Here is a 230,686-nt window from a genome sequence, read left to right on the forward strand (position 1 = left end):
CCTCGTGGCCGGGGGCGTTGCGCAGCAGCCGTACGGTCGCGGTGGCCGGGTCGGAGGCGCACCACCAGTTCTCTTCGCCGGCTCCGGAGGGCCAGGAGGTGGATCCGGAGGCGTCGGCGACCGCTTCGGCGGTGATCGGGGACGGCCAGGTGCCGTAGGGCAGGTGGGGCTCGGTGGACATGGGTGACTCCGAGTACGGGAGGAGGTGGAGTTGGGCGGCGACGCGGGCGGCGGGCCGCCGTGGGAGTGGGCGGGGTCAGGGGTGCGGGTCACCGGCCCACTGGGGAAAGGTCCCAGGGGGCCGGGGGCTCGGGGGCCTGGGGCCGGCCCGCAGCTCGGCGGCGTACGAGTGGACGGGGAGTTGGGCGGCGGACCGCCGTAGGCGGGGACTGTGGGTGCGGCTCACCGGCCCCAGGGGGAGGTGTCCTGGGGGGGGGAAGGTCCCGGGGGCGGCGTGGCGGCTCGCCGGTCCCCGGGAGACGACCCCTGGTCCGGCGTGACGCTCGGCGGCGCCCGTGGAAGCCGCGTACGCCTGCCGCGTGAGCGTCAGGTGTGCCTGGCTCCGCCGAAGGGTGGCCGGGGTCAAGCGAACACGAGCCCCGCCGGGGTCACCTGGCGGTCAACCGCACCGGCTCGCCATGGGCGTCGCGGCGGCGCCCGCTGTGAGCCGCGCAGGCACGCCACGTGAGCCACAGGTGCGCACGTATCCGACCGGAAGACGGCGGGGGCCGGGCGGACGCGAGCCCCGCCGGGGTCACCCGGCGGTCAACCGCACCGGCTCGCCATGGGCGTCGCGGCGGCGCAGGTCCTCCGGGGTCTCCCGGCGGACCATGAGGCGGGCGCGGCCGTCGCGTACCGCGACGACGGCGGGCCGGGGCTGGGCGTTGTAGTTGCTGGCCATGGCGTGGTGGTAGGCGCCGGTGGCGGGGACCGCGAGGAGGTCTCCTGCGGCGATGTCCTCCGGCAGGGCGATGTCGGGTACGACCACGTCCCCGCTCTCGCAGTGGCGGCCGACGACCACGGCGTGCACCGGCTCGCCCTGGGCGGGGCGGTTGGCGGTCCACGCGGTGTACCGGGCGAGGTAGAGAGAGGGGCGCAGGGCGTCGCTCATACCGCCGTCGACGGACACGAACCGGCGGCGCAGCCCGTCCTTGACGGCGCCGACGCGGTACAGCGTCACCCCGGCGGTGCCGATCATCGACCGGCCGGGCTCGACGGCGAGCCGTATCGGTGAGCCGGGCATGACCCGTTCCAGTCCGGCGCGCAGGGCGGCCGTGAACGCGGCCGGGTCCAGGCGGGGTTGGCCCGGCAGGTAGGGGATGCCGGCGCCGCCGCCGAGGTCGATCTCCGCGACCGTGATGCCGTGCCGCTCGGCGAGCAGGGCGACGAAGGCGGCGACCCGTTCGGCGGCGAGCGTCAGTCCCTCGGTGGCGGTGATCTGCGAGCCGATGTGGGAGTGCACCCCCGCGAGCCGCAGCGAGGGGCGCGCCGCGACGGCGAGCACGGCACGCTCGGCGTGGCCGCCGCGCACCGGGAAGCCGAACTTGACGTCGTCGCCGCCGGTGGCCATGTAGTCGTGGGTCTCGGCGGCGACGCCGGGGGCGATCCGGACGTAGACGTCCTGGACCCGGTCGGCCGCCGCGGCGGCGCGCGCGAGCCGGTCGATCTCCTCCAGGCAGTCGACGACGACCACGCCGACGCCGTGGGCGACGGCGGCCTCCAGCTCGGGTACGGACTTGTTGTTGCCGTGGAAGACGATCCGGGCGGCGTCGAAGCCGGTGTCCACGGCGAGCCGGAGTTCGCCGCCGCTGCACACGTCCAGGTGCAGCCCCTCGGAGTCGACCCAGCGGACCATCTCCGCGCACAGGAACGCCTTGGAGGCGTAGTGCACCCGGTCCGCGCCGGACTCGCGCCACAGCCGGGCCCGGTGGCGGAAATCGGCCTCGTCCATGACGTACAGCGCGGTGCCGCAGGCGTCGGCCAGGTCGTCCAGGGCGACCCCGCCCACGTGCAGCCGGCCTTCGACGGTGCGGGCGGTCAGCGGCCACACCTCGGGTGCCGTCTCGGGTGAGGCGGCCGCGGCCAGTCCGTCGGGCAGCGGGGTCCCCGCGCGTGATGCGGGCAGGGAGGGAGCGGTGGACACGGGGCTACTCCTCGGTGAGGACGACCAGCATCAGCAGGTCGTCGCTGGGGTCGGTGAAGTGGTGTTCGTCGGTGGCGGCGAAGTGGCAGCTGTCGGCGGGGCGCAGCAGCCGTACGACGCCGCCCACCGACACCCGGCAGGAGCCGGCGAGGACGAGCGCGAACTCCTCGCCGGGGTGGGCTGTCGGGTGGTCGTGGTCGCCGAGGTCGGCGTGGAGCAGCCGGGCTCCGATGCGGCTCGCGCCGGGGGCCGTGAGGTCCCAGATGCCGTGGTGCCCGTCGGTCCGGGCGAGCAGCGGTGCCGGGGCGAAGCGTGGCGGGAAGGCCGGGGCGGCCGCGGCGGTGACCGGGCCGGTTCCGCCGAGGAGTTCGGCGGGGGTGGCGCCGAGGGCGTCGGCGATCTGGCCGAGGGTACGGACCGTGGGGTTGGCGGCGCCGGACTCCATCTGCGAGACGTAGGCCGGTGAGACGCCGGCCCGGGTCGCCACCGCGCTCAGTGTGAGCCCGGCGGCGCGGCGGACACGGGCGACGGAGGCGGCGAGGACGTCGCCGGTGTCCGCCCGGTCCGGCGGCGCGCTCCGCCCCGTGTCCGCGCTGTCGGGCGGCGCGCCTCGACCCGTGTCCGTGGGGGCGGTCCCTCCCGCGCCGCTGCCCGATTCGTCATCGGGCTGTACGGAACCGTCCGTGGCGCGGCGTGAGTTCTGCTGCGAGGCGGGGGGATCGGCCGAAGAGTTTTCCGCGCCGGTGGCTCTTGACGAGGTCATGCGGCGACAGTAAGACTCACGCATCACTTAGATCAAGCAATCCGACACCACCGTTTAACTGTCAGCAGAGACGCAGTTCAGCACCCGGATTCCCGGGTGTGGGCTGCCCTGAGTGGGAGGGGTGAGCAGTGACCGGTCCTCTGGCGCCTACGCCGACACTCGAACTGCTGCGTGCCGCGGCCGAACTGTGCGGCCCCACCGCCCAGCGCCTGTTCGAGGTGCTGGCGGAGGACTACCCCGCCTCGCTGGAGCGGCGCCCCGGTCAACTGCTGCGGGCGGCCGACGCGAGCGCCGCCGATCTGGACGGACTGCTGGCGGCGGCCGGGGTCGCCTCCACCGACGACCTGCGTCTGCTGGCGGCCCGGGAGAGCGGTCTGCGGCTGGCCGAGCCGGATCTGCGGTTCACCAGCCGCGATCCGGAGTCCGAGCCGCGGGAGCGCTCGGCGCTGCGCCGGATGATCACCGCGGAGGAGGGCAACCTCCGGCGCACGCTGGCCGATCTCCAGGCCAACGGCGCCCTGGAGTTGGCGGCCGCGGCCCTGTTGCGGGCGCGTCGGCGGTGGGTGCTGGGCGACCTGAAGTCGGCCGGGTACGCGTCACTGCTGACCAGCGACCTCACCAGCAGCATGCGGGACGTGTTCCTCGTGCCGCCGGCGACAGGCGCGGCGGTCAACGCGATCAGCGACGCGCACGCGGACGACGTCCTGGTCGTGTTCAGCTTCCGCAACTACAGCGGCCTGACGGTGGACGTGGCCCGGGAGTTCCGCGCGCTGGGCGCCTCGGTGATCGCGTTGACCGACAGCTACACCAGTCCGGTGTGCTCCTTCGCCACGCACGTCCTGGCGGTGGACACCCGCAGCGAGTCGCCGCACCACTCGCCGACGGCGGTGGCGGCGGCGGCCCATGTGCTGGCGGCGCTGGCCGCCGCGGGCGCCAAGGGGGCGGCCCGGCGCAACCGGCGCCGGGCGGAGCTCTTCCGCTCCCTGGGCAGCTACGGCCTGGGCCGGACGCCGTCCGTCGCGGCCGCGGGCGAGGCGGGGGGCTCGCCGGATCTCCCGGGACCCGCTGCCGGCCTGCCCGGCGCCGGCGCCATGGACCCGTCCGGCTTACCCGCCGAATCGGAGGACGTGCCCCCGCCCGCGCGGTGAGCACCCCCTCCCTTCCCCGTCCCGCCTGTTCCCCGTTTCCGCGAGCCCGTCTCGCTGAGCCATCGACGGCAGAGGCCCCGTCCTCGCGCCCTGCCGCCGGGAAAGCAAGTGGTTCCCCTCCATGAACGACCCCTCTCTCCACCAGGACGGCGGCGCTCTCTCCCCCGCCGAGGACTCCGCACTGATCTCCGAAGTCACCGAGTTCTGCGCCCGGTTGATCCGTTTCGACACCAGCAACTACGGCGGTGGTGACTCCCGCGGTGAGCGGGAGGCGGCCGAGTGGACCGCCGGACTGCTCGCCGAGTCCGGCTACGAGCCTCTCGTGCTGGAGTCGGCGCCGGGCCGGGCCAGCACCGTGGTCCGCATCCCCGGCGAGGACCGCGACGCCCCGGCCCTGCTGGTCCACGGCCACCTCGACGTGGTTCCGGCCGAGCCCGCCGACTGGAGCTTCGACCCGTTCTGCGGGGAGATACGCGACGGCGCGATCCTCGGTCGCGGGGCGCTGGACATGAAGGACATGGACGCGATGATGCTCGCGTCCGCCCGGTCCTGGGCGCGCCGCGGGGTGAGGCCGGCGCGCGACATCGTGATGGCGTTCGTCGCGGACGAGGAGGACACCGGCGAGCTGGGGGCGGGCTTCCTCGTCGACCGGCACACGGACCTCTTCGAGGGCGTCACGACCGCGATCGGCGAGTCCGGCGGCTACTCGGTCCATCTGCCGGACGCCTCCCGGCTCTACCCGATCGCCGTCGGCGAGCGCGGCAGCGCCTGGATGGACCTGACGGCGCGCGGCGCGGCGGGCCACGGCTCCCGGCCCGGCACGGACAACGCCGTCGCCACCCTCGCGGCCACCCTCGCCGCGCTGGCCGGGCACCGCTGGCCGGTGCGGATCGTGCCGGCGGTCGCCGCGCTGCTGGAGGGGCTCTCCACCCGTCTGGGCGTCACGGTCGACCCGGCGGACCCGGCGTCGCTCGCGCAGTTGGGCGAGGCGGCCAAGCTGGTCGAGGCCACCGTCGCCAACACCCTCAACCCGACCATGATGAAGGCGGGTTACAAGCACAACGTCATTCCGAGCGAGGCGACGGCCGGCGTGGACGGCCGCATCCTGCCGGGCGCCGAAGAGGACTTCTTCGCCACCGTGGACGCCCTGCTCGGCGAGAAGGTCTCGCGGTCCTTCCACAGTTTCGCCGCGCCGGTCTTCGCGGACCACACCTCGGCCGAGTTCGCGGAGATGGCGGCGGCGCTGCGCCGCGCCGATCCCCAGGCGCTGGTGCTGCCGTTCATCATGTCGGGCGGCACCGACGCCAAGGCGTTCGCCCGACTGGGCATCCAGTGCTACGGGTTCGGCCCCGGCCTGACCCCTCCCGGCTTCGACGTGTGGCGGTATGTGCACGGCGTCGACGAGCAGGTCCTCGTCAGCAGCCTGGAGTTCGGCGTGCGGGTGCTGGAGGACTTCCTGCGCACCGGCACCGGCACCGGCACCGGGGTCCGGAACGCGGAGCGATGACCGCGCCGTACCTCCGCTGAACCCCGCGCGAGCCGGCCACGGCCCCGCGGACCGGCCCCTCCCCCGCCCAAGAGCCCCACAGCACCACCGTACGCACGTTCACATTCATGTATGCACCAATGCATGAGCCAATGCACACACCAATAGGTGCACTATGCAGCAACTGGCGCCCCGTACGGCCCTTCCCGGGTCCGCGGCCCAGCGGCCCCGTCCCACCGCCCGTCCCTTCGCGGCCCCGTGCCGCCGGCACCTCCAGGAGAAGTTCACGATGACCACGTCCGCCCCTGTGCACAGAATCGGCCGCAAGGCCGCCGCGCTCGCCACGTCACTGCTCCTCGGTACCGGCGCGGGCCTCGCCCTGGCGCCGGCCGCCGTGGCCGACGACGGCGGCAGCACGCTCCGGATGCCGATCACCGGCATCGGCATCGACTCCCTGAACCCGTTCCTGGCCTACTTCGCGGGCAGCCTGGACGTGTTCGCCGGCATCTACCCGGCCCTGGACACCGTGGAGCAGGACGGCACCGTCAAGCCGTATCTGGCGGACTCCTGGACGACCTCCAGCGACAAGCTCACCTGGACCTTCAAGATCCACAAGGGTCTGAAGTGGAGCGACGGCAAGCCGATCACGGCCGAGGACGCCGCCTGGACGTTCAACCTGATCATGAGCAACTCCACGGCGGCCACCGCCAACGGCTCCCTGGTGAGCAACTTCGCGTCGGTGACCGCGCCGGACGACACCACCCTGGTCGTCAAGACCAAGAAGCCGCAGGCCACCATGCTGTCGGTCAGCATCCCGGTGTCGGGCATCCCGATCGTGCCGAAGCACATATGGGAATCCCATGTGAAGGACCTGAAGAGCTACAAGAACGACAGCTTCCCGATCGTCGGTTACGGCCCGTGGACGCTGACGGACTACAAGTCCGAGCAGTACGCCAAGTTCGACGCGAACAAGGACTTCCTGCTCGGCGCGCCCAAGTACGACCACATGATCGAGCAGTCGTTCAAGAACACGGACGCCGCCGTGGCGGCCCTGCGCTCGGGGCAGTTGGACTACGTCAGCGGTCTCAACCCCACCCAGTACCAGGCGCTCAAGGGCCGGTCCGGCATCAAGGCGTACGAGCAGGTCGGCAACCGCTGGAGCGGCATCGAGGTCAACGGCGGCGCCCGTACCCGCGACGGCAAGAAGATCGGCACCGGTCACCCGGCGCTCGGCGACGTCAAGGTGCGTGAGGCGCTGGCACGCGCCATCGACCGGGCGACCATCGTGAAGAAGGTCCGCAACGGCCTGGCGGAGGTCGGTGGCAGCTACCTGCCGCAGTCACTGCCGCAGTACGCGTGGCAGCCCTCCGACTCCGAGAAGTTCGGCTACGACCCGGCCAAGGCCAACTCCGTGCTGGACGAGGCGGGTTACAAGAAGGGCTCGGACGGGATCCGGGTCGACCCGAAGTCGAAGCGCAAGCTGGAGTTCCGCCTCGGCATCCACTCCGACGACGACGGCGACGCCAAGGTGTCCACGTACCTCACGGGCTGGTTCAAGGAGATCGGCGTCAAGGTCGACATCCAGTCGATGAGCTCCGCCAAGCTCAACGCCGACCTGGCCAAGGGCGACTGGGACATCCTGATGGACTCCTGGTCGACCGGTCCCGACCCGACGTACCTGCTGGGCATCCAGACCTGCTCGGCGCTGCCCGACAGCAAGGGCGAGGGCGGCAGCACGGACTCGTTCTTCTGCGACAAGAACTACGACAACCTGTTCCTGCGTCAGCAGAGCGCCTTCGACGACAAGGAGCGGGCGGATCTGCTGCGGCAGATGCAGGCCATCCTGTACAAGGCCAACGAGAACATCATGATCTACAACGCCAGTGGTCTCGCCGCGTACCGCACCGACCGCGTGAGCGGCATCGTGGACGGAAAGGCGAACTCCGCCGGCGCCTACCCCGCGCAGGACTCCTTCCACCAGTACGTGAACGCGACCCCCGCCAAGGCCTCGTCCTCCTCCTCGGGCGGCAACTCCGGCACGCTGATCGGCGCTTCGGCGGCCGTGGTGGTCGTCCTGGCCGCGGGCGGAGTGTTCATGGCACGCCGCCGCTCCTCCTCCGACGACCGCGAGTAGACCGTGGCCGACACCATCGACGCCACCGGCGCCGTCACGGCCGAGCCCGCCGCCCCGCGCGGCGGGCGCCGGCCCGGCTCCGGATTCGCCCGCTACCTGGCCACGAAGCTGGTGGCCGCGGCCGTCAGCTTCCTGGCCACCCTCGTCATCGGCTTCGTCCTGTTCAGCCTGATGCCGGCCGACCCGGTGCAGTCCATCACCCGCGGCCGCCCCACCAGCGACGCGCAGATGGCACAACTGCGCAAGCAGCTCGGCCTGGACCAGTCGGTGCCCGAACGCTTCTTCCACTTCGTCACCGACACCCTGACCGGCCACCTGGGAAACTCCTGGGAGTTCCAGCAGCCGGTCAGCTCCCTCATCAGCGACCGGCTGTGGCCGACCCTGCTGCTGATGGGCACGGCCATGCTCATCTCGGTGGCGCTTGGCCTCTGGCTTGGTGTCAGATCCGGCTGGCGGCAAGGGAGTTGGCTGGACCGCATCGCCACCGGCGCCTCGCTGACGCTGTGGTCGGTGCCGACCTTCTGGCTGGGCATGATCCTGCTGATCACCTTCAGCGTCGGCATCGGCCCGATCCCCGGCTTCCTGCCCGCGGGCGGGATGAGCGACCCGGCGATCACCGGCGGCCCGGACCACGTCCTCGACGTGGCCAAGCACCTGGTCCTGCCCTGTCTGACCATGGTCCTGGTGGTCTTCGCCCAGTACGTCGCCGTCATGCGCTCGTCGATCATCGACGAGCTGGGCAGCCCGTATCTGCTCACCGCGCGGGCCAAGGGCCTGCGTGACGACGACGTACGGCGCAGGCACGCGGTGCCCAACGCCCTGCTGCCCTCGGTCACCATGATCTTCATGCACCTGGGCACGGTGCTCGGCGGTGCCATCACCGTGGAGACCGTCTACTCCTGGCCGGGCCTGGGCCAGCTCAGCTACCAGGCCCTGAAGGTGCCCGATCTGCCGCTGCTCCAGGGCACGTTCATCGTCTTCAGCGCCTCGGTGATCCTCATGAACCTGCTCGCCGACGTGATCTACCGCTTCCTCGACCCCCGGGTGCGTGCCCAGTGACCGACCACGAACCCCTCACCCTGACCGTCGCCCCGCCGCGGGCGGGGGCCGACCCCGCGCCGCCGGTCCCACCGGCCGCACCGACGCCGCGCCGCGACGGATTCGCCGGCTTCGTCCGCTCCTTCGTCCGCATCCGCTCCGGCGTGGCCGGCCTCATCATCCTGGTCGTGTTCGGCCTGCTGGCCGTCTGCGCACCGCTGTTCATCTCGGACAACGACCTCGACGTCATCAAGGTCGACGGGCCCTCCCTGCACTCCCCGCTCGGCGGTTACCCGCTCGGCACGGACCAGGAGGGACGCTCCATCCTCCTGCTGGTCATCTGGGGAGCCCGTTCCTCGCTGTCCATCGGTCTGATGGCGACCGTGCTGACGGTGGTGCTCGGCAGCACCGTCGGCCTGGTCGCCGGTCACTACGGCGGCTGGACCGGCAAGGCGCTGATGCACCTCACCGACTGGTTCATCGCGCTGCCGAGCCTGCCGCTGGCCATCTCGCTGTCGGCGGTGATCGGGCAGGGCACCGCGTCCATCACCATCGCCATCGCGGTGACCAGTTGGTCGTCCACGGCCCGGCTGGTGCGGGCGCAGACCCTCGCGGTGGAGGCCAAGCCGTTCATCGAGCGGGCCAGGGCGCTGGGCGCGGGTGGGCCGCAGGTGATGCTGCGGCACGTGCTGCCGAACGTCACCCCGCTGATCCTGGTCTCCTCCACGCTGACGGTGGCCTCGGCGATCCTGTCGGAGGCGACCCTGACCTTCCTCGGTCTGGGCGACCCGACCGGCATCTCCTGGGGCGCGATGCTCAACTCGGCGCTGAGCGGCGGCGCCGTCACCGCCGGCGCCTGGTGGTACCTGTACCCGCCCGGCATCGCCATCCTGATCGTCGTCCTCGGCTTCACCCTGACCGGCCGCGCCGTGGAGACCATTCTCAACCCGAGGTCGGTGAAGACACGTTGAACGCGATGTTGGAGGTCAGGGACCTCAAGGTCACGTACCGCAGTGGCGGGCGCACGGTGCCCGCCGTACGCGGGGTGGACCTCACGCTGGACGCCGGGCAGACGCTCGGCCTGGCCGGTGAGTCCGGCTCGGGCAAGTCCACCCTGGCGATGAGCCTGCTGCGGCTGCTGCCGGCCGCCGCCGAGGTCACCGGCCAGGTGCTCTACCAGGGCGAGGACCTGCTCACCGCGAACTGGAGCCGGATGCGGGCGGTGCGCTGGGCGGAGGCCTCCGTGGTCTTCCAGGGCGCGATGACCGCGCTCAACCCGGTGCACACCATCGGCGACCAGCTCGTCGAGCCGATCGTGCTGCACGGCCGCAGGGCCGGCGAGGAGGGCGGCCGGATCACCGAGAAGCAGGCCCGCGCCCGCGCGGCCGAGCTGCTGGAGTCGGTGGGCGTCCCGGCGCGGCGGATGCGCAGCTATCCGCACGAGTTCTCCGGCGGGCAGCGCCAGCGCGTCATGATCGCGATGGCGCTGGCCTGCCGCCCGAACCTGATCATCGCGGACGAGCCGACGACGGCCCTGGACGTGATGGTGCAGGCCCAGATCCTGGACCTGCTCTCGGACCTCGTACGCGACGAGGGCATCGGCGTCATCATGATCAGCCACGATCTCTCCGTCCTCGGCCAGATGTGCGACCGGCTGGCGGTGATGTACGCCGGTGAGCTTGTCGAGTCCGGCCCCTCACGGCAGCTCCTGGACGACCCTCGGCACCCCTACACCCGGGCGCTCTCCCGCGCCTTCCCCACCATCGGCGACCCCGCCTCCCGCAGGGCGCCGGCCGGCCTGCCCGGCGACCCGCCCGACCCTGCCGCCCTCGGCCCCGGCTGCGCGTTCGCGGCCCGTTGCCCCGACGTGCACGAGGTCTGCGACGGCACCCCCGTCGAGCTGTGGCCAGCCGGTCCCGGACGGCAGTCGGCGTGCCTGCGGGTGCTGCCCGGTTTCCCCGACCTCTCCGCGGACGCGCCCGAAGCCTCCCCGAAGGTGCCGGACCCCACCTCCGACGTATCCGAACCCTCGGCAGACCTGCCCGAACCGTCCGCGGAAGGAGCCCGCTCATGACCGTCACCACCACGGGCACGGTCACCGGACCCGACGCGGCCACGGCGCCCGCGCTGGAGGTCCGCGACCTGCACATCACGTATCCGCCCCGGGCGGGCCGCGGCCCCGCCCGCGCGGTGGACGGTGTCGACCTCCAACTGGGCCGCGGCGAGATCCTCGCCCTGATCGGCGAGTCCGGCTGCGGCAAGTCCACCCTGGCGCGCGCCCTGACCGGGCTGGTCAAGCCCACATCGGGCGAGGTGCTGTCCGACGGCGTGCCGCTGCGCTACACGAGCGCCGCGCTCAAGGCGCACCGCCGCAAGGTCCAGTTCGTCCTCCAGGACCCCGGCGGCGCCCTGAACCCGCGGCAGAACGTGTTCGACGCGGTCGCCGAGGGTCCCCGGCTGCACCGGATGAAGGACGGCCTCGAACAGCGCGTGCACACCGCCCTGTCCAAGGCCGGGCTGCGCCCTCCGGAGCAGTTCCTGTCGCGCTTCCCGCACGAGATGTCCGGCGGGCAGCAGCAGCGCGTGGTGATCGCGGGCGCGCTCGCACTGGAGCCCTCGGTGATCGTGGCCGACGAACCGGTGGCCTCGCTGGACGCCTCCGTACGCGGCGAGATCCTCAAGCTCGTCCTCGACCTGCGCCGCGACCTCGGCCTGTCCTCCCTGGTGGTCAGTCATGACCTTGGCCTGGCCTGGAACATCGCCGACCGGGTGGCGGTGATGTACCTGGGCCGGATCGTCGAGGTCGGCACCGTCGAGGAGGTCCTGCTCGCGCCTAAGCACCCGTACACCAAGGCTCTGCTGTCCGTGGTGTCCGCGGAGGGCGGGCGCGGTGAGCGGCGGCCCCAACTGCTCCAGGGCGAGCCGCCGGACCCGACGGACGTGCCCGAGGGCTGCCGGTTCCATCCGCGCTGCCCGGCGTGGGCCGGCCTCGACCCGGCGGGCCGCACGGAGGCGGGCTGCGACCGACGGACGCTGCCGGTCCTGCCGGCGCAGGCGCCGGCCGGCGGTCGGGCCGCGTGTCACCTCGCGAGCGCCTCGTGAACACGACGGCGACACCGAGGTGCGCGGCCGGTACCCTGCCGGCTCCGCCGCTGGTCGTACGTGATGTGGACGGCCCGCTGGAAATGGCCGACTGCGTCGCGCTGTACGAGCGGGTCATGGGCCTGCGCCCCGCCGACGGCAGCCTCAACCCGCGCCTGCTGACCGCCCTTCAGGACAACAGCGGCCTGGTCGTCGGCGCCTATCTCGGCGAGGCACTGGTGGGATTCACCTACAGTTTCCTCGCCCGCGAAAGGTGCGCCGACAGGCAGGGCCCGCGCCTGTACCAGTACTCGCAACTGGCGGTGGTGGCGCACGAACGCCAGGGCCTCGGCATCGGACGGCTGCTCAAGCTCGGCCAGCGCGACCGCTGCCTGGCGGAGGGGACCACGCTGATCCGCTGGGCGTACGACCCGATGCAGACCCGCAACGCCCACTTCAACCTCGACGTGCTCGGCGCGGCGGTGGACGCGTTCAAGCCCGCGATGTACGGCGCCTCGGGATTCGGCACCGCCACCGGCGAGTCCACCGACCGCTTCATCGTCTCCTGGCACCTGGACGCCCCGGCACGGCACGCCGCGCCCGCTCCCGGTCCGCCGCCCGGCGGCTGGAGCGTCGGCCACGTGTACGACGACGGCGACGACCGGATCGTGGTCCTGCCCGACGACTGGCACCGGCTGCGCGCCGAGCACGGCCCGGAGCGCGCTGCTCTGCTGCGCGGCCGACTCACCCACACCTTCGCCCGGCTGCTCGCCGACCGCACCGCCGTCTCCTGCGTACGGCTGCCGGGCGGACTCGCCGCGTACCGCTTCACCCCCCGTGCCGCAGCACCCGGCACGACCCCCCGCCCCTGACCGGGGCCCCGCACGGTAGGACGACCCCACATGACCGTCACCCTTGCCGAGATCGAGCTGGCGCTGGTCCGGCTCGATCTCGTCCACTCCTTCGAGACCAGTTCGCACCGCAAGTCGTACCTGGAGCACATCGTCGTCCGCGCGACCGCCGAGGACGGCACCGTCGGCTGGGGCGAGTGCGCCTCGCCGACCGACCCGTACTACTGCGACGAGTCCACCTGGAGCTGCTGGCAGGTGCTGGGCGACCACCTCGCCCCGATGCTCCTCGGCCGGCCCTGGGACCACCCCGACGACGCGGCCCGCCTCACCGCCAAGGTGAGCGGCAACCACTTCGCCCGCGCCGGCCTCGACATGGCCTGCTGGGACCTCTACGGACAGCGGCGCGGCGAGCCCCTGGCCGACCTGCTCGGCGCCGACGCCGACGCGGTGCCCGCCGGGGTCAGCCTCGGCATCGAGCCGACGATCGACGCGCTGCTCGCGCAGGTCTCCCGGCACGTCGCCGACGGCTACCGCCGCGTCAAGCTGAAGATCCGCCCCGGCTGGGACCTCGAACCGGTCCGCGCCGTCCAGGACGCCTTCCCCGGCGTCGCCCTCCAGGTCGACGCCAACACCGCCTATCTTCCCGAACAGGAGCCCGTCCTGGTGGAGTTGGACGGACGCGGCCTGCTGATGATCGAGCAGCCGTACGCCGCCTCCGACCTGCTCTCGCACGCCCGGCTCGCCGCCCGTCTGGACACCCCGGTGTGCCTGGACGAGTCGGTCACCACCCCGGACGTACTGCGCACCGCCCTGCACCTGGGCGCGGCCGACATCGTCAACATCAAGGTCTCCCGGCTCGGAGGGCTCGGCCCGTCCAAGACGGTGCACGACCTGTGCCTGGACGCCGGGGTGCCCGTGTGGTGCGGCGGGATGCACGAATTCGGCATCGGCCGGGCCGCCAACCTGGCCCTCGCCGGACTGCCCGGCTTCACCCTGCCCTCGGACGTCTCCGGCTCCGACAAGTACTACCGGCGGGACATCGTCACACCGCCGATCCGCGCCGTGGACGGCATGGTCGCCGTGCCCCGCTCCCGGCCCGGCATCGGCCTCGCCGTGGACCTCGGCCAACTGGGCCGGCACACCGTGCGCACCTGGACCATCCGTCCCCGCGCCCATCTCACCACCCCTGACGGGAAGGCAGCATGAAGGTCCTGATCTCCGCCGACATGGAGGGCGTCACCGGCGTCACCTTCCCCGACGACTGCGAGCCCGGCCACGCCCGCTGGGAGTACAACCGGCGGTTCCTCACCGCCGACGTCAACGCCGCCATCGCCGGTTTCGCCGCGGCCGGCGCCACCGAGATCCTCGTCAACGAGGCCCACGCCGACCAGCGCAACCTGCTCCTCGACCGGCTCGACAAACGGGCCACCCTGCTGATCGGCACGCACAAGCCGCTCGGCATGATGGAGGGCATCGACCGCTCCCCCGACGCGGTCGCCCTCGTCGGCTACCACACCGGCGCCGGTCAGCCGGGCGTGCTCGCCCACACCTATCTGCCCAACACCATCACCGCGGTGCGGATCAACGGCGAGCCGGCCTCCGAGGGCCGGATGAACGCGCTGCTCGCCGACGAATACGGCGTCCCGGTGGTCCTGGTCACCGGCGACGACCTGTGCTGCGAGGACGCCCGCGGCTGGGCGCCGCACGCCGCCCACGCCGTGGTCAAGACCTGCGTGGACCGCTACTCCGCGATCTGCCTGCCGCCCGAGGTGAGCGCCGCCCGGATCACCGAGGCCGCCCGCGAAGGCCTCACCGCCCTGCCCGCCCCCACCGGCCCGCTCACCCCGCCCGCCGGGGGCTACACCTACGAGGTGTCCTTCGACGCCGCCCACCTGGCGCCCGCCGCCGCCTACATCCCCGGCGTCGTCCAGACCGACCCGCTGACCGTGCGGTTCACGCTGCCGACGATGTACGAGGCGATCCGCTGCTTCCGCGCGCTGACCCGGGTGGTCACCTCGGCCGTGGAGAACTGCTATGGCTGAGCCCGCCGAACTCCTCGCCCTGGCCCGCACGTTCGGCGACACGGTGCTGGAACGCTGGGAACGCCTGGTCTCGTTGGAGACCCCGTCGAGCGACGCGGACCGCGCGGCCGTGTTCGGCAAGGAACTCGCCTCGGGCCTCTCCGCCACGGCGGACCGGATCGAGCACCCGCCGGGACCGGGCGGCGACCACCTGGTGGCGTACTGGAACGGGCGCGGGACCTCGAACGACGGCTCCCGCGCCGGACATACGCTGCTCGTGGCCCACAGCGACACCGTCTTCCCGGCCGGGACCATCACCCGGCGCCCCTTCACGCTCGCCGAGGACGGCGACACGGTCAACGGCCCCGGAGTCTTCGACATGAAGGGCTCCCTGGTGGCCGTCGAAATGGCCATGGACCTGCTGTCCCGTAGGGGCGCCACGCCGAGGCGTCCGGTACGCCTCGTGGTGGTCAACGACGAGGAGATCGGCAGCCCCGACGGCAGCCGCCTCGTGGCCCGGCACGCCGAGGGCGCCCACGCGGTGCTCGGCCTCGAACCACCGCTGCCCGGCGGCGCGTTGAAGATCGGCCGACGCGGGGTGGCCCGGGTGCGGCTGAGGGTGCGCGGGGTCAGCGCCCACGCCGGCCTCGACGCCGCGCTCGGCGTCTCCGCGATCGACGAACTCGTGGACCAGTTGGCGGAGTTGCGGGCAACGGCCGCCGCCCTCCCCGACGCCGCGCTGAACGTCGGCACGATCACCGGTGGTACCCGCGCCAACGTGGTCGCCGATCACGCCGAGGCGGAGATCGGCCTGCGCTACGCCACCGCCGAGACCGAACGGGCCCTGCTGTCCGCCCTGTTGGAACCGACCCCGGTACGGCAGCGGGCCACCCTGTCCGCCGAGACGCTGTCCCACCGCCCGGCCTGGGCGATGGACCCGGCCAACCCCCTGGCGGCCGAACTGACCACGCTCGCCACCACTTTGGGCCTGGACCTGCCGCTCGGTTCCTCCGGCGGCGCGGGCGACACCAACCTCACCGGCGCGCTCGGCATCCCGACGGTCGACGGCCTGGGCCCTGCGGGCGCCGGCGCCCACGGCGAGGACGAACACGCCTCGCTCTCCTCCCTGTTGGAGCGAGCGGCGCTGATCGCCACGTTCCTGGAAACCCACTGACCCCTGCATCGGCCCAAAGCCCAGAGCCCACCCTCACTCCCCAAGGACCAACATGCCCACCCTGCCCTCCGAGGGGCTCATCCGCCCCGCCGCACCCAAGCCCGGTGACCGTGTCGCCGTCATCGCCGCCAGCGGACCGACCGACCAGGAGAACCTGGAGACCGGCCTGGAGTCGCTGCGCGGGCTCGGCCTCCGGCCCGAGGTGTTCGCCTCCGCGCGGGCGACCGGCGAATACCTCGCCGGAGACGACGCGCTGCGCGCCCGCGACCTGACCACCGCGCTCACCGACCCGGCGTTCACGGCCGTCTTCTGCGCGAACGGCGGCTACGGCGCCCAGCGCACCCTGGAGCTCGTCGACTGGGACGCCATCGGCACGCCCACCCCGCGCCCCGTCATCGGATTCTCCGACGTCACGGCGCTGCTGGAGGCGGTGGCGGTGAAGCTGGGCTGGACGGGCCTGTTCGGACCGATGCCCGCCATCCGCGGCTTCCACCCCGGTCGCGCCGACTTCGACGGACTCGCCGCACTGCTCACCGACCCGGCGTCCGTCAAGGAACTGCGCTTCCCCGGCTCCCGCCCCCTGGTCGGCGGCACCGCGGAAGGCGTCACACTGGGCGGCACGGTCACCCTGCTCGCCTGTTCCCTGGGCACCGACACCTCGCTGCCCGCGCACGGCGGCATCGTCCTGCTGGAGGACGTGGACGAGGAGACCTTCCGGCTCGACCGGTTCCTCACCCAGTTGCGCCGCGCCGGATACTTCGACGGCGCGGCCGGCATCGTCTGCGGCACCTTCACCGACTGCGGCACACGCGAGCGCGTCGAGGAACTCCTTCACGACCGCCTCGGCGACCTCGGTATCCCGGTCCTCGTCGGCGCGGACATCGGCCACGGTGTGCCGCAGCAGACGTTCCCCATCGGCACCCGGGCCAGGCTCGACGCCGACGCGGGCGTACTCACGTTCCTGGATCCCGTACTCGGCTGAGCCGGCAGGAAGGACGACCCCGGCGGGACGCCGCGCGCCTGAGCGCGGACCTCACCGACCGCGTCCAGGCCTCCCGCATCACCGTTTCGACGGCCCCGCAACGGGGCGCCCGTCTTCCGGAGCCGGCATGACCCCATCCCCGCCGAAGGCACGGCCCGGGGGTGGTGTCATCGGCTCCGGAGGCATCGACAGACCGCCGATCAGAGGGCTGACCACCGGCCTCTCCGCGGGCTGGGTCCTCCACCGAGCGCGAACCGGACGCAGTGACGCTCATCAGCACCGCCCCCGTCCTCGCCGAACGTGCCCGTCCACCGTGCTGCACCGGCGCAGGACCGGCGTGCCCTGGGGTCCCGATCCCCACCCGCGACAGCACCGCGGCGCGGTCCGTCGGTCCCGTCCCCGCACACGGAAGCGGACTCACGCGCTCCTCGCAGCCCCACACGACACCTGACGATCCCTCAAATCCCCTTTGATGCAGGCTCATTGACGCTCCCCACCCACGGTGATTCACTTCGTGGCTGAGAGCGCTCTCAGAGATCGGGGGCCACTTGACGGTCCCGTCCATTCACCCTATGCAGGGAGAGCCGTGTCCAAGATTCCCTCTCGTCGTAGTGTGCTGCGCGGGGCGGCCGCTACATCGGTGCCGCTGATCAGCGGCGTCGGCTCAGGACCGGCGTTCGCGTCGACAGCCGCCGACTCGCACCGGCCCGGCGGCGCCCGCACCACGCTCGGCCCGAACGTCCTGGTCTTCGATCGGTCCATGAGCGACGCGTCGATTCAGGCCAAGGTCGACGCCGTGTTCGCCATCCAGGAGTCCAACCAGTTCGGCGACGAGCGCTTCGCCCTGGCCTTCCTGCCGGGGACCTACACCGTCGACATCAACGTCGGTTTCTACACCCACGTCCTGGGTCTGGGCGCGAGCCCCTCCGACGTGGTGATCAACGGTCATGTCACCGTCGACGCGCAGTGGTTGGACGGCAACGGCACCCAGAACTTCTGGCGGGCCGCGGAGAACCTGACGATCGTGCCGCCGGACGGACTGGAGCGCTGGGCGGTCGCCCAGGCCGCTCCGATGCGCCGTGTCCACATCAAGGGCAACATGACCCTGTGGCCGAGTCCGCCCGGCAACCGGTGGTCCAGCGGCGGCTTCCTCGCCGACAGCGTGGTGGACGGACAGGTCGAGTCCGGCTCCCAGCAGCAGTGGCTCTCGCGCAACGACACCTTCGGCAGTTGGAACGGCTCCAACTGGAACATGGTGTTCGTCGGCACCGAGGGCGCCCCCGCGCAGTCCTTCCCGACCCCGCCGCACACCACCGTCGACCGCACACCCGTGATCCGGGAGAAGCCCTTCCTCACCGTGGACCGCCACGGCTCCTACCAGGTGTTCGTGCCCGCGCTGCGCACCAACAGCACCGGCACGACCTGGGCGAACGGGCCGTCCAAGGGACGCAACATCCCGCTGTCGCGGTTCCATGTGGCCGAGCCGGGCGACTCGGCCGCGAAGATCAACCGGGCCCTGTCGGCCGGCAAGCACCTCCTGTTCACTCCGGGCATCTACGACATCTCCGCGCCCCTGCGGGTGAACCGGCCCGGCACCGTGGTCCTCGGCCTGGGCCTGACCACCCTGCGCTCCACGCACGGCAACACCGTGATCGAGGTCGCCGACGTCCCCGGCGTCACCCTCGCCGGTCTCCTCTTCGAGGCGGCCTCCCGCCACACCCCGGTCCTCCTGAGGGTCGGCGACGGCTGCGGTCGGCGCCGGCACAGCACCGACCCGACCGTACTGTTCGACATCGTCGCCCGGATCGGCGGCGCACTGGCCGGCGGCGCCGGCGTCAGCGTCCAGATCGACAGCAACGACGTGGTCCTCGACCACCTCTGGCTCTGGCGCGCCGACCACGGCCTCGACGGCACCGTGGGCTGGACGATCAACCCCGCCGACAGCGGCATCGTGGTGAACGGCGACCATGTCACCGCGTACGGACTGTTCGTCGAGCACTACCAGAAGTACGAGGTGCTCTGGCAGGGCGAGCACGGCCGCACCTACTTCTTCCAGAACGAGCACCCCTACGACGTGCCCACCCAGACGGCATGGCGGCACGGCTCCACCCTCGGCTACGCCGCCTACAAAGTCGGCGACCACGTGCGCGACCACCACGCCTGGGGCCTGGGCAGCTACTGCTTCTTCAACCTCAACGCGGACATCTACACCGACTCCGCGTACGAGGTCCCCGACACCCCCGGCGTCGTCTTCACCGACCTGATGACGGTCTGCCTCAACGGAACCGGTGGCGGCGGCATCCTGCACGCCATCGACAAGGCCGGCGATCCGGTCCAGAACGGCTTCGCCACGTACTTCATGAAGTCGTACTCGAACGGCGTCGACATCGCCTGACGTCCGCGCACGCGACGGCGGCGGGCCCCTGCCGGACGCCCGGTCGGCCGTGAGCGGGTGGGCGATGGGAGTGGGCGTGGGTGGCGCGGCGGCCGGGAGACCGCCACGCCACCCACGAGCCCTTCAGCCCCGGGAACTACCCGGAATTCCAGGGAAGTTGACAGCCCACCCCTATCCAGACGGACCATGGCCCCGACTCCCGACTCCCGACTCCGGAGCAGGCCGACCGATGGACCTGGCTGGTCATCGCCGCCTCCACCCATCAACTCCCGGCAGGAGTTTCACGACAGGCACGGTCTACGTCGACGGCCTGGTGGCCGACGTCAGATCGGCTTGCGCCAGACCGAGATGTGCTTCGCGGAGTCCTGAATGAACGGCGCCCCGTCCCAGTTCGACACGCGACGTTCCAGCTCAAGCCCGGCGATCCGTGCCATCAGGTCGAGCTCTGCCGGCCAGGCGTAACGGTGCCGGGAGTTGCCGCGGCGGTAGTGGCTGTCGTCGCCGTCGCGGGTGAAGTGGTGCGAGACGAGAACCTGCTCGACGAGGTCGAAGGTGTCGAAGCCGAGGTGCCGCTCGGAGACGTCGAAAGGCACCGCGACCTGGCCGGGCGGCAGGAACCGCAGCGGCGGCACACCCAGCTCGATGACGAATCGGCCGCCGGGCTCCAGATGACGTGCGGCGTTGCGGAAGCACTCGACCTGCTCGTCCTGCGTGAGCAGGTTCGTGATCGTGTTGTAGACGAGATAGACCAGGGTGAACTCGCCGGGAACGACGGTGGTGGCCATGTCCCCGATGACGACCGGGAGCGTGTCCTCGTCGATCTTGCGCCGCAGCACCGCTGCCATGTGCTCGGACAGCTCGATGCCCACTACCGGCACGCCGCGTTCTCGCAGCGGGACGCCCACGCGTCCGGTTCCGATGGCGAACTCCAGTGCCCGGCCGTCTCCGGCCAGCTCTGCGAGGAAGGCCAGAGTCGGTCCGAGAACGGCGGACGAGGACATCTCGTTCTCCCCGGCGTCGTAGCGGTCGGCGGTCGCACGGTTCCACAGCTCACTGCTCGTCACGGGCGGCCACTTTGCCGGGTATCGAGGGGCACTGTCGACGCATTTACCTTCCACCGGCTCCGATCACACGGTTGAGGGCGGACCGGTGCAGACTTTTCAGAACACCGCCCGGCTCGGGGCGCACGGTCACGGCAGCGGTGCGGTCGTATGCGGTCGTTCTCCCCGATGCAGCCTTCACCGCCCACAGTTCGTCGTCGACTTCCGATGCCTTCGGCTGAGCGACCCAGCACCCCCGGATCGCCAGCCTCGGAGTGATCCAACCACCTTGAAGATCATTTCGTTAGGAACTCCAAGAGAAGCAGAGAGGCAAGCCGTGACTCCTGACAAGGCCTCTGTCTGGTCGTTGAAAATCGGCGAGCAGGTCATCGGGTTGTTTTCCGATCCACAAGGTGACCAGCCTTGGATACTTTGCCGCTTCACGCCTGCTGCAGGCTGGGAGTCCGTGCGTCATCTATTCGAAGTGCAAGAAGAGGCGAGACGCGCGGGATTCCCTCAAGACAAGGTGTGGGCCATCAAGGAGGTCCGAGAACTCGGATTGGAGCTACACCCCACCAACGGCGGAGAGATGATCAGGCCCATTTTCATCTACATTCAGGATGAGACAGCTCGGTTCCGCTTCTGACCTCGATCGTTCATGAGTCCTCGTCGGTGTGCTGACGGGGACTCCATGTTCGCGAGGCACGGTCCTTTCACCCCCGCGGACGACGTCGAAGGCGACCTTGCCGTCGCGGACTGCCCCCAACTGGACCGACCCGCTCGCTCAGTGAGCCTTTTTCAGAGTGGCGACTGATCGGGTGACGCCGGCGGCGTGCGCAGCGTACGAGGCTCCCGTGCCGTTGGGGGAGGTGTTTGACGCCTCAACGCACCGGCACAGGCCTGGCCCCGACGCGTGACCAGCTTGGGAACCTGCCCGCCCGAACGCGCGTTCAGTAGCATCGCGTCGCCTGGATGACGTTCCCGCCTGACGAATCGAGTGAGCTCATGAGTGACGACGTCCTCTCCGTCATTCCGACCGACCCGCACTGGCAGCCCGAGCAGGCCGCGGCTGACCGTACTACGTCGATCGTGGAGGACCTGGCCCCCGGGCTCCCGGACGGCATCGACGTCGAGATCGAGGTCACCTGGCACGACACACTCACCGTTGTCGACTGCGGCCAGAATCTGCAGAAAATCGGTTGTCCCCACTGCGGCGCGTCGATCGACGCCGAGTGGTGGGGCGACCTACTCGAAGCCCACTGCCACGACGGCTTCGCAACCCTCGCCGTGGTGGTCCCCTGCTGCGGCACCGCGAGCTCGCTGGACGCACTGGACTACGACTGGCCCTGTGGCTTCGCTCGATTCGAGATTGCCATCTGGAACCCCGCGCGCGCCTGGTTCAGCAACGAGGAACTGACCGCCATCGGGGACGCACTCGGACATCCAGTGCGGCAGATCAGGGCCCATATCTGACAGGTCTCAGCCCGCAAGGCCCGACATCGCCAGTTCAAGTTCAGTGGTGCCGTGACCACGAACGTTCACGGTGAGTGTCGATCCGGGGTACCGGGCCCTGGGGGGACTTGCTCCTCCGAACACCTCTCTGTCGCTGACGCACACCGCCCCCACGGCCGCACCGCTCGCTGCCCCAGGCAGGTGCGACTGACGGTACGTCGTCAATCACCTAATATCGCCGCACAGGACAACGGTGCGGGGGCGGCGTGCTCTGGTGGGTTCTGGACGAGATACGGGTGCGAGTGACGGGGCGCAACGCCCGGTTCTCGCAGGTGGTGTTGGAGCTGGCCTGGAATCCGAGCCCGGGGGCGGACGCGTCGCTCGCGGCGCAGATGCTGGCGGTCGGTGTGGCCAAGAGGTCGCAGTTGTGGGCGCCGATCGGGTCGGTGGTTCTCGTGGCGCCGGGAGCCGGTGCGCACCCGGGGGTGGAGCCGGCCGTGGACACGGTCCGGGAGCTGTGGCCGGGGGCGGAAGTCAGGGTGGTGGACGAGTCGGTGGCGGCCTTGGCCGGTGCGGGCCCCGATCCGGAGCCGGCCGCGTGTGTCGTGGTGCACCAGGACGCGGTACGCACCTCGGTCGCTGTCGTCGCCGGGCGTGAGGTCGTCGTCGGCGGTCTGGTGACCGGCGGCACACGAGGTATGGCTGAGGCGGTGGTCGGGCATCTGCGGAGTGAGGGCCGGCTCGACGTCGGTCTGGAGATGGCGTGGTCCGCCGTCGTTCATGGCGGTGCGTTCGCGCCGTCGCCGACGGTGTCCGGCCCCGTGCCCGTCCACGGGACGCCGGTCGCCGAGGACGGCCCCCTCCCCCGGCAGTCCGCCCAGGTCACTTTGTCGCCGACGGAGCTGCGCGCCGTAGTGACCCCTGCCTATCAGCCGGTGGCGACTCTCGTGGCGCAGGTCCTGCGTGACGCGCCGCCGGAGACCGCCCGGCAGGCGACCGACGGCGGGCTGCTGCTGACCGGCCCGCACCCGCCCGGAGCGGAGGACCACCTGACGGATCTCACCGGGCTGCCCAGCCGCCGGGTTGCCGAGGAGAAGGCCGGATTCGACCATCCCCAGGTACTCCTCTACGGGGTGGCCCGTCTGCTCGCCGAGAAGCCGTCGCCCCCTGTCGTCACCCAGGACCGCACCGAACGGTTCGGCCAACTCGACGGAGATCAGCCCCGATTCTCCTCGGTCACGGGCCACGACACCGACCCACCCGGACAGTTCCTGCTCCTGGAGATGCTCAGCCAGTGGCCGCCGCGTAATCCGCGTGCCGGCGATCAGTAGACCCTGCGCGGGGAGGCCGGGGCCGACGCCTGCGGGACCTCCGCGGCCCGACCACCACACCCGATGGTGGTCCTCACACCGGAGCAGACCTGGGGAGGGACCTGTGAGCACTACCGGGCGAAAATGGGCTGTGCGGCTGTCGTGGGCGGCACTCGCGGTGCCGGCGAGCACGGCGCTGACAGCGATTGCGTTCGGCCTTGTCCACGGTGCGTCGCTGACGCCCGTCGGATGGCGGAACACGATGGTCCTAGGCTTCGGCGGGCTCGTCCTGGTCGGGGGGCTGGGCGGGCTGGCGTTCGTCCTCTACGACTTGCGGGAGGAGAGCAGCGGGGTACGGGAGACCGCGGTGGCCGTCTGCGTCGCTGTGAGCATGTTCGTGGGCTGGATCGCCCTGGAGAACCAGGTGTTGCACGAGCGTGGCCGACCCGTCCGGGCGGTCGTGACGGCCCTGAAGCCCAGCCCCGGCGTGTACGACGCCGGAACGGAGGCGCTCCTGGCGGACACCTCCCACCACCGGCCGCTCGGCGCCATCGGCGCGGGGAACCTCGCTGTCGGCGACCATCTCACCGTAACCGTCGATCCCCGGGGCAGGTACGGCGTCAGCGCCGGCCCGCCGCCCGCCGCTGCCGAATGGCTCTGGCAGCTGACCGCCCTGATCGCTGCGATTCAGGCCCTGCTCATGGTCTCCATCGGTTTCAGCGCGGCCCGGGAACGAGAGTCCGGGCTGCACCGGGGCAGGCGAGCCGAGTCGGCTGACGGCCCGCAACCACACGGCCCGGTCGGCGACGTAGGGACGTAGCACTGGCCGTGTCCCGTCTCGGAGGACCCGGCCGGCTGCCGGGTTGCCGCGCCAGTGGTCGGCGGGTTCGGGGCAGGACAGGCAGCGCGAGGCCCAGTTGCGGACCTGGCCGAGAGTGGCTCCTCATCGCCCAACGGCCCGCCGCAGCGCAAGGACCTGGGCGGTCTCGGACGGTCTCGCGGGAGCGGCCGCATTCCAGCAGGGTGGAGTCCACGACCCATACGTCGTCGCTTCACACCGAGGTGGTCGTGGCCAGGATCCGGTTGACGCTTCGCGCCAGACCGGCGGCCTTGCGCAACCGCTTGTTGTAGCCGGGCTGCAGGGGCAGGGGCAGGTAGGGGACGAGGTGGCGCAGTGGGCACGGGCACGGCGGAGCGATTCGGCCTCGGAGGTGTAGCCGCGTATGGCCTGCATCGTGGCGAGGGTGACCAGTTCGGCGTCGCTCGGGCGGGGCGCAATGCCGACCGGCGGGCGCCCACAGCGCCAGGTCAGGATGCTCCTCCAGTACCTCGTCGGTCGTTCCATAGAGTGCGGTCGCGAGGGTGTCCACGTCGTTCGTCACAAAACGATCTTGGACACCCTCGTTCTCGTCTCCGCAGGCATCCTTGGACCACACCACCAGGAGGAACCAGTGTCATACCCGCACCTGCTCACCCCCGAGGCGAAGCTCGCCGACGCGAAGAAGCTGTTGAGCCTCCCGCGAATCGTCGCGATCTGCGGCTCCACCCGCTTCATGACCGAGATGACCGAGGCCGATCTACGGGAGACCAAAGCCGGAAGGATTGTCGTCAAACCGGGCTGTGACATGAAGTCGCCCCACGAACTCTGGTCCGATCCTGTCGAGGCCGCGGCGCTGAAGGTTCGACTCGACGATCTGCACCGGGCGAAGATCCGGCTCGCTGACGAAGTGCTCGTAGTCGGCGACTACATCGGAGACAGCACCCGAGCCGAAATCGCCTACGCCCGGTCGCTGGGCAAGCCCGTGCGGTTCACGCACCCCGAAGTCGACCCTGCCGCCTGACCGTCTCGCGGGGGAAGGACCCTGTCCACGCCACTGCCGGTTCATCTGTCGATGTCGACAGCAGGTGTCGTCGACCGAGTCGACGCCCCGGAGCCAACGGGCAACGGCGTGTCGCGCGGGTCTGCCGGAAATGCCGGACGGATTCGACCCTCCATCAGACGGGCTCCGGAAGATGGCCGAGGTGCTTGATGATGCGCTCACGCAGAAGGAGGTACTCCTCCCAGCGGCGTGGCAGAGGGCCCGGCGGGCGCTCGACGACCCGGGTGGCGGCGACGGTCTGCCCGAGCTGGAACTGCTCGCGCGTCAGGTCGAGTTCAACACCGCTGGACAGCCGGTTCCACCAGTGGAAGCCGTGCTGAAACCCGTCAAGGTGCACCTCACCGACTATGAGATCACCGCCGAAGACGTCGTTGACGACCAAGGCCGTGATGTCACAGTGGCCCCAGGCCGGATTGCCGGGCTGCCAGTCGGCCTGGTCATCGGGCGAACAGGTGTCGGCGGCCCAACTGGCGCGCAGGGCTCGGTCGAGATCGAGCAGGTTCCAAGGGCTCATGCCGCCAGCATCGCAGCCACCACTGACATCGCAGATGGCACAGGAGCCGCAGGACCGACAGAGGTCCGAACTCGCACGAGCCGCCGAACAGGCGACAAATAGCCATACCGGACAGGGGGATTGACTGTCCGTCAGCAACGACTTGAGTTGTCCGCTCACCCGGATGCCCACCGTCCGTGGACAAGTGAAGTACGAAGGTGCCGCCTGCGGTTGTCGCCAGGTCGGGCCCCAGGGCAGCGGCCGGTGTCCAGGCGCCGGGGCTGCCGACACCGCGGGCCAGCAGTTCGGTGACGGCGGCGGTGACGTCGGCCGTGAAGTCCATGCCGTCGCCGGCGCGGAGCCATCCCTCGTGCCGGGTGCCGTCCGCCCACTCCACCACGGCGTGCCCCCATGAGTGCCTGCGCGGACGGGGTGCAGCCTTGGTCGCGACCGCGATGCACCGCACCCTTCCGACGAACAGGAAACCGCTCAAGGCTCACGGCCTTGTCATCCCGCAGGCGACGAACGTGAAGCGCCCCTGACGGGTTCGCGGAGGCCATGGCCGGGGGCCGCCTGGCCGGCTTCGCGGAGCGCCTACAACTTGCCCCGGCCAGGCAACTGCCGCCGCCTGGCGTTCCGTTCGTCCCCCATCGCCAGGATCACCCCGCCGTGCGGGCCTGAGCAGAGGCAGCGGCTTCCGCCGCCTCCTGGAAGTCGAGGATGGCCCCGCCGTAGTCCCTCGCCCAGTTGGTCAGGACCTCGATGGGCTCGACGAGGGTCCGGCCGAGTTCGGTGAGGCTGTACTCGACTCGCCGTGGCGCTTCGGCATGGCGTTCGACCAGACCGTACTGCTGGAGCCGGCGCAGCGTCTGGGTGAGGACCTTGCGCGAGATGCCGCCGATGAGGTCGACGAGCTCACCGTGCCTGCGAGGCTGACGGCTGAGCCCGAAGAGCACGAGCACGGCCCATTTGTCGGCGATGATCTCGACCGCCAGGCGCGTGGGGCAGTCGGCGAGGAAGGCTGGTCCAGCCACGTTCTGCATGAAAATCGAAGGTACCAGGAGGTAACCCGCGGCTCCGTAACGTCTTTCGCGAGCAACGAAACCAGCACCGGAAGCGGAGGAGTCACCATGCCACGAGTCGTCGTGTTCGATGAGTTCGGCGGGCCGGATGTCATGCACGTCGTCGAGGAGCCGGTCGTCGAGCCCAACGCCGGCGAGGTACGGGTCAGGATCGAAGCGTTCGCCGTCAACCCGCTCGATCAGATGATGCGTTCGGGTACCTCGCCCGCAACCGTCCCGCTGCCACACGCTCGCCTCGGCGTCGAAGGTACCGGCGTCGTCGACGCGCTGGGCCCCGAGATCACCGGGCTGAGGATCGGCGATCCGGTCATTCTCACGGCCGTTCCGGACGCGAGCGCCAGGGGCAGCTACGCCGAATACACCACGGTCCCCGCGAGCCAGGTCGTCGCCCGGCCGGCCGGGCTCGGAATCACGGAGGCGGCGGCGGTCTGGGTCGCGTACTCCACCGCCTACGGGGCGCTCGTGGAGAAGGCGAGGATACGGCCCGGCGACCACGTCCTCATCACCGCCGCGTCCGGCGGCGTCGGCCGGGCGGCAACACAGATCGCCAATCAGATCGGCGCCGTGCCCATCGCCATCACTCGGCACACGGCGAGGAAGGACGACCTGCTCGCCGCCGGCGCCGCCGCGGTCATCGCCACCGACCACATGGACGTCGTCGAAGCCGTCCGCCACCACACCGGCGGGACCGGCGCCGACATCATCCTCGACGTCGTCATGGGCCCCGGCCAACAGGATCTCCTGAAGGCGGCCCGCCCAGGCGGAACACTGGTCGCCGCGGGCTTCTTGGACCCTCGGCCCACGCCCTTCCCGAGTGGCCCGCCCCTCACGATATTCAGCTACCGAAGCTTCGAGCACACCCTCGACGGCGTCGTGGTGAAACGCATGGCGGCCTTCCTCAACGCCGGTGTACGTCTCGGTGCACTTCGGCCCGCCATCGACAAGGTGTTCGCCCTCGACGACGTCGTCGAGGCACACCACCACCTCGCGAAGGGGCTACACGCCGGGAAGAAGATCGTCGTCACGGTCTAGGAACGGGCGAAGGAGCCGCCATTCGCCACTAAGGAAGTCGGGGAGCCCGCCGGTCAAACCAAGTAGTAACAGGCGGATGTGCTGTTAAGTGGGCTTGTCCGGGTGGTTGTTCATCTGCTGCACCACGGCGGACACCGACAGGTGGGTTGGTGCGTGCCCGGCGGTGGCTCTGCCGTCCGCTGCCCAGCGGAGCAGGACCGGGAACACTCCTGCTTCGGCCTGCCGGTGGGGCTGAGCGGACGACACGCTCACCAAGCCCGGTCCGCCGCAGGTCGCGAAGAACACCGTAGAGACTCTGCCCCAGCGAATCCGGCGCTTACCGCGACAGACCGTGGGGTGGTACGGATGCCAGTCGTGCCGCTGGTGGCAGTGGCGCGTGCTGAGGACAGGCTTCGAACGCTTGGATCACCAGCCCTGAAAAGCGTCGGGAGGCCATGACCTGGCCGGCGGTCGATGTGGCGTGGATCCCCTTGTTGGCCATGAGTACGAGAATCAGGTCGTCCAGGACGAAGTCGGACCGCAGGTGCCCCGCTTCCTTGGCTCGCTGGGCCAGTTCGGCGACAGCTTTCACCGTGTACTCGCGGCCGGCGGCGACATCCTTCACCTCCGGGTAGGCCGACAGGAAGGCTTCGGTGAAGCCCCGATCGCGTGCGTGCAGCTCACAGATCCTCTCGATCACCAGGCACAGGCCACGCCACGGATCAGGATCGGCGCACCCCTCGTCGACAATGGCGCGACACGCGTTCAGCTGGTCGGCGAAGGCCTCGGCGACCAGCGTCTGCTTGGTCGGGAAGTGACGGTACAAGGTGGCAGGTCCCACCCCGGCACGCCGCGCGACCTCCCGCATCGGCACGTCCAGGCCGTCGGTGGAGAACAGTGCTCGGGCCGCGTCGAGGATGCGTTCGCGATTGTCCAGCGCGTCGGAGCGCAACGTATGAGGCAAACGGTCGGTCACCACTCTCACTTTACCTAAACGGACGGGGGCGTCCGTTAGCGTCCGAAACGTAGAAGCTCTGGCGCTTGAGCTGTCCCGGAACCTGGAGACCACGTTGAAGGCAATCTCGATCCAGACGTTCGGAAGTCCTGACGGTCTGGCTGTTGTCGACCTGCCGGTACCCGCGCCTGCTGCCGGGCAGGTGCTGGTAGCCACCGAGGCGGTGGGCGTCGGTGGTGTCGACACCCTGATCCGAAGCGGGGCTCTGGCCGCCTACGGCTTCGAGGAGGGCCACATCCCGGGTAGCGAGGTGGCGGGCACCGTGACCGCGGTCGGTGACGGCGTCGACGCGTCGTGGATCGGCCTGCGGGTGTGGGCCTTCACCGGCACCGGCGGAGGCTACGTCGAACAGGCCGTCGTGCCCGTCGAGCAGGTTCTTCCCCTGCCCGGCAGCCTGTCCGCCGCTGCCGCGGTAACGCTCGGCAGTTCCGGTGCGGTGGCCCACTTCGGGCTTCGCCACGCCCATTTCGCTCCCGGGGAGACGGTCTTGGTGCGTGGCGCGGCCGGCAGCATCGGGATCATGGCAGTGCAGCTCGCGGCTCGCGGCGGTGCCGCCGCGGTGGCGGTCACGACATCGTCGTCCGAGCGCGGCGAGCGGCTGCGCCGTCTCGGCGCGACCCACGTGCTGGACCGTTCCGGTGACGGAGGGGAAGCGGCTCCCGCGGGCTATGACGTCATCATCGATGTTGTGGCGGGTGAGGACATGCCGTCGTTCTTCGACAGGCTCAACCCGAACGGCCGCATGGTGGCCGTGGGCGCTGTCGCAGGTCAGCCGCCCACGGACTTCGGGACGAAGATCATGACGGCGTTCCAGAAGTCGATGTCCTTCGCCGCTTTCAGCGCAGCCACCGTACCCCCGGCCGACCTGAGTGCCGTACGCGGCAAGCAGTTCGACGCAGCCGCCCGTGGCGAGATCGAACCAGTGGTGCATGCACTGCTGCCGCTGGACGAAGCGGTGCTGGCGCATCAGAAGATGGACGCCGGTGAGGTCTTCGGCAGGATCGTGCTGACACCGTAGTCCGCACTCTCTTCTCTGCTCCGGCCGCCCCTCCTTGCTTTCAGTACCGCTGCCAGGTGCCGTCCTTCTCCGTCAGAACCACGACGGACGCGGGACCCGTCCAGGGGCTGCCTGTGCCCGATCAACGTCACGTCTGCCACCAGGTTCTAGCGGATCGAGGTCCGGATCACGTGAACCACATCGCGCTGTCGGCCTTCGTGCCAGGTCGCTCCATCCGCCGCAACCGCCCAGGGCCACCGCCTTGGGAACCACTTCACTCGGCGGCGTGATCCTCGTACGCGACGTCGACCGCCCAACCATTGGACAGATCGCGGCGCAGGACCCCTTCATCCTCAACTACGTCGCGGAATTCACCATCACGACGATCGCTCCCGGGCGAGAGGACCCCGACTTGAATCCCGTGCCGAGAACGGACCGCCGACGTTCGCCAGCCCCATCTCCTGTCCCCCGCACCGTTCTCATGGAGGCTGAACGCTGAACTCAACGTCCGGGCCGGCTGAGTGAAGACAGGCCCCACAACTCGACGATGCGGCCGTCCCGTACCCGGAAGATCTCCATCATCGAAGGGAGTGCCTGTTCCTCAACGCCTGCCGGGATGCCGTGCAGACTTGTGCGGACTGCGGCCTTGTCCGCATCCACGAGCATGTCCTCCACGATGACCTGGATATCCGGGAACATGACGTGGAGCCCGCTCCACGCCTTCACAACGCTGTCGACGCCGACGGTACCCAACGGATGGCTCACGAAGTCGGCCGCGAAGATGGTCTTTGCCGCGGCAAGGTCCCGCGCGTTGAATGCTCCATACATGCGCTTGGCGAGTGCTCGTACGTCGTCTGTCATCTCACGCTTCCTGTCCAGGACACGGGCGTGGATCAGCTTATGAGGTGAGCGGAGCGGACCTGCTCCGGATGCCGGCCCCGGCGAAGACAGCAAAGGACTTCGGCTCGCCCCACCCGAACTCGAACGGGCCGCCCTCACCACGCACACCGAGATCGTCCCGCCCGCGCGAGCAGACCCCAGGTCCCCTGACCCGCGCTCCCCAGCCGCCCACCGAGTCAGGACGGGGGGGAATTACGTGACGTTCGGGGGGAAATTGGCGGCTCTGACCGCGGTTCCGTGAATGATCCTGCAGCAGTAGCCTCGCGGAGTGACACGCACCGAGACGCCGTGGGGCTTCTGGGAGCCGGCGGCCCTGGCCGATGTAGCGACGTTGTTCTCGTCGGTCGAGGTCCCCTGGTGGGTTGCCGGGGGTTACGCCATCGAGCTCGCGGTCGGCTACTCGTTCCGCGATCACAGCGATGTCGATGTCCTGTTGCTCCGGCGAGACCAACAGGTCGTGCAGCAGCTCCTGCCCGCCTGGGAGTGGTGGGCGGCGGACCCGCCTGGGACGCTCAGGCCGTGGCAACCCGGAGAAACCTTGTCCTCCGCCGTCCACGACATCTGGTGCCGTCCCGGCCCGTCGGAGCCCTGGCGGATCCAGATCATGCTCGATGAGGCGGAGGGCCAGGACTGGATTTCCAGGCGATGCGCCCAGGTCCGGCGCCCCATCGACCTGTTGGGCAGGAACTCGCCCGAAGGCGTGCCCTACTTGGCGCCCGAGGTGCAGCTCTTCTACAAGGCCCACCAGCCCCGGCCGAAGGACCAAGAAGACTTCCGGGCTGCACTTCCAGCCCTCGATGCCAGCCAGCGACAATGGCTGGCAACCGCCATCATCCAGGCGTACGGAGATCGTCCCTGGTGCGCGAAACTTCAGTGAGTGGCGAGGCGGGATCCACTGGAGTTCGCTTCACGGAATCGCGGGCAGAGCCCAATTGACTGCCGTCGACAGCGCGCCCGCCGCGGCTCGTCAAGCGCATCTAAAACAGCCACGCTCGGACCAACGACCGCTCAAGCCGAAAGTCACGTGATCAACAGCTTCTGCTAGGACCTCTATGTCGAAGGCGCCCTTCACGGCCACCTCACTCGGCGAGACCTTCGACAACGAGATTCACGGGCGGCAGCCACCGTTGCCTCAGAATCACCCGGTCAAGCCCAAGCCCCTGCACCCGGGCGGCAATCGGCCGAAGTTCCCAACTCACGCTCCGCGGCGCTGCCGAGGCTCCAAACGGGTCCGTCGCCGCCCGGTCAGCCAACGTGACAGCGCCCACCAGGACGCTTCCGCTGCTACGGAACTCAGGCCCATGCACGTCGAGGAAACCTGGACACCGCTCTCCAGGCCCGACCTCGACGCACACAATCCATCCACAGATGCTTAAGCTTCGGCAGTCTGGCCAACCGCTCGTCGAATCCCACTCACCACAAGCTAGGAAACCGGTGTCTCACCGCACGTACGCCCGCACCCTTGGAACACTCCTGTTCGCCGCCGCTCTTACCGCCTGCAGCAGCTCCGCGCCTTCCCCCGAAGGCGCGTCTCCGGCCGTGCAGAGCCCTTCTGGCTCCAGTGTTGCCAGCGCTTCTGCCGCCGCCTCCCCCAGCCCCGAGGCGCAGTTCCTGGGAAAGAAGGAACTGGCCTCGGCGCTGCTGTCCCTGTCCGAGATGCCTGCCGGCTGGTCCGTCGACACCAGCGGTGGCTCCAGCACGAACAAGACCTTCTGCGACTACAAGCAGCCCCACCAGGCGAAGGTCACGGTGTCCGGCAACTTCCAGAAGGGTGCAGGCGTCGACGGCTCCGTCGCAGCCGTGGGCTTGCGCCAGTACGCGAGCGTCGACGACGCCGCCGACGCGTTCGATGCGATGGAGCAGGCTCTGAAAACCTGCCACAAGGAGACGTACAAGGGTTCCGTCCTCAACTACTCGGCCATGAGTGTCGAAAAGCTCGGTGACCGTTCCCTCGGCGTACGCATCGAAAGCAGCGGCTACACCGTCCTGCAGCAGTTCACACTCGACGGTCCCACCCTCATCAACGCCGGCACCGGCGGAATGGCCGGCGTCGACGCCGACACGACCGCGCTCCTGCTCCGCAAGCAGGTCGAACGATACGAGGCCGCAGCCGCACGCTGACCCCCCGAGGACCATCCCTACGGCTCCCTGGATCGTCTGCGCAACTGGGGTGCCCCGTCGTCGCCTCCCGGGGCACCCCAGTACTCGCCCCGCTCATACCTCGCGGGTGCGCTCGGACTCGCGCTTGAGATCCGCCTGGTCCCCAGCCGGGTTCCGGCGAGCGTGCGATCAGGCGTAAATCTCACCGCGTTCGGCGCGCTCCACCAGCGACGTGGGCGGCAGGAACCGGTCGCCGTAGAGTGCGGCGAGTTCCCGTGTCCTGGTGACGAAACCGGGCAGCCCCCCGTCGTACTGGTTGGCGTACTGAAGGACGCCGCCGGTCCAGGCGGGGAAGCCGATGCCCTGGATCGAGCCCACATTGGCGTCGGCCACGCTCGCGAGCACGCCCTGGTCGAGGCAGTCGACGGCGTCGAGGGTCTCGGCGAACAGCATCCTTTCCTGCAGGTCCTTGATCGGCAGGACGCGCCGTCCGGAGCCGTACCGGTCGCGGACTCCCGGCCAGATGGCGAGCCGCCTGCCCGACTCGTCGTAGTCGTACCACCCGGCGCGCTCGCGTCGCCCGATGCGCCCCTGCTCCACCATCCAGTCGACGACCGCCTCCGAGGGGTGCGCCGTCCAGGGCCTGCCCTCGGCCTCCTCGGCGGCTCGGGTCTCGATGCGGATCCGCTGGGTCAGTGACAGCGTCAGCTCGTCCAGCAGTTGCAGGGCGCCCGCGGGATAGCCGGCCTGGAGCGCGGCCTGCTCGACGCTGGCGGGCTCGACGCCCTCCCCGACGGCGGCGACGGCCTCGGCGATGAACCGCCCGATCACCCGCGAGGTGAAGAAGCCGCGCGAGTCGCTGACGACGATGGGGGTCTTGCCGATCTGGAGGACGTAGTCGAAGACCTTGGCCAGCGTCTCGTCGCTGGTCCGCTCGCCGCGGACGATCTCGACCAGGGGCATCTTGTCGACGGGGCTGAAGAAGTGGATGCCGATGAAGTCGTGCTCACGCTCGATGCCCTTGGCCAGCAGGGTGATCGGCAGGGTGGAGGTGTTGGACCCGAGCACCGCGTCGGGTCGCACGACCTGCTGGATCTCCTGGAAGACCCGCTGCTTGAGCGGCGCCGACTCGAAGACCGCCTCGATGACGAAGTCCACGGCGGCGAAGTCGGTGGCGTCGGCCGTCGTGCGGATCCGCCCCAGCAGGGCGTCGGACTTCTCCTGGGTCGTCCGGCCGGCCGCCAGCGCCTTCGCCTCCAGGCGGCGGGCGTAGTCCTTGCCGGCCTCGGCGGCCTGCGGGGTGACGTCCTTGAGGACGACGTCGGCACCGGCCCCGGCGCTCACGTGGGCGATGCCCGCGCCCATCATGCCCGCGCCGATGACCCCGACCTTGCGTGCGGTGAAGCGCTCGAAGCCTTCCGGCCTGCTCGCGCCCGCGTTGATGCGCTGGAGGTCGAAGAAGAAGGCCTTGATCATGTTCTTGGTGACCTGGCCGCTGAGCAGGCTGACCAGGTAGCGGGTCTCGATCAGCGAGGCTGTGTCGAAGTCGACGTGGGCGCCCTCGACGGCGGCCGCCAGAGCCGCTCGCGGCGCGGGCGTCGGCGCTCCCCGGGTCTGCTTGCGCAGCAGGCCCGACAGGGCGGGCAGGGTCGCGGCGACACCTGGGCTGTGCACGTCACCTCCCGGCAGGCGAAAACCCTTGGCGTCCCAGGGCTGTTCCGCGTCGGGGTGCTCGGCGATCCAGGCCCGCGCCCGGGCCTCCGCCTCCTGGCTGTCCGCGACGAGTTCGTCGACGAGGCCGAGGTCCAGGGCCGCCCGCGCGGTGAACTTCCTCGCCGGCAGGATCACCTCCGACAGCGCCTTGTGCAGGCCGAGCAGGCGCACGGTGCGGGTGATGCCGCCGCCTCCCGGAAGCAGCCCCAGGCCGACCTCGGGCAGGCCGAAGCGGCTCGCGGGCAGGTCGGCGGCGATCCTGTGGTGGGCGCAGAGGGCGACTTCGAGTCCGCCGCCCAGCGCCGTACCGCCGAGGACCGCGACGACGGGCCGGCCGAGCCGCTCCAGTCGGCGCATCCATGCCTTCATCCGGTTGATGTAGTCCGTCTCCTCGGCCGCCTTGTCGGCGCTGCCGGCCCGCAGCCGGTTCAGGTCGCCGCCCGCGAAGAAGGTCTTCTTGGCGGAGACGAGCAGCACACCGGCGACGGCCTCGCGCTCGGCCTCCAGCCGTGGGACGCATTCCTCCAGGCCGGTCATGAAGGCGTCGTTCATGGTGTTGACCGACGAGTGGGGGTCGTCGAGGGTGAGCGTGACGATTCCGTCTGCGTCGCGTGCGTAGCTCATGGCGGATGCGGTCATCACGAGGGCTCCTCTTCGGTACGGGGGGTGGGTGCGGGTCTCGGGTCTCAGAGGCGTTCGATCACGGTGGCGATGCCCATGCCCGCGCCGACGCACAGCGTCACCAGACCCCGGCGGCCTCCGGTGCGCTCCAACTCGTCGAGCACGGTGCCGAGGATCATGGCCCCGGTGGCGCCCAGAGGGTGGCCCATCGCGATGGCGCCGCCGTTGACGTTCACCTTCTCGTCGGGCACCTTCAGGTCGCGCTGCCACTTCATGACGACCGCGGCGAAGGCCTCGTTCAGCTCGAACAGGTCGATGTCGTCGATCTCCAGGCCCGCGTTCGCGAGGACCTTCCTGGTCGCGGGCGTCGGCCCGGTGAGCATGATGGTCGGCTCCGCGCCGGTGACGGCGGTCGCGACGATGCGGGCACGCGGCACGAGACCCAGCCGCTCGCCGGTCTCCCGCCTGCCGATCAAGGTGAGCGCTGCGCCGTCGACGATGCCGGAACTGTTGCCGGCGTGATGGACGTGGTCGATCCGCTCCACATGGTGGTACTTCTGCAGGGCGACCGCGTCGAAGCCGGCCTGCGCGCCGACGTCGGCGAAGGAGGCGGGCAGAGCGGCGAGGCTCTCCCCCGTGGTGCCGGGCCGGCGGTGCTCGTCGTGGTCGAGCACCAGGACGCCGTTCATGTCACGGACGGGCACGATCGACCTGCCGAAGCGGCCCTCGCGCCAGGCGGCCTCCGCCCGTTGCTGCGAGCGGGCGGCGAAGGCGTCGACGTCCTCGCGGGTGAAGCCCTCCATGGTCGCGATCAGGTCGGCGCCGATGCCCTGGGGCACGAAGTAGCCGTCGTACGCGGTGGTGGGGTCCTGCGCGTAGGCACCGCCGTCCGAGCCGATCGGGACCCGCGACATCGATTCGACGCCGCCCGCGAGCACGAGGCTCTCGTAGCCGGAGGCGACCTTCTGCGCGGCGAGGTTCACCGCTTCCAGGCCCGACGCGCAGAAGCGGTTGACCTGGACGCCGGCCACCGTATGGGGCAACTGTGCGACCAGGGCGGCGGTGCGGGCGACGTCACCGCCCTGCTCCCCCACCGGCGACACGACACCCAGCACGATGTCGTCGATGCGGTCCGGGTCGAGGGTGGGGTTGCGTTCCTGGATCGCGTGGATCAGACCCACGACGAGGTCGACGGGTTTGGTGCCGTGGAGTGCGCCACCGCGGTTCTTGCCCCGCGGCGTTCGTACGGCGTCGTAGATGTAGGCGTCGGACACGACGCCCCCCTTTCCTGGGACGGGACATGGTGCGGAAGGCTCGGGCACTCGGGTGACCGGCAGGCTGAACCCGCCGGAGCACCCGGGCCGCCGGGTGCTCGGCCGCCGGCGTACTCGGCCGCCTGCGTGCTCGACGATGTGGTGCTGCGCGACGCCCGAACGAGCGCCCGAGCACGGGCCCGAACAGGGGCTCTACAGACCCAGATCGCGGCCGACGATCTCTTTCATGATCTCGGTGGTGCCGCCGTAGATGGTGGTGATGCGTGAGTCGAGATAGTCCTGGGCGATGCGGTATTCGCGCATGTAGCCGTAGGCGCCGTGCAGTTGCAGGCAGCGTCCGACGATGGCGACGTAGTTCTCGGTGGCCCAGAACTTCGCGGACGCGGCGTCCACCGCGCTCAGTTCGCGACGGGAGTGCCGGGCGAGCAGGTCGTCCAGGTAGGCGCGGCCCACCCGGGCGGTGGTGACCATCTCGGCCAGTTCGAAGCGGGTGTTCTGGAAGGTGCCGATCGGCCGTCCGAACGCCGTGCGCTCCTTGACGTACTCCAGGGTGCGTTCGAGCACTCCCTCGACGGAGGCCACGGCGTTGGCGGCGATCGAGATCCGCTCCTGGGGCAGGTTGCGCATGAGGGCCTTGAAGCCCGCCCCTTCCTCGCCGAGCAGGTTACGGGCGGGCACGCGGACGTCCTGGAAGAACAGTTCGCTGGTGTCCTGGGCGTGCAGGCCGATCTTCTCCAGGTTGCGCCCGCGCGAGAAGCCTTGCCGGTCCGCCTCCACGACCAGGAGGCTGATCCCGTCGTGACGGTCCTCGCCGGTGCGGACCGCGGTGACGACGAGGTCGGCGTTCTGGCCGTTGGAGATGAAGACCTTGCTGCCGCTGACCACGTAGTCGTCGCCGTCCCGGACGGCGGTGGTGGTGATGCCGGCCAGGTCGCTGCCGGTTCCGGGTTCGGTCATCGCCACGGCGACGACCAGGTCCCCGGCCGCGATGCCGGGCAGCCAGCGGGCCTTCTGCTCGTCGTCCGTGAGGTCGGTGAAGTAGGGCACGACGATGTCGTTGGAGAGGGTCACCCCGGCGAGTGCGTCCGCGGCGGGGTGGCGTGAGAACTCCTCACCGATCACGGCGTTGAAGCGGTAGTCGTCGACCCCGCCGCCGCCGTACTCCTCGGGGATGTTGAAGCCGAGGATGCCGGCCCGGGCGGCCTCCGTGAACAGCGCCCGGTCGGCCCTGCCCGCGGCCCGCCACCGCTCGGCGTGCGGGGCGGCGTGTTTGTCGGCGAAGGCACGGGCCGTCTTGCGCAGGAGTTCGTGCTCGTCCTCGTAGAGCGACCGTTCGGTGGAGATCACATGGGCCATCGGGCGTCCTGTTCCGGATCGGGGGCGGCGGGCAGAGGGGCGGAGCGTGCGGTCAGCACCGAGGCGACCGGGGTGGCCGAGGCGACCGCGGCAGGAGGACCGGCTTCAGCGTCAGACCGGCCTGCTGGTCGGCCACCGCCCGGTCGAAGTCGCCCAGGGCGTAGGTGGTCACCAGGCGGTCGAGGGGCAACAGACCGTCCCGGTAACGTCGGACCAGTTCGGGTATGAGAGCCGACGGTTCGGCATCGCCCTCGACACAGCCGCGCACCTGGAGCCCGCGCAGCATCAAGGACCGTACGTCGAGGGCCACTTCGGCGGGCCCGAGCCCGGCCAGTGCCAGCACACCGCCGGGCTGGAGCAGGGCGAGCGCGCGGGCGATCGACTCGGGCCGCCCCGTGGTGTCCAGGGCGTGCGTGACCGCGGGGACGGGTTCGTCCAACGAGGCGACGGCCGTGGCACCGCAGGAGGCGCAGAGGGCGCGCCGCGCCGCGACGGGCTCCGCCACGACGACTTCGACGCCTTCGGACAGGGCGGTCAGCGCCGCGGCGGCGCCCACGCCGCCGGCACCGACCACCAGCAGCCGGTCGCCCGGCCGGGGGCGCAGCACGTTGAGCACCGCGCCCGCCCCGGTCAGGAACCCGCACCCCAGTGGTGCGACGACCTCCGGTGGCGCGTCGCCGACCGGTACGCAGGATCCGGCCGGCGTCAACGCGGCCGTGGCGAAAGACGACTGGCCGAAGAACGCCCCGAAGACCGGCTCGCTGCCGACACGTATCGTCGGTGACCGGTCCAGCCTCCGTCCCGAACCGTTGAGCGCCTGCGACCAGGCGCAGTACGCCGGATGCCCGCCACGGCACTGACCGCATCCTCCGCACGACGCGAAGGAGATCACCACCCGGTCCCCGACCGCGAGATCGTCGACGGCCGAACCGAGGTGCTCGACGGTGCCGCAGCCCTCATGGCCGAGGACCGCCGGCCGCCGGCCGAGCCGGTCCCGGGTGACGAGGTCCGTGTGGCACACGCCGACCGCCTCGATCCGGACGATCACCTCGTCGGCCCGCGGGTCGTCCAGTTCGGCCTCGACGAGTTCGCTGGGCGCGGACCCGTGCGAGAGCAGCGCGGAGATCCTCATTCCCGCTCCAGGCCGAAGTAGAACCGGTGGCCGCCGGCGAGCACCCCGCCGGCCTTGCCGTTCATCACGCCCAAGAGGTGAGCGCCGTCCACCCGCTTGAAGTGGTCGAACACCGGCATGCCGTCGTACACCATCGTGGCGGTCACCTCGCCGCGGAACTCGATGTTCCACAGGCTGGCCCCGCCGCGGCCCGATGTGGTGTCGGAGTAGAGGCTGCCGTCCTCGGCCCGGCAGATCAGCGGTTTGGCGTCGTCCAGGGCGTCGAAGCGTTTGCCGTGCCACCGGCTCGCGGTCAGCATCCGTTCGACGGGATGGCCGGTCGGGAAGGCGAAACCCCGCCAGGAGCCGAGCAGTGACGCTGCGTCGACGGTGTCGAGGTCCGCCCACAGGGCGTCGAGTTCACGCGGGTCGATCGGCCCGGCCGCCGCGCGCAGGGCCCGCCACCGCTCGGCTGTGGGGGATGCGAGGTCGTTCACCGCACACGCATCCGGCGCAGCAGGGCCAGTTGGCCGTTGGTGCGGCGTACGAAGCCCTCCACCGACCCGTTCGGCGGCGGGCCGAGCGGGATGAGTCGCTGCGCGGCGACGGTCTGGCTCTCGGTGTACTTGAGGATGCCCTCGGCGCCGTGGCGGCGGCCGAGGCCGCTGTCGCGCATGCCGCCCATGCCGGCCTCGATGCTGCCGGCGGCGGCCGCGGCACCGTCGTTGATGTTGACCGATCCGCAGCGGATGAGCCCGGCCATCCGGTTCGCCGTGCGGGTGTCCCTCGACCAGATCGACGCCGACAGGCCGTAACTCCCCTGGTTGGCCAGGCTCACGGCCTCGTCGTCCGTGACGTAGCGGTAGAGGGAGACGACGGGGCCGAAGGTCTCGGCCTCGCAGACGTCCATCTCGTGGGTGACGCCTTCGAGGAGGGTGGGCTCGTGGAACAGCGGGCCGATGTCGGGCCTGGGCCGGCCGCCCGCGAGCACCTTCGCCCCCTTGGCCACGGCGTCGGCCACATGGGCCTCGACCGCCGCGAGCTGCGCCGGGGAGACCAGGGAGCCGAGGTCGGCCGCGTAGTCGTAGGACCGTCCGAGCCGCAACGCCTGTGTCGCCCGCACGAGTTCGTCACGGAAGGCGTCGTAGACCGCCTCGTGGACGTAGACGCGTTCGATGTGGATACACATCTGCCCTGTGTTCGCGAAGGCGGCGACGGCGGTGCCGGCCGCCGCCGCGGTGATGTCGGCGTCCGCGCGCACGATGAGCGGGTTCTTCCCGCCGAGTTCGAGGGAGCAGCCGACCAGCCGCCGGGCGGCGCGTTCGGCGACGGTGCGTCCGGTGGCCGTCGAGCCGGTGAAGCAGACGAAGTCGGCGGCGTCGATGACGGCGCCGCCCACCACTCCGCCGTCCCCGGTCACGATCCGCCACAGGTCGGCGGGCAGACCCGCCCGCGCCATCAGCTCCCGCGTCCACAGCAGGGTCAGCGCGGCCTGGGAGTCCGCCTTGGAGACGACGGCGTTGCCGGCCAGCAGCGCGGGAAGTACGTCCCCGACACCGAGGTAGAGGGGATAGTTCCACGGGGAGACGACACCGACCAGTCCCTTGGGCACCCGCACCTCCCTGACCTTCGTCAGGCCGGGCACCATGCCCCGAACCTGACGCGTGGCCAGGTACTTGGCGGCTCGGCGGGCGTAGTGCCGGGCGATCGCGGCGACCTGCGCCACCTCCTGCCAGGCGTGGAACCGCGCCTTGCCGGTCTCCCACTGGATCAGGTCGAGGACCTCGTCCTGCCGTCGCAGCAGCAGGTCGTGGAAGGCGAGCACGATCTCGCCCCGGCGCCCGATCGGCGTCCGTGCCCATGCGGGCTGGGCGTCCCGGGCCGTCGCGGCCGCGGCGACGACGTCCTGCGGGTCGCATACGGGCACGGGTGCGATCGGTGACAGGTCGTACGGCGCGAGGGCCGCGACGGTCGCGGCGGCACGCCGTTCCGAGCGGGTCTCGTCGTGGTGCACCCACGCACACCACCGCTCGATCAGCTCGTCGGTCACCCACGCGGGTCGCGGACTCGCCGTTCGGGGCGGAGGCGCTTCGATCTGGTCCTGCTCCGTACTCATGGCGCTCCTAGGGATGCCGGACGGGTGGAGGCGCGCCGGCTCCTGGCCGGTCCGCGGGGGCGAAACCGGGGGACCGGGAGCCGTACGACACGGTGCGAGAGCAGTGTTCTCTGAGGCGTGCAGAGGTCTTGCCGCCGCCGGATCGCGTCGTTATGTTAATCAGAAATCACATCGGTGGACAACCTTGTAGCCGCCCCAGCCTGGCCATTCCGGCCGCGACCGACCGCGACACAAGGGAACGTCCGACCTACCTCGAAAGTAGGTAAGTGAATGGGAAATCTCAGCAGAAGGCGTGCCATGACGCTCGGCGCCGCGCTCGGCCTCGTGGGCGTGACGAACGTGTCCCAGGCGTGGTCGTGGTCCTCCAGCGGCTCCCTCGCCGCCACCGACACGGTCACCGACCCCTTCTCGGTCTGGGACCCCGTGGCGGACGACGTGGCGAGCCGCCTCCTCGGCGACGGCTCGATACCGGCGGTCAACACGGCCTGGGAATCGTGGACGAACAACGCCGACTCCCTGCCGTCCGGCATGCCGGGCTACCTCACCAGCTACCTCACTCAGGTCAACAAGCTGCCGTCATGGGCCGATGCCGCCCTGCTCGCCGCGTCCGAGACGCTCTACACGCGTCTGAGCAGCTACCTGTTCGTGTCCGAGAGCCTCGGCAGCGGGGTCCTCAGCACCGTGATCCCGCGGGAAGCCAGAGCGGTCTACTGGTCCGCCGGCGGCGCCGACATGAAGGCCCGCGCGGCCAAGACCTTCACCTTCGGCTACGACCTGCACAACGGGAACGCCTGGAAGCCCGCGGGACACTTCCTGGTCACCGCCAACAAGACGCGTCTGGTGCACGCCGCCGTCCGCCTCCTGCTGCCGACCTCGACGCACTTCGCCGCGACCGCGGACCAGCCGAAGCCGATCAGCAACGGCGACATCCTGCGCACGTTCCACTCCGTGGCCACGGTCGCCCACAACAACATGAGGAAGTGGGGCATCCCGCTGTCGGCGACCGAGCAGGCCGCCGACCTGCACGCCTGGCAGGTGGCTCTTCATCTCCTCGGTGTGCAGGACCAGTTCATCCCCGCCAGCTGGTCCGACGCGCAGGCGCAGGCGACCCAGATGCTGTGGCCGGTCGTCGCCCCCACGGCCGAGGGCATCGACCTGGCCAGGACCCTGCTCGGGTATGTCGAGGAGCCCGTGGCCGGCCTGGACACCGGATTCGTCAGCGAGTTCACCCGCTATCTGATCGGCGACCAGTACGCCGACTGGCTCAGCCTGCCGCACGACCTGGTGTCCCGGGCCCTGATCCAGTCGGCCTGGCCCCTGTACGTCGCCTTCCGCGAAGGGCTGTCGCCGATCGTGCCCAACGGCTTCTCCCTGTTCGACCAGGCCCTGCGGGGCATCGCGATGCTCTTCCTGAACAACGGCACCTCACCCACGCAGACCCCGATCACCCTCCCCACCGCGAACCGGCCCGGCGCCTGAAGCGACGCTCCGGCTCGCCTGGCGCCCCGCGACCGTGCCGACCGGTCTCGGGGCGCTCCGGCTCCACACCACCGACGGCACCGTCGCCCGCCACCACCACCGCCCCGCCCCGCGACGGGCGTGACACGCCCTACGCGCCCAGGGCGGCCACGACCAGAGCCGTCACGGTCTCCCGGTGCTCGGGCGTGTCCTGCCAGCCCAGCCTGCGGCCGGCCTCGACCACGACGCCGAATCCGGCGTGCACCAGGACCCGGGCCTGGCGCGGATCCAACTCCGGCCGGGCCAGACGCAGTTGCTGCTCCCAGAGGTCGATGTGCTCACGTTGCGCGAGGATCAGGGGCTGGCGCACGTCGGACGGCAGCCCGGCGATCTCGGCTTCCGCGACACTGGTGAGCTCGGTGTGCTCGAAGCTGTAGGCCACGTACGTCGCCGCGAGCGAGAGCACGGCCTCGTGCGGGTCCGTGACCTCGTTGAGGCCTTGCTCGACAGCCTGTGACAGCAGCCCCGCCGCCTGCATGCACGCCGCCACCAGGATGTTCACCTTGGTGGGATAGTGGCGGTAGATCGCCGACGGGGCCAGCCCCACCGCCTCCGCGATCTGCCCGTTCGTGACCTTGACGAACCCGTCCCGGGCGAACAACGGGATGGCGGCCGCGAGAATCTCGGCGCGTCGCGTGCGCGGAACGGGCTGCACGGGCAGCTCCACACGGCTCGGGCCGCCGACCGGCCTCGCGGGATCGGTCGAGCACACCCGCAGGGCGGAGGCCAACAGCACCTCCTCGACCCGGCGTTGGGCGATGGAGACGTGATGCATCGTGATGGACCCGATCGCGCCGAGGGCGGCCACGGCGTGCAGGTCCGGGTCTGGCAGGGCGTATTCGCGCCGCACCGCCTCGGTCACCCGGCCGACGACGCGCGCGACCTTCACCCCGAGGAGCCGACGGTCCCCGCGCTCGAGATAGCGCGCCTCCCATCGGTACAGGCCACCCGACGCGCGATGGGCGACGGCGGCCCGGGTGGCGGCACCGAGCACCTCCGTAAGGCCCGCCGTGGGCGGCAACTCGTCGACCGCCGCCGCGAGTTGGTCCGCGATGACATGCGCGCACTCGGCGAACAGCGCGTACTTGTTGGGGAAGTGCCGGTACAGGGCCGCCGCGCTGATACCCACGTCGGCGGCGATCTCCTCCATGGAAGCAGCGTGATAGCCCCGCTTGCTGAAGACGCGGCCGGCGGCCTCGACGATGAGCTGTCTGCGGTTGCGCGGTCTGGTGGCCGCGATCGGATCCGTGTTCACCGGCAGGCGCACGTGCGCAGAGACAGGACCATGCACCGTAGTGAATCACAGGCCGATCCCGGCCCAGAACCCACCGCGGGACAGGCGGCGCCACGTACGCTCGGGCGACCGCGTGCCACCTCCGGATCCCCGGGGTCGATCACGGCTCCAGCCACAAGCCGGTCAGGAGACACTGCACCGGGGACCGGCGTTCGCCCCCTCATGGGCCGTTGAGCTCTTGCGGACAACCCATTCCATGAGCTTCGGGAGGCCCCGGGGGTCCACATCAACCTGCCTTCCGAGTGAGCACCATCATGGTCAGCCCTCCTCCGGTGAATTCAGCTCGCACCTGCGCCTCAGCCCGAGGGACGGACTACCGATGGCGCCGAACCTCTACCGGAGCGATGTCCCATGAACTGTGCGCGATCTCCCCTGGGTTGCAGAACGACGCCCAGCTCAAGACCGTATCGCCGGCGCGCTGCGCGCCCCGATCGAACGCGAAGTCGGACCAGCACAGGTCGCCTGTAGGGCCGTACCACCAACTCAAGTCCCGCTCCACGGCGCAGGCCTCCAGCTCCGCGTCCAGCTCTGACGGCACGCGGCCGATCAAGCGGATCCCCTCACACGTGACCTGGGGACCACGCAGCCCATCGACGAGCACGCAGGTCAAGCACACGCCTTCGACGAAGTAGCACTTCACCGCAGGTCGATGCTCGTCCGACTCGGCCCTGCGGAACTCGACTCGCCACTGCGCACGCTGCGGGTTCCAGCGCTCGATCTCGCACTCCTCGGCAGCAAAGCCATGCCCTGCCCTGATCGTGACCGCTTCATGTCGATCGGCCCCGAAGCTCAGCGGCCCAACCGTCTGACGGGGAACGTATCCCCATTGCTCCCGCTCCGAGTCCCCGAGCGCCACCCACCAATCCGTCTCCACCGTCTCATGATCATTCGCACAACGCAGCCGACACAATGGCAGCGGGCGATGTAGGAGGTGATCTCCTCGGACCTGCTGACACCGCGGCGGGCGAGAACCCGGTGGCGGCGGTCCTCACGACGCCAGGGCCTCGCTTCTTCAACGCGGGCCCAGTCCAAGAACCGCCGACCGTGGACTCCTCCGCCACCGGAACAGGGTTCGGGGCACGAACAAGACCCCGGCCAAGGCAGCCGGGCTTTCGCGGTACTGCCCGGATGCCGGTGCATCCTGGCAGCCGCGTGCCCTCCGTCTGGCCGCACACCCGGACTAACGGTTGACGGATCGCATCCCTGCCTCGTCGTACCGCTCACCCGCCGCCTCGGGCAGCTCCGCGTCGATGCGGGCCAGGTCTTCCTTGGTCAGCGTGATGTCGACCGCGGCGGCGTTCTGCTCTAGGTACGTACGGCGCTTGGTGCCGGGGATCGGTGCCAGGTGCTCGCCCTGGGCCAGTACCCAGGCGATGGCCAGCTGGGCCGGGAGTACGTCCTTCTCGGCGGCGATCTCCTTCACCTTCGCCGCCAGCCGCTGGTTCGCCTCCAGGTTGGCGTCCTGGAAGCGCGGGTTCTGGCGGCGCCAGTCGTTCGCGTCCAGATCGTCCGGCGAGGCGAACCGGCCGGCGAGGAATCCTCGGCCGAGCGGCGAGTACGGCACGAAGCCGATGCCCAGCTCACGGCAGGCGGGCAGCACCTCGGCCTCCACGTCCCGTGACCACAGCGAGTACTCGCTCTGCACCGCGGTGACCGGGTGGACGGCGTTGGCACGCCGGATGGTCTCGGCGCTCGCCTCGCTCAGGCCGATGGTGCGCACCTTGCCCTCGGCGACCAGTTCGCCGAGCGCGCCGACGGTCTCCTCGATGGGTACGTTCGGGTCGACCCGGTGCTGGTAATACAGGTCGATGTAGTCGGTCCCCAGACGCTGAAGGGAGCCTTCGACCGAGCTTCGGGCGTGCTCGGCCGAGCCGTCCTGCGGGCCGACCGTGCTGATGTCGCCGGGTACGGCGTCGTCCATCCGGTAGTTGAACTTCGTCGCGATCACGTATTCCTCGCGATGCCCCCGGATCGCCTCGCCGACGAGCGATTCGTTGGTGAGCGGCCCGTACATCTGCGCGGTGTCGAGAAAGTTCACCCCGAGGTCGAGGGCCTGCCGGATGGTCGCGATGCTCTCCTGCTGATCAGTGGATCCATAGAAGGCGGACATACCCATACAGCCAAGGCCGATGGACGATACTCGGAGGTCCCGCAGACTGCGATTCTGCATGGCGTGTCTCAGCCCTTTCCTGTCGCTCGAGCGCACGAAGCCCCTCATCCATCCAAACGGCGAATGGCCAAGGCGGCATCCCGTGAGAGACGGACAACGACACGGGCCTCGTGCGCCGTGGTCGTATCCGCGACGCTACGAGTTCGAGCACACTCCAACGCAAGTCGATCGATCAGCAGAGCATGAAAACCTCAGCGAACACCGCCGAGGACAGGCAGAGGCAGGCAGAGGCCAGGCAGAGCGTCGACATCGACGTCGACAAGAGGACCGAAGGTCGCAAGCGTCACACAGCCACGGACACGCGCCCTCCTGCGGATGTAACGCCCAAAAAAAAGAGGCCTGCTCCAACCTGCTCCTCGCCCGGGCCGGCGGCACCACGCTCGCCGTCCCGCCGCACGGAGTGTACGAACACGCCGCCCGGCGGTTGGCGGCTCCCGAGCCCTGGCGCTGGTCCCGCTGCGGAAGGCAGCCATGACGACGCCGCCGCGCGCTGACGACCAGCGCGCAGGCCGGACACCTGGGGTACACCGGCCCGGCCCCGGACTTCACGCTCGGCTCCGCTCGGACAGCCGGCGCATCGGCAGCGCGCGGGTGCCGCTCAGGTGTCCGGGTCAGGGGGCGGGCGCGTCGGCTCTTCAGACGGCCGCGCGGGCGAAAGTGAGCGTCGCGGTGACCGTCGTCAGGCCGCGGATCATCCCCAGCTGGTTCCAGACCATCCCGAACTGCTCCCGGTCCACGGTGAACTCCGTGGCCAGGCTGATCGCGTCGTCACTCGACGCGGTGACGTGGGCGGTGACGGTCTGCGGGCTGCTGGCACCCCGGACGGTCAGCTGGCCGACGATCTCGGCGGTCTCGTCCTGAGGCACCACTGCGCCGTTGACGGCGAAAGCGAAGGTCGGGTGGTTCTCGGCGTCGAAGAAGTCACTGCCGCGCAGGTGCTCGTCCCGCTTCGCGTTCTTCGTGTCCAACGACGTCGCGTCCACGGTCACAACACCGTGGGCGGTCCCGTCGGGCTTTATCTCACCCTCGCCCGTGACGCCACCGAAGGCGCCCTTCACCGTCACCAGGCCCCACATGGTCCGATGCGCGATGGCCACGGTGGAGCGGGCGGGATCCAGCTGCCACGGGCCGGTTTCGATGACGACGGTCATGGGAGTTCTCCAGAACAGTTGAGGAGGAAGGGAAACGGGGAGCCGTGTCCGCGATCCGAGAGCCGGGCACCCGGCCCAGTAGTCCAAATTTGGATGACTCCCGCACGCTAGCGGGTTATCCAAAAATGGACAACCGTTAGACTGTGACACCATGGCCGACTCACCCGCTCCCGCCGATCAGCCCGAACGCGAGCCGTCGGACGACGCCGGGCTCCTGCCCGCCGAACTCCGCTCCTGGATGCGGCTGTTGGCCGCAGCCGGCACGATCGAACAGCAGCTCCGCTCACGGGTGAAGGACGCGACCGGGATCTCCCACGACGAGTTCCTGCTGCTGTGCCTGCTCGCCGACCAGCCCGGCTCCAGCCTGCGGATGACACGGATCGCGGAACTGCTGGGCCGCCCCAAGACGCGGCTGACCTACCAGGTGGCCTGCCTGCAACATGCGGGACTGATCACCAAGAACTCCGCATGCGGCGACCGGCGCGGCGTCGAGGTGGCCCTCACCGACAAGGCCCGCACTCTGCTGAGCGAATCGTCCCGCCCCCTCGCCGACGCGGTCTCCGAAGCCATCGCACAAACAGCCTGCGCCCAGCGGTACACGCAGTTGCAGCATCTGCTGCCCACGAGCCAGGGCGCCGAGGAACGCACCACCGAGCAGGACAAGTAGCTGCGGGGAACCCAGCCCGGAGCCCGCCGGCACCGGGAACGGGACCGACTCCCACCAGTACGACGCCCTGCCGGAGGCAGGAACCGAAGCTCCGGCGGCGGTTGTGCGGGCGGGATCCCGCCCGACCGGTTCGGTTCGAAGAAGACGGCCGAGCGCGGAACCGTAGAAGCCATGCCGACCTGCGACGGCACCCCAGCCGCCGCAGGTCGGCACCCGACTCAAGTCGGCCCGCGGTCTAACAGGTCTTGCGCACGTAGCCGCTGCTGCCCGCAGGTTTGACGTCCACGTCACGCTGGACGATGCTCAGCGAGCCGCCCCACCCGCTGCAGGCCTTCGACCTGCCCGAGTTGGTGTACTCGATCACTATCACGTTGTTCCCGAAGGCACTGGTGTAGTCGCCGCACTCGTCGTACTGACCGCACTCCTCGGCCACGGCGAAGTCCAGACCGTTGGCGGTGTGGTTGCCGGCCAGCTCGGGAGTGTTCTTCTGGGCGATGGCCAGGCCGTCCGCGTGGGAACGGGCGGAGAGCAGCTTGATGAGCCCCTGCGCGTTGGCGGCCGTCAGGCGGTTCCCGGAACGGGTGTAGCTGTCGTAGTTGTCGGGCTCGATCGCCTGGAAGCCCTTGGCCTTGCAGCTGTCGATGAGACTTCCGATCTTGCCGGCGATCCGCTGCCGCTTGCCGTCGGTGCTGATGTCGAGGAAGGCCTCACCCCAGTCCTCGTCATAGACGACCTTGCCGGACGAGTCGCGCAGCAGCAGATCGGAGTCCCATTCGTTCTCGGCACCCGGCTGCGCCTGGAAGGCGTTGACGTAGCAGATGTTGTACAGGCCTGCCGCCGGGGAGGCGGCGTTGTCCCGGGTGACGACCTTCACCCCGGCCGGCGGGGTGTAGGCACCGCCGATCTGATAGTCGAAGCCGACGTGTGTGGGCGGCAGTGGCACGGCTGCGGCCTGCGCGGAGGTCGCCGGGGCGACCAGAGCGCCGACCAGCGCCGCCGCGCCGACGACGGTACCGATGAGTTTGCGGGAAGGAGGACTTAAACGGCTCATATGGATGAGCTCCCAGAAGGAAGAGGGCACGTCCCCGCCTCGGACGCGTACGAACGTCCTGGCGACTCGGGCCGGGCTCGCGGCACGAGGCCTGCATACCGGCTGGGCGTGTCTCTGAACACGGAGCACAGCTCCGGTGCTGTCCCGGAGTAAAGCGACCGCCCGCAAAGATGTCAACGCCGGAACTCCACACCGGCGAAATCCCGCCTTCCGCCGCTCACGGCAGCCCAACCACCACCTCGCCGATCACCGCCCGCCAAGCCCACCGTGTCACTGCACTCGGTGGCAAGCCGGCCGAGGCTGCCCCGCTCGAGATCAAGTTGGAGAGCATACGTCGCGTTACCGCCGCGAGCCTGAGGTGGTGACGGACGGTCCTGTGGCTGGGTTGCCAACTTTGGCGTGTAATGGGAAGTACGCGACGCGCGCCGATCTGGAACGGCCGCAAGACACTCCGAGGCAATCGCAGCCGGAGGATTCTCGTGAAGCACCACACCCGAGCATTCATCGCAGCCACTGGAACTGCGCTCTTCGTGTCCGCGGCCACCGTGGCGTACGCCGATGGCAGCAGCCACGATTCGGCTGCCGCCGTACAGACATCGCGATCGGCGGTGAGCGCCTCGTCCCCCGCGACGGTGTCCACCAAGTCCGGTCCGCTCGGCAAGATCCTCGTCAACAGCAAGGGGCACACCCTCTACCTCTTCAAGTCCGACAAGACCAACAAGTCCACCTGCTACGGGGACTGCGCCAAGGCTTGGCCACCACTGAAGGCGCACGGAAAGCCGACCGCCGGGGGTGGCGTCAACAGCAAGCTGCTGTCGACCATCACGCGCAGCGACGGCTCGAAGCAGGTCACGTACAAGGGGCACCCGCTCTACACGTTCATCGACGACACCAAGGCCGGGCAGACCAACGGACAGGGGCTCGACGCCTTCGGCGCCAAATGGTACGTGCTGGGCACCGACGGCAAGGCGATCACCAAGACCTCGTCATCGTCACAGACGGGCGGCTACTGACCAGCCGCCTGGTGCTGTCCGAACCATTCTCCCAAGGGGTCGCGCGAGACGGTACCGGATAGGTACCATGCCGGTATGCCATCACTGAATGTAACCTTCACCGACGCAGAGATGGAAGCCGTGCGCGCGTCCGCCGCGGCCGAGGGCAAGAGCCTTAAGCAGTACATGCACGACCTCGGCGTCCGCGAGATGCAGCGCAAGCAGTTCGTGACCGGCGCCGCCTCGTGGGCGGACAGGCTCCGCGAGGAGTTCGACGAGGCGTTCCCGGACGAGATTCCCCCGTCACAGCGCGGTGAGGGAGCCACTGCCGCCTGATGACCCTTTACATCGATGTGCCCTGGCTCCTGGACGTCCAGGACGTCGCCCTCGGCAATGACGACGTGACGGTCACCGACTATTCGGCCCTTGTCGCCGCCGTCGCACGCCACAAGACGCGCATGCCTACGCTCGCCACGTCCAACCCCGACACGGCATGGCGCGCGGCCGCGCTCCTGCACACCATCGTGCGCCTCGAACCGCTCCCCCACCGCAACAGTCTCTTCGCCGCCTTCATCACCGGCCAGTACATGGACCAGTCCGGAGAAGGAATCGACCCTCCCTACGGGGCTCTGCCCGACCTGATCAGAAAAGTCCGCGAGACCCGGTTGAGTATCTACGACATCGCCGGCGTCCTCCGCACGTGGCAGATCTGACAGGCCGGCCCACAAGGAAAGTCGTTGGCCCTTAACTGGTTCGCGAAAACACATCCTGAACGCAGAAAACCCCCGTGACCGGTTTCCCGGTACGGGGGTTTTCTTCAAAATTTGTTCGGCGGCGTCCTACTCTCCCACAGGGTCCCCCCTGCAGTACCATCGGCGCTGTGAGGCTTAGCTTCCGGGTTCGGAATGTAACCGGGCGTTTCCCTCACGCTATGACCACCGAAACACTATGAAACTGTCAACCGGAGCCGTGGCATAGCTACGACGGTTGTTCGTGGTTTCAGAACCAACACAGTGGACGCGAGCAACTGAGGACAAGCCCTCGGCCTATTAGTACCAGTCACCTCCAGCGGTTGCCCGCCTTCCAGATCTGGCCTATCAACCCAGTCGTCTACTGGGAGCCTTAACCCCTCAAAGGGGGTGGGAATACTCATCTCGAAGCAGGCTTCCCGCTTAGATGCTTTCAGCGGTTATCCCTCCCGAACGTAGCCAACCAGCCATGCCCTTGGCAGGACAACTGGCACACCAGAGGTTCGTCCGTCCCGGTCCTCTCGTACTAGGGACAGCCCTTCTCAATATTCCTACGCGCACAGCGGATAGGGACCGAACTGTCTCACGACGTTCTAAACCCAGCTCGCGTACCGCTTTAATGGGCGAACAGCCCAACCCTTGGGACCGACTCCAGCCCCAGGATGCGACGAGCCGACATCGAGGTGCCAAACCATCCCGTCGATATGGACTCTTGGGGAAGATCAGCCTGTTATCCCCGGGGTACCTTTTATCCGTTGAGCGACGGCGCTTCCACAAGCCACCGCCGGATCACTAGTCCCGACTTTCGTCCCTGCTCGACCCGTCGGTCTCACAGTCAAGCTCCCTTGTGCACTTACACTCAACACCTGATTGCCAACCAGGCTGAGGGAACCTTTGGGCGCCTCCGTTACTCTTTAGGAGGCAACCGCCCCAGTTAAACTACCCATCAGACACTGTCCCTGATCCGGATCACGGACCCAGGTTAGACATCCAGCACGACCAGAGTGGTATTTCAACGGCGACTCCACACGGGCTGGCGCCCGCACTTCACAGTCTCCCACCTATCCTACACAAGCCGAACCGAACACCAATATCAAACTGTAGTAAAGGTCCCGGGGTCTTTCCGTCCTGCTGCGCGAAACGAGCATCTTTACTCGTAGTGCAATTTCACCGGGCCTATGGTTGAGACAGTCGAGAAGTCGTTACGCCATTCGTGCAGGTCGGAACTTACCCGACAAGGAATTTCGCTACCTTAGGATGGTTATAGTTACCACCGCCGTTTACTGGCGCTTAAGTTCTCAGCTTCGCCACCCCGAAGAGTGACTAACCGGTCCCCTTAACGTTCCAGCACCGGGCAGGCGTCAGTCCGTATACATCGCCTTACGGCTTCGCACGGACCTGTGTTTTTAGTAAACAGTCGCTTCTCGCTGGTCTCTGCGGCCACCCCCAGCTCACCGAGTAAATCGGATCACCAGTGATGGCCCCCCTTCTCCCGAAGTTACGGGGGCATTTTGCCGAGTTCCTTAACCATAGTTCACCCGAACGCCTCGGTATTCTCTACCTGACCACCTGAGTCGGTTTAGGGTACGGGCCGCCATGAAACTCGCTAGAGGCTTTTCTCGACAGCATAGGATCATCCACTTCACCACAATCGGCTCGGCATCAGGTCTCAGCCTTAATGTGTGACGGATTTGCCTATCACACGGCCTACACCCTTACCCCGGGACAACCACCGCCCGGGATGGACTACCTTCCTGCGTCACCCCATCACTCACCTACTACAGGTCTGGACCGTCGGCTCCACCACTCCCCCTTGCCCGAAGGCTCCGGGGCGGCTTCACGGACTTAGCATCGCCTGGTTCAATGTTTGACGCTTCACAGCGGGTACCGGAATATCAACCGGTTATCCATCGACTACGCCTGTCGGCCTCGCCTTAGGTCCCGACTTACCCTGGGCAGATCAGCTTGACCCAGGAACCCTTAGTCAATCGGCGCACACGTTTCTCACGTGTGTATCGCTACTCATGCCTGCATTCTCACTCGTGAACCGTCCACCACTGCCTTCCGGCGCGGCTTCACCCGGCACACGACGCTCCCCTACCCATCACAACACCCGTTGGGGCTATACGCTGCAATGACACGACTTCGGCGGTACGCTTGAGCCCCGCTACATTGTCGGCGCGGAATCACTAGACCAGTGAGCTATTACGCACTCTTTCAAGGGTGGCTGCTTCTAAGCCAACCTCCTGGTTGTCTGTGCGACTCCACATCCTTTCCCACTTAGCGTACGCTTAGGGGCCTTAGTCGATGCTCTGGGCTGTTTCCCTCTCGACCATGGAGCTTATCCCCCACAGTCTCACTGCCGCGCTCTCACTTACCGGCATTCGGAGTTTGGCTAAGGTCAGTAACCCGGTAGGGCCCATCGCCTATCCAGTGCTCTACCTCCGGCAAGAAACACACGACGCTGCACCTAAATGCATTTCGGGGAGAACCAGCTATCACGGAGTTTGATTGGCCTTTCACCCCTAACCACAGGTCATCCCCCAGGTTTTCAACCCTGGTGGGTTCGGTCCTCCACGACCTCTTACAGCCGCTTCAACCTGCCCATGGCTAGATCACTCCGCTTCGGGTCTTGAGCGCGCTACTGAATCGCCCTATTCGGACTCGCTTTCGCTACGGCTTCCCCACACGGGTTAACCTCGCAACGCACCGCAAACTCGCAGGCTCATTCTTCAAAAGGCACGCAGTCACGACGCACTGAGTAAACTCAATGCGCGACGCTCCCACGGCTTGTAGGCACACGGTTTCAGGTACTATTTCACTCCGCTCCCGCGGTACTTTTCACCATTCCCTCACGGTACTATCCGCTATCGGTCACCAGGGAATATTTAGGCTTAGCGGGTGGTCCCGCCAGATTCACACGGGATTTCTCGGGCCCCGTGCTACTTGGGTGTCTCTCAAACGAGCCGTTGATGTTTCGACTACGGGGGTCTTACCCTCTACGCCGGACCTTTCGCATGTCCTTCGCCTACATCAACGGTTTCTGACTCGTCTCACAGCCGGCAGACTGTGAAAGAGAGATCCCACAACCCCTTGCATGCAACCCCTGCCGGGTCTCACACATACAAGGTTTGGCCTCATCCGGTTTCGCTCGCCACTACTCCCGGAATCACGGTTGTTTTCTCTTCCTGCGGGTACTGAGATGTTTCACTTCCCCGCGTTCCCTCCACATACCCTATGTGTTCAGGTATGGGTGACAGCCCATGACGACTGCCGGGTTTCCCCATTCGGAAACCCCCGGATCAAAGCCTGGTTGACGGCTCCCCGGGGACTATCGTGGCCTCCCACGTCCTTCATCGGTTCCTGGTGCCAAGGCATCCACCGTGCGCCCTTAAAAACTTGGCCACAGATGCTCGCGTCCACTGTGCAGTTCTCAAACAACGACCAACCACCCATCACCCTGCCCGGAGGCAAGTTCACTGGGGCCGGCACTGAAGGCAGCCTTTCGGCCGTACCTTCAGACACCCAACAGCGTGCCCGACCCTCTTCCCGCTTCCCTCATTCTTTCCACGCCCCGAAGGACAGTACTGGAAGGAGAAGACAGTCAAGAGTGCCGAATAATCAACGTTCCACCCATGAGCAACCACCGTCGAACGTGTGCCGACGTAATGGCCCTGGACCACCAAGCAAGCTTGGCGGCCTAGATGCTCCTTAGAAAGGAGGTGATCCAGCCGCACCTTCCGGTACGGCTACCTTGTTACGACTTCGTCCCAATCGCCAGTCCCACCTTCGACAGCTCCCTCCCACAAGGGGTTGGGCCACCGGCTTCGGGTGTTACCGACTTTCGTGACGTGACGGGCGGTGTGTACAAGGCCCGGGAACGTATTCACCGCAGCAATGCTGATCTGCGATTACTAGCAACTCCGACTTCATGGGGTCGAGTTGCAGACCCCAATCCGAACTGAGACAGGCTTTTTGAGATTCGCTCCGCCTCGCGGCTTCGCAGCTCTTTGTACCTGCCATTGTAGCACGTGTGCAGCCCAAGACATAAGGGGCATGATGACTTGACGTCGTCCCCACCTTCCTCCGAGTTGACCCCGGCAGTCTCCTGTGAGTCCCCATCACCCCGAAGGGCATGCTGGCAACACAGAACAAGGGTTGCGCTCGTTGCGGGACTTAACCCAACATCTCACGACACGAGCTGACGACAGCCATGCACCACCTGTACACCGACCACAAGGGGGGCACTATCTCTAATGCTTTCCGGTGTATGTCAAGCCTTGGTAAGGTTCTTCGCGTTGCGTCGAATTAAGCCACATGCTCCGCTGCTTGTGCGGGCCCCCGTCAATTCCTTTGAGTTTTAGCCTTGCGGCCGTACTCCCCAGGCGGGGAACTTAATGCGTTAGCTGCGGCACCGACGACGTGGAATGTCGCCAACACCTAGTTCCCACCGTTTACGGCGTGGACTACCAGGGTATCTAATCCTGTTCGCTCCCCACGCTTTCGCTCCTCAGCGTCAGTAATGGCCCAGAGATCCGCCTTCGCCACCGGTGTTCCTCCTGATATCTGCGCATTTCACCGCTACACCAGGAATTCCGATCTCCCCTACCACACTCTAGCTAGCCCGTATCGAATGCAGACCCGGGGTTAAGCCCCGGGCTTTCACACCCGACGTGACAAGCCGCCTACGAGCTCTTTACGCCCAATAATTCCGGACAACGCTTGCGCCCTACGTATTACCGCGGCTGCTGGCACGTAGTTAGCCGGCGCTTCTTCTGCAGGTACCGTCACTTTCGCTTCTTCCCTGCTGAAAGAGGTTTACAACCCGAAGGCCGTCATCCCTCACGCGGCGTCGCTGCATCAGGCTTTCGCCCATTGTGCAATATTCCCCACTGCTGCCTCCCGTAGGAGTCTGGGCCGTGTCTCAGTCCCAGTGTGGCCGGTCGCCCTCTCAGGCCGGCTACCCGTCGTCGCCTTGGTGAGCCACTACCTCACCAACAAGCTGATAGGCCGCGGGCTCATCCTTCACCGCCGGAGCTTTTAACCCCCGCCCATGCAGGCAGGAGTGTTATCCGGTATTAGACCCCGTTTCCAGGGCTTGTCCCAGAGTGAAGGGCAGATTGCCCACGTGTTACTCACCCGTTCGCCACTAATCCCCACCGAAGTGGTTCATCGTTCGACTTGCATGTGTTAAGCACGCCGCCAGCGTTCGTCCTGAGCCAGGATCAAACTCTCCGTGAATGTTTACCGGTAATCCGGTGAAACATCATGAGAGCGGAACCGGAGGGAGGAATAATCCCTTCGGTTCACAGCGTCCTCGCTGATGCGCCTACCGGAACAATGCCCGGCAGGACTTTTTCAAAGGAACCTCGTCCCGACCGATCGGCCGGAGACGGGGTATCAACAAATCTGGCGTTGATTTTTGGCACGCTGTTGAGTTCTCAAGGAACGGACGCTTCCTTTGTACTCACCCTCTCGGGCTTTCCTCCGGGCGCTTCCCTTCGGTCTTGCGTTTCCGACTCTATCAGACCGTTTCCGTATCCGATTTCCTCGGCGCTTTCCAGATTCCCGCTTCCGCGTTTCCCTTTCCAGCGAGTCCGACTCTATCAGATCCTTTCGGGCCTGATTTCCTCGGCGCTTTCCAGGTAATCCGCTTTCGCGTTTCTCTTTCCAGCGGCTCCGACTTTATCAGAATCTGTGGGCCGGATTGACCGGCAACCATTTCTGAATCATCAGGAGGGGCTTCTTCTGAATCGACGTGTCGATTGCTTTGAGAAGCGAGCAGACTCTAACCGCTGCCACCGGACGTGTCCAGTTCTAGGCAACTGTTCAACCCTGCCTCCCCGTCCGACCTGTGTCAACAGGTTTTTTGGGGCGAGGAGGACGCTAGCAGGTCAGCGGGTGCGCACGCACATCGGGTGGCCGTCGAGAGTGAACCTCCCCCTTGATCGTGGGCGCCCGGAGACCTAGGCGTGGGGTTCCAGAGGAGGTAGTGCCAGGTGGGAAGCAGGAGCAGCCTCAGCCGGCAGGACTCGGAGAGTCCAGACGGGACGCCGTCACGCTCGCGCGCTCCTCCGGGAAGACCGCCACCGAGGTGGCCCGGTAGAAGGGGACCGCACCGAAGGAACGGCGAACTGGGTCGAGCAGGGCACAGTCGACCGTGAACAGACGGCTCCGGGAGAGCTGACGACAACCGGGTGCGAAGAGCCCTGTCGACTGCGGACGCCGGCCGCCGAGCAGGCGGAGCCGATCGAGGAGGTGCCGGATCCGCGAGGTCTTCCGCTTCGAGTACGCGCACCAGCCGCCGCTGGTCGAGGACGCCACCCGTGCTCCTGGCAAGAAGTCGAGCTTCACCCGCTGCCGGGTGAAGAAAGACCGGCTCACCCACGCTGGCTGCCTGGGGGCCTTCGCTGCCCTGACCGTCTCGACGGGCGCCATGGATCACTACCGGCGACGGCACGACAAGCCCGGCAAACCGAACTACGGATCACTGGCACGCCGACGCCTTGCGCAACCTCTTCGACCGCCTGGGTCGGACAGCGACACCACTGCATTCAAGTCCACGAACCGTTCGACGTAGCGGTGGCCTTCCCAGTTTCGGTGAAGCCATGACTGCCACCGCCCCATGGACCACCCACCGCGCGGGAACAGCACGAGGACGACGAGCTTCAGCACGGCCATCGCGGTTCGAGTGCCGTCCGGACGTTCGTGAGCAGGTCAGGCGGCAGCCAGTGAGGCGTGGATCCGGCTGACGGCACGCAGGATCTCGTCTCGGTTCTTCGCTCGCTTGATCCATACCGGAAGGCGGGCCACCAAGGTCATCTTTTGTCCGGTGTCGTACCAAGGTGCTCGTTCTCGCAGCGACGCTTGTACGAAACGGCGGATCAGGTCGAGATGTTCGAGGTTGTACGCCCACAGCCACCCATGGCGGGTCTCCACCTGGAACCACAGCGGCATACCGAAGTACGGATCCGTTGCAGGTTGAGCTGTGCCACGAGAGAGCGTGACACGACGCCCGCTCCACACCAGTGACAGTCCGCAGCCACGGCAGACCAGACGTCGAGGCCGGAACAGCCCTTCGGGATCGGAGTCTTCGGGCGCTGGACCGACACGAGCGGCCTTCGCACAACCCGGGCATCGGACAATGATCGAGCCGATGAAGTCGTACTCGGTACTGCGCGGATCCCGAAACCGATCGGAGGGCAAGTCCATGCGCTGAGTATGCGGCTGCCCCTCAGATCGACGCACTCCCATTCGATCACTCACGCTCAGGCCCCGCCGCCTATCTCTGGCCGCGTTCGGGGTACCGACGCAACCAAGTCCCTGCACCGACAGAACCGGGTACGGCCGGTGGGCAGACATGAGCGAAGGCGGCCGGACCGGGCTCGCCCCGCTCGGCGCCGTGCTGCCGCTCCTGGCCCTCCTTGCTACTGGAGACCTGGCCCTCCTTTTACTACTGGAGAGGGGAGCGCGGGAGCGGAAAGCGCCGACCGGATCACGTCGTAGGGCCTGGCGGCCGTTAGCGTTCCAGGTCCGTTCCGACCATCAGCCTTGTGGCCCGATGAAGAGTCTGAGCATGTCCAGGGCCATCTTGTCCGTCACGTTGTTTCGACCGGACAGACGGTGAACAAGGATCCAGCCCTGCGGTGAGGCTCCTGCGAAGACGGACGCGCCGCGTGTCGCGCCGTTGTGCCACAGCAGGCTTCCCGCCTTCTGCCAGGCCGGTGCCGGCTCGCCCAGCCTGCGGTCGACAAGCAGGTCGATGAGGAGGCGGGCGGCGGCCCGTGGAGTGGCCCACAGCCCGCCGGCGGGAAGAATCGCGCCGTCCATGGACCAGGGCCGCCGAGGCCGGCCGAACAGCCCTCGGCGGCACAGACGTCTGCCGGACGGCGGATCGGCGGCGACGTCTGCGACACCGAGCGGATCGAGAAGGTGGCGGTGCAGCAACTCCTCGTACGGGGTGCGGGTGGCCGCGACCAGAGCGGCGCCCAGGAGCGCGTATCCGAGGTTGGAATACTCCTCGGCCGTCCCCGCGCGAGCTGTGATCAGGGTGTCGAGGTGCCGTACGACCGAATCCAGGGCGTCGGCGTCGAAAGCCACGTAGGGATCGCGCCCGCTGATGCCGGGAGGTAACCGAGGAAGGCCCGAGGTGTGCTCGGCAAGCCGGCGCAGGGTGATTCCCGTGCCGCTGGGCACCGGCAGGAACAGTTCCAGCGGGTCGTCGAGGCTCAGGACTCCGTCATCGGCCAAGGCGGTCAGGACAGTTGCGGTGAGCGGCTTGGTCAACGAACCGATCTGCACGAACTGGTCGGGGTCGTGGCCGTGAGAGATCTGGGGTGCCTGAAAGCTGCTGAGTACGCAGGTGGGAACTCGGATCATGATGCTCTACTTATCGTGTGTGCGGGGCAGCGCGCGTGTCGCCGTGCCGCCGTGCCGATGTCATGTTCGCCATACTCCGCGACGGAACCTTCTACGAAACCAGCCCGCCAAGGCGGCCTGACCTGCGGAAATTTCACTGCGCGGTAGGAGGCGCCGCCCCGAGATGCACCGCGACGTCTGAACCGATGCGCCAGTCGGCGTGACGCCGTGGGCTCACACCATGAACGTTGGCCCTGTCCGGATCAGCACCTGCCTTGACCAACAGCGACAGGACGGTGCCATCGCCTCGATCCGTGAACACGGCCAACCACAAAGGCGTATTGCCCTGCCCATCGGGTGCGTCCACCTCCGCACACGCCGTCAGGAGAGAGCCGACAGCTGCGGCATCCTGGCCATCCGCGGCGAAGTGCAACTGCGTCCAGTCCTGGCGACTCTCACGATCCAAGCCCTGATCCTCATCCGTCATGCCTGACATCATCACGATCGCCTGACAAACGGGATAGGGGCACCCCGGCCGCCTGACCCTCTGAAACTCCTCAAGTCGCTTGGCACTCAATGATCATGACGGTCACGCTGATCTCCATGACAGGAATCGCGGGACTGAACAAGAAGAACAACTTCGTGCTGGTCATCCGGGACGCCGATGTGGTCGCGGCGGCACTCGGTCAGGCACTGGCCGGGGCTTCGGCGGAGGATCGGCCGGGTCTGGAACGCGCGGCCGCTCTCGTCGCGTCCACCGCCGCGGCCACCGAGACCCAGTTGCGCGCCAGTTGGGTTCGCTCCCGATGGGCCGCGGTCGGCTTCACCGGGGACGTCACCTCGGTCGCGGCGGTGAAGGCGCTGCGCCAGGCGGAACCGAAGCTGAGTCTGCTCGCGGCGGTGCAACTACAGAAGGAGGCAGTGGCCCATCCGGCGTGATCCGGCGTGATCCGGCGTGATCCGGCGTGATCCGGCAGCCCCGAACACCTGGGGCTGCCAGAGGTGTCGGGCTGCTCAGGGGGTGAGGTAGCAGGCCTTCTTCACACCGGCGAGCGGATCCGGGCCGAACGCCGACGTCGTACAGCCGGTGCCGCCGGTGAACACCTTGTACACGAAGCTGCCGCGCGCGCCGTACGCGACGGTCCGCTGCCCGCTGAAGGCGCACGTCCCGCCTTCGTCCGCGCAGGCCGTGCCGTAGCCGGGCGGGCCGCCGGTCGCGGTGTAGCAGGTCTTCGACTCACCGGGGATCGGGTCGCCGAACGTGGCGTCGGTGCACGGCGTGTCGCCGGTCGCCGTGATCGTGGCGAACGCGCCGAAGGCTCCGTAGATCACCGGCTGTCCCGCGGCTGCCGGACAAGTGCTCGCCTGGGAGGCGCACTTGGTCCAGCCGCCGGCCGGAGCGCCGTCGGGTGGCAGGTAACAGGACTTGGCGACACCGTCGATGGGATCGCCGAAGTGGGCGTTGGTGCAGGCGACGGAGCCCTTGACGACCTGATGGGCGAAGTCGCCGTTGGCTCCGTAGGCGACGTCACGGTTGTAGCCGGGCACGGCGCAGGTGCCGCCCTCGGCTGCGCAGACGGTGTATCCGGGCGGACCGCCGGCGTCGGCGACGTAACAGGATTTGACGAGGTTCGACGCCGGGTCGCCGTCGAAGGAGGCGTTGGTGCAGGCGGTGCTGCCGGTCGCCGTCTTGTAGGTGTACGTCCCCGCGCCGTAGGCCACGGAGCGGGTGCCACTGAAGGAGCACGTGCCGCCCTCGCCCGCGCACCGGGTGAAGCCCGCTCGCAGCGCGCCGGTTCCGGGATCGCCGGGGGTGGGCGGATTGCCCAGTCCGGTGGCGCTCACGGTGTAGCTGCCCGGGGCGACGCCGGTGAGGTAGACGTAGGTGTCGTCCTGGCTCGCGCCGGTGATGCCCGACGTGGGCGTGAAGGTTCCGCCGCGCCAGACGACGGAGCCGTTCACGGACACCGAGACGTCGCCGCCGCCCAGTTTCGGTACGCCGATGCGCCCGGTGGTGCCGGCCGGGCTGGTGAGATACGCCGCGTAGGTTCCGGCGGCGGGGTCGCGGGACCAGGACGCGTTGACGGCGCCCTGGGGCAGGGTGATGCGGCCCTCGGCGCTGGTCAGGTCGCCGGGGTGCGGCACGAAACGGTACGCGCCGGTCGCCGACTCCGGCGCGGTGCCGAGCACGTCGAAGGTGAGCGTGGAGGTGGGCGCGGTGGACCAGCCGTGGGCCAGGCTCATGAACGAACCCCCGTAGGCGAGGCCGCCGTCGGACTTGACGCCTTCCCAGAAGGTGCTCTTCGTGCCGATGTCGCTGGTGAGCATGTGGCCCCAGGTGCGGCGGATCTGCGCGAGGGCGGTGTAGTCGTCGTTGGCGGTGAAGCGGGCGTTCAGCTCCATGCCGCCGGCGAAGGGCGAGACGTTGCCGCCCCATTCAGGGGTGGTGGGGCCGTAGGCGCCCCAGTTCCTCCCGAGTCCGGCGACGACGCTCTTCGACTTGGCCGTGGAGTCGGTCAACCCGTACCAGACAGCGAGGGAGTTGCCGTCCTGCGGATAGAGGCCGCTGGTCGGGTTGTCCTTGTACATGCCCTTCGAGGCGTCCCACAGCAGCGAGTTGGCCGAGGTCTTGATGGCGGCCGCCTTGCCGCTCCAGCTCGCCGCGAGCGCGCTGTCGCCCTCGGCCGTGGCCAGCGTGACGCCGCCCTTGAGCGCCGCGTAGAGCAATGCGTTGGCGGAGACGTTCTCGCCGCCCTGACCGACCCGGGCCCAGTCCTGGGTACGGGTCACGTCGAGCAGGTCGTTGCCGTCGATCTTGTTGGTGATGAAGGCCATCCCGCGCTTGTAGTTGGCCCATTCGGAGTCCAGCCACGCCCGGTCGGCCGAGTAGGTGTAGTACGTGGACGAACCCAGCAGCGTCCAGGTGTGGTAGGTGTCCGAGCCGGTGAGGTTGAACGGCGGTCCCGACCAGGGGATCTCACCCTGCGCCGACTGGGCGTTGTACATCGTGGTGAGCGCGTTGCGGGTCGACGCCAGGTCGCCGGAGTACGCGTACTGCGTGGGTACGGCGATGCCCATGTCGCCGGGCCACACCGTACGGTCGCGTTTGGCCCCGTCGACCAGGACGGAGTCACCGGCACCGACGGTGGCGCCGTTGTTCCACGCCGAGGCCGGCGGGGGCCAGGCGCGGCCCTGGTCGGAGGCGATCGTGTTGAGCTGCACGGTGTACGCCCCGGCGTACCAGATGCGGTTGAGCAGATCGTCGCTGGAGGAGAAGTAGTTGGCGTAGTCGGCCGGGTCGGCTTTCCCCGGAGCCGCGGTGAAACTGAGGCTCACGCCGTTGAGGTCCACCCAGCCCGAGGTGTCGAGGAAGACGGTGAGGTAGCGGAAGCCGCCGCGCAGTTGCGCCGTGGGCATCGTGTAGGTGCCGTTGGCGGAGGCTGTGGTGTAGAGGGCCCCGTCCTCGCCGTCGCGGCCGCTGCTGCGGTCGCTGTTGTTGCCGACGTACAGGGACGACTCGCTGAAGGCGAGGCCGACCCGTTGGCCGTTGTCGCTGGCGCTGCCGAAGGACAACGTTGCCAGGCCGCCGACCTCCTTGCCGAAGTCGAGGGTGACGGCCGACTGCGAACCGGAGATCCGGGTCGGCTGCCCGCCGAGGACGTTCTGCGGGTTCGCGACGCTGCCCGACGTCCGGTAGACGGCGGTCGGCTTGAGGGTCCGGGAGGTCGGCGAGTAGTTCAGGGGGTCGGCGGCCGCCTCGCGGACCCCCGAAGGGGTCATCGGGGTCGCCGCGGACACGGACTGAGCGGGAGCCGCCACCAGCGCGGCGGCCACCGCCAAGACGAGGCCGAGTACGCGCCCTGGAGGGGGCGTTCGGTTCAACAGGGGACGGCGTCGGCGCATCAGCACAAACCTCCCGGATCACGTTCGGACACAGCATGCTTGAATCGATTCAAAATGAACGCCCACGAATGCCTGGGACCGGTGGAACAGCGGGGCGCAGCAGGCGTACGAGACGCCTCGGAGAAGTCGCACCGATGATGAGCGCGCGAAATGGGAGTGTCAACCCGTCACGGCATTCGTGAACTCCCTTCAAAAATGCGTGACTTGATGCATTGACAGGACCCCGCCAAGCCGCTTCACTGCCTCCGAGAAAGGTACGGACCAGTGCGCGATTCCCGCCCCGGCTCGACACGAGCCGCCGGCCCCCATCGTGAAATCGAGGCGAGTTCCGATGTTTTCACGAAGCCCGGACATCGTTGTCAGGTCACGACTCCTCAGCCTCCTGCTGACGGCCGTGCTCGCGTTCGCGGCGTTGGTCCCGGCCGCGACGCCCGCGGCCGCCGCCACGCAGGTGTGCGCACTGGCCTGCGACACGCTGGACCCGTCGCAGGCCCGGCAGGAGAGCTTTCCCGTGCCGAACAAGAACCTCAACGGCCGTCGCCTCGAACTGCACGTCTCCGACGCGGACGACATGGCCTGGGCCAGCATCGACAACGGCGTGACCGGGGACTCGGTGTGGCTGGACCGCTCCTGGGACGGCGGCGCCACCTGGGAGGGACTTCTCGGCAAGGCGAGCATCCCCGTGACCTGGACCGGCACCAGGACGTTGATGTACAACATCACCGATCCCCGCAACCACCGACGCGGGCTCGTACGGGCCTGCGGGGACGCCGCCGGCGTCGGCTGTACGAACTGGACCTACCCCACCGTCTGCGACGCGCTCTGCGACGGAACCGACGCCGGCCAGGCGGCCGGTGACGACCAGCCGGTGCCGTCCGCCACCCTCTACGGCCGCACGATCCGCCTGCACGTCGACCAGAGGAACTCCACGGCCTGGGCCGGCATCGACACCGGCGGCGCAGGCGACGAGATCTGGCTCGACCGTTCCTGGGACGGTGGCGCGACCTGGCCGGACGGCTCCTCCCTCGGCCGTACCAGCACCCCGTCCGGGGCAGCCGGCACCCGTACCGCCATGTATGCCACCCGCGACCCCCGCGGCCTCCTGCACGGCGGCGCGGTCCGCGCCTGCGGCCGGGAGGCCACCCACCAGGAGGGCAGTTGCACGGCGTGGGCCAGGCCCGCACCGACCAGGGCGCGCGCCGCGGCGGACGCGCTGATGACCTCGTACGATCCCTACAACGGCTGGTGGCCCAGCAGTTGGTGGAACTCCGCCGCCACCCTCACCACCCTCATCGACTTCGCCAAGACCACCGGCCGGCACGACTACGACTGGGTCGTCGCGCGCACTTTCGACCAGAACAAGGGCGTCTTCGCCGCCGGTGCCCGCAGCTCGGACGCGATCGATGGCCACTTCATCAGCCGTTCCATCGACGACTCGGGCTGGTGGGCCATCGCCTGGATCGACGCGTACGACTACACGGGCGACTCCCGCTACCTCGCCGAGGCCGTCACCATCGCCAACTACATCCAGCAGTACTGGGACACCGGCACCTGCGGCGGCGGTGTGTGGTGGAACCGCGAGCGCACCTACAAGAACGCCGTCACGAACGGCCAGTACCTCTGGCTGACCGCGGCGCTGCACCAGCGGATCACGGGCGACACGCTATGGCTCCAGCGCGCCAGGACCGCCGCGGCCTGGTACCGGTCCAGTGGGATGATCAACTCCTCGGGTCTGGTGAACGACGGGCTCACCTCCGCCTGCGCCAACAACGGCGGCACCGTGTGGAGTTACAACCAAGGGCTGGCCATCGGCGGCTTCACCGAACTGTGGAAGGCGACCGGGGACGGCACGCTGCTGGCCACCGCGCGGACCCTTGCCGACGCCGCGATCAGCAGCCCCGCGCTGACCCGGGACGGTGTCCTCACCGAGTCCTGCGACGTCGGCTCGGCTCCCTGCGACGACAACCAGAAACAGTTCAAGGGCATCTTCATACGGAACTTCGCCGGCCTCGCGAAGGCCACAGGTTCCAGTACCTACCAGAGTTACGTCCAGAAGCAGGCGGACACACTGTGGGCGCAGGACCGCAACTCCCTCAACTCCCTCGGCGAACGCTGGGCCGGCATCGGCCCCCAGCAGTCCGACTGGCGCACCCAGGCGAGCGCCCTCGGAGCACTCACCGCCGCCGCGGGCTGACTCCTATGACGCTTCCCGCAGCGCAGCAACCGCCGAGCCGTCGGCTCTCTCTGCGCCGGCCGGTCCCAGACCGGTGTGTCGGCCTCACGCGGACGGGCTCGCGGGTGTCGGTCCAGGTCTGACGTTCGCGCTTGACACCGATGACGTACCCCGGAGTGTGACCAAGGAACTGGGGCAAAGAACTGTCCCGCAAACTGCCTGCTCAGGGACCGATGGCATGATCGAAGCGTGATCAGTGAATCCGGTCGATCCGGTGCGATGAGGTATGTCCTGTTTGATGTTGATGGGACGTTGATCGACGCCGTGGAGAATCAGCGCCTGGTTTGGCGAACGTGGGCAGAGCGATATGGGCTGGACCCCGATGAGGTCTACCGGGTGGCGCTGCGGACGAGGCCGCTGGAGACCTTCGCGCAGGTTGCTCCGGACCAGGATCCCGGGGAGTGTCTTGCCGCACTGCATGCGTTGGAGGATGAGGACGTCCGTTCCGGTTCCTATGCGGCCTTCGGTGGCGCCGCGGAGCTGCTGAGTGCTCTGCGGCCCGGGTGCTGGGCGTTGGTGACTTCGAACTATGAGCACCGGGTGCGTGGACGTTTCGCACGGACGGGCCTGCCGGTGCCGGAGGTCCTCGTGGATGCGGCCGCCGTGGAGGAAGGCAAGCCGTCGCCTGTGCCGTATCTGCAGGCAGCCGCGCGACTCGGTGCAGAACCGGAGGACTGTCTGGTCATCGAGGACGCTCCTTCCGGGGTGGAGTCCGGGCTGCGTGCCGGGATGACGGTGTGGGGTGTCAACGCCCCTGCGGCGGTGGACGGCGTGCATCGTCACTTCGGCAGCCTGCGCGAAGCGGTCCGCGACATCCTTGCCTTCGTGTCCGGACCCCGCCCTCACGGGCCGGATGGACCAGCCACGGTGGAATGATCTTGACATGGCTGGTGTGATCACGGCGTCGGAGCCGTCTTGGGACAGTCCCGCTCTCCGGGCTGAGCCCGCGCCAGTTCATGAAACCGGTGACGGCGCTGCGTCGCGAGGCCGCCCTCGACGGCCGAGGCGGCTGAGACGGCTGCCACCCGACCTGCGGCTACGCATCTTGCTCAGAGCGCCCACAGCAGTCGATCATTCTTGGATGAGACCCGAAGTTCAGGCCTTTGTCGCCGACGGCCCCCTCCCCGACTGGGACACCGACGAGGAGGAGATCGTCGACCGGCGATTCAGACAACTCAAAGCCATCTCCGCGCCCGTCACACCCGACGAGGCACATGCGCTGGCTGCCTGCTTCGGCCCCGACGACTGCTACGGCGTCGCCTGGTCCCTGCTGCACCTGATCGAGACCAGCCCAGGCCCTCTGCCGCCGGTGACACGCCCGGGCCCCGACGCCGACGCCTGGCATCACACGCTCTGGAACCGCTGGGGCAACCACGGACCCGGACTCACCGACGAGGACTTGACCCCTCAGGTACCTGAGGGGTCTGACTGAGGGCTGTCCCGTTCACCGGGCTGAGCTCCCGCCTCTTCGAAAAGCTGGTGACGGTTCTGGGGCGCGACGGTGCGGCATGTGTCACGGCAGCGCCCGTCGTCTTCCGGGATCACGGAGCTGGAGCTGAGGCCTGTTCCCCCAAGTCGCCCCTCCCTCCGCTCGGTTGGACCTTGAGGTGAGTGAGGACCATGGGCAGGGAGGCGTGCGTTTCCGAGTTGGTCCCGGGGCTGTCAGTGGTGTCGCCTAGGATCACCGGCGATCGAGGGTGGGATCCGGTGAGTGGGGGTGTCATGAGTTTTGATCTTGCGGCGTGGTTCGAGCACTCGCGTCCGTCGCGCGCGGAGGCCGTGCAGAAGTATCGGCTGATGTGCGAGGGCGTATCTGGAGTGGCTGTCGGGAGCCCTGCTGTGGCGAGGTTCCGTGCGGCCCTGGTCGCCGAGTTCCCCGAGGCGCCGGCTCCAGATGCACTCTGGTCGGCCGGCTTGGACCGCTCCGAGGAGTGCGTGCTGATGCCGATGGGGTGGAGCCGTGCGGCAGAAGTGGCTCCGCGCATTGTCGACCTGGCCGGTGAGTACGGGTTGGTCTGCTTCGATCCCCAGGACGGGGTGGTCCATGTCCCGCCCGGCCTGCGGAGACCCGACCCGCTGCTGCTGCAGTCGTGCGTCGGTCTGCGGGTGCAGGATCCGGATGCCGAGACCGTTGAGCGGGCGGTGCGTCGCCTGTCTGCGGACAACTGGTTCGTGATCCTGGAGGCGAGCGAGGGCCGGTATGTCCAGGTCGGGACCGGGTCGCGTGCGGGTGTGGCAGCGGGCGGCTTCGGAGTCGAGCACCGTGATGGTTCGCCTGATCGTCACTACCGCTGTGTGCTGCCCGACCTCGACCAAGTCGTCGCTGTGTTCGCGGACTTCACGCGCGGTGCTCAGGCCTGGAGCGTGGAAGCGAAGTGGGAGAACTTGTCGATGTAACCGATAGGCCCTCACGGTAGCCGACCGGAGGCCGACGAGCCCGTGCGGTTGCCGTTCACCGACGGACGGTCGGTACGGCCGCGGGATGGGATGGGACGGGACAACCATGTCCTGGCCACCTTGCGTGAACTCGGCGATGCGAGTTGCGGGACGGGGATGACCAGCGAGGGTCGACAAGTGTGGGCCGTGCTCGACCTGGCCGTCTGACCGTCCCCACCTCGCCCGCAGTCGTTCCGCGGCAAGAGTGGGAGGCCGAGGAAATGGGGCGTGCCCGGAGGGTGACGGCTGGTGGGCGCGTGAGAGGGCTGCGGGTTCGACCGGCGCGGTTGGTACGTCGCCTGGATCGGCAGTGGCAGCGGCAAGGCGTCTGGTCGTCAACCGACGTGGCCTGCCTTGCCGGTGGTGTCGGTACCGGCCGGAGCGCATCCGTGCGGGTCGGCCATGTGCGGGGTGGGCGGGCGTGCACGGGGCACGCCCGCCGCGGGGTCAGCAGGTCGCGCTGCTGGAGATCCGCACTCCGTTGATGGTGAGGCCGGGGCTCATCACGGTGGTCGTGTTCGGCTCGACGCAGAGCGTGCCCGCGTTGCTGCGCAGGTAGGCCACATCGTCGTTGCGGGTGTTGAGGACGACGTAGCCGTCGCGGGACGTGACGTCCTGGAACCCGCTGGTGACGACCTGGAACTTGGCGGCGGGGTGGCCGGCCGTGACGGCGGCCTGGTTCACGTAGAAGCAGACGTACGGGTACGCGCAGCCGTGCTGGACCGGCTCCGCGCTCGCGGCCGGAGCGCCGGCCATGGACGCGACCGCGACCGCACCGGCGACAACGGCGAGGTTCGCCGCCTTACGGATGATGGAGTTCATTGGTCCCCCCGGGGATTCGATTCGGTTCAGGTTGATCGGTAAGCGGTGTCCGACCGCGGGGAGAGCGCACGCCGTACGAGCACAGGTCAGGGTGTCGGAGGTGTTCGCCGTCTTCCGCGGCGACAAGTCCGCGCGGGAAAGGATCTCACAGGTCGCACATGTGATCGACCGTCATGATGCTTGCGACTACGGCGACTTCGTGTGGGTGTGGGGCAGACGAGCTTTCCCGCAGACTTCGGCGTCACCCTGCCGGCCACGGGCTTCGGGCTGCCTGGTGACGGGCTTGCGCGTCACGCGATCCGTGCGCATCCGCCCGAGGACCTCTCTGCCGGCAGTCCCTCCAACAGATGGGCCGTGCGCGGAGCTTCGTAGCCGACGGAACACATGATCAGAGGAAGGTCGCTCCAGTGTGCGGTGAACTCCCGGGTGAGCGCCCTGGTTCGAGGAGCATTTCGACTCGTCGATAGCCTGCGTCATCATGACACGCACTTGGATGTTGCCGATGCTGCTCGTGCTCTTCGGCTCGGCCGCTGCGACCGGGCTGGTCCTCAGCGGGAGCCCCGGCGAAGCCGCAGTACTCCTGGCGGTGTTTGTGATGCTCGCGGGCGTGAACTCGCCTCTGGTCTTCCCGAGATCGATCGGTGCGTCGGAGGCACAACGCCGCACCGCGGTCGACGGCCGGCCGGTCGTCTACTGGCGTCCAGGCTGCACGTACTGCCTGCGGTTGCGCTTCCGGTTGGGCCGCGGTGCCCGCCAGTTGCATTGGGTCAACATCTGGCGTGACCCGGCTGGAGCGGCAGCGGTGAGGGCAGCCAACGATGGCAACGAGACCGTGCCGACCGTCGTCGTGGCGGGCCGACCGCACACCAATCCCGATCCTGAATGGGTGCGCGAACAGCTCTCCCCTTCCACGTGATCGGAAGCGGCGCCACTTCGGGGAGGCGCTATCGGGCACCCTCAGGCACCGGTAGGCACCGGTAGGCACCGGTAGGCACCCCGAAAGATCGTCGGACCGAGTTCAAAAGACAAGGTGAGCGCCTGTTTCTCAACGTGTGCCCGGGCGATGCCTTCGATCGGGTGGTGGCTACACTCGCCGACGCCGTGATCGCACGGACCCACGGAGTGGAGGACCCCGAGGATGCAGAATCCGTTCAGGGACGGCGGTCCGCTCGACATCACCGTGGGACTGCTCAGTCTGCTGCTCTCGACCGCCCTGCTGTGCAAGGGCATCCAGATGGCCCACGACGGGGCTTCGTGGTGGTGGCCGCTGACGGCAGGGGTGTTGGTCGTCCTCGGGTTGCACGGCTTGCGTGGCCGGTACCGGCGCCGCCGGCCGAAGGGCCGGAGCAGTCTGCTGTAGACGTCTCAGTCGGCCGTGACCCCAGGATCCCCCTGAACGTCATCAACAGCGTCCAAAGCCTGAGCCGGAACCTCGGTGTGGGAGTCGTTGGGATCGTCTCCCAGCGCAGTCGGCTCGCTCCACCCGACGGAGCGGGGAGACGCAAAAGCTCCCGGGCGCAACAGACATGAGCAGAAACCGCTCGCTCTCCCTCTCTTCATCTCAAGTGATTACGAAACGAACGCCCGCCGACTACGCCGAAGCCCTGGTCCTCACCCTGGAGGAACAACGCTGAAGACGCTCATTATTTCGAGTTAACCGTCACTACCTTCGACGCGTCATCCGTGGTGACCGCAGGTCTCAACCTATGGTTCCGGCATATTGACCTCGACCCCTACGAGGCGGTTGGTACGGGAGACTTGCATGAGTTCAGTTGAAGCCGTCCGTGCGGTACGGTCGGCCGCACAAAATCGACAGGCCCTTGACCGACATCCCTGTGGATTGAGCAACTCGGACCTGTTGCCGGCACCGCCGTCGGATTTCGAGAAGTATTCCTATGTCGGCCGCCGCCTACGGGTGTTGACAGTTGCGTCACTGGTGAGCGTCAGCTGCCTCACCTTGAGCCAGTTGCGACTCTTCTCCTCGGCGCCACTTCTGCGGTTCTTCTATCCGTTTCTGGCATTCACCGTCCTCTACTACTTGATCTCGCTTTGGGTGAACCTGTTCAGCCGTGATTTCGACCTCTCACGCCACCAAAAGCTCGTGGGTGCCTGGCGCCCCGATGTCTACCCGTCGGTCGATGTCTTCCTGCCGGTGTGCGGCGAGTCGGTCGAGATCCTGCACAACACCTGGACCCATGTCCGTGCGCTGGCGGCCCACTACCCGGGGGTCTGCGAGCCGTTCGTCCTGGATGACTCGGCCAGTCCTGAACTGCGCTCCATGGCTGATGAGTTCGGATTCCGCTATGGCACCCGCAGCAACCTGGGTTGGTTCAAGAAGGCCGGCAATCTGCACTTCGGGTTCGAGCAGACCCACGGCACGTACGTCCTTATTCTCGACGCCGATTTCGCCCCGCGCGCGGATCTGCTCCACGAACTTCTTCCGTATCTGGCGGAAGACGAGCGTCTCGCCATCGTCCAGTCCCCTCAGTACTTCCGTGTGCTGGACGCTCAGAACTGGATCGAACGTGGTGCCGGCGCCGTCCAGGAGCTTTTCTACCGGGCTGTCCAAGTCTCCCGGCAGAGCAACGACGGGGCTATCTGCGTCGGAAGCTGCGCCGTCTATCGACGGACGGCACTGCGTGAAAACGGCGGCACTACGCTCGTCGAGCACTCGGAGGATGTCCACACAGGGTTCGACCTGCGGAGTCTCGGATGGGATCTGCGCTACGTCCCGATCGCACTGTCGGCAGGCGTGTGCCCCGATAACGCGGATTCCTTCTTCCGTCAGCAATACCGCTGGTGCGCCGGCTCGATGAGCATGCTGTGCAGCTCCAAGTTCTGGCGGGCAAAAATGCGGATCTCAAGCAGGCTTTGCTACCTGTCGGGCTTCCTCTACTACATCCACACGGCCCTGTTCACATTCGTCGCTCCCCTCATTCCGATTCTGCTCCTGCTGGCGTTCCCGGACAAACCCTCCGCGGAGACCCTGTGGCTGGTCTTGCCCAGCGTCTTCTACACGACCACTGTCTTCCCTCTGTGGCACAAGGTTCCCTACCGCCTCGAGGCCTGGGCCGCGCGGATGATGTACGGCTGGGCGCACACCTTCGCGGTCTGGGACATCCTGCGTGGGCGGCAGCGGCATGTGGGCTGGCAGGCAACCGGTTCTTGCAGCGCGAAGCTCAGCGGCACCAAGCGGCATCGGATCGGCATGTGGTCGTGGGGCGGCGGAACCGCCCTGCTGTGGGTCGGATCCGCCGCATGGCGCACACTCACCCTCGACCCCGTCAACTTCGTCATGCTCCTCTCGTCCGGACTCTTCTACGCTGCGGTCGTCGCGAGAGCCCTGCTCCAGCCTCGTGCGATGGGAACTCCATGACACGCGCCCTTGCCGTCGTCGCGCTGATGTTTCTCACGGCCTTCGTACCCGCAGCGTCCGCCTGCGCCCCAACCGCAGCAGGCCACCATGGCGGTGCCGTGGCGGCTGCCGATGCCTCGCCCTACGACGTAGGCCCGCTGTTGTACCCGCCGAAGAAGTACTTCGGAGTTTCCCGGCCCAAAGCCCCACATTCCATGGAGCCGGTGCTCGACTGGGCTCGGAAGGTCGGCAAACAACCTAACTTGATCGTCTATTACGTGGGCTGGGGCGACAGTTTCGATGCCTCGGGCACGCGCAACGCCTGGAACTCGGGGGCGATGACACTCGCCTCCTGGGAGCCGCACGGCACGACACTCGCCCGCATTGCCGACGGTGCGTCCGACAGCTATCTCCGGGAATACGCGAAGGCGGTCCGGAGACTGAACATCCCGATCGCCATCAGCTTCGCGGACGAGATGAACGGCGACTGGGAGGAGTGGGGAACCACCGAGACCACGCCACAGGAGTACGTCAGAGCCTGGCGTCACGTCCACGATGTCTTCGAGGCTGCCGGGGCCACCAACGTGATCTGGACCTGGTCACCGAACATCGTCCAGCCAGGCACACACAAGGATTTGAGCCCCCTCTACCCCGGCGACGCGTACGTCGACTGGGTCGGTCTGATCGGCTACTTCACCGACTGGGACCCTCACACCTTCGACGGCCTGTTCGGAACGACCCTGACGGAGATCGCACGCTTCAGCCGAAAGCCGCAGCTCCTCCTGGAGACCGCCGCCATGCCCGGCCGACACCGCGTTCAAGACGTGCGTGCCCTGTTCCACGGAGTCACCGCCTCCCCCGGCCTCGTCGGGTTCGCCTGGTTCGACCACAAGGCGCGCGCCGACTGGCGGCTGGACGCGAGCCCGCAGAGCGCCGCGGAGTTCCGGCGTCTGAGCGCCGATGACCTCTACGGCTTCGACGTGCGGAGAGTCCGATGACACCCACGCAGCACGGTTCCCAAACCCTCTCCCCCACCCCCGCGCAGGTCGACGACCACCACGCGCCGGCTCACCGCCTGCCGAAGGCGCCCACGGTCGCCTGGAACTCGGCCGGATGCCGACGGCGCACCTGGATCAGCCGGACCGTCCTGCTGACGATCCTGGCGTTCCAAGCGGCACTCTCACTGAGACTGTCGAACACGGCGTTCCAGGACGAGGCTCTCTACCTCACAGCCGGTCGTGCCGAAGTGAGCCACCTGCTCCACGGGACAGCGGTGCAGACCAACTACGCCGCGTACTTCTCCGGCTCGCCACGTCTGTACCCGGTACTCGCGGCCGTCGTGGACAGCCGATTCGGACTGTCCGGCGCGCGCGTGCTCAGCCTGTTCTTCATGCTGGGCACCACTGCGCTGCTGTACTCGTTCACGCGGCGGCTCTTCAACGAGCGGGCGGGGCTGGCCGCCGCAGGCCTGTTCTCCGTGCTGCAGTCGACCATCGTCATGGGGTACCTCGCGACCTACGACGCACCCGCCGTGTTCCTCCTGGCATCGGCCACCTGGATCGTCGTGCGCACCGCTGGGATGTCCGCTCCGACTGTGCTCCTCGCCGTGCCCGTCGCCGTCCTGGCCGTCGGTGTGAAGTATGCGGCCGGCCTCTACCTGCCCACCATCGTCGCACTGGCCCTGCTCACCGCACTGCCGCATCGGCGCCGCAGCGCGTTCCTTCGGGCTTTGCTGCTTGTGCTCGGTGTGAGTGCTCTGCTTGTGCTCGGCATGTACAGCACCGATCTGTCGGCAGGAGTGCGCCAGACCACGACCAACCGTGAACATGGTTCCGACGGGGTCGTGTTCCTGCTTGAGCAGTCGATCGCGTGGGGCGGACCGCTGTTCCTCGCAGCAGTCGCGGGCGGGATCTCGTACGCCCGGCGCCATCGCTTGCACGAGTCACCGCTCGCTCCTGGGTCGAGCGGCCCGGGACGCGTACAGCGGTCGTTGCTCGGGGCGCTGATGTGCGCCACAGCGCTGCTCGCGCCCGCGTATCAAATGCACCTGGGGACGGTCGTGTCGCTGTTCAAGCATGTCGGCTTCGGTCTCCTCTTCGCCGCCCCGATGGCGGGCGTGGGCCTGACGCGACTGGTGGGCGCGCACTTTCGCCACACCCACCTCGGCATCGCCCTGTGGTCGGCGACGCTGTGCATCGGTATCTCGCAGGCAGACTGGCGCTTCGCAAGCTGGCCCGACTCCTCGACGATGATCCGAACGATCTCCTCCCACGTGAACCGCGAGGGCCACTACCTCAGCTCAACGCCCGAGGTACCCGTCTACTACCTGCGTGACAGGACGACTCACCGCCAGTGGCAGAGCGTTTTCGGTATGGAGTACACGGACGGGCACGGCGTCCGCCACACCGGCACCGATGCCTACTGGAAGGCGCTGCGCAACGGCGAATTCGACCTGGTCGTCCTCGACGGGTTCACCAACCCGCGGGTGAACGGCGTCATCACGGACGCGCTGAAGGGAAATCCGCACTACCGCCTTCTCGCCGCCCTGCCTTTCCACAACGCCAGTAACGACGTCCGGCCCCACCTGCTGCGAACCGTGCCTTTCGTCGAGCACAACGGCCACTACCGGATCTGGTTGAAGCGATGAGTCACTTGACCTGGCAGCGGCCACGGGCGAGGGCCTTCGAGACCCTGCCGAAACGGTGGGTGATCGAGGGGACCTGCGGCCGGCTGACGCAGCACCGCCGACTCGCACGGGACTACGAAGCCCTCCCACAGAGATCCCGCACGGTGATCGACTGGGCAATGGCTGACGAAATGTCCTGCGAACTGACGGGAGAATCCACGCCAACCTGGCGAATTGAAACGGATATCCAGTACTCATCGGCCTGAACACGGATCAGATGCCCTCTTTGACGTGGCGGTTGGAGTCGGCATCTGATGGGCGGTCGAGTGGTGGCGCCAGTGGTGTCATGGGCAGTACGGCGGTGGGGGTGTCGGCGGTTCGCATGAGCAGTAAAAAAACACCCCGCGCCCCGCAACGGGCGCGGGGCGCGGGGCGCGGGACGTGTTGTTACTGCACGTCGACGTAGTCGCCCGCAGCGTTGACCGCCGGGGTGGTCGAGGTGCCCGCGAAGCTGTAGCGGTAGTAGCCGTCGACCGAGGCCGTGACGGTGGTCTTCAGCGAGCCCGTCGAGCTGCTCTTGACCGTCTTGAGTGTGGTGTAGGTGGTGCTGGACTTCTTGCGGAACTGCAGCTTCACCGATTGGTTGGTGTAGCCGTGGTACTCCAGGTCGTCCCAGTTGGCACGGGAGAGCAGGCCGGTCACCGTGACGGTCTTGCCCTTCTTCACCGGCTCGGGGGAGGCGTTGACCGTCAGCTTGGAGTAGCGCTGGAGCTGGGCGGTGCCGAGGTTGTCCTGGCCGACGAAGCCGACCTGGCTCAGGTCGATGTCGTCCGACTCCGGGTCCTGGCCGTTGAAGTCGATCGCGTAGCCGTCCGCCTTCCACGTCGTGGCGTCCGTGTTCATCAGGTCGAAGTACGGGTCGATGTCGATCGTGCCCGTGCAGGTCGCCTTCGTCGCGGAGGTGGCGGTGCAGGTCGGCCAGTCGGCGCCGACCAGGTAGTTGTCCGGGTCGTAGTAGTCGCCGCGGTAGAGCTCGACGTCCACGTAGACATCGGGGTTGTCGAGGTCGAGGTCGGCGGAATGCGTGACGGTGTAACTGACCGGGGCCGAGACCAGATTGGAGATGCCGACCGCGATCGGCTTGCCGTTGTTGATCTTCACATTGGAGAAGGACAGATCGAGCGGGTACGGCTCGCCGTCCTCGCCCGTGGACCCGGTGAAGGGCGTCTTGCCTTCGGCGGCTTCGCGCGCGGCCTGGGCGGACTTCACGACGTCGTCGTGGCTGAACCGGTGGTCGCCCGTCGCGTGCGCGGCCGGGACGGCCAGAGCGGAGAGGGCCAGGGCGCCGGAGACGGCGGCCACGGTGGCGCGTATGTGCATGTGTTCCTCTGGTGCGGTCTTGATGATCAGGGAGCCCGGGGGCTCGGTGATCATATGCATGAGTGTGGCCAAAGCCTGTACAGAGGGTGTGGAAAGTGTGGAGCCCCTCCCGGGGCGCTCAGCGCACCCGGGCTCCAGGACCCGGCGACACGGCCCCTGCGGTGTGGTGATACGTGGCGATTCCTATGGCTTTGGTCATGGAAACCGGCGTGCGTTCGAGCCCGAGGTGGGGTCAGCATTGCCTGGTGCCGGAGCTGCTGTGGGATGACGTGAGGGACTTCTTCGACCTTGAGCGGGAGGGGTGCCTTCCGGATGTGTGGGTGACGGGGACGGGGGTTGAGGACTGGCAGGCTGTCCTCGATCTCATCGTTGCGAGTGGCTGGCGGAGCGAGTACTCCGAGGGCGGTGTTGTCATGCCGCTGCCGCGTGCCGGGGCGGTGCTGTCGCGGCCTGCTGATGCCGAGTGTGCGGATCTGCGGGTCTGGCCGACGCCGGATGTGTCGACGATCTTTCGGTTGGAGTCGGCTGAGGAGATCGGCTTTGACGTGGACTTGCGGGAGCTGCAGGGGCAGGAACGGCTGGACGTGTTGTGCGGATTTCTTCGTGCGATCGGGGGCCGACTGGGCAAGCCGGTGGTGATGACGCCCGAGGGCGACTGGGAGCAGAAGCATCCCGTGCTCGGGTTCGACGTCGAGTCCGACCGGGTGGTGCTGCTGGCGGAACCGCCGATCGGCTGACCGTTGCCGCTTGACGTGTTCGCGGGGATACGAACCGGCCGGGCTCGGGACGATCGGTGTGCCGCCTCGGTGCCGGGAACGGTGACGTCCTGCTCGTCAGGCCGGCGACCGGGTGCCGACCTCCTCGCTCGGGCAGGCCTCCGCGAACAGGCACAACGCTGTCCGACTCGCCTTCGGTAACGCGCCCGGCCGTCGTTTCCTCGTCCCGCGCGGTTCCGTCCGTTCACGAATAGGTGTGAGGGGCCTGGTCTGGCAGGATCCGCGGGTGTCCGCTTCCCTGTACGAATCGCATGTGACGGTCCGCTGCGCCGACCCCGACGAGTGGCCGCGGCTGCAGCGGTGGGCGGCCTCGGGTGGTCTGAAGCTGACGCATATCGTGCTGGCGCGCGGCCGGATGCGCGATCAGCCCATGCTCACGCTGTCCGGTTCCTCGTCGTACGTCGAACAGGCCGAGCGAGTGCGGCACGTCGTGGCGAGGCTTCAAGGGGACGGTTTCGAGCCGGTGCGGGTGAAGACCGAGTGCACGCCGTGGGCCGCGGAGGTACCGGTTCGGCTCGGCGGGGACGACGAACGATACTTCGAGCATCACGTGAAGCTGCTGCTCGACCCAGACACGGACCTGGCCGCGCTCGCGGCCCGGACGGTGCCGCACGGCGCCCATCTGTCGTGGAACGCCCTGCGGGTCCGGGCCGACGCACGGCACGAGCGGTTCGTGACACAGCGGTGCCGCGGAGTGGGCGCCGACGGAGCGGGGCGGGCGCTGGAACGATTGCTGACAGAGCTGGGCGGGTTCGTGGTGCTGGGCGTGGAGCGGGAGTTCGTGCTCCATGACAGTGACCTGTCCGTGGACGACGGTTGGATCGCGGATCCTGTGGGGGTACGGACATGAGTGGGACGGCGTGGGACGGGTTCGGCTGGCGGAGCACCGAGCTGCCCCGGGAACCGCTGGACGAGGCCACCCGCAGGGCGCGGGACCTGCCGAAGACGCTGCAGTCGGTGCCAGGGGACGACGTGGTGCAGCGCCCCGTCTTCGACCCGTCGCTGAAGCACCACCAGAACGCCTACCGCGCGACGGATCCGCGTTTCGGGGATCCGGCGCGGGGCGAGACGTGGCGGGCGGCCCGGCGCCGGGCCCTGCACCTGGTGCTGGACGCGATCGCCGCGTCGCAGTGGGAGAACGCCCTGGTGCTCAGGGGCAGCGTTCTGATGTCGGCGTGGTTCCCGGACGCCGCCCGGGAGCCCGGTGACCTGGACTTCGTCGTCGTCCCCCACACGTGGCAGATCGACGACGACAGGACGGACCACATGCTGCGCGGCATCGCCTCGGCGGCACAGACACTGGCCGACGAGCGCGGAGGCGAGGTCGGGATCTCGGCGCGGGGCGCGGTGGCCGAGGACATCTGGACCTACGACCGGGTACCGGGCCGCCGCATGGTGCTGCCGTGGGACTCCCCCGGTCTGCCGGGCGGCCATGTCCAGCTCGACTTCGTATTCAACGAGCGACTGCCCGAGTCACCGCAGCCGGCGGAGCTGCCGGGCGGCACGGTCGTGCAGGGGGCCACGCCTGAACTGTCCCTGGCCTGGAAATTGATGTGGCTGGTCAACGACATGCACGCCCAGGGCAAGGATCTGTACGACGCCGTGCTGCTGGCCGAGCGGCATCCGCTCCGCTACGGACTACTGCACGAGGTGTTCCGGCTGTCGGGCGAGTGGCCGAATTCGCACCGCGAGAGCATCCTGCTCGACGATGTGACGCAGGCGGTCGGGTACGTGGAGTGGGACCACTTCGTCACCGAGTACCCGCAGTTCAAGGATGCCGAGCGGGAGTACGCGGACCGGCTCGTACGGGCCGTGACCAGGACGTTCGAGGCGGCCGCCGACTGATCCGGGCTCGGTGAAAGCCCTGAGACCCGGGGAGCAGCACTCACGGACCGGTCCGTAGGGCTTCCGAGCGGCCGGTGGAAAATCGCCTGCTCTGCCGGACACGCTCTGCGACCTGTCGGTCCGGTGCGGGAGGGAACCTGCGGCAGGCGGTATCCCTACACATGGTGATGCCGCCGCCGGAGGCCTGCAGGCCGTCAACGGAAATGCCGCCGGAGGCCTGCAGGCCGTCGCAGGGACCGCCTGGTGCTGCCGAGCCCCCGCCTGAGGCCGCTGTGGGACTCAGCCACCGCTCTTTCGACGGAACGACCGCTGGCTCGCCGCCGGACCATGCGCACCATGGACCTTCGACCTGTTCGTGCTCGCAGCGAGGTCTGCGGCGTCCGCCTGCACACCACGCTTGCGCGCCAAAGCCTCCCGGAACTTACGCTTCAGATCGTCGTGACCATCAGCGTCGGGCGAGGGAGCATCGCTCTCACCCTCAACCGGCTCCTCCGGCAATGAAGACTCTGCAGCCATAATGACCTCCAGGAACTCAGCAATGGGAACCACAGCTTGTCACGACAGGCACCCCACCCCGAACCACGCACCGTGACGTGACCTGCGGGGACCCCCCGACGGCGGGTTTCACAGGCTCACGCCCATGAAACACGGTCCACCGGACGTCTGCCCCGCTACCGGGGCCTCTGCACGGAGAACTCGTTGCCGTCGGGGTCCAGCATCAGCACCCGGCCGCCGTCGTCCATGTCGGTGTCAGTATCGGTGCGCGTCGCGCCGAGCGAGATCAGACGGTCGGCCTCGGCCCCCCAGTCCGCGTCGGCGGGCAGCGCCAGCTCGAAGTGCAGCCTGTTCGTGCCCGTCTTCGGCGCCACCGGAGGCCCGCCCCACGTGATCTTCGTACCGCCGTTCGGCGATTGGATCGCGGTCTCCTGGTCCTGGTCCCAGACCAGCGGCCACCGCAGCGCCTCGCTCCAGAAGTACCCGACCTCCCGCGTACCGTCGCAGGCCAACGCTCCGATGAAACCGGTGTCGGCGAGGAACTTGTTGCCCGCCTCGATGACGCAGAACTCGTTGCCGTCCGGATCGGCGAGCACCACATGTCCCTCTTCGGGGAGCTGGCCCACGTCGATGTGTGTCCCGCCGGATTCCAGCGCCCTGGCCACCGTCTGCTGCTGGTCCTCGGGGGAGGTGCTCGTCAGGTCGAAGTGCGCCCTGTTCTGCCCGATCTTCGGCTCCTGGCTCGGCAGGAAACGGATGCGGAACCCGGCGGCGTCAGGGGGCAGGATCGCCGCGTCGTCGTCCGGACCGTCGACCAGCTCCCAGCCCAGGACCCCGGACCAGAACCGCGCCAGACCCGACGGTCGAGTCGCGTTGAAGCAGATCGCGAACAGTTGACTGGTCATGCCCGTGCATCTCCGATCGGCTGACGGTCGATACGGCGCCTCGCCCTCCCCCGAGCGCAGCCTAGGACGGCCGTGCGGCACGGTCATCCGAGTTTCCGTCGCCGGGGATCCGGGTCCCGTAGAAGCCGGCGACCGCGCAGGTCCTTCCTTCCGGACCTGGCGGTCACGGCCCGGGAGCCCGGACCGACGGGTCGGGACCCTCTCGGCGCTTCGGGGGCGCGGAGACGGCACGGACCTCCTCCGGGGTCAGGTAGCCATCGGTTCCCTCCATCGCCTGGATCGTCGTCGGGCGACGGGCGAGAAATCCGGTACGGACGAAGTCGTCGCCCGCGACCGCGTGCAGAGCCCAGTTGGCCGCGACCCGGGTCCTGGCCACGAACGTGGGCAGCGCCAGGAGGTGGTAGCCGCGTGCCACCACCTGCGCGGCCGGCCCGCTGAGCGGGATGCCGAGCGGCCGGGACACCGACCCGAAGCCGCCCAGGTCCACGACCAGGCCCAGGTCGCGGTGCCGGTAGGGACGCAGCCGCTGACCGCGAACCCGCGCGGCGACGTTGGTACCCGCCGTCCTGCCCTGCCGCAGCGCGTGCTGTGCGGTGGGCGGGCAGATCGCGTCTCCGCCGGTGGCCAGGTCGGGCACGGCGGCGGCGTCGCCGACGGCGAACACACCGTCAAGTCCCGCTACCTCCAGCTCGGTTGTGACAGCGAGCCGTCCCCGTACGGTCCTTGCCTCCATCGAGGCGATCAGCGGGCTCGCCGCGATCCCCGCGGTCCACAACAGTGTGTGCGTGGCCATCCGACGACCGTCGGTGAGGACCACTTCGCCGGGGCCGGCCGAGGCGACACTCACGCCCAGGGTGACCTCGATCCCGCGGCGTCTCAGCAACTCCACTGCCTTGTCGCCCAGTTGGTCGCCCAGCTCCGGCATCAGCCGCGGAGCGACATCGACGAGATGCCACTTGACCATCTCCGGACGCAGCGCCGGGTAGCGGTGTGCCGCGGCGCTGGTGAGCCGTTGCAGATAGGCGGCGGTCTCGGTACCGGCGTAGCCACCTCCCACGACGACGAAGCGCAGCCGGGCCTCCCGCTCGCGCGCGTCCTCGGTGGCGTCGGCCAGGTCGAGTTGGGAGATGACGTGGTCGCGCACGGCGACCGCCTCCGCGAGGTTCTTCATGCCGTGGGCGTGCTCGGGCACACCCGGAATGTCGAAGGACCGGGTCACGCTGCCGCTGGCCAGCACCACGAAGTCGTAGCGTTCCCGCACCACTTCGTCGGTGATCAGCCGCACCACGCACAACTTGGCTCCGGGGTCGACACCGAGCGCGACGCCGGGCACGATCCGGGTGCGGCGGAGCACCCTGCGCAGCGAGACGGCGATCGACTGGGGGGTCAGCACGCCGGCCGCCACCTGCGGCAGCAGAGGCAGATAGAGCTCGTAGCCGAGGGGTGCCACCAGGGCGAGCTCTGCTTCCTCGGGTGCGAGAAGCCGTTCGAGGCGGCGCGCGCAGGCGATACCTGCGAAGCCACCGCCGACGATCAGGATGCGCGGGCGAGTCACGATGTCGTCCTCCCAGGCCGATAGGAGCTGATCCGATGCGTCGCCATCCTGATCCGCCGACGGTGGCCCTGACTTCAGTCGGACGACTGACGGGGCCCGCCGAAGTCAGACCGTCCGCGCCACACCTACGTTGCCGACCGGGAGCAGCCGGTTCAGTCCGCGGCCGCGTAGCGGCGTCCTTGCGCGGTCGTCAGGTCCTGGGACAGATAGCCGGTCTGCTGCAGCAGGGAGAACTGGTCCTGGATGGTCCAGTTGTCGACCACCTTGCCCTCCGCGAACCGCCAGATCGACATCACGCGCACCTCGACGCGCTTGCCGCCGGCCGGTACTCCGCTGTAGTCGCCGGTCTGGGTCCCCGTCCACCGGACCCTGACCACCACCTTGTCGGCCGCCGAGATCAGGTCCTCGATCTCGGTCTCCAGGTCAGGGAAGGCGGCCAGCCGCCGGCGAACGGTCTCCAACGGGCCGCGCACGCCCACGAGAAGGCCGTCGGTCCGGAACTGCGGGCTGAAGACGTCATCGGCCATGTCCGGGTCGGTCGTCCATCCGCCGGTGAACCACCGCCGGGTGATCTCCGCGTTGGCCTGCTCCACAGCGTGGTCGCCCGTCATGACTTCTGCCTTTCCTGAGCCGGAAGCTGTTGGTACGAGCGTCGACATCGGCTCAGGCGGAAGGCTTGGGTCAGGTGACTGCCGGATGGAGCCGCCACCGGCCTTCAGAAATGACGTCCACCTTGCCGTCCCTGACGCGAACGGCCGTCTCGTCGTCGATGAAGTAGATCGGGAAGTCCGCCCGCGCAGCGATGCGATCGGCCCAGGCGTCGTCCCGCTCGGGGAAGTCCGGCGAGTACAGGTGGGGCTTGAGATACCAGTCGAAGAGGCCGAACGGCGGCTCCACGGTCGTCGCGCCGAGCACGTGGAGGTCCGTGCTGTCCCCGATGACGTCGGCGGAGTGTCCGGTGAGATGACGACTGAAGATCATTGATCCGGCGCTGACCCCTACGTAGACCCGGTTCTCCAGCGCCGCCAGGAAGCCGTCGGCCAGGTCGTTGCCGGTGATGCTGCGCGCGAGGTGGTAGTGGCTGCCGCCCTCGACATAGATGACGTCGGCGTGGAGCAGCCGGTCGAGCACCATCTGCCGGGGCAGGCCGTTCAGCTCCAGGACGTCGAACTCCCGCCAGCCGAGGCCGTACAGCCGGTTCATGTCCTCGACGAACCACCCGTGGTCCCCGGGCTCGGCGACCGATGCCGTGGGAACGTACACGATGTTCGCCGATCCGAACGGCTTTCCCAGCATGTCCCGCAGCGCATCGCGCAGCGTCTCGTTGCGCAGGCCACTCGCCGTCAACAGAAGGTTCATCCGGCGAGCCAAGCACGGCTGACGGGCGCGCGCAACGAACCCGGGATCCACCCACACCTGGGCCGTGCTCCGCTGCCCAGGTGTGGGTGGACGAGCCATGCCGGACGCGCGTCGGCAAACGGGCGTCGGCCCGTCGGTCGCACGGACGGGCCGACGGGGCTCGGCTCTGCGCCGACGGGGTTCGGCTCTCCGTCGTTCAGCGCCAGTAGTTGTTGGCGGCCGCGATGGTGGCGAATTCCAGAGCCACCACCTGGCCGGCGGCGATCAGCTTCGCCGCGTCCGCCGAGTACTGGGGGCGGCCGGCCTGGAGCACCTCCAGCTCGGGCTGGATGTTGTGGATGGTCTGGCGGGCCAGCGTCAGTGCGAGCGCTCGGCCCTCCTCAGGGGTGTCCGTGATGAGGGTGCCGCCCGGAACGAGGACGAGGGCTTCATCGGGAACGCGTGTCACTTTGCTGACCTTCCGTTCGACAACGGTGGTACGGCGGGAGCAGGCGGCCTGCTCCCGGTGCGGTGGGGGTGCTTGCGGCGCCGCGTTCGGCGTCTCGCGCCTTGGACGGACGCTAGGGAGGCCGCAGCGGTCCTGGCTTGAGTCGCCCGACTGCGGCTTCGGCACCACGCACCGGCTCGCTCCGCAGGCTACGGTGGAGGACCGTCGATCGCCGCCCCGGCTGCTCCAGACGGGACCGCCGGTTGCCGCCGGCCCCGCCGGACGCTGCCGGCTCCGCGAGACGCGTAACCGCGGACGTGCCCATGGGCCACGGTGACGCCAGCCGGTTCGCGTCTCCCACAATGTGCGGAACTTGAGCTTCCGTTCGAATCCGCGTCCTATTATCGGGCCGACCCGCCCGCGCAGAAGGACAAGGACGCCATCCTGTGGCTCTGGCCGATCCGCCCGCTCGATTCCTCGGCCGTCAGCACGAGCTCGCCGTCGTCCGGCGCGTGTGGGACGCACTGCCTCAGGCGGGAGCGGTCATCCGCCTGACCGGGCAGCCGGGAATCGGTAAGACGGCGCTGTTGCGGGTCTGCGCCGAGGAGGGCGCCGAACGCGGCCTGCGGGTGCTGCGGGCCACGGGCAGCCGCGCCGAGCAGGAGCTGCCCTTCGCCATGCTGCACCAGTTGCTGCGACCCCTGCTCGCCGGCGTCGAGCAGTTACCGCGCCCGCAACGGGCCGTACTTCTCGGTGCCTTCGGTCTTGCCGAGCCGGTGGACACGCCCTCGCCGACGCGGATCGGCCTGGCCGCGCTGGAACTTCTCTCCGACAGCGCGGTCCAGCGGCCACTGCTGGCCCTGGTGGACGATCTGCAGTGGGCCGACCCCGCCAGCGCCGAGGCCATCGCCTTCATCTCCCGGCGCCTGGCCGCGGAGCCCCTGGTTCTCCTGGTCACCACCCGTGAACCGCCCGGTCCCGAAAGCCCTCCCCCGAGCCGGCACCAGGTGTACCTGCCCCTCGCACCGCTGAACGCCGCGGAGGCCCACCAACTGCTCACCAGCCACGCGCCCACACTGACCGGTTACGCGCGGGATCGCGTGCTGGAGCTGGCGGAAGGCAATCCGCTCGCCCTGCTGGAACTCCCGGCCGCCGACGCCGCCGAACCGGGCCCACTGCCGCTGGCGGAGCGACTGCGCCAGGCCTTCGCCGGCCGGCTGGACGAGTGCGGCCCGGCGGCGCGGACCCTGCTGCTGGTGGCCGCGGTCCAGGACGGTGACGCGCCGGCGGAGTGCGAGGCCGCCGTGGCAACGGTGCTCGGCCGCCCGCTCCGGCCCGAAGAGCGCGAGGAGGCACTGAGCGCGGGGCTGTTGGAGATCGACGGCGAGCGGGTCAGGTTCCGCCACCCGCTGATGCGCTCCGCCGTACTGCGCGGTTCCAGCCCTGAGCCGACCGCTGACGCGCACCGGGCCCTGGCACGGGTCCTGGCAGCCGACCCGGACCGCGCCACCTGGCACCGCGCCGCGGTCGTACGGGAGCCGGACGCCGAGGTCGCGGACGATCTGGAGTCCTCCGCGGACCGGGCGCTGGCTCGGGGCGCGGTGGCGCTCGCCCAGACCTTCCTGGAACGGTCCTCCAAGCTCACCCCCGACGAGAGGACGAGCGGACACCGGCTGCTGCGTGCCGCGGAGGTCGCCTTCGAACTCGGCCGTCCGGACACGGTCCGCGACCTGATCGAGCAGGTCCGCACCCGGCCCCTGCACGCGCAGGACTCCGGAAAGCTGGTCGCCCTGGAGACGGCCTTCGACGACGGGGTGCCCGGCGGCGAGGGCCTGGTCCGGCGCATGTACGTGTCCGCCACGGGCGCGCTGCGGGCGGGCGACAGCGATCTCGCCGCCAACCTGCTCGTACGCGCCTCCCGGGCCTGCTACTGGGGCGCCAGCCGGGACCTCCGCCTCATCGACCGACTCCGTTCTGTCGCGGACGAGTTGAAGCTGCCGCCACTGGACCCCCGGCCGGTGCTGCTGGACTCCTTCCTCTCGCCCTTCGCGCGCGGAACGGCCGTAGTGGACCGGCTGAAGGAGTGGCCCACGGCCGAGGGGACCGACCCGGCGCTGACCGGGCTGTTCGCGATGGCGAGCTTTGTGAGCGGTTCCTTCGAGCACACGGTGTCGCTGACGGAGGCCTCCGCGGCGGGCCTGCGCGCGCAGGGACGTATCGCGCCGCTCGCGCAGGTGCTCGTCCTGCGTGCCTTCGCCACGCTGTACATGGGGCAGTGGGACCACAGCGCGACCGCCGCCGACGAGGCCCTGCGGTTCGCGGAGGAGACCGGTCAGACCACCTGGGCGGCGTGCGCCCGCCTGGGCATCGCCAATGTGGCGGCCGTCCGCGGCCGTCAGCGTCAGGCGATGCGTCTGCTCGCCGAGGTGCGGGAGGCCGCTGTGGTGAGCGGCAACACCTCCATAGCGAACGGCATCCAGCTCACCCGCGGGCTGGCGGCACTGGGGCAGGAGGAACCGGGCCTGGCCTACGAGGAGTTCGGGCGGATGCTCGACCCCGTCTCGCCCGCCTATCAGTCACCGCAGTGCGCCTGGGCCCTGGACTACTTCGCCGAGGCCGCGCACGCTGTCGGCCGACGGGGGCCGGCGCTCATCCGGGTCCGTCAGGTGGAAGGGCTCATCGGTTCCACAACCGCCGGGGGCGTCCGTCGTTCCCTCGCCCTCGCCCACGCCCTGCTCGCCGACGAGAAGGACGCGCCTCGGTACTTCGCCGAGGCCCGCCGGTACTGCGTCGGCGGTTCACCCTGGTATCGCGCCCGGCTCGACCTCGGTGAGGGCGCCTGGCTGCGCCGCAGACAACGGATCGCCGAAGGCCGCCGACTGCTGCACTCCGCCCGGCAGACCTTCGACATGCTGGACACTCCGGCCTGGGCCGCCCGTGCCCAGCGCGAACTGGCCGCCACCGGAGAGACGGTGGAGCGCCGCCGCCCCGGCCGCTGGGCCGCGCTCTCCCCGCAGGAACTGGAGATCGCCCGCCTCGCCGGGCAGGGCCTGTCCAACCGCGAGATCGGCGAACGCCTGTACCTCTCCCACCGCACCGTCGGCTCGCACCTCTACCGGGTGTTCCCCAAGCTGGGTATCCAGGCCCGCAGTCAACTCGCCGCCGCGTTGACCGAGGCCGAGGGTCAGGAGGGAGGCCGATAGCGGCGTTCCCCGCACACCAGCCTCCACCGCCCGGTGAACGCACGCGGTCGGAGCGCTAGAGCCCTTGCTTGGCCAGCCAGCCGAGCGCGGCGTCGGCGACCTCGCGCCAGCCGCTGTCGATGGTGAGCGAGTGACCGCGGTCGGCGAACTCGACGAGCTCCGTGACGGCGCTGGAGTGGCGGTACTGCTTGAGCGTGGACTTGGTGATCGCCTCGGGCACGGTGTGGTCCTTGCCACCCATGACGAGCAGCAGCGGTCCGCGGCTCTCGTTGCCGGTGTCGACCTTCGCCGGAGAGGTCGGGCTGAAGTTCGCCCCGGCGGCCTCGAACAGCGGCTTGCCCGGCGCCGGAATCGACCAGCGCTCGTAGAGGTCGGCGGACTCGGCCTCGCTCACCGCGTTGCCGAACGCGAACCGGAACTGGTCTGCCGTCAGGGAGACCGCCCGGTGCTTGTTGGCGGGGTTGCTGAAGACGGGGAAGGTCGCGCGCAGGGAGGAGAGCGGCAGCGGCAGGACGCCCTTGATCTGGGCCGCGTCGATGGCCACGGCGGCCGCGGCACGGTTCTGGCCGAGCAGCTTCTCGGCGATCATGCCCCCGAAGGAGTGCCCGACCAGGATCGGTGGCGCGGGCAGTTCCTCGATGACCCGCGCGTAGTGCGCCACGACGTCGTCGATGCCGTGGTCGGCGATGCTGTCCGGGTTCGCGCGGGCGAGCTCCACGGTGGCGGGAACGCCGGGCCAGCCCGGGGCGACGGGCTGGTAGTCGTGCTGGGTGAAGAGCTCTGTCCAGGGAGCCCAGGAGGTGCTGTGCAGCCAGAGGCCGTGGATGAAGACGACGGGACGTGCGGCTGAGGCCATGACGAGTCTTCCTTACGCTCGCGAAGTGCCGAGGAGAGATGGCTCCATGCTGGGACGTCCGCAGGGCCGCCCGCTTCAGTCATCCGACTGCGGCCGGGCCCCCACCGGCCGACCGCCGCCGCCCCGCACAGCGGGGCCCGGTCCGCGGCGAACCGGCCCGCTCCACGATACGCCCGCGCGCCGGACCGAGCCTCACGACGGACAGCGGGAAGTCTGGGCGCGCGGCCGGCCGGATTTCGTCACGCGGCTCCGCACGGTGTTCAGGTCCGGTGAGCCTCCCGGTCGTTGCGACCGCGCCCTGGACGAGGACACTCGCGGCTCCAACAGACGCTGCTCCAAGGCGACTTGAACGGGACGACTGAGATCGCCATGCCGGTCCGGCGCTCTCACGCACCCCGCGCGAAGGCCGTCACACGCCCCGCAGCGCCGCGGCGAGCTGGCCGCGCGCCGTGACGCCCAGCTTGGGAAAGATCCGGTACAGGTGGGAGCCGACGGTCCGCGGCGAGAGGTAGAGCTGCTCGCCGATATGACGGTTCGACAGGCCCTCGGCGGCGAGTCTGGCGATCTGCAGTTCCTGTGGGGTCAGGTCGGCCACCGCACCCTTGGACCTGGCGGATACCGCCCGTTCCCCCGAGGCCCTGAGCGCCTCCCGCGTCTGCTCGGCCCACCACACGGCGCCGATGGCCTCGAAGGTGGCCAGCGCGGAGCGCAGTGGAACCCGGGACTCCGCGACGCGCCGCCTGCGGCGCAGCCAGCTTCCGTGGGCCAGCTCCAGACGCGCCCTCGGCCAGGGCCAGCGGGTCAGGTCCTGAGCCAGGGCCCGGTCGAACAGCGCCCCGGCGTCCTCGTCCTCCGCCAGGACGGCGTCGGCGTAGTGGAGTTGGACGCGCAGCAGCCCCGCGGGGGTGTCGCCGTAGCCCTGCGTCAGCTCGGCGAACAGCGCACGGGCCTCGGCGCGCCGGCCGCCGAGAGAGGCCGCCTCCGCGAGCAGGCCCAGACCGCCGTAGCTCTCGCGCTGGTGGTAGCAGGGCTGGGCCGGATCGAACATCGTGGCGAGCGCGTCGTACGCCTCGGTGAAGCGCCCTTCGGTGATGAGGGCACTTCCGCGGGTCATCCCGACCACTGTCAGGAAGCAGCTGATGCCCTTGGGCAGACAGGCGGCCTCCGCTTCCGCCGCCTGCTTGCGGGCCGACCTGACGTCCCCCTGCAGGGCGGCGAGGCGGGAGCTGCCGGCGAGGGTTCCCGCGGTCCAGATGGGCTGGCCCGTGTCCGTGGCCAGTCGTACGCCCTCCTCCGCGGCCTGCACCGCACGCCGCCAGTCGCCGAGATCGATGCGGGCCACCACCTGAAGGCTCAACACCTGTGGCAGCAGGCCGAGTCGACCCTGTGCGCGGAGTCTTGCCTCGGCACGGTCCAGGAAGTCGACCGCGAGACTCTGCTCCCCCATCGCGTGCGCCGCCATGCCGAGCAGGCGCAGGTGGTCGGCGTCCACGTCGTGGTCGGCCGACTCCCAGGCGGCGTACAGCATGCGGTGCACTGCCGCGCCCTCCCGGACCGGGTCGGCGACCGCGAGGGCTGCGACGTACCGGGGGTCGGACTCGGCGCCGCGCAGGCTCCGGGTGATCGTGACAACGCGGGAACGCGCCGTCGCGCCGGACTCGGCCCACCAGCAGCGGAGCGCGGCGCCGACCAGCAGATTGAGGGCGAGGGAGAGGTCGCCGGCTTCTGCGGCGCGCGCCGCTCCGGCGCAGAGCGAGAGCACATGGGCCGCGTTGCCCGGCTCGCCGTCCTCGAAGATCTCCTCCAGCCAGGTCATCCGGACGCGGTCCAGCTCGGAGATGTCCGTGCGCGCCACCGTTGCCAGCAGTCGGCGCACCAGGTCGGCGCGGCCGAGGCCGAAGCCGAGTTCGGCGGCCAGCAGCAGCCTGCGCCCGGCCAGGTCCGGGGTCACCGACAACTGCGCGGCCCGCTCCAGCATCTGGATCGCCGTCACGACGGATCCGCGCTGCAGTGCCATGACATGGTGGGATTCCAACCGCATCGCGATCTGTTCGTCGGGGGCGTCGACGGACAGTGCCTGGTGCCAGCTCCTGCGATAGGGATCCGCCGTGAGCAGCTCGGCGACCGCGGCGTGCGCGGCCCGCAGTCTGGCGGCGCCGGTCCCTTGCAGTACGCCGGAGCGGACCAACGGATGGCGAAAACTCACCCGCAGCCCGTCGAAACGGAGCAGGCCGGTGACCACGGCCGCCTCCAGGTCGTCGGCGGTGACCGGCGCCCCGTGCAACAGCGCGGTGGCCGCCAGTACCTCCGCGAGGTCGTCGGTCGACTCGGCGGCGGCGACCAGCACGGCGTCCTGGACCCCTGCGGGCAGGTCCCGCAGACGGCCGACGAAGGCATCCTCCAGACGCTCGGTGAGGGGGAGTCCGGTGGCGGGGCCGGGTGGCCCCGTCCGCCAGTGGGCGGACAGCTCCACCAGGGCCAGCGGGTTGCCCTGGGAGACCGTCACGATCTCGTCGCGTACGGAGGCGTCGAGGTCCCCGCGTACAGCTTCCACCACGCGGCGTGCGTCCTGTTCCGCCAGCGCCCCGAGGTCCAGGCGCGGCAGGTCCGCCGGGACCGGTCGCTCGCCCGCCTGTGTCCGGGACGTGGCCAGCAGCACCACCGGGTCGTAGCCGAGGCGGCGGGCCACGAACCCCACGACGTCGGCGCTGGGCCGGTCCAGCCACTGCAAGTCGTCGACGCATACGAGGACCGGGGTCCGTGTCGCCGTTTCGGCGAGCAGGTTCAAGGCGGCCAGGGCGACCAGGAACGGTTGGGCGGCAGGGCCGTCGAGTACACCGAGTGCTGTCAGCAGCGCCCGCCGTTGCGTGTCCGGCAGGAGATCGGCCCCGTCCAGCACGTCGGCGAGCAGCCGGCGCAGACCGACGTACGGGAGTTCCGCCTCCACCTGGGAACCCACCGAGGACAGCACACGGAATCCGGCCTGCCCGGCCTGCTCCCGGGCCGCGAGGAGCAGGTCCGACTTGCCGATCCCGGGCTCCCCCGCGAGAACCAGCGCTCCGCCGCCGTCACGGGCCCGTGCCAACAGCCGGGCGATCTCCCGTAGTTCGGCGTCGCGCCCTACCAATCCGGTGCCGGAGGCCGGAACCGGCGCCGTCAGGTGCGTCCACTGCCCGCCGTCCATGCCGCGATCATATGGTCGCCGCCCGAGCCCGGACGGCGACCGAGCAGCTCCTGCGGCCTGTGCGGCGCGCACCTCGTCCGGACCGGGCGCCGGCCTCGGCGCGGGCTCGTGGACGAGCTGATCCGGCCCGCCGCGCCGGTGACCGCGTACCGCGTGCATCGTGGTGCGTCTCCCGTTCCTCCTCACCAGGTCGGCACGAAGCCGCCGTCGATGCGGATGTCGCTGCCGAGCATGTTCGCCGCGCGGTCGCCCGCCAGGAAGACCACCAGGTCCGCGATCTCCGAGGGCCGGGAGAAGCGGCCGCTGACGGTCGCTCCAGCCGCCTGCGCGATCACATCCTCGGGACGCAGCCCGGCTGCCGCCGACATGGTGTGCGCGACTCCGCCGCCTCCGATCCACAGGTCCGTCTCCACCGGTCCGGGGCTGACGCTGTTGACCCGCACTCCGCGCGGACCGAACTCCTTCGACAGCGCTTTGGAGAAGTTGGCCAGAGCCGCCTTGGCCGCGCTGTAGTCCACCACGGTCGGATCCGGCAGTTCGGCGTTCACCGAGCCGATGTTCACGATGGATCCGCCACCGGCCTCCAGCATGCCGGGGAGCAGCGCACGGGTGACGGCGACGGCGGCGAAGAGGTTGAGTTCGACGGTCTGCCGCCACTGCGCATCGGTGACGCTCAGGAAGCCGCCGGGACGGGCGGGCGCCGAACCGACGTTGTTGACGAGGATGTCCACCCCTGGTCCGGCCTCCGCCGCAAGGCGGTCCGCGCTTCCGGGTTCCGTCAGGTCGGCCCGCACCCAGCGGGTGCTCCCGGCCTTCACGAGGGTGTCCAGCTCGTCCGACGTACTCCGCGCCGCCGCGACCACCCGCGCGCCCGCGGCGGTGAGCGCCTCGGCCACGGCCAGTCCGATGCCCCTGCTCGCCCCGGTCACCACGGCCGTCCTGCCCCGCAACTCCTGCACCATTGCCGTACTCCTCGCCGTAGATCCGTCCGCTCCACCAGACTGCGCAGCCTCCGCAACACCCGGCTTCAGTCGACCGACTGCATCAGCTCACGAAGCCCGGCGGGGCCGGAGCGGCCGGGCTCCCCACAGGTGACGGATCCGGCCAATCGGAAGAGCATGCTCCGTCCACGGAGTGCTGACGGACGGGAACGCACGGACGCTCGCCGAGGTCGCGATCCAAGCCAGGGAGGCAGCTGTGGACATGATGTGCGGCGGCCACGGCCCTCGATCTGCCGCGGATCCGAGGCGACACCTCCGCCGGGTGACCGGCGGGGCGAGCGGGAGTCGGTCGTGATGGTGCACTGAGGCCGGGTCCCCCCGCCCAGCGCGTCGGTCGCCGGCTATCGGGACCGACACCCACCTCGCCAGGCCCTCCACCTGCTCGCCGACCTGCGGCCCGGGCGCGCGCACTCCCTGTGGGCACCCAGGCCAAATCGGCCTGTCCGTACGGGTGTTCACCACCACGGGAGACGCTGTCGGGCGCCAGGGCGGGCTTGCTCGGGCCGTGCAACGGCTGGGCCCGGTACGGCCATCGGCTCTGTGACCACAGCCCCTCCGAGAGTCGACATCCTGAAAGGTGTCCTGAAGTCATGTCCTCGATTCTTCACTCCCAGCACACCGTTGATCACGTATCCCCCACATCACATACTGCGCTGACCGGCGAGCGACGTTCCGCCGACGGCCGGAAACGACCACTCGCCTTCATCCCGAACTCCTGGGGGAGACTTGCGCCCAACAGTGAAGAGAGCACGCGCCTTCACCATCGCAGCCGCCACGTCCGTGGCCCTCGTGGCAGGCATGACCGGCCCCACGACAGCGATCGCCGCGAACACGACGACCCCACCGAACACACCGCGCCTCGACGGCAATCAGCGGATCCAGCTCATCACGGGCGACCGTGTGGTGGTCGGCGCCAAGGGCCAAGTGATGGGCTTCGAGCCCGCCGAGGGCCGTGAGCGCATACCCGTGCAGGTGCAGCGCATCAAGGGCCACACGCTGGTGGTGCCCAGCGACGCGCAGCGCCTGATCGCCACGGGGAAGCTGGACCAGCGGCTCTTCGACGTCGGTGAACTCACCGATCCGCAGCTGCGCAAGAGCCAGCGCGACGGGCTGAAGCTGATCGTGCAGTACGACGGGGGCGCCAACGCCGCACGGGCCGAGGTGCGTTCGGCCGGTGACACCCAACTGCGGCGCACGTTCCCCACCATCGACGCCGACGCCATCCGTACGTCGCGGAACGACGTGGCCAAGGTGTGGGAGGCGCTGACCGACGAGCACAAGAACGGGGTGCGCGCCACCGCCTCCGGCATCAAGAAGGTCTGGCTGGACGGGGTGCGCAGGGCAAGTGTGGACCGCAGCGTCGAGCAGATCGGCGCCGACAAGGCGTGGGAGGCCGGGTACGACGGCACCGGCGTCAAGATCGCCGTCCTCGACACCGGCGTCGACAAGACCCACGACGACCTGAAGACCCAGGTCATCGACGAGAAGAACTTCTCCGGCTCACCCGACACCGTGGACCGCGTCGGGCACGGCACACACGTCGCCTCGATCGCCGCCGGAACCGGCGCCAAGTCGGGTGGTACGTACAAAGGCGTCGCACCGGGTGCCAAGGTGATCAGCGGCAAGGTGCTGAACGACGAGGGATTCGGGGACGACTCCGCCATCATCGCGGGCATGGAGTGGGCCGCCGACGAGGGCGCGGACATCATCAACCTCAGCCTCGGCGGCTCGGACTCCCCGGGTGTCGACCCCATGGAGGAGGAGGTCAACAGGCTGTCCGCCGAGAAGGGAGTCCTGTTCGCCATCGCGGCGGGCAACGACGGCGAGTACGGCCAGTCGACGGTGGGCTCGCCGGGCAGCGCGGACGCCGCGCTGACCGTCGGCGCCGTCGACAAGGACGACAAGCTGGCGGCCTTCTCCAGCATCGGGCCGCGCGTCGGTGACGGCGCCGTGAAGCCGGACGTGACCGCCCCCGGCGTCGCCATCACCGCGGCCGCCGCCTCCGGCAGCGCGTTCGACACCGACCCCGGCATCCCGCACCCGGCCCCCGGCTACCTGCAGCTCGACGGCACCTCCATGGCCACCCCGCACGTAGCGGGCGCTGCGGCGATCCTCAAACAGCAGCACCCGACCTGGAAGGCGACCGAGCTCAAGGCCGCGCTGATCGCGTCCGCCAAGGGCGGCGACTACACCGTGTTCCAGCAGGGCTCGGGCCGCATCCAGGTCGACAAGGCACTGTCCCAGAGCGTGATCGCCGATCCGGTCTCGCTGACGTTCGGCGTCGCACAGTGGCCGCACACCGACGACCAGCCCCTCACCAGGAAGATCGGCTACCGCAACCTCGGGAGCAGCGACGTCACCCTCGACCTGTCGGTGTCCGTGCTGGACCCGACGGGAAAGCCGGCCCCGGCCGGGTTCTTCGCGCTCGGCACCACCCGGGTGACCGTGCCCGCCGACGGCAGGACCGACGTCGACCTGACCGCCGACACCAGGATCGGTGACGCCGACGGCACCTACTCGGGCTACGTCACCGCCACCGGCGTGGGCCAGTCCGTCCGCACGGCCGTGGCGGCCGTCCGCGAGGTGGAATCGTACGACGTCACGCTCAGGACCCTCGGCCGCGACGGCGCCGACGCGCAGAACTTCTCCAACAGCCTGACCGGCGTCGCCGGCCCCGCCAAGGGCTTCCAGACCCGCATCGACAACGAGCCGGGCACGCACACGATCCGCGTGCCCAAGGGCTCGTACATGCTCGACACGGCCGTCTACCAGGACCCGTCGGACCTCACCAAGGGCACCGACTGGATCTCCCAGCCGAAGCTGGACGTCTCCGGCGACACCACGGTCACCGCCGACGCGCGCACCACCGAACCGGTGGACATCACCGTGCCCGGCCTCGACAGTGCAGACCGCGGGGGGACCTACTACGAGCGCGCGACCGAGATCGGCCGCGTCGGCAACGGCTGGGTCCTCCGCGGCTTCACCGGGTTCCGCACCGCGCACATGGGTCCGGCCGTCACGGACGGCTCGCTCCTGCAGACCTGGGACGCGCACTTCCTCAAGGGCGCCACCACTCAGTACTCGGTGGCCTACGGCGGCGGAACGGAGAAGGTCGCGACCGGCTACACCAAACACGTGAAGGCGGACGAGCTGGCGACGCTCAAGGTCGGCATCGGTGCCTCCGCCGCCGGGAAGACCGCTCTCGTCTCCCCGTACGCCCATCTGCCGGGTGCGCCGGAGGGCAACGGGTTCTCGGCGCCACAGGCGGCACCCGGCACGCGCACCTTCCACGTCTCCACCGCCGACGGCGTCAAGTGGCTGACCAGGATGGATCAGTTGGGCGACCCCGACCAGTGGGGCTACCCGGCCCTCGACGTGGCCTACGAGATGGCCGCGCCGAAACGCTACGAGGCCGGCAGGACGTACCGCGAGAAGTTCAACACCGGCGTGTTCGGCCCGCGTCTGGGCGGAAACATGGGTGTCTTCCGCACCGCACCCGACCCGGCCACGGGCGAGCAGCAACTCATCGGCTCCCTGCCGCTGTTCGCCGACGGCAAGGGCCACGTGGGCTACTCGTCGTACACCTCGGCCACGTCGGCGCTGTACCGCGACGGCGTCAAGGTCGGCGAGAACGACGACCCGCTGAGCGGCGCGAAGCCCTTCACGGTCGACTCCGCCGACGCCGAATACCGGCTGACGACCTCCGTCGAGCGTTCGGCGAAGGTCGCCTCGGCCTCCACCCGCGTCGACACCGGCTTCACGTTCCGCTCCAAGGAGGTCTCGGCCACCACGGCTCTGCCCGTGTCCACGGTCCGCTTCGCGGCCCCCGTCGGCCTCGCCTCGCGCGCCCCGGCGGGCAAGCCGGTCCGGTTCCCGGTGACCGTGCAGGGCTCGGCGGCCGGGAAGAACCTCAAGTCGCTCCTCGTGTCCGTGAGTTACGACGACGGAACGACCTGGCAGCTCGTGAAGGTCGAGAGCGGCAAGATCTCCGTGCGGAACCCCGCGAAGGACCAGGGCATCTCGTTCCTCGCCCATGTCACGGACAAGCAGGGCAACGAGTCGACGCTGACGATCCGCAACGCGTACTACGGCAAGTGACGCCGCCCCGGTGACGGATTTCGCGTGACGACGTGCTGGAAAGCGTTCAAGGACGCTTTCCAGCACGGTCGTTCACCAAGTCCCTTCGTGTGAGCACCGATCAGGTGGCGGCTCCGGCGGCCCCGGCCCCGAGCACGCTGCGGGGGCACGAGCCCGGATGCCTGGCAGCGATCACGTCGCGCCGGCCCGCCTCCGCTTCTCCCGCTCGGCCCGAGTTCTCCAGGGTTGTGCGTACGGACCCTCGGCGGTGGACGTCCGGGCGCCCGCCGGTGGCGAGGTCGCAAGACATCCGCCTCGCGCAGCGGGCCGGGCACAACAGCGTGCGTCCGATCAGAACATCAGGATGCGGCGAGGGGTGCGTCCTCGGCGGGCTCCGGCTCGTCCTGGGCCGGTTCACGCAAGAAGGCGGAGAACACCATCGCGAGAACCGGCACGGTGGCGAGTACAGCGAGCGCGCCTCGGGGACCGTAGTGGGTCGCGACGACGCCCAGCAGCGGCATGAACAGTCCGCCGGCGCTCATCGCGAGGCCGAGAGTCACGCCCGCGGCGGTCCCCGGCCGGCTGGGCAGGTAATCCTGGCCGAGCTTGATGAGGACGGCGAACGGGATGTTCGAGACCAGGCCGACCAGCAACGCGAGTGGCAGCGCGACGTACTTGTCGTCGCAGTTCAGCATGAGCCACAGGGCGGGCAGCATGGCCGCGTTGCCGACCTGCACCGTGCGCACCATGCCGATGCGGTCAGCCAGCCGCCCGCCCAGCAGCGTGCCGGCCACACCGCCGCCGAGTTCAAGCGTCAGCGCGAGACCACCGAGACCGCTGCTCGCCTCCAGATGGCGAATCCAGTACAGCGAGATGAAGGTGTTCAGTCCGGTCGAGATGGTGGACCGCACGATCTCGACAGCGGTCAGCGCCGCGAACCGGCCTGGCCGGTCCGTGCCCTGGCGCCGCACCTTCTTGACCGCCGTATCGGACGTGCGGCTGTGGTGGCGCAGCAGGACGAAGCCCATGAGGACGGCAGGCGGGATGAACAGCGCGGTCGCGCCCATCCCGAAGTTGTCCAGGGCTGGTGTGACCAGCGCCGGGGCGACGAAGAACCCCACGCTGCCGCCCGCGGCGAAGTAGCTCATCGCGGTGGCACTGCCCCCGGCCGCACTGCGCGCATCGCGCCCCGCGGGCGGATGGAACATCGCGATACCGACACCCGCCATCAGCAGGAGGGCGAACACCAGCGGGTAGGAGGGCACCAGTCCGGACATGCCCGCCCCGACACCCGCCAGGCTGACCCCCAGCGGCGACATCCACCGCAGCCGGAACCGGTCGGCGAGCAGTCCGATCGGCACCTGCGGCAAGGCGCTGCCGAGCGTCGCGGCGAGTGCCAGCCCCGAAGCCTGCACGTAACTGAAGTCGCGCTGCAGCACGAAGTAGGGGACCGCGGCGGGTACGAGGCCCTGGTAGAAGTCGTCGACGGCATGGGCGCCGGCCCAGAGCCGCATCCGACGCCAGTGGCCGGGCGGATCACCCGCCTCACGGGGAGTACTTGTTTCCTGGATCGTTGTCACACACTCACCATCGCCAGAGACACCCCCGGCGCGCTTCCCGTATTCTGCCTATCCATGTCGCAGATCCGCCACCAGCCCATCGCGCCGACCAGTACTCGGTTCCTCGGCGGCGGCGAGACCATCGACCGGCACCGCCACGACGACCACCAGCTCATCTACGTCAGCTCGGGCGTACTCGCGATCACCACGGAACACGGCTCCTGGATCGCCTCCAACGACCGCGCCCTGTGGGTCCCGGCGAACACCTGGCACGAACACCGCTTCCACGGCCGGAGTCGCTTCCACACCGTCGGCTTCCCGGCGCAGGACCGGACTCCCCTGCTCGACGCCGAGCGCCCCACGGTCATCGCCGTCGACACTCTGGTGCGCGAACTGCTCATCGCGCTCACCGGTACTCCCCTCACACAGACTGAGGCCCGGCACATCGAAGCAGTGCTGCGCGACCGGCTGCGCCGCGTGACAGCCGAGCCCGTTTCCCTGCCCGCCGCCCGTGACCGACGACTGGCCGACGCCTGCCGTCTCGTCGAAGAAGAGCTGCACCAGCCGTGCACCCTCGCCCAGCTCGCCTCCCGTGTGCACACAAGCGAGCGCACCCTCTCCCGCCTCTACCGCGACGAGTTCGGCCTGACGTTCCCTCAATGGCGTACCCGCGCGCGGATCTTCACCGCGATGGTCATGCTCGCCGAGGGCGCCACCGTCACCGACACCGCCCACGCCTGCGGATGGGCGACAACGAGCGCCTTCGTCCAGACCTTCGCCCAGACGGTGGGCATCACCCCCGGTCTCTACCGCGCGGGCATGGGCAAATCGCAGGAGGATTGACGGCCAGGCCGACGTGGCCGGTCGCGGAACAACGCCCGCACGGCACGGTCCCCAGGACAAGCACGCCAGCGGATTCGACGCTCACTGACTCCAACTCGCCGCTCAGGCAAGGCTGTCAGCGGGCGATGCATCTGATGGTGTTGGCCGTTGCCATACGCCACTGCGACTTCGTGATCCGGCTAGACGTCGAGGTAGTGGTAATCCCCGTCCGGGCGACCGATCACCAGGACGCCGTTGTTGACCCTCCACTCGCTCATGCCGTCGACTTCGTGGCTGACCAGAAACAGCCCCCGGGGCCTCTCGTCGTACTCGCTGTCCTCGTAGGAGGCCGGGATCCGGGCGATCTGACGCAACCTCTCCTCGAACCAGTCGAGGGACACCGCGCGGATGTTGCCCCCGTAGAAGGCCCACCCGCCGGAGTTGTACTGCCGAGCGGGGAAGGCCCATCCCCCGCTGTAGGTGCGCTGCGGATCGTCCGACTCCACGATCTCCTTGATCTGGGCCAGCTGTCCGTCGTCACACTCCAGCCAGCCCCTGACCGAGACCATGACTCCCACGGCGGTTGCTCCTCATTCGTGTGGCGCGCTGCCTTGGCGCACGGTTCCTGTTCGCTTGCACGCTAGGGGCGACCTGCTCCGTCACGCAAAGGGATTGACGAGTGGATCAGTCGCCTCGAGCGAGAGCGCACCATCCCCATCCGGTCGGACCTCGCCAGCATGGACGCAGCTCGTCGGCAGGCGGCCTTCGACCACGCCAGGGCCCGCATCGCGACCCGGATGCGCCGAGTGGAGCCGCGGGCGACGAGACGGGCTTTCATGCTCACTCTGCTGTCAGGCGCCGAACGCAAGAAGGCGGCTTGGAGGGTGGCGGCCGGCAGCGGAGGCTGGAGACCATGAAGTGGGTGGTCAGCCGGCCTCCGCCCCCGCGACCAGCTCATCGAGCGCCGTACGCAGTCGGGCCAGTTCGGCCGGGGTGGGATCGGCCGGTTCGTGCGCCACCAGCGCAGCGGGGTTGACCACCGGTGCGGTGCCCTCCGGACCAGACACAGCCATGGCGCGGGCAAGGAGCGGGCCGTTGTCGGGGGGCGGGGTGCCAAGGCCGTCGCTGAGCCGGCGCAGTGCCGCTGTCAGCGGGAGATGCGGGAAGGGGAAGTCCGCGGGGAGCGTCCTGGCCTGCTCGGTGTGGTCGACGCCGCGGAAGTCCAGGGTCCAGTTCTCCCAGCGCGGCAAAGGCCAGTTGTGAATGCCGGCCACGGTCTGCACGGCCCAGAGCGAGACGGTGCGAGCCTGCGGGTCGAGATGGACGCCGCCGTAGGGCATGTCGGTGAGCACGGGGGTGGCCGGGGACGCGGCGAGCAGGTCGATCAGGCCGGGGCCGGCGGCGAGGTGCTCGATGGGCTCCCAGTCGCTGCCCCACGCGCGCACGCTTCCGTCGGGCAGGCGCAGGGACACGACCGAGCAGGGCTCGGTGTACTCGGTGTCCGCGAATCCGGAAGGCTCGAAGGGCTCGAACCAGCCCGGCCGGCGGGTCAAGTCCCGGTCGAGTCCCAGGTGGTGGGTCAGGTCGCCCATGCCGTCGTGCGCGAAGCGGACGTCCCAGCCGGGCCATGTCCGGGCCAGTACGGCGCGGGCGGCCCTGTGGTCGGCCCAGTCGTCCGGGGAGGCGAACCAGAGCAGGATCCGGCGGTCATGGTCGACGAGTGCGGCGCCCTCGCACCAGACGTCGTCGAGCCATTCGTCGATCTCCCGGTTGGCACGGAAGCAGCGTGTCGCCGCGGCCGGACCGGGCAGCAGGTCGTCGACCACCCGGTTGGCGGCCCAGTGCGAGTAGTACCGCTGCCATGCGCCGCTCTCGACCACCACGTACTGCGCTCGTGCTCCCATGACCGGCGAGGCTAGCGCCGTTGGGCAACGGGCGACGAACGCTTTTCAGGCGACCGGGCTCGGCTGGTCACCGACGAATCGGTGAGCGCCTTGCCGGTGGCTTTCCGGTGGCCTTCTGGTCGGTGGGGCGGCCTGCTGCACGCGCGCAGCACGCGTCCGTCGAAGATGGCTGCCGCGTCCCTGGCGGCTGACCTGCCTGACGACGCGAGGTGTCCTGCTCGGTAGCCTCCCCCGCATGACAACGATTGACGACCTGATCGCCCTCGTACCCCCACCGGCGAACCCCGTCGACGCGAGCGGTGACTGGACTCAGGTCGAGGCGGGCCTCGGCCTGGAACTCCCCGCCGACTTCAAGGCTCTCATCAGCTCCTACGGCTTGGGACAGTTCGTCGACTTCATCAACCCCCTCACGCCGTTCGGCAGCCGCAACCTCCTGCTGCGGTCCGCACAGCGGCTACTGGACAGCGAACGCCCCTTCCGCGAGGCGAACCCGGACGACTGCCCCTACCCGTACTATCCGGAGGCCGGTGGCCTGCTGGAATGGGCTGGGACCGACAACGGCGACCGGCTCTGCTGGGTGACCGACGGACACCCGGACACCTGGACCGTCGTCGCATGGAATCCGCGTGGGTGGTACTACGACGCCCACGACACCGGCGCGGTCGGCTTCCTCCACGGCTGGCTGAGCGGACGGCTCAACACGACCGTCTTCGCTGCCAACACGCACCTCACGGCACCATGGTTCGAGCCCTTCCGCGAGCTCACCCACGTCAACATCAAGCTGACCGATGGCCGGCGAACCTACCCCGAGCGCCTTCGGATCCTGCAGCAGGCACTCTCCCCGACTGCTGACCGAGGCAGTCACACGAGGGGAGAGCACCACCAGGATCACTTCACCGCCACCGAACTCGGCTGGAATCTCACCTACGAGACGGCCTACACCCACCAGATCCGTATCGCCTTCCCACCCGACGACGAAGACAGAGCGCGCTCAACCCTCCTCGCCACCGTCCGCAGGATGGGCTGTGATGTGCTGTCCACGACGACGCACCGAGGCCGGCCCGTTTGGGACTGACCGACGTCCAGCCGCCCAGACTCGTGAGATGGGGTGCGTGGTGACATTTTTGCCGTCAGGGTCGATTAGCTGGCTCCCGCCGGGGCACGGAGTTGTTCGGCCAGCCGCTCGAGTTCGGCCTCCGTGGCAGGCGAGAGGTCGTTGAGTCCGCTGTGCACGGCCGTCGGGCTCTTCAGGAAGCGCCGGAGCACGGCCACAAGGAGCCCTTGCGGCAGAGCCCGCAACGCGGAGAACGCGCGAGGTACCGGCGGCGTCCCCATCGCGGCGAGGTTCTGTCGCATGAGGTGGAGCATGCCGCGTACCGCGTCCGGGGCGTCGGCCAGCGCTACCGGGCCGCCCGCCGCGTATACCGCCAGGCCGAGCGGGACCTCGAACGCGGCGTGCGTCCTGAGCCAGGCATCCATCTGCGGCTCGGCCTTGGCGTTGATCCCGGCAGTACGGAACGTCTCCACGATCCGTGCCACTCGCGGGGTGGTACGGCCGTCGGGCTCGCCGATCGGCATCGCGACCCGGCGGGTGATGAAATTGGTCTTGCGGTAGCGGACCACGTCGCCGTCCATCGTGCCGCCAGTCGTGGGGAAGCCGAGCAGCACCCGCTCGTGGCCGATCACCGCACCCAGCGTCTTCGGGCCGGCTGCCCAGTTGAGCAGGAACAGCACGTCACCTCGGACACCCGCGAGTGATTCCAGCACTGCATCCACCTGGTGGGTGCGAACGATGACGGTGATCAGGTCGTACCCGTCGTCCGGGTGCTCTATCACGGGTACCGGCACCCGCCTGACAGGGCCGTCTTCCTCGGCAAGCTGCACTCCTTGCCGGCGCAGGGCGGTCAGGCGTTCGCCCCGGGCGAGGAGCGAGACGTCGTGGCCGGCCTCGTACATGCGGGCGGCGAACAGGCTGCCGCAAACCCCGGCGCCGTACACGAGCAGCTTCATGACAGTCCTCTTTCATACATCCGTTTGATTCATACGTTCGTTTCATTCAAACATATGTAGAGTCCCTCGTGTGGCGACCCCAGACACCCGCACCCAGATCCTCGACGCGGCCGAGCACCTCTTCGCCGAGCACGGATACCGCGGCACCTCGATCCGCGCGATCACCAAACTCGCCGGAGCGAACCTGGCCGCCGTCGGTTACCACTTCGGCTCGAAGGCGGAGCTGATGGCGGCAGTCGTCCGCCGCGTGGTCGAGCCCATCACCGCTGCCCAGTGCGCCGGGCTCGACACATTGCTCGCCCGGACCCCCGACCCACTGGTCAGTGAGCTGGTGGAGGCATTCGCGGGGCCGCTGTTCGACGAGATGCCGGCCGGCGACGAGGGCGGCGCCCGGACGTCCCGGCTGATCGTGACGATCCTCAGCGACCCGGCCGAGGAGGCACGCAGTTGGACCGGCCCGGCCGAGGACTCGGTCCGTGAGCGCTACTTCGCAGCCTTCACGCGCGTACTGCCCGGACTTTCCCCGGAGGAGCTGTGGTTCCGGATGCGGGGGATCTTTGCCGTGACGGCCGTCGACCGCCTCCAGGTCCACCAGCAGCCCTCCCCTGGCTGCGCGTCCCCGGTAGCGGGCGAGGCGGCCCGGCGATGGGCGATCACGTTCCTGACGGGGGCGATGAGCGCGCCACCGATCCGGCCCTGACGACCCAAGACAGACGCCGGCGGCGCGGGTCAGACGGGTGCACATAGCGCGGCACCAAGCCATGTATCGGAAGTGGAAGACCTGGTCGAGAGAGGCGGCGAGCCGAAGCACTTCGGACGGGGAGCGCCCGAGGGTGGCGGCGACCGCCAGGACGCGCGGTCGGCCGACGGTCAGGGTGCCGGTCTTGTCGATCACCAGGGTGCGTGCCCGGTCCAGCCGCTCCAGCGCGCGACCGTCACGCCGTCCCGGACGATGACGCCGCGACGCGCCGCCCTCGACAGTCCCGAGACGACGGCCACCGGGGCTGCGAGCAGCAGCGGGCGGGAGTCGCCACGACGAGGACGGCGACCGCGCGTTCGGCGGATCCGCTCACCAGCCGGGCGAGGCCGGCCATCCCCAGGGACAGCGGCGGGAACCACGCCGCGTAGCGCTCGGCCAGCCGCACGGTCGGTGCCCGCTCCGCGCCCGCGTGCTGAGCCATCCGGACGATCTCCGCGTATGTGCTGTCCTGCGCGGTGGCGGTCGCCCGGAGTTCGAAGACACCGCCCGCGTTGACGACGCCACTGCGTACGGCCTCGTGGGTGCCGCGCTCGACCTGGGCGGACTCGCCGGTCAGCACGGACTCGTCGAGTTCCGCCCTACCGGCCGGGACATGGCCGTCGACGGGGACCATGTCTCCGGGGCCGAGCACGTCGCCGACGACGACATCGGCGAGCGGGACCACGCAGACCTCGCGGCCGGTGCGGCGGCGGGCCGAGCGGGGGCGTGCTCCAGCAGAGCCCGCAGATCGCGGGAGGCGCGGCGCTCGGCCGCGGCGTCCAGCGTCCGGCCGGTGGCCGGCATCGACGGGATCAGCGCCCCCGCCAGATACTCGCCCACAACGAGGGTGCCGACCAGCGCCATTACGGCGATCAGGTCGACGCCGGCCCGTCCCTCGCTCAACGCGGCCACGACCCAGGCCAGGGCGGGAACGACGGCCAGCACCGTGCCGGCCGCCCAGCAGGCGTCGGCGGCATCCTGGTTCCCGGCCGCCCAGGCGATTCCACCGCTCACCACGGCGAGTGCCGTCGCGGCCGGCAACGCCGGTTCGAGCAGCCGACGGATCTTGCGGGCCTGCGATGTCTGCCCGTCTCCGGTGTCCCTCGTGTGCGACACGCTCCGGTGTCCCCCGTGTGCGACACGGCTGCCCTCCGGCGTCTCCGGACATGTCACGTCTGCGGGCGCGACGGCGTCTCCGGCTCTCCATGCAACCGCGCGGACCGCGCCGGAAGGCAGGGCCGAACGGGCCACAGAGAGGGGCCAACCGGCCAATCCGGGCACGGACGACGGACCGTACGATATCGGTGTGCGTGTTCTGGTGGTCGAGGACGACCCGGGGATCGCCGCCTCCCTCGTACGGGGCCTGGAGCGGGCCGGGTACGAGGCACGCGGCGTCGGCACCGGGCGGGAGGCGCTCGCGGCCGTCCCGGAACCCGATGTGGTGCTGCTGGACCTGGGGCTGCCCGACCTGGACGGTCTGGAGGTCTGCCGCCGGATACGGAGCCGTTCCGACGCGGCGATCATCGTGGTGACGGCGCGCGGCGAGGAAGCCGACCGGGTCGCGGCCCTGGACGAGGGCGCCGATGACTACCTGGTCAAACCGTTCGGCCTGGCGGAACTGCTGGCACGGATCCGGGCCGTGCTGCGCCGCGTCCAGCCGTCCGGCTCCGCGTTGTTGCGGCACGGCCCCCTCGCGGTGGACCCGCGGACCCGCAAAGTGACCGTCGACGGCCACGACGTCGCGCTCACACCCAAGGAGTTCGACATCCTGGAGTGCCTGGCCGTCGACCCGGGGCGGGTGGTCACCCGGCAGGAGGTCCTGGAGCGCGCCTGGGACGCCCACTGGTACGGCCCCACCAAGGTGCTGGACGTGCACATCGCGGCGCTGCGCCGCAAGCTCGGCGTCCCCGGACTGGTGGAGACCGTGTACGGCCGCGGATTCCGCCTCGGCACACCCGAGCCGGGCCAGGAGCCGGACGCCGGTGCGCGATGACCCGGCGTATCGCGCTGACCTTCATGGCCCTGATCGTCCTGCTGCTGGTGCTGGCGGTGGTGCCGCTGGGGCTGTCCATGACGCAGCGGGAGCACACCTCTTTCCGGGACACGACCGAGGCGGCGAACCGGACGATCGCCGCCGCGGCGGAGGAGTACCTGTCGGACCATCGCTCTCCCGCCGACATGCGTCGGCTCCTGGAACAGGCCGAGCGGGCGGGCGACTGCGCCGCGGTCTTCGACACGGCGGGACAGCCCGTGGCGGCGACCGGGTGCCCCGGACGAACCGAGGGCGATGAGGACGATCAGGCCGCAGGCAACTGGGGCGACCTGGCGCACCAGGTGCTCGTCCACCCGGGAACAGCGGCACGTGAGCGGGACGACCGGCTGGTCGTCGCGGAGCCGATCGGCGACACCACGCGTCCGGTCGGGGTGTCCGTGCTGTCCCGCTCGGCGGAGAGCATGCACGACCGGATCGCCTCGATGTGGTGGCGACTGGCGCTGATCGGCGCCGGCGCCCTGGTGGCGGGCGTGCTGCTGTCGGTGGCGCTGGCCCGCTGGGTCGGGCGCCCGCTGCGGGCCGTGGACGCCGCCGCGCTGCGGCTCGGCGAGGGTGCGCTGGACGTCAGGGCGCCGGGCGGGCGGGGGCCGCAGGAGGTGCGCAGACTCGCCTCGACGTTCAACACCATGGCGGCCCGCATGGAGACCCTGATCCACGGGCACCGGGCGGTCGTCGCCGACGTCTCGCACCAGCTACGTACGCCGTTGACGGCGTTGCGGCTGCGGCTCGACCTGCTGGCGGCGGGCGCCGACGATGTCACGGCGGCGGAGTTCGCCGGCGCGCAGGAGGAGATCGCCCGGCTGTCCCGGCTGGTGGACGGGCTGCTGGCGGTGTCCCGGGCGGAGAACGCGGTGCCCAGGCCGGTTCCGGTCCGGGTGGACCAAGTGGTGGACGACCGGGTCGTCTCGTGGGAGCCGGTGGCCCGGGAGCGGCGGGTGTCGCTCACCGGGCGCTGCGGCGCCCGGCTGACGGCCTACCTGGGGGCGGGGGATCTGGAGCAGGTGATCGACAACCTGGTGGCCAACGCCCTGGATGCCGTGGGGGAAGGAGCGTCGGTCCGCATCGAGGGAGAGGCGACGCGTGAGCGGGTGCTGCTGCGCGTGGTGGACAACGGGCCCGGGATGAGCGAGGCGGCACGCGAGGCGGCTTTCCGGAGGTTCGGTAATCCGGAGGCGTCCGGCAGCGGCCTGGGTCTGGCCATCGTGCATCGGCTGGTCACCGCCAACGGCGGCTCCGTACGGCTGGAGGACACGGCCGGCGGCGGGCTGAGCGTGATGCTGGAACTTCCCGCGCCGGCGCCGCACGGGCCGTCGCGTGGTCCGCGGACGGGATCTTAACCGCTTGTGAAGAACTCCTGAACCGGTTCCCGACGGGCCGCGAGGCAGCCTGGTGAGTGGGACAACCGGCCTACTGGCGAGGAGTTCATCCATGCCGCTTCCTGAGCAGCCCGCAGACTCGGACCGATCCGTGAAGGACGCCGTCCGGCGCCGTGAACGAGGGCGGCGACGCGTGAGCGTCACGACCCGGTGGGCGGCGGCCGCGGCCGTCGCGGGTACCGCGGTACTGGGCGCCGGTTACGCACAGGTGATCCCTGGGATCGCCCAGACCGCCGCACCCGCCGGTCACGGCAGCGGCACGTCCACCGGCACGAGCGGTGGCCTGAAGCCCTCGGGCCAGGCGCCCACGCCGACCCCGCAAGCGCCGCAGACCCAGTCGGGTGCGTCGTGAACGCCGCACCGGCGGGCGCCCTCGGTCGCCCCGGAACCGGCACGCGCACCACACCCCCGGCCGGAACCGCTCGCCCCGCCACCAACCGTCCGGCCCACGCGGAGCCAGCCACAGCGGTCTTCTCCGCTCTCGGTACCACGGCCGTGCTGCTCACCGCGAACCCGGCCCGCGCCGACGACGCACTGCTGATCCTGCGGGCGGAGCTGGCCGCCATCGACGCGGCGTGCAGCCGGTTTCGTCCCGACTCAGAGCTCTCCCGCGCCAACGTCACGGCCTGCGCCGGGCCGGTGCCGGTGAGCGCCCTGCTCGCCGAGGCACTGGAGACGGCCCTGCGCGCCGCCGAACTCACCGACGGCGCCGTCGACCCCACGGTGGGCCCGGCGGTCGCGGCTCTCGGCTACGACCGCACGTTCACCCAGGTGGCCGCACGGCAGCCCGAGGACACCGGACCGACGACCGCGCCACTCCCCGCCGCAGGCTGGCGAACCGTCCGCTGGGACCCCGCGCTGCGCCTTCTGCGCCTTCCCGCCGGAACCACACTCGACCTCGGCGCCACGGCCAAGGCCTTGGCCGCCGACCGGGCGGCCCGGCGGGCCGCCGCGGCGGTGGGCTGCGGCGTCCTGGTCAACCTCGGCGGCGACCTGTCGGCGGCCGGCGATCCGCCGGACGGCGGCTGGCGGGTCGCGATCGCCGACGACCACGCGGCCCCGGACGTGGGCGCCGGACACCCGGTCGTCTCGATCCGTGACGGCGGCCTCGCCACGTCCGGCACCACCGTACGGACCTGGCGCCGCGGTGGCCGGACGCTGCACCACATCGTCGACCCGGCCACCGGCGACATCCCGCCGCCCGTCTGGCGCACCGTCAGTGTCGCCGCGGCCAGTTGCGTGGACGCCAACACCGCCACCACCGCCGCCCTGGTCCTCGGCGAACGCGCCCCCGACTGGCTGCGCGGCACCGGGCTTCCGGCCCGTCTCGTCCGCACCGACGGAAGGCTGCTGTACCTGGGGGCCTGGCCTGCCGACGGAGACGGCCGATGAACGGTGCCCTCCTGACAGCTTCGGGTCCGAGCCCGCTCTGGTACGCCACCCGGGCCAGCGGCACGGTCTCCCTGGTCCTGTTGACCGCGGCGGTCGCGCTCGGCATCGCGGCGGCGGGCAAGTACGCGCCGTTGCGGCTGGGCCGGTTCGAGGTGTCCGCGCTGCACCGCAATCTGTCGCTGCTCAGCCTGGCCTTCCTGGGACTGCACATCGTCACCGCCATCACCGACGGCTACGCCCACCTGACCTGGCCGACGGCGTTCGTCCCCTTCGTGGCCTCCTACCGTCCGCTCTGGGTCGGCCTGGGCGCGGTGGCCCTCGACCTCCTGCTGGCGGTCGCTCTCACCAGCGCCGTACGCGGGCGCCTGGGCCGCCGCCGGTGGAAGGCGGTGCACTGGCTGGCGTACGCGGCCTGGCCGGTGGCGCTCTTCCACGCGGCCGGTACCGGCACGGACACCCGCCTGAGCCCGCAACTCGCGCTGTACGGGGCCTGTCTCCTGACCGTCGTGGTCGCCGTCTGGTGGCGGCTGGTCCGGGCCGGGACGCAGGCGGACCGGGTCCGCCGGTGGGCGACGGCGGGCACGCTGCTGGTGCCCGCGACGCTGGTCGCCTTCCTGGCCGCGGGCCCGTTGCAGCCGGGCTGGGCGCACCGCGCGGGCGGCACGACACAGGCGCCCGCCACCGCCCCGTCCACCCCCCACCCGTCACCGACGCCCCAACAGCACCCCCAGCAGGACGAACACGAGGGAGACGACGCCGAATGAACTCCGACACCGCCACCGTCCTCGCCGGAGAGCATCCGGCGGCGCCCTGCGGCCCGTACGGCGAACGCCTGCTGTCCGGCTGGTACGACACCGGCCGGCCCGCCGACCTCACGGAACACCTCGCCCGCTACGGCCCTCCCCCGCTGCTCCAGGCACGCGGTCGCGGGAGCGCCATGCCACTGGTGCGCGCCGTGGAGGAGGCCGGGCTCACCGGCCGGGGCGGCGGCGGCTTTCCGACCGGCCGCAAGCTCCGCTCGGTAGCCGGAGCCAGGGGGCCGGCCGTGCTCGTCGCCAATGGGATGGAGAGCGAGCCGGCCAGCCACAAGGACGAGGTGTTGCTGTCCTTCGCCCCGCACCTCGTTCTGGACGGCGCGGCTCTGGCCGCCGTCGCGGTCGGCGCGAACGCGGTGCATCTGTGTCTGCCCCGCACACGGGCGGCGCAGGTCGACCAGCTCACCGCGGCGGTCGCGGAGCGGCGCCGTGCCGGGCTCGACCCGGTGCCGGTGCAGGTCCACGCGCTGCCTCACCACTTCGTCTCCAGTGAGGAGACGTCCCTGGTCAACTGGCTGAACGGCGGTGACGCCCGCCCCCGGTCCACCCCGCCGCGCCCCTTCGAGAAGGGCGTCGCCAAACGGCCCACCCTGATCGGCAATGTGGAGACCCTGGCCCACCTGGCGCTGATCGCCCGCTACGGCCCCGCATGGTTCCGCGCGAGCGGAAGCTCCCAAGCACCGGGCACCGCGCTGGTCACGGTCTCGGGCGCCGTTCGTCGGCCGGGGGTGTACGAGATCCCGGCGGGGAGCTCCGTGACGGCGGCACTGAGCCGGGCCGGCGGACCGCACGGACGGCTCGGCGCCGTGCTCGCGGGCGGCTTCTTCGGCAGCTGGCTTCCGGTGCCGCTGAGCACCACGGCGCCGGAACGGGGCGCGGGTGTCCTGGTGGCGCTGCCCGAAGGAGCCTGCGGGCTGGCCGAGACGGCAGCCGCGATGAGCTACCTGGCAGCGCAGAGCGCCCGGCAGTGCGGGCCGTGCCGGTTCGGCCTGCCGTCCGTCGCCGAGGACTTCGTCGCGCTCGCCCGGGGCCACGCCGACGCCCAGTTGCTGAACCGGCTGCACCGCCGCCTCGGACTGCTCCCGCGGCGTGGCGCGTGCAGCCATCCCGACGGCGCGGAGCGGCTGGCCGCCTCGGCGCTGCGGGTCTTCGCCGACGACGTCCACCGGCATGTGCACACCGGACCGTGCGGGGACGCGTTCGCCCCCCTCGTCCTGCCGGTGCCCGACGCCCGGCCCCCGGAGGAGGAGGAATGGCGGTGACCCGTGCCCGGACCCACGTACTCGCCGTCGATTTCGCCGCCTGTGACGGCCATGGACTCTGCGCCGAATTGCTGCCCGAACTGATCGGCTCGGACGAATGGGGCTACCCCGTGCTCAGGGACTCCACGGTCCCGCCGGACCTGCTGGCCCACGCCCGACGCGCGGTCGCCGCCTGCCCGGTGATGGCACTCCGCCTGAACCGCGTACCCGCTCCCGCACCCGGCCGGCTCCCGAGCCGCACCTCTCGGCCGGCAGGCGCTTGACGACGCCCGACGGTGATCGGGGTCGTCCCGGGGTTACGACGGAGGCGAGCTGAGCACCGCCGAGATCTAGCGGGGCAGGGTACTAGCGGACCGCTCCAGGCAGCGTCAGATGGCAGCGTCCCGGCGTCGACCGGGCGGCGCGGGCGCCAGGCGCAACGCGAGGGAGCGGTCGGAAGCACGACGAGCGAAGACTCCCGGCGGTTGTAGCAGCCGGCCACATAGGTTCCCGGGTGGTGCACCAGGCCGGCCCGGCACTCGGGCAGCGCACCGCGCGTGGCGAAGTAGCCGTTGCCGAGCGTGCAGAGCGATTCAGGCAACCGCTCGGCGGCTGGGTCGTAGCCTGTCAACTCCCACGGCCACTCCGACATCAGCCACCTGTCCTCTCCTCCGGAGGTCGTGGGGTCCAGGAGCGCCTGGTGTGTGCGGTGATCCCACGCCGTCGGGCGGCGTCATCGGCCAGCGGCATGCAGTCCACGGGCTCTTGCGACGGATTGCGCCAGGCTCGTACCGCCGTCAGGCCGCACGGCGTCGTACGACTTCTCTATTGCATGTGGCGGTACCAGTGTCGGTGCACCGCAGGCTCGACGCACAGTACGGCGGCGCCTGCGATCGTCCCGATCAGAAGGGCGGACCCGCCACCGCCGTTGAGGACCGCGCCGAGGCAGGCGGCGGCGATGGCGAGCGGGCGCAGCAGGGTCAGCGGGCCGAGGCCGACGACCACCGCGAGGGTGCTGGCGCGGAACGGCAGGGCGAAGTAGGCGGCGAGCGAGAGCAGTACGGCGCCGGCGTAGACGGTCAGCGGGAGCAGGTAGCCGAGGCCGCCGGCAGTCAAAGTGCCGTAGGTCCGTGCCTGGTCGTTTGTGGTCAGTAGCAGGAGAACGGCGATCAGCGTGGGGGCGAGCAGCAGGACAGCCCCGACGGCCAGTCCACGCAGGGCGGCTCGGGTGGTGGCACGCTGCTTGCGGATGCGGGCGTCGGTGCCCGCGTAGGCACGGAAGCCGCTGAACGCCGCGTCGACCAGGCCGAGAAGGAGGAGCGGCATGGCGGGCGTCATCGGGCGGCCTCGGCGAGGTGCTCCGGGCCGACTATGCGGCGCGCGTCACGCCCGAGGGCTCGGCGAAGCGGGGCCTCGAACTGCGGGCGCACTCCTATGATCGGGCGCAGTGTGGTGCAGAACGGGTTCACCGCTCCGCGCGGCTCGTACAACAGTGCGTGGATGCCCGGTACCGCGGCGGCACGCAGAAGTGTCTCGTCACTGTGGGCGCGCAGCGCGGAGACGACGCCGTCGTGACGGCCGAGCGGGTTGCGCATCCTGGCACGGTGGAAGACCCAGGCGCCAACGGGTGCGAGACGGGTGGCGGCGATGTCGAAGTGGCAGAAGGCATGGGCCGGTGAGGCGGCCTGGGCCTGGAAGAACTCGGCCAGTGCGGCGCCGCGGAAATGGTGCAGTACGCCGGTGGAGACGTAGACGGTCGCCGCTTCCGGTAGGTCGAAGGCGTTCCCGTGGACGAAGCGGCAGTCGAGCCCCTCCGCGTGGGCAAGTCGGTCTGCCTCGCCGACCAGCGTGGCGTCGAGGTCGACCCCGACCAACTCGACGTCCGGACCGAGGGCGTTGGTGGTCGCAAGCCAGCGGACCAGGTAGCCCAGCCCGCAACCGACATCGACCAGGCGGTACGGCCCGGCATGCCCGGCAGTCGCCCGAATCGCCGCGAACAGGGGGCCGAGCACGTGGAGCATCCGTTCGCCGATCCGCAGTTCCTCGCTCAGTCGCTGGAGCTCGGTGTGCACGCTGATGAGCAGGCGGTCCACGGTGTACGGGTCCAGTACGCCGTCCTGGTCCATGGGCAGCCCGGCAACGATCCGGGCCGCGCGCTTGTCCCCGCTCTCGCGAAGCTGCCGGAGCACCTCCGCACGCTGGACCGGTAGCCGGTGGCCGGTATGTGGATCCACCGCCGTGATCAGGTCGGAAATCTCAACAAGCTGCTGCACGAGGCACAACCCTACGACCTCCCCCCACCCCTCCGGCGGGCCTGTTGTCCCCGACGTACAGCGCCCGCCACCGCCGCGTCCCATGGGTACCGATGGTGTGTCTCCGCCGACACGGATGTCGTGGTGCCGGGTACGGCTCAGTGTCCGTCCGGCGCCTCGTGCGCGCGACGCTCAGAACCGTGTGCCCTGCGGTGTCATGCCGACCTGCGGAGACAGCTCAGTGCCCCGGTCTCCCGAGGATGTCCGTCCCCGCGAGCACGGAGGCTGTCAGGTAACTGAGCAGGGCAGGGATGCCCATCGTGGCCATCATCATCCAAAAACCCCAGAGCCTGTGCATCGCCCGGGGGATGCGGGAGCGTGGGGTGATTCCGAGCGCGGTGCGGGCGTGACGGGTAATTCTCACGGTCGTCAAACCGTTCGGGCCAGGGCGCACATCTGGCGCCTGGAGGGCACGGCGGAGGGCCGCGTTGATCGCGGGCCCGTTGTCGACAGTGAGCCGGATCCCATGCCGGTCGTGCAGGTGGAACTCGTCGAGGTAGCCGCCGGTTCGCTGAATCGTCTCGAAGCGTCGCACGCTGACCAGGCCATCGAGATCCAGTGTGCGCACACCGGTGAGCGTCCTGGCGGACACCAGGTGCCGGTCATCCAGCACATCGGGGGCCGGATCCCACCCCCACCCATAGCGGAGGCCCAGGAGCAGGGAACCCGCGAAGGCACCGGTCAGCGCGGATATCCCGGTACAGGCGTCACCCCATACATGGGCACGAATCAGGATCACGTCGACGAGCAACACCACTGCCCACCCCGCCGAGACGCCGAACGCTCCTCGCAGCCTCCGACGACGGGCGTCCGGAGCCGTCACGGGACCGGGGACGGCAACGGCGGCCAAGCGGCGATTCGCGCGGTGCGCGGCACGTGTCAGGCGTCGGCGACTGCGGGCCAACTCGGCCTCGACCTGCCGCCACTCGCGATCGGGCTCGTCCACGGGCACAGCATAGGCATCGGTGCGATACGCCCGTAGATATCGGGCTTCCCGAGCAGAATCGCGCTCCGCCGTCGGCCGGGGCGACCGCCTCACGGAACCGGGGCCGTCTCCCACCGGTCGTGTCCGTTGCGCACCCGCCGCCTGCGTAAGAGGAGCAGAGCTCGGCAGGCTGCGGACGGCTGGAAAAGATCGGCCGGAATCGTAGCTGACAGCAGGATTCTAGATCGCGTTATGTGTCATGTCTCCGTCGATTAATGCTTGGCCGTCACCGTCCAGACGGAGAGTCACCCCCACGATGGAGGAACCGTGACCGGTTCGATGAGCCGCCTTAGACTTCCCCTCCGCCCGCTCGCGGCACCGCGTACCGCGCTGCTCGGCATACTGAGTCTGTGCCTTGCGTCCGGCGCCGTCGGAGGCGTCACCGCCTCCGCCTCCGCCGACGACACGAACTCGCTCCAGTTGTCCGGCACCACCACGTCCGGAATCCACAACACCTACGACCCCAGCTCGTTCACCTACCTCGCGCAGGGCCTCGACACCGGCACCTCGATGATCGAACTGGACGTCTGGGACGACGTCTTCACCCAGGAGTGGAAGGTCAGCCACAGCAGCCTGACCAGCAACAGCAACAACTGTGTCAACGCCTCCTCGGCCGCCGACCTGTACACCGGCGGCACCAACAAGGACCTGGAGAGCTGCCTGGACGACGTCCGGGTATGGCTCGGGGCGCACCCGGGCCACGGGCCGCTGATCATCAAGCTGGAGATGAAGGCCGGCTTCCAGGCCAACCTCGGGATGAGCCCGGCCAAGCTGGACCAGTCGATCACCGCGCACCTGGGGAGCCTGGTCTACAAGCCGAACGATCTGTTGAACAAGCCCGGCGGTGGCCAGTACGCCACCCTCGACGACGCGGCCAAGGCCGGAAACTGGCCGACCCGGGCGCAGTTGGCGGGCAAGGTGCTGCTGGAGGTCATCCCCGGCACGGTCGAGGAGGGCAACCCGACCGACACCCTGTGGACGGACAAGGAGTACGCGACGTACCTGCGCAACCTGCACACCGCGGGCACCACCGCGCAGGCGAACATCTTCCCCTCGGTCCACAATGCCGCCTCGGGTGACCCGCGCACCCGTTACTCGGACACGACGCTGCGGCCCTGGTTCGTCGCCTTCGACGGTGACGCGTCGGCATACATCAACAACGGCATCGACACGAGTTGGTACGACACCAACCACTATCTGCTGTTCATGACGGACTCGCAGAATGTGTCGCCGGCTCTCGACGACGTCAGCCCGTCGGCGTCGGACGCCTCGGCACGGGTCGCTCTGCTGGCCAAGGCGCATGCCACGGTGGCGTCGAACGACTGGCGGGGCCTGCCGGACGTGCAGTCGCTGGTCCTGCCACGCGGCTGATCCACGACTGGTCCATGGCTGGTCATGGCTGGTCCACCGCTGATGCACGGCTGGTCCTCGGTTCTGCCGCTGAATCGCTCAACCGCTCAACCGCCGGGTGCCCCGGTCGGCCGAAAGGCCGACCGGGGCACCCGGCTTCGCGCGTGACACGTCACGCGCGGCGGGTGACGGGTGACGGGTGGCGGCCCTCGATCCACCGATGTGTCGGGCGGTGCGGCTCCCACCGGCCCGGCGACGCACCTACGGGCTTTCCTCGACGAAGGCCACACGGTAAGGGGGGTACACGGCGCCCTCATACGAATTGCCGGCCATGCCGAGGACCGGGGTCAGTCCTCGCGGATGCCGAGCAGGTCACCGGGTTGGCATTTCAGTTCGCGGCAGATCGCGGTGAGGGTGGAGAAGCGGATCGCCTTCGCCCGGTCGTTCTTCAGGACGGAGAGGTTGACCACCGTCACATCGACCCTGGCCGCCAGTTCGGACAGAGTCATGCCGCGCTCGGCCAGCAGTCGGTCCAGGTGGACCTTGACCCGATGCTCGTCCTCCGGCGGCATCAGACCAGCCCGTCGGCGTCGGCGCGGAGCTTCGTACCACGCCGAAAGACCTCGCCCAGGGCCAGGATGAGGAAGGCGAGCAGGACGTACTCGCCGGTGAACGTGACCGAGGCGGGGATCTGTTCAGCCATGGGGGTGCCGCTCACCAGCGCCTGTGTGGTGAACGCCGGGAGCACAGGGGAGAGTACGGCGTGCACCAGCACCGTGAGCCCAATGACGCTCAAGCGGCGGGCGTTCTTCGGCACGAAGACATCGCCGTCTCGCAGTGTCTTGGCCACCCGAAGGAGAAGGGCCAGGACGAGGAGCAGGAGAAGGCCGCCTATGACGTCCGGCAGTGCGAGCAACAGGCGCTGGTTCAGGTCGGGGTGGGCGAAGGCCAGGTCGGCCTGGTGAGTGCCGGTGAGGGTCATGCCGTGGCCCGCCACCGCGTCGGTCACCTCGCCCGGCACCCGGGTCGCGGTCTCGACCTTTACCTCGCGGGTGTCCACAGGGTCGATGAGGCCGACCACCCCGAAGACCGGGAGCAGTACCCCGAAGACGCCGACGAACAGGGCGGCCAGGCCCAGAGCCGCCTCCAGCAGTCGGTTGTCGGTCCGGCCCCACCAGGACTTCGTACCCATGGTTCCCCCTAGTCACCGACAGCGCACATATCGCTTATCGATAGTATCGATAAGCGATATGTGTGCTGTCAAGGCAATCGAACGCTCCCTGGAGGCCGGGGCCCCGGTCGTGCGGACGGCCGACGACGCGGTCTGCGACGGCAACTCCGGCTGCGCGGCCCCCTGGAGAGGATCGGGCTCGACTACCCGCGGGTGTGGCGCAGGCTCCGCCGGGGCTGTCGGGAGCCGGACCGATCCCCATTTATGAGGCACCGATTCGGTGGGGAGCGTTTCCAGAACGCCGGATTACGGCGCCCTGCTGTCGTCCTCGACACGGCCCTCGCGTGAAACAAGTCACGGTTGCCCACTGTGCCAAACAGCCTGCTCCACCATGTAAGTTCCTGCGTCCAAGGGGTGCCGACTCCCCCGATCACCCATACGTGCCAGCACATCTGCGCCCCCTCAGGGAGACATTGCCATGCCCGCACAAGAATCGGCCCATCACCCGCCTCAGCGCATCGGAGTGGTGGCCGAGTCCACTCCCGGGGAGACCCGTGTCGCGGCGACTCCCGCCACAGTGCGCCAGTTGGTGGGGCTGGGCTATGACGTCGTCGTCGAGTCGGACGCCGGTACGGCATCGGGCTTCGCGGACGACACCTACTGCGAGGCGGGGGCACAGATAGGCGACGCCTGGCAGGCGGACGTCGTACTGAAGGTCAACTCCCCCTCGACGGGCGAGATCGCGCGCGTGCCGGACGGTGCGACGCTGATCGGGCTGATCAGCCCGGCCCAGCAGTCCGACCTGCTCGCGGAGCTCGCGAGCCGGCCGATCACCGTGCTGGCCCTGGACGCGGTACCGCGGATCTCGCGGGCGCAGTCGATGGACGTGCTCAGTTCCATGGCCAACATCGCCGGCTACCGAGCCGTGATCGAGGCGGCGCACGTGTTCGGGCGCTTCTTCACCGGCCAGGTGACGGCTGCGGGCAAGGTCCCGCCCGCGAAGGTACTGGTGGCCGGCGTCGGTGTGGCGGGGCTGGCCGCGATCGGGGCCGCCTCCAGTCTCGGCGCGATCGTCCGGGCGACCGATCCGCGACCGGAAGTGGCCGACCAGGTCCGGTCGTTGGGTGGCGAATACCTCGCGGTGAACGTCGCGCAGGAGGAGAGCACCGACGGCTACGCCAAGGCGACCTCCGCCGACTACGACCGCGCCGCGGCCGAGCTGTACCACGGGCAGGCGAAGGACGTGGACATCGTCATCACGACCGCGCTGATCCCGGGCCGCCCCGCCCCGCGCCTGCTCACCGCCGAGGATGTGGCGGCGATGAAGCCCGGCAGCGTCATCGTCGACATGGCCGCGGCCCAGGGCGGCAACGTCGCGGGGACCGTCGCGGGCCGCACCGTGGTCACCGACAACGACGTCACCATCATCGGGTACACCGATCTGGCGTCCCGGCTGCCCACCCAGGCCTCACAGCTGTTCGGCACCAACCTGGTGAACCTGATCAAGCTGCTGACGCCCGGCAAGGACGGCCGGCTGGTCATCGACTTCGACGACGTGGTCCAGCGTGCGGTGACCGTGGTGCGCGAGGGCGAGATCACCTGGCCTCCACCGCCCGTGGCCGTCTCGGCCTCGCCCGCCGCGCAGCCCGCCCCCGTGGCAGCGGCCGCACAGCCCAAGGAGCCGCGGCTCACCCCGGCGGCCCGGTTCGGCCTGATCGGTGCCGGCATGCTGGCGATGTTCGCCCTGGTGGCCTTCGCACCGGCACAACTCGCGGCGAACTTCACGGTCTTCACACTGGCGGTGGTGATCGGCTACTACGTGATCGGCAAGGTGCACCACGCGTTGCACACGCCGCTGATGTCGGTCACCAACGCGATCTCCGGGATCGTGGTGATCGGCGCGCTGCTGCAGATCGGGCACGAGAGCGCGGTCGTCACGACGCTCGCGTTCGTGGCGATCCTGCTGACGAGCGTGAACGTCTTCGGCGGCTTCGCCGTCACCCGCCGCATGCTGTCCATGTTCTCGAAGGGCTGAGCCGCAATGACGTCAACCACAGCCTCCCACGCCGCGGACCTGGTCGCCGCCCTGCTGTTCGTCCTCAGTCTGGCGGGGCTCTCCCAGCACCGCACCTCCCGTGCCGGTGTCGTGTACGGCATCGCCGGCATGGCACTCGCACTGGTCGCCACCGTCGTGCTCGCGGCACAGAGCATCACCGCGGGCGCGGTCGCGCTGATCGGTGTCGCGATGGTGCTGGGCGCCGCGATCGGTATCTGGCGCGCGCGGCAGGTCGAGATGACCCAGATGCCCGAACTCATCGCCGTGCTGCACAGCTTCGTCGGTCTCGCCGCTGTGCTGGTCGGCTGGGACAGCTACCTGGAGGTCGAGGCGCACGGGGCCGCGCAGACCCACGTCGCGGCCGACCTGCTGGAGATCCACCACGCAGAGGTGTTCATCGGCATCTTCATCGGGGCGGTCACCTTCACCGGCTCGATCGTGGCGTTCCTCAAGCTGTCGGCGCGCATCAAGTCCCGTCCGCTGGTCCTGCCGGGCAAGAACGCGCTCAACGTCGCGGCACTGGCGGCGTTCGCCGCGCTGACGGTCTGCTTCACGATCAGCCCCGGCCTCGGCCTGATGATCGCCGTGACCGTGCTCGCGCTCGTCCTGGGCTGGCATCTCGTCGCCTCGATCGGCGGCGGCGACATGCCGGTCGTCGTCTCCATGCTCAACAGCTACTCCGGCTGGGCCGCGGCGGCTGCGGGATTCCTCCTCGACAACAACCTGCTCATCGTCACGGGCGCGCTGGTCGGATCCTCGGGTGCCTACCTGTCCTTCATCATGTGCAAGGCGATGAACCGGTCCTTCCTCTCCGTCATCGCGGGCGGATTCGGCATCGAGGCTCCCGCGAGCGGGGACGAGGAACAGGGCGAGCACCGCGAGATCCACGCCCAGGAGGTGGCCGACCTTCTGACCCAGGCCCGGTCCGTCGTCATCACCCCCGGCTACGGCATGGCCGTGGCACAGGCGCAGCACCCGGTCGCCGAGCTCACGCGTCAACTGCGCGAGCGCGGTGTGGAGGTCCGGTTCGGCGTCCACCCCGTGGCGGGCCGTCTGCCCGGGCACATGAACGTGCTGCTCGCCGAGGCCAAGGTGCCGTACGACATCGTTCTGGAGATGGACGAGATCAACGACGACCTCGCCGACACTTCTGTCGTCCTGGTCATCGGCGCCAACGACACCGTCAACCCGGCCGCGACGGACGACCCCACCAGCCCGATCGCGGGCATGCCGGTACTGCGGGTGTGGGAGGCGGAGCAGGTCGTCGTCTTCAAGCGCTCCATGGCCTCCGGCTACGCGGGCGTGCAGAACCCGCTGTTCTTCCGCGAGAACAGCAGCATGCTCTTCGGCGATGCCAAGCAGAGCGTCGAGGAGATTCTTCGCGCCCTCGCCTCCGACCCCCGCAGCCAGGCCCCGAGCGAGGCCGCACTCGCCCGCTAGGGCCCGTGCCCGGGGCGGCCGTCTGCTTCCGCTTCACGCACGGGCGCCCCGCCATCCCCGCCCAGCAGCCCCGTCCCGCCTTCTCTGTTCACGCCTTTCGGCACGGCCCACCGGCTACCACGTGCGCTGCTCTACGTGGGAGGACACCCGGTGGGCCTTGCGCTTTCCGGGGCGTTGCCCCCGTAGACGTAGACCACGCGGCGTGCCGCCTTGAGGCGGGAGGTGGGTGCCCGAGTCGGCGACCCCGGACGGCAGCGCCTGCAGCACTTCCGCCGCAAAGGCGACGGTGTCCACCACGCCATGGTCGGCATCGCCCGCCCGCACGATGTCGTCCTCACGGTCAGCCGGGCGTTGTCATCCCGCCCAAGGGAGTTCGGCGTGGCGACACCCTGCGATGGCTGATCCGCCAGCCGTCGGCGGTGCGCACGACGGTGTCTTGGTAGGAGACGGAACCGCAGGAGCCGTCGGCCTTGATACCCAGGCCCTTGGAACGGACCTGCACCCGGCCGTCCGCCGATGCCGTGACGACGACGTTGGTGACGTGATGAGCGACAGGATTGGCCGCTCCCAGCGCCCATGCCGCCTGTCTGATGGCCGCCACCCCGCACAGCGGCTTCTCGCCGAAGTCGGTGAGGTCGTAGACCACATCGGCGGTGAACAACTCCTCCAACCGGTCAAGGCTTCCATCGTCAACGAGGTGCCCGTGCAACGAGACCAGTTCGGTGATGGCCAGGCGGTCTTCAACAGCGAGAGACACACGCGTCCTTTCCGGCCCTGCGCGGAAAGCACCGGGCCGAGCATCGATCCGACGTCAGCACGGCACCCCCACTCGACGCGTTCGCATGTGTCCGGCAAGAGCGGGGCGGCGGTGCACGTCGCGATCGTCCCGTACCGACGGCCGGCCTGCCACCGACTTGCCCATCCGCACCGTGACACCAACAGCGAAGCACGGCTTACAGGGCAGCCCCTGCTCCTCGTTTCGGAATGATCTCGGTCCGCGCTGCTGGAGCGGCGGCCCGACCCGACCGGTGAACAGGATGACCACCCGGTTTGAAAGGTCGGACCGATCTGTGACGAGACGGGCCCGCTGCTCTGCTTCGGCGCGCGCTGGAACGTGGCCGAGGAGGCTTCGGCGTTCGCCATCGTTTCCGCAGTTCAGGGGGTCTGAGGTGCGACCTCGGACCGGCCTTCACCGGATGTTCACCAAGACGCCATACTGTGCCCATGAGCACCCCCGCCAGACCGCAGGTCCCCACTCAGCCTCCTCGTCCGCAATCGCCGTCCGCGGCCGGATTCCTCCCCGTCGACCGGATTCAGCCCCGCCGGACATGGTGGATCGCCCCGTTGGTCGGCGTGTTGGTGGCGCTGGTGGTCCAACTCGTCGCCGCTCTGCTGCTGTTGCTGTCCCCCATGGCACTGGACTCGTGCAGCGCGGCCAACCCCTGCGGGGGCACGGAGGCCGCGATCGGCGTGGCCCTGGTGCTGTTCCTGCTGGCGCTGCTCTCCTTGGGCGTGCCGTGGTACCCGGCGAAGAGGAAGAGCCTGGGCGTGGGGATCGCGGTGAGCCTGATCCCCCTGGGCCTCACTCTGGCGTCCATCGGCACGCTGCTCATCGGGATCGGGGTCGGCTGACGGGACGGCGGCACCGGCGACCGTGGGCCCCTGAAGGCAGAACACCCCACGGACGCCGAGCCCGATGCCGTCGTTCCGCGGGGCGTCCGACACCTCCGCTCGAAGGGCCCCCGCCGCGCGGCCGCCCGGTGTACGTCCTTCAGTGGGCGATGCTGTCGATCAGCTCGCGGGCGCCCTGCCGCAGCAGAGCCAGTGCGACGGAAGCGCCGAGGTCCGACGGATTTAGCCGCCCGGCCCATTCGTGAGCGTTCAGGACGGTCTTTCCGTCGGGGCTGAACACGCAGGCGCGCAGCGACAGATCGCTCCGGGACGCCTTCGCGTATCCGGCGATCGGGCTGTTGCAGTGGCCTTGGAGGACGTGCAGGAACATCCGCTCCGCGGTGGCCTCGCGGTAGGTGTCGGAATCGTTCAGAGTGCTGATGACGTCGATCGTGGGGGTGTCGGTCTCACGGCACTGAAGAGCCAGAACGCCGGCCCCGATCGGCGGGATCATCGCCTCGGTCGACAGGATCTCGGTGATCACGTCGGGCCGGCCGATGCGCTCCAGACCGGAGACGGCCAGCAGCAGTGCGTCGACCTCGCCCGCCGCGAGCTTGTCCAGGCGACGGTTGGCGTTGCCGCGGAACGGTACGCATTCCAGGTGCGGGTGGGAGGCGGCGAGTTGCGCGACCCTGCGCACCGAGGAGGTTCCGATCCGGGTTCCCGCGGGGAGCTCGTCGAGGAGCAGGCCGCCGGGGTGGACGAGGGCGTCACGGATGTCGTCACGCTTGAGGAACGCCGCGAAGGTCGTGCCGGCCGGCAGCGGCCTGTCCGCCGGTACGTCCTTGACGCAGTGCACCGCGAGGTCGGCCTCCCCGGCGACGAGCGCGGCGTCGACCTCTTTGGTGAACGCGCCCTTGCCCTCGACCTTGGAGAGATCCCCCATCCATTTGTCACCGGTGGTCTTGACCGGGATCACCACGGTCTGGATGTCGGGGTGGAGCACGCCGAGCTCGGCGCGTACGCGCTCGACCTGGGCCAGGGCCATGGGCGAGTCACGGGAGACGATGCGGATCAGCTCAGGGGCGGACATGTCGTAAACGATAGTGCGTCGGAGCCGGGCTCCCGGCATCAACCCCCAAGCCCATCTGGGCTTCATAGCAAGGGGGTTGGAGTCTCGGGCAGGTGTGCGAGGGAGAGTCGTTCACATGTTCCGGGTGCTCTGGAGGCCAGGTGCCCGGTGGCGGCAGTTCGTGTACGACTCCCCACGGCCGACCCGTCGGTGGTGACCTGATTGGACCCGCCCCCGGTACGGGTTCTCGGGCCCCCCGCCGCCGAACACGTCACCCCGAACCGAGCGTCCGGCGCACGTCCCGGACCCGCGGGACGCGCTTCGGATTCGCCGTTCTCGCCGCTACCCGAGGGCGGGCTCAGCCGGCCTACCTGACGCGGCGCGCGGCAGTTGTATCCGCGGCTGCAGCGGCAGTGGCAAGACCCCATTTTCCTGGGCGTCCTTCGCCGGGCGGACGTTCCCGTTCTTATCGCCGTTACGTGGAGGTGATGCTTCCGCAACCTTGACGGCACTGGTCCAGTCCAATAACGTCACCCCCGCACAGAACCTCACATGAACCAACTCCCCCGCACCGTCGCATTGCTGACGGACCATCACCCCCTCCGGGAGGGCCCCTGTGGTTTCCCGACGTTCCTTCCTGACCGCGGCCGGTGCCCTCACCGGTACGGCTGCACTCAGCCCGTTCTCGCCGCTCTCGCCGTTGACGTCCGCCGCCGCGGCAGCGGGAGTCTCGCTCCCCGTGAAACTGGCGAACAACTCCGGCCAGGACACCGTCTACGCCTACATATCCGGCACCGACAGCAGCGGCTGGCCGGTCTTCGTCTCCGCGAACGGCGCCCTGAACCGGCTGCCCAACCCGTCGTCCGCGGTGACCCCCATCGCCGACTACTCGATCGCGCTGGGTGCCTCCGGTTCGGCCGCCAAGACCATCACGCTGACCGACTACATCATCGGCGGCCGGGTCTGGTTCTCGGTCGGGCAGAAACTCCAGTTCTTCGTCAATCCGGGCTCCCCGCCCGGCGTGGTGCAGCCCGCCCTGGTGAGCTCCGACCCCAACTGGGCCACCAACTGGACGTTCTGCGAGTTCACGTTCAACAGCGCCAACCTGTACGCCAACATCTCCTACGTGGACATGGTCGCGCTGCCGATCTCGATGGCCAGCACCGGCAGCGGCGGCACCCAGTCGGTCAGCCCGCTGCCCTCCGGTGCCCTCGCCTCCATCGCCTCCGGCCTGCAGACCCAGCACGCCTCCGACGGAGCCCCCTGGGACAGGCTGGTGGTCACCGACTCCTCCGGTGGGGTGCTGCGCGTCATGGCGCCCTCGCACTCGCCGGTGGACTTCGGCGGCTACTGGAACGACTACCTGAACCGGGTCTGGAGCCACTACGCCTCCACCCCGCTGACCATCAACGGCCAGGGCAGCATCGGTTCCTACACCGGTACCGTCTCCGGCAACGCCATCGTCTTCTCGGGTCTCAACACCAACGGCGTGCCGTTCACCAAGCCGAGCGCCGTCGACATCTTCGGCTGCGCGTCCGGTCCCCTCTACAACTCCGGGGGAGACGCCCGCGGGGCGATCGCGGCCCGGCTCGCCGCGGCGATCAACCGCAGCTCGCTGCTGGTCTCGGGCGGGAACAACAACCCTGACGGTGTGACGCCCTCGCAGTACTACACGGACGCGGTCACCAACCACTACGCGCGGCTGGTCCACAAGTACGCCAGCATCGGCTACGCCTTCCCCTACGACGACGTCGGCCCCACCGGCTCGGCCCCCGTCGACGGGCACATCCAGGACGGGGCACCCACCTCGTGGAGCATCACCCTGGGCGCCGGCAGCGGTTCCGGCGGAGGATCCGGGGGCGGCTCGGGCACCGTCAGCGCCTACGGCACGATCCAGGCCGAGTCGTACTCGGCGCAGAGCGGAACCACCACCGAGGCCTGCTCCGATTCCGGCGGCGGCAGCGATGTGGGCTACATCGCGAACGGCGACTGGCTGAAGTTCTCCTCCGTCGACTTCGGTTCGGTCTCCCCGAACCAGTTCAAGGCCCGGCTGGCGTCGGGCGCGGCCGCCGGTGTCAGCGGTGCCGTCCAGGTGCGGCTCGACAGCACCAGCGGCACGAAGATCGCCGAGATCGACTTCGGCAACAACGGCGGCTGGCAGAACTGGCAGACGGTTCCCACGAACATGTCCGCCTCCGCGACCGGAGTCCACGACGTCTACCTGGTCTTCTCGGGCAGCACTTCGGACTTCACCAACATCAACTGGTTCACGTTCACGAGCTGAGTCCGCGGACAACGGTGCAGCCGCCCCCGTCGGGGGCGGCTGCACCGTTGTCTGATCGGCGGGACTCCGTCGCGCTAGTGGTGTGCCGAGGCCTGCTCCTGGAGGAGGGCCGTGATCTGGTTGACGTCGTTGAAGATGCTGAGGAAGCTCTGGAGGTCGGGGCTGGCGGCACCGTTGACGCCGACGAAGAAGGTCAGCAGGCGGCCGTCGTCGGTCTTCAGGTAGCCGGCCTCGTTCTGGGCCGAGGCGGCGAGCTGCTGGTTCAGCTCGTCGTCACCGAGAATGGTGCCGGGCTTGGCGAAGACCTTGCCCTTGGCCGGGCAGTTCGTGGTGCAGGACATCGCGTTCGAGCCGTCGACGCCGAGGATCGGGAGCAGCCTGCGGAAGGCCTTGGCGTCGGGGGTGTGCAGCCAGTAGGTGAGGAGCTCGACGAGGCCGTTCGGGGTGACCCGCTCGGCCGGCACGCCGCCGCGCCCGTCCGCGAGCTGGAACTGCTTCGGGTCGATCTTCGCGACGTTGGTGAGGAATTCGTGCTCGATCGGGAACGCGTCGAAGCAGTTCTTGCTGCCGCGCGCGACGGCCATGTTGCACAGGGCCAGGTTCGCGCCGAGGTTGTGGCTGACCTTGAGGATCAGCTTGGCGTACTGGCTGTACGGCGGGGAGACGTACGCGGCGACGCGGGGGTCGTGGCGGTAGGAGTGGGGCAGCTGGTCCTGCGGGTTGGGGCCGGTGGGCGGCGCGGTGACGGTGACTCCGGCGCGGCCGAGGGCCTCGATCAGCGCGGTACGGCCGAAGGCGTTCGGGTCCTTGATGTCGGAGACCCGCAGCAGTGGCTGCGAACCCGCGGCGATGGTGCCGGTGAGGTGGATCTGGGTGCCGTCGGGCGAGGCGGTCACGTTGACGGAGGTGGTCCCGCCGCTGGAGACCGTCCGTACGGTGGAGGTGACGTGGTACGGCGAGACCTGCGGGCGCCAGAACAGCTTGGCCGCCTGCCCGGGCCTGGTCGGGGTCGTCAGCAGGTCGATCAGGTTGTCGTTGAGGATCAGCGGGGTGGGCTGCGGGCTCAGGTCCGGGAGCTTGAACAGGCGGGGGTCGATGACGACGTTGCCGTCGACCCTGGTGATGCCGGCCTGGCGGATCTGCCGGGCGATCTGGTTGATGCCGGCGAGCGGGTTCTCAGGGGTGAGGGTCGCGCCGGGGATCGCGGCCTCGGTGTGGTCGATGTCGGTGTAGTCCACCGAGCCGTCGGGCTTGGTGCGTCCGCCCATGGTCAGGTCGCCCTGGGCGACCAGCGCCAGGTTCCCGTGCAGCGTCGACCCGGTGCGGGTGCCGGTCGCCATCACGGGAGTGGTGAAGTGGTGGTTCGGACCGATGGTGCGCCAGGCGGTCGACATGGTGACCAGCTTGACCGTCGAGCCGGGGACGAAGAACTGGTTCGCGAACTGGGAGTGGATCACCCGGCCGCTCTCCGGGTCCGTCTCCAGCACACCCCACTGCGCGTGCTCGTAGCCGGGCTTGTGCATGATCGCCTCGATGGCGGGCCCGAGGCCGTCGCCATGCGCGGCCACTGCAGGGGCGGCGGCCGCCGCCCCTGCCAAGAACACGAGTGTCGCGCCGGCGGCGGCCCAGGTCCGGGTCCGGCCACAGATCATCCGTCTCATGCATTCCGCCGTTTCTGGAGTCGAAGGAGCCGAGTCGAAGAAGCCGCATCGCACGGGGCCGACTCGCACGGGCCCTGTCTCGCCGGGGCGCTCCTGGCGGCATCGTATGAACAGGAACCGCGCACGTTCCGCGGCTCGACGCCGGACCGACGGCGCGTGGGACAACTTCATCCGGTCGGTCGATCGCCGAAGCCGAGGACGCCTGGAATCCGCGCGGAGCGGGCCACTTGTGGAACAGGCCCGACGGGGGTCGCACAACGCTGCGGTGGACGAGCCGAACGGGGGTTGCCCGGGCGCATCATGCGGAAACGGGGCTGCCCGTGGCGCCTACCGTGAGCCGACGGTGAAGGTCATGATCCGGGAAGCGCCTGATGGATGCTCCGGCACCTCGCACAGACGGCCTGTTCCTTCGGGTCCTTCGCGGGACCGCTGAGCGCATAGCCGCACAGGGCCACAACGGTCTCGCCGCGACGTCGGCGCTCGATGTCCGACAGGGCGACGTAGTGCATCAGCCCGGCGGGGTCTTCGCCCTGGCCGGCCCCGTCCGCCTCGGCCTGCTCCGCCTGTGACGGCGCCTGCACCTTCGACCGGAAGGCGCGTATGTCGGCAAGCATGTTACGCAGGCTCTGGCTCAGGGAACTGTCCTCACCGGCCTCCGCGTCCGACTGCGTCAGGGCGGCCTCCCCCAGCGCGAGGGACTCCTCGAAGCGGTGACAGAACGCGTAGGCGGCGACGAGCATGAGGCGGTGCGTGGTGAACAACTCGTCGTCCCGTGCCAGGAATCCCGCGTCGTCGGCCAGGAGACCTTCGAGCTCGACCACAGCCTTGCCCGGCAGTCCGGCCAGCCGGTAGGCGTTGGCGAGTTCGCCCCGGAGCTCCAGGGTGCGCGGGTCGCTCACTCCCCGTGCCTGGCGCTGATCCGCCACGAGGGCTTCGTAGAGGGAGAGCGCCTCTGTGTGGCGGCCTGCCGCCTGGTAGAAGCCGACAAGTTGCTGCCGACTGTGCAGGGTGCGCTGATGGTCCGCCCCCAGGGCTGAGCGCTGGGCGGCCACGACCGCCTCCATGGTGTCGATCGCCCGCTCCGGGCTGCCCGTCTCTTTGTAGGCCCAGGCGAGGTTGCCGAGGCTGGAGAGGGTCTGCGGATGCTGTTTGCCAAGAACATCGCCGAGCGTTGTGGACACCTCGTTCATGACGGCGATGCCCTCCGCCTCACGCCCGGCGACGAAATAGAGAGCGGCGAGCGCTGTGCGGATACTGCCGACGGCCGTGTGGCTGGCCCTGTGATCCGGTGACAGATCGGACAGCAGTGCTTCGTACGCGCTGATCGCCTCGTCGACCCGGCCGCAGTCGCCCAGGATCTGGGCGTGGTCCGCCCGCCTTCCCAGGGTCAGCTCGTGTCCGTCCCCGAGCAGCCGTCGGCTTTCGGTGACCAGGGATGCCGCGGTCGCCAGGGCTTTGTCCACCTGGTCGGCTTGCGCATAGGCGTTGGCCAGACGCTGGTGGATCATCAGCCGGGCGGTCAACTTGCTGTCGCCGTCGGGCAGAGCCTCGTCGATGGTGGTGAGTGCCGCTTCGTAGATGGCGATCGCCTCACCGGAACGACCTGCACCGGCATACGCCCCGGCCAGCCTGAGGCGGCCGCCGGTGACCTGCTGATGAGCTTCCCCGTGTTCCGCGACCAGGCGTTCGAGCGTCTGCTCCAGCAGCGCGATGCCCTCGGCGGCGAGTCCGGTTCGTACGTAGGCGTCGGCGATCTGATCGCGGACGGTGAGAATCACGTGATGTCTCTCGCCGAGGGCGCGTTCACCGGAGGCGAGCAGTCGTTGCAGCATCTCGACGCCCTGGTCGGTCCTGCCCACGCGCAGGAGCGCCGCGCCGAAGGAGAAGGTCACCAGCCAGGACAGCGTGGGGTCGGTGAGGATGTCGCGAGCCGCGCCCAGCCACTCGGCGTGCATCGCGAGACCTTGTTCCATGTCACCCGCGTCGATGTGGGCGTCCGCCAGTTCCCGGCGAGCCGACAACGTATCGGGATGTCCCTCGCCGAGCGTCCGGAGCCGGCCGGTCGCGACGGCGGTGAGGATCGGAATGACCAGTTGGAACCTGCCTGCCCGTCGATAGGCGTCAGCGAGGTCGGCGCGGCTGGTCAGGGTCAACGGGTGCTCGGCTCCGAGCACTGGTCGCGGCCGGTCGCGACCTGCTCGAAGACGAGGACCGCGTCCGTCAGCCGCGAGACGGTGATGTAGGCGTGGCCGAGCTGTGCCCAGGTGGCCAGCGTCCGATGATGGTTGTCGCCTTTGAGCCGCCGCCGGTCCGCGAGGAGATCTTCGAGCATCGTCACGGCGACGGTGGGCTGCCACGTGTTTGCGTGGGCGTTGGCCAGGGCGGCGCGACTGGCGAGGGTGTCCTCGTGGTCCTCGCCCTGGCTCCGGCGCCTGCTCGCGACCACCTCCTCGTAGACCGTGACGGCCTCGTCGGTTCGCCGGGTCTGCAGGTAGGCGCCGGCCAGCTGGCTGCGGCTGGTCAACGTGTCCGAGTGGTCCGGGCCTTGGACACGGGTCCGGTCGGCCACGATCGCCTCGTACATGTCGATGGCGGCGTCGGAGCGGGCGACCTGCATGAGCGCGTCGGCGAACTCGGAGCGGCTGACCAGTGTGGTCAAGTGGTCCGCGCCCAGGTCTCTGCGCTGCTCGTCCACGACCGTGGCGTGCAGCGCCGGTGCTTCCTCGATTCGTCCCAGCGTCAGTCGTCTTGCGGCGAGGTTGCGCCGGCAGATCTGGGCCACGGGGCTGCTCTGCCCTTGGGCGTCCTCGGCCACGGCCAGGATCCGTTCGGTGATCGCCACGGCGTCGGCGGTGCGTCCGGCCGCATCGAGGGCATTGCCGAGGAACAGCATGTTCATCAGCGTGTCGATGTGTGCCTCGCCCTGGACGTGCCGGCATGTCTCGACCACCTCTTCCATGGTGGCGATGGCCTGTCTCCAGTGGCCTTCCGCCTGGTAGAGGCCGGCGAGAGTCATCTGGGCCGACAGCGTGCGGGCGTGTTCCCCGCCCTGCACCCGCCGACGGTCGGCCACCACCGCCCGGGCCATGTCGATGGCGCGTTCGAGGTCACCGACCATCCAATAGGCGTTGACGAGAGCCGTTCGGCTGTTCAGTACGTCTGGGTCATCGGGACCCCGCATCGCCCGGCAGTCCGCGTGGACCTGCTCGCACATCTGGATGGCGGTGCCGAAGTCGCCCCCGGCCGCATAGGCTCCGGCCAGCTCGTTGCGGGTGCTGAGGGTGTCCCGGTGCGCCTCCCCCAGCACCCGGCTGCGGGCTTCCCACACCTGAGTGAGCAGAGTGATGGCCTCGCGTGTGCTGCCCGCCTGGGTCAGCACGGCGGCCAACTGCGCCTGGGTGGCCAGGGTATCGGGGTGGTCACGCCCCAGGATCCGGTCCTGGTTCTCCCTCAGGGCGGCGAGCAGCTCGCCGGCCTCGCTGGACCGCCAGGTGCCCAAATAGGCTCCTGCCAGGTGGTACTTGCAGGTCATCACGGCCGGATCGTCAGGGCCGAGGAGATTCTGCAGACCGGCCACCACACCTGGGCCGTGCTCCAGGGCCGTGGAGGACTCCGACGCTTCGTTGAGGAGCATGAGGCAGCGCGAGAGGGCGTCGAGCAGCCGTCTGCCGACATGGGAGCCTGCCGAGGACCGAGGGCCGAGACCACCCGCCCAAGCGTCGGAGTCCTCGGCGCTGTTCGCGGCCGGCGCGGACCACAGGTCACGCAGATGCGCCAACTGCCGGGTGCGTTGCCGGATCTCTTCGCGATGCTCCCACGCGTCGTCCTTGGACGGCTCCGTCGCCTCGAACGCGGACAGGACGTCGGCCATCGTGCCGAGTACGGTCCCCTGGTTCCGCGCGCGGTCCAGCAGCACCGTCTGGGTGAGGTTGTGCATGGCGACCGCCGCGGTACCGACGCGGGTGACCAGGCTGATCTCGGCCAGGTCTCCCAGGACGCCGTCGACGGTGTCCTCGTCGGCAGGCAGTCCGGAGGCTCGTACCGACGCGTGGAGCAGGTTCCGCGGGACGGCATCCCCCGGGAGCAGTGCGATGACGTCGAGCAGACACCGTGCCACCGGCGCCGCATCGTGCTCGCGCGCACCCGCCTGCCCCGTCCCCTCCTCCACTCTGCTCACCGACAGCATGACCGCTTGGGCGAGCCCGTAGGGGTATCCGTCCCCGCGTACACGGCCGAGCAGTTCGCCGACCGGCACCGCATGCAGACGGGCCCGGTACCTTTCGTACGAGTTGCCGTCGTGCACCATCGTGGCGGCCGCCTGAGCCAGCGCCAAGGGCAGCCGTCCCAGATCCTCGGCCAGCTCCGCCGCGCCCGCTGTGCCCCGGCCCGTGCGCTCGCCGAGGTACGTGACGGCCTCGTCCACGGTGAACAGGCCCACCTCGATGGGCCGTGTGGGGCTCAGCACGGCAAAGTTCGTCTGATTGGTGGTGATGAGGACACTCACCGTGCCGGTGGCGGGTATCCACTGCCGCACCACGTCCGGGTCGGTCGCGTTGTCGAACACCAGCAGGCAACGCTGCTCGGTGGCGCGCAGCCAGTCGAGTGCGGCGTGCGCGGCGGCCTCCGGCTCCCCGGGGAGCACGATGCCGAGCCGCTCCGCCCAAGCGCTGAAGAACGCAAGCAGCGACGTGGCGTCCGAAGCGTCGGCCCACCCCACCATCGGCCAGCCTTCGGCGTCGGCGCGACGGGCGCAGGCGGCGGCCAGATGGCTCTTCCCTGTTCCGCGACCGCCGACCAGCGTGCACACCGCCACCGCGGTGTCCTGGCCCGCCAAACGCCGCCACAACAACTCGCCCATTTCTGAACGGGGTTGAAAGGCCGGTGGCTCAAGTGGCGGTGCGCCCAGGCGAACACGGGCTTCTGCGGGCAACGTCGCGCCGGGGCCGAGCGGGTGCTGAGGGTGGACAGTGACGTCGACCGGGCCGATGACGTCGGAGATCTGGATGACGGAGCCGTAGACCACCGAGTCGGTCACCACTTGGCCGCGCCGGCGGCGGAACCGGTCGAGCCCGCTCACTGCTCGATCTCGACGGTGCCGTCCACATCGCGGATCTGATCCACCGGGCCGGCCACCTCACTGCTCGACACGTGCTGGCCGCCGCTCGCGGGCTCCGCTGCGGCGGACCGTTCCGCGGGTGAGGTCCCGGCGGCCGACGGGACACCCCGACGCGTGATCCTGACTTCTCCCGCTCCTGCAACCTGCGTCACGCCGCCTCCGACCGCGCTGCCCGCGACTCCCTGTCCGCCGTGGGCCGTGAGTCGCCGACGCGTGCCCCGCTCCGCTTCGGGGTGCTCGTGCCGCGCGACAGGGGCGGTGGCGTAGCCCTGTCCCCACAACGCCGCCAGCGCGGCTGCCGCGGTCCCGGCTCCCAGTCCCCAGGCCAGGCACGCGCCCTCGTCATGACTCACCCACAACGGAGCGAGCAAGTCCGCGAAGATCCATGTCACCGCGGCGAACACGAGGACGGTCACGAGCCCCGCCAGCCACCATCTCGAAACGTCACGCATCCGAACCCCCGCGAGTCGAACCTCTACGCGCCACAGCTCCTACAGTCTGCTCCCGTTGGAACCCATGCGCTGCCACATGTCCGTGGACGTGTACGACTCACCATCAGTTGCCGGCGTGGATCGGCGCCGAGACCGGACTGGCGGGCCTGCGCCGGGGAGCTGGCCGACGGCCGCCTGCTCACCAATGCCGGCTACCGGCACACCGCACCGCTGAACCCGAGCAGTTGCGTCGACGAGCACGAGAGCCGCTACTACATCGACGGTGCCCTCCCGCGTCCCGGAACGAGGTGCGATCAGGACGCTCCGCCCTGACGTACAGGGGCGTACAGTCGACGGCTCCGAGGGACACGCATGGTGCCCGGTGCCGTCGGCCGGCCCGCCCCCGAGGTGGGCCGGCCGACGGCGGCCGCTATGCCACGTGGAGGGTGTAGCGACCGGAGGTGGCCGCGGTGACCCGCCAGCCGCCGGGCTGTTGCGTCAGCCGGATGCCGGTGAGGCCGCTGCCCGTGGCCTCCGGGCGGCCGGGGCCGGGGACCCACACGTCCAGGGTGCCCTCCCCGGAGCCCGACAGGCGCAGGTCCCGCCGGGTGGCGGAGGACCGCAGGGAGCTCAGGCGACCGGGGGCGCTGCGCGGGTACGCCTGGGAGAGCGCCGTGGTCTCGAAGGCCGGGCTCCGCAGGGGCTTGCCGTCGGGGCAGGTGTACAACACGACGCCACCGCCCGAGGTGGTGGCGGCCGGGTCGTTCTGCGGATCACCGCAGGCCTTCTTCCACACCCAGATCGCCGAGCCCAGCAGGTCGGTGTTCTGCCGTTCCAGGAAGCGGTCGAAACGGGACCGGAAGTCGTCGGGGTCCCCGAACCATCCCCACTCGCCCGACCAGAGCGGTGCCCCGTACGCCCGGGCGGTGCGCTCGGCGGTGGTGTAGCCCTGCTCGACCGAGGTCAGCGTGATGCCCAGGCCCTGGTCCATGGTGATCGACTCGCTGTACAGGTGGGGCGAGAAGACGAGCAGCGGGTCGTCGGCGAACCCGACCGGTGGGGTGGTGTCGAAGCCGAGGCCCGACCAGAGGATCGACGGCTCGAAGAACACCAGGTGGTGGAATCCGCCGGAACCATGGGACTCCTCCGCTTTCCGGATCGAGCTGATCGCCTGCTGGTAGAGGCGTCCGAGCAGGACGGAGGAGGTGACACCGGGGGCGTCGCCCGGGCCGGGCTCGTTGAGCAGGTCGTAGCCGGCGACGGCGGGATCGTCCGCGAAGTCCGCGGCGAGGCGGCCCCAGGCGTGGGCCAGTTCGGTGCCGATGCCGTCGGTGTCGTCGTAGAGGTTGGTGAACGCCTGCTGCACGTTGGGCGCGAGGTCGCGGCCGAGGAAGCCGCAGGCCTGTGCGCCGCCGGTGAGCGTCGCCCACCGCGGGGCGCCGTCGTTGCCGAACTCGGGCGTCGCCCCGGGCCGGCAGTGCGTCCCCGGCGTCGCGCTGACGTACTTGGAGAAGGTGTCCTGGTGCATGTCGAGGACGGTGTGGATCCCGTGCGCGGCGGCCTGGTCGACCGCGGCGCGCACCCGCGCCAGATACGCCTCGTCGAAGACGCCTCGCTTCGGCTCCAGGGCGGACCACGACAGTGCCAGCCGCTGGACGTCGAACCCGTACCGGGCCATCAGGGCGTAGTCGGAGTCCTTCAGCGGCCACACCGTGCCCTTGGCCGGGTCGGGCTGCCCGTAGTCGATGAGCTGGTTGACGTTCACTCCGCGGAGCAGCACCTGCCGCCCGGCGCTGTCGCCGATCACCGGAGGCCGTCCGTTCCGGCGCAGCACGGTCAGGGGCAGCAGCCCCTTCCGGGCGCGGCCCGCGGCCTGCTGCGACGGGCCGCCGGAGCCCGCCGCGGTGGCCGGTGACACGGTGCCGACCGCGAGGGCCAGTACGACGGCGATCGCGACCGGCGGCGCCCATCCGAAGGCACGGGCGAGGCCGCGGCGCTCGGCCGAGGGCTCCGTCCGGCGCCGCCACGCCCGCTCGGCGGCCCAGGGAACGGCCACGACGCTCGCGCACACGCCCGCGGTCACACCCTCCGCGACCCGCACGAGCACGGACGCGACCGGGAACAGGGCTCCGCCGAAACCGTTCAGGCAGCCGTCGAGAACCCACAGCGGCGCGAACCCGAGGGCGCCCGCCGCGGTGAGCGTCGTCGCGAGCGACCACAGTCTCAACCCGGAACCGGCGCGGGTCAGGCCCGGCGACACCACCCAGCGCCAGAGCCCCGCACCGGCGCACACCGCCACGCCTCCGGCCACCAGGATCGCCACCGCGGAGCCGCCCGGTATCGGGCCGGCGGCCCAGGCGAACGCGCCGGTACCCGCCTGGAGCGCCACGGCGGCACCGGCCGGCAGCCAGGCGAACCCGCCGATCCCGTCGACGCCGGCGCCCTCGTCGAGGCCGCCGTCCGGTTCGCCCGCGGCGCGCTCGCCGCGGAGGCGCCACACGGCGATCCGGTACGCCGACGCCGCCAGGCCCGCGACCAGCGGCCCGAACACGGCGTACTTCACGCCGGTCAGACCGCACTCGGCGAGCAGCGACCCGACGGTCGGAACCATGTGCAGCCCGCCCGGTCCGGCGATCGCCAGCAGCAGCACGCTGTAGGCCAGCTTGGCCAGGAACGCCACCAGGACCAGAGACGACCAGACGGCGCCGAAGACCCATCGCGCCGTCGCCCGAGGGGCCGTGGCCCACACCAGCCGGTGGACGGCCATCGCGCTGCCGCCGATCAGCAGGGGCAGGAACACGACCGTGGCCCAGGCCGGGCTGGTGGCGCTGCCGGGTACAAGACCGGCGTCCAGCCAGTTCTCCGGAGCGAACAGGCCGGTCCCGTCGGCATAGCCGAGGACGGCGAAGAGAACCGCGAGTACGGCCGCGGTGGTGAGGGACGCGGTGCGGGCAAGCCGACGGCGGCCGCGCTGATCATCGGCAGGGAGCATGGGTGCAGAAGATAGATCAGTTCCAGGGTCCCGCGTAAGGTCTCTGAGCAGGGAATTTCTCAGGATCCGCGACACCCGTCGGACCCGGACGGCACGATGTGTCTGGGCCGCAGGACCGGTGCCTTGCGACCGAGCGGGTACGGATGTCCGAACTCCCGCTCCCGGGTTCGAAGTTATCTGACCCGTCGCTCCCCTTCGCCGGAGCCGTGCGCTCGTCTGCGGCGGAGATGGGGCCCGGCAGGCGGATCGCGTGCCCTCATCACGATCGTTGATTCATCGGGACGATGGCCCTGACGAGGACGCGATCGGCCGCTCCCGTCGGCCGTCTCCCTTCCGCAGCCGGCCCGACGACCGGCCCCGCGAGCTCAACCTGTCGCTCGTGCCGCCGCGCGGATGATGAGGTGGCACGGTGACCGACCACGATGACTCCGCGACTGTCCGGCCCATGGCCCTGGCTTGGGTGAACCAGCACCTGGACGTCGGCGAACGGATCCTCAGGACCGAGGCGCTGCACGGCGGCATCACCGCCGAAATGCGCAGGCTGACCATCGGCACGCGGGAAGCGGGCACCCGTGACCTGGTGCTGCGGACCTTCGTCGACGTGGAGCACGCCGAGGACTGGCTGCACCGGGAGGCCGACGCCCTCACCCTGCTCGCGGGGACCGGCGTGCCGGCCCCCGGACTGGTCGCGTTCGATCCGACTGCCGCGTACTGCGAGTATCCATCGCTGCTCATGACACATCTCGCGGGCCGGACGGTACTCGACGACGAGGGGCTGGAGACGCGTGTCCCTCTGCTGGCCCGTCAACTCGTGGCCATCCACGCGGTGCGACCCGCCGAGCGGCCCCGGGAGTACGTGGCATGGACGACCGCCGACACGGTCGTGACTCCCGAGGGCGCCGACGCGGCGGCATGGGCCGCGGCGATCGACGTGATCCGCAGGCCCGCGCCGCCCGGTGAAGGGCGATTCCTGCACCGGGACTTCCACCCCGGCAACGTGCTGTTCGACGTACCGCACGCACAGCCGGCGGGCGCCCGGATCACCGGCGTCGTCGACTGGGCGGCGGCCTCCTGGGGCCCGGCGGATCTCGACGTGGCGCACTGCTCCACCAATCTCGCGCTGCTGCACGGCCCGGCCTGGGGTCCGCGGTTCGCCGAGGCCTACGAGGAGGCCGGCGGGGTGCTGGCCGCGGCCGCGAACGAGCGGCTGTACTGGCGGGTGCGGGACGGGCTGGCGTTCTCGGAGGACCTGAGGGCGGCGGCGCGGCCCTGGCGGCGGGCAGGGAGGACGGAGCTGACGACGCGAGCCGTGGAGGAGCGGCTGGACGCCTACGTCATCGCGCTGATGGACGAGCTCGGCTGAGCCGACGCGCTCCGGGACGCCTACCGCCCCGTCCGGGCACCTCGGCGGACGAAAGCCGAGGAACCCGGTGGGCCGCCAGGCCGTGGCAGGCGAGGGGCCCGATGGACGCGAGGGGCCCCGATGGCCGTCGTTACACCGATCCGGTCTTGTAGTTCGAGGGAAGGGTGTACACGAACTCCCGTGGATCGGCGTACGCCTGCTCCAGCCAGACGGGGACGCTGTGGTAGCCGAGGGTGTAGAGGTTCCGGCTGGGGTCCCAGGTGTTATAGGCCAGGATCGAGGAGCGCTTCTTGGCCATGTGGGCCGCCGGGATGTTCAGCACGTACGCGGCGCCGCGGTCGCGGTCGGCGGGGTTGGGATACTGCTCGTAGGCGTAGATGTGGTTGAAGCGAACGTCGGTGAGTTCGCCGTTCTTCATGAGCCAGTAGGCGGCGTCGCTGCACGCCTTGTGCGTGGGGTTCCCGTCCAGCCACCCGGCCGCGAACTTGTGCGAGGCTCCGGGATACTGCTGGGCGAGTGCCCGGACCTTGGCCATGATCTTCTTGACGAAGTTGTCGTAGTCGCCGAAGGCTTCGTCGGACAGCTTGAAGTTGATGACCTTGTCGACGCCCAGCGCCTTGGCGGAGAGGTTGAACTCGGCCGTGCGGCCGGTGACGACCTCCGGTGTCGGCCAGCTCTCCTGCCACCCGAGCTTGTGGTAGTGGTTGGGGGCGGAACAATTGGCGCCCAGACTCTGGCAGTCGCCCTGGTTCATGTACGCGGCGAGGTCACCGTTCTCGCCCTTGCTGACCAGCACCAGGTAGACCGGCCTGCCGGCCGCCTTGTGCTCCAGTATCGAACCGGCGAGTCCGATGGCCTCGTCGTCCTGGTGCGGCGAGTAGAAGATCGCCGGGGCCGCGGCCGCCGATGCGCCGGGAGCGCCCAAGGTGGTGTCGAGTGCAACTCCCGCGGCCACCAGGCCGGTGGTCGTCAGCATCGACCTTCGGGTGAGGCCGGGCGACGTGGGGCGGTTCGGGTCGTGGGCAGGCATGGGGTCGTTCCTCTCACGCGGTGAGTGTGCTGCCGCGGAAGCGCGATCACACGAGGTGCGGGCGCTGTGCCGTGGCGTGAGCCCACGCTGCCAGGCGTCACTGACGTTCTACTGACGTTTTCCTGCTGGCCGGAAACCCATGGTCCGGCAGCGGCTGAGCGGCATCGGCCGACGTCGGGGGAACGGCAGCGGTGACGCGCCCTACCGCGCGCCCCCTTCGTGCTGCTCCCCTTGAAGTCCGTCGCTCCAGGAAGGAAGCGCGCCTCACGTGTTCACCACGCAGAAGGACTGGAACTCCGGCTGTGCCGCCGGCCGCCGCCGCAGCCGACCCGGCGACGGGGAACGGTCCCGCTCGCCGGTCGTCACACGCTTCCAGCCACTCCCCCGGTGGTTCTTCCCTCGGGTGCTGTCGCGGCCGGCGCGGGGAAACATCCTGTGATGAGGATTCTGGGGCGCGTGCGGATGACCGAGCCGGTGGTCTCCGACGCGGAGCGGGAGTTGTTCGGCGGTCCGCTGCGCTACGACATGGGCTGGTCCCAACACGAGCGTGCACCACTCGACCTGACCATGATGTCGGCTCTGCGCTCCATGCCGTCTCTGGTCGCCGCGACCTTGCGGATGGCCTGGAACGCGGACCGGAGAGCGTTGTCGGCTGTCGCGATCAGTGAGATCGGGCAGGGCATCACGGCTGCGGTCGGCCTGCTCGCGGTGAACGCCGTCATGCACGCCCTGCTGGGCTCGGGCGCGCCGGTCGAGCGCCTGCACGCGGTCCTGCCCGGCCTGCTGGCGGCGGCCGGAATCGCGGTGGTCAACTCCGCTCTGGCCGGATGGTCCACCTCACGGGCGGGGCGCCTTGAGCCCCTGGTCGAGCGGATCGCAACCACCCAGTACCTGGCCGCGGCCACGGCGGTCGAACTGGAGGCCATCGAGGACCCGGACTTCCGGCGGCTGATCGACGTCGCCCAGTTCGGTGCCGACTCCGCTCGCCGCATGATCGGTGCCTGCGTGGCCGCGGTGAACGGCACCCTCTCCCTGATCGCCACGGCCGGCGTGCTCACCGTCCTGCACCCGGCCCTGTTGCCGATGCTGATCCTGATCGCGGCGCCGCGTGGCTGGGGCGCCATGCGGGTGGCGCAGGAGCGCTATGTGTCGGTGATGAGCTGGATCGAGCATGTGCGGGCCAGCCGCCTCATCGGCAACCTGCTGACCGAGCGCACCGCCGCGCAGGAGGTGCGTATCCACGCCGTCGGCCCGTTCCTGCTCAGCCGGTACTGCCGCATGGCCGAGAGTGCCGAGGCCGAGCAGGGACGGCTGGCGTCCAGCAAGGCCGTGACCGAGTGGGTTGCCGCCGCTTTGTCGGGGCTCGCTCTGGCCGCCACGTACGGGACGATGTTCTGGCTGGTCATGAGCGGGCACATGAGCCTGGCGGTGGCGGGTACCGCCGTCATCGCCGTCCGTTCCGGCTCGGCGAGCCTGGGCACGCTGGTGATGAACGTGAACCAGTTGCACGAGGAATCCCTCTACATTCGCGATCACTCCCGCTTCCTGGACGAGGCGGCGAAACGTGCCATACCCGGCGGGGGCGAGGCTGTTCCGGCACAGGTGAAGCAGGTCGTCCTCGATCAGGTGACGTACCGCTATCCCGACCGGGAGACAGCCGCCCTGGACGGGGTGTCGCTCACCCTGCCCATGGGCTCGGTCACGGCCGTGGTGGGCGAGAACGGTTCGGGCAAGAGCACCTTGATGAAGGTCCTGTCGGGCCTGCTGCTGCCGCAGAGCGGGAGCGTGCTGTGGGGCGATGCCGAGTTGGCGTCCTTGGACCGCGCCCAGGTTTTCGACCGGGTCGCGCTGCTCACCCAGGACTTTCAACGCTGGCCCGTGACAGCCGCGTTGAACATCCGGCTGGGCCGGCCCTCGCACGAGGCCACCGCCGAGGACCTGCAGCCGTCCGTCGACTACGCGGGAGCCGACACAGTCATCGCGAAACTGCCCGACGGCATGCAGAGCCTGCTGGCACGGATGTTCCGGGGGGCCAGCGAACTCTCGGGCGGGGAATGGCAGAAGGTCGGTCTCGCCCGCACCCACTGGCGCAGCACCACGTCCACGGCGGACGGTGTCCTCATCGTGGACGAGCCCACCTCGGCGCTCGATCCGGAAGCCGAGATCACCGCGTTCAACCGCATCCGCCGCCTCGCCGCCCCCAACAGGGCCGTTGTCCTCGTCACCCACCGCATGTCCGGCGTCCGTCATGCCGACCGCATCTACGTCCTGCACGAGGGCCGACTGGCCGAACAGGGAAGCCACGACGAGTTGGTGGCGGCTCAGGGCCGCTACGCCGCGATGTTCGACGCCCAAGCCGCCCAGTACGCCCCGGCCCCGCCCCCCGTCCCTCCCATTCCGCACCCGTCCTCGACACCCGTCACAGACCCCGCCTGACCGGATGCCCTGGGCCTGCCTGCCCGCTCTCCGATGTGTGGCGGTGGAGAGGGGTGGCCGGTGCGTTCGGCCAGGGCTGGGCTGCGCACGTCAGGTCAGGTCAGAGGCCGCCGGTGTTGAGCAGCCGGTTGGGGGTGTCGGAGCGGACGCCGCGCAGGACACCAAGGGTGGCCGTGTGGTCGAGCCAGACGTGGACCTCGTGAGCCGTGGCGTGGGGGTGTGCCGACAGGTACAGCGCGATCACGCCGGTCGCGTGGGGCGCGGCCCAGGACGTCGCGCCGTCGTTCTCCGTGGTCGTTCCACCGCCGGCGAGGGCGGCGGTCACCTTCTGGCCGGGTGCGTACAGGTCGACGCAGCGTCCGTAGCCCGATCCGTAGGAGCCGCCGTCGCTCCACGGGCGGTCGTTCGAGGTGGAGGCCGCGACGACGATCGTGCCGGGGACGCCGGCCGGGGAGTGCTTGCAGGCGTCGTCATGGAAGTTTCCGGCCGACACCACCGTCGGGATCCCCGCGTCGACCATCTTCTTCACGGCGGCTTCCACGGCCGCCGACCGGTGGTCGAAGTTGAGCGACATGTTCACCACCGCCGGCTTCTGCGCGTGCGCGGTGACCCACTTGACCGACTTCACCACGGCCGCCTCGGCCGCCGCCGGGGAACCACCGCCCGCGCTCTCGCACAGGATGCCCTGGACCCGTACGAGGTCCGCCTTGGGCGCCACCCCGTACCTCGCCCCGCCGATGATGCCCGCGACGAACGTGCCGTGGCCGACGCCCGCCTCGTTGAAGCAGTCACCTGAGTCCTTCGGGCCCACGAAGTCGGCGCCGAGGTGGGCGCGGCCGCCGAACTCGTGGTGGGCGATGTCCATGCCGGTGTCGATCACGTAGACGTGAACACCCTTGCCCGTGGCGGTGGTGGTGAACTTGCCGTTCAGCGGGCGCGACCGCTGGTCCAGAGTGTCCAGGTTCCACGGTACGTGCCGGGTGACGGGCGCCGCCGCTGTCCGCGCGACCGCGGACAACTTCCCCCCGGCACCGGGAGACGTGGGCGCGGCCCCGGACGCGGCGTGCCCGAAGGGAGCCACGGACTCCCCCTTCCCCTTCCCCTTCACGTGCGCGGGGAGCGTCCCGCCGTTCCCCGCGGCCGCCGCGCCCGCTTCCCCACCGCAGGCCGAGGCCCCGAGTACCGTCGCCATGGCCGCCACCAACAGGCCGGCCTTCGTCACGTTCCGCGTCACAACGTCCCCCTATACCCCTGCTTCGTACACAGTCAGCGCACAAGACGACCACAAGGGGCGGGCGGTTCCGGCGGGGCCGACGAGAGGGGACAGATGTACGATTCGGGGCTGACTGGCCCACGTGTCGACGGCGGCTCGGTGACAGTGCTTCGAGGCTGTGCGCGGAGTTCGGTGAATTCGGTGAATTCGGCGAGCAGGGTGGTCCCGTCGCTTGACGCGCTCGTCACCGGTCCGCGCGCGTTCCGCGCCGCAGACGGCTTCGACCTTCGCGGGCATCAGCACGTCTGCGAAGGCCGTCCTCACGCGCACACGCCCGACAGACATCCTGGAACGGGCTCCAACCTGGGAAAATTCAGGTGCCCGGCAGGGACGGGCCGCCCTATCCTCGGACGGTTTGCAACCGTCCATCTGCCCCCTGATCGGACACCTCGTGAAGTCCTTGATTCCTGGCGTGCTGCGCGACGAGCCGCAGTTCGCCCGCCTGTTCGTCGGGCAGTCGCTTTCGGTGCTGGGCGACCGCGTCTCGTTCGTAGCCATCCCGTTCGCGGTGCTCTCGGTCAGCGGGTCCGCTTCCGACGTCGGGCTGGTGACGGCGTCGGGGCTGTTTCCCATGCTGCTGTTCGCCCTGGTGGGTGGCGTGTGGGCGGACCGTTTCCGGCGGCACCGCGTCATGCTGGTCTCCGATGTGGTGCGGTGTGCCGTGCAGGGGCTCATGGCCGCACTGCTGGTGACCGGTACTGCCAGGATTTCGTACCTCGTACCGCTCATGCTGGTGTTCGGCACGGCAGACGCGTTCTTCATGCCGGCTTCCACAGGGCTGTTGCCTCTGCTGGTCGGGCCTGACCGGTTGCGCGAGGCGAACGCCCTCCGGGGGTTCACCCAGTCGTCGACGCTGGTGCTGGGTCCGGCTCTGGCGGGTGGCCTGGTCGCGTTGCTCGGCCCCGGCGGGGCTCTGGCTCTGGACGCCTTGACCTTCGCCGCCAGTGCCGCGTTCCTGGCCCGGCTGAAACCTCGTAGCACGGCGGTTGAGACGGCGGAGCCCATCGCCGTGGGGACGTTCCTGAAGGAAGTGCGCGCCGGCTGGGTGCAGGTGCGCAGCCGGACGTGGGTGTGGTCGGGCATGGCCGCCATAGCCGTCTATCACGTTGTCGTGCTGCCTTCGGTGTTCGTGCTGGGGCCTGTCCTGGCCGAACGGGAGTGGGGCGGGGCGGCAAGCTGGTCGACCGTGACCGCGGGCTTCGGCATCGGCTCCATCGCCGGAGACATATGCGCCTACCGGCTGAAGGTCCCGCGTCCCATGGTCCTCGCCGCCGCAGGGCTCGCCGTGGCGTCCTGCCAGGCGATCATCATCGGCTCCGGCACCTCAATCGTCTTGATCACGATCCTCGAAGCGGTCACCGGTGTCGGCGTCTCCCTCTTCTTCGTCCTGTGGGAGACCGCGCTGCAGACGCACGTGCCCGAAGCCGCCCTGTCCCGGGTGAGTTCCTACGACTACCTGCTGTCCGCCGGACTCATGCCGCTGGGTCTCGTACTGGCCGGTCCGGTGTCCGACGCGCTCGGTGTGCGACCCACCCTCTACGCCATGACGGTCCTCGGGGTTCCCGCTGCCCTCGCGCTGCTCTTGGTCCCAGCAGTACGACGCCTCCCGGCACACGCCACGGACCCGGCGAACGACGGCGTCCTCGCCGCCTCGGAGGCAAGCCTGCTGTGAGAGCGGTCAGCCGAGCGGCCCGCTGCCGCGGTGCCAGTCACTCCCGTCGCCAACGACCAGGCGTTCGCAGGATCACTGCTCCGACTACGCCCGGGGGCTCAACCCGCACGACGCGACCCTGTGGGGCGACGGCGGCCTGCGGACGTTGATCAGCGGGTCGGTTGGCGGCCTCCCGACGTTGATCAGCGGGTCGGGAACGACGTCAGAGCGAGATCCCACTCGTCGGCTGCCTGAAGCAGCGCAGCGGTATCCGCCTGGACCTCCACCGAGTACTGGTAGATGGCCGCTCTGTCACCGCGTTGCCGCCATGGGGGTGCCGCTTCCAGGGACAGGTGGAGGCGAATCACCGCCCCCGCCTCGCTTCGGTCGTATCGGTTCCCCTGAACTGTGGCGAACTGATAGCGCAGCAGGCGAAGTTCGACACTGCATGCATGTTCGATGCGAGGGAATCACGGGGCGGATCCTGCGCGTGATGTGGTCAGAGGGACGCCAACCAGTCCGAGGTCTCGTCGGAGTGCCGGAAGCGGAGGGTGTCGAGCGGTGCGAAGCCGGGGTCGAGGGTGCGGCGCTCGACTTCGTCGTGGCGGGCACGGTGTTGCGACCAGGACCACCAGACCGGGTGGTCACGCCGCAGCCATTCTCTCCAGGTCTCCCGGTTGCCGCCGAAGACGACCTCGCGTGTGACGGTACGCCGGATGGACCGGCGCAGGACTCGGGGCATGACGACGTGCCGGGGGTAGTCCAGCCAGATCACGGTGTCGGCCCGGGTCCACAGCAGATCGCGGACTTCCGGGTACCCGATCGAGTCGACGATCCAGCGAGGCCCGGCGGCGATCCTCGACACGTCCTCGGTCAGCTTGTCGTTCACGGCCCAGCCGGGCCCGTTGAAGTACAGCGCGTCCATCTCGTGGTACGGCAGGCCGAGGCGGCTGCTCACGACCCGGGCGAGAGTGGACTTGCCCGAGCCGGTGACTCCCACCACCAAGATCCGTTCCATCCGGGCACCCTACCCTCGCGGAAGTGGATCAAGGGGACCGTGCTGTGTGCGGTACGGGTCATGTGATGCTGGCCCCGTGACTGATCAACGCGAGATTGTCGTCGTCCGCTGGCCAGGTCAGGGCCCTTCCGCGATCGAGTTGGCCGAATTGTTGGCGGCCTACCATCTGCGGACGGAGGCCGAGAAGGGCCGGCCTGTTGTCGATGTGGACGGCCTGCCGGACCGCTACCGAGCGGAAATCCTGGACCCGCGGGGTGCGTTCCTCGACGGTGTCGTGCTGGTGGCGCTGAACGGCGACACAGCCGTGGGCTGCCTGGTGCTCACCGCCCCCGTGGACGGGCGGTCAGAGGTCAAGAGGCTCTGGACGGATCCGGCATTCCGGAGCCGCGGCGTCGCGTCCGGCCTGGTCGGCGCAGCGCTCGCGCACTCCGCGGAAAACGGCGTCAGCACGGTACGGCTGTCGGTGTGGAAGTGGCGGACAGGCGCCATCGCCCTGTACGAGCGGCTCGGCTTCACCGTCGTCGCATCGTGGGAGGAGCGGGATCAACTGGTGTGCATGGAGCGTGCCGTGTGAGTGGCCACAGCCACTCGTTGACGATCGCTGTGACCAACACACGCGGTTGCGGTTGCTTCGTATGTGTGTGAGCGACCGCAGCGCCTTCATGACCATCGCCAAGGCGGCCGCGCCGCTCTATGTGACCATGCTCGCGGCCTCGGCGGGCTCTCTCGTCGACACCGCGCTCCTGGGCCGCCATGCCACCGTCTCACTGGCCGCGTTCGCCGTGACGGTGGCCGTCTTCAGCCCGGCCACCGCCACCGTGGCGGGTGCGCTCCGCGGGGTGATGCCGTTCGTCGCACCGCACCGCGACGCCCCCGGGACTCTGTTGCCACTGGTGCGCAGCGGTATGTGGCTGGCGTTCGCCGTGGGCGGGGTCTGTGCGGCGGCGGTGGCGGCCGTGCCTTTGCTCGGCGGACTGTTCGGAGTACAGCCCGGAGTCCTCTCCCAACTCGGCGCGTTCCCTTGGATGCTGGCGGGCAGCGTACTGCTGATCGCGGTCGGCCAGTCGGCGACGTCCGTACTGGTCGCGCTGGGCCACTCTGCCCAGGTAATGCGGTCGGGGCTGATGGGCACCGCGGTGTCGGTGACCCTGTCGGTGCTGCTCGTCGGAGGCCCGGGACCGTTGCCAGGCTACGGGCTGACCGGGGCGGGCCTGGCCATGCTCGCCTCCAGCCTGGTCGGTACCAGCCTCAACCAGTACGCGCTGCGCCGCCGCACGGTGCTGGCCGGCCGGCGGATACGACCCGGTCGGCCGGATCCGCACGAGATCCTGCGGCTGGCCCGGGTGGGAATCCCACTCGGTGGAACCGTGCTCGTCAAGTTCTCGGTGCTCGGAGTACTCACCTTCGCGGCCGCCCGGATCAGCCCCGGCAGCGCCGCCGTGCACAGCGTGTCCGAATCGCTGGTGAACGTCGTCTTCACGGCGGCCGTCGCGGTCGGCCAGGCCACGGTCCCGTTGATCGCCGAATTCGCCGAGGCACGGGACACCGTACGCATCCGGCGCAGTGTGTGGGCCGGAATCCGGGTGGCGCTGTGCGCGGTCACCGTACTCGGGGCCGTACTGGTCATGCTGCGAGGCCCGTTGGTGGGCCTGTTCACCAGGACGCCTGAGCTGGAGGATCAGGTGATCCGGCTGTTGCCGCTGATCCTGGCGGTGGTGGTCACCGACGCCCTGCAGGCGGTGGCGGGCTTCGGCCTCGTCGGGCTCAAACGCGCAGGACCGAGCCTGGTGTCCACCGTGGTGTGGTTCGGGATCCTGGCCGCCCTGTCCGTGCCGGTCGCCGACAGCGCCGGGCTGCCCGGCCTGTGGTCCGCCCTGGCTTGCGCGAACCTGCTCCAGGCCGTCACCAAGCTGGTGTCCTTCATGCGTCATAGCGCCCTGATCCGCGCGGCTCTCCCATCGACAGCGCCGGCGCGAAGCGTCGACGCCGTGCCAGGAACGAGCCAGGAACGCTGAACTTCACGCCCCGCCCGGTCCCGCCCGGTTCCGCCCCGCCGAATGCGCCTCACCGCCTGGGTGGTTCGGGTCGGGCATGCGCGACCATGAGGGGATGGACGCTCGTTTTGTCGGCATCGGTGAACTGGTCGAGGCCCCTTCCGTAGCGGTCGTGGTCGACGTCATGCGTGCTTTCACGGTGGCTGCCTGGGCATTCGACCAAGGGGCAGAGAAGATCGTTCTCGCTGAGTCGCTGGACGAAGCCCTGGCGCTCAAGACCCGCCATCCGGACTGGGTGGCCCTCAAGGACGGTCCACCCGCGCCCGGGTTCGACCTCGTCAACTCGCCGGGCCTGCTGCGGTCCGTCGACCTCGGCGGACGGACCGTTGTACAGAAGACCACCGCGGGAACGGTCGGCGCCCTCGCGGTCAAGGAGGCGTCGCTGGTGCTGTGCGCCAGTTTCGTGGTGGCCGAGGCGACGGCTCGGCTCTTGCGGGCACGCGAGTGTGTCAGTGTCACGTTCGTGGTCACCGGCGAGGATGGACGGGCCGATGAGGATCTGGCGTGTGCTCAGTACATCGCCCGGACGGTCACCGCGGCGGGGACGGACGCGGCCGGGTTCCTCCGCCGCGCCCGCGAGTCCCGCGCCGCCGCCGAGCTGGCCGAGGGGGTGCGGCAAGGGGTCCATCCCGATGACATCGCACTCTGTCTTGAGCTCGACCGGTTCCCCTTCGCCATGGTGGCGACCTCGGAGGACTCGCTCCTGGTCCTCCGCCCGTGCGCCGTCCCTTCGTTGACCGACAAGGTTCGAGCGGATCGCTGATGAGGTCCGACTCTCGCGGTGCGAGAGCCGACACCTCGCTACTGGACGTTCGAGTGCCCACGAAGATGGGCTCCGAGTGAGTGGGCCAGCTCGTCGGCCTGGGCTGCCGTCACCGGCTCCTGCTCCGGATGGCGGAGCAACTTGAAGACGCCAGGCCCCCGGTGTTCTGGTGGCAGGTCCTCCATGCGCGGCACGATGTGGAAGTGCACGTGCGCGAAGCCCTCGGCCTCGGCGAACTGGACGACGTAGGTCTTCAGGCAACCAGTCACACTCCGGAGAGCCTGTGAGAGCCTGACCTGCCACACTCCCAGGGCAGTTGCCTCCGCCGCGGTGAGGTCATGGACCGCGACGACGTGGCGCCGGGGCAGCAGCACCAGCCAGCCGCGCACCGCGGTGTCGAAGACGTGGGCCACACGCCAGAGTTGGTCATGTGCCACGCGCTCGCGTGGTGGGAGGTCGTCGAACTCCGCTTCCCTGCCGCATGCGTAGCAATCGGGAGTCACCATGAACCGAGATCGTAGAACTGCCGTTGGCCCGCTGCCAGTTCGTCGCCGACCACCGGCGCGGGCAGGGCGTGACGGAGCGGGCGTCGCACGTGATGCCTTCCCGTGGCGCGACCGGGAACGTCACCGTGAGGGAGGGCTGCCGCGGGCGGGCTCGGCGTCCGGTGACAACGGACCCGAGACGTTTGCCGACGAAGTCGGACCGACGCCGAAACCGCGTGCCCGCCCCGGCGGCCGTCGTGTTCTCAGCGCGCGAACTTCGCGATGGCGGCCGGCGTGACGGGGGTGAAGAAGTTGACGAGGTTGCCGTCGGGATCGCGGAACAGGAGCGCGCGGTTGCCCCAGGGCATCGTGGTGGGTTCGTTGACGAAGTCCTCCACGAAGCCGGTCAGGTTCTTGTACACACTGTCCACGTCGTCGACAAGGAATTCGAGGATGACGCTGTGGTTGTCCGCCGGGCGGGCGGAGCCGGGAGCGAACAGGGGCACGGTGCGGGTGCTGCCGATCGCGAGGGTGCCCGAGGCGGTCCTGAGTTCGGCGAAGTCCTCGTTGGCCCACTCGGCGGGCACTCCGGTGGCACGCTCGTAGAAGTTGACGAGGCGGGTGACGTCGCCCGTGATGATGCGGATCGAGACAAGTTCCATGGTTCTCTCCTGGTCCGTCGGTCCTTCCGATCGCACGCTACGACGAATACCGGGCGGAATCCGCCCGGTATATGCGGGAGACTTCCGGGCATGGCCCGCCCCATCGCCCGCGTGCTCACCCTGCTGGAACTGCTGCAGTCGGGCAGCACACGGACCGTGACCGAACTCGCTGATCGGCTCGACGTCGACGAACGCACCGTGCGGCGCTACGTCGGTCACCTCGTCGACCTCGACGTGCCGGTCGAGTCGGTGCGCGGCCGCTACGGCGGCTACCGGCTCGCCCCCGGTTACCGCATGCCACCTCTCATGCTGAGTGACGACGAAGCGCTCGCCGTGCTGTTCGGCCTGGTCGCGGGCCGACGGGCCGGCCTGGCCACGGACACGGCGAGTGAGACGGCCGCGGCCAAGATCCGACGAGTGCTGCCCGACCGGCTGCGCGGGAGACTCGACGCCGTGCTCGGCTCCCTCGCCTTCACGGACCGTGCCGGCGAGGCGGTCGCCCCGGAATCCGCGGTCCTGCTCGCGATCGCCGACGCGGTGAACCATCACCGGCCGATCTCGATCCGGTACACCGCCGTCGACGGCCGGCGCAGCGAGCGCACGCTGCACCCCCACGGGGTCGTCGCCCACGCGGGCCGGTGGTACGTCACGGCCACTGATGTCACGGCCGGCGAGGACCGGACGTTTCGGCTGGATCGCGTCACCGGGGCAAGGACCCTGCCCGGCTCGTTCGAACCACCCGCCGGACTCGACCCGGCGAAACGCGTACTGACCGGGCTCGCCACAGCCCCGTACCAGCATGAGGTGACCCTGCGGATCCAGGGGACGGCCGAGCAGATCCACACCCGGCTTCCCGCGAGCGTCGCAATCGTGCAGGAACTCCCTGCCCCGAGCGGCGCGGCTCCGGAGACCGAACGCTGGTCCCGCGTCGAACTGCGGGTGGAACGGCTCGACTGGCTGCCCGCTGTCCTCGCGTCGCTGGACCTGCCCTTCGTCATCGAACGCCCGGACGAACTCCGCGGCCTCGTCGAGGCCCTCGCCGAACGGCTCACGAAGTCCGCCCGGCGAAGGTGCGGAACGGAGTGAGCGGACGGGCCATGAGATCGTTCTGAGGTGCGGGGCCTGAGGTCGACGGCAGACTGAGCGCAATCTTGATCATGGAAAAGCTGAGCCTCGGGAGAAGTCGATGTGGGAGACCCTCTACGACACCGCGGTCCTCGCCATCGTGGCCGAGCCACTCCTTCGCCTGATACGGAGGCAATGGCACCGGAGGCGTATCTCCCAGGCGGTCGCCACACTGAATCGTGGGGAAGACACCCGAATCCGCTGTGCCGCACGATTTCGTAACTCTGGCGGAAGTCGCCATCGCGCTCACCTGACGGTGACGACGGAAGGTGTCTTCCTTTCCACCGTTGACAGCGCGGTCACGGAACTCCGGCTCGGGACTCCACACACCGGTGTCGAAGTCGTCGCCGAGCTGTCGATGCTGGTGTGCGACATATCCGGACGACAGCTCGAAGTCCTGCTTCCGGCCGAGGAGGACCGCCTCTTCGAGGCCTTGGTGGCCAGGTTCCTGGGCCACAGCGACGAACACGCCGCTCCCACGGATACCGTCCCAAGATCCGATTCGGTGGGATCGGGATCGTACGGCCGTCCTCCCTCACGTAAGGGCGACGATCCGACTACCGGCTCGGGACTGATAGGGGCAGCCCGAACGCGGGGAGCACCTTGTCGTCGAATCGGGTCATGGCGCAGATCCGATCGCCGGACAGAGTGAGGACGTAGAGGCCGACCCCGTGGCTGGCGCCGTTGGCATCGCGCAGGTAGGCCCCGAATGCCGGCTGGCCGTTGGCTCGCGACGGGACGAGGTCGAACCTCCGGCCGGCGTCGAAGATGGCGCCGCAGAACCGCGCCACGACGTCTCGACCCTTGTACTCGAAGGGAATCGGTGGCATCGACACGAAGACGTCGTCGGTCAGGAGGGCCACCAGCGCACCCATGTCGGCCGACTCCCACGCATGGACGAACTTCGCCACGATCGCGTCCTCGGCGGGCGAGCCGACGGCCGGAGGTGGTTCGTGGCCCGCCGTCGGCAGCAGCCGACTCCGCAGGCCGGCGCGGGACCGTTTGAGTGCGCTGTTGACCGATGCGACGGTCGAGTCCAGCATGTCGGCCACCTCGCTCGCCGGGAACCCCAGCACATCGCGCAGGATGAGCACGGCGAGCTGGCGGGGCGGCAGGACCTGAAGGGCGGTCACGAAGGCCAGCGAGATGGATTCGGTCTGCTCGTAGCGGGCCTCCGGGCCGAGCGGCACCTCGCCCGCGCCCTCCAGGAGGGCGCCGGGAAGCGGCCGCAGCCAGGGGACCTCACCGAGCCAGGTCGGCTCGGGCCATTCGTCCCCCACGTCCACGCCCCACTCCTTGGCCGGGCGCCGAGCGGCCGCGCGACGTTCGTCGAGACAGCGATGGGTGGCGATCCGGTACAGCCAGGTGCGCAGCGAGGCGCGTCCTTCGAACCCGCCGAGGCTCTGCCAGGCGGTCAGCAGCGTGTTCTGAAGGGCGTCCTCAGCGTCCTCGAAGGATCCGAGCATGCGATAGCAGTGCACCTGCAGCTCCCGAAGGTAGGGCTCGGCCAGTTCCCGGAACGCCTGCCCGTCCCCGGCCCGCGCCCTCGCCATCAGATCGGCTGCCACCATCCTCACCGTCACCCTCTTCCCGCGTCGCGCCGCACTTCCATCCTGTACAGGCGTCGACCCAGGGGCGAACTGGGCGGTCGGCGGGCGACCAGTTTCCCGGCGCCGCGACGCCTGTACCTACGTGACCGACGACGACGTCGGCTCGAAGGAGGATCGACATGGGAAAGATCGTGATGAGCGGACCGCAGAACGTCTCGCTCGACGGAGTGGTCCAGGACCCGGACGGTGCGGAGGGCTTCGAGCTGGGCGGCTGGTTCGTCCAGTTCGGCGGCAGCGATCTCGAAGAGTGGAACAAGATCGCGCTGGAGGAGGCGCTGCGCGCCGAGGCATGGCTGCTGGGTCGCAAGAGCTACGAGTTCTTCGGGGCGCGATGGCGGCCCCGCGCCGGCGAGCTCGCGGACCGGCTGAACAGCATGCCCAAGTACGTCGTGTCGTCGACACTCGATGAGCCCGACTGGAACAACACGACGGTTCTGAGGGGCGATGTGTTGACCGAGGTCTCGAAGCTGAAGCAGGAGCTGGACGGAGAGATCGTCGTCCCTGCCAGCTATCGGCTCGGGCACACCCTGATCGAGCACGATCTCGTCGACGAGGTGCGGCTGGCCGTCTTCCCGGTCGTGCTCGGGGCCGGCGAACGGTTCTTCGGCGAGGCCTGTGGCAGGAAGGCCATGCGGTTGGTCGACAACCGGACGATCGGTGACGGCCTGGCCTTCCTCACCTACGAGTTCGTCCAAGACGCCTGAGGAGCCTGTCGTTTGGATCAGGTCGGCCTCGCTCAGGGCGCCTTGTGGGCCCCCGGCGACGCGGGACGTGATCCAGGCGACAGGTCCATGCCTTCTCCCAAGTGGCCTTGCCCTGGGGGCCGTTGCGTCGCGTCTGGTGCGCGGACTCGTCCAGGTCCCGTCCCGTCGATCTCGGCCATCCAACGTCACACTCCGATGAAGGTCACCGTTTCCGTCATGTCCGCCCGCCCGGTACGCAGCCTTGGCACGCCTTCCTTCTCAAATCCCACCGAGATGCCGCAGAACAGCACGAGCTCGCCCTCGGCTCCGACTGCTCGGCTGACGGTGGTGCGGTACATGGTCCACATCACCTGGGGGCAACTGTGCAACCCTTCCGCCCTCAGCAACAGCATCACCGTCTGCAAGTACATCCCCGCGTCACCCCACTGGCCGGGCCCCATCGTCCGGTCGAGGTAGCAGAACAAGACGACCGGCGCCCCGAACGCCTCCGAGTTCAAGGCAGCGATCTTCTGAGGCCGGTCGGGGTCGTCCCGCTCAATCCCCAGCGCTTCGTACCGCTGAGCCGCCGCGGCAGAGAAGCGGTCCAGATAGGGCGAGGTCAGTTCGTCCGGGTACATCGGATACTCCCGCTCATCACCCGGGTCTCCCGCCAGTGCCCTGGCGGTCGCATACCCCTTCAGCTCAGCCAAGGGTTCGCCGGTCACGACATACATGTGCCACGGCTGGAGGTTCCCACTGGATGGAGCCCGCGTCGCTGCGGTCAGCACTCGTTCGAGCACCTCCTTGGGCACCGCCTCATCGCTGAACGCCCGCACGGCCCGGCGACTGTCCACGGCCTCATACACATCCATGTCTTCGCGTCCTCTCATTCAACCGGGGCCCCTGCACCGTATTCAGCGGTCAGCACTGAGCATCCGCGGCCTGACCGACGTCCCGACGATCAGTCCAGTCGTTGACAGGACCGTGGGAGACGGAGGTGATTGGTCTTGATCAGGCAGGACGGAATACTGGCGAGGTGCTGCGCCCATAGTTCGATCTGCCGTCTCGGGAGCGTGTTCAGGTGCGAGATCTTCTGCCAGGGCTGTCGCCGGAATTCCGATCGCGGCCCGCCACCGCTGACGACACCGGTGACATCGTTCGCTTGGTCGCGGCCTGCGAGCGCGAGCTCTTCGGGCGGGTACGGGCCGATCTCGGCCGCATCGCCGCCGACCTGGCAAGACCTGGCCTGGTTCCGGAGACGGACACCCGTCTGGTCCATGACCGGGCGGGGCAGTTGGTGGCGCGGGCCTGGGTGAACCGGCGCTCCGAGGTGGACGTCCACCCCCAGCACCAGGGCCGTGGCCTGGGTGGTGTGCTCCTGGCCTGGGCCGAGACCCGAGCCAGACAGGCGGGCAGCGCGCGCATCGTCCAGACCGTCCCGGACGACGACACGAACGCCGTCCGGCTGCTGCGCTCGCGCGGATACGAGCCGATGGTGACCCAGTGGCTTCTGGAGTACCTCATGCCGGAGGAGCCCGCTCTACCCGAACCTCCGGCGGGCATCCTCGTTCGGCCGTTCCGCGCCGGCGACGAACACGGCGCACACCGGCTCGTCGAGGATGCCTTCGACGAATGGTAGGAGCGGCGCCAGACCTACCAGGAGTGGGCCCGGCACACGGTCGGACGTCCCACCTTCGCCCCCGCGATGTCAGCGCTGGCGTTCGCCGACGGTCAACCGGTGGGTGCCGCGCTCTCGCTGGACCTCCCGGACACCGACGAGGGCTACATCGAGCAGGTCGCGGTGCGCCGCGACCACCGCAGCAGGGGCATCGCCCGCCTCCTGCTCCAGAACGCTTTCCACGCCTTCTACGAGCAGGGTCGGCGGGCCTGCACCCTCGGGACGCACTCGGACACCGGCGCCTTGAACCTCTACCTGCGCGTCGGAATGACGGTCCGGCACAGTTCCACGGTCTTCAGGAAGGACCTGTGAGACGAGCACGTCGCCGAGCCGGCCGCTGATCGGTGCTTGCTCGACGGGCTCGGCAGCAGCCCGCGACCGGCCCGAGCACCAGGAGCGGCGTCACGGAGCCGGGATCGGCTGAGTGAGGTTCACCGGGTTGCCGTCGGGGTCCTGGATGTGGGCGACGCGTTGTCCCCACGGCATGTCGTTGGGGCCGCCGCTGACCGAGCCGCCCAGCGCCGTCACCCGGCCGAGGGTCTCGTCGACGTCGTCGACAGCGATGCTGAGCAGGATCCGCGGTGCCGCCCCGGTCCCCAGGTCCGTCCTGGCCACCAGCCCGAGGTCGGTGTCGCCGATGCGCAGGCCGAGGTAGAAGGCCGGGCCTTCCGCCGGTACCCGGAAGATCTCCTCGGCGCCGAACAATTTCGTGTAGAAGCCGCGCAGGACGTCGTGGTCGGCAGTGATGATCACTGGCTGGATGGTGGACATGGCACTCCTGTCGAGAACGGTCGCGTCACTGGGTAGACCGTTCGACGACTCTGAACTCATCGGCGAACCGCCCCGCGCAACGATCCGCACCCCGGACTGCCGCCCGCGCCCAGTACGAGCGGCCCCGAACAGGGTCACACCACCGCCGCCGACCAGCCACTTCGAGATGGCGCGGTTTCGATGGTCCTGCTCGCTCGCCCACTCGCCCTCTGTGGCGCGTGGACGACAGGCCAACTACGGTGGCGCGATGGATGGACGGGCGCGACTGCTGACACGGGGCTGCACGACCGGGTGGGGCGACTGGATCCACGGAGAGCTGTGGCTGCTCCCGTCCTTTCTGGTCCGCCGGCGGCTCGGGTTCACCGCCACCGTCGCGAACAGCAAGGGCCCGACGGTGACCATGCCGCTGCCGGAGGCGGACGTCACCGCTGCTGCCACCGCGCAGATCCGGGCGGAGCACCGGACCAACGCCACGTGATCCCGCTGGCCGGCATAGCCTCCGCCCGTCTCCGCCGCGGCATCACCGCCGACCGCCTCGCCCTGCACATGCAGGACGGAAGCCAGCACAAACTCCTCTGGCTTCCCGCAGATCCCGCCTACGCCGTCCTCGCGCGCGAACTCGCTCCCTGGCTCCGCTGACTCAGACTCACCAAGACGGTCCTTCGCGGTCCGTCGCCCGCAGGGGACGCCGGTGGCGACGAACCGCGGTACGGGTGGCGTGGCCGCTCCCGCCGCTGCCGACCGCAATCCGCTCGCGCGCTCAACCGCCTTACGGCGAGAATGCCATGGCCATTGATCATTCTGAGGAGCTTTGCCATGAGCAGCAGTCCGCAGCACGCCCACGCCGGCCTGGACGGGCTGGTGATGGGGGACGCCTTCGGCGACGGTTGGTTCACGCGGTCCGACGAATGTGCCGAGGAACTGTGGGCCGCGCGGAACCTGCGTCCTGCGCCATGGCTGTGGACGGACGACTCCGCCATGTCGTTCGTGCTGTTCGCCCATCTCGTGGCCCATGGGGAGATCCGTCCGGACGACCTGGCACGGGAGTTCGCCGCCGAGTACGACCGCGACCCCGGGCGCAAGTACGGCCCGTCCATGCACGGCGTGCTGCGTCGTATCGGCGAGGGCGAGAGCTGGCAGGCCGTCACCACGGGGCAGTTCGGCGGACAGGGTTCCTACGGCAACGGCGCCGCGATGCGGGTCGCCCCGCTGGGCGCGTGGTTCCGGGACGACCTCACGGCAGTCGTCGAGCAGGCCCGGTTGTCGGCCCTGACCACCCACGCGCACACGGAGGCTGTCGCGGGGGCCGTGGCCGTAGCGGTCGCCGCCGCGCTGGCGGCCTCCAGCGCGGGTCAGGACGCCCCACCGCGCGCGGAGTTCCTGCGCGAGGTCGCGTCGCACGTGCCCGAGAGTGACGTTCGCTCCGGGCTGCGGGTGGCCGCGAACTTCCCCGAGCGCACTTCGGTGCGTCACGCGGCGTCCGTGCTGGGCTCGGGGACGCTGATCTCGGCTCCGGACACAGTGCCGTTCGCCCTGTGGTCTGCCGCAGGGCACCTCGACGACCTGCCCGAGGCGCTCTGGCAGACCGTGGCCGGGTGGGGCGACCGCGATACGACCTGCGCCATCGCGGGAGGCGTCGTCGCGAGTCGCACGGGCACGGACGGCATCCCGGCCGCCTGGCGGCAGGCCCGCGAGGACATCCCGGCCTGGAGCCGCTGGGATTCTCGCGCGACTGTCCGCTAGGAGCTCCGGGCGTGCCGGCACGGGGGTGGTGGTGACCCAAGGCGGTCGGTGACGTCGTCGCCGGCCGCCTTGTCGGAGGGCCCGCTGGGAACCCTGACGAAATGACTCGACCGCGCCCCAAATCACTGGCCGGCTGAGCGGACGTACGTCAAGATCGCTTCATCTTCGTGGAGGCGACCTGGCGATGGCTGAACGGTTGGATCTGGCTCTGTTGTGTGATGACGAGGGCAACTGTGTTCGCATCACGGTGCTCGGGCCTCTGCGGGGTGTGGCTGGAGGGCTTGCCGCGGAGATCGTCGTCGACACGCCGTTCGTGAGCGGCCGGGTGGATCTCGCGTTGTGGCGGTCGCGTCTGGTCTCGTGGGGCGAGGCTCTGGATCGTCTTGAGGCCGGCGAGGACATCGCCTGGTTGCAGGTACAGCGTGGCCCCTCCGTCTTCATCCACCTGGACGGGCAGCGTGACTGCCCCGAGGTTGTGGTCGAGGACGTTCTCGTCTCGATGGCGGCCGTGCGAGTGCCGATCGACCTGCCGGCCGACTGGATCGAAACTCATCGGCACCTGCTCGCCTCCGTACTCAGCGCTTGGGACGATCACCTGTCACCGGAGTGAGAGCGGTTTCCGCCGGCAGATGACCGAGCACGACCTCGGGGCGGCGTCGGGGTCGGCCGCGCTTGCCTACGGTGACGGTCTTCCCGGGCCGGAGGAGCTCAACATGTACGTGCGGGCCACGAGGGCGGGGGACACCGTCGTCAGCGGGGCCCGCTTCTTCGCACCGGACTGGGAGGACCGGGGCTGACGCCGCGGTCCTGTTCCTCGTCCGGCGGAACCCCCGGACGAACGGCCTGGAGCCGGTCGCAGCCACGGCCCGGGGTGCTGACCGATCTGGCTCCACCGGGCGGGCGCCGGGCGCGGTGCGGGTCCTGTTCGCGCCGCACCGGCCCGTTCCCGGGGGAGCGGCCGAGGACGGCGGGCGGTCACGTGGGCGGGGCCGCCTTCGCGTTCCAGTCGATGTGGTGGTCGTACTGCCAGGCCATCTTCTCCGGGTTGATCAGCTTCATGGCCGTCGGCATCATGAGGTCGCGCAGTACGCGGCCGAGCGGGCCGGCGGTCTTGTTGCTGTTCGTGCGGGCGCCGAGCTTGATGATGCGTTCGACGCGGGGACGGCGCAGTCGTTCGTACGCCGCGAAGGCCTGCTGGTAGGGCAGGTCCCTGAGGCAGCGCGCGAGTTCGACGGCGCTTTCGGCGGCGATGGAGGCGCCCTGACCGGAGCTGGACGAGGCGGCGTGGGCCGCGTCGCCGATCAGGGTCATGCGGCCGCGGGTCCAGGTCGCGACCCCGCGCATGTTCTCCATCGGTCCGGTGATGAGGAGTTGTCCGGCATCGGTACGGCTGATCATCTCAAGGGCCGGGGTGCGGTCGTCGGCGAAGACGGTCCGCAGGGTGCGCATCCAGGCGTCAGCGCCGATCGCCTGGGCCTCGGCGACCGTCATCGGGGCCCGGTGGGGCAGGTTCGCGAACCACACCGCCGAGGAGTCGTCGAAGACCTGGTAGCCGAAGAACGCGCGCTTGCCGAAGCACATGTACATGATGCCGTCGGTGGAGGGCATCCCCGATCGGTGCATCCGTGCTCCGAAGCAGACCAGGCCGCCGTAGTTCGGCTGGGGTGCGGCCGGGTCGATCAGGGAGCGGACGGTGGAGCGGATGCCGTCGGCGCCGATGAGGATGTCGGCGCTCGCGTGCGTGCCGTCCGCGAAGCGCGCGGTGACGCCGGAGCCCGTGTCGGTCGCGCCGGTCAGCCGCTTGCCGTGGTGGACGGGGACCGAGCGGCGCTCCGCCTCGTCGTAGATCGCGCGGTAGAGCTCGGCACGCCAGACGAACTGCAGGGAGGGGAGGCGGGAGGGCGGGGCGAACCGTGCGAGATCTCTGCCCGTCCAGCTCCGCAGGCCCATCGCGGCGACCGGAGTTCCGATGGCGCGGACGATGTCGCCCGCGCCGATCGCGTCGAGGGCGTCCTGGCCGTTCGGGGCGATGGTCATGCCGCCTCCTACCCCGTCGGCCGTGGAGTCGTACGCCTCGTGGACGGAGGCCTCGATGCCTGCTTCGCGGAGGGCCATCGCGGCGATCGGGCCCGCGATACCGCCGCCGATGACCAGTGCGGTGCGGGCGTGGTCAGTGCCGGTCATGACTCGTGCCCCTCGCCGGCTGGTCGATCGTCGGTACGCCGCCGGCCCTGTGGGCGTGGCGCACATCCTGGACGTACGCACGGGAGAACATCGCCGACAGGATCGCGATGCCGCCGCGGTGGACCCGGATCTCGCTGTTCGTCGCCGATCCGGACAGGTGGATACGGCGGCCGGCCGGCTTGGCGTCGTCGGACGAGGGCCGGGAGTCCTTGATCTTGCCGCGGGCCGTCCACCGGAGGTTCCAGTGGTCGACGGTGGTGTCGTCGTCGACGAGCAGTTTGACCATGGCCCGCTCCATGTCGAGGTGGATCTCGACATCGTCGGGAAGGCCGGGTGAACGGAGATCGAGGACAGCGGCGCCGTGGCGGGCCTTGACCTCGAAGCGGCCGGCCTCGGTCCAGTTGCCCAGGTGCTTGACGAGGCCGTGGTCCGAGTGGACGCGCTCGGTGAGTGACATCTCGATGGTTCCTTTCGGAGTGGTGTCAGGGCGACCATTCGATAGTTGCACTGAAACTAGTCTCTCGTCAACTAGTACTTCTGGGGCTATGATCGAGTGCATGACCCCATCCGCTCCCCGCAGCTCCCCCCTCGCCCTGACCGTCCTGGCCCTGCTGCACTACAAGCCGCTGCACCCGTACGGCATCCAGCGGCTGGTCAAGGACTGGGGCAAGGAGCAGGTCGTCAACGTCAGACAGCGCGCGAGCCTGTACCGGACGATCGAGCGGCTCAACGGCGACGGACTGATCGCGGTCCGCGAGACCGGGCGCGATCAGCAGTACCCCGAGCGGACGGTGTACGAAGTCACCGACGCCGGGCGCGAGACCACCCGCGCCTGGCTGGAGGAGATGCTCTCCACGCCCAAGCAGGAGTTCCCGGAGTTCCCGGCCGCCCTGTCGAACCTGCTGCTGCTCACTTCGCAGGACATGGGAGACGTACTCGAACGGCGGGCCGACGCCCTCGCGGAGAAGCTCGACGGGCTGGAATCGGCCATGGCCGCGGAGGCGGAACAGGGGCTGCCGCGCATCACCCGCCTGGAGACCGAGTACCTGCGGGCCGTGACGGCGGCGGAGCTGGAATGGGTGCGCACGGTGGTCGACGACCTACGGGCCGGCAGGCTCTCATGGTCGAAGGAGCAGTTGGACGCCCTCGCGTCGGCGTCGGCGGAGCAGTGACCCCGCCCGCGGTCCCCCTCGACGACGTACCGCGGCTTGTCACGACCGCCGATGTCCGGCGCTCCCCCACTGTTACCGTCACGCCATGTCCAAGATCGAGATAGACGTCCTGACCGCCGAGTTCTTCGGTGCCTTCGACAACCGCGGCGGCAAGGCCGCCGACGTGGCCCGGATCCGCCGGCTGGTCCTTCCCGGTGGCGTGATCGTCAAGACCGGCCCGGAGTTCACGGTCTACACCGTGGACGAGTTCATCGAGCCGCGACGGCTGCTGCTGGGCAACGGTCGGCTGGTCGAGTTCTCCGAGTGGGAGACCTCTGAACGGACAGAGATCGCGGGCGATATCGCGTCGCGGTTCGGCGAGTACCGGAAGTCCGGGATCTTGGACGGTGAGCCGTTCGAGGGAGGCGGGACCAAGACCATCCAGTTCGTCCGCACCTCGGACGGCTGGCGGATCGCGGCGTTCTCCTGGTACGACCAGCCCTGACCGTGCGGACGCTCCGGCCGCGGCCGGCCCGCAGCGTGATCGCACCCTTGCCTCGGCGGTGAACTCCGGCCAGCAGTAGGCCACTTCACGGTCCAGGTCGAGGATTCCGTCCTGGACGAGGGTGGATGGCACAACCGCGCGTGCCGTCTCCCGCGTTCCCGCGTTCCCGCATTTCCGCGTTCCCACCCAGCGACTCTGCTGGAGCAAGCGCCAAGCCCCCGGGGCCGGTTGGCCCGGGGAATGTCGGAACCTGCGGCCATGAGCCACTGCGCGTTCGGTGGCTCGACCGCCTGTTAGCGTGCGCGGATGGAAGATCTGGGGTCCGTGGCGTGGCCGCCCGAGCCGATCAGGACCGAGAGGCTCGTGCTCCGCGAGGCCGAGGCGCGGGACCGTGCGGGGTTCATCGACCTGCTGGCATCGCCGGAGGTGCACACCTACCTCGGCGGACCCCGGCCGCGTCACGCGCTTGAGCGCGAGTTGTCCGGGGTGCCCGAGCGGTGGCCCGGGAGCTTCGTCGTTGATCTCGACGGGTCGATGATCGGCCAGATCCTGCTCAGGAGAACCACGGGGCACAGTCGCCCGGCTGCCGCGGGGAAGGCCGATCTCGGCTACCTGTTCCTGCCGCGCGCGTGGGGGTTCGGCTACGCCGCCGAGGCGTGCGCTGCGGCACTCGGCTGGCTCGCCGGTGCGCTTCCCGGCGAGTCGGTGATGCTCACCACCCAGACCGCCAACGTCGGCTCGATGCGTCTCGCGGCGAAGCTGGGGTTCACCGAGGTGGAGCGGTTCGAGGCCTGGGGCGCCGAGCAGTGGCTCGGCATGCGGTCCCCGGTCACGCCGTCCGGTTGAGTCCGCGACGGAACCACCGGAAGTCGTCCATCCATCCATCGGTTCATGAAGCCGCGATTGTCAGACCCTCTCGGTACGGTCGGCGCATGAGAGCTACGGCAACTTTCACCGTCAAGGCGTTCGTCCCGACCGAGCTGAAGCCCGAGCCGGCCGTGCCCACCGGGCTGCCGGTAGGTGTCGCGACCATGGAGAAGGACTTCGCGGGAGAGGCCGCGGGGCACTCGGCGACCCTTTTCACCGCCGCGTTCGACCAGTCGACCGGCGTCGGCACCTATGTGGCGATGGAGTCGTTCGAAGGTTCACTGCACGGGCGGGAGGGCGCCTTCAACTTCGTGCACTCGGCGACCACGTCCGGCAGCGACCGCACCGCGGAGTTCTTCACCATCGTGCCGTCGAGCGGCACCCGCGAGCTGACCGGGATCTCCGGTGCCGGAGGGATGGCCGTCGACGCCGACGGCACGCACCGCATCTGGTTCGACTACCAACTCGACTGAACGAGGACCACCAGGACGTGAACACGGCCTTCGTCCGATCCTGTGCTTCCGCCAGGAGGCACTTGACCAGGACGAAGGCCGCGGGGAAACGCGTCTGTTGCGGCGCGTGGCCCGACGGGACGGGTTCGCGGTGACGTCACGCTTCCGGGACGCCCACCTCGACCACCCGACCACCCGCCATGCGCCGGAACACGTCGTGGTCGGTCACACGAACCGGGCCACCACGTCGGTGAGTTCGGCCGGCTTCTCCACGGGCAGTTCGTGGCCGGCGTCCACGATCCGGACCACGGCATCCGGGTACGCCTTCGCCATCCTCAGCATCTGCCAGACGGGCAGTTGGATGTCGTGGAAGCCGTGGACCAGGAGGGTGGGGGTGCGGATCTCCCCCAGCCGGTCGAGGACGTCGAACGACCGCATGGCGCCGTAGCACGTCATGACCACTTCCTGGGGCGTGCCCGCCGAGGCCCGGACGTACTCGCGGATCTTCTCGCGCGGGTAGCCGGGGGCGAAGGCCCGCTGGATGTTGGCGGCCACGAACAGCTTGAACGGCACCAGGGTCGAGACCGCCATCAGCAGTCCCCTCCCCCGGCTGTAGGTCATCCTGCTGATCGAGTTCACCAGCACCAGCCGCTCGACCCGCTCGGGGTGGTCGAGCGTCAGGGTCTGCGCGATCATCCCTCCCATCGAGTGGCCGATGAGTACGAACCGGTCGATCTCCAGGTGGTCGAGGACGGCGAGAACGTCACCGGCCAGCTCCCCCACCGTCCGCCGCCCCGATCCGCCACTGTCCCCGTGTCCGCGCAGGTCCAGCCGGACGACCCGGCGCTTCTGGGCGAAGTGGTCCATCTGGTGGTCCCAGCGGTGCCGGTTGGCGGTCCAGCCGTGGATGAACACCAGGGGCACGCCGTCACCGTCGCGGGGGCCCTCGTCGTCGTACGTCAGCGCGGCGCCGTCGACTTCGAGCTGCGGCATGGGGCCTCCTGGAGTGCGGTCTGATTACTGGCCGGTGCGGTTACCGGTCGGCCTGGTTACTGGTCGGTACGTTATCCGGGCGCGGGGCCGTCGTCACCGTCGTTCGCCGAGGAATTCGAGGATGTGCCCGAACACGTCGAGGGCGGCGGCCCGGCCCAGGAACGTGTCCAGGTGACCGTAGGCGGGGATCTCGGTGTACGACACGTCCAGCTGGGGCTGGCGGTGTGCCAGCACCTCATGGCAGAGCTTCTGCGAGTCCAGCCACAGTCCGTTCTCGCTGCCCGCCAGCAGCAGCACCGGGGTGTCGATGCGGGCGGCCGCGTCCAGCGCGTTGGGCGGCAGCGCCCGGTAGCGGTGGTCGGTGTCGTGCCAGCGGACGACGCTGCGGGCCAGTTCGATGCGGCGCAGGTGCGGCAGGATCCACAGGGGCGCCGGCCCGAGGAGTTCGGCGAGCCGGTCGTGGGTGGCGTCGGACAGGTTCTCGTGCAGGAACAGCGAAGCCCCCGAACCCCAGGCCGAGTTGTGCAGGATCTGGCAGGTCGGGTCCGGGCAGCCCGCCCCGCGGGAGGCCAGCGCGAACAGGGGCGTGTACTTGGACCGGAGACCCACCTTGCGGAAGTCCACCGGGATGTGGTCGATCCGGTTCTTGAGCAGCTCACCCGCCACCGTCATCCGCAGGGAGGTGCGTCCCGCCAGCTTCGGGGTCAGGAACACGCCTTGCGAGACGACGCCGGCGAGTCCGGGTACCAGCCCCGCCGTCATGCTCAGCGACAGGGTGAGGGAGCCGATGCAGTGGGCCACCACGAACAGCGGCCGGTCGCCGATGCGTTCACGGATGCGGGAGACGGCCTCGGGGATGTCGTGGAGTGCGACGTCGTCGTAGGTGTACCTCTGGCCCGTCTCGTTGTAGGGAAGCCGGCAACTGCCCCGCCAGTCGAGCAGCCAGGGCTCGTAGCCGTCGTCGAGCAGGACGTCGACCAGGTTGCGGGTCTCGGGGAGCAGGAACATGTCGGCGGACGCGGTGTGCCCGTGCAGGAGCAGCACGGCGGGCCGGTCCTGCTCGCCGCTGTCGATCCGGGTGAGACCGAGACGTACGCCGTCCCCGGCTCTGAAGGGGATCTCCTCGACCCGTGCCGGGTCGAGGCGGTGGCGCAGCGGCCGCAGGGCCGTGCCTGTCCTGACCTTGCGGATCGTCGGCCTGGTGCGGGAGTTGGAGTTGGTGGTTCTGAAAATCATCGGGGGCGCTCCGAGGGGGTCCGGGTCCGGCGCAGGTCGAGGAGGTCCGCGGTGGCGCGGGCGAAGGGGCCGAGCAGTCCGCGGCCCATCTCCGCGCCGAACCAGGCGAGCCAGGTCAGCTTGGCGGCGCGCTTCTCCCGGCCGGTCAGACGCGGGTCGACCTTGATGCCGTCGATCTGGTCGCGTACATAGCTGTCCGAGGGGACGACCAACTCGCCTGCGAGAACGGCCGGTTCGCCCTCACGGCCGATCTCGACGCTCAGTGCGCGGGTCTGCCGCCACACGTCACGGCGGGCGCGGGCGTACTTGTGGCCCTCCAGCCACCAGCGGCCACCGTCGGTGTCGCGCAACGTCAGTCGATAGCGCAGGAGTTGGGCCTGCATCGCGTGCCGCTGGGGGATGCCGTCCTCGGGGCGGACCCAGATGTCGCCGCGTTCCACGAGCAGCGGCGCGGGATGAGCGGCTGCGCACAGCAGCTCGCCGCTGACGTCGACCCGGCGCTCCTTCACCAGTTGGTACATGCTCGCGATGGAGAGGGTGAGCGCCATCGAGCAGGGGGTGTCGGCGCCGGAGCCGACCGGGCCCACGGTGCCCTCGGTCGTCTCGGAGAACCACAGGTACGGCTGGTCGTCCTTGTGCGGCAGCCGGGCCAGGCCGTCCTGGGCGAGCCGCTCGAACGTCCTCAACTGGGCCTGGGCGTCGTAACGGGCCGCGGGACGGAGTCCGAGCGCGTCGACGAGCGCGGCGGTGCGTTCGTCGGTGGCCGGCGGCCCCGTCAGGGTCGCCTCGCACAGCTTCAGTGCGGTGGGACTTCGCAACACGCTTGTGAGGAAGGCGAGTTCGGGAACAGGATCGGCCTCCAGGCGGGCCAGGGCGTCGGTGCGCCACTCGGCCCAGTCCTGTACGCGCACGTGCATCCCGCCGTACGCCATGTCCCGTACGACGTCGTCGAGGGTGTTGGGTACGCCGGTCAGGTTGTAGTCGAACCCCCAGGCGTCGGGTTCGCAGATGACGCCTGCCGCGACCCGGCTCACCCAGTCCACCGGGGCCGCGTTCAGGCGGTGGAACGCGGGCACGGTGCGGAAGCGGCCGAAGGCCGAGATGAGGCCGCTGCTGAGGTCCTGCGGGTTGTGGGCGCCCGTCCGGGTGTGGCCCCCGATGCCTCCAGGGCGCATCGCGGTGACGATCAGTCCGTGGTCGCGGGCCCGTCGCAGGGCGACCTCGGCGGTCCATTTCGTCTGGTCGTAGCCCGCGACGAGGCGGTCGACGTGCGCGAGCGGGTCGTCCTCGCCCATGGAGGCGATGCCGACCTCGTTGAAGACCGCGATCGAGGAGATGTGGTGCAGCGGCTTGGGCGGGCCGGTCGCCGCGAGTTCGGCCAGGGTCAGCGCGCCGATGACATTGCTCTGCCGCAGGGACTGGTAGCCGCGCAGGAAGTCCACGGCCGCCGCCACGCCCACGACGCTGTCCAGTTCGTGGGCGAGCTCGTTCCAGAGGTCTTCGGACAGACCGAGGCGGGGACGCCTGATGTCGCCGGGGACCACCGTCACCCGGCGGCGGATCTCCTTCGACCACGGCAACTGGTAGCTCTTCAGTGCCTCGCCGAGGCGGGCCGTGGCCGCCTCCTCGTCGGCGGCGCGAACGAGGCAGTGGACATGCGCGTCACTGTGCCTGAGCAGATCCAGGAGCAGGTGGCTGCCGAGGAAGCCGGTGGCGCCGGTGAGCAGGATCCTGCGGGGCGGCAGGGGCTCGGGCGAGCCGGTCCAGGGCAGCCGGTCGGCCAGGGACAGATCGGCCAGGATCTGGTCGAGGTCTTCGGGACGGGCCGTGGCGTACGGGCCGTCGGCACCGGTGGTCCGGGCGGTGACCGTCGCGCCGGTTGGGATGCGGGGCGACGGGATGGACGGGGTTTCGGTGGCCGGGGTCGGGGTCGGGCTGGAGCTCGGGGCGGGAGCACGGCTGAATCCCGGGACGGGACCCGGGGCGAAGGCCGAGGCGGGGACCGGGAAGACGTCCGGGGCCTGTCCGGGGCCGATCGTGTCGGTCGCCGGGGCAGGGGTCCCCACGGCCGTCGGGGTTACCGGCGCAGCCGGGGCCGAGAGGGTCGCCGTGGCGCCCGCGGTCGCCAGCCAGCGCCGGGCGAGGCTGCGCGGGCGGGCGTCGGCGAACACCTCGTCGAGGTCGATCTCCATGCCCAGCTCGTCCTCCAGCGCCGCGACGAGTTCCACGGCACCTACGGAGGTGCCCCCGGCATCGAAGAAGTCCGTGTCGGGCGACAGACGCCCCCCGGGTACGAAGGGACCGGCCGCCGCGGCGACGACGCCGGCCAGGCCGTCCGCGTCGGGAGCGGCGGGCACGTCGGCCACGTCGGGAGCGGCAGGCGCGGCGGGAGCGGCAGGCACGTCAGGCGCGGCAGGCACGGCTGGAGCGTCGGCCACGTCGGGAGCGGCAGGGACGGCGAGCACGGCAGGCACGGCAGGCACGGCAGGCACGGCAGGCACGGCAGGCACGGCGGGCGCGGCAGGCACGGCGGGCGCGGCAGGCACGGCGGGCGCGGCAGGCACGGCGGGCGCGGCAGGCACGGCGGGCGCGGCGGGCGCGGCAGGCGCGGCAGGCGCGGCAGGAGCGTCGGCCACGTCAGCAGCGGCAGGCACGGCGGGCGCGTCAGCAGCGGCAGGAGCTGCGGGCACGGCAGGTGCGTGCGGGGCGCCGGCTGCGCGGTCCGTCCCGACACCGCGGTCCGCCCCGGTCCCGGTGTCGCCACCGGCACTCGCACCGAACGGCACGGTGGGCGCAGTCGCGTACGGATCCGTACCCGCACCGGCACCGGACAGCGCGTGAGCCGCACTGGTGCCGGTCGAAGCGGAAGGCGCACCCACGTCCTCAGCCGCACCGGCCGCCACGGCAGTCCCACCCGCGTCCGCGTCCACCTCCGCCTTCGCCTTCGCCTGCACGTCATCACCGGCAAGGGACGGGGAGGCGGCCGCCTCCGCCCCCGTCGCCGCACCCGCCTGCGTGCCGCTTCCGGTCGCTGTGGCGGTGGGTGCTTGTTTGATCCTGGCCAGCAGGGCTTCCACGGTCGGCCCGCCGTCACCCCGCTCGATCGCCTCGCCGGTCGCCCGTTGTCCGGCGTACGCCGACGCGGCGTCGTTCATTTCACTCATGAGAGCCCTTCCCCCTGTGCACTGTCTTCTTCCGCACTGCCTCCGCGGGCCGAGCCGCCGGCGCGCTCACTGGCGGCGCCAGGAGCGGAAGGCCCGCAGGTGTTCCGGTGTGACGACGCTCTCCAGGTGCTCGTCGTCCTGGTCGCCGCCACCGAGCGCGGCCAGCAGGCGCCGGGCCGGTACGTTGCGGTCGGTGCGCTCCGCCGTCAGCCGGACCTTCACGCACCCAAGTCGCTCGGCGCGGTCCGCGATCCAGCCCAACAGCCTTTCCTCGACGCCTCGGCCGAGCGCGCGGCAGCTCAACATCCAGGCGACGACGTCGAGTCGATCTCCGTCCACGCGCAGGGCGAGCAGGCCGATCTGGCCGTAGTCGCCGAAACGGTCCCGGGCCGCGGCCGTCCACACCTCGCCGTGCTCCCGCCACCGCGCCAGATCACCCCCGTCGGCGGACCGGGGGTGCAGGGTGAACTGGTTGGTGCGGCGGACGAGTTGCTCGGCCCGCTCGACGTCTGCCCCGGACAGCGCCCGGATGTCGACCTCAAGTTCCAACTGGGCGAGGAACTCCTCGAAACCGGCCTGCTCGCGCGCCGCGTCCCGCTCCCGCTCCTGTGCGTAGAACCCTGCCCGCAATCCGTCCTCGGCCGTCGCCGCGGCCGGGACCAGCGGCCACAACCGGTCGAGGAAGTCCTCCAGTTCGGCCGACGGAGGGCAGGTCACCGACAGCACCTCCGGCAGTGCCGACCGCACTCCCGCGATCTCGACCGGGTTGTCGTCGAGGAAGAGGAAACTGTCCAGTCCCAGGTTCAGAGAGCGCGCCGCCTCTGCGAGACGGCTCGGCTTCGGAGCCCAGCCGGCGGAGAGCACGCTGAAGTGCTCCGCCTTCAGCGGGCTGTCCGGACGGTCCAGGACGGCCCGTACGGTGTCCTCGTCGTTGTTGCTGACCAGCGCGAGCAGCGCGCCGGCGGCACGCCACCGCAACAGCCTGTGTGCCAGCAGGGCGCGCGGTCCGGTCAGATCCACCGACTTCGGGCCGACCTCCCCGGCGACGCCGCCCCACAGGGTCTCGTCGCCGTCCACGGCGATCACCTTCGGCGCGGGACGCAGTACCGCTCGTGTCACCTGGGCCAGGCGCAGGGCCAACGCCGCCTGGAAGTGCGGGGTGAAGGGGAGATGGGCGAGCCGTTCGGTCCGTTCGTCGAAGCGTTCCTCGACGGCGTGGTGCCGTGTCCAGTCGTCCGGGCCAAGAACCGCGATGCCGGGCGCATCGGTCAACTCGGCGGCGAGGTCGCTCTCCCATCGCGCGAAGCGGTCGTCCTGCCGAGCCGAGGGCAGGATGCCCACGATCAGCGGCCTGCGGGTCCGCTCCGACAGGGTCCGCAGCGCGGCCGGGTAGGCGGTGCGCAGTTCGGTCAGCACCGTGTCGGTCACCGGACCGAACCGTTCCAGGTCCGCCGCCCGCAGGAGCACCACTCCCACCGCCGTCGTGGGGTCGGCGAAGACGCCCGAGGGATCGCGCAGGGCGGCGAGCACCTGGTGGTACGGCGCTTCCGCGACCCTCGGACCGTCGCCCGGCCCCGGCTCCCGCACTCCTTCCCGCGTGCCCTCCTCCAGCGCCGCCTCGCACAGCAGCGGCAGATTGCCGAGCGCGAAGGTGGCGGCGAGGGCCATCGAGCGGCGCGGGTGGGCCGCACGGTCCTGAGTGAACGGAGTCGCCGTCGTTCCCACAGCGATCGGGGCTGCCGTCGCACCGGACGTATCGGACGCGATCGGGGCCGCCGGCGCACCAGTCGTGCCTGTCCCGACCGGAGTCGCCGTCGTGTCCGTCGCGGTGACTGCCGTCGTATCCGTCGTCCGGACGGCCGTGGTCGGGTCGTCGGCTGTCGTGGCGAGGAGCCGCAGGAACGCCTCCGCCAGTTCGGTGGAGGTCACCGCGTCCAGGATGTCGAGGTTGTGGTCGAGTCGTACGCGGCCCGCGTCCGGCGTCATGGTGACCATGAGGTCGAGGTCGGAGTATCCCGTTCCGGCCGGGAGCACCTCCAGCCGTTCCAGGCGGGCGGCCGCCGAGGAACGTACGTAGTTGAAGTACACCTCCACCAGCGGGGCGTTGGCCCGGTGCAGCCCCTGTCCGGCCAGTGTCGACAGGACGTCGGAGAACATGGCGCCCTTCGCGACGACCCGGTCCAGGCGCGCGTCCGTCCGGCGCAGCACCTCCTCGATCCGCTCCCCCGTCGCGGCCTGCGCCGGGAACGGCACAGGTACGCCGAAGAAGCCCACCGCGTCGTAGGCGTCGGCGTGGATGCGCGTGTCGACGGGGACGGCGAGCACGAAGCGCTCGCGCTCCCGCATCCGGGCCAGCAGGACGGTCAGGGTGCCGAGGCAGAAGGCGGCCGGTGTGACCGCGAGCCTGCTCGCGGCCGCCGACACCCGCTCCATCAGCCCGTCGGGGATCGCCACGGTCACGCTTCCGGCCCGGTAGGTACGCGTCGCGGGGCGCGGCCGGGCGAGCGTCAGGTCGAGACGCTCGCTGCCGTGGAAGGCCTCGCGCCACCCGGTGGTGGCGGGGCCGGAGGCATCCCCGGTCCGCTGGGCCTCGATCAGCAGGTCGATGTCACGGTTGGTGACGGCTTCACCGAGTGAGGTGCCGGACAGTTCGGCGTCGATCTCCCCGGCGACGAGCAGCAGCGACTGCAGATCGCTCACCACGTGGTGCGCGCCGAACACCAGGGTCTGGCCGCGCGCGCCGGCGTCGAGCAGTTCGAACCGCCACAGCGGTGCCGCCGCCAGGTCGAACGGCGGCTCCAGCAGTCGGGACAATCGTTCGTCGGCGTCGAGTTCGACGTCGGCGGGCACGTCCGTCCAGTGCAGCAACGGCACGGTCAACCGCCGCTCCACACGCAGTTGTCGGGCCCTTCCACCGGCTGCGGCCAGCGACGTGCGCAGGGCCGCGTGCCGTCCGGCGAGCCGGGTGACGATGTCGGTGAGCGCCTCGCGGGTGGTCGGCGCGGTGAGCCGGACGGCCAGGCCGACGGCGTGCGCCGCGTCCGGCATGCCCGGTTGGGCGCTGCGCAGCAGCCGCAGGACGTCGCGGGTCGCGGGCCGCAGCTCGCTCTCGGGCGTCTCGGACGTGTCGTCGGGTTGTGGCGCTTCCCTCCGTCCCCCGGTGTGGTGTTCGGGCAGAACCTCGGCCAGGGCGCGTGCGAGGCTCCGGATGTCGGACGCCGAGAAGACGGCGGCGGCCGGGAGTTCGGCGCCGAGTTCGCGGGTGAAGGCGTTGCGCAGCCGGACCAGCATGAGCGAGTCCAGGCCCAGTTCCTTGAGGGCCGTGGTCGCGGACGCTTCGACGGCGCCGCCGGAGACCTGGCCGACCTTGGCCCGTACATACGTTTCGAGCCGTGCGGTCCGGTCCTGGTCCGTCGTCGTCGCGAACACGCGTGCGACGAGGTCGTCCGTGCCCGCCGGGTCCGCGGCGGTGGTGATCAGATCCCTCAGGATCGGCCGGGTGCGCGCCGCGTCCGGGTCGAGCTCCAGTGCCTCCCGGTCCAGGGCCAGGGGGGCGAGCTGGCGGCGGGAGGTGGCGAGGACCCGCTCGAACAGGTCTCCGCCTTCGGCCGGGGTGAAGGCGACGAGACCCGAACGGCTGGTCTCGGCGGCCCGGGTGCCGGAGCCGGCGACCATGCCGACCTCCGTCCAGGCGCCCCAGTCCAGGCTCAGTGCCCGGCGGTCGGTGCGCGAGAGGTGGTGTGCCCAGGCGTCGAGGAAGGCGTTCGCCGCCGCGTACGGACTCTGGCCGGGTGAGCCCAGGACTCCGGCCGCCGAGGCGAACAGGACGAACCTGTCTGCCTCCGGGGCCAGTTCGGTGAGCAGGGCGGTGCCCAGGACCTTGGGGGCGAGCACGCGCAGGACGCGTTCGCCGGTCAGGTTCGCCACCGTGGCGTCGTCGAGGACGCCCGCCGCGTGGACGACTGTGGCGATCGGTCCCGCTTCACGTCGTACGGCGTCCAGGGCGGCCGTCAGGGCGGCCCGGTCGGCGACGTCCGCGCGGGCGAGGTGCACGGTGACACCGCGTGCTTCGATCCCCTTGATCCAGTTCTCCGCTGCCGCGTCGGGTCCGCCCCGGCTGAGCAGGGCCAGTCGGCGGGCACCCCTGCGGACCAGCCGTTCGGCGGCCACCCGGCCGAGGCCGCCCAGACCGCCCGTGATCAGGTGCACGCCGTCCGCGGTGATCCCGCCGTGCCCGTCGTCGTCCGGGCGGGTGCGGGCCAGCCGTGGCACGAGCCGGCCCGACTCCCGTAGTGCGACGAGCCGTTCGTCGTCCGCGTGCCGCAGCTCAGTCCACAGATCGTCGCCGCCGTCCGTGGCCGGCAGGTCGATCAGTGTGGTGAGCAGTTCCGGGTACTCCTGGGCCACCGAGAGTCCGAAGCCCCAGGCGAGCGCCTGCTGAGGGTGCGTCACCTGGGTGCTGTCACCGGCGGCCTGGCTGCCCCGTACGACGACGAACAGGCGCGGGGTGCGGCCCCGGGGCCGGTCGGCGAGCGCGCGTACCAGGTGCAGGGTGCTCAAGCAGCAGCAGCGCGCGGCCTGTTCGGCGGTGGTGGCGTCCTCGACGGCAGGCGCGTCGAGCGCGGACAGCTGCACCACCCGCTCCGGCGGCCCGTCGGCGAAGGCTTCGTCGAGCAGACGGGTCAACTGCGCCGGGTCGCACGGATCGAGGACGTAGCGTCCGGGGCCCTGGGCGTCGAACGCCGGGCCCCTGCGCACGATCACATGGGGCACGGCGGCCGAGGCCAGCCGGTCCGCGAGGGCGTCGGCCACTCCGGTCTCGTCGGCCAGGAGAAGCCAGCCGCCGTCGGCGGGCCGCTCCTGTGCGGCCGGTCGTGGCTGCCAGCGGGTCTCGAAGAGCGCGCCGTCCAGCGGCGAGAGCGCGGTGAGTTCGAACTCCGCAGCCTCCAGGAGTAGTTGATCCTTCTCGTCCCAGAGCCGCAGATCCAGGAACGCGGTGTCGCCGTCCACGGAGCGCAGTCGGCAGGTCGTCCACGCGGGTGCGGAGTCCAGGCCGGTGAAGCGCAGCCGTCCGACACCGGCGGGCACGAAGGCCCGGCCCGCGGGCGCGTCGGCCGGCAGGGCGGCGGTGTGGAAGGCGGCGTCGAGGACCGCGGGGTGCAGCAGATGACCGGCGGCGGGCCGCCTGGCGAGTCGGCCGATGGCCGCTGTGTCCGCGCGGTGGCCCTGCTCCAGGCCCCGGAAGGCGGGGCCGTAGTCGATCCCCAGGGCCGTGAGCCCCGCGTAGACGGCGGGCAGGTCGGCCTCCTCGTCGCACCGCTCGCGCAGGTGGGCGGGCTCCTCGCCGGTGCCGGGCTCGGTGGGCACGGGCTCGGTGACGCTGTCGACCACCCGTCCGGTGACGTGCAGTTCCCACCGCGCGGGCCTCTCCCCGGTGGCCGCCGAGGCGATGGTGAAGTGCCGTGAACCGTCCTCCCCCGCGGGCTGCAGAACCAGTTGCAGGCGTACGGGCCGGTGCGCGTCGAGTGCCAGGGGCCGCACGAACCTCACGTCGGCCAGCGCTGTCTCGCCGCCGTCCCGCAGCGCGGACGCGGCCTCCAGCGCCAGGTCGAGGAAGGCGGCACCGGGCAGCCAGACCTCGCCGGCGACCCGGTGGTCGGCGAGGTAGGCGAAGCGGCTGTCGCTCAGGTCGATGTCGCTCTGGAAGAGGTGCCTGCCGGGTGTGTCGCTGGCCTCGACGTGCGTGCCCAGGAGTGGTGAGCCCCCGGCCGTCGTGATGGGCGGGGCGGGTGCGCGCCAGTGGCGTTCGCGGGCGAAGGCGTAGGTGGGCAGGTCGATCCTGCGGCCCTCGGGGAGCAGTACGGGCCAGTCGGGCGTGTGCCCGGCCTCGTACAACTCCCCCAGCCGGCCGAGCAGTACACCCCGTCCGTCCCGCCCACGGCTCAGCGAGCCGACCGCGACCGCGTCGATCCCCGCCTCGGCCGCCACCGCCTCGACCGACGCGGTGAGCGAGGGATGCGGGCTCAGCTCGACGAAGTAGCGGTAGCCGTCGTCCAGCATCCGCCGGATCGTGTCCGCGAAACGGACGGGCCGTCCGAGGTTCGCGTACCAGTGGTCGGCGTCCAGCCCGTCTCCCGGCACCGGTTCGGCCAGCACCGTCGAGTACAGCGGGGTCGGCGTGCGCCTGCCCCGGATGCCGGAGAGCCGGTCCAGCAGCTCCGCGCGGACCGGGTCCATCAAGGGGGTGTGCGAGGCGAACGGTGTCGACAGCCGCCGTACGGGGATGTCCAGTGCTTCGAGGCGCCCGCGCAGTTCGGCCAGCGCCCCGGTGTCGCCGGACACGGCCGTGGAGTGCGCGCTGTTGACCGCCGCGACGAACAGCCGGTCCGGGTGGGACGCGAGGAGCTTCTCGGTCTGCGCGCGTGGCAGCTCCAGCGCGAGCATGCCGCCCTGTCCGACCAGCGGGGCGACCGCTCGGGCGCGCCCGGTCACCACCGACACGGCGTCGTCGAGGGTGAGGGCGCCCGCGCTGTACGCGGCGGCGATCTCGCCCAGGCTGTGCCCGATCACGGCGTCCGGGCGGACGCCCAGCGCACGCCAGGCGGCGGCCAGGGCCGCGTTGACCGCGAACAGCACCGGTTGCAGGTACTCGGTGCGGTCGAGCGGCGCGAACTCCTCCGGCGCCGCCAGCACGTTGAGGACCGACCAGCCGACGTGGCGCCGCAACGCCTCGTCGATCCGGGCCATCTCCTCGCGGAAGGCCTCCGACTCGGCCGCCAGCTCCAGACCCATGCCGGGCCACTGGCCGCCGTGCCCGGCGAAGACGAAGGCCACCTTGCCGGTCTGCTCCGTGCGGGGCGGGGCCAGTGGCAGCCGTCCGGTCGCCAACGCGTCGAGCCGTGCGCGCAGTTCGTCCCGGTCGCCGGCCACGATCCCCGCTCGCCGTTCGAAGTGGCTGCGGTGGTGAGCCAGGGTGTGGGCGACGTCGGGCAGCGCGACATCGTCCTGGTCCAGGTACCGGGCCAGCCGTGCGGCCTGCTCCCGAACGGCGGCCTCACTCCGCCCGGACAGCGCGAACAGCCTTTTCACCGGGGCGGGTTCGTCCTGCGGCAGGACTTCGGCCGGTTCGGCCTCCTCCACGATCAGATGCGCGTTGGTTCCACTGATCCCGAAGGCGCTCACACCGGCCCGCCGTACGCGGTCACCCGACGACGGCCAGGCGACCGTCTCCCCCAGCAGGTGCAACCCGCTGTCGTCCCAGTCGACATGGCGACTGGGTGTGGCCGCGTGCAGGGTGCGTGGCAGGGACCGGTGCCGCAGGGACTGCACGACCTTGATCAGACCGGCCACGCCCGAAGCCGCCTGCGCGTGACCGATGTTGGACTTGAGCGAGCCGAGGTACAGGGGGCGGTCCGTGGGGCGCGAGCTGCCGAAGACGGCCGCGAGGGCGTTCGCCTCGATCGGGTCGCCGAGGGTGGTGCCGGTCCCGTGCGCCTCGACGTAGTCGATGTCGGCGGGTTCAAGACCGGACTGCTCCAACGCCCGCCGGATCACCTGTTCCTGGGCCGGACCGTTCGGCGCGGACAGGCCCTGGCTGCGGCCGTCCTGGTTGACGGCCGTACCGCGCAGCACGGCCAGCACCTGGTCACCGTCGCGCCGTGCGTCGCCGAGCCGCTTCAGTACGACCATGCCCGCGCCCTCGGCCCAGATGGCGCCGTCGGCGTCGTCGGAGAAGGAGCGGCAGCGGCCGGTCGGGGACAGGCCCCGCAGTCGGCTGAACTCGACGAAGGTTCCCGGCGTCACCATCAGCGTCACCCCGCCGGCGAGCGCCAGGTCGCACTCGCCCGACCGCAGGGCCTGCGCCGCCAGGTGCAGCGCCACCAGGGACGACGAGCACGCGGTGTCCACCGTCAGCGCGGGTCCGTTCAGACCCAGCGTGTACGCGAGCCGGCCCGAGGCCACGCTCGGCGCCGATCCCGTGCCGACGTACCCGTCCAGCTCGTCGAGGCGGGAGCCCGCGAGGTAGTCGCTGCCGAACATGCCGACGTACACGCCGGTGGTGGTGCCCGCCAGCTCGGCCGGCACGATCCCGGCGCGTTCCAGTGCCTCCCACGCCGTCTCCAGCAGCATCCGCTGCTGCGGGTCCATGGCCGCCGCTTCCTTCGCGGTGATGCCGAAGAAGCCCGCGTCGAAGGTGTCCAGGTCGTCGAGGAAGCCGCCTTCCCTCGCGTACGACTTTCCCAGGGCCTCCGGGTCGGGGTCGTGCAGCGACTCCACGTCCCAGCGGTCCGCGGGGAACGGGCCCACCGCGTCGCGGCCCTCGGCGACGAGACGCCACAGGCTCTCGGGGTCGCTCACGCCACCGGGCAGACGGCAGGCCATCGCCACCAGGGCCAGCGGCTCGTCCGGCCCGGACGTCGACGGCGAGGTGCGGTGGGGTCGCGCGTCGGGTGTGCCGTGCCGGGTGGTGCGGCCGTCCGTGGCGAGCGCGGTGGTCAGCAGGTGGGCGGAGAGACGGGCCGCGGTGGGGTGGTCGAACAGCAGGGTGGCGGGGAGCCGGGCGCCGATCCGGGTGCCGATGCGGTTGCGGAGTTCCACCGCCGTCACCGAGTCCATGCCGAGCTCACGCAGCGGCTGATCGGGACGGACGGACTCGGCGGAGCGCAGGCCGAGCGCCCGGGACGCCTCCTCACGGACCAGGGACAGGACCCGGGCGGCGCGGTCGGCCTCCGGGAGCCGGGCGAGCCGGTCCGCGAGCGCGGAGCCGCCGTCCTGACCGGTGCGGGGCGCGGGCAGCAGAGAGCGCCACAGGGCCGCCGTGCCGTCGTCCGCGGCAGCCGTCGTCTCGCGCAGGCGGGGCAGGTCCAGGGACCAGGCGATCAGATGCGGTGCGTCCCGGCGCAGGGCGAGTTCGACGAGTTCGCGGCCCTGGTCGGGGGTGAGGGCGCGGTGCCCCAGCCGGGCCATCCGGTCCAGGTCGGCGTGTTCGGCGGCGAGGCCTTCGCCCGCCCAGGCGCCGAAGGAGACCGAGACCGCGGGCAGGCCCAGGGCCCGCCGGTGGTGGGCCAGTTGGTCGAGGAAGACGTTGGCCGCCGCGTAGTTGCCCTGCCCCGGACTGCCGAGCACGCCGGCCGCCGAGGAGATCAGCAGGAACAGGTCGAGCGGGGTGTCGGCGGTGAGCCGGTGCAGATGGGCGGCGCCGTCCACCTTGGGGCGCAGCACCCGAGCGAGGCGTTCGGGCGTCAGCTCGGCGACCACCCCGTCGTCCAGGATTCCGGCGCAGTGCACGACTCCGCGCAGCGGCAACTCGTCGCCGACACCTGCGAGTACACCGGCCAGGGCCACCGCGTCCGCGACGTCGCACTCCGCGATCTCGGTCTCGGTTCCGAGCGCGGCCAGTTCGGCGGTGACCTCGGCCGCACGGGGATCCGCGGGGCCGTGCCGTGAGGTCAGAAGCAGCCGTGGGACGCCGTGTTCGGCGAGGAGCCGGGCGATGTGCCGGCCGACTGCGCCCAGCCCGCCGGTGATCAGCACCGTGCCGTCGGTGGGCGCCAGGGCGCCGCGGCCGACGAGGTCGAGGACCACGGGAGCGCCGGACGCCCGTCGCCTCCGTATCGCCTCGCGCGCGGCGGTGACGGGCAGGACCTGGGGGCGGGCCGGACGCGCCCGCCCGGAGACGGTCTCGCGCAGCGTCCGGGCCGCGTCTTCGGGAGGGATGGCGCCGTCGGACACGAGGGGCAGGGCGGCCGCGGTGGTGAACGGCGTCTCGTCCGGGAGCACCACGACCAGCCGTGCGTCGGCGACCGCCATCGAGCCGGGCGGGGTGTCGGCGAGCGCGACGACCCGAAGGCCGGGGCTCAGGTCGGTCACATCGGCGGCGGTCTCGGTGACCACACCGGCGCAGGCGGTACGCGGCGGCTCCGCGCCTGGCCCGGGAACCGCCACGGCGTGCACCTGAATCCGCACCCGGCCCGAGGCCAGGGCCGGTGACTCCACCGCGCGCAGGGTCGGGTCGGCCTCGGGTCCGGCCAGTTCGTAGCAGTCACCGGCCGGGATCCGGAGCGCTTCGGCCGCGCGGGCCCGTACCAGCCGCGGAACGAGCAAGGAACCGTCCCGGAAGGCGAGTTCGGGCTCGCCGTCCTGTGCGAGGGCGGCCGGAAGGACGTCGGCCGGATCGGACTCCCCGAGGTCGAGCAGGGTCAGCCCGAGGTGCGGGTGTTCGCTCCGGGCGCTGCGGGCGAGGCCCCACAGCACCGACTGGGCGAGGCCGGGCACGGGGTCCCCAACACCGGTCGCGACCGCGCCGCGGGTCACCCAGACGGTCCGGGCGGACGGACCCTCGCCCGCCTGCGCGATGAGGGCGCGCAGTTCGGCCAGCGCCAGGGCGGCCAACTCCTTTGCTGCGTCGGCCGGTTCGGCGTCGGTCGCCGGACGCGGCCAGAACCGTACGCCGATGTCGGTGTCCGTCTCGCGCACCTCGATGCCCGCCGCCGCCAGGCCGCGCAGGGCGGCCGCGGCCTCCGGGGCCGAGCGGTCGCCGTGGACGGTCCACGCGGCACCAGGTACCACCGCGGGCTGTTCGGTCACGGCCGTCCAGGCCACCTCGTACAGGTGGCGGCCGTTCTCCGAGGCCTCGTTCAGGTCCGTCGGGTCGGCGGCCCGCAGCCGTACGTTCTCCAGTCGGCCCGCTGGAAGGCCGTCGGTGTCCCACAGGGTCACGTCGAGGGTGAGGTCCGTTCCCGATCCGCCCGAACGCCGTACCAGCGCCGTGAGGTCGCTCGCGCCGCCCGGCGGCAGGACGCAGCGGCCCACCGCCACCGGCAACAGAACCCGGCCGTCGGACGCGTCCAGCGCGGCGGCCACGTGCAACGCGGCGTCCAGCAAGGCCGGGTGGACGGGGTAGGGGTCGGCCTCGTCGCGCGCCACGGCCGGCAGCGACAGCTCGGCCAGCAGCTCGCCGTCGGCGGTCGTCGTGGCCGACCGCACGCCCTGGAAGGAGGGACCGTAGCCGAGACCGAGCGCGGCCAGCCGTTCGTACGTCCCCGCGTTCCAGGCGGGCTCGGCGGCCTCCGGCCACACCGGTGGCCGCGCCGCCGTCACCGGGGCGGGGGCGGCCGCCGACGCGGTGGCGTGCAGGGTCCACCCCTGGGCCTCCCGGCCGCGCGGTCGGCTGTGCACGGTGACCTCGGGCGCGGAGCCGGTGGTGACCACTTCGACCGACACCTCGACCGTGCCGGTTGCGGGCAGCACGAGAGGCGCGACCAGGAGCAGATCGGTCACGTCGCCGGGCACGTCCGGGCGGGCCACGGCGAGGGCGGCGCGGCACAGCTCCAGCACGGTCGTTCCCGACACCACGGTCCGCCCGAACACGGCGTGGTCGGCGAGCCAGTCGGCGGAGGCCGGGGACCATTCGTTGCGGAAGGTCCAGCGGGTCTCGTCCGCCGACTGCAGTTGGACGCCGAGCAACGGGTGCGCGGCGCGGTCGAAGAGACCGGAGGCGACCCCGGCCGCGGAGGCGGGTTCGGGATCGATCCAGTACGACTGGGGATCCCAGGCGTACGTGGGCAGGTCGACCCGCTCCGCGTCGGGAACGAGGCGGAGCCAGTCGATCCGCCGTCCGTGGACGTGGAGTTCGGCGGCGGCCAGGTCCAGACAGGCGGGCCCGTCCTCGTCGCGGCGCAGCGATCCGACGGCGACCAGGTCCTCGTGGCCGCCGTCCTCGGCGACCGTGCGCACGGCGGTGACGAGGGAGGGGTGGGGGCTGAGTTCGACGAAGTGGCGGTAGCCGTCGGCCGCCATACGCTCCACGGCGGGCGCGAAGCGCACGGGCTCACGCAGGTTCGTGTACCAGTAGTCGGCCTCCAACTCCCGCGTGACCGGCTCCCCGGTGACCGTGGAGTACCAGGCGACGGTCGTCAAGGAGGTGGTGACGCCGTCGAGTTCGTCGAGGACGGTCGCGCGCAGGGGCTCGACCCGGGCACTGTGGGAGGCGTAGTCGACGTCGAGGCGGCGGACGAACACCTGCTCCCGGTCGAGGTCGGCGAGCAGGGCGTCGAGCGGCTCCACGTCACCGGCGATCACCGTCGAGCGGCCGCTGTTCACGGCGGCGACGGACACCCGGCCACCGAGGCCGGCCAGCCGCGCCTCGACCTCGGTGTGCGGCAGGGCGACGACGGCCATCGTCCCGCTGCCGGACAGTTCGGTCAGGGCCTGGCTGCGCAGGGCGACCACCGCGGCGGCGTCGTTGAGGCTCAGCGCCCCGGCGACGCAGGCCGCGGCGACCTCGCCCTGGCTGTGCCCGATCACCCCGTCCGGCCGTACGCCACGCGCCCGCCACACCGCGGCCAGGGAGACCATCACGGCGAAGAGGACCGGCTGGACGACGTCCACGCGTTGCAGCGAGGGGGCGCCCTCGTCGCCGCGCAGGACGGCCGCCACCGACCAGCCGGTGAACGGGCGCAGCGCGGCGTCGCAACGGTCGAGTTCGTCGGCGAACACCGGTGACCGGTCGAGGAGTTCGCGTGCCATACCGGACCACTGGGCACCCTGGCCGGGGAAGACGAACGCCAACTTGCCGGGCGGGAGCGTCTGTTGCGGGCCCACGACCAGGTCGGGGTCCGGCTTCCCCCCGGCCAGGCCACGGAGCGCGGTGAGCAGTTCTTCGCGGTCGCCCGCCCTGACGACGGCACGGTGCTCGAAGTGCGTGCGGTGGTGGGCCAGCGTTCCGGCCACGTCGGGCAGGGCCGGTCGCGGCTCCGCGGCCAGCGCGTCGAGCAGGCGGGCCGCCTGCCCGCGCAGGGCCGGAAGGGTACGGGCGGACAGCGGGAAGAGCATGGGCTCCCCGGCGCCGAGGGGCCGGGCGGACGTCGGAGCGGGAGGCGACAGCGGCTCGGTACGGGAGTGGCGGGCAGTCGCCGGAGCGGGAGCCGACGTCGGTGTCGGCGCGGCGGCCGGTGCCGACGTGGCGGCCGGTGCCGATGTCGGCGCGGCGGCCGGTGCCGATGTCGGCGCGGCGGCCGGTGCCGATGTCGGCGTGACGGCCGGTGTCCGTGCCGGTGCCGGTATCGGCTTCGGTGTCGTTGCCGCAACCGGTAGCGCGGTCGATGTCGCGGCCTCTGCCGGCATCGCGGCCGGTGCCGATGCCGCGGCCGGTGTCGGTGCCGCGCCCGGTGTCCCTGCCGGTCGTGTCAGGTCGTCCGGTGACTCCTCCAACACCACATGCGCGTTGGTACCGCTGATCCCGAACGCGCTCACCCCGGCCCGCCGGACCCGGTCACCGCGCCGCGGCCACGCCTCGGCACCGCTGTGCACCCGCAGGCCGCCGTCCGCCCAGTCGACGTGCTCGGTCGGGGTCTCGGCGTGCAGCGACGCCGGGAGCCGTTCGTGGCCGAGGGACAGGACCGTCTTGATGACGCCGCCGATGCCCGCCGCGGCCTGGGTGTGACCGATGTTGGACTTCAGGGAGCCGATGCCCAGCGGCCGGTCCGCCGGGCGTCCCGGCCCGAAGACCGACGCGAGCGCCCGGCCCTCGATGGGGTCGCCGAGCCGCGTGCCCGTGCCGTGCGCCTCGACGTAGTCCAGGTCGTCCGGCCGGAGCCCGGCGTCGTCGAGGGCGGCACGCAGCACCCTCTCCTGCGCCGGACCGTTCGGCGCGCTCAGGCCCTGACTCCGGCCGTCCTGGTTGATCGCCGAACCCTTGACGACCGCGAGGACCCGGTCGCCGTCCCGGCGCGCGTCCGCGAGCCGCTTGAGGAGCACCAGACCACAGCCCTCGGCCCACACCACCCCGTCCGCCTCGGTGGAGAACGGGCTGCACCGCCCCGACGGCGACAGTCCGCGCAGCCGACTGAACTCGACGTGCCCGCGGGGTGTCACGAGGAGCGTCGCGCCGCCGGCCAGCGCGAGGTCGCACTCGCCTCCGGCCAGTGCCCGCGCCGCCAGGTGCAGGGCCACGAGAGAGGAGGAGCAGGCGGTGTCGACCGTGACGGCCGGCCCCTGGAGTCCGAGGCTGTAGGCGATGCGCCCGGACGCCACGCTGGACGCCGAACCCGTGCCGACGTGCCCGTCGAGCCGGTCCAGCGGGGCCGCGGCGAGATATCCGCTGTCGTACAGGCCGACGTAGACGCCGGTCCGGCTGCCGTTCAGCGTCTCCGGGACGATCCCGGCGCGCTCGATCGCCTCCCAGCCGGTCTGCAGCAGCAGCCGCTGCTGCGGGTCCATGGCCGCGGCCTCGCGCGGCGAGATCCCGAAGAAGGCCGCGTCGAAACGGTCGATGCCGGTCAGGAAGCCGCCGCGCAAGGTGTACGCCTTGCCGGTCGCCTCCGGATCGGGGTCGTACAGGCCCCGGGTGTCCCAGCGGCCGACAGGCACCTCGCCGACGGCGTCCTCGCCCGCGGCCAGCAGCCGCCAGAGGGCCTCCGGGTCATCGGCGCCGCCGGGGAACCGGCAGGCCATGGAGATGATCGCGATGTCGTCGTCCCTGCGCACGGACGGGCCGGCGGGCGCGGAGACCGTGGCCGGACCGGCCGTACCCCGAGGCTGTTCGTCGAGGACCGCCTCGGCGATCCCCTCGATCGTGGGATGGTCGAAGACGAGGGAGGGCTCCAAGGAGCGCCCGGTCCACTCGGCGAGACCCGCGGCGAGTGCCACCAACTGCCTTGACCCCAGACCGAATTCGGCGAGCGGGCGCTCTGCCGCGACGGCCGACGGGGCAAGCCCGGCCGCTTCGGCGACGGCCGACGTCAACCAGGCCCGCACCCCCTCGGAGGTGGCCGGGGACGTCTCGGGGAACTGCTTCGGGGACTCGTTCGCAGGCATCTGGGCTGGTGTCCTCGTGAACTTGGGCTCAGGTGGATGCCGTACGGCCGACGCGACGGGTGCGCACGGCGTACGACTCGACAATGCGGCCGACACGGCGGACGGCGTACGGCCGATGTGGCGGACGACGGACGCGGGTTGACAGGCGGCAGACGGTGAATTCGGGTGGGGTGCGGCGGATTCCGGCGGCTGTAAGGCCGCGGTACGACCCCAGGGCGCCGACCTTCGACCGCCATGGCGACCGGCCATGGCGGAGGAACGGACCAGACCTGAAGCAACAGGCATGCCCGAGGCTGCCGTTGAGCCGCCGACGGCGCGTGGGCACGCCGTCGGCGGGGAAGGTCATCTCGTCGCGGGCCCACCGACAAGGGAGAGAGTGCCTTCGAGATACGCCGCCCGGGAGGCACGGCGCTGGATCTTCCCGCTGGACGTCTTGGGGATGGTTCCGGGGTGGACGAGCACGACGTCGCGCACCGGCAGGCCGTGCGCCTCGCCGATCGCGCCGCGGATCAGATCGATGATCTTCTCGGACTCGCCGGCCGCCTCCGGTGCCGTTTCCGCGACGACCACGGGCTGCTCGCCCTCCCCTCCGCCGTCCACGGAGAAGGCGGCGGTGCAGCCGGGCCGCAGCGCCCAGTGGGACATCTCGGCGGAGAGTTCCAGGTCCTGCGGGTAGTGGTTGCGTCCGTCGATGACCATCAGGTCCTTGAGACGGCCGGTGACGAAGAGTTCGCCGTCCCGCAGACATCCGAGGTCGCCGGTGCGCAGGAATCGGCCCTCGCGGCCCTTGAGGGTGGCCCGGAAGGTCTCCCGGGTGGCGAGCGCGTTGCGCCAGTAGCCCTTGGCGACGCTCCCGCCGGAGACCCAGATCTCGCCGACCTCGCCCTCCGGCAGCTCCTCCTGCCGTTCGGGGTCGGCGATCACCACGGTGATGCCCGGTCCCGGCCGGCCGGAGCCGACCGCTGCCGCGTCCCCCGGCCCGGCCCCGGTCACCGTCCCGACCCCGTCGGTGGCAGCGGCATCGGCATCGGCATCGGCATCGGCATCGGCATCGGCCAGGGTGGGCGGGGCCTGTACCGAGCTGCCGGTGACGATCAGCGTGGCCTCGGCCAGGCCGTAGCACGGGTACAGGGACTCGCGGCGGAAGCCGGCCGGGGCGAAGGTCTCGGCGAACCGGCGCAGGGTGGCGGCCCGCACCGGTTCGGCGCCGTTGAAGGCGACCTTCCACCGGCTCAGGTCGAGGCCGTCGAGAAGATCCGGCGTGGCCTGCTTCAGGCACAGTTCGTACGCGAAGTTGGGGCCGCCGCTGGTGTGCGGGCGGTATCGGCTGACGGCGGTCAGCCAGCGCTCCGGCCGCTGCAGGAAGTGCAGCGGGGAGAAGAGAGTGGCGGTCACGCCGAGGTAGGCCGCGTTCAGGACCGGGCCGATGAGGCCCATGTCGTGGTAGACGGGCAGCCAGCTGACGAAGAGTTCATGGTCGTACTCCTCGATCACATCGGGAGTGTGACCCATCCGCTCCGTGATGACCCGCTCGTTGTCCAGCAGGTTCCCGTGGGTCACCATCACCCCGCGCGGGGCCGAGGTGGAGCCGGAGGTGTACTGGAGGAAGGCGACCGAGTCCGCCGTGAGGTCGGGTTCGCGCCAGGAACCGGCCGCCTCGTCGGGGACGTCCTCGGTGGCGACGCAGGTGATCTCGGCCAGTTCGGGCAGGTGCTCCGACATGGTGGCGAGGGCCGCGATCACCTCACGGCCGCCCAGGATCACCTTGGCGTCGGCGTCGGCGATCAGGCGCTTCATCCGGAGCAGGGCGCGGTGGTTCTGCGACCGCCCCTGCGGGGGCACGCCCGGCACGGCGACGACCCCGGCCGAAAGGCAGCCGAGGTATCCGCAGATGAACTCGATGCCGGGCGGATACAGCAGCATGGCGCGGGAACCGGCCAGGCCGCGCTCCTGAAGCCAGGCGGCGACGGCCCGGGACCGCTCGGCGAGCCGCCCGTAGGAGATGTCCTGGATCTCTCCGTCGCAGTCACCCGTGACGAGGTACCGGTAGGCGGTCCGGTCGGGCTGTCGGGAGGCGTGCGTGGTCAGCAGATCGACCAGGGAACGAGCCATAAGAGGAGTCTCACCTGTTCGGATAAGTGAGCGAGAAGACGGGAGTTCAGAGGCCGCGTCATAGGTACGCGCGGATGCCGTGTCCGCCTGGCCCCCTTGCCAGAACGTCCTTCTCGACCAATCCGCCCGGGAAGCGGCGGCGATGCTCGCGCCGGCTCCCCGTGGCCCCCTACGGATTGCTACCAACGAGTAACACGATAGCAAGTCCGGCCCACCCCGCAGATGTAACCCCGGGTACTAAAGGGGGAATTGGGCGATCTGACAGTCGGTCACCATCCATGAACCGGGTGAAGTGGCTGGTACGCGGGATGCCCCGGAGGAAGATGTGTGCCGCGTCACGCGCTCCGAACAACGTTCGGGACGACCGGCCGCCTCGGCGCGGTCCTGCCGGTGGACGCCGGACGCGAGCGACCGTCGGCAAGGGGAAGGAACGTGCGCGCCAGGGGCGAATCAGCGGGTGGTTGATATCATGAAATTGGCATCTGCCTACCGCCCAGCATCCAGGCGGCCCTCAGCAGGGACAGTCGGAGTACGTTCATGGCATCGCATCGGTCGCCCGCCCACCGCTCCAGCACCAGGCGTTCCGTCTGGCTCGCGTCTTCGCTGGTTCTGTCGCTCGCGGTAGCGGGAGTGGGAGGCGTGGAGATCTCACAGGCCGCCATCATCGATCCGTCCGCGGCGCCCGCCAAGGCCGCCGCGCAGACGTGCGCCGACAGGACGTTCAGCGCGATGACGGTGTCCCAACGGGTCGGCCAGCTCTTCATGGGATCGGTCACGCCATCCGCACCCGACAGCAAGCGGATCGACCTGATGCGCACGTACCACGTCGGTTCGGTGTTCCTGGCCGGCCGGAGCAAGGCCGGAACCACGGCGACCAAGACGCTGGTCGACGGTCTGCAGGCCAAGGCGGACAGCGTGGCGGGGCACCGTGTGGGCCTCCTGGTCTCGACCGACCAGGAGGGCGGACAGGTCCAGGTGCTGTCCGGCCCCGGCTTCTCGACCATCCCGAGCGCTCTGACGCAGGGAAGCTGGACGACGTCGCAGTTGCGCAGCCAGGCCGCCGTCTGGGCGGCCCAGCTCAAGTCGGCCGGTGTGAACCTGAACCTCGCACCCGTCGCGGATGTCGTGCCGGCGAGTCTGGGCACGGCCAACGCTCCGATCGGTCGGTACGACCGCGAGTTCGGCCACACCGCCGCCACGGTGGCCCCGCACAGTGACGCGTTCCTCGCGGGCTCCACCCAGTCCGGAGTACTCGCCACCCTCAAGCACTTCCCCGGACTCGGCTACGTCCGCGGCAACACCGACACCACGGCCGGCGTCGTGGACACCGTGACGACAAGCACGAGTTCGAGCATCACACCGTTCAAGTCCGGGATCGACGCCGGAGCCCCGTTCGTCATGATCTCCTCCGCCACCTACAGCAAGATCGACGCGAAGAACCGGGCCGCTTTCTCCTCGACGGTGATCCAAGGACTGCTCCGCAAGACGCTGGGCTTCAAGGGCGTGGTCATCTCCGACGACCTCGGGAACGCGGTGGCGGTGAAGTCCGTTTCCCCGGGCGACCGCGCGGTCAAGTTCCTGTCGGCCGGTGGTGACGTGGTCCTCACGGTCGAACCGAACCTGATCCCGGCGATGACCACGGCGGTAAAGAGCCGCATGACGCAGAACGCGACCTTCAGCGCGCAAGTGAATCAGAGCGTCCACCGCGTCCTGAACGCCAAGCAGAAGGCGGGCCTGCTGTCCTGCGGCTGACCTCGGGAGCCGCCGGGTCACAATTCGTCCGGCGGACAAGGGGCGCCGGAAGTCGGCCCCGCGCCGGAGCGACCTGCCCGGTTGCGGCCGACCGCGCCGTCCGCGCACGCCTTCCCCGCGGCACGCCGAGGACACGGAACGACAACTCCCGGCGAGCGGCCCGTTTTTCGTCCCGTCCGGGGTACACGGGCGCCGAACCCACTGGAGAGCGGCGTCAGGAGTGCCATGCGCGTCAAGGTCGGATACTTCAGGACCAGGTCGCTCAGGAGACGCCTGCGCCGCTGTGCCCGTGACGTGTTCGGCTGGGAGCGGCTTCGCCCGTCCCAACTCGCCGCCATGACAGCCGTGATGGAGGGGCGCGACACCATCGTGGTGATGCCGACGGGTGCGGGGAAGTCCGCCGTGTACCAGGTGCCGGGTGTACTGCTGGACGGGCCGACCGTCGTGGTGTCGCCGCTGATAGCGCTCCAGCGGGACCAGGTCGCCGCCCTCACCCGTATCGAGGGGTCGGGCGCCTCCGCCGTCAACTCCGCGCAGCGCGCACGGGACAACGAGGCCGTGTGGGAGCGCGTGCGCGAGGGCAGCCTGGACTTCCTGTTCGTCTCGCCCGAGCAACTCGCCAAGGACGAGGTGGTGGAACAGATCGCCGCGGCCGCTCCCGCGCTGATGGTGGTCGACGAGGCGCATTGCGTGTCCTCCTGGGGATACGACTTCCGGCCCGACTACCTGTCCCTGTGCCGGGTGCGCGAGCGCATCGGGCGGCCTCCGCTCCTCGCCCTGACCGCCAGCGCGGCGGCCCCTGTGCGGGCGGACATCGTGGAGCGGCTGGGCATGCGTGAGACGCGCGAGGTGGTCGCGGGGTTCGACCGCCGCAACATCACGCTGGAGGTCGTACGGCACCGGGAGAACGCGGGGAAACGGCGGTGGGTGGTGGAACGGGCCGCGGCCGAGGCCAAACCGGGCATCGTCTACGCGGGAACGCGGCGGGAGGCCGAGGCGTACGCGCGGGAACTGTCGGAGCTCGGATTCGACAGCGCCGCCTACCACGCGGGGCTGCCGGCGGCCGATCGCTCGCGGACGCACGACCGGTTCCGGGCCGGCGAACTGGACGTGGTCGTCGCCACCTCCGCGTTCGGGATGGGCATCGACAAGCCGAACATCCGCTTCGTGCTGCACGCGTCGGTGCCGGGTTCCCTCGACACGTACTACCAGGAGATCGGCCGGGCGGGACGCGACGGGGAGCCGTCGACGGCGATCCTCGCGTACCGGCCCGAGGACCTCGGTGTGCAGCGCTTCCGGACCGGCGCCCACCCCGACCCGGAGGTGCTGGGCGGGCTGGTCGACGCGGTGCGCGAGCACCGGGGGCCGGTCACGGCGACCGAGCTGCGCGAGCGCACCGGTCTGTCCCAGACACCGCTGACGTCGATGCTGCACCTGCTGGAGGAGGCGGGTGCCGTGACGATCGAGACGCGAGGCGGCGTTCGGGCCGTGCCCGGGGCGCGGCGGGACGCCTGCGTCCGCGAGGCGGTGCGGATCGCGTCCGCCCGCGTCGATCTGGAACGCTCCCGGGTGGAGATGATGCGGGCGTACGCGGAGACGAGCGGCTGCCGACGGCGCCATCTGCTCGGGTACTTCGGTGAGAGTCTGGCGGAGGGCGACTGCGCGGGTTGCGACATCTGCACCCGTACACAGGAGTTGAAGGCGGCCCCCGTCCGCACGGGGGATGTGCTGTCCGGCACGGGCCCCGAACCCCTGGAGACCGCGGCGGCCGACGGCGCCTTCCCGCCCGGGACGCGGGTGGGGCACCGTACGTGGGGCGAGGGGGAGGTGATGAGCGAGGACGGGGGCAGGATCACGGTCCTGTTCGAGAGCGTGGGCTATCGCACGCTGTCCCTCCCCGCCGTCCAGGCGCGAGGCCTGCTGACGCCGGTCTCGTCCCCCGCGAGGAAGGGCTGACGCCGGCTCGGGGTGGTCGGCGGGCGCGCCCTGGTGCCGGCCGCACCCGGCCCGGCTCGCGAGGAACCGGGCCGTCGCTGTCGAAGCGGGAAGAGCCCCTCGACGGTCCCCGCGGGCTCGTCCCGCGGCTGAGCAGGGGCAAGCGGACAGTCAGGAGACGGTCTCGACGCCCGCCGGGGGCGGCCTCAAGGCCGGGCGGCGGCCCGGTGTCGAGAGGTGACTCGTCGGGCCGCTCGGTGCCGTAGGGCCCGCGGACCGCGGCGGGCGTGAGGCGTTGGCTGGTGCCGGGTCACTGCGGACCGCCGGGCGTCACCCCTGTCCCCACCAGGGCCGACAGATGCGGGGAGTACGTGGCGTGCAGGACGAGCGCCGCGCTGCCCACCACCGCCGCGTCCGTGCCGAGCGGGGAAGCCTCGACCTCCACCACCCGGATGTGACGGGACAGCGGCCGGCTCTTCAGCGCGGCGGCGACGACCGCCACGTAGCGGGCCTCGACGTGCTGGATCCCGTGGCCGCCGAGAATGATCAGGTCGACGTCGAGGAAGTTCGCGATGTCGACCGCGACCGAGGCCACGTACTCCGCGGTCTCGTCGATCACCGCCGCGGCGACCGGGTCACCGGCCGCCGCGGCCACCCGGATGGCGGCGTGGTCGACCGCGTCGGGATCCTCGGCGAACGTCCGCGCCAGCGCACTGTCCGGGTGCGATCCCGCCGCGAGTCTGCGGTGCACCTCTGCGACGATCGCCGTGGGGTTGACGAGCCGTTCCAGGCAGCCCCGGTTGCCGCAGTAGCACTCCGGACCGTCGGGCAGCACCGAGGAGTGACCGAACTCGCCCGCGTTGCGTGAACCACCGCGGTACACCTGGTGGTTGAGGATGAGGCCGCCGCCGATACCGGTGCCGAAGAAGAAGTAGGCGAAGTCCGCCACTCCCCTGCCGGCTCCCGACCAGCGCTCGCCGATCGCGGCGGCGGTGGCGTCGTTGTCGAGGGTCACCGGCAGGCCGGTCGTCTCGCTGAGCATGTGCTGGACCGGCACCCGGGTCCAGTTGGTGAGTTGCGGCGCGCCGACGATCACGCCGTGTTCGATGTCGATCGGACCGGGAGTGGCGAGACCGATCCCCAGGACCTTGTCGCGGTCGACACCCGTCTCGGCGAGCACGTCGGCAACCAGTTCGGCCATGTCCTTCACGACCTCGGCCGGATCGGTGACGTGGCGGGCCGGGCGCTTCTTGACGACCAGGGGCCGGCCGAGCAGGTCGACCACGGTGCAGCTCAGCTCGACGGGGTCGAAGTGGAGTCCGACGGCGCAGCCGGCGTCGGCGTTGACCCTCAGGGTGGTGCGGGGTTTCCCTCCGGCCGCTCCCTTGCTCTCGCCGTCCTCCCGGATGATGCCCTCTTCGATGAGCCGGCGCACGATGCCCGAGACGGTCTGCGGGGTCAGACCGGTGTACTGGGCGATCTCGACACGGCTGATGCCGTCGGCGAGCTGGATCTGGTCCAGGACAACCGCCCGGTTGTATCTCCCGACCTTGGGAAGGTTCGTTCCTGCCTGCCGCACGCACGGTCCTCTCTCGATGCCCCGACAACATATCTTCCCCTGCCCATTGACTTAGTAAAACAAATGGATTTAGTGTCCGGCCGCAGATGAAACATCCCGGACGCGAGGGCACGGACCTGTGCCACCGGAGGCAAGTTGATGTCCATGGAATGCCGCGGGCGGCTCGGCCCGAAGACGCCTCGGCGCGTTCCCGGCGGTGGGGAGCGCCGCTCATGACCGCCGCAGCCCCGACCCTGCTGGAGATGCGGTCGATCACCAAGACCTTCCCCGGCGTCACCGCGCTCGCCGACGTCGGCCTCGTCGTGCGGGAAGGCGAGATCCACGCGATCTGCGGCGAGAACGGCGCCGGCAAGTCCACGCTCATGAAGGTGCTGAGCGGCGTCCACCCGCACGGCAGCTACACCGGCGACATCGTCTACCGGGGTGAGCAGGTCCGGTTCCACGACATCCGGGCCAGCGAACAGGCCGGCATCGTGATCATCCACCAGGAACTGGCCCTGGTGCCGGGCATGTCGATCACCGAGAACCTCTTCCTCGGCAACGAGCCGCGCCGACGCGGCTCGATCGACTGGAAGAGGGCCCAGCGCCGGGCCCTGGAGCTGATGGAACAGGTCGGGCTCCGTGAGGACCCCGACACCCTGATCAAGGACATCGGCGTCGGCAAGCAGCAACTCGTCGAGATCGCCAAGGCGTTCGCGAAGGACGTGAAACTGCTGATCCTCGACGAGCCGACCGCGGCCCTGAACGAGGACGACTCCCAGCACCTGCTCGACCTGCTGCGCGGTTTCCGCGAGCGGGGCATCACCTCGATCATCATCTCCCACAAGCTGAACGAGATCGAGGCGATCGCCGACACCATCACGATCCTGCGCGACGGCCGCACCATCGAGAGCCTCGACGTACGGGCCGACGGCGTCAACGAGGACCGCATCGTGCGGGGCATGGTCGGCCGGGCGCTCGACAGCCGCTTCCCCGACCGCACGCCCGACATCGGCGAGGTCTTCTTCGAGGTCCGCGACTGGACGGTGCGGCACCCGACCTCGGACGAGCGCCTCGTGTGCAAGGGCTCCTCGTTCCACGTCCGCCGCGGCGAGATCGTGGGCTTCGCGGGCCTCATGGGCGCCGGCCGCACCGAACTGGCGATGAGCCTCTTCGGCCGCTCCTACGGCACCTGGCTGTCCGGGCGCGTCTTCAAGGACGGCACGGAGATCCAGGTGAAGACGGTGGCGGACGCCATCGGCCACGGGCTGGCCTACGTCAGCGAGGACCGCAAGTCGATCGGCCTGAACCTGCTGGACGACATCAAGACCTCGATGGTGGCCGCCAAGCTGTCGAAGATCGCCCGCCGCAGCGTCATCGACCCGGTGCGCGAGCACCGGATCGCCGAGGAGTACCGCAAGAGCCTGAGGATCAAGACCCCCGGCGTCGACGAGGGTGTCGTCAAACTCTCGGGCGGCAACCAGCAGAAGGTCGTCCTGGCGAAGTGGATGTTCACCGACCCCGACCTGCTGATCCTCGACGAGCCGACCCGCGGCATCGACGTGGGCGCCAAGTTCGAGATCTACGGGATCATCCAGCGGCTCGTCGCGCAGGGCAAGGGGGTCGTCGTCATCTCCTCCGAGCTGCCCGAGCTGATCGGCCTGTGCGACCGCATCTACACGGTGTTCGAGGGCACCATCACCGGCGATGTGGCGCGTGACGACGCCGACCCGGAACTCCTGATGAAGCAGATGACCGCTACCAAGAAGAGCCCGACTCCATGAGCCGTATAACTGACCTGCAGAAGAACCTCTTCGGAGGCACGACCTCCAACGCCCGCCAGTTCGGCATGATCTCCACCCTGGTGGCGATCGTCCTGCTGTTCCAGATCTGGACCCACGGGCTGACGCTCACTTCCGGCAACCTCGTCGCGGTCGCCAGCCAGTACTCGTACATCCTGATCCTGGCCATCGGGATGCTGATGGTGATCGTCGCCGGGCACATCGACCTGTCGGTCGGCTCCGTCGCCGCGTTCACCGGCATCGTCGTCGCCAAGACGATGCAGGAGTATTCGCTCCCCTGGCCGCTCGGCATTCTGCTCGGCCTGCTCGTCGGCGCGGCGATCGGCGCGTGGCAGGGCTTCTGGGTCGCCTACATCGGCATCCCGGCCTTCATCGTGACCCTCGCCGGGATGCTGCTGTTCCGCGGCGGCAACCAGTACATCGGCAACGCCGACACGGTTCCGGTGCCCCAGGGCTTCCGCAAGATCGGCGCCGGCTTCCTTCCCGAGGTGGGTCCGGACACCGGCTACAACAACCTGACGCTGCTGCTCGGACTGGCCGCCTGCGCGGGCGTGGTGTGGCGGGAGTGGAAGGCGCGCCAGACCCGCCGTGAGATGAAGGCCGAGGTGGCGCCGCTGTGGGTCATGGGCATCCGGCTGGCCGTCATGCTCGGCGTCATCGTCTTCGCGACGCTCCGCTTCGCCGGCGGCCGGATCGGTACCAGCCTGCCGATCTCCAGCATCATCCTGATCGTCCTGGTCCTCGCGTACTCGTACTACACGCGCAACACCATCGGCGGCCGGCACATCTACGCCGTCGGCGGCAACGCCCGAGCGGCCGAACTGTCCGGCGTGAAGCTCAAGCGGGTCAACTTCTTCGTCATGATGAACATGTCGGTACTGGCCGCACTGGCAGGCATGATCTTCGTGGCACGGTCCGCGGCCTCCGGCCCCCAGGACGGTCTGAGCTGGGAACTGGACGCCATCGCCGCGGTGTTCATCGGCGGGGCGGCGGTCTCCGGCGGCCTGGGTACCGTCAGCGGCTCGATCGTCGGTGGTCTGGTGATGGCCCTGCTCAACAACGGTCTCCAACTGGAGGGCGTCGGCTCGGACATGGTCCAGATCATCAAGGGACTGGTCCTGCTCCTCGCCGTCGCCTTCGACGTCTACAACAAGAGGCAGGGACGCTTCTCGCTCCTCGGGACGCTGATGAGTCCGTTCCGGCGGGACGACGACCCGGCCGCGCCGAAATCGCCGCCGTCCCCGTCCTCCGACGCCGACAAGGCCAAGGTCGCGGGCTGACGCCCGCACCCTCCGGCGGCCGCACCCCCGCGGCCGCGATCGCTCCACCTCCACCGACGACCGGACATCCGGTCTCCTGACAACCGGGTGTCCGGTCCCCCACCCCGGTACGACCGGTCATGGGCACACGGTCCGGCGGTGTCCCACCGCACCGCCACCGCCGTGCTCGACGGCTCAGCACAACTCCGGCAACCAGCACCACACGAAGGGTTCGACTCCACCATGCGCTCACTCACCATCAGAAGCATCGCCGCCGTCGGCGCGGCCGCCCTGCTCACCCTGGGTACGGCCTGCTCCAACCACCGTGAGGGTTCCACCGCCGGCTCCGACGGCAAGGGTTTCGCGAAGGACGCCCTGATCGGCGTCGCGCTGCCGGCCAAGACCTCGGAGAACTGGGTGCTCGCCGGTGACCTGTTCACCAACGGCCTGAAGAAGGCGGGCTTCAAGGGCGACGTCCAGTACGCGGGCGCCTCGACCACCGTCGCCGACCAGCAGGCGCAGATCTCCTCCATGGTCACCAAGGGCGCGAAGGTCATCGTGATCGGCGCGACCGACGCCTCGCAGCTCTCGACGCAGGTCTCGCAGGCCAAGCAGGCCGGGGCCACCGTCATCGCCTACGACCGTCTGATCACCAACACGAAGGACGTCGACTACTACGTCGCCTTCGACAACTTCAAGGTCGGCCAGCTTCAGGGCCAGGCCCTCATCGACGGCATGAAGGCCAAGAAGCCCAAGGGCCCGTGGACGATCGAGCTGTTCTCCGGCTCGCCGGACGACAACAACTCGAAGGTGTTCTTCGACGGAGCGATGGAGGTGCTGAAGCCCCTCATCGACAAGGGCGACATCGTTGTCGGCTCCAAGCAGACCAACATCAAGCAGACCGCCACCCAGGGCTGGAAGGCCGAGAACGCCCAGCAGCGCATGGACTCGCTGCTGACCTCCGCCTACGGCGGCAAGAAGACCCTCGACGGTGTCCTGTCCCCGAACGACACCCTCGCCCGCGCGATCCTCACCTCGGTGAAGGGCGCCGGCAAGCCGATCCCGGTCGTCACCGGCCAGGACTCCGAGGTCGAGTCGGTCAAGTCGATCATGGCCGGTGAGCAGTACTCGACCATCAACAAGGACACCCGCAAGCTGGTGGCCGAGACCCTCAAGATGGTCCAGTCCCTGCAGAAGGGCGACAAGCCGGCCATCAACGACACCAAGTCGTACAACAACGGCGCCAAGGTCGTGCCGTCGTACCTCCTCCCGCCCGTCATCGTGACGAAGGAGAACGCGGCCCAGGCCTACGCCAACGACCCCACGCTCTCGGCGCTCACCAAGTAGCGCCGCAGCAAGCACCGGTCACCGCCGTCGCCCGTCCCGGGATGTCCCCGGGACGGGCGACGGCGGTCCGCGTTCCTCAAGGGGCATCCGCTCTAGACGTCGGATGCCGGTACGGCGTCCACCTTGGTCACCTGGGTGCCGATGGAGTACACGGCGGGGCTGCCGTCCGCGGAGATGAGTCCGAGCTCCGTCTGTACGTAGTGGCGGACGACCTTGTTCATGCGCGTGTCCGGGTCGCGCCTGACCAACGGCTTGTCGGAGTCGCCGAGGTTGATGTAGGAGTTCAGGTCCTTGGCCAGGAAGGTCTCCTCGACGGCACTGTCGGACAGCACGAGCGCGCCGCCGTCGGTGGTCTTCGCGGCGAAGACGTCACCGGCGTGGGGAGCGGCCCTCTTGAAGTCGACCCAGGCGTGCCCGTCCAGTTTGTCGGCCCGCTCGGTGTACCAGGAACTTCCGGTGCGTCGGGCCGAGGTGTCGGCGAGCGGGGTGTCGCGCCCGCCGGTCACCCACAGATCGGTGACCAGTTCCGGCAACCGCGCGGGCGCGGTCCCACCGATCTTGGTGTCGGGGGCGGCGACCTTCATCAACCCGGCTCCGTCGAGGGCGATGTGCGGCACCTTGGCCAGATCAGGCCCCTGGAAGTCGCGGGCCGCGACCATCCGCCAGCCGTCGCCGGAGCGCTTGAAGACAAGGAACCTGACGTCCTTCGGCCACAGTTCGCCCGGCTTGCCGTGGGTGAGCTGTGCGCCTTGGGCGCGCATCAGGAACCAGTCGGTCCTGGCGGAGGCGGGCGGGATGTAGAAGGCGCGGTTGACGTACGCGAACGGCGCGAGGTTGTCCGCGACGTCGCTCTTGTCGAGCGCTGGGATCTGGGTGAAGTACGCCTGGTCCATCGCGAGGACGGTGCCGCCTTCCGCCCTCGCCATGAGGGAGGCGGAACGCTGGGCGTTGGCCTGGTTGTTGACCTTCTGATAGGCGTCCACCGTCTTGTTCGCCTCGGCCTTGGTGAGCAACGGCCTCTCGGCCGGTATGGCGTCCGCCTTGGAATCGCCGCCGTCGGCGGAGCATCCGGTCAGGGAGGCGGCGGCCGCGAGGACGGCCGCCGCGAGCGCGCCGATGCGCGCGGCACGGGCTGGGTGGGCGGAGCGGTTCGAGTGGGTCATGGCAAGGTGTCCCCGTTTCTTGTGTTCCTCGGCGACCGCCCCGTGCATCGCGCAGGGGATGATCGCCGGTTCACGGTAGCGACACCACCCACCCCGTCGGCAACTTCGACCACACCCGTACAGCCTCTGCTGGGCCTGACGGCTCGTCAACACAGTGCGTGGGCACGGGCGTTCGGAACTGCACGACGGTCGGAGACGCGCGGCCACCGGACATGACAGTGCGGGGCCGCCCTCGCGGAGGGCGGCCCCGTACCGTTCAGTGCCCGTCCAGAACCTACCCGATATTGATCTTGAACGTACTGGTCGTGTTGCGGATGTCCTCGGCGTTGCCGCTCATCCGCAGGTTGTGGAAGGTCGCTTCACCGACCGCGGGACCCTGACCCGGTTCCGGCAGCTCGTTGGCCCAGATGCCGAATCCCGACTTTGCGTCGAAGGCGTCTCCGCTCTTCTTGGAGTTGGTGATGGAGATGTCGGTGAAGATCGTGTCCTTCACCGGGAACTGTGGTTGTCCTCCTACGTAGTTGGTCTGGAACATCACGCCTCCGTAGGTGGAGTTGTCGATGTCGACGTCGTTGACGCGAATGCCCTGGAACACCTTCGAGGCGGAGAACGCCCAGATGGCGGGGAAGACCTGGGAGCCCCAGAAGTGGCCGCCGGTACGGTCCAGGGAGACGTTCTCGATGGTCGTCGGATCGGTGCCGAAGCCGTTCATCGGGTAGCCGAAGTCCAACGAGGAGATGGTGATGCCGGAGTAGACCAGGGTGTCGGCGACGCGGATGTTGCGGAAGGTGTTGTTGTAGCCGCCGTAGACGGCGATACCGGCCGCGCGCCAGGTCAGGGTGGAGGTCAGGTTCTCGTAGAGGTTGTTCTTCTCGTCGGCGCCTCCGGCGTCGATCGCGGAGAAGAGGGCGAAGCTGTCGTCGCCCGTGGCGCGGGCTTCGTTGTTGGTGACGTGGTTGTCCGTGGAGCCGTTCGTCATGTTGATGCCGTCGGCGAACGTGTCACGGATGCGGGAGTTCTCGATGGTCATGTTGTCGGTGTTGGCGCCCCAGTAGAGGCACACCATGTGCTCGGCCCAGATGTCGTCGATGGTGATGTTGGCGACGTTGGCGAAGTCGAAGACCTTGCCCGGGCCGTCGATGCGGGACGTGTAGTTGCCGAAGTAGGCGAAGCCGGCGAACGTCGAGCCGTTGGCCGTGGAGTCGGCGCGGAAGCCGATGTCGGTGTTCTCCTGCGAGGAGGGTGCGTGGAAGCGGCTGAACCACGGTCCCGCTCCGACGACCTTGACCGCCTTGCCGTAGACCTGGAACTTGCTGGAGGTCTCGTAGTCACCGGCGGGCAGGTAGACGCCGACGAGCTTGCCGGTGGTGTCCATGCGGACCTTGTCGAGGGCGTTCTGCACGTCCTGCTGGGTGAAGCCGGCCGGGACCGTGTAGGCGGCCGGGTCGGGGTTCGGGTCCGCCGTCGCCTGTTCGGTGTTGACGAAGTCGATGGCGTACGTGGAGGTGTTGGCCGCGTCCTTCTGGAGCCGGATCCTGGATCCGGCCGGAACGGTCCTGCCGAGCAGCAGGTTCGCCTCGTCGTAGATGTGGCGCGGGGCACCGGAGCCGGGTGAGTTGCCGGGCGCGGTCTCGTCGCCGTACAGCCAGGCGTACTTCGAGCTGAGGTCGATCGCCTTGAGGAACTGGCCGTCCACGTAGACGTCGAGGGTGGTGGTGGTCGCGTCGGGGATGGAGAAGCGGGTGACCAGGGTGTTGGTGTCGGCGCGGGTGGTCCACTCGACGTACTGGCCGGTGGCGTTGAGGGTCACGGCCTTGCGGCCACTGGCCTCGCCCGCCGGGTCGCCGACGGTGCGGTTGGGGCCGACGACCTTGGCGCCGCCGCCGAGTGTGCCGTCCTCGGCCTCGTACATGTCGTAGGGCATGTCGGCGCCACGGCCGACGAACAGGGGTTGTGTGGTGGTGTTGTTGTCCCGCTTGACCGGCAGTTCGTTGTCGTCCGCGGCGATGACGGTCTTGACGGTGTACTTGCCGTTGACGGCCGTCCAGGATCCGAGGCTAACCGGTGCGGTCGTCTGGCCGGACGCGATGGCGCCGCTGTAGGAGCCGGTGAGTGTCTTGACGGTGGCGCCGTTCGCGTCCTGGACCGTCAGCGTGACGCCGTGCGAACCGGAGGCCGAGGCGACGGAGCCCTGGTTCTTGATGGCGACGGAGAAGGTGACGTTGTCACCGGCGGAGGCGCTGGACGGCGTCCAGGAGACCGGGGCGGCGATCAGGTCGGAACTGGAGACGGGCTTCACGACCAGGGCGTCGGCGCGGGTGAAGGTGTTGTTCCCCTCGTTCTGCTCGATCACCTTGTTCGACGGGTCCACCTCGGCGCCGAGCGGGTAACTGCCCGCGTCCCGGGTGCCGATGCTCGCGGTGACCGTCGCCGACTGGCCGGCCGCGAGGGCCGGGACGTCGGCCGTGGCCGCCTTCGTGCCGCCGAGTGTGAAGTTCAGGTCGGTGGCCTTGGACGCCTTGGTGCCGCTGTTGGTGACGGTCGCGGAGAGGCCGATGGTGTCCGACTCGACCGGGGCCGCGGGGGTGTTGGTGATCCCGGTGACCTTGAGGTCGGGGTTGGCGGCAGGCGTGCCGATCACCTGGAACTCGGCGACCTGTCCGCCCGGGGCACCGGAGTTGGACGTGAACTTGAGCTGGACGTCGGCGGCCGCGCCGGTGAGCGGGATGGTCACGGTGTTTCCGCTCGACGGGTTGAACGTGTAGTCCTTCGCCGTGACGAGACTGGTGAAGGCCGTCGCGTCCTGGTCGCGGCCGAGCACCTGGATGTTCTGGGTGCGCGTCGCCCAGGCGGGGTCCGGGTTGAGCTTGACGACGACCTGGCCGAGATCGGCGTTCGCGCCCAGCTTGGTGGTGAGGGTGGCCGGGTAGGCGCCGCCTCCGCTCTCCCAATAGGTGCCGATCTGGCCGTCGTTGGCGTTGGCGGCGACATAGGTGAAGGTGTTCGAGGAGGCCTCGATGGGCTTGCCCTGGGCGAGGTCGGTGCCCGAACCGGTCGAGCCGGTCCGGGTGACGCTGTTGCTCGCCACCGACACGTTCCCGGCCGCGTCCTTCGCCTTCACGGAGTAGGTGACGGTGGCCGTCGCCGACGGGGTGTCCGTGTACGTCGTGACGTCACCCGCGACGGACTTGAGAAGCCGGCCGTCGGCGTAGACGTCGTAGCCGGTGACCTTGACGTTGTCGCTGGACGCCTGCCAGGTGAGCTTCACGTCGCTGCCGGACTGCGTGTAGGCGAGGTTGCCGGGCGCGGTCGGGGCCTGGGTGTCGCCACCCGATCCCTGGCGGGTGACGCTGTTGCTGTTGGAGGAGACGTTGCCGGCCGCGTCCTTGGCCCGTACGAAGTAGGTGATGTCGCTGCCGGCCGGCTGCGTGTCGGTGTACGTCAGCACGTTCCCTGCGACGCTCGACCGCAGTTGGCCGTTGGCGTAGATGTCATAACCGGTGACGGCCGTGTCGTCGCTCGCCGCGTTCCAGGTCAGTTTGATCTGGCCGGTGGCCGGTTCGGTGAAGGCCAGGTTCGACGGAGCGGTCGGCGCCTGCGTGTCGCCGGTGACGGGTCCGTAGACCTCCAGCTCGGACGCCTGACCGGCGGGCCAGGCGGTGTTGGCGGTGAACAGCACCCGCACGTACCGGGTCGTGACGGTGTCGAGTGCGATCGTCGTCGACTGGTCGTTCGAGCTGTCGAAGGTGTACGCCTTGGAGGCCGTCAGGTCGGTGAAGTTCTGGTTGTCCGTCGAGCCCTGGACCTTGAAGGTCTGGCTCCGGCTCGGCCATCCGCCGGGCAGCCGCAGCGTCACCTGGTTGATCTTGACCGACGAGCCGAGGTCGACCTGGAGCCACTGCGGGAAGGCGTTGTTGGCACTCTCCCAGTAGGTGTTGCGGTTGCCGTCACCGGCGTTGGCCGCGCCGTACACGTCGGCGTGCCCGCTCTCGGTGAAGGGCTTGCCCTGGGCCAGGTTGGGGGTCGAGGCGGCGGCCGTGAGGACCTGCATCTCGGCCAGCTGTGCCGTGGGGGCGACCGAGTTGGCGCTGAAGTCGGCCCGGACGTAACGGGCGAGCGTCGCGGGGAAGGAGACCTTGACCGTGTTGCCGTTGCCGGGGCTGAAGACGTACTGGGCCCGCGACTTGAGTGTGGCGAAGCTCTTTCCGTCGGCGCTGCCCTGGAGCGCCAGCGTCTGCTTGCGGGTCTGCCAGTCCTTGGGCAGCCGCAGCACGACCTCGCGGACGCGCTCGGTCCGCCCGAGGTCGGTCTGGACCCATTGGGCCGACTTCTTTCCGGCCTGCCAATAGGTGTCGGAGTCGCCGTCGGTGATGCGGGCGGCCGTGTGGGCGCCGCGGACGCTGCCGGCCTTGGTGGCGGCGTCCGCGGCGGCGTCGGGACCACCGGCGGCGTGGGCGCCGACGGCGGGCAGGCCCAGAACCAAGAGGGTGGAGGCGAGCGCTGCGGTCGCCGCGCGGCGTCTCCAGGATCTCGACTTGTGTGGGGTCATACGGGGTTCACTCCCTGCGGAGGTTCGCGCGCCGGAGGGGCGGCGAGGGCGGCTCGTTCCTGGGCAGAGCGGTGGCGCGGTACGACAGGACGGACTGAGCGGCATGAACTGCCTGCGCGAGAGCTGTCCGTGCAAGCGTCGGCTGTCCGGACCTGCGCGACCCTCGAAAGAGAGTCGCGCGCAGCTTCTTGCATTGTTTCATCGCAATATTGCAGAGCAGTGCGAGCCCGTCTACGGCCAGGACGCCACAAGTTTCACCATCAACACCCGCGCCTCAACGCCGAAGACACGGCGCGCAGAGGGCGCGCAGAGTCGGCGGACCGACCCGGACCGATGAACCGGTCGAAGCGCGGGGACCAAAGGGCCGAAGGAAGTCAACCGGGCACCACGCAACGCCCCTCCCCCACGCCAAGGCCCGCAGGCGCCAATGCGCGGGCCTTGCGCCGCCTCAATGCAAGCCACCGCAAGTAGCGCAATTTCTTGCGCTTGCGGAGACAGTCGTGAGACGCCGAAGTCGCTGTTCGCCACCGGGCGGGCCTGGTCGGCGTGTGGAGAGTCCGGCGGCGCGTCCTGGTGTCCCGGAACCGCCCCGCGCACGATCGACGGGTGATGCGTGACGGCGACGCTCGGTCAATTGACGAAGATCCGGGTCTCCGCCTCGACGATGATCTGTTCAGGATCCGGTGCGTTCGTCAGGGTGTCCGCGTAACGCTCCGCGTCCGGGTCGGCGGCCCGGTGGGCGCGCGCGACGGCGTCCGCGACGTCGTAACGGGTGGTCCTGAGCCGGACGTCCGGACCCAGCAACGCCCAGTAGGCGGTGCCGGGTTCACCCGTGTGGTACGGCAGCCCGACACTGCCGGGGTTCACGCTGCGCAGGCCCGCCACCGCGCGGTCGAACTGGAGGTGCGCGTGTCCGGTGACCAGGACGCGCGCGTCGATGGCCGCGGACAGATCCGCGAACCGCTCGGGCGGTGTGCCCGGCGTGACCAGTTCGTGGTCGCTGCGCGGCGAACCGTGGCAGAAGTGCGCCGGTCCGAGCCCGTCGATCTCGACGACGACCCCGAAGGGGAGGCGGTCGAGGAAGGCGATGGCCTCGGGCGAGTGCTGTGCGGCGATCCACGACTGGCGCGGGGTCTCGGCGGCCTGCGCGGCCGTGCCGATCCGGGCGGCGTAGCGGTCGCCGTTGCCGCGTACGCACAGGGCGCGCCCGCCCAGCGCGACGATCCGCTCGTACGTTTCCTGCGGCTGCGGCCCCCAGGTCAGATCGCCGCAGAGGACGACGAGGTCGGCCGCGACGACGTCCGGTTCGGCGAGCACCGCGTCGAGGGCGGGAATGTTGGCGTGCACATCGGAGAGCACGGCGACAGTGGCGACGGGCCCGTACCGGCGTGGCGGTCCCTCCCCGTTCGCCGGACCGTGCATTTCGATGTCGTTGTCGGCCATCGGCGCCGATCCTCCTGGTCGCTGCGGCTTCGGAACTGTCCTGGACGGTGGCGCACAACTCCCGTGACCGGCCCCCGGTTCGGCGGCCGACGTGGACAGTGTCTCGTCCCAGCCACCTCGATGGCAGGACACCCAGGCCCTCGGCCACTTGTCGGCCCCATGCTCCTCCGGCCTACCGCTCTTCCGCCATGGGCGGCACAGCACGTGAGCCCTGCGGGTCCTTGTCGCTACGACGCGCGCGGAAGGACTCCTTCCAGGCGTTGGGCGGGGTGGCTGCTTAGCGTGACCCCATGACCACCCTCCAAGCCCGGCCCGCCCCCGACAACCGGCGGTGGAAGGCGCTCGCCGTCTGTCTGACGGCGGGCTTCATCTCGTTGCTCGACACCTCGATCGTGAACGTGGCGCTGCCCTCCATGGAGCACGGGCTGGCCGCCTCGGAGGCCGCCCAGTCCTGGGTGGTCTCGGGGTACGCCCTGACCTTCGGGCTGGTGCTCGTCCCGGCGGGCCGACTGGGCGACATGCGGGGGCGGCGCCAGGCATTCCTGGTGGGGCTGGCTCTGTTCACGCTGGCCTCGGGGGCGTGCGGTCTCGCTCCCAGCGCCTCCTGGCTGGTGCTGTTCCGGCTGATCCAGGGCACGGCGGCGGGCATGGTCGCCCCGCAGACCTCGGGGCTGATCCAGCAGATGTTCCAGGGTGCCGAGCGGGCCAAGGCCTTCGGCCTGCTGGGCAGTGTCATCGGGATCTCGACGGCGGCGGGCCCGCTGGTGGGCGGTGTGCTGATCGACGCCGTGGGCACCGACGACGGCTGGCGCTGGGTGTTCTTCGTCAACCTGCCCATCGGAGTGGCCGCGTTCGTCGCGGGACTGCGGCTGCTGCCCCGGTTCCCGGCGTCGACGGGCAAGCGGGAGCAGTTCGACGCGTTCGGCGTCCTGCTCCTCGGCGCCGCCGTACTCGCACTCATGCTGCCGCTGGTGCAGGAGCAGCAGTGGACCGGGCGGCTGAAGTGGGCGCTGCTGCCGGTGGCCGCGCTGCTGCTGGCCGCGTTCTGGGCGTGGGAGCGGCGGCAGGGACGGCGCGGGCAGGCTCCGCTGGTCGATCTGAACCTGTTCTCCCTGCGCTCCTTCACACTCGGCTCCCTGATCAGCCTGACCTACTTCGCGGGCTTCACCACGGTCTTCTTCGTCTACTCCCTGTTCCTGCAGAACACGGCCGGATACAGCGCGCTGGCAGCCGGTGTCTCGGTGCTGCCGTTCGCGGCCGCCTCCGCGGTCGGCGCGGCGATCGGTGGGCGGCTGGTGATGCGTCACGGGCGCAAGCTGGTCGTCTTCGGCCTCCTCGCGGTGGTGGTCGGGCTGCTCGGGGTGGTCGTGGCGGTGCAGTTGGCACCCCTGCAGAACGCCGGGTGGGCCACGGCCCTGCCGATGGTCGTCGCCGGGATCGGCTCGGGTCTCACGGTCTCCCCCAACACGACGCTCACACTCACCCGCGTCCCCGTGCAGCGGGCCGGCGCGGCCGGCGGGGTGCTGCAGACGGGGCAGCGCATCGGTTCGGCGGCCGGGATCGCCGTGGTGGGCGCGGTGTACTTCGCGCATCAGGCCGCCCATGGCCGCTCCGTGACGGCCATTCAGCTCGGGCTGCTCACCGCCGTCGGCATGAGCGTGATCGCGCTGCTGCTGGCCGTCGCCGACCTGCGCGTACGCCAGGCGCACCCCGAGACGGAGCGGGCCGCGGAGACCCCCCGGCGGGGTTTCGAGGAGGGCGGCGCCGAGGAAATGGCCGGGCGCGGTCGCTGAAGGGCACGACCTCGGGCGCGGCTCCCCGTTCCCCTCGCACGGGTTCGCCACGGGAACGACGGCCGGTCGGGGGGTACTTCGGCAGAACCGTGGTGCCAGAGGTCCCGGGCACGAGGTCGGTGACCCCGCGGCCCGGGACGGGACACCAGCGGCTACGCGAGTCCGGTGTCCACACGACGCCAACGTGCCTCGTCCCGCAAGTTCAGCCCGTACCGGACGCCGAGCGCGACGGCGGTGCCCACGGCCGTCGTCCACGCCGCCCCGCCACCGTCGAAGAGCCACCCCCACAGGGCCGCCAGCCAGGGAATCTCAAGGAGGAGCACGAACCTGCCGTGGACCGCGGTTCCGCCAACGGCCTTGGCACGCCGAATCATCCAGGCACCGAGGAACAGGGGTCCCAACGCCAGCAGGGCCACGACAATGATCGTCCAGAAGGCGGCCGGCCCGTCGTCCTCGTCCTCCCCACCGGTGCTTCCCCCCTGCACGTGGCTGTCGGCGAGCTCGTAGTAGGCCGCCGCTCCACCGATCGTCGCGGCGGCCGCGGCAGCGGCGGCGGCAGGCTGGACCCACGGCTGTGCGGGGGCGTCTGCGGCTCGGGGGGCGTCGGCCACCACATAGTCGTAGTCGTACCGCTCGGCGGGGCCGAGTCGGTGGTTCTCGGTGAAGGCGTTGCCGTGCGCGTCGTGGCGAGTCGTCTCGTGGACGGCGCCGTTCGTGTCGTTGTACCGCTCTCGACGGTACTTCCCAGGGTGCAGTACCTGGTTCGGTTCTGCGACGTACCGTTCCTGATCCACCGAGCCCCTCTCGGACCTGAAGGCCGAATGACGACCGCCTCGGATTATGCACCGCGGGTCGCACTCGGCACGGATCGGGCCCCCGGGCCACACCCCGGCCCCAGTTGGCGTGTCGCACCGCGCCACGACGGTGTGTGTAACAGCAACGTATTAGCGGGTGGCCGGGCGGAACGGCGCGTCGACTGCGCGGCTCTTGCCTGTCAGAAACGAACCGCTCGCACCGACTTGCACCGACTCGTTCCGAGCGCGGCCGGTACCGCCCACCGATACTGAGGAAGAAACGATGCGTGCCTACAAGCTCACCTTCGCCGCCCTGGCCGTCACCGCGGGTCTTTCGCTCACCGCCTGCCAGAGCGACGTTGACGGCAAGGGCCCGAGCAGCCCGTCGCCGGCGTCGACCGGATCGTCCGCGTCTCCCTCGGGCGGCGTTCCGGGCTCGGGCGGTTCGGCGAACCGGAGCGGAGGGAAGGGGGCCGGCGGGAAGGGTACGACCGCCGGGACCGGCTCGGGCACGACCGGCAAGGTCGCCAGGTGCCGCACCGACGAGCTGGAGATCACGGCGAAGGACGGCACCATCGACGGCGACCCCGACGGCACCGTCACCGTACGACTGAAGAACCGCGGGGGCCGGGACTGCGCGATCTCCGGGTACGCGGGCGTCGACCTGAAGACCGACTCGGGCTCCCTGTCGGCGAAGCGGACCGGTGAGCACGCCAACCCGGCCGTCCTCAAGAACGGCGCGTCGACGGCGTTCGGCATCAACTACCCGCTCAACAAGTCGGGCGGGTCCGGCGTCCGCGTCACGGGGCTGCTGGTGACCCCGCCGAACGAGACGAAGACGGTCGCCCTCGCCTGGCCGGGCGCCGCCACCCTGCCCGTCACGGACGGCACCGGCACCCCGGTGAAGGTCGGCCCGGTCGGTAACGCCGGCCAGGGCGGCTGACCGTACGCCCCTGACGTAGTGACCCGCTCGGTTGCCGACGCGGGTGATGGGTTGCGCGGCCAGTGACACCCCCTGGCCGCGCTTCCCTGGGGACCATCACCGATCACCGGTGACCGACCGGCTCGCCGGGACGAGCCGCTGTGTGTCCAAAGGGATCTGGCATCGCGGCGACAGGACCGAAGCCACAGGTGCATCCCGGTACGACGACCTGCCGGTGACCGGCGGTCCGCCGCTGTCCGGGTGAATCCGGCCGCGTGGTGAGCGGCAGTGGACGAGTCTGCGGGAAGGCCCTTGCGGAGACCGGACAACCGATGGGCAGGGAGCGTCCCGATGCCGAAGTTCCTCATCCAGGCGACCTATACGACCGAGGGCACCAAGGGGCTGCTCCAGGAGGGCGCGAGTGGCCGCCGCGCAGCCGTCGAACAGGTCGTCACCGGCCTCGGCGGCACGGTCGAGGCCATGTACTTCGCCTTCGGCGAGGACGACATCGTCCTCATCGTCGACTTCCCCGACCCGGTGTCCATGGCCGCCGTCAGCCTCACCGTCAAGGCCAGCGGAGCCCTTCGCACCCGGGCCACCCCGCTCCTCACCCTCGACGAGATCGACGAGGCCGCCCGCCGACAGGTCGCCTTCCGCGTACCTGGCGCGTAGCGGACGGAGCGGGGCACCGTCGCGGGCGGGCAGTCAGGCAGTCTGCTCGGTGTACCCGGTGCCGAGACCGGGGCCTGGAACGCCGTGACGGCCAGGGCCGGGGATCAGCGTACCGGGAAGCCGAAGGAGTAACCCTGCTCCTTGAGCCAGGGGAGGATCCGGCGCAGGGCCTCGACGGTCTGGGAGCGGTCGCCGCCCGCGTCGTGGAAGAGGAGCGTCGGCCCGTTGGGGAGCTCCCGCTCGACGGTGGCGACGACGGCGTCCGTGCCCGGCCGCTCGAAGTCCTTGGAGTCCACGTTCCAGCCCAGTGGGCGCATGCCCCGGGAGGCGGCCAGCTTGCGGCTGTAGGGCGTGAAAGCCCCGCCGGGTGCCCGGTAGTACACCGGCCGTACGCCCCCGGACGCCTCGGTGATCATGCGTTCGGCGTCGAGTATCTGCTGCGACTGGTAGGCCTGGGGCTTGGTGTCCATGGTGGTGTCGTGCGACACCGAGTGGTCGCACAGCCGGTGGCCTGCCTTGACCACCTTCTTCACGAGGTCCGGGTGGGCCTGCGCCTGCGTTCCCACCATGCAGAACGTGGCCTTCACTCCGTACTCCCGCAGCACTTCGAGCACTTGAGGGGTCCATACGGGGTCGGGGCCGTCGTCGATGGTGATGTTGACGCCGTGCGCCCCCTTGTCCGAGGCGTGGACTATGGTCACCGCCACCGGCTTGACGCCGCTTCCCGGCGTGGCGGACGCGGTCGCGTGAGGCGACACGGCACCCACGGCACCGGCCTGCGCGGTCCACACCGAGGCACCGACGGTCAGCACCGTCACCCCGAGCGCCGCCCCGACGACCTTGCCGTACCAGCCCCGCCCACCACCGTGCCGTGCCATGTCCGCCCCGCTTTCGCGCAGTTCCTTGCCGATCCCTGGTCGTCCTGCGACCACTTGGCAGGACGAGAGACAACGGCCGTGGGATGCGTCTGTTACCGATCAAGGACAATTCCGGGGTGGTCCGCGGACAACTCGGCGAGTGGCGACCACCACCCGAGGGGTCCCCGCCGACCGCAACAGCCGTCGGAGCATTGTCAGTGCCGGGTGGCAGCATCGGAGCATGACGGACATCACGGCATTCGACTGGCGGTCCTTCCTGCTCAAGTGGAGCGGGGAGTGGGCGGATTCACTTGAGGACGGCGAGAGCCGGGGAGATGACGACGAGGTCGCGCGGCAAGCGCGATGGCTGGGCTTCCCGCCCGCCTCAGAGGAACGGATCGCGGCCATGGAGGAGCGCCTCGGCCTGCGGATGCCGCCGTCGTACCGGGAGTTCCTCAAGGTCAGCGACGGGTGGCGGCACGCCGGCGGGTTCGTCTGGCTTCTCGCGGGGACCGAGGACGCTCGCTGGCACAACAACGAGTCGGGTCTGGCGGACATGTGCGAGGAGGAGCTGGACGAGGACTCCGGGCCCGAGGAGTGGCGGGAGGCCGACCTGTGGCGACGAGGGTTGCAGCTCGACGTCGAGTCCGACATCACCCATGTCCTCCTGGATCCCGAGGACATGGACGAGGACGGCGAGTGGGCCGTGTACACGTGGGCGAGTTGGCGGGCCGCGCCGCCCGAGCGGTTCGCGAACTTCCTTGAGTTCATGCGGGAGATGCACCGGGAGTTCCACAGACTTCGGGCGCGGCCGGGCGACGGAGAGGCCGGGTTCGCCAACGACACGACGCGACAGCTGGACACCTTGGTGGAAGAAGCCCGGCTGGAGGCGCTGGGCGGCGGCTGGGAACAGGCCGGGCAGGCGCTGGACGAGGCCAAGGAGTACGGCAGGCCGCGCGCCGCCGGGCTGGGCGACCAGATACGCCGTCTTCTCGGGCAGACCTCCATGGTGTACTTCGAGGGCCTGGTGACGGACCCTCGGTACGCTCCCGAGCTGCTGCCGTCGCTGGTCGCCGAGCAAGCGGCGCACTCGTACTGGGCCGAGTCCACGCTGCCGTTCCATTTGCGGGGCGCCGACGACAACACGCTGTCGCTGGCTCACTCGACGCTGGACCAGGTGAGGAGCGGCACGTACCGGTACACGGCGGCCGGACCGTTCGGGGAGGCGGTCGAACGCGCACGGGAGATGGCGCGGTGGGGAGACACCGACGCGGCATGGCGGACGCTGATGGACGCTCTGCCGTTGTGGGAGCCGCTGGGGCCGGACCATCTGGCACCGCTGGGGTGGGTGGCCGACCCCCTGCTCGGGCCGCTGCTGACCCCGGAGCGGGGCCGGGAGCTGCTGTCCACGCCGAGGGGCGGCCAGGCGGGTGAGGCACCGAGGCCGGCTGCCGGGCTCGACCCGGGCGACTTGGCCTGGCTCGCGGAACCGGAACCGGGCGACGACCGAGCGTCCTTCCGGTTCGTCCTGGTGGAGGGGGTGGAGCCTGAACAGTTGCCCGGACGTCTCACGGACGGGGACGACACCGTTCTGGAAGAGCCCTTGACCTTCTGGGAGGCGTACCGCAGGTCGCGGCACAGCCAGGAGCAATTCTCGTCCTACGACGACAGGGCTCTCATGGCGGTCGGCCGGGCGGGCCCGGGTTGGAGCTTCGCTTTCGACGGCGATCCCGCCCCGTTCGACCAGCGACGGTTCGTGTCCCCGGCCGTGGCCGCCAGCGAGGGCACACGCGCTGTGGTGGTGTGGAGCGGTCTGACGACGCGACACGGGAAGCCGTTCTTCCACCTTTCGGTGGCGCGAGACGGCGTCGAGCAGTACGGATTCACGTACACCGACGAAGGGATCCGGCAGAGCGGGGAGATACCGCGGGCACTGGATCCGAGCCGGTACTTCGATGCCCTGGAGGACGGTGCCGAGGCGGAAAGGTCGTTGCTGGAAGCGCTGACCAGGGAGTTCGGTGTTCGTCTGCCACGTCACGCGATCCGGAACGGGCAGCTTCACACGCTCACCACCCGTTCCTGGACGCGGCCGCCGGGGGACGGCGAGGCGTACATGGTGGTCCGGGTGACTCCGGGAGACGCGCGCCCGGCGGACGGCCGACGGACGGAGGAGGACGGGCCGGGGAGTTGATGGAGACCGGTCGTGCCGTCCCGGCTCGTCGCGGTGCTGTGCCGTCCCGGATTGGATTCGTCGTGCGCGGCCTTCAGCGACCGCGGATCGAGACGCCGCGGGACAACGCCGCCATGCGGGAGATCAGTTATCGTGCGCCGCCATGGGTGAACTCATATTGATCAGGCACGGCCAGACCGAGTGGAGTCTGTCGGGCCGGCACGCCGGCCGCACCGATGTTCCGCTGACCGAGGCAGGCGAGGCCGCGGCCGAATCGCTCGCCCCGAGGCTTGCCGAACGCGATCTGGTCGCCGTGTTCAGCAGCCCGCTGAGCCGTGCCGTGCGGACCGCCGAGCTGGCGGGTCTGACCGGCGTACGGGCCGATCCCGACCTGGTGGAGTGGGACTACGGCGGCTACGAGGGCCTGACCGCGGCGCAGATCCGGGAGACGAGGCCCGGCTGGGAACTGTGGCGGGACGGTGTCGTTCCCGGCGACTCGGCCCACCCGGGCGAGCGGCTCCGGCAGGTGGCAGCGCGAACGGACGCGGTACTGGAGCGCGTCCGGCCGCTGTTGGACGAGGGCGACGTCGCCGTTGTCGCCCACGGTCATCTGGCACGCGTGCTCACCGTGCGCTGGCTCGGGCTCGACGCGTCCGCCGCCCGGCTGCTCGGCCACCCGCATCCGGGCACTCTCGGCTTCCTGGCCACCGAGGAGGAGCAGCCCTTCATCGCCGCCTGGAACGTCCCGTAGCGACAGTCACCTGGTCACGACCGGCCACGAGCGGCCACGACGGTCGAACGGGAAGAACCCGGTCAGCTTCGTGATCGGGTGGAACGCGGGCGCTGCCTGGACGACCGCGGCCTCCCCCGTGGAGACGCGGAACGCAAGTGGGCGGCGTACGCCGACGCGATGTCGGAGTGCGCCGCCCAGGGCAGGCGAGCCGCGCGGGGCGGCCGTCGCGGTCATTGCGCGGCGCGGTTGAACACACCCTTCGACCAGCGGTAGCCGAGGACGCTCAGGCCCAGGCACCAGGCGACGGTGATCCACCCGTTGTTGCCGATCCCGGTGCCGAGCAGCAGGCCGCGCAGGGTCTCGATGGCCGGCGTGAACGGCTGGTACTCGGCGATCGGCTGGAACCATCCCGGCATCGCGTCGACCGGGACGAAGGCGCTGGAGATGAGCGGCAGGAAGACCAGCGGCAGGGCGTTGTTGCTGGCCGCCTCGGCATTCGGGCTGACCAGTCCCATCCCGACCGCGATCCAGGTGAACGCCAGGGCGAAGAGCGTGAGCAGCCCGAACGCCGCGAGCCATTCAAGGACCGACGCGTCCGTGGAGCGGAAGCCGATGGCCACGCCGACGGCGCCGACGAGGACCACGCTCATGATCGACTGGAGCACGCTGCCGATGACATGGCCGATGAGGAAGGATCCCCGGTGGATCGCCATCGTGCGGAAGCGGGCGATGATGCCCTCGGTCATGTCGTTGGAGACGGAGACCGCCGTGCCGACCAGGGTGCCCCCGATGGTCATCAGCAGGATGCCCGGGACGAGATAGGCGATGTAGGCGGAGCGGTCGGCGCCGCCTCCGCCGATGCCCGCACTCATCACGTCGCCGAAGACGTAGACGAACAGCAGCAGCAGGACGATCGGCGTCAGCAGCAGGTTCAGGGTGAGGGAGGGGTAGCGGCGGGCGTGCAGGAGGTTGCGCCGGAGCATGGTGGTGGAGTCGCGTACGGCGAGGGAGAGGGTGCTCATCGGACAGCCTCCTTCGGCTGGTTGGGCTGGTTGGGCTGGTTGGGCTGGTTGGGTACGGTGCCGCCGGTCAGGGCGAAGAAGACGTCGTCGAGGTCGGGGGTGTGGACGGTGAGTTCGTCGGCTTCGATGCCGGCGGTGTCGAGTCGGTCGAGGACGGAGCGCAGGGCGCGCTGGCTGCCGTCGCTGGGGACCTGAAGGGTGAGGGTCTCGTCGTGCGGGGAGGCTTCGTCCAGTGCGGAGGCGGCGGTCCGGTAGGCGGCGGGGTCGGTGAAGCGGAGGCGGACGTGTCCGCCGGGGACGAGTCGTTTGAGTTCGTCGGCGGTGCCCTCGGCGGCGATCCTGCCGTCGTGCAGGACGGCGATCCGGTCGGCGAGTTCGTCGGCCTCCTCCAGGTACTGGGTGGTGAGCAGGACGGTGGTGCCGCCGGTGACGAGTTCGCGGATGATGCCCCACATGGTGTGCCGGGAGCGGGGGTCGAGGCCGGTGGTGGGTTCGTCGAGGAAGATGATCCGCGGGTTGCCGACCAGGGTCATGGCGATGTCCAGGCGGCGTTTCATGCCGCCGGAGTAGGTGGAGGCGGGCTTCCTCGCGGCCTCGGTGAGGTCGAAGCGCTCCAGGAGTTCGGCGGTGACCTGTCGTCCCTCGTGCTTGGAGAGGTGGTGCAGGTCCGCCATCAGGAGCATGTTCTCCTCGCCGGTGATCAGCCCGTCGACCGCGGAGAACTGGCCGGTGACACCGATCGCGGCACGCACGCCGTCCGGGGATGCGGCGAGGTCGTGGCCCGCGACCTGGGCCTGCCCGCCGTCCGCGGTGATGAGCGTGGAGAGGATCTTGACTACGGTCGTCTTGCCGGCGCCGTTCGGGCCGAGCAGCGCGAAGACCGAGCCCGCCTGGATGCGCAGATCGACGCCGTCGAGGACGACCTTGTCACCGTAGGACTTGCGCAGACCGATGGCGGAGACCGCGGCGGGCGGCTGCGGGCCCTCCCCCTCGTCGGGCGTGGGCATGACAGAAGAAGGCACGGGGCCCTCCATTCGAAGGCTGAAGCGGGTGGGATACGGGGCAGGCCGAGGATGCGCTCAGACCTTGGCGCGGCGGATGTCGATGTTGCCGTACCGGGTGCGGGCGCGGACCTCGACGGTGTCCTCGCTCTTCTCCGGAGTGTCGGACGCGGTGAGCGTGTTGCGCACCTGGCCCGAGCCCGAGCTGACGTCGAGCCAGGCGGCCGTTCCCTCGCGGACGCCGACCTCGATGGCGCCGTAGGAGGTCTCCAACTGGACGGTTCCACGGACCACTTCGCCCACCCGCAGGGTGCCGTTCGCGGTCTTGGCGACGACCGAGGCCTCGGCCCGCCGGATCTCGATGTCGCCGTTGGCGCCGTTCACCCGCAGCTCGCCGGTCGCCGCGCCGACGGTCGTGGTGCCGTGCGAGTTCTTGAGGACGGCGGGGCCGTCGACGAGGCCGAGGCGCAGACTGCCGGAACTGGTGGTGATCTCGGCAGCTCCCTCGACCCGGTCGACGGTGATCGAGCCGTGCGAGGCGGTCAGCTTCAGCGGGCCGGTCGTGTCGAAGCGGACGTCACCGGACGAGGTCTTCACCCGCACCTCACCGAGCCGGCCCTCGCCGAGCACCTGGGCCCAGGAGCCGGTCACGTCGAGGCGCGAGCCCGTGGGCAGTTCCACTGTCACGTCGACGGTGCCGTTGCGGCCGAACAGATTGGGCCTGGGTGTCCTGACGGTCAGTGCGCCGCTCGTGTACGTGACCTCGGTCTGGTCGGCCGCCCGTACGTCCTGGTCGCGCTTCGGGTCCCGGGGGCGCACCTCGACGACGGTGTCGAGGCGGTCGACCGCGGTGAACTGGATGGAGCCTGCGTCCACGCGCGCCGTGGCCGAGATCGGTTCGGGAGTGTCGAAAGTAGGCATGGCTGTCCCGTCCTCTTGGGTCTTCGGGTCGTCCCCGCTGGTGGGACGCGGTGTGTGTGAAGCGCTGCTGGTGAAGGGTGCTGGTTGCGGTTGCGGTTGCGGTTCCGATTGCTGTTGCTGTTGCTGCGCCCGAGGCGGTGCTTTCAGCGCACCCAGCCGGTGAAGCTCTGTCCGATCGCCTGGGACTTCCCCGTCGCACGCGGCCGGGTGTCGATGTCGACCGCGGCCGACACGGCCCGCACCAGCCACGCGTTGACCGACAGACCCTCGCGGGTCGCGGCCTCCTCGGCGCGCGCCTTGAGGTGCGCCGGAAGCCGCAGGTTGACGCGAGCGGTGCCGCCCTCGTCCCCCTCGGACGGCGTCTGCGCCTTGAGCGACTCGACCGGCGCGACGGCCGTCTCCCCGGAGGCGCCACGGTCGGCGGGCGGCAGCGTCACCACGAAATCGGGGTCCAGTCCGCGCAGCCGTACGTCGACCGAGCCGGGAGCGAGTTCACGGGTGATCTCGTCCATCGCGGCGGAGAGCACGTTGAGCATGGTCAGCCTGGTCGCCGACTCCAGAGGAGCGGTGAGCCGCTCGGCCAGCGCGCGGGCTTCGTCACCACCGGCTTCGGCGGCCACCGCGAGTTCGCGGCGGAGGGTGTCGACATACGGCGTGAGGTCCATGACGCCATAATGGCACCGCAATGGCACCACCCGCAAGCCCGAATGGCACCTCGCATGGGGAAAGAACAACCAATCGGGCTCTGACCTGCGAAAATTCTACGAAGTTGACGTGAGCCACTGTGGCGCCATACCCATCCAGACACATCCAGGGAGCCACGAGCGACGCCGCATGGCACCGAATGGCGCCAGGTGGCACCACCTGGCACCAAGCGGCGCCACTCGCCGTGAACAGTGACACCACAGAGGCGTGGTCCGCCCACACCGCGCGCCGTCCCGGCGGCAGACCCCGCACAGGACGGCGAGATCGGGCCGCCCGGCGGCCTCCAGCGCCCTGGGCAGCCCTGAGGGCGGCAGCCTCTCAGCAGCCGCAGGCCCGTACCCCTACGACCCGCGGTTCCCGCCCGTCCACGCGGCCAGGGGTCGCCGGCCCGTCAGGGGTCCGAGCCGAAGCCCAACTCCCTTGGCAGGTCGTCCCATTGGAAACGGGACGGCACGACGAACGGGATGCAGCCCAACGCCGCCCGGTCCGGCGGCCGTTACCGACGCACCCGGACCCGCCGGCGCCGCCAGGTACTGTTCCCGGGTCCACTGATCGTGCCCATCCGTCACGCCGCCGCCGAGCTCACCACGCCGCAGGGTGGGATGAGTTGGAAGCCTCACCCCTGCCGTCACGTTCGGCCGACGCGTTCGTCGACGCCACAGCCCGCGACAACAGAAGAGAGAGAACAACGTTGCACGACCACGAAGGCACCGGTGCCACGCCGGGTCCTCACGCCCGCGAGCTTGCCGAGCTCTACCTCAGCACACTCGAAGGCCTCATGGACCCCAAGGAGTACGCGGACCTGAAAACCTTCATTTCCGCCGTCTACAGGGGGATCGCCGAGCCCATCGACCCGGACGACCCTTCCCCCGAGCGTCACCTCGACATCGACCTGACTCCGGCCGTCATCGACGAGTGGCTGATCTTCTCGGGCATCCTCAGCAACGGCAGCATGGACCAGAGAATCGTCGAGATCGGTGACGGATCCCGCACGGTCGTGGACGGCGGGATCGCCGACGATCCCGAAGCCCTGCGCGACTTCTGCGAGCGGCAGCGGGAACGGAACCGGATACGCGAGGAGGAGCGCAAGATCCTCAAAGGCATAGAGTCCGCGTCCACCTGACGCCACCCAGGGCCCCCGAGACCCCTTCCCTCCGCCGTCCTCGAACCGCGTTTGCGGGGGCCCGCGTTCGAGTCGGCCGGCAGGACGCCCGTGCCTCGAACGACCTCACACGCGCTGGCCCGACGAGCCCAGACCCACTTGGTGACCGACAAGGCTGATCTCGACACCGTCCGTGGTGGCGCGCGCCGCCGTGAAGTTGACGCCCACCGGGAGACTGACGGTCCAGACCGAGCCGGCTCCTTCGGCACCGGGAACCGTCAAGGTGAGCTCCGTGCCCTGCGCCAGGATTGTTCCCTCGCCGTTCAACGCTGCGCCCGAGACCTTGATGCGGGCCGCCTGGCCTTGTGATCCCGGGGCTTGCGACACCTGCAGCGGGCCGCCGCTGCGCGCCAACCGCGTCACCACGCCGGACAGGTCCTTGTACGAGAGGGTCAGGGTGCCGGTGGCGAGATCGGCCGAGGCGCTCCGTGCTGTCAGGGACGCCACTCGCACGTCGTGCAGGTCGAGCTGGAGCCGGGCGACGTTCAGATAGCCGCCCTGCCTGTTGCCCGTGGTGTCGAGGTAGAAGTTCTCCGCGGTCAACGCGACATGGCTGAAGTCGCCGCCGGCCGCCTGAGTCAGGAACGGGAACCCCTCGATCGCCACGTCCATGCGGCCGTCCGTGGAGTTCGCGTAACCGTATTTCTCCTTCACAAGCTGTGCGGCCTGCTGGTTCGCATAGTGCACGGCTATCCGGTCTGCGGCTATGAACAGCACGGCGAGTACCACGACCGTGATTGTTAAGACCTTCACCCATCGACGTCTCACGTCGATCCCCCTCAGTATGTTGTGACGCTGCTCCGACCGAGCTCCGCGCGAAACGATCATGCACCTTCGCGGGCGCCGGTACCAGCCTCGATCCCCGCGGGCCAGCGAGCACCAGCCCCGCGACGTGATCGTGATCGTAGGGGTCCGCCCAGGACGAGGCACACCGGCTTTCAGGGAGAGTGTCGTGCGATTCGGACGAGATCGAAGTGCACCTCGGCGGTGTGCGGCAGAGCCTGGAACCTGGGCAGGACGTCATCTCGCACACGGCGGAGCGCGATCTCGAACTGGACGTAGCGTTCCGTGACCAGCGGGCCCGACCACTGCCGCCGCATCCGTGGAAGAGCCAGCCTGCGAGGGAGGACCCGATGCCGTCGTTGCTCTCGGTGAATGTCGGCATGCCGAAGAATGTGCCGTGGAGGGGCCGGACCGTCTTCACCGGTGTGTGGAAATACCCGGTGCACGGACGGGTGATGGTGCGGCGTCTGAACATCGACGGCGACGGGCAGGGCGACACGGCCGGCCACGGCGGCGAGCAGCGGGCCGTGCTGGTCTACCAGGTCGAGTCGTACCGGCACTGGAAACAGCATTTCGGACGCGACGACCTCGAACACGGCCAGTTCGGGGAGAACCTCACGGTCGACGGGCTTCCGGACGACGAGGTGTGCATCGGCGACCGGTACCGCATCGGTGAGGCCGAGTTCGAGGTGACCCAGCCACGGGTGACCTGCTACCGCGTGGGCATGCGCCTCGGTCAACCCGAACTGCCCGCCCTGCTGGTCAGCCACCACCGTCCCGGCTTCTACATGCGGGTCCTGCGCGAAGGCCACATCCAGGCAGGCGACGAGATCACCAAGATCGGATCCGGGCCCGGCACGCTGAGCGTGGCCGACACCGACGCGCTGCTCTACCTCCCCGACCGGGACCCCGAGAAGCTGCGCCTGGCGGTGGGCATCCCGGCCCTGAGCCCCGGCTGGCTGGGCTCGTTCCGTGAACTGCTCAAGGACGCGGAGGGTTCGGCCGCCGCCGCAGGCGGCGCGGCGGCGGCCTGGGACGGCTTCAGGGCTCTGCGCGTGGCCGCCGTGACTCCCGAGAGCACGACCGTCTCCTCCATCCATCTCATCGCCCCGGACGGGTCCCGGCTCCCTCCCGCCCGCGCGGGCCAGTACCTGACACTGCGCGTGCCCGGAGCCGGTGAGCCTGCCCCGGTGCGCAGCTACTCGCTGTCGTCGGCACCCGACAGCGGGCGTTATCGGATCAGCGTCAAGCACGAACCGCACGGCGCCGTCAGCGCGTATCTGACCACGAAGCTACGGCCGGGCATGATGGTCGATGCTGCGGCTCCCCGGGGTGACTTCGTCCTCCAGGAGGGCACCGGGCCGGTGCTTCTCGTCTCCGCCGGTATCGGTCTGACTCCGGTCCTGGCCATGCTGCACGAGCTCGCGGCAGCGCCCAGCGCCCGCGAGGTCTGGTGGATCCACGGTGCCCGCAACCCGCGGGAGCACGCCCTGGCCGCGGAGGCACGCGCCCTGCTGGCGAAGCTGCCGAACTCCCGCGGGTACGTTTTCTACAGCGCCGCGGAACCCGGCGAGTACCGCCGCGATCAGGCCAGGCCCGGACGCCTCGCCAAGGACAACGTGAGCGCTCTCGGTGTCCCGGCGGACGCGACCGCCTATGTCTGCGGGCCGGCCTCCTTCATGACGGACATCGAAGAGGCACTCGTCGCGGCCGGGGTCGATCCTGGCGCCGTCCATTCCGAGCTGTTCGGCGCGCTGCCCTCCATCACCCCCGGTCTGACCGGGCAGAGCGCTCGGCAGCCGCACCAGCCGCCGGACCCGCCCGGGACCGGTCCCGTGGTGACCTTCGCCCGCAGCGGTGTCTCCACCCCCTTCCCGGACGGGCGAAGCAGCCTGCTCGAACTCGCCGAGGCATGCGACGTTCCCGTCCGCTGGAGCTGCCGCACCGGGGTGTGCCACACCTGCGTCACGCCTCTGCTGTCCGGCGCGATCTCCTACAACTCGCCCCCGCTCGAGGATCCCGCCGAGGGACACGTGCTGATCTGCTGCACCCGTCCCGACACCGACGTCGTCCTCGACATGTAGGGAAGCGGCCGGGGTCCCGCCGGCATGTTGGGACCCGGAGGATGGAACCATCCGAGTACCAGGCACACTCTGCGTGTTGTAGTCCCTTTTCACCGGAGGATGGCACACGCATGATCACGCTCACCAAGGAAGACGGTCCCGCCGACCTGGACGGAGTGACTCACCTGTCCATCGGGGTGTCATGGGACCCCACGGCCGGCAGCAGCGGAGGAGTCATGGGCAAGCTCCGCCTCAAGAGCGGTACGGACCTTGACCTGATCGCGGTCGCCATGCACGGCGCGGACCCGGTGCGCCTGGCCGGCCTCGATTCCCTCGACCCCATGGGCAACGGCTCCCTGATCCACAGCGGTGACAACCAGAACGGACACGGAGACGGCGACGACGAAACCGTCTCGGTGGAGTTCGCGCGCGTCCCTCCCCACATCACGTCGATCGTGTTCGTCGCCGCCGCCTTCAAGAAGGGAAGCTCCTTCCAGAAGGCGCGCAACATCAGCTTCAAGGTCTACGACGCGACCGGCGGCAGCATCGAGCAGGTCGCGGACATCTGGCCGAGCCTGCTCACCCAGGACAACGGCTGCGCCGTGGCCAAGGCCGTGCGGGTCGCCGGTACCTGGAAGCTCGAAGTGATCAATGTGACGGGAAGGATCAAGCAGGGCGACGAACAGGCCCTCATGCGCTTCGCCCTGAGCAAGTAGAACCGCTTCGCCCCGAGCGGGCGGAACCGCCACCACGCGATCGAGGACGCGGGCGTGGCCTGCTTGACCGGCCGGGTCACCCACTGCAGGGTCGGGATGCTGCACCTCAGCGGCGCCGCCCGACTCTGCCGACCGGCCCACCCGTCCACGGGCGGCAGACGGCCTCATCCAGGAGCGACTGATCCCATGGTCCTCGACCTGCTCGTCATCGGTACGGCCATCACCCTGGGGCCCTTGCACAACAGCGCCTTCATCCTGCTGCTCTCCTCACGGCGCGGCGTTCGCCAGGGCCTGGCCTTCCTGTTGTCGTGGCTGGCCAACCTGGTCGCGGTGATCGCCTGTGTGGTGCTGTTGACCGGGGGTCAGCCGCCGGCCCGGCACAGCGTGCCCTCGACCGCCGCGATCGCCGTGAAACTCGCCATCGGCCTGGCGCTGGTGCTGTACGGCGCGCACCGGCACCGGCGGCCGCCCCGCCCGCACGGCCCGCCCCGCTGGACCACCCGGATCGACAACGCCTCGCCCGCCACGGCCGCCGGCCTGGCCTGGGTGCTGCAGCCCTGGGCCATGGTCGGCGCCGGCGCGGCGACCGCCGTCGACGCGAATCTCTCCACCCTCACCGACTGGCTCGCACTGACCGGCTACTGTCTGCTGGCCACGCTCAGCCTCGTCGTCATGGAGCTGTACACGCTCCGGGCGCCCGCCGCCGCCGACGCCCGATTGAACGCCCTGCGCAGTTGGCTGGAGCGACACCAGGAGCAGTTGGTCGTCACGCTCTCCCTGCTCGTCGGCCTGTGGCTGACGGCCCGAAGCATCTACGAACTGGTCGCCTGACACGGGCGATCCCGGCGGCCGAACCGACCGCTGCCCTGCCCGGACCCGCGGAACCGACACCCTCGACATCGCCTCGAACGGCCGACGGTCTGCGTGGCCGGTCCCGGTCCCCGGAAGAGGTACCAGGATCGGTGCGGTCACGGCTTGCGGGCCGCTCCGCCGTAGAAGCCGGCCTGGGCGTCCGTGATGTCGGCCAGCGGCTGGTCCGGCTCCGGGCGCCAGCGATGCGTCACAGCAAGCCCCGGCTGCAGCAGCTCCGTCCCGTCGAAGAACCGGCCGATCTGGGTCCCGGACCGCAACTGGATCGGGATGCGGGCACGGACGTACACCTCCTGGGTACGGGCCATACCCACCGGGTCGAAGTCGGTGGTGCCGTGGCTGAGGACGAGGAAACTGCCGGACGGCAGCGCGTCGACCAGTTCCCGCACTATCTCGTACGCGCCGTGCTCGTCCGGTACGAAATGCATCACGGCACACAGGCTCAGCGCGATCGGCCGGCCGAAGTCGAGCGTTGTCCGGGCCTCTTCGGACTCCAGGATGGCCTTCGGTTCGCGCACGTCCGCCTGCACGTAGGCAACCCGGCCCTCGGGGGTGCCGTGCAGCAGTGCCCGCGCGTGGGCCAGCACGATCGGATCGTTGTCGGCGTAGACCACCCGGCACTCCGGGGCCTCGGCCTGCGCGACCTGGTGCAGGTTCGGCTCGGTCGGCACGCCGGTGCCGATGTCGAGGAACTGCCGCACCCCGTGATCACGGGCCAGCACGCGCACGGCCCGGTGCATGAACAGCCGGTTGGCGCGGGCGAAGGTCCGGGCGTCCGGGGTGTGGCCGAGCACCTGCTCAGCCGCCTCGGCGTCCACGGGGTAGTGGTCCTTGCCCCCCAAGTAGTAGTCGTACATGCGGGCAGGGTGCGGCTTGCTCGTGTCGATGGGCACCGACCCTCGCGCTGGCTCACCTGACAAAGTGATCTCCTCGGCCATGAATGACGGGCGTCGCCTTGAACGCCCGGGTATCGCGCACGGCAGCATCGTAGGCACGGTGAATCAGCACGCAGAGCCCTTCGCTCGTATTGGGCGGCGTCGGGCCGGCCCCGGGGAAGACGCGCACGGACACCGGTGATCCGGGTCCCGAACGACATGCCCGTAGGCACGATCGAGGTGGACCGCCTCGACTCAGTGGACCATGCCCTCGACCTGGCGGCCGGGTCGCCGGAGTCGCTCGGGTCATGCTGTTCGAGTCGCCGTACTTCTCTCACCGCTCGGCCACCGGCGGCATATCGATCATGTCCGGAGGGACGGCGAGGTCCGCGCTGGCGAACAGGCGCGCAAGGCCCTCGGGTTCGTCCCGGATGCTCAGCGAGGCGACCACGTCGATCAGATTGACGTACGCGGCCGACGTGAAGCCGTACTGAGGCATCGCCATACGACCCCAGGTGTCCGTGGGAAGCATCTCCAGCTTGCAGAGCGCGGCAAGGTCACGGACCACGCCGGCACTGATCTCGGGGGACAGGTGGGCTCGGTCGGCGCCCGGCGGTCCCCCCGCCGGCCGATCCGGTGATCCGCTCCGGTGGACCTGCCAGGCCTCACCGGCGGTGACGAAGTCGGCCGGCGCCTCCGGGGAGACCGTCCCGTCCTGGGGCCCGAGGCCCGCCGGCTCGGCGTCCATGCGTATCCAGCCCGCACCGGCGGTGCTCCACCACTCGGTGATCCATTGAATGCGAGGCGCCACCTGCCCCGCGGCCGTACGGAATCCGCACCGTACGCGGGCGGCGTATCCCTGCGCCCGCAGCATGGAACAGGCCAGGGTGGCGGAGTGGCGGCTCGTGCCGACCACGCGGGCTTCCGGCGGGCGCGGGTGATCGAGACGCTCCGGGCGGAGCCGGGCCAGGACAGCGAGCAGGTCGCGGACCGGCCGGGCGTCCTGCTCCTTGAGCCTGTCCTCGGGGACGCCTGCGGCCATCGCGTCCTCGGGTGAGACGACCAGAGTGCGCGCGGACTCGCAGATCGACACGGGATCGCCGAGCAGGCCGTCCAGCAGCCAGCGCTGATCCGGGTCGATGACGGTCAACGGGCCGTGCTGCACGTAATCGATTACCACGTCGGCCACAGGTGCCCCCTTCTGCCGATTTCTTCATGTCTTTGCCCTGGATCACATGCGGTTCGAAGGTCACGTATCGAGCTGATCGGCCAGGGGCCCCGACGCGGACGACGACAGCCCCCGCACGCACGGGTGCTCGGGCCCACGTCGGTCCGTCGGCCACCCACCGAACACGCAGTCAGGTTAGCCCCTGTGCGCACGATGTCGGCCGCGGTTCTGTGCGGGACAAGAGTCGCGGATGTTCCTGCCGAGCTCAAGACCCACGCGAACCGCGTCAGACTCCCGTAAGGATCACCGCACGGTCACGCGGCGCGCCGCGGACGGCTCCGGACAAGGGGGATGCCCCTGCTGCCGGCCGGGGCGTCGACCGTCGGCGGAAGTGGCAGGTGGACGTCAAGACCGTTGCCGTTCCGGCTTGTTGACCCCTTACGAGAGTCTGACGCGGCGCCGGTCGGCCTTCACCGCCACGACCTCGGCGGTCACTCTGTTCACAAAACCCCCGGACGTGAGGAGCCACAGTGAGCAGGCACAACAGGCGCAGGTCGACGCTGCGGAAAAGGACGACCGTCTTCGGCGGCGGCACGGTCGCGGTCGCGGCGGTGGTGGCCACGTTCAATGTCGCCTCGGCCCACCAGGTCTCGCCCGCCCCGCACGCCGCGCCGAAGGCGGACCATGTCGTGTTCGTCCAGGGCAACGAACTGGCCGGGAACACGATCCATGTCTTCCGTCGCGACGACGAGGGCAGGCTCACCGCGGCGGGCGAGTACAGCTCGGGCGGCAAGGGCGGCGACCAGGTCGACGCGCCCACCGACTCGCTCGCGTCTCAGGGATCGCTGGTCTACGACGAACGATCCGGACGGCTGCTGGCGGTCAACGCGGGCAGCGGCACCCTGACGTCCTTCGCCGTGCACGGCCAGAAGCTCACGGACCGTCAGACGGTCTCCACCGGAGGGGACTTCCCGGTCGGGGTCACGGTCTCGGGAGACCTGGCCTACGTCATGAACGCGGGCGGCGCGGGAAGCGTCCAGGGCTTCAAGATCACTCCGGCGGGCCTGAAGCCACTGAGTGGTTCGTCGCGCACCCTCGGGCTGAAGAACGACCGGGTGCCGCTGTTCAGCAGTTCCCCGGGGCAGGCCGCGTTCACCCCGGACGGCCGCGACCTGGTCGTCACGACCAAGTCCGCCAACACCCTGGAGGTCTTCCCGATGGGCCGGGACGGCCGTCCGGCGCACCGGGCGGTGGTGAACAAGTCGGCGGGCGCGGTCCCCTTCGCCGTCGCGTTCGACACCAGGGGCCGCATGCTGGTCGCCGAAGCCGCCAAGTCCGGTGTCAGCACCTACAAGGTGCGGCACAACGGAGAGCTGAAGCTCCTCCAGGAGTCACTGACCAACGGCCAGGACACGCTGTGCTGGCTGGAACGCGCCGGCGACTTCTTCTTCGGCGGGAACACCGGCAACTCGACCGTGACCGGGTACCGCACGGACGCCCACGGCAGACTCGCGCTGACCAATGCGGCGGGCATCGCGGCCGCGCCCTCGAAGAAGTCCCAGGGGGTCATCGACATAGCCGTCGCCGCCGACCGCTTCGTCTACGTCCAGAACGCCACCTCGGGCACCGTCGACGGGTTCCGGGTCGGACGCGACGGCGCCCTCACCAAGGTCACGACGGTCACGGGACTGCCCGCCTTCGGCGAGTCCGGGATGGAGGGCATCACCGCGGTGTAGGAAGGGGGCCGACGACGGCCAACGCGGCGGCGCGCTCCCGCCGTTCGCACTGCGGCCGTTCGCGCCCCGGCCACTCCCGCCGCGGTCGTTCGGACCCGGTCGTTCGCGCCCCGGCCGTTTCATGGCCGGGGCACGAACGGCACACCGTCGAGCGGGCATCGGCCGGGGGAAGCCGCTGCCCCGGCGCGGTCGTCCGGTGCTGTCGGGGAGTTCAGCCGCCAGCGACACGGACCCTGTTCGCCGTGCCCGTCAGGGCTTGGCGGAGTACACGACCCCGGCCAGGTTCTGCGCGGCGGAGCCCCAGACCTGGTCGTAGCGCGAGGTGTCGCCGCCCAGGGTGTAGAGCAGGTAGGCGGTGGTGACGCCCTGGGTGAGCTTCTGCTGTGCGGCGCGGGTGATCGATCCGCTGTCGCAGCCGATCCCCGAGCTGTCGACGAACCCGCAGTGGAAACCGCCGGTGATGACGCGGAGTTGGGTGGGGGCGGGCTTCGCGTCGTACATCTTCTGCTGGTTGCCGGCGACACCGGCGATGCCGTCCTGGCTCGCGCCCACGTACTGGGCGGGGATGCCGAGGGTGCCGGAGGCCGTGACCGCCGACGGGTCGGTCTCCGCGGCCGCCATGGTGGAGACGCTCCTGACCGCCGTGTTGCGGCTCGCGGCCAGCAGCGCGGCGCCGCCGCCCATGGAATGTCCGGACACCCCGAGGTGAGCGGTGTCGACCGCGCCGGCGAAGCGCGAGCCGGTCGTGGTGTTCTGGGCGGTGAGCCAGGTCAGGGACGCGTTGAGATCGTCCGCGAAGCCCGAGTGGCTCGGGAAGAGGCCGCCCTGCGACTTCGGGGCCACGGTGACGAACCCCCAGGACGCGTAGTGCCGGAGCAGGGTCTCGTACTTGGAGATGTCCTGGAAGAAGCCGTGCCCGAAGGCGAGGCCGGGGTGGGTTCCGGCGGCCACGGGGGCGTTGGCGCCGGCGGTGGTTCCCGGGTACCAGACCCGGGCGCTGAACGAACGGCCGGACGCCGACACGGTCAGGTCGGTGTACGCGACGGCGTACGCACCGGGTGCCGAGGGGTCCACCGCGGCGGCCGCCAAGGGTACGGCGGCCGAGGCTGTGGCGGCGGGAGCGACGGTGAAGGCGGCCGCTGCGATCAGCAGCAGCGCCGGCACGGCCCGTAACAGTCCACGGAACACGAGTTCACCTTCTCGATATGGGGGAGGAAACATTGTTTCTCAACAGAGCAGAAACCTGCGTACATGACAAGCCCTTCCGGGTATGGCGCCTCCGTTTCGCTTGATGGAACAGCGTTGACATCAACGAAACGCGAGGAGTATCAAGGGGTCGGGACTCCCGCTCGCCCGACGCCTTCGGAGGACAGGTAGTGGAAGATCTCCCGGCACGACTCCGGTCCGTCCCGGACGGCAGGCACACCGCGCCCTGCATGGTCGCGGGGCTGCGCTCCTGGGCCGCCGCCGCGCCCGCGCGGACGGCCGTCGTGGACGGCGCCAGGCGACTGAGCTTCGCCGCCGTGCACAGCCGCTCGAACCGGCTCGCGGGTGCGCTCCTCGCCGCGGGCCTGCGCCCGGGCGACCGGGTCGCCGTACTGCTCGGCAACCGGCTGGAGTACCCCGAGATCGCGGCGGGGCTCGGCAAGGCGGGACTGGCCATGGTGCCGGTCGGTGTGCGCCAGACCGTGCCCGAGATCGCGTTCATCGCCGGTCACAGCGCCGCCCGCGCCCTCATCGTGCAGCACGACCGTGCCGAGGAGGTGTCCGCGGCCGTGCCCGTGGACACCGTCGTGCGCGTCGGCGGACCGGGACCGGGCCGCGCCTACGAGGACGTCCTCTCGCGGGGCCGTGACGCGGATCCGCTGGTCCCGGTGAGCGGGGACGACACGTTCTGCGTGCAGTACACCTCGGGGACGACGGGGCGGCCCAAGGGCGCGCTCCTCACCCACGCCGCCCGCACGCTGACGGCTCGACTGTCGGCGCACGAATGGGGCCTGGGCGAGGAGCGGGTCAGCGTCGCGGTGGCGCCCATGAGCCACGGCGCCGGATTCATGTTCGGCTACGCTCCCCTGCTCACCGGCGGCACGGTCGTGATGCTGCCCCGATGGGACCCCGAACGGCTGCTGGACCTCGCCGCGCGGGAGCGTGCCCAGTCCGTCTTCCTGGTGCCGACCCACGCCCAGGCCATCCGGGACCTGGGCGGCAACGGGCCGCGCGGCCGGGACCTTTCGGCCCTGGACACCCTGTACTTCAACGCGGCCGCGCTGCCCGTCCCGCTCAAGGAATGGGTACTGGACACCTTCCCGGGCTGCGGGGTGCACGAGTTGTACGGGTCGACCGAGGGCGGCGTGGTGACCAACCTGCGCCCCGCGGACGCGCGCCGCAAGGCCGGTTCGGTGGGCCGGGCATGGTTCCGCACCCGGCTCAGGATCGTCGGCGACGACGGCGCCGAGGTCGCCACGGGTGAACCCGGCGAACTCTTCAGCCGCTCACCGTTCCTGATGAAGGGCTACCTGGACGACCCCGAGGCGAGTGCCGCCTGCCGCACCGCCGACGGCTTTCTCAGCGTCGGCGACGTCGCCACGATGGACGAGGAGGGCTATGTCCGCATCGTCGACCGCAAGAAGGACGTGATCATCTCGGGCGGACTCAACGTGTATCCGCGGGAGGTGGAGGAGGCCTCCCTCGCCCATCCGGACGTGGCGGAGTGCGCGGTGGTCGGGGTGCCCGACCCCCTGTGGGGCGAGGTGGTCACCGCGTACGTCGTGCCGCGGCCCGGTGCCGCGCCCGTCGGCTCCGAGGAACTCGCCCGTTTCCTGAGGCCGTTGCTGGCGGGCTACAAACTGCCGCGCCGGGTGCGCACGTTGACGGCCCTGCCGCGCAACTCCGCGGGCAAGGTGCTCAAACGCGAACTGCGCCGAGCCGCCGGCGCGCGAACACCTCCGCCGGAACACCCGTCACACCTTCCTCCTCCCCCGTGACACCCCCTTCCCGCCGGCCATCACATCTCCCCCGCCCGGGACAGCCCCCGCGGCGACAAGCGAAAGGCGGTGGCGCGGTGCGCCCGCACGTCGAACTGATCCACGAGGACGACTACGTCTGGCACCCGGCCGAACTCCCTTACGCCGTCGGCGAGATACGCGAACGGCGGCTCAGCGGTGACGAGGAGGACGGTTCCGCCGCCCTGTCCCTCGCGTTCGGCTCACCGACGCGCAGGGCCGCGGGAGTGCCGTCCGCGGACACCGAGTTCTTCGTCCTCGAGGGACGGCTGCGCCACGGCACCACGGACCTCGGGCCCGGGGGCTATCTGCACGTGCCCAAGGGCGTACCCATGGAGGAGCTGTCGGCCGAGGCGGGCAGCAGGGTGCTGCACTGGCGGGAGTACGGCCCCTCGGACTTCGAGCCCGGCGGCACCCGGTGGCCGGACGCGTCCGGTGACGTGACCGAGTGGGACTCGGGGGCGATGGAGTGGATCACGGCGCCGACCAACGGCCCGCTGACCCCGCTGTACATCAAGCTGCTGCACCGCGACGAGAAGACCGGCTTCTACACCCGTCTCGTCCTCGCCCCGAAGGGCTGGACGGACCACCGGCTCGCCCACCACCCGTGCTACGAGGAGTTCTACACACTGTCCGGGCGGATGACCTACAACTTCGGGGACATCGATCCGGGGACCTACTGCTTCCGGCCGCCGTTCGTGAAGCACGGTCATTTCGTGGCCGAGGAGGACACGACCTGGATCATCCGCTCGGACGGCGAGCTCATCAACTGGTACACGACGGACGAGTGGATCAAGTGGGGCGGCGAGGCGGAGAACTACGAGCCGCACCACGCGCCGGTTCCGTCCACGCTGCCGATACGGTCCCGCTCGCGGGGCGACTGGGACAGCGACGGCATGTGAGTGCGTGCCGGGGGCGGCGCCCGGCCGGTGCCGGGCGCCGCCCCCGTCCGTTCACCGCGGGAGGTACCGGCCCGCGGGCGGTCCCTCGACGCGGCCGTCCCGGTAGGCGACCCGGCCGCCGACCACCGTGGTCCGGGGCCAGCCGCGCAGTTCGACCCCGTCGAAGGGGCAGTGATCCTGTCCCGAGAGCAGCAGTTCGGCGCTGACCGTGCGGGTCTCGTCCAGATCGGCGACGACTAGGTCGGCGTCGGAGCCGACCATCAGGGACCCCTTGCGCGCGAGGCCGTAGGCCGCCGCCGGACCGGCCGAGGCCAGTTCGGCGATCCTGCGCAGCGGGACCCCCCGCCGGTGGTGCCCCTCCGAGAGGAGCACCGGGTAGAGCAGCGCCGTACCGCCGAAGCCGGGCAGTGCGGGCCACAGCGCGTCGCCCTTGTTCTCCTCCATGCAGCAGGCGTGGTCGGAGGCCACCCAGTCGACGGTGCCGTCCAGGACCCCCGCCCACAGGGCCTCGTTGTCGGCGCGGGTGCGCACCGGCGGGTTGACCTTGGCTCCGAGGCCGCGGCCCGCCGCGTCCAGGCTCTCGTGGTCCAGGCACAGGTGGTGCAGTGTGACCTCCGTCCGCAGGTCGCCGCCCGGGGCGGCGGCGCGTGCGGCCCTGGCCGCGTCGAGGGCCGCCGCGCTCGACAGGTGCAGCAGGTTCACCGGGCAGCCCGTGGCCCGGGCCAGGGCCGCCGCCTCGGCGATGGCCACCTCCTCGGTCAGCGGCGGGCGGCCCTCGCTGTACGCCCGCAGGGTCTGGGGATCACCGTCGCGGCGGACCCGGTCGATGAACAGGCGCATCAGCTCGGACTGTTCGCAGTGCAGGGACAGGGAGACCCGGCCGTCAGGGCGGGCGGCTCCCGCGGCGGCGACGGCCTCCATGAGCTGGTAGAGGTGGCCGAGGTCGTACTCCTCGCCCTCCCCCGTCATCCGGAAGCCGCGCGCGTCGCGCGAGTCGGCGGAGAGGTTGAACCCCTTGTAGAACATGTAGTACTTGAACGAACCGACCCCGTGGCCGGCCAGCAGGCCGGGAATCTCCAGCACCTGCGCCGTGTCCATCGGCGCGAGGTGGAAGCCGTAGTCGGTGTAGCACTGCCCCTCCACGGCCTTGAGGACCTCGGGGAAGATCTCGGCGTACGGTCCCGTGCGGTTCAGGTAGTGCTCACCGGTCCGGAAGTACGACAGCACGGTGGTGGCGCCACCGACGAGGGAGGACCGGGTCTCCTCCACCGCGTCCTGGGCCAGCGGACGGTAGATGCCCAGATGGAAGTGGGCGTCGACGGCGCCCGGCAGGACCACCTGGCCGGTCGCGTCGATCACCTCCCCGGCCTCCGCGGCCGGGAGTTCGTCGGCGAGCGCCGTGATCACACCTTCGCGGACGCCCAAGTCGGCGCGAATCTCGCCCACATGGGGCTGGACGAGTGTCCCGTTCTTCACGATCAGGTCGAAGCGTGCCATGCCGGCCGGACGGCCTCGCGCCGGAACGCCTCCGTGGAACGCGGGCCGCGGACCGCGCTTCCCCGGTTCGCCCGGGAGCCGCCCGCACCCCCTTCCCGGATAGAAGCGCCCCCAGTTGGGAAACACTGTTTCTCTTTCGTGGGTCTGGGTCGCATGCTAACTTTTCGAAACGGCGTTCCACAAGGAGAAACATCCATCGATCCGAAGGGTGTGAGCCACAGTGCCGTTCCCCTCCGCCGGCCCCGGCGGCGCATCCCCCGGTCCGCTGCACGGGATCACCGTCCTGGACTGCGCGACGCTGTTCGCGGGGCCGTTGGCGGCCACCGTTCTCGGCGACTTCGGCGCGGAGGTGATCAAGATCGAGCACCCTTCCCGGCCCGACCCCTCCCGTACCCACGGTCCGTCCCGCGACGGCACCGGACTCTGGTGGAAGATGCTCGGCCGCAACAAGCACACCGTCACCCTCGACCTGTCCAGGGCGCAGGGCGCCCGGCTGCTGCTGCGGCTGGTCCGTGAGGCGGACGTCCTCATCGAGAACTTCCGGCCCGGAACGCTCGAACGCTGGGGCCTGTCCCCCGCGGACCTGCACGCCGCGAACCCCGGCCTGGTGATCGCCCGCGTCACCGGCTTCGGCCAGTTCGGCCCCTACGCGGCGCGGCCCGGCTTCGGCACCCTCGCCGAGTCGATGAGCGGGCTGGCCGCCGTCACCGGCGAACCGGACGGGCCGCCCACCCTCCCGCCCTTCGGCCTCGCCGACGGCGTCACCGCGCTCGTGACCGCCTCGGCGGTGCAGACCGCGCTCTACCACCGCGACGTGCACAACGGCGGCGGACAGGTCGTGGACCTCGCCATCATCGAGCCGCTGCTCACCCTGCTCGGCCCGGCGCCCCTCGCCTACGACCAACTGGGCACCGTGCCGAGGCGCACCGGGAACCGCTCCGCGCACAACGCTCCCCGCAACATCTACCGCGCCCGGGACGGCGGTTGGGTGGCGGTCAGCACCTCGGCACAGTCCGTCGCCGAGCGGGTGATGCGGCTCGTCGGGCACGGCGAGGTGGTGGGCGAGCCCTGGTTCGCCTCCGGCGCGGGACGGGCCGCCCACGCCGACCTGCTCGACGCACAGGTCGCCGCCTGGATCGGCGGACGGGACCGGGCCGAGGTGCTCAAGGCGTTCGAGGCGGCCGACGCCGCCGTCTCCCCGGTGTACGACATCGCCGACGTCTTCGCCGACCCGCAGTACCGGGCACTCGACACCCTCACCACCGTCCAGGACCCGGAGCTGGGCCCGCTGCGCATGCAGAACGTCCTGTTCCGGCTCTCCGCCACCCCCGGCAGCATCCGCTGGACCGGCAGACCGCACGGACAGGACACCGACCGTGTCTACAGCACCCTGCTGGGACTCACCGCCGCCGAACTCGGCGCACTGCGAGGGGAGCGGGTCATATGACCGTCCGTCAGCCCTGGGACGCCCTGTCCGGCACACGGGTCGTCGACCTGGCCCATCCGATGCGGCGCGGAATGCCGCAGTCGCCCAACCACCCCCCGTACCGCATGCTCCTGGAGCGCCGCCACGGTGACCTGGTTCGGCCCGACGGCGGATCGGCGGCCAACGAGATCGTCGTCACCGGCGGGCACGTCGGCACACACATCGACGCGCTGGCCCATGTGTCGCAGGACGGGCGACTGCACGACGGGTCCGAGGCCGCGACCGCCCAGTCCGCGACGGGGTTCTCCCGGCTCGGCATCGAGGGGTTCACGCCCTACGTGGGCCGGGCCGTGTTCCTCGACATCGCCGGGCTGCACGGGGTCCCCGTCCTGCCTTCCGCCCACGAGGTCACCGTCGAGGAACTGGAGGGAGCCCTGAAGCGGGCGGGGACCGGACTGCGGCCGGGGGAGGCCGTACTGATCGGCACCGGTTGGTCGCGGCACTGGGAGAATCCCGATCCCGAGGTGTTCACCGGTCAGCGGGGCGGAGTCCCGGGACCGGGTCCGGCGGCCGGGGAATGGCTGGCCGCCCGGGGCCCGTGTCTGGTGGGCGGCGAGACGCTCGCCTTCGAGCACATTCCGGCGAGGAGCGGCCACTCCGTGCTGCCCGTGCACGGGCGCCTCCTCGTGGGGGCCGGCGTCCACATCGTGGAGACCATGCGGCTGACCGCGCTCGCCGAGGCGCGGGTGACGCAGTTCCTGCTGGTGCTCGCCCCGTTGCCGCTGGTGGGCGCCACCGGCTCCCCGGTGCGGCCGCTGGCCGTGATACCGGCGGGGGACGACACGTGACCGGCACGGAACACGGGCCCGACGCCCGGCGGACCTCCCCGACGCGGGAGTCGGGCGGCACGGCCGACGCGCGCGTCCCTCGTGGGACGACCGGCACGGACGACGGCCACCACGGCCGGACGGAGACCGGCCCCGACGACGCACGCCCCGCCCACGGGGGACCCGGCGAGGGCGGCCGGCCCCGCTCGGGGTTCGCCGCGCGGCTCGCCGACTTCGCCGCGCGGTGCCGCGAGGCGATCCCACGGGCCGTGGCCGAGGACACCACGGCCCGGATCTCCGACGCGCTCGGCAACTGCCTGGCCGCGCTGGGCCCGTACGCCCGCGACGATGCGGCCCGAGGACCGCACGAGGCCGCGCTGACCACGGCCCGGCGGGCCGGAGGCACCCCGGAGTCCACCGCCATCGGCAGCGGGGTCCGCCTGCCCGCCGACCGCGCGGCGCTGGTGAACGGGACCCTGGCGCACGCACTGGACTTCGACGACACGCACCTGCCCTCCGTGCTGCACCCCACCGCCGCGGTCCTGCCCGCCGCGCTGGCCGCCGCGGAGGCGAGCGGCGCGGACGGCGCTCTGACCGTGGCGGCCCTGGCCGCGGGCGGTGAGGTCTGCGTACGGCTGGGCATGGCGTCCTACGATCCGCGGCTGCGCAACTCGGTCTTCTTCGACAAGGGGCTGCACGCCACCTCCATCTGCGGAACCGTGGGCGCCGCCGTCGCCGCCGGGCTCGCCCAGGGGCTGACCTCGGCGCAGTTGGCGGACGCGATCGGCATCGCCTGTTCGATGGGCGCGGGCGTCATCGAGGCCAACCGCACCGGTGGGACGGTCAAGCGGATCCACTGCGGCTGGGCGGCTCACTGCGGTGTCAGCGCCGCGCAGTTGGCCGCCGCCGGTGTGACCGGGCCGCCCACCGTGCTGGAGGGGCGGTTCGGCTTCCTCACCGCGTTCCTCGGCGACCGCTGGGACGCGGGCCCGCTGCTCGACGGTCTGGACGCGATGGACGACGCCGCGCAGTGGGAGTACCCGCGCACCGTCTACAAGCCGTACCCCTCCAACCACTTCACCCATCCCGGTATCGACTGCGCCCTGGCGCTGCGCGCCGCCGGACTCGATCCGGCGGACGTGGTGACGGCGGAACTCGGCGTGGCGGCGGCGGCGCGCCGCACGATCGGGGAGCCCCGCGAGCAGAAGGTCAGGCCCTCCTCGCCGTACCACGCGAAGTTCTCGGGCCCCTACACCGTCGCCTCGGCCCTGCTCGCCGAGTGGGACCGGGGCCCCGGAGTCCGGTTGCGGGACTTCACCCCGGAAGCGTTCACCGACCCCCGGCGGCTGGCGCTGGCCGCCAGGGTGGAAGTGGTGTCCGACGCCCGGTGCGACGCCGAGTTCCCGCACGCGTTCGGGGGCGTGCTGCGGGTGCGGACGCGCGGCGGGGCCACGATCGAGCATCGGGTGGTCTCCTCGCGGGGCGGGCCGGGATCCCCGCTGACCTCGACGGAACTCGCGGAGAAGTTCCAGGTGGGAGCCGAGCCGCTGCTGGGTGCGGAGCGGACCCGCCGGCTCGCCGCGGCGACGGCCGCGCTGCCGGGCGCCGGACCGGGATGTGTGACGGATCTGCTGGGCCTGACGCGGATCTGACCCGGCGCCGCGACGGGAGCAGCGCCGGGCCAGGACAGCGTCCCAGGCCGGGCAGCGGCTCAGGTCCCCTGTTCGGGCGCTGTGCCCAGGACGCGGCGCGCGGCGCGCACGACCGCCTCGTCGACCATGCGTCCGTCGGCCCCGGTGACGACGGCGCGGCCCGAACGCGCGGCCTCCTCGAAGCGGTCGACGAGAGCGCGGGCCGCCGCCACTTCCTCGGCGGACGGAGTGAACACCTCGTGCACGACGGGGAGTTGGTCGGGATGGATGCAGGCCCGTGAGCGGTAGCCGAGGCGGCGCAGCGCCCGGGTGGAGGCCAGCAGCGCCCCCGTGTCACGGAAGACCGTGCTCACCGGTCCGACGGGCGGCGCGATCCCGGCCGCCGCGCAGGCGAGGACCAGGGTGGTCCGCACGACCAGCAGTTCCGACCGGTCGTCGGAACGCGGTTCCATACCGAGTTCCGCGCACAGGTCGGCCTCACCGGCCTGGAGGTGCGCGACGCGCGGCGCGGCGGCCAGGGCGGGCGCGTTCAGGACGGCTGCCGCCGTCTCCAGCAGCGGAGAAAGAGCGATCTCGCCCGCCGTGAGGCCGAGGTGCGCCTCCCGCTCCGTGAGCACGTCGTGGAACGCCGATACGACTCCCGGGTCCGGGCATTTGGCGAGGCACAGGCCGCGCAGCGCCGGGCCGACGAGCGCGGCCGCCTCACGCAGCCCGTCGGGGCCGGGGTTCACTCGCACCCAGATGTCGGCGCCGTTGTCCGGCGCGAGCTCCTCCAGCCAGCGGCGCACGGCACGGAGCGCGGTCTGCTTGGCCGCCGGGGCGACCGCGTCCTCCAGGTCCACGATGAGCGCGTCGGCGCCCCGGTCGAGCGCCTTGGCGAGCATGCGGGGGCGGTCACCGGGGACGTACAGATACGAGCGGGGTGTGCGGCGCGGCGGCGTGGGGGCGGTCACGGCGGAGTCAGCCGATGGTGGTCGTGTGCGCGGACAGACCGCGGGCGATGACCGTGCGCATGATGTCGTTGGTTCCCTCGCCGATCGCCATCAGCGCCGCGTCGCGGTAGAGGCGTTCGACGACGAACTCCTTGGAGTAGCCGTAGCCGCCGTGCAGGCGCATGGCGTCGAGCGAGGCGCGGATGGCGGTCTCCGAGGCGAACAGTTTGGCCATGCCCGCCTCCGTGTCGACCCGCCGTCCCTCGTCGGCGCGGGAGGCCGCCCAGTACACCAGGAGGCGGGCGGCCTGGAGTTCGGTGGCCATGTCGGCCAGGCGCAGCTGTACGGCCTGGAAGTCGTGCACGGGCCGGCCGAAGGCGTGCCGCTGCGCGGTGTACGAGAGGGCGGCGTCGTAGGCGGCCTGCGCGATGCCGACCGAGCGGGCGGCGATGTTGATGCGGCCGGTCTCCAGCCCCGACAGGGCCTGTTGCATGCCCCGGCCCTCGACTCCGCCGAGCAGGGCGGTCGCCGGGACGCGCACCGCGTCCAGGCGCAGTTCGCAGGACTCGGTGCCCTTGTATCCGAGCTTGGGCAGATCGCGTTCGACGGTGAAACCGGGTGTCGCGGTGTCGACGAGCAGCAGGCTCATGCCCCGGTGGGCGGGCTCGGCGGCCGGGTCGGTCTTCACGAGAACGGGCAGCATGTGGGCGTGTCGTGCGTTGGTGATCCACGTCTTGGAGCCGTCGACGACATAGTCGTCGCCGTCCCGGCGGGCCGTGGTGCGGATGCCCTGGAGATCGGTGCCGGCGTCGGGTTCGGTCAGGGCGATGCCGCTGCGCCACTCGCCGTCGGCCAGCCGGGGCAGGTAGTGCTCCTTCTGTCCCATTGTCCCGTGCCGGGCCAGGAGCCAGCAGGCCAGGGAGTGGGAGCCGAGGATCCCCGCGATGCCCATCCAGCCCCGGGAGATCTCCTCGAAGACAAGGGCGAAGGACACCATGTCGGCGGCGAGACCGCCGTACTCCGCCGGGACGGTCAGGCCGAACAGGCCCAACTCCCGCATGCGGGTGACGATTTCGGTCGGATTGCGCCCCGATTCCTCCCATTCCTGGGCCACGGGTTCGATCTCCTTCGCGACGAAGTCGCGCAGGGTCCGGCGGAACAGCTTCTGCTCGGGCGTCAAGGTGAAGTCCACGGCTCAGGGCTCCGGTTCGGAGGGCGGCGCGGGCGCCGCGTGCGGCGGGTCGGTGATCGGCGGTCCGGGCCGGGCAGCGGCGGAGAGGTCCGCCGCGTCCCCGGCGGGGTGGAACGCGGGCAGCATCCTGCCGTCGGGGAGCGTCCGCCAGTTCAGCCGCAGCGACTGACCGCACCGCAGTGCCTCGTGGTC

The 230,686-nt window shown here is 70.1% G+C and carries 184 protein-coding genes, 3 rRNA genes and 4 pseudogenes (2 of these 191 only partly in view); 98 read left to right on the forward strand and 93 right to left on the reverse strand.

The window, feature by feature from the left end:
- The 3 genes from OHT01_RS01775 to OHT01_RS01785 form a co-directional block, all read right to left on the reverse strand.
- On the reverse strand, positions 1-181 hold the 5' end (the start) of the coding sequence (locus OHT01_RS01775; RefSeq protein ID WP_328551295.1) for a prolyl oligopeptidase family serine peptidase. The gene continues 1,883 nt to the left of window position 1, outside the view; only the first 181 of its 2,064 coding nucleotides appear in the window; the start codon lies at positions 179-181; its stop codon lies beyond the left edge, outside the window.
- A gap of 573 nt (positions 182-754) precedes the next feature.
- Complete coding sequence (gene lysA / locus OHT01_RS01780) at positions 755-2,143, reverse strand: diaminopimelate decarboxylase (RefSeq protein ID WP_328551296.1); 1,389 nt, start codon at positions 2,141-2,143, stop codon at positions 755-757.
- A gap of 4 nt (positions 2,144-2,147) precedes the next feature.
- Positions 2,148-2,906: an XRE family transcriptional regulator gene (locus OHT01_RS01785; protein WP_328551297.1), complete on the reverse strand. Its 759-nt coding sequence runs from the start codon at positions 2,904-2,906 to the stop codon at positions 2,148-2,150.
- Positions 2,907-3,034: 128 nt separating this feature from the next.
- On the opposite strand from OHT01_RS01785, the gene OHT01_RS01790 reads away from it, so the two are divergent.
- From OHT01_RS01790 to OHT01_RS01850, 13 genes are all read left to right on the forward strand, one after another.
- Positions 3,035-4,054 (forward strand): MurR/RpiR family transcriptional regulator, encoded by a 1,020-nt coding sequence (locus OHT01_RS01790; protein ID WP_328551298.1) that lies wholly within the window; start codon positions 3,035-3,037, stop codon positions 4,052-4,054.
- 121 nt (positions 4,055-4,175) lie between these two features.
- Positions 4,176-5,561: a M20/M25/M40 family metallo-hydrolase gene (locus OHT01_RS01795; RefSeq protein ID WP_328551299.1), complete on the forward strand. Its 1,386-nt coding sequence runs from the start codon at positions 4,176-4,178 to the stop codon at positions 5,559-5,561.
- Between the two features lie 268 nt (positions 5,562-5,829).
- Positions 5,830-7,674: an ABC transporter substrate-binding protein gene (locus OHT01_RS01800; protein WP_328551300.1), complete on the forward strand. Its 1,845-nt coding sequence runs from the start codon at positions 5,830-5,832 to the stop codon at positions 7,672-7,674.
- A gap of 3 nt (positions 7,675-7,677) precedes the next feature.
- Positions 7,678-8,733 carry an ABC transporter permease gene (locus OHT01_RS01805; RefSeq protein ID WP_328551301.1) on the forward strand — a complete coding sequence of 352 codons (1,056 nt, stop codon included), beginning with the start codon at positions 7,678-7,680 and terminating at the stop codon, positions 8,731-8,733.
- Positions 8,730-9,683, forward strand: a complete 954-nt coding sequence (locus OHT01_RS01810; protein WP_328551302.1) for an ABC transporter permease — start codon at positions 8,730-8,732, stop codon at positions 9,681-9,683. The genes OHT01_RS01805 and OHT01_RS01810 overlap by 4 nt, the downstream gene beginning before the upstream one ends.
- A 5-nt stretch (positions 9,684-9,688) precedes the next feature.
- Positions 9,689-10,786, forward strand: coding sequence for an ABC transporter ATP-binding protein (locus OHT01_RS01815; protein ID WP_328551303.1), 1,098 nt, complete (start codon positions 9,689-9,691; stop codon positions 10,784-10,786).
- Positions 10,783-11,814, forward strand: a complete 1,032-nt coding sequence (locus OHT01_RS01820) for an ABC transporter ATP-binding protein (RefSeq protein WP_328551304.1) — start codon at positions 10,783-10,785, stop codon at positions 11,812-11,814. The genes OHT01_RS01815 and OHT01_RS01820 overlap by 4 nt, the downstream gene beginning before the upstream one ends.
- Positions 11,811-12,665, forward strand: a complete 855-nt coding sequence (locus OHT01_RS01825) for a hypothetical protein (protein WP_328551305.1) — start codon at positions 11,811-11,813, stop codon at positions 12,663-12,665. Before OHT01_RS01820 ends, OHT01_RS01825 begins: the two co-directional genes overlap by 4 nt.
- A 30-nt stretch (positions 12,666-12,695) precedes the next feature.
- Positions 12,696-13,850, forward strand: coding sequence for an o-succinylbenzoate synthase (gene menC / locus OHT01_RS01830; RefSeq protein ID WP_328551306.1), 1,155 nt, complete (start codon positions 12,696-12,698; stop codon positions 13,848-13,850).
- The gene (locus OHT01_RS01835; RefSeq protein ID WP_328551307.1) at positions 13,847-14,686 is read left to right on the forward strand and encodes a M55 family metallopeptidase; all 840 of its coding nucleotides are present in this window, start codon (positions 13,847-13,849) and stop codon (positions 14,684-14,686) included. The genes menC and OHT01_RS01835 overlap by 4 nt, the downstream gene beginning before the upstream one ends.
- On the forward strand, positions 14,679-15,839 hold the full coding sequence (locus tag OHT01_RS01840; protein WP_328551308.1) for a M20/M25/M40 family metallo-hydrolase: 1,161 nt from the start codon (positions 14,679-14,681) through the stop codon (positions 15,837-15,839). Before OHT01_RS01835 ends, OHT01_RS01840 begins: the two co-directional genes overlap by 8 nt.
- Positions 15,840-15,891: 52 nt before the next feature.
- Positions 15,892-16,821, forward strand: coding sequence for a S66 peptidase family protein (locus tag OHT01_RS01845; RefSeq protein ID WP_328551309.1), 930 nt, complete (start codon positions 15,892-15,894; stop codon positions 16,819-16,821).
- Between the two features lie 586 nt (positions 16,822-17,407).
- Positions 17,408-19,216, forward strand: a complete 1,809-nt coding sequence (locus tag OHT01_RS01850; protein ID WP_328551310.1) for an adenylyl cyclase — start codon at positions 17,408-17,410, stop codon at positions 19,214-19,216.
- Between the two features lie 323 nt (positions 19,217-19,539).
- On the opposite strand, the gene OHT01_RS01855 is transcribed toward OHT01_RS01850, so the two are convergent.
- Positions 19,540-20,280, reverse strand: coding sequence for a class I SAM-dependent DNA methyltransferase (locus OHT01_RS01855; protein ID WP_328551311.1), 741 nt, complete (start codon positions 20,278-20,280; stop codon positions 19,540-19,542).
- A gap of 313 nt (positions 20,281-20,593) precedes the next feature.
- Between OHT01_RS01855 and OHT01_RS01860 the strand changes: the two genes are divergently transcribed.
- The 4 genes from OHT01_RS01860 (at position 20,594) to OHT01_RS01875 (ending at position 23,838) form a co-directional block, all read left to right on the forward strand.
- Positions 20,594-20,902 carry a hypothetical protein gene (locus OHT01_RS01860; protein WP_328551312.1) on the forward strand — a complete coding sequence of 103 codons (309 nt, stop codon included), beginning with the start codon at positions 20,594-20,596 and terminating at the stop codon, positions 20,900-20,902.
- Positions 20,903-21,261: 359 nt separating this feature from the next.
- Positions 21,262-21,729 carry a hypothetical protein gene (locus OHT01_RS01865; protein WP_328551313.1) on the forward strand — a complete coding sequence of 156 codons (468 nt, stop codon included), beginning with the start codon at positions 21,262-21,264 and terminating at the stop codon, positions 21,727-21,729.
- 245 nt (positions 21,730-21,974) lie between these two features.
- Positions 21,975-23,039: a rod shape-determining protein gene (locus OHT01_RS01870; protein WP_328551314.1), complete on the forward strand. Its 1,065-nt coding sequence runs from the start codon at positions 21,975-21,977 to the stop codon at positions 23,037-23,039.
- A 103-nt stretch (positions 23,040-23,142) separates the two neighbouring features.
- Positions 23,143-23,838 carry a hypothetical protein gene (locus tag OHT01_RS01875; RefSeq protein WP_328551315.1) on the forward strand — a complete coding sequence of 232 codons (696 nt, stop codon included), beginning with the start codon at positions 23,143-23,145 and terminating at the stop codon, positions 23,836-23,838.
- A gap of 115 nt (positions 23,839-23,953) precedes the next feature.
- Here OHT01_RS01875 and OHT01_RS40140 read toward each other — a convergent pair.
- Positions 23,954-24,400: pseudogene (locus OHT01_RS40140) on the reverse strand (IS982 family transposase); the annotation flags it as partial.
- 69 nt (positions 24,401-24,469) lie between these two features.
- Here OHT01_RS40140 and OHT01_RS01880 point away from each other — a divergent pair.
- A complete protein-coding gene (locus OHT01_RS01880) occupies positions 24,470-24,859 on the forward strand; it encodes a hypothetical protein (RefSeq protein ID WP_328557998.1) in 390 nt (129 codons plus the stop codon).
- A gap of 154 nt (positions 24,860-25,013) precedes the next feature.
- Here the strand turns inward: OHT01_RS01880 and OHT01_RS01885 are convergent, their stop codons facing one another.
- A complete protein-coding gene (locus OHT01_RS01885; RefSeq protein WP_328551316.1) occupies positions 25,014-25,412 on the reverse strand; it encodes a YunG family protein in 399 nt (132 codons plus the stop codon).
- Between the two features lie 638 nt (positions 25,413-26,050).
- Positions 26,051-26,434 (reverse strand): winged helix-turn-helix transcriptional regulator, encoded by a 384-nt coding sequence (locus tag OHT01_RS01890; protein WP_328551317.1) that lies wholly within the window; start codon positions 26,432-26,434, stop codon positions 26,051-26,053.
- An 87-nt stretch (positions 26,435-26,521) separates the two neighbouring features.
- Here OHT01_RS01890 and OHT01_RS01895 point away from each other — a divergent pair, with 87 nt between their 5' ends.
- Positions 26,522-27,505 carry a zinc-dependent alcohol dehydrogenase family protein gene (locus OHT01_RS01895; protein WP_328551318.1) on the forward strand — a complete coding sequence of 328 codons (984 nt, stop codon included), beginning with the start codon at positions 26,522-26,524 and terminating at the stop codon, positions 27,503-27,505.
- 316 nt (positions 27,506-27,821) lie between these two features.
- Here the strand turns inward: OHT01_RS01895 and OHT01_RS01900 are convergent, their stop codons facing one another.
- The gene (locus tag OHT01_RS01900; protein ID WP_328551319.1) at positions 27,822-28,460 is read right to left on the reverse strand and encodes a TetR/AcrR family transcriptional regulator; all 639 of its coding nucleotides are present in this window, start codon (positions 28,458-28,460) and stop codon (positions 27,822-27,824) included.
- A 94-nt stretch (positions 28,461-28,554) separates the two neighbouring features.
- Here OHT01_RS01900 and OHT01_RS01905 point away from each other — a divergent pair, with 94 nt between their 5' ends.
- Positions 28,555-29,517, forward strand: coding sequence for a zinc-dependent alcohol dehydrogenase family protein (locus OHT01_RS01905; RefSeq protein ID WP_328551320.1), 963 nt, complete (start codon positions 28,555-28,557; stop codon positions 29,515-29,517).
- 480 nt (positions 29,518-29,997) lie between these two features.
- Here the strand turns inward: OHT01_RS01905 and OHT01_RS01910 are convergent, their stop codons facing one another.
- Complete coding sequence (locus OHT01_RS01910; protein ID WP_328551321.1) at positions 29,998-30,357, reverse strand: ester cyclase; 360 nt, start codon at positions 30,355-30,357, stop codon at positions 29,998-30,000.
- 307 nt (positions 30,358-30,664) lie between these two features.
- On the opposite strand from OHT01_RS01910, the gene OHT01_RS01915 reads away from it, so the two are divergent.
- Together OHT01_RS01915 and OHT01_RS01920 are read left to right on the forward strand one after the other, a co-directional pair.
- A complete protein-coding gene (locus OHT01_RS01915; protein WP_328551322.1) occupies positions 30,665-31,273 on the forward strand; it encodes a nucleotidyltransferase domain-containing protein in 609 nt (202 codons plus the stop codon).
- A 662-nt stretch (positions 31,274-31,935) separates the two neighbouring features.
- A complete protein-coding gene (locus tag OHT01_RS01920; RefSeq protein WP_328551323.1) occupies positions 31,936-32,517 on the forward strand; it encodes a hypothetical protein in 582 nt (193 codons plus the stop codon).
- A 168-nt stretch (positions 32,518-32,685) separates the two neighbouring features.
- On the opposite strand, the gene OHT01_RS01925 is transcribed toward OHT01_RS01920, so the two are convergent.
- From OHT01_RS01925 to OHT01_RS01950, 6 genes are all read right to left on the reverse strand, one after another.
- Positions 32,686-34,848, reverse strand: coding sequence for a 3-hydroxyacyl-CoA dehydrogenase NAD-binding domain-containing protein (locus OHT01_RS01925; RefSeq protein ID WP_328551324.1), 2,163 nt, complete (start codon positions 34,846-34,848; stop codon positions 32,686-32,688).
- A gap of 47 nt (positions 34,849-34,895) precedes the next feature.
- Positions 34,896-36,104, reverse strand: coding sequence for an acetyl-CoA C-acetyltransferase (locus OHT01_RS01930; RefSeq protein ID WP_328551325.1), 1,209 nt, complete (start codon positions 36,102-36,104; stop codon positions 34,896-34,898).
- Between the two features lie 192 nt (positions 36,105-36,296).
- Positions 36,297-37,460, reverse strand: a complete 1,164-nt coding sequence (locus OHT01_RS01935) for an acyl-CoA dehydrogenase family protein (protein WP_328551326.1) — start codon at positions 37,458-37,460, stop codon at positions 36,297-36,299.
- A 52-nt stretch (positions 37,461-37,512) separates the two neighbouring features.
- Entirely contained in the window at positions 37,513-38,592 is a 1,080-nt protein-coding gene (locus tag OHT01_RS01940) for an alcohol dehydrogenase catalytic domain-containing protein (RefSeq protein WP_328551327.1), read from the reverse strand.
- Positions 38,589-39,068, reverse strand: coding sequence for a DUF4334 domain-containing protein (locus tag OHT01_RS01945; RefSeq protein WP_328551328.1), 480 nt, complete (start codon positions 39,066-39,068; stop codon positions 38,589-38,591). The genes OHT01_RS01940 and OHT01_RS01945 overlap by 4 nt, the downstream gene beginning before the upstream one ends.
- On the reverse strand, positions 39,065-40,687 hold the full coding sequence (locus tag OHT01_RS01950) for a succinic semialdehyde dehydrogenase (RefSeq protein WP_328551329.1): 1,623 nt from the start codon (positions 40,685-40,687) through the stop codon (positions 39,065-39,067). Before OHT01_RS01950 ends, OHT01_RS01945 begins: the two co-directional genes overlap by 4 nt.
- A 297-nt stretch (positions 40,688-40,984) precedes the next feature.
- Here OHT01_RS01950 and OHT01_RS01955 point away from each other — a divergent pair, with 297 nt between their 5' ends.
- The gene (locus OHT01_RS01955) at positions 40,985-42,166 is read left to right on the forward strand and encodes an oxygenase MpaB family protein (protein WP_443043350.1); all 1,182 of its coding nucleotides are present in this window, start codon (positions 40,985-40,987) and stop codon (positions 42,164-42,166) included.
- A gap of 130 nt (positions 42,167-42,296) precedes the next feature.
- Here OHT01_RS01955 and OHT01_RS01960 read toward each other — a convergent pair whose 3' ends face one another.
- The 5 genes and pseudogenes from OHT01_RS01960 to OHT01_RS01980 form a co-directional block, all read right to left on the reverse strand.
- On the reverse strand, positions 42,297-43,460 hold the full coding sequence (locus tag OHT01_RS01960) for a TetR/AcrR family transcriptional regulator (RefSeq protein WP_328557999.1): 1,164 nt from the start codon (positions 43,458-43,460) through the stop codon (positions 42,297-42,299).
- Between the two features lie 352 nt (positions 43,461-43,812).
- Complete coding sequence (locus OHT01_RS01965) at positions 43,813-44,355, reverse strand: hypothetical protein (protein WP_328551331.1); 543 nt, start codon at positions 44,353-44,355, stop codon at positions 43,813-43,815.
- Between the two features lie 14 nt (positions 44,356-44,369).
- A pseudogene (locus OHT01_RS01970) lies at positions 44,370-44,564 on the reverse strand (IS701 family transposase); the annotation flags it as partial.
- Positions 44,565-44,679: 115 nt separating this feature from the next.
- Positions 44,680-45,669 carry an aldo/keto reductase gene (locus OHT01_RS01975; protein WP_328551332.1) on the reverse strand — a complete coding sequence of 330 codons (990 nt, stop codon included), beginning with the start codon at positions 45,667-45,669 and terminating at the stop codon, positions 44,680-44,682.
- A gap of 635 nt (positions 45,670-46,304) precedes the next feature.
- Positions 46,305-46,820, reverse strand: a complete 516-nt coding sequence (locus OHT01_RS01980) for a YceI family protein (RefSeq protein ID WP_328551333.1) — start codon at positions 46,818-46,820, stop codon at positions 46,305-46,307.
- A 151-nt stretch (positions 46,821-46,971) separates the two neighbouring features.
- Between OHT01_RS01980 and OHT01_RS01985 the strand changes: the two genes are divergently transcribed.
- The gene (locus OHT01_RS01985) at positions 46,972-47,487 is read left to right on the forward strand and encodes a MarR family winged helix-turn-helix transcriptional regulator (protein ID WP_328551334.1); all 516 of its coding nucleotides are present in this window, start codon (positions 46,972-46,974) and stop codon (positions 47,485-47,487) included.
- A 235-nt stretch (positions 47,488-47,722) separates the two neighbouring features.
- Here OHT01_RS01985 and OHT01_RS01990 read toward each other — a convergent pair whose 3' ends face one another.
- Positions 47,723-48,538, reverse strand: coding sequence for an endo alpha-1,4 polygalactosaminidase (locus tag OHT01_RS01990; RefSeq protein WP_328551335.1), 816 nt, complete (start codon positions 48,536-48,538; stop codon positions 47,723-47,725).
- Positions 48,539-49,068: 530 nt separating this feature from the next.
- Here OHT01_RS01990 and OHT01_RS01995 point away from each other — a divergent pair.
- The 3 genes from OHT01_RS01995 to OHT01_RS02005 all read left to right on the forward strand — a co-directional run bounded on the left by OHT01_RS01995 (position 49,069) and on the right by OHT01_RS02005 (position 50,243).
- Positions 49,069-49,551: a COG4315 family predicted lipoprotein gene (locus OHT01_RS01995; protein WP_328551336.1), complete on the forward strand. Its 483-nt coding sequence runs from the start codon at positions 49,069-49,071 to the stop codon at positions 49,549-49,551.
- 75 nt (positions 49,552-49,626) lie between these two features.
- Positions 49,627-49,866 (forward strand): hypothetical protein, encoded by a 240-nt coding sequence (locus OHT01_RS02000; protein ID WP_328551337.1) that lies wholly within the window; start codon positions 49,627-49,629, stop codon positions 49,864-49,866.
- A complete protein-coding gene (locus OHT01_RS02005) occupies positions 49,866-50,243 on the forward strand; it encodes a toxin Doc (protein ID WP_328551338.1) in 378 nt (125 codons plus the stop codon). The genes OHT01_RS02000 and OHT01_RS02005 overlap by 1 nt, the downstream gene beginning before the upstream one ends.
- Before the next feature lie 113 nt (positions 50,244-50,356).
- On the opposite strand, the gene rrf is transcribed toward OHT01_RS02005, so the two are convergent.
- The 7 genes from rrf to OHT01_RS02040 form a co-directional block, all read right to left on the reverse strand.
- Positions 50,357-50,473 (reverse strand): 5S ribosomal RNA (gene rrf, locus OHT01_RS02010).
- An 86-nt stretch (positions 50,474-50,559) separates the two neighbouring features.
- Positions 50,560-53,684: ribosomal RNA gene (locus OHT01_RS02015) — 23S ribosomal RNA — on the reverse strand.
- Positions 53,685-53,994: 310 nt separating this feature from the next.
- Positions 53,995-55,520: ribosomal RNA gene (locus OHT01_RS02020) — 16S ribosomal RNA — on the reverse strand.
- The 16S, 23S and 5S rRNA genes sit together here, the layout of an rRNA operon.
- 777 nt (positions 55,521-56,297) lie before the next feature.
- Complete coding sequence (locus tag OHT01_RS02025; RefSeq protein WP_328551339.1) at positions 56,298-56,603, reverse strand: hypothetical protein; 306 nt, start codon at positions 56,601-56,603, stop codon at positions 56,298-56,300.
- A gap of 393 nt (positions 56,604-56,996) precedes the next feature.
- Positions 56,997-57,491, reverse strand: a complete 495-nt coding sequence (locus OHT01_RS02030; protein ID WP_328551340.1) for a hypothetical protein — start codon at positions 57,489-57,491, stop codon at positions 56,997-56,999.
- A gap of 333 nt (positions 57,492-57,824) precedes the next feature.
- A complete protein-coding gene (locus OHT01_RS02035) occupies positions 57,825-58,658 on the reverse strand; it encodes a serine hydrolase domain-containing protein (protein ID WP_328551341.1) in 834 nt (277 codons plus the stop codon).
- A gap of 133 nt (positions 58,659-58,791) precedes the next feature.
- Complete coding sequence (locus OHT01_RS02040; protein ID WP_328551342.1) at positions 58,792-59,124, reverse strand: ankyrin repeat domain-containing protein; 333 nt, start codon at positions 59,122-59,124, stop codon at positions 58,792-58,794.
- Positions 59,125-59,240: 116 nt separating this feature from the next.
- Between OHT01_RS02040 and OHT01_RS02045 the strand changes: the two genes are divergently transcribed.
- Entirely contained in the window at positions 59,241-59,576 is a 336-nt protein-coding gene (locus tag OHT01_RS02045) for a hypothetical protein (RefSeq protein ID WP_328551343.1), read from the forward strand.
- 75 nt (positions 59,577-59,651) lie between these two features.
- On the opposite strand, the gene OHT01_RS02050 is transcribed toward OHT01_RS02045, so the two are convergent.
- The gene (locus OHT01_RS02050; RefSeq protein WP_328551344.1) at positions 59,652-62,471 is read right to left on the reverse strand and encodes an alpha-L-rhamnosidase-related protein; all 2,820 of its coding nucleotides are present in this window, start codon (positions 62,469-62,471) and stop codon (positions 59,652-59,654) included.
- A 400-nt stretch (positions 62,472-62,871) separates the two neighbouring features.
- Between OHT01_RS02050 and OHT01_RS02055 the strand changes: the two genes are divergently transcribed.
- The 4 genes from OHT01_RS02055 to OHT01_RS02070 all read left to right on the forward strand — a co-directional run bounded on the left by OHT01_RS02055 (position 62,872) and on the right by OHT01_RS02070 (position 67,170).
- Positions 62,872-64,734, forward strand: a complete 1,863-nt coding sequence (locus tag OHT01_RS02055) for a glycoside hydrolase family 76 protein (protein ID WP_328551345.1) — start codon at positions 62,872-62,874, stop codon at positions 64,732-64,734.
- A 258-nt stretch (positions 64,735-64,992) separates the two neighbouring features.
- Entirely contained in the window at positions 64,993-65,649 is a 657-nt protein-coding gene (locus OHT01_RS02060) for an HAD-IA family hydrolase (RefSeq protein WP_328558000.1), read from the forward strand.
- Positions 65,650-65,854: 205 nt separating this feature from the next.
- Positions 65,855-66,205, forward strand: coding sequence for a hypothetical protein (locus OHT01_RS02065; RefSeq protein ID WP_328551346.1), 351 nt, complete (start codon positions 65,855-65,857; stop codon positions 66,203-66,205).
- Between the two features lie 290 nt (positions 66,206-66,495).
- A complete protein-coding gene (locus OHT01_RS02070; RefSeq protein ID WP_328551347.1) occupies positions 66,496-67,170 on the forward strand; it encodes a hypothetical protein in 675 nt (224 codons plus the stop codon).
- Between the two features lie 486 nt (positions 67,171-67,656).
- Here the strand turns inward: OHT01_RS02070 and OHT01_RS02075 are convergent, their stop codons facing one another.
- Complete coding sequence (locus OHT01_RS02075; RefSeq protein WP_328551348.1) at positions 67,657-68,031, reverse strand: hypothetical protein; 375 nt, start codon at positions 68,029-68,031, stop codon at positions 67,657-67,659.
- Between the two features lie 478 nt (positions 68,032-68,509).
- Here OHT01_RS02075 and OHT01_RS02080 point away from each other — a divergent pair, with 478 nt between their 5' ends.
- The 4 genes from OHT01_RS02080 (at position 68,510) to OHT01_RS02095 (ending at position 72,384) form a co-directional block, all read left to right on the forward strand.
- Entirely contained in the window at positions 68,510-68,947 is a 438-nt protein-coding gene (locus tag OHT01_RS02080) for a glutaredoxin domain-containing protein (protein WP_328551349.1), read from the forward strand.
- Between the two features lie 222 nt (positions 68,948-69,169).
- On the forward strand, positions 69,170-69,391 hold the full coding sequence (locus tag OHT01_RS02085) for a hypothetical protein (RefSeq protein ID WP_328551350.1): 222 nt from the start codon (positions 69,170-69,172) through the stop codon (positions 69,389-69,391).
- A 402-nt stretch (positions 69,392-69,793) separates the two neighbouring features.
- On the forward strand, positions 69,794-71,407 hold the full coding sequence (locus OHT01_RS02090) for a glycosyltransferase family 2 protein (protein WP_405914977.1): 1,614 nt from the start codon (positions 69,794-69,796) through the stop codon (positions 71,405-71,407).
- Positions 71,404-72,384, forward strand: a complete 981-nt coding sequence (locus tag OHT01_RS02095; RefSeq protein ID WP_328551352.1) for a glycoside hydrolase family 26 protein — start codon at positions 71,404-71,406, stop codon at positions 72,382-72,384. The genes OHT01_RS02090 and OHT01_RS02095 overlap by 4 nt, the downstream gene beginning before the upstream one ends.
- Before the next feature lie 70 nt (positions 72,385-72,454).
- Here the strand turns inward: OHT01_RS02095 and OHT01_RS02100 are convergent, their stop codons facing one another.
- Positions 72,455-72,586, reverse strand: coding sequence for a hypothetical protein (locus OHT01_RS02100; protein WP_328551353.1), 132 nt, complete (start codon positions 72,584-72,586; stop codon positions 72,455-72,457).
- Positions 72,587-72,659: 73 nt separating this feature from the next.
- Here OHT01_RS02100 and OHT01_RS02105 point away from each other — a divergent pair, with 73 nt between their 5' ends.
- Both OHT01_RS02105 and OHT01_RS02110 read left to right on the forward strand, forming a co-directional pair.
- Positions 72,660-74,033 (forward strand): ArnT family glycosyltransferase, encoded by a 1,374-nt coding sequence (locus OHT01_RS02105; RefSeq protein WP_328551354.1) that lies wholly within the window; start codon positions 72,660-72,662, stop codon positions 74,031-74,033.
- Positions 74,030-74,278, forward strand: coding sequence for a transposase (locus OHT01_RS02110; protein WP_443043351.1), 249 nt, complete (start codon positions 74,030-74,032; stop codon positions 74,276-74,278). Before OHT01_RS02105 ends, OHT01_RS02110 begins: the two co-directional genes overlap by 4 nt.
- A 181-nt stretch (positions 74,279-74,459) precedes the next feature.
- Here the strand turns inward: OHT01_RS02110 and OHT01_RS02115 are convergent, their stop codons facing one another.
- Positions 74,460-75,392 (reverse strand): hypothetical protein, encoded by a 933-nt coding sequence (locus OHT01_RS02115; protein WP_328558002.1) that lies wholly within the window; start codon positions 75,390-75,392, stop codon positions 74,460-74,462.
- Between the two features lie 245 nt (positions 75,393-75,637).
- Here OHT01_RS02115 and OHT01_RS02120 point away from each other — a divergent pair, with 245 nt between their 5' ends.
- From OHT01_RS02120 to OHT01_RS02130, 3 genes are all read left to right on the forward strand, one after another.
- On the forward strand, positions 75,638-76,129 hold the full coding sequence (locus tag OHT01_RS02120) for a hypothetical protein (RefSeq protein ID WP_328551355.1): 492 nt from the start codon (positions 75,638-75,640) through the stop codon (positions 76,127-76,129).
- Between the two features lie 265 nt (positions 76,130-76,394).
- On the forward strand, positions 76,395-77,018 hold the full coding sequence (locus OHT01_RS02125) for a hypothetical protein (protein WP_328551356.1): 624 nt from the start codon (positions 76,395-76,397) through the stop codon (positions 77,016-77,018).
- Positions 77,015-78,013, forward strand: a complete 999-nt coding sequence (locus OHT01_RS02130) for a nucleotidyl transferase AbiEii/AbiGii toxin family protein (RefSeq protein WP_328551357.1) — start codon at positions 77,015-77,017, stop codon at positions 78,011-78,013. Before OHT01_RS02125 ends, OHT01_RS02130 begins: the two co-directional genes overlap by 4 nt.
- A gap of 279 nt (positions 78,014-78,292) precedes the next feature.
- On the opposite strand, the gene OHT01_RS02135 is transcribed toward OHT01_RS02130, so the two are convergent.
- The 6 genes from OHT01_RS02135 to OHT01_RS02160 all read right to left on the reverse strand — a co-directional run bounded on the left by OHT01_RS02135 (position 78,293) and on the right by OHT01_RS02160 (position 82,775).
- A complete protein-coding gene (locus OHT01_RS02135) occupies positions 78,293-78,529 on the reverse strand; it encodes a DUF5302 domain-containing protein (protein ID WP_328551358.1) in 237 nt (78 codons plus the stop codon).
- Positions 78,530-78,684: 155 nt separating this feature from the next.
- A complete protein-coding gene (locus OHT01_RS02140; RefSeq protein WP_328551359.1) occupies positions 78,685-79,413 on the reverse strand; it encodes a VOC family protein in 729 nt (242 codons plus the stop codon).
- A 163-nt stretch (positions 79,414-79,576) separates the two neighbouring features.
- The gene (locus tag OHT01_RS02145) at positions 79,577-80,968 is read right to left on the reverse strand and encodes an NAD(P)/FAD-dependent oxidoreductase (protein ID WP_328551360.1); all 1,392 of its coding nucleotides are present in this window, start codon (positions 80,966-80,968) and stop codon (positions 79,577-79,579) included.
- A gap of 152 nt (positions 80,969-81,120) precedes the next feature.
- Positions 81,121-81,579 carry an ester cyclase gene (locus OHT01_RS02150; RefSeq protein ID WP_328551361.1) on the reverse strand — a complete coding sequence of 153 codons (459 nt, stop codon included), beginning with the start codon at positions 81,577-81,579 and terminating at the stop codon, positions 81,121-81,123.
- Between the two features lie 70 nt (positions 81,580-81,649).
- Positions 81,650-82,327, reverse strand: coding sequence for a Type 1 glutamine amidotransferase-like domain-containing protein (locus OHT01_RS02155; RefSeq protein ID WP_328551362.1), 678 nt, complete (start codon positions 82,325-82,327; stop codon positions 81,650-81,652).
- A gap of 196 nt (positions 82,328-82,523) precedes the next feature.
- Positions 82,524-82,775 carry a hexameric tyrosine-coordinated heme protein gene (locus OHT01_RS02160; RefSeq protein ID WP_328551363.1) on the reverse strand — a complete coding sequence of 84 codons (252 nt, stop codon included), beginning with the start codon at positions 82,773-82,775 and terminating at the stop codon, positions 82,524-82,526.
- Between the two features lie 425 nt (positions 82,776-83,200).
- Between OHT01_RS02160 and OHT01_RS02165 the strand changes: the two genes are divergently transcribed.
- A complete protein-coding gene (locus OHT01_RS02165; protein WP_328551364.1) occupies positions 83,201-85,957 on the forward strand; it encodes an ATP-binding protein in 2,757 nt (918 codons plus the stop codon).
- Between the two features lie 55 nt (positions 85,958-86,012).
- Here the strand turns inward: OHT01_RS02165 and OHT01_RS02170 are convergent, their stop codons facing one another.
- From OHT01_RS02170 to OHT01_RS02180, 3 genes are all read right to left on the reverse strand, one after another.
- Positions 86,013-86,813 carry an alpha/beta hydrolase gene (locus tag OHT01_RS02170; RefSeq protein ID WP_328551365.1) on the reverse strand — a complete coding sequence of 267 codons (801 nt, stop codon included), beginning with the start codon at positions 86,811-86,813 and terminating at the stop codon, positions 86,013-86,015.
- 409 nt (positions 86,814-87,222) lie between these two features.
- Positions 87,223-89,997 (reverse strand): helix-turn-helix transcriptional regulator, encoded by a 2,775-nt coding sequence (locus OHT01_RS02175; RefSeq protein WP_328551366.1) that lies wholly within the window; start codon positions 89,995-89,997, stop codon positions 87,223-87,225.
- 182 nt (positions 89,998-90,179) lie between these two features.
- Positions 90,180-90,959: an oxidoreductase gene (locus OHT01_RS02180; protein ID WP_328551367.1), complete on the reverse strand. Its 780-nt coding sequence runs from the start codon at positions 90,957-90,959 to the stop codon at positions 90,180-90,182.
- A gap of 777 nt (positions 90,960-91,736) precedes the next feature.
- On the opposite strand from OHT01_RS02180, the gene OHT01_RS02185 reads away from it, so the two are divergent.
- Positions 91,737-95,096 (forward strand): S8 family peptidase, encoded by a 3,360-nt coding sequence (locus tag OHT01_RS02185; RefSeq protein ID WP_328551368.1) that lies wholly within the window; start codon positions 91,737-91,739, stop codon positions 95,094-95,096.
- 338 nt (positions 95,097-95,434) lie between these two features.
- Here OHT01_RS02185 and OHT01_RS02190 read toward each other — a convergent pair whose 3' ends face one another.
- Positions 95,435-96,589, reverse strand: coding sequence for an MFS transporter (locus OHT01_RS02190; RefSeq protein ID WP_443043507.1), 1,155 nt, complete (start codon positions 96,587-96,589; stop codon positions 95,435-95,437).
- A gap of 120 nt (positions 96,590-96,709) precedes the next feature.
- Here OHT01_RS02190 and OHT01_RS02195 point away from each other — a divergent pair, with 120 nt between their 5' ends.
- The gene (locus OHT01_RS02195; RefSeq protein WP_328551370.1) at positions 96,710-97,477 is read left to right on the forward strand and encodes an AraC family transcriptional regulator; all 768 of its coding nucleotides are present in this window, start codon (positions 96,710-96,712) and stop codon (positions 97,475-97,477) included.
- 179 nt (positions 97,478-97,656) lie between these two features.
- On the opposite strand, the gene OHT01_RS02200 is transcribed toward OHT01_RS02195, so the two are convergent.
- Positions 97,657-98,025: a hypothetical protein gene (locus OHT01_RS02200; protein ID WP_328558003.1), complete on the reverse strand. Its 369-nt coding sequence runs from the start codon at positions 98,023-98,025 to the stop codon at positions 97,657-97,659.
- 357 nt (positions 98,026-98,382) lie between these two features.
- Positions 98,383-99,360, reverse strand: coding sequence for a hypothetical protein (locus OHT01_RS02205; RefSeq protein WP_328551371.1), 978 nt, complete (start codon positions 99,358-99,360; stop codon positions 98,383-98,385).
- A 235-nt stretch (positions 99,361-99,595) separates the two neighbouring features.
- Here OHT01_RS02205 and OHT01_RS02210 point away from each other — a divergent pair, with 235 nt between their 5' ends.
- Entirely contained in the window at positions 99,596-100,435 is an 840-nt protein-coding gene (locus OHT01_RS02210; protein WP_328551372.1) for an SMI1/KNR4 family protein, read from the forward strand.
- 65 nt (positions 100,436-100,500) lie between these two features.
- Here the strand turns inward: OHT01_RS02210 and OHT01_RS02215 are convergent, their stop codons facing one another.
- The gene (locus OHT01_RS02215; RefSeq protein ID WP_328551373.1) at positions 100,501-101,370 is read right to left on the reverse strand and encodes a ketopantoate reductase family protein; all 870 of its coding nucleotides are present in this window, start codon (positions 101,368-101,370) and stop codon (positions 100,501-100,503) included.
- Positions 101,371-101,440: 70 nt separating this feature from the next.
- Between OHT01_RS02215 and OHT01_RS02220 the strand changes: the two genes are divergently transcribed.
- Positions 101,441-102,070 (forward strand): TetR/AcrR family transcriptional regulator, encoded by a 630-nt coding sequence (locus OHT01_RS02220; protein WP_328558004.1) that lies wholly within the window; start codon positions 101,441-101,443, stop codon positions 102,068-102,070.
- A gap of 81 nt (positions 102,071-102,151) precedes the next feature.
- Here the strand turns inward: OHT01_RS02220 and OHT01_RS02225 are convergent.
- A pseudogene (locus OHT01_RS02225) lies at positions 102,152-102,973 on the reverse strand (HAD-IC family P-type ATPase); the annotation flags it as partial.
- 442 nt (positions 102,974-103,415) lie between these two features.
- On the opposite strand from OHT01_RS02225, the gene OHT01_RS02230 reads away from it, so the two are divergent.
- From OHT01_RS02230 to OHT01_RS02260, 7 genes are all read left to right on the forward strand, one after another.
- Complete coding sequence (locus OHT01_RS02230) at positions 103,416-104,102, forward strand: response regulator transcription factor (RefSeq protein WP_328551374.1); 687 nt, start codon at positions 103,416-103,418, stop codon at positions 104,100-104,102.
- Positions 104,099-105,499: a sensor histidine kinase gene (locus OHT01_RS02235; protein ID WP_328551375.1), complete on the forward strand. Its 1,401-nt coding sequence runs from the start codon at positions 104,099-104,101 to the stop codon at positions 105,497-105,499. Before OHT01_RS02230 ends, OHT01_RS02235 begins: the two co-directional genes overlap by 4 nt.
- Positions 105,500-105,671: 172 nt before the next feature.
- On the forward strand, positions 105,672-105,890 hold the full coding sequence (locus OHT01_RS02240) for a hypothetical protein (protein WP_328551376.1): 219 nt from the start codon (positions 105,672-105,674) through the stop codon (positions 105,888-105,890).
- Positions 105,887-106,930 (forward strand): FAD:protein FMN transferase, encoded by a 1,044-nt coding sequence (locus tag OHT01_RS02245; protein ID WP_328551377.1) that lies wholly within the window; start codon positions 105,887-105,889, stop codon positions 106,928-106,930. The genes OHT01_RS02240 and OHT01_RS02245 overlap by 4 nt, the downstream gene beginning before the upstream one ends.
- On the forward strand, positions 106,927-107,694 hold the full coding sequence (locus OHT01_RS02250) for a ferric reductase-like transmembrane domain-containing protein (protein WP_328551378.1): 768 nt from the start codon (positions 106,927-106,929) through the stop codon (positions 107,692-107,694). The genes OHT01_RS02245 and OHT01_RS02250 overlap by 4 nt, the downstream gene beginning before the upstream one ends.
- On the forward strand, positions 107,691-109,007 hold the full coding sequence (locus OHT01_RS02255) for an NADH-ubiquinone oxidoreductase-F iron-sulfur binding region domain-containing protein (RefSeq protein ID WP_328551379.1): 1,317 nt from the start codon (positions 107,691-107,693) through the stop codon (positions 109,005-109,007). Before OHT01_RS02250 ends, OHT01_RS02255 begins: the two co-directional genes overlap by 4 nt.
- Positions 108,998-109,270, forward strand: a complete 273-nt coding sequence (locus OHT01_RS02260) for a ferredoxin (RefSeq protein WP_328551380.1) — start codon at positions 108,998-109,000, stop codon at positions 109,268-109,270. The genes OHT01_RS02255 and OHT01_RS02260 overlap by 10 nt, the downstream gene beginning before the upstream one ends.
- Before the next feature lie 182 nt (positions 109,271-109,452).
- On the opposite strand, the pseudogene OHT01_RS02265 reads toward OHT01_RS02260, so the two are convergent.
- The 4 genes and pseudogenes from OHT01_RS02265 to OHT01_RS02280 form a co-directional block, all read right to left on the reverse strand.
- Positions 109,453-109,638, reverse strand: a pseudogene (locus tag OHT01_RS02265) (hypothetical protein); the annotation flags it as partial.
- A gap of 173 nt (positions 109,639-109,811) precedes the next feature.
- Positions 109,812-110,312 carry a hypothetical protein gene (locus OHT01_RS02270; protein WP_328551381.1) on the reverse strand — a complete coding sequence of 167 codons (501 nt, stop codon included), beginning with the start codon at positions 110,310-110,312 and terminating at the stop codon, positions 109,812-109,814.
- An 8-nt stretch (positions 110,313-110,320) separates the two neighbouring features.
- Positions 110,321-111,175, reverse strand: a complete 855-nt coding sequence (locus OHT01_RS02275; protein WP_328551382.1) for a class I SAM-dependent methyltransferase — start codon at positions 111,173-111,175, stop codon at positions 110,321-110,323.
- Between the two features lie 301 nt (positions 111,176-111,476).
- Positions 111,477-112,244 carry a hypothetical protein gene (locus OHT01_RS02280; protein ID WP_328551383.1) on the reverse strand — a complete coding sequence of 256 codons (768 nt, stop codon included), beginning with the start codon at positions 112,242-112,244 and terminating at the stop codon, positions 111,477-111,479.
- 318 nt (positions 112,245-112,562) lie between these two features.
- On the opposite strand from OHT01_RS02280, the gene OHT01_RS02285 reads away from it, so the two are divergent.
- The gene (locus OHT01_RS02285) at positions 112,563-113,654 is read left to right on the forward strand and encodes a phosphatidylinositol-specific phospholipase C domain-containing protein (protein WP_328551384.1); all 1,092 of its coding nucleotides are present in this window, start codon (positions 112,563-112,565) and stop codon (positions 113,652-113,654) included.
- Between the two features lie 326 nt (positions 113,655-113,980).
- Here the strand turns inward: OHT01_RS02285 and OHT01_RS02290 are convergent, their stop codons facing one another.
- Complete coding sequence (locus OHT01_RS02290) at positions 113,981-114,205, reverse strand: helix-turn-helix domain-containing protein (protein WP_328551385.1); 225 nt, start codon at positions 114,203-114,205, stop codon at positions 113,981-113,983.
- On the reverse strand, positions 114,205-114,825 hold the full coding sequence (locus tag OHT01_RS02295) for a DUF2975 domain-containing protein (RefSeq protein WP_328551386.1): 621 nt from the start codon (positions 114,823-114,825) through the stop codon (positions 114,205-114,207). The genes OHT01_RS02290 and OHT01_RS02295 overlap by 1 nt, the downstream gene beginning before the upstream one ends.
- A 457-nt stretch (positions 114,826-115,282) precedes the next feature.
- On the opposite strand from OHT01_RS02295, the gene OHT01_RS02300 reads away from it, so the two are divergent.
- Positions 115,283-116,839: a Re/Si-specific NAD(P)(+) transhydrogenase subunit alpha gene (locus tag OHT01_RS02300; RefSeq protein ID WP_328551387.1), complete on the forward strand. Its 1,557-nt coding sequence runs from the start codon at positions 115,283-115,285 to the stop codon at positions 116,837-116,839.
- A gap of 6 nt (positions 116,840-116,845) precedes the next feature.
- Positions 116,846-118,300 carry a Re/Si-specific NAD(P)(+) transhydrogenase subunit beta gene (gene pntB, locus OHT01_RS02305; RefSeq protein WP_328551388.1) on the forward strand — a complete coding sequence of 485 codons (1,455 nt, stop codon included), beginning with the start codon at positions 116,846-116,848 and terminating at the stop codon, positions 118,298-118,300.
- 340 nt (positions 118,301-118,640) lie between these two features.
- Here pntB and OHT01_RS02310 read toward each other — a convergent pair whose 3' ends face one another.
- On the reverse strand, positions 118,641-119,057 hold the full coding sequence (locus tag OHT01_RS02310; protein WP_328551389.1) for a nuclear transport factor 2 family protein: 417 nt from the start codon (positions 119,055-119,057) through the stop codon (positions 118,641-118,643).
- Positions 119,058-119,524: 467 nt separating this feature from the next.
- Here OHT01_RS02310 and OHT01_RS02315 point away from each other — a divergent pair, with 467 nt between their 5' ends.
- Positions 119,525-119,932, forward strand: a complete 408-nt coding sequence (locus OHT01_RS02315) for a hypothetical protein (protein WP_328551390.1) — start codon at positions 119,525-119,527, stop codon at positions 119,930-119,932.
- A 139-nt stretch (positions 119,933-120,071) separates the two neighbouring features.
- Here OHT01_RS02315 and hemC read toward each other — a convergent pair whose 3' ends face one another.
- Positions 120,072-121,004 (reverse strand): hydroxymethylbilane synthase, encoded by a 933-nt coding sequence (hemC, locus tag OHT01_RS02320; RefSeq protein WP_328551391.1) that lies wholly within the window; start codon positions 121,002-121,004, stop codon positions 120,072-120,074.
- A 595-nt stretch (positions 121,005-121,599) separates the two neighbouring features.
- Between hemC and OHT01_RS02325 the strand changes: the two genes are divergently transcribed.
- Positions 121,600-123,267 (forward strand): beta-1,3-glucanase family protein, encoded by a 1,668-nt coding sequence (locus tag OHT01_RS02325; RefSeq protein WP_328551392.1) that lies wholly within the window; start codon positions 121,600-121,602, stop codon positions 123,265-123,267.
- Between the two features lie 74 nt (positions 123,268-123,341).
- Here OHT01_RS02325 and dacB read toward each other — a convergent pair whose 3' ends face one another.
- The 4 genes from dacB to OHT01_RS02345 all read right to left on the reverse strand — a co-directional run bounded on the left by dacB (position 123,342) and on the right by OHT01_RS02345 (position 130,496).
- Entirely contained in the window at positions 123,342-124,871 is a 1,530-nt protein-coding gene (gene dacB, locus OHT01_RS02330) for a D-alanyl-D-alanine carboxypeptidase/D-alanyl-D-alanine endopeptidase (protein ID WP_443043508.1), read from the reverse strand.
- Positions 124,872-125,278: 407 nt separating this feature from the next.
- Positions 125,279-127,081 carry a DUF3039 domain-containing protein gene (locus OHT01_RS02335; protein ID WP_328551394.1) on the reverse strand — a complete coding sequence of 601 codons (1,803 nt, stop codon included), beginning with the start codon at positions 127,079-127,081 and terminating at the stop codon, positions 125,279-125,281.
- Entirely contained in the window at positions 127,078-130,005 is a 2,928-nt protein-coding gene (locus tag OHT01_RS02340) for a tetratricopeptide repeat protein (protein ID WP_328551395.1), read from the reverse strand. Before OHT01_RS02340 ends, OHT01_RS02335 begins: the two co-directional genes overlap by 4 nt.
- A complete protein-coding gene (locus tag OHT01_RS02345; RefSeq protein ID WP_328558430.1) occupies positions 130,002-130,496 on the reverse strand; it encodes a hypothetical protein in 495 nt (164 codons plus the stop codon). The genes OHT01_RS02340 and OHT01_RS02345 overlap by 4 nt, the downstream gene beginning before the upstream one ends.
- Here OHT01_RS02345 and OHT01_RS02350 point away from each other — a divergent pair.
- Positions 130,389-130,808: an alpha/beta hydrolase gene (locus OHT01_RS02350; RefSeq protein WP_328551396.1), complete on the forward strand. Its 420-nt coding sequence runs from the start codon at positions 130,389-130,391 to the stop codon at positions 130,806-130,808. The genes OHT01_RS02345 and OHT01_RS02350 overlap by 108 nt on opposite strands.
- 97 nt (positions 130,809-130,905) lie before the next feature.
- On the opposite strand, the gene OHT01_RS02355 is transcribed toward OHT01_RS02350, so the two are convergent.
- On the reverse strand, positions 130,906-133,467 hold the full coding sequence (locus tag OHT01_RS02355) for a cellulase family glycosylhydrolase (RefSeq protein WP_328551397.1): 2,562 nt from the start codon (positions 133,465-133,467) through the stop codon (positions 130,906-130,908).
- Positions 133,468-133,912: 445 nt separating this feature from the next.
- Here OHT01_RS02355 and OHT01_RS02360 point away from each other — a divergent pair, with 445 nt between their 5' ends.
- Entirely contained in the window at positions 133,913-134,830 is a 918-nt protein-coding gene (locus OHT01_RS02360; protein ID WP_443043509.1) for a phosphotransferase family protein, read from the forward strand.
- Positions 134,831-134,960: 130 nt separating this feature from the next.
- Here the strand turns inward: OHT01_RS02360 and OHT01_RS02365 are convergent, their stop codons facing one another.
- A complete protein-coding gene (locus OHT01_RS02365; protein WP_328551399.1) occupies positions 134,961-135,860 on the reverse strand; it encodes a PIG-L deacetylase family protein in 900 nt (299 codons plus the stop codon).
- A gap of 438 nt (positions 135,861-136,298) precedes the next feature.
- Between OHT01_RS02365 and OHT01_RS02370 the strand changes: the two genes are divergently transcribed.
- Positions 136,299-138,296, forward strand: coding sequence for an ABC transporter ATP-binding protein (locus tag OHT01_RS02370; protein ID WP_328551400.1), 1,998 nt, complete (start codon positions 136,299-136,301; stop codon positions 138,294-138,296).
- Between the two features lie 100 nt (positions 138,297-138,396).
- Here OHT01_RS02370 and OHT01_RS02375 read toward each other — a convergent pair whose 3' ends face one another.
- Positions 138,397-139,530, reverse strand: coding sequence for a S8 family peptidase (locus tag OHT01_RS02375; RefSeq protein WP_328551401.1), 1,134 nt, complete (start codon positions 139,528-139,530; stop codon positions 138,397-138,399).
- Between the two features lie 394 nt (positions 139,531-139,924).
- On the opposite strand from OHT01_RS02375, the gene OHT01_RS02380 reads away from it, so the two are divergent.
- The gene (locus tag OHT01_RS02380; protein ID WP_328551402.1) at positions 139,925-141,241 is read left to right on the forward strand and encodes an MFS transporter; all 1,317 of its coding nucleotides are present in this window, start codon (positions 139,925-139,927) and stop codon (positions 141,239-141,241) included.
- Between the two features lie 478 nt (positions 141,242-141,719).
- On the opposite strand, the gene OHT01_RS02385 is transcribed toward OHT01_RS02380, so the two are convergent.
- Positions 141,720-142,238: an adenylate kinase gene (locus OHT01_RS02385; RefSeq protein ID WP_328551403.1), complete on the reverse strand. Its 519-nt coding sequence runs from the start codon at positions 142,236-142,238 to the stop codon at positions 141,720-141,722.
- Positions 142,239-142,314: 76 nt separating this feature from the next.
- Between OHT01_RS02385 and OHT01_RS02390 the strand changes: the two genes are divergently transcribed.
- The 3 genes from OHT01_RS02390 to OHT01_RS02400 all read left to right on the forward strand — a co-directional run bounded on the left by OHT01_RS02390 (position 142,315) and on the right by OHT01_RS02400 (position 145,055).
- Positions 142,315-142,812, forward strand: coding sequence for a GNAT family N-acetyltransferase (locus OHT01_RS02390; protein WP_328551404.1), 498 nt, complete (start codon positions 142,315-142,317; stop codon positions 142,810-142,812).
- Positions 142,813-142,879: 67 nt separating this feature from the next.
- Positions 142,880-144,253, forward strand: coding sequence for an MATE family efflux transporter (locus OHT01_RS02395; protein ID WP_328551405.1), 1,374 nt, complete (start codon positions 142,880-142,882; stop codon positions 144,251-144,253).
- Positions 144,254-144,347: 94 nt separating this feature from the next.
- Positions 144,348-145,055 (forward strand): 2-phosphosulfolactate phosphatase, encoded by a 708-nt coding sequence (locus OHT01_RS02400; RefSeq protein ID WP_328551406.1) that lies wholly within the window; start codon positions 144,348-144,350, stop codon positions 145,053-145,055.
- Between the two features lie 38 nt (positions 145,056-145,093).
- On the opposite strand, the gene OHT01_RS02405 is transcribed toward OHT01_RS02400, so the two are convergent.
- Complete coding sequence (locus OHT01_RS02405; protein WP_328551407.1) at positions 145,094-145,561, reverse strand: HIT family protein; 468 nt, start codon at positions 145,559-145,561, stop codon at positions 145,094-145,096.
- 242 nt (positions 145,562-145,803) lie between these two features.
- A complete protein-coding gene (locus tag OHT01_RS02410; protein WP_328551408.1) occupies positions 145,804-146,202 on the reverse strand; it encodes a VOC family protein in 399 nt (132 codons plus the stop codon).
- Positions 146,203-146,292: 90 nt separating this feature from the next.
- Between OHT01_RS02410 and OHT01_RS02415 the strand changes: the two genes are divergently transcribed.
- Complete coding sequence (locus OHT01_RS02415) at positions 146,293-147,288, forward strand: helix-turn-helix transcriptional regulator (protein WP_328551409.1); 996 nt, start codon at positions 146,293-146,295, stop codon at positions 147,286-147,288.
- On the opposite strand, the gene OHT01_RS02420 is transcribed toward OHT01_RS02415, so the two are convergent.
- The gene (locus tag OHT01_RS02420) at positions 147,251-147,796 is read right to left on the reverse strand and encodes a hypothetical protein (RefSeq protein ID WP_328551410.1); all 546 of its coding nucleotides are present in this window, start codon (positions 147,794-147,796) and stop codon (positions 147,251-147,253) included. The genes OHT01_RS02415 and OHT01_RS02420 overlap by 38 nt on opposite strands.
- Positions 147,797-147,884: 88 nt before the next feature.
- Positions 147,885-148,898, reverse strand: coding sequence for a sigma-70 family RNA polymerase sigma factor (locus OHT01_RS02425; RefSeq protein WP_328551411.1), 1,014 nt, complete (start codon positions 148,896-148,898; stop codon positions 147,885-147,887).
- Between the two features lie 158 nt (positions 148,899-149,056).
- Between OHT01_RS02425 and OHT01_RS02430 the strand changes: the two genes are divergently transcribed.
- On the forward strand, positions 149,057-149,641 hold the full coding sequence (locus tag OHT01_RS02430) for a dihydrofolate reductase family protein (protein ID WP_328551412.1): 585 nt from the start codon (positions 149,057-149,059) through the stop codon (positions 149,639-149,641).
- 185 nt (positions 149,642-149,826) lie between these two features.
- Here OHT01_RS02430 and OHT01_RS02435 read toward each other — a convergent pair whose 3' ends face one another.
- Positions 149,827-150,492 carry a nitroreductase gene (locus OHT01_RS02435; RefSeq protein ID WP_328551413.1) on the reverse strand — a complete coding sequence of 222 codons (666 nt, stop codon included), beginning with the start codon at positions 150,490-150,492 and terminating at the stop codon, positions 149,827-149,829.
- 290 nt (positions 150,493-150,782) lie between these two features.
- On the opposite strand from OHT01_RS02435, the gene OHT01_RS02440 reads away from it, so the two are divergent.
- Together OHT01_RS02440 and OHT01_RS02445 are read left to right on the forward strand one after the other, a co-directional pair.
- Positions 150,783-151,259, forward strand: coding sequence for a GNAT family N-acetyltransferase (locus tag OHT01_RS02440; protein ID WP_328551414.1), 477 nt, complete (start codon positions 150,783-150,785; stop codon positions 151,257-151,259).
- Positions 151,260-151,325: 66 nt separating this feature from the next.
- Positions 151,326-151,610: a GNAT family N-acetyltransferase gene (locus OHT01_RS02445; protein WP_328551415.1), complete on the forward strand. Its 285-nt coding sequence runs from the start codon at positions 151,326-151,328 to the stop codon at positions 151,608-151,610.
- 90 nt (positions 151,611-151,700) lie between these two features.
- On the opposite strand, the gene OHT01_RS02450 is transcribed toward OHT01_RS02445, so the two are convergent.
- Positions 151,701-152,069: a VOC family protein gene (locus OHT01_RS02450; protein WP_328551416.1), complete on the reverse strand. Its 369-nt coding sequence runs from the start codon at positions 152,067-152,069 to the stop codon at positions 151,701-151,703.
- Between the two features lie 247 nt (positions 152,070-152,316).
- Here OHT01_RS02450 and OHT01_RS02455 point away from each other — a divergent pair, with 247 nt between their 5' ends.
- From OHT01_RS02455 to OHT01_RS02475, 5 genes are all read left to right on the forward strand, one after another.
- Positions 152,317-152,547 (forward strand): hypothetical protein, encoded by a 231-nt coding sequence (locus OHT01_RS02455; protein WP_328551417.1) that lies wholly within the window; start codon positions 152,317-152,319, stop codon positions 152,545-152,547.
- The gene (locus OHT01_RS02460; RefSeq protein ID WP_328551418.1) at positions 152,544-152,708 is read left to right on the forward strand and encodes a hypothetical protein; all 165 of its coding nucleotides are present in this window, start codon (positions 152,544-152,546) and stop codon (positions 152,706-152,708) included. Before OHT01_RS02455 ends, OHT01_RS02460 begins: the two co-directional genes overlap by 4 nt.
- 177 nt (positions 152,709-152,885) lie before the next feature.
- Entirely contained in the window at positions 152,886-153,812 is a 927-nt protein-coding gene (locus tag OHT01_RS02465; protein ID WP_328551419.1) for an ADP-ribosylglycohydrolase family protein, read from the forward strand.
- Between the two features lie 184 nt (positions 153,813-153,996).
- Complete coding sequence (locus tag OHT01_RS02470) at positions 153,997-154,422, forward strand: DUF5959 family protein (RefSeq protein ID WP_328551420.1); 426 nt, start codon at positions 153,997-153,999, stop codon at positions 154,420-154,422.
- Positions 154,423-154,441: 19 nt separating this feature from the next.
- Positions 154,442-154,609: a hypothetical protein gene (locus OHT01_RS02475; RefSeq protein WP_328551421.1), complete on the forward strand. Its 168-nt coding sequence runs from the start codon at positions 154,442-154,444 to the stop codon at positions 154,607-154,609.
- A 178-nt stretch (positions 154,610-154,787) separates the two neighbouring features.
- On the opposite strand, the gene OHT01_RS02480 is transcribed toward OHT01_RS02475, so the two are convergent.
- On the reverse strand, positions 154,788-155,996 hold the full coding sequence (locus tag OHT01_RS02480) for an FAD-dependent oxidoreductase (protein WP_328551422.1): 1,209 nt from the start codon (positions 155,994-155,996) through the stop codon (positions 154,788-154,790).
- Entirely contained in the window at positions 155,983-156,453 is a 471-nt protein-coding gene (locus OHT01_RS02485) for a hypothetical protein (protein ID WP_328551423.1), read from the reverse strand. Before OHT01_RS02485 ends, OHT01_RS02480 begins: the two co-directional genes overlap by 14 nt.
- Before the next feature lie 100 nt (positions 156,454-156,553).
- Here OHT01_RS02485 and OHT01_RS02490 point away from each other — a divergent pair, with 100 nt between their 5' ends.
- The 4 genes from OHT01_RS02490 to OHT01_RS02505 all read left to right on the forward strand — a co-directional run bounded on the left by OHT01_RS02490 (position 156,554) and on the right by OHT01_RS02505 (position 158,992).
- Complete coding sequence (locus OHT01_RS02490) at positions 156,554-157,168, forward strand: PadR family transcriptional regulator (RefSeq protein WP_328551424.1); 615 nt, start codon at positions 156,554-156,556, stop codon at positions 157,166-157,168.
- Between the two features lie 85 nt (positions 157,169-157,253).
- Positions 157,254-157,652, forward strand: coding sequence for a DUF4440 domain-containing protein (locus tag OHT01_RS02495; RefSeq protein WP_328551425.1), 399 nt, complete (start codon positions 157,254-157,256; stop codon positions 157,650-157,652).
- Positions 157,653-157,958: 306 nt separating this feature from the next.
- Positions 157,959-158,498 (forward strand): GNAT family N-acetyltransferase, encoded by a 540-nt coding sequence (locus tag OHT01_RS02500; RefSeq protein WP_328551426.1) that lies wholly within the window; start codon positions 157,959-157,961, stop codon positions 158,496-158,498.
- 86 nt (positions 158,499-158,584) lie between these two features.
- Positions 158,585-158,992, forward strand: coding sequence for a DUF3224 domain-containing protein (locus OHT01_RS02505; protein ID WP_328551427.1), 408 nt, complete (start codon positions 158,585-158,587; stop codon positions 158,990-158,992).
- A gap of 204 nt (positions 158,993-159,196) precedes the next feature.
- On the opposite strand, the gene OHT01_RS02510 is transcribed toward OHT01_RS02505, so the two are convergent.
- From OHT01_RS02510 to OHT01_RS02530, 5 genes are all read right to left on the reverse strand, one after another.
- Positions 159,197-159,964: an alpha/beta fold hydrolase gene (locus OHT01_RS02510; RefSeq protein WP_328551428.1), complete on the reverse strand. Its 768-nt coding sequence runs from the start codon at positions 159,962-159,964 to the stop codon at positions 159,197-159,199.
- Positions 159,965-160,057: 93 nt separating this feature from the next.
- Complete coding sequence (locus OHT01_RS02515; RefSeq protein ID WP_328551429.1) at positions 160,058-161,200, reverse strand: alpha/beta hydrolase; 1,143 nt, start codon at positions 161,198-161,200, stop codon at positions 160,058-160,060.
- A complete protein-coding gene (locus tag OHT01_RS02520) occupies positions 161,197-164,364 on the reverse strand; it encodes a thioester reductase domain-containing protein (protein WP_328551430.1) in 3,168 nt (1,055 codons plus the stop codon). The genes OHT01_RS02515 and OHT01_RS02520 overlap by 4 nt, the downstream gene beginning before the upstream one ends.
- 66 nt (positions 164,365-164,430) lie before the next feature.
- Entirely contained in the window at positions 164,431-179,181 is a 14,751-nt protein-coding gene (locus tag OHT01_RS02525; protein ID WP_328551431.1) for an SDR family NAD(P)-dependent oxidoreductase, read from the reverse strand.
- 342 nt (positions 179,182-179,523) lie between these two features.
- Positions 179,524-181,293 (reverse strand): fatty acyl-AMP ligase, encoded by a 1,770-nt coding sequence (locus OHT01_RS02530; RefSeq protein WP_328551432.1) that lies wholly within the window; start codon positions 181,291-181,293, stop codon positions 179,524-179,526.
- A 639-nt stretch (positions 181,294-181,932) separates the two neighbouring features.
- Here OHT01_RS02530 and OHT01_RS02535 point away from each other — a divergent pair.
- The gene (locus OHT01_RS02535; protein ID WP_328551433.1) at positions 181,933-183,045 is read left to right on the forward strand and encodes a glycoside hydrolase family 3 N-terminal domain-containing protein; all 1,113 of its coding nucleotides are present in this window, start codon (positions 181,933-181,935) and stop codon (positions 183,043-183,045) included.
- Between the two features lie 225 nt (positions 183,046-183,270).
- On the forward strand, positions 183,271-185,001 hold the full coding sequence (locus tag OHT01_RS02540; protein WP_328551434.1) for a RecQ family ATP-dependent DNA helicase: 1,731 nt from the start codon (positions 183,271-183,273) through the stop codon (positions 184,999-185,001).
- A gap of 289 nt (positions 185,002-185,290) precedes the next feature.
- Here OHT01_RS02540 and OHT01_RS02545 read toward each other — a convergent pair whose 3' ends face one another.
- Positions 185,291-186,559: an ROK family transcriptional regulator gene (locus tag OHT01_RS02545; RefSeq protein WP_328551435.1), complete on the reverse strand. Its 1,269-nt coding sequence runs from the start codon at positions 186,557-186,559 to the stop codon at positions 185,291-185,293.
- 212 nt (positions 186,560-186,771) lie between these two features.
- Here OHT01_RS02545 and mmsA point away from each other — a divergent pair, with 212 nt between their 5' ends.
- From mmsA to OHT01_RS02560, 3 genes are all read left to right on the forward strand, one after another.
- A complete protein-coding gene (gene mmsA / locus OHT01_RS02550; RefSeq protein WP_328551436.1) occupies positions 186,772-188,322 on the forward strand; it encodes a multiple monosaccharide ABC transporter ATP-binding protein in 1,551 nt (516 codons plus the stop codon).
- The gene (gene mmsB, locus OHT01_RS02555; RefSeq protein ID WP_328551437.1) at positions 188,319-189,620 is read left to right on the forward strand and encodes a multiple monosaccharide ABC transporter permease; all 1,302 of its coding nucleotides are present in this window, start codon (positions 188,319-188,321) and stop codon (positions 189,618-189,620) included. The genes mmsA and mmsB overlap by 4 nt, the downstream gene beginning before the upstream one ends.
- A gap of 222 nt (positions 189,621-189,842) precedes the next feature.
- On the forward strand, positions 189,843-190,946 hold the full coding sequence (locus OHT01_RS02560) for a sugar-binding protein (protein ID WP_328551438.1): 1,104 nt from the start codon (positions 189,843-189,845) through the stop codon (positions 190,944-190,946).
- Positions 190,947-191,038: 92 nt separating this feature from the next.
- Here OHT01_RS02560 and OHT01_RS02565 read toward each other — a convergent pair whose 3' ends face one another.
- The 3 genes from OHT01_RS02565 to OHT01_RS02575 all read right to left on the reverse strand — a co-directional run bounded on the left by OHT01_RS02565 (position 191,039) and on the right by OHT01_RS02575 (position 198,101).
- A complete protein-coding gene (locus OHT01_RS02565) occupies positions 191,039-192,109 on the reverse strand; it encodes a hypothetical protein (RefSeq protein WP_328551439.1) in 1,071 nt (356 codons plus the stop codon).
- 274 nt (positions 192,110-192,383) lie between these two features.
- Complete coding sequence (locus tag OHT01_RS02570; RefSeq protein ID WP_328551440.1) at positions 192,384-196,658, reverse strand: discoidin domain-containing protein; 4,275 nt, start codon at positions 196,656-196,658, stop codon at positions 192,384-192,386.
- Between the two features lie 630 nt (positions 196,659-197,288).
- The gene (locus OHT01_RS02575) at positions 197,289-198,101 is read right to left on the reverse strand and encodes a metallophosphoesterase family protein (RefSeq protein WP_328551441.1); all 813 of its coding nucleotides are present in this window, start codon (positions 198,099-198,101) and stop codon (positions 197,289-197,291) included.
- A 290-nt stretch (positions 198,102-198,391) separates the two neighbouring features.
- On the opposite strand from OHT01_RS02575, the gene OHT01_RS02580 reads away from it, so the two are divergent.
- On the forward strand, positions 198,392-199,894 hold the full coding sequence (locus OHT01_RS02580) for an MFS transporter (protein ID WP_328551442.1): 1,503 nt from the start codon (positions 198,392-198,394) through the stop codon (positions 199,892-199,894).
- A gap of 152 nt (positions 199,895-200,046) precedes the next feature.
- Here the strand turns inward: OHT01_RS02580 and OHT01_RS02585 are convergent, their stop codons facing one another.
- Positions 200,047-200,688, reverse strand: coding sequence for a hypothetical protein (locus tag OHT01_RS02585; protein WP_328551443.1), 642 nt, complete (start codon positions 200,686-200,688; stop codon positions 200,047-200,049).
- Positions 200,689-200,971: 283 nt separating this feature from the next.
- Here OHT01_RS02585 and OHT01_RS02590 point away from each other — a divergent pair, with 283 nt between their 5' ends.
- Entirely contained in the window at positions 200,972-201,631 is a 660-nt protein-coding gene (locus OHT01_RS02590) for a DUF4232 domain-containing protein (RefSeq protein ID WP_328551444.1), read from the forward strand.
- A 330-nt stretch (positions 201,632-201,961) separates the two neighbouring features.
- Positions 201,962-202,282: a GYD domain-containing protein gene (locus tag OHT01_RS02595; protein WP_328551445.1), complete on the forward strand. Its 321-nt coding sequence runs from the start codon at positions 201,962-201,964 to the stop codon at positions 202,280-202,282.
- Positions 202,283-202,386: 104 nt separating this feature from the next.
- On the opposite strand, the gene OHT01_RS02600 is transcribed toward OHT01_RS02595, so the two are convergent.
- Entirely contained in the window at positions 202,387-203,160 is a 774-nt protein-coding gene (locus OHT01_RS02600; protein WP_328558005.1) for a polysaccharide deacetylase family protein, read from the reverse strand.
- Positions 203,161-203,380: 220 nt separating this feature from the next.
- Here OHT01_RS02600 and OHT01_RS02605 point away from each other — a divergent pair, with 220 nt between their 5' ends.
- Both OHT01_RS02605 and OHT01_RS02610 read left to right on the forward strand, forming a co-directional pair.
- Entirely contained in the window at positions 203,381-205,330 is a 1,950-nt protein-coding gene (locus OHT01_RS02605; RefSeq protein WP_328551446.1) for an SMI1/KNR4 family protein, read from the forward strand.
- A 142-nt stretch (positions 205,331-205,472) separates the two neighbouring features.
- Positions 205,473-206,060, forward strand: a complete 588-nt coding sequence (locus OHT01_RS02610; RefSeq protein ID WP_328551447.1) for a histidine phosphatase family protein — start codon at positions 205,473-205,475, stop codon at positions 206,058-206,060.
- 212 nt (positions 206,061-206,272) lie between these two features.
- On the opposite strand, the gene OHT01_RS02615 is transcribed toward OHT01_RS02610, so the two are convergent.
- The 4 genes from OHT01_RS02615 to OHT01_RS02630 all read right to left on the reverse strand — a co-directional run bounded on the left by OHT01_RS02615 (position 206,273) and on the right by OHT01_RS02630 (position 209,651).
- Positions 206,273-207,064, reverse strand: coding sequence for an ABC transporter permease (locus OHT01_RS02615; protein WP_328551448.1), 792 nt, complete (start codon positions 207,062-207,064; stop codon positions 206,273-206,275).
- Entirely contained in the window at positions 207,061-208,071 is a 1,011-nt protein-coding gene (locus tag OHT01_RS02620; protein WP_328558006.1) for an ATP-binding cassette domain-containing protein, read from the reverse strand. Before OHT01_RS02620 ends, OHT01_RS02615 begins: the two co-directional genes overlap by 4 nt.
- Before the next feature lie 72 nt (positions 208,072-208,143).
- Positions 208,144-208,986, reverse strand: coding sequence for a DUF4097 family beta strand repeat-containing protein (locus tag OHT01_RS02625; protein ID WP_328551449.1), 843 nt, complete (start codon positions 208,984-208,986; stop codon positions 208,144-208,146).
- A gap of 143 nt (positions 208,987-209,129) precedes the next feature.
- Entirely contained in the window at positions 209,130-209,651 is a 522-nt protein-coding gene (locus tag OHT01_RS02630; protein WP_328551450.1) for a toxin-antitoxin system HicB family antitoxin, read from the reverse strand.
- A gap of 731 nt (positions 209,652-210,382) precedes the next feature.
- Between OHT01_RS02630 and OHT01_RS02635 the strand changes: the two genes are divergently transcribed.
- The gene (locus OHT01_RS02635) at positions 210,383-210,814 is read left to right on the forward strand and encodes a hypothetical protein (protein WP_328551451.1); all 432 of its coding nucleotides are present in this window, start codon (positions 210,383-210,385) and stop codon (positions 210,812-210,814) included.
- Positions 210,815-210,919: 105 nt separating this feature from the next.
- Here OHT01_RS02635 and OHT01_RS02640 read toward each other — a convergent pair whose 3' ends face one another.
- Positions 210,920-211,582 carry an LmeA family phospholipid-binding protein gene (locus OHT01_RS02640; protein WP_328551452.1) on the reverse strand — a complete coding sequence of 221 codons (663 nt, stop codon included), beginning with the start codon at positions 211,580-211,582 and terminating at the stop codon, positions 210,920-210,922.
- 404 nt (positions 211,583-211,986) lie between these two features.
- On the opposite strand from OHT01_RS02640, the gene OHT01_RS02645 reads away from it, so the two are divergent.
- From OHT01_RS02645 to OHT01_RS02655, 3 genes are all read left to right on the forward strand, one after another.
- Positions 211,987-213,720, forward strand: a complete 1,734-nt coding sequence (locus OHT01_RS02645) for an MOSC and FAD-binding oxidoreductase domain-containing protein (RefSeq protein ID WP_328558007.1) — start codon at positions 211,987-211,989, stop codon at positions 213,718-213,720.
- A gap of 110 nt (positions 213,721-213,830) precedes the next feature.
- Positions 213,831-214,415 (forward strand): TerD family protein, encoded by a 585-nt coding sequence (locus OHT01_RS02650; RefSeq protein WP_328551453.1) that lies wholly within the window; start codon positions 213,831-213,833, stop codon positions 214,413-214,415.
- A 186-nt stretch (positions 214,416-214,601) separates the two neighbouring features.
- Complete coding sequence (locus OHT01_RS02655) at positions 214,602-215,246, forward strand: GAP family protein (protein WP_328551454.1); 645 nt, start codon at positions 214,602-214,604, stop codon at positions 215,244-215,246.
- Positions 215,247-215,383: 137 nt separating this feature from the next.
- Here the strand turns inward: OHT01_RS02655 and OHT01_RS02660 are convergent, their stop codons facing one another.
- Together OHT01_RS02660 and OHT01_RS02665 are read right to left on the reverse strand one after the other, a co-directional pair.
- Positions 215,384-216,223 (reverse strand): SAM-dependent methyltransferase, encoded by an 840-nt coding sequence (locus OHT01_RS02660; protein ID WP_328551455.1) that lies wholly within the window; start codon positions 216,221-216,223, stop codon positions 215,384-215,386.
- A gap of 271 nt (positions 216,224-216,494) precedes the next feature.
- Positions 216,495-217,349: a transglutaminase domain-containing protein gene (locus tag OHT01_RS02665; protein ID WP_328551456.1), complete on the reverse strand. Its 855-nt coding sequence runs from the start codon at positions 217,347-217,349 to the stop codon at positions 216,495-216,497.
- A gap of 509 nt (positions 217,350-217,858) precedes the next feature.
- Here OHT01_RS02665 and OHT01_RS02670 point away from each other — a divergent pair.
- Positions 217,859-219,064, forward strand: coding sequence for a lactonase family protein (locus OHT01_RS02670; protein ID WP_328551457.1), 1,206 nt, complete (start codon positions 217,859-217,861; stop codon positions 219,062-219,064).
- 249 nt (positions 219,065-219,313) lie between these two features.
- Here OHT01_RS02670 and OHT01_RS02675 read toward each other — a convergent pair whose 3' ends face one another.
- A complete protein-coding gene (locus tag OHT01_RS02675; protein WP_328551458.1) occupies positions 219,314-220,252 on the reverse strand; it encodes an alpha/beta hydrolase family protein in 939 nt (312 codons plus the stop codon).
- Positions 220,253-220,440: 188 nt separating this feature from the next.
- Between OHT01_RS02675 and OHT01_RS02680 the strand changes: the two genes are divergently transcribed.
- Positions 220,441-222,048 (forward strand): class I adenylate-forming enzyme family protein, encoded by a 1,608-nt coding sequence (locus OHT01_RS02680; RefSeq protein ID WP_328551459.1) that lies wholly within the window; start codon positions 220,441-220,443, stop codon positions 222,046-222,048.
- A 77-nt stretch (positions 222,049-222,125) separates the two neighbouring features.
- Entirely contained in the window at positions 222,126-222,968 is an 843-nt protein-coding gene (locus OHT01_RS02685; protein WP_328551460.1) for a DUF4437 domain-containing protein, read from the forward strand.
- 51 nt (positions 222,969-223,019) lie between these two features.
- Here OHT01_RS02685 and OHT01_RS02690 read toward each other — a convergent pair whose 3' ends face one another.
- Entirely contained in the window at positions 223,020-224,465 is a 1,446-nt protein-coding gene (locus tag OHT01_RS02690) for a dihydroorotase (RefSeq protein WP_328551461.1), read from the reverse strand.
- A gap of 220 nt (positions 224,466-224,685) precedes the next feature.
- Here OHT01_RS02690 and OHT01_RS02695 point away from each other — a divergent pair, with 220 nt between their 5' ends.
- Genes OHT01_RS02695 through OHT01_RS02705 form a run of 3 tightly spaced genes read left to right on the forward strand, consistent with a single transcriptional unit; the run spans position 224,686 to position 228,370 of the window.
- Positions 224,686-225,912, forward strand: coding sequence for a CaiB/BaiF CoA transferase family protein (locus OHT01_RS02695; RefSeq protein ID WP_328551462.1), 1,227 nt, complete (start codon positions 224,686-224,688; stop codon positions 225,910-225,912).
- Positions 225,909-226,739: a cyclase family protein gene (locus tag OHT01_RS02700; RefSeq protein ID WP_328551463.1), complete on the forward strand. Its 831-nt coding sequence runs from the start codon at positions 225,909-225,911 to the stop codon at positions 226,737-226,739. The genes OHT01_RS02695 and OHT01_RS02700 overlap by 4 nt, the downstream gene beginning before the upstream one ends.
- Complete coding sequence (locus OHT01_RS02705; RefSeq protein ID WP_328551464.1) at positions 226,736-228,370, forward strand: MmgE/PrpD family protein; 1,635 nt, start codon at positions 226,736-226,738, stop codon at positions 228,368-228,370. The genes OHT01_RS02700 and OHT01_RS02705 overlap by 4 nt, the downstream gene beginning before the upstream one ends.
- Before the next feature lie 59 nt (positions 228,371-228,429).
- On the opposite strand, the gene OHT01_RS02710 is transcribed toward OHT01_RS02705, so the two are convergent.
- The 3 genes in view from OHT01_RS02710 to OHT01_RS02720 are tightly spaced (at most 7 nt apart) and all read right to left on the reverse strand, a layout consistent with a single transcriptional unit that may run on beyond the window.
- On the reverse strand, positions 228,430-229,323 hold the full coding sequence (locus OHT01_RS02710; protein ID WP_328551465.1) for an HpcH/HpaI aldolase/citrate lyase family protein: 894 nt from the start codon (positions 229,321-229,323) through the stop codon (positions 228,430-228,432).
- Positions 229,324-229,330: 7 nt separating this feature from the next.
- Complete coding sequence (locus tag OHT01_RS02715) at positions 229,331-230,494, reverse strand: acyl-CoA dehydrogenase family protein (RefSeq protein ID WP_328551466.1); 1,164 nt, start codon at positions 230,492-230,494, stop codon at positions 229,331-229,333.
- Between the two features lie 3 nt (positions 230,495-230,497).
- A protein-coding gene (locus OHT01_RS02720; RefSeq protein WP_328551467.1) for an acetyl-CoA acetyltransferase crosses the window boundary here: on the reverse strand, positions 230,498-230,686 show its final stretch. The gene runs 2,010 nt beyond the window's last position; the window shows 189 of its 2,199 coding nt (coding positions 2,011-2,199); its start codon lies off the right edge, out of view; its stop codon occupies positions 230,498-230,500.

The sequence above is a fragment of the Streptomyces sp. NBC_00358 genome, assembly GCF_036099295.1.
In the GTDB taxonomy this organism is placed as follows: Bacteria; Actinomycetota; Actinomycetes; order Streptomycetales; family Streptomycetaceae; genus Streptomyces.

Coding starts and splice junctions, on each gene's coding strand:
- OHT01_RS02610 (WP_328551447.1), top strand. CDS start 205,473: ATGGGTGAACTCATATTGATCAGGCACGGCCAGACCGAGTGGAGTCTG.
- OHT01_RS02170 (WP_328551365.1), bottom strand. CDS start 86,813: ATGGCCTCAGCCGCACGTCCCGTCGTCTTCATCCACGGCCTCTGGCTG.
- OHT01_RS02150 (WP_328551361.1), bottom strand. CDS start 81,579: ATGACGGGCGACCACGCTGTGGAGCAGGCCAACGCGGAGATCACCCGG.
- OHT01_RS01895 (WP_328551318.1), top strand. CDS start 26,522: ATGCCACGAGTCGTCGTGTTCGATGAGTTCGGCGGGCCGGATGTCATG.
- OHT01_RS01935 (WP_328551326.1), bottom strand. CDS start 37,460: ATGGCCCATGTGATCTCCACCGAACGGTCGCTCTACGAGGACGAGCAC.
- OHT01_RS02130 (WP_328551357.1), top strand. CDS start 77,015: ATGAGTGGGACGGCGTGGGACGGGTTCGGCTGGCGGAGCACCGAGCTG.
- OHT01_RS02360 (WP_443043509.1), top strand. CDS start 133,913: ATGGCCCTGGCTTGGGTGAACCAGCACCTGGACGTCGGCGAACGGATC.
- OHT01_RS01910 (WP_328551321.1), bottom strand. CDS start 30,357: ATGACAGACGACGTACGAGCACTCGCCAAGCGCATGTATGGAGCATTC.
- OHT01_RS02580 (WP_328551442.1), top strand. CDS start 198,392: ATGACCACCCTCCAAGCCCGGCCCGCCCCCGACAACCGGCGGTGGAAG.
- hemC (WP_328551391.1), bottom strand. CDS start 121,004: ATGTCCGCCCCTGAGCTGATCCGCATCGTCTCCCGTGACTCGCCCATG.
- OHT01_RS02450 (WP_328551416.1), bottom strand. CDS start 152,069: ATGTCCACCATCCAGCCAGTGATCATCACTGCCGACCACGACGTCCTG.
- OHT01_RS02000 (WP_328551337.1), top strand. CDS start 49,627: ATGCCATCACTGAATGTAACCTTCACCGACGCAGAGATGGAAGCCGTG.
- OHT01_RS02110 (WP_443043351.1), top strand. CDS start 74,030: ATGAGTCACTTGACCTGGCAGCGGCCACGGGCGAGGGCCTTCGAGACC.
- OHT01_RS02200 (WP_328558003.1), bottom strand. CDS start 98,025: ATGGTCTCGGTCAGGGGCTGGCTGGAGTGTGACGACGGACAGCTGGCC.
- OHT01_RS02510 (WP_328551428.1), bottom strand. CDS start 159,964: ATGCCGCAGCTCGAAGTCGACGGCGCCGCGCTGACGTACGACGACGAG.
- OHT01_RS02470 (WP_328551420.1), top strand. CDS start 153,997: ATGGCTGAACGGTTGGATCTGGCTCTGTTGTGTGATGACGAGGGCAAC.
- OHT01_RS02435 (WP_328551413.1), bottom strand. CDS start 150,492: ATGGATGTGTATGAGGCCGTGGACAGTCGCCGGGCCGTGCGGGCGTTC.
- OHT01_RS01925 (WP_328551324.1), bottom strand. CDS start 34,848: ATGACCGCATCCGCCATGAGCTACGCACGCGACGCAGACGGAATCGTC.
- OHT01_RS02235 (WP_328551375.1), top strand. CDS start 104,099: ATGACCCGGCGTATCGCGCTGACCTTCATGGCCCTGATCGTCCTGCTG.
- OHT01_RS02155 (WP_328551362.1), bottom strand. CDS start 82,327: ATGAACCTTCTGTTGACGGCGAGTGGCCTGCGCAACGAGACGCTGCGC.
- OHT01_RS01835 (WP_328551307.1), top strand. CDS start 13,847: ATGAAGGTCCTGATCTCCGCCGACATGGAGGGCGTCACCGGCGTCACC.
- OHT01_RS02115 (WP_328558002.1), bottom strand. CDS start 75,392: ATGCACATACGCGCCACCGTGGCCGCCGTCTCCGGCGCCCTGGCCCTC.
- OHT01_RS01975 (WP_328551332.1), bottom strand. CDS start 45,669: ATGCAGAATCGCAGTCTGCGGGACCTCCGAGTATCGTCCATCGGCCTT.
- OHT01_RS02300 (WP_328551387.1), top strand. CDS start 115,283: ATGCCCGCACAAGAATCGGCCCATCACCCGCCTCAGCGCATCGGAGTG.
- OHT01_RS02515 (WP_328551429.1), bottom strand. CDS start 161,200: ATGATTTTCAGAACCACCAACTCCAACTCCCGCACCAGGCCGACGATC.
- OHT01_RS02140 (WP_328551359.1), bottom strand. CDS start 79,413: ATGACCAGTCAACTGTTCGCGATCTGCTTCAACGCGACTCGACCGTCG.
- OHT01_RS02455 (WP_328551417.1), top strand. CDS start 152,317: ATGGATGGACGGGCGCGACTGCTGACACGGGGCTGCACGACCGGGTGG.
- OHT01_RS01950 (WP_328551329.1), bottom strand. CDS start 40,687: ATGAGTACGGAGCAGGACCAGATCGAAGCGCCTCCGCCCCGAACGGCG.
- OHT01_RS02490 (WP_328551424.1), top strand. CDS start 156,554: ATGACCCCATCCGCTCCCCGCAGCTCCCCCCTCGCCCTGACCGTCCTG.
- OHT01_RS02430 (WP_328551412.1), top strand. CDS start 149,057: ATGGGAAAGATCGTGATGAGCGGACCGCAGAACGTCTCGCTCGACGGA.
- OHT01_RS02075 (WP_328551348.1), bottom strand. CDS start 68,031: ATGAACTCCATCATCCGTAAGGCGGCGAACCTCGCCGTTGTCGCCGGT.
- mmsA (WP_328551436.1), top strand. CDS start 186,772: ATGACCGCCGCAGCCCCGACCCTGCTGGAGATGCGGTCGATCACCAAG.
- OHT01_RS02480 (WP_328551422.1), bottom strand. CDS start 155,996: ATGACCGGCACTGACCACGCCCGCACCGCACTGGTCATCGGCGGCGGT.
- OHT01_RS02055 (WP_328551345.1), top strand. CDS start 62,872: ATGTTTTCACGAAGCCCGGACATCGTTGTCAGGTCACGACTCCTCAGC.
- OHT01_RS01795 (WP_328551299.1), top strand. CDS start 4,176: ATGAACGACCCCTCTCTCCACCAGGACGGCGGCGCTCTCTCCCCCGCC.
- OHT01_RS01820 (WP_328551304.1), top strand. CDS start 10,783: ATGACCGTCACCACCACGGGCACGGTCACCGGACCCGACGCGGCCACG.
- OHT01_RS01865 (WP_328551313.1), top strand. CDS start 21,262: ATGAGTGACGACGTCCTCTCCGTCATTCCGACCGACCCGCACTGGCAG.
- OHT01_RS02190 (WP_443043507.1), bottom strand. CDS start 96,589: ATGCGGCTCTGGGCCGGCGCCCATGCCGTCGACGACTTCTACCAGGGC.
- OHT01_RS02690 (WP_328551461.1), bottom strand. CDS start 224,465: ATGGCACGCTTCGACCTGATCGTGAAGAACGGGACACTCGTCCAGCCC.
- OHT01_RS02625 (WP_328551449.1), bottom strand. CDS start 208,986: ATGCCTACTTTCGACACTCCCGAACCGATCTCGGCCACGGCGCGCGTG.
- OHT01_RS01885 (WP_328551316.1), bottom strand. CDS start 25,412: ATGAGCCCTTGGAACCTGCTCGATCTCGACCGAGCCCTGCGCGCCAGT.
- OHT01_RS02445 (WP_328551415.1), top strand. CDS start 151,326: ATGTCAGCGCTGGCGTTCGCCGACGGTCAACCGGTGGGTGCCGCGCTC.
- OHT01_RS02620 (WP_328558006.1), bottom strand. CDS start 208,071: ATGCCCACGCCCGACGAGGGGGAGGGCCCGCAGCCGCCCGCCGCGGTC.
- OHT01_RS02630 (WP_328551450.1), bottom strand. CDS start 209,651: ATGGACCTCACGCCGTATGTCGACACCCTCCGCCGCGAACTCGCGGTG.
- pntB (WP_328551388.1), top strand. CDS start 116,846: ATGACGTCAACCACAGCCTCCCACGCCGCGGACCTGGTCGCCGCCCTG.
- OHT01_RS02605 (WP_328551446.1), top strand. CDS start 203,381: ATGACGGACATCACGGCATTCGACTGGCGGTCCTTCCTGCTCAAGTGG.
- OHT01_RS02350 (WP_328551396.1), top strand. CDS start 130,389: ATGACTCACCCACAACGGAGCGAGCAAGTCCGCGAAGATCCATGTCAC.
- OHT01_RS01845 (WP_328551309.1), top strand. CDS start 15,892: ATGCCCACCCTGCCCTCCGAGGGGCTCATCCGCCCCGCCGCACCCAAG.
- OHT01_RS02135 (WP_328551358.1), bottom strand. CDS start 78,529: ATGGCTGCAGAGTCTTCATTGCCGGAGGAGCCGGTTGAGGGTGAGAGC.
- OHT01_RS02600 (WP_328558005.1), bottom strand. CDS start 203,160: ATGGCACGGCACGGTGGTGGGCGGGGCTGGTACGGCAAGGTCGTCGGG.
- OHT01_RS02195 (WP_328551370.1), top strand. CDS start 96,710: ATGTCGCAGATCCGCCACCAGCCCATCGCGCCGACCAGTACTCGGTTC.
- mmsB (WP_328551437.1), top strand. CDS start 188,319: ATGAGCCGTATAACTGACCTGCAGAAGAACCTCTTCGGAGGCACGACC.
- OHT01_RS02175 (WP_328551366.1), bottom strand. CDS start 89,997: ATGGACGGCGGGCAGTGGACGCACCTGACGGCGCCGGTTCCGGCCTCC.
- OHT01_RS02475 (WP_328551421.1), top strand. CDS start 154,442: ATGACCGAGCACGACCTCGGGGCGGCGTCGGGGTCGGCCGCGCTTGCC.
- OHT01_RS02030 (WP_328551340.1), bottom strand. CDS start 57,491: ATGGACTTGCCCTCCGATCGGTTTCGGGATCCGCGCAGTACCGAGTAC.
- OHT01_RS02070 (WP_328551347.1), top strand. CDS start 66,496: ATGAGTTTTGATCTTGCGGCGTGGTTCGAGCACTCGCGTCCGTCGCGC.
- OHT01_RS02270 (WP_328551381.1), bottom strand. CDS start 110,312: ATGCCGCTCCTCCTTCTCGGCCTGGTCGACGCGGCGTTCAGCGGCTTC.
- OHT01_RS02400 (WP_328551406.1), top strand. CDS start 144,348: ATGGACGCTCGTTTTGTCGGCATCGGTGAACTGGTCGAGGCCCCTTCC.
- OHT01_RS02505 (WP_328551427.1), top strand. CDS start 158,585: ATGAGAGCTACGGCAACTTTCACCGTCAAGGCGTTCGTCCCGACCGAG.
- OHT01_RS02465 (WP_328551419.1), top strand. CDS start 152,886: ATGAGCAGCAGTCCGCAGCACGCCCACGCCGGCCTGGACGGGCTGGTG.
- OHT01_RS01815 (WP_328551303.1), top strand. CDS start 9,689: ATGTTGGAGGTCAGGGACCTCAAGGTCACGTACCGCAGTGGCGGGCGC.
- OHT01_RS02540 (WP_328551434.1), top strand. CDS start 183,271: ATGCGCGTCAAGGTCGGATACTTCAGGACCAGGTCGCTCAGGAGACGC.
- OHT01_RS01785 (WP_328551297.1), bottom strand. CDS start 2,906: ATGACCTCGTCAAGAGCCACCGGCGCGGAAAACTCTTCGGCCGATCCC.
- OHT01_RS02365 (WP_328551399.1), bottom strand. CDS start 135,860: ATGCCTGCCCACGACCCGAACCGCCCCACGTCGCCCGGCCTCACCCGA.
- OHT01_RS02260 (WP_328551380.1), top strand. CDS start 108,998: ATGGCGGTGACCCGTGCCCGGACCCACGTACTCGCCGTCGATTTCGCC.
- OHT01_RS02065 (WP_328551346.1), top strand. CDS start 65,855: ATGAGACCCGAAGTTCAGGCCTTTGTCGCCGACGGCCCCCTCCCCGAC.
- OHT01_RS02700 (WP_328551463.1), top strand. CDS start 225,909: ATGACCGTCCGTCAGCCCTGGGACGCCCTGTCCGGCACACGGGTCGTC.
- OHT01_RS02085 (WP_328551350.1), top strand. CDS start 69,170: ATGCAGAATCCGTTCAGGGACGGCGGTCCGCTCGACATCACCGTGGGA.
- OHT01_RS02660 (WP_328551455.1), bottom strand. CDS start 216,223: ATGGCCGAGGAGATCACTTTGTCAGGTGAGCCAGCGCGAGGGTCGGTG.
- OHT01_RS02355 (WP_328551397.1), bottom strand. CDS start 133,467: ATGCTCCCTGCCGATGATCAGCGCGGCCGCCGTCGGCTTGCCCGCACC.
- OHT01_RS02415 (WP_328551409.1), top strand. CDS start 146,293: ATGGCCCGCCCCATCGCCCGCGTGCTCACCCTGCTGGAACTGCTGCAG.
- OHT01_RS02525 (WP_328551431.1), bottom strand. CDS start 179,181: ATGCCTGCGAACGAGTCCCCGAAGCAGTTCCCCGAGACGTCCCCGGCC.
- OHT01_RS02560 (WP_328551438.1), top strand. CDS start 189,843: ATGCGCTCACTCACCATCAGAAGCATCGCCGCCGTCGGCGCGGCCGCC.
- OHT01_RS02250 (WP_328551378.1), top strand. CDS start 106,927: ATGAACGGTGCCCTCCTGACAGCTTCGGGTCCGAGCCCGCTCTGGTAC.
- menC (WP_328551306.1), top strand. CDS start 12,696: ATGACCGTCACCCTTGCCGAGATCGAGCTGGCGCTGGTCCGGCTCGAT.
- OHT01_RS02645 (WP_328558007.1), top strand. CDS start 211,987: ATGCCGTCGTTGCTCTCGGTGAATGTCGGCATGCCGAAGAATGTGCCG.
- OHT01_RS02295 (WP_328551386.1), bottom strand. CDS start 114,825: ATGGGTACGAAGTCCTGGTGGGGCCGGACCGACAACCGACTGCTGGAG.
- OHT01_RS02485 (WP_328551423.1), bottom strand. CDS start 156,453: ATGTCACTCACCGAGCGCGTCCACTCGGACCACGGCCTCGTCAAGCAC.
- OHT01_RS02570 (WP_328551440.1), bottom strand. CDS start 196,658: ATGACCCCACACAAGTCGAGATCCTGGAGACGCCGCGCGGCGACCGCA.
- OHT01_RS01955 (WP_443043350.1), top strand. CDS start 40,985: ATGACGCTCGGCGCCGCGCTCGGCCTCGTGGGCGTGACGAACGTGTCC.
- OHT01_RS01890 (WP_328551317.1), bottom strand. CDS start 26,434: ATGCAGAACGTGGCTGGACCAGCCTTCCTCGCCGACTGCCCCACGCGC.
- OHT01_RS02410 (WP_328551408.1), bottom strand. CDS start 146,202: ATGGAACTTGTCTCGATCCGCATCATCACGGGCGACGTCACCCGCCTC.
- OHT01_RS02060 (WP_328558000.1), top strand. CDS start 64,993: ATGAGGTATGTCCTGTTTGATGTTGATGGGACGTTGATCGACGCCGTG.
- OHT01_RS02345 (WP_328558430.1), bottom strand. CDS start 130,496: ATGCGTGACGTTTCGAGATGGTGGCTGGCGGGGCTCGTGACCGTCCTC.
- OHT01_RS01840 (WP_328551308.1), top strand. CDS start 14,679: ATGGCTGAGCCCGCCGAACTCCTCGCCCTGGCCCGCACGTTCGGCGAC.
- OHT01_RS02005 (WP_328551338.1), top strand. CDS start 49,866: ATGACCCTTTACATCGATGTGCCCTGGCTCCTGGACGTCCAGGACGTC.
- OHT01_RS02405 (WP_328551407.1), bottom strand. CDS start 145,561: ATGGTGACTCCCGATTGCTACGCATGCGGCAGGGAAGCGGAGTTCGAC.
- OHT01_RS02370 (WP_328551400.1), top strand. CDS start 136,299: ATGAGGATTCTGGGGCGCGTGCGGATGACCGAGCCGGTGGTCTCCGAC.
- OHT01_RS02285 (WP_328551384.1), top strand. CDS start 112,563: ATGAGCCGCCTTAGACTTCCCCTCCGCCCGCTCGCGGCACCGCGTACC.
- OHT01_RS01800 (WP_328551300.1), top strand. CDS start 5,830: ATGACCACGTCCGCCCCTGTGCACAGAATCGGCCGCAAGGCCGCCGCG.
- OHT01_RS02530 (WP_328551432.1), bottom strand. CDS start 181,293: ATGGCTCGTTCCCTGGTCGATCTGCTGACCACGCACGCCTCCCGACAG.
- OHT01_RS02090 (WP_405914977.1), top strand. CDS start 69,794: ATGAGTTCAGTTGAAGCCGTCCGTGCGGTACGGTCGGCCGCACAAAAT.
- OHT01_RS02255 (WP_328551379.1), top strand. CDS start 107,691: ATGAACTCCGACACCGCCACCGTCCTCGCCGGAGAGCATCCGGCGGCG.
- OHT01_RS01940 (WP_328551327.1), bottom strand. CDS start 38,592: ATGAGGATCTCCGCGCTGCTCTCGCACGGGTCCGCGCCCAGCGAACTC.
- OHT01_RS02045 (WP_328551343.1), top strand. CDS start 59,241: ATGACAGGAATCGCGGGACTGAACAAGAAGAACAACTTCGTGCTGGTC.
- OHT01_RS02385 (WP_328551403.1), bottom strand. CDS start 142,238: ATGGAACGGATCTTGGTGGTGGGAGTCACCGGCTCGGGCAAGTCCACT.
- OHT01_RS01985 (WP_328551334.1), top strand. CDS start 46,972: ATGGCCGACTCACCCGCTCCCGCCGATCAGCCCGAACGCGAGCCGTCG.
- OHT01_RS02215 (WP_328551373.1), bottom strand. CDS start 101,370: ATGAAGCTGCTCGTGTACGGCGCCGGGGTTTGCGGCAGCCTGTTCGCC.
- OHT01_RS02520 (WP_328551430.1), bottom strand. CDS start 164,364: ATGAGTGAAATGAACGACGCCGCGTCGGCGTACGCCGGACAACGGGCG.
- OHT01_RS02290 (WP_328551385.1), bottom strand. CDS start 114,205: ATGCCGCCGGAGGACGAGCATCGGGTCAAGGTCCACCTGGACCGACTG.
- OHT01_RS02655 (WP_328551454.1), top strand. CDS start 214,602: ATGGTCCTCGACCTGCTCGTCATCGGTACGGCCATCACCCTGGGGCCC.
- OHT01_RS02205 (WP_328551371.1), bottom strand. CDS start 99,360: ATGGGAGCACGAGCGCAGTACGTGGTGGTCGAGAGCGGCGCATGGCAG.
- OHT01_RS02565 (WP_328551439.1), bottom strand. CDS start 192,109: ATGACCCACTCGAACCGCTCCGCCCACCCAGCCCGTGCCGCGCGCATC.
- OHT01_RS02500 (WP_328551426.1), top strand. CDS start 157,959: ATGGAAGATCTGGGGTCCGTGGCGTGGCCGCCCGAGCCGATCAGGACC.
- OHT01_RS02210 (WP_328551372.1), top strand. CDS start 99,596: ATGACAACGATTGACGACCTGATCGCCCTCGTACCCCCACCGGCGAAC.
- OHT01_RS01990 (WP_328551335.1), bottom strand. CDS start 48,538: ATGAGCCGTTTAAGTCCTCCTTCCCGCAAACTCATCGGTACCGTCGTC.
- OHT01_RS02615 (WP_328551448.1), bottom strand. CDS start 207,064: ATGAGCACCCTCTCCCTCGCCGTACGCGACTCCACCACCATGCTCCGG.
- OHT01_RS02590 (WP_328551444.1), top strand. CDS start 200,972: ATGCGTGCCTACAAGCTCACCTTCGCCGCCCTGGCCGTCACCGCGGGT.
- OHT01_RS02080 (WP_328551349.1), top strand. CDS start 68,510: ATGACACGCACTTGGATGTTGCCGATGCTGCTCGTGCTCTTCGGCTCG.
- OHT01_RS02315 (WP_328551390.1), top strand. CDS start 119,525: ATGAGCACCCCCGCCAGACCGCAGGTCCCCACTCAGCCTCCTCGTCCG.
- OHT01_RS02180 (WP_328551367.1), bottom strand. CDS start 90,959: ATGGTGCAGGAGTTGCGGGGCAGGACGGCCGTGGTGACCGGGGCGAGC.
- OHT01_RS02495 (WP_328551425.1), top strand. CDS start 157,254: ATGTCCAAGATCGAGATAGACGTCCTGACCGCCGAGTTCTTCGGTGCC.
- OHT01_RS02040 (WP_328551342.1), bottom strand. CDS start 59,124: ATGACGGATGAGGATCAGGGCTTGGATCGTGAGAGTCGCCAGGACTGG.
- OHT01_RS02595 (WP_328551445.1), top strand. CDS start 201,962: ATGCCGAAGTTCCTCATCCAGGCGACCTATACGACCGAGGGCACCAAG.
- OHT01_RS02575 (WP_328551441.1), bottom strand. CDS start 198,101: ATGGCCGACAACGACATCGAAATGCACGGTCCGGCGAACGGGGAGGGA.
- OHT01_RS02095 (WP_328551352.1), top strand. CDS start 71,404: ATGACACGCGCCCTTGCCGTCGTCGCGCTGATGTTTCTCACGGCCTTC.
- OHT01_RS02035 (WP_328551341.1), bottom strand. CDS start 58,658: ATGATCCGAGTTCCCACCTGCGTACTCAGCAGCTTTCAGGCACCCCAG.
- OHT01_RS01980 (WP_328551333.1), bottom strand. CDS start 46,820: ATGACCGTCGTCATCGAAACCGGCCCGTGGCAGCTGGATCCCGCCCGC.
- OHT01_RS02650 (WP_328551453.1), top strand. CDS start 213,831: ATGATCACGCTCACCAAGGAAGACGGTCCCGCCGACCTGGACGGAGTG.
- OHT01_RS02425 (WP_328551411.1), bottom strand. CDS start 148,898: ATGGTGGCAGCCGATCTGATGGCGAGGGCGCGGGCCGGGGACGGGCAG.